This is a genomic window from Serratia sp. CY82433 (genome assembly GCF_052166535.1).
Lineage (GTDB): Bacteria > Pseudomonadota > Gammaproteobacteria > Enterobacterales > Enterobacteriaceae > Serratia > Serratia sarumanii.
Genome location: NZ_JBJNOR010000001.1, coordinates 1,801,218 through 2,029,370, shown reverse-complemented (window position 1 = coordinate 2,029,370; position 228,153 = coordinate 1,801,218). Strand labels below are relative to the sequence as shown.

The window sequence follows — 228,153 nt, the reverse complement described above, 5'->3', positions numbered from 1 at the left end:
CAGCATCGGCTTTATTTCGAGCCGGGATTGCATCACCAGGATATTCCCTGGACAACGGAAGTCATGTTTAATGCCAAACGGGTCAAATATTTAAGCACGCCGCTGTACCGTCAACGGGTGCACGACAAATCGATCAGCAACCGCCGTCGCACCGGTCAGGCGAACGTGGATTATCAACGCCACTATATGAAAATCGTCGAGATGCTGGAGCGGCTCAACCGGCGCTATGCCGGCACTGTCGCCATTCGTCCGGCTTTCCATTGGCAAATCACCCGCGAAGCGCTGGGCATTTGCCACAGCATTCGTCGTGAGCCGGATCCGGCTGCCCAGAGTCAGATCACCGAAGAGTTCTATCAGCGCGGCATCGACAGAGCGATGTTCGCCAATGCGCGCGGTCTGAAACAGGGGTGGCATGTCATGCTGTGGCGGCATCGGCTGAAGCAGTGGCGCAGCGATAACGGCTGCTCGCAACCGGCCTGAGCCACAAGACGTTGGGATCCGCCGCGTTAGCGCGTATACTCCTTCTCCCTTTTGCCGGAGAAAACGACACATGCATGCAGGTATGCCATTACTGAGTCACGCGGAGCAGCAGGAAGCGGCGGATCGCATCCATCAACTGATGGAGCAGGGCATGAGCAGCGGTGAAGCCATTGCTCGCGTTGCGCAGGAAATTCGCGAGAAGCATCAGGGCGCTCAGGTTGCGGTACTGTTCGATGACGATGATGAAGACGAGCAGCATGAGGCCGCCCCGGAGGCGTCGCGGAATGACGATGCTGAAGAAGACGAAGACTATTGACGTTATCGGGGCCGCGTAAGCGGCCCCGTGAGTATCAGCCGTTGACCGCCACGGCGGCGGCGGCTTGTTTCGCTTGCTCCACCGCCTGTTCCGTCGTTTCCGCTGTCGCCAGCGCTACGCCCAGGCGACGCTGCCCGGCGATCTCCGGTTTGCCGAACAGGCGCAGCTGGCTGTGCCCGCGCAGCGCGTGTTCCAGGCCGCCGAAGCGCACATCGCTGCTGGTCAGCTGTGGCAGGATCACCGCCGAAGCGGAAGGGCCGAACTGGCGGATGGCGCCAATCGGCAACCCGAGAAATGCGCGAACGTGCAGGGCGAACTCGGACAGATCCTGTGAGATCAACGTGACCATGCCGGTATCGTGCGGCCGCGGAGACACCTCGCTGAAGATCACGTCGTCACCACAGACGAACAGCTCCACGCCGAACAGGCCGAAACCGCCCAGGGCCTTCACCACCTTCTCCGCGATAGCCTGAGCGCGGCTCAACGCCGCAGCTGACATGCGCTGCGGCTGCCAGGATTCGCGATAGTCCCCATCCTCCTGACGATGGCCGATCGGCGCGCAGAAATGTACGCCGTCCACGGCGCTGATGGTCAACAACGTAATTTCAAAATCAAATCTTACCAGCCCTTCGACGATCACCCGGCCGCCGCCGGCGCGGCCGCCCTGTTGGGCGTAATCCCAGGCGCTTTGCAGCTGCTCAGGCGTGCGGATCAGGCTTTGTCCTTTGCCGGAAGAACTCATCACCGGTTTGACGATGCACGGGTAGCCGATGTGCTCGACCGCCTGCCGGAAAGTCGCCTCGCTGTCGGCAAAGCGGTAGCTGGAGGTGGGCAGGCCAAGCTCTTCCGCCGCCAGACGGCGGATGCCTTCACGGTTCATGGTCAGGCGCGTGGCTTCGGCGCAGGGCACCACGCGGTGGCCCTGGCGTTCAAGCTCGACCAGCATGGCGGTGGCGATCGCTTCGATTTCGGGAACGATATAGTCCGGCCGCTCCTGTTCGATAACGGCTTTCAGCGCGTCACCGTCCAGCATATTAATGACGTGGCTGCGGTGCGCCACGTGCATGGCGGGGGCGTCGGGATAGCGATCGACGGCGATCACTTCCAGGCCGAGGCGCTGGCATTCAATGGCGACTTCTTTACCCAGCTCCCCGGAGCCGAGCAACATAACGCGGGTGGCGGAAGGGCGCAGGGCGGTTCCAATCGTTAACATAGTTTCGTACCTGGATCGGTGAAAGTAAGCGGATTGATGATCGGCGGGCAGTATATACGAAAACGATTGCGTGCGCAGCCGCTGCGCCAAGTTTGTTGCTAACTTACTGTTTTTATAACAAGCAGAAATATTTGCCCTGCATGTGCGATTATGCGTTAATAACCGACGACGAAAGAAGACCCACATATCGCATGGTTTTCGCGTCTCGTGCCATCAAGGCAGGTTTATCAAGTAAAGGAAACACAAATGAGCAAGATCACTGGTCACGTTAAATGGTTCAACGAAAGCAAAGGTTTCGGCTTCATCACGCCTGCCGACGGTTCTAAAGACGTTTTCGTTCATTTTTCCGCTATCGTTAGCGATGGTTTCAAGACCCTGGCTGAAGGCCAGCAGGTTGAGTTCTCCATCCAGGACAGCCAACGTGGCCCAGCCGCAGCCAACGTCGTCGCCATTTAACGACTGAGCCGCCAAGAAACCCGCCGCCGGCGGGTTTTTTTATGCCCGCTGCCCGTAACGCCGCCCATCTCTGTTATCATTTGCCGCTGATTCGGCGCCAACCTGCGGGCGCGCCGCCATTCCATTCGTCATATAAGAGTTATCGCCGTGAGCACAGTTTCTTTTTCTTCCCTGCCGCTGCCAGCCGAACAGTTGGCCAACCTCAACGAACTGGGGTACGCCAAAATGACGCCGGTGCAGGCCGCCGCGTTGCCCGCCATTCTGCAAGGGCGGGACGTGCGCGCCAAGGCGAAAACCGGCAGCGGTAAAACGGCGGCGTTCGGCATTGGTCTGCTGAATAATATCGTCGTCGCTCAGGTCGCCACGCAGGCGCTGGTGCTCTGTCCCACCCGTGAATTGGCCGATCAGGTGAGCAAAGAGCTGCGTCGCCTGGCGCGTTTCACGCAAAACATCAAAATCCTGACGCTGTGCGGCGGCCAACCGATGGGGCCGCAGCTCGATTCGCTGGTGCACGCGCCGCACATCGTGGTGGGGACGCCGGGGCGCATTCAGGAGCATCTGCGCAAGAAAACGCTGCTGCTGGACGAACTGAAGGTGCTGGTGCTGGATGAGGCCGACCGCATGCTGGACATGGGCTTCGCCGACGATATCGACGATGTGATCAGCTACACGCCGCCGCAGCGTCAGACGCTGCTGTTTTCCGCCACCTATCCGGCGGGTATCGAACGCATCAGCGAACGCGTTCAGCGCCAGCCGCTGAGCGTCGAAGTGGGCGATGACGAAGCGCAGACCGCCATCGAACAACGCTTCTATGAGACCACGCGCGATCAGCGCCCGGCGCTGCTGGTGTCGGCCATTCGTTATCATCAACCCGCGTCCTGCGTGGTGTTCTGCAATACCAAACGCGATTGTCAGACGGTGCTTGAGGCCCTGGAGGCCCGCGGCATCAGCGCATTGGCGCTGCATGGCGATCTGGAGCAGCGCGATCGCGACCAGGTGTTGGTGCGCTTCGCCAACCGCAGTTGCCGGGTGCTGGTGGCGACCGACGTCGCCGCTCGCGGGCTGGACATCAAAGAGCTGGAGCTGGTGGTTAACTACGAACTGGCGTTCGATCCCGAAGTGCACGTGCACCGTATTGGCCGTACCGGCCGTGCCGGCATGAGCGGGCTGGCGATCAGCCTGTGCACGCCGCAGGAAATGGCGCGGGCGCATGCGATTGAAGACTACCTGCAGATGACCGTCGATTGGGCGCCGGTGTCCGAGCTGAGCGGGGCGGCCAACGGTTCGCTGGAGGCAGAGATGGTGACGCTGTGCATCGACGGCGGCCGTAAGGCGAAGATCCGCCCCGGCGATATCCTCGGCGCGCTGACCGGCGATGCCGGGCTGACGGCGGCGGAAGTGGGCAAGATCGACATGTTCCCGGTGCATGCCTACGTCGCGATCCGTAAAGCCAGCGCACGCAAGGCGCTGCAGCAACTGCAACAGGGCAAAATCAAAGGCAAGAGCTGCAAGGTGCGGCTGCTGAAATAAGCCGAAGGCGGGCGGCGGTTTGCCTTCCCGCCGTTATCTATTTATACTGTATATAACTACAGGTGTTTGGGCATTTGAGGACGCACGCATGGCGGTTGAAGTTAAATATGTGGTGGTGAGAAACGGTGAGGAAAAAATGACTTTCGCGAGCAAGAAAGAAGCCGACGCCTACGACAAAATGCTGGATTTGGCGGATAACCTCGGAGAGTGGTTGCAACAGGCGCCGCTGAACCTGGATGACGAACAGCGCGAAGGGCTGAGCTTCTTCCTGGCGGAGAATAAGGATGCGCTGGGTCTGATTCTGCGCGGCGCATCACCGGCGGAAACCGGCGGAAAACAAAGCGAAAAAAACGGTCTCTAACTCAAAAGAGGGATCTGCGTCAGAAAAGCAAGCGGCATAATGGCTTATGTTGCGGTGTTGTGATGAAAAAGGATCTAAAATGAGCCGTGAAATAACTTTCTTCAGCCGCTTTGAGCAAGACATTCTGGCGGGGCGCAAAACCATCACCATTCGGGATGCCAGTGAGTCGCACTTCGAACCGGGCGAGGTATTGCGCGTAAGCCGCAATGAAGACGGCGTATTTTTCTGCTTTATCGAAGTGCTGTCGGTAACGCCGGTGCGCCTGGATGCGCTGACCGAACGCCATGCACAGCAGGAGAACATGTCGCTCGGCGAACTGAAGCAGGTGATCAAGGAAATCTATCCGGGCCTGGATGCGCTGTTTGTCATCGAGTTCGTCAAACGGTAACCCTTTGCCGAAACCCTGTTGTGAGCCAGGGATGGGCGCCCGGATAGCGCTAATCACAACGGGAGGACACATGAAAAAAACGGCTTTGGCTATCGCCTTGTTGGCCATGATGGGAGCATCGACTGCGGTGTGGGCGCAGGTTCAAGAGCAACGCAGCGCCAAGGTGGGGCAGTGTGCGGGGCTGCAGCCGGCGGATATCGCCGCCCAGGTCAAGCGCGACTTCTTGCAGAACCGCATCACGCGCTGGGAGGCGGACAAAAAACTGCTGGGCACCGCAACGCCGATCGCCTGGGTCAGCCCGGATGCCATCACCGGCAAGGATCAGGTGTGGCAGGTGCCGCTGACTGTGCGCGGCACCAAGGCGGATAAAACCTACAACGTGACGCTCAACTGCAACACCGGCGAGATCGCCTACAGCGCGCCGCAGTAATCGTTTTCCGCAATAAAAAGCCCGCCTGGCGGCGGGCTTGATGCATCAAGAGGCGGTCAGTCGCTAAACGGGATCACCAACTCGCCCGGCTTCACTTCCAATCCCTTCGCCAGTTTTTTCGCCAGCGCTTCGGTTTTGCTGTTGTCAGGATTCAGCACATAAGCCGGCTTTTGGTCGAAGTAAGACTTCAGCGACTGATTCAGATATGGCGTCAGCGCTTTCATCACCGTCTGCATTTTTTCCGGCTGCACGCTGTAATCGGTCAGTTCCATGTCTTTAAGGTAAATGGCGCCCTGTGCACGGTCGTAAACCGGCTGCGCTTTCAGCGTCAGCTTCAGATCCGCCGCCTGCGGGCCGAGAATCGACGTGATATTGACCTTGGCATCGCCGGAAAGGGTGACCTTGCCCGGCTCGCTGCGGCCAATCTGGCTTTGCAGCTGCGTCAGTACGATGTTGGCGTCCACCAGGCCGGGCACGCCGATCTGCTTCTGATAGTCGTTGTGTTTCTGCAGGTAATCATTCACTTCCTGCTCGCTCAGGGTGTACTGGGTCAGTTGATTGCAACCGGCCAATACGCCGGCGAACAGCAGGGCGGCTGCGCCCATCAGGATCTTCTTCATTAATGCCTCATTGCGACTGCTGGCGAAAAGTGCTGCAGATAATTGATTAATCATTATAAACGTTCCGCCTGCCCCTGAAAACGGCAGGCGGCGATGTGCAGGGGATAGTGCGCGCAAAAGTGGGCGACACCTATCGGATAACGCCGAAAGCGTCAACGTCGCAATCGCAGCGCCAAGAGCGCCACGCCGGCCAGGCAGGCCGCGCCCCCCAACAGCGGGAACAGCGGAATGCCCCACAGCCGCAGCGAAGAATGCATCAGATAAGGCGCCAGGCCCAGGGCAAAAGCGGCGGTGACGATAGCGATGGCCAGGGTGACGGCGGCGCGCTCCAGCGCTTTGCTCAACTGACCGAGGTTCCTGACGTTGATATCGGCATTGAGCTGCCCGCGTTTCAGACGGCGCACCATCAGCCGCAGGGTTTGCGGCAGTTCTTCTCCGGCGTCGAGCGCTTCCCCGCCCAGAGCCAACAGCCGCTGGCGCACGGCGTCCGGGGCATAGCGTTGCAGCACCGTTTGTTGCAGCATCGGTTTGAGCGTGGCGACGATGTCGAAGGCCGGATCCAATCGGTGCAGCACGCCGTCGGCGGTGATTAACGCCTTGAACAGCAGCACCAGATCGGGCGGCAGCGCCAGTTGGTGCTCACGCGCCATCACCAGCAGGTCGGTCAGGGCCTTGCCCAAGGTCAGAGTGGCGGCGGCCTGTTTGTCGAGAAAGTTTTGCGCCGCCAGCTCCAGATCCATCAAATCCAGCGGTTCGCTGTCCGACCAGGCGATCAGCGTGTTGACGATGCCTTCGGACTGACGATCGGCGATGGCCTGCAGCAGCAGGAGCAACTGGTTGCGCCGCCGCTCGGACAACTGGCCCACCATGCCGAAGTCGATAAAGCCGACGCGGTCACCGCTCAGCGCCATGACGTTGCCGGGGTGAGGGTCGGCGTGATACAGCCGATGCTCCAGGACCATGCTCATAAAGGCGCGGGCGCCGCGTTGCGCCAGCAGCGGGCCGTCAAAGCCCGCCGCCGCCAGCTGCTGAGGGTTTTCCGGCGCGGTGCCGGGCAGGTATTCCTGCACTAACAGGCGCGGGGAAGACCATTGCCAATAGATTTTGGGCACGACGACGTCAGGTTGATGGGCGAACATCCCGGCGACGCGGTCGCAGTTATGCCCTTCGTGGGTCAAATCCAGTTCATGATTGAGCGCCGTCGCCAGCGCTCTGACCATCTGCCGCGGCCGATAGCGCGCCAGCGCCGGGCTCTGCTGCTCTACGGTTTCCGCCAGCGAGGCCAGCAGCCGCAAATCGGCGTGGATGGTTTTCGCCAGACCGGGCCGCAGCACTTTCACCACCACCTGTTCGCCGCTGTGCAGGCGTGCGCGGTAGATTTGCGCCATCGACGCCGCCGCCAGCGGCGTGCGATCGAATTCGGCGAACAGCCGCTCGGGTTCGCCGCCCAGGTCGGCAACGATCTGTGGCGCCAGCGTTTCCCATGGCAACACTGCCGCCTGGCTGTGCAGGCGATCCAGTTCGTCGGTCCAGGCCGGATCCAGCAGGTCGGAGCGCGTGGCCAGGATCTGGCCGAATTTGACGAAGGTAGGCCCCAGCGCCTCGAGCGCTTCGCGCAGCCGCTCAGGCAGGGTTTGGGCGTCCTGTTGGGCGGATCCAGCGCGGGCGCCGCGCAGCAAAGCCCCCAGGCCCAGCAGACGCAGAACGTCTTGCAGACCATAACGGATCAGAACGGAGGTTATTTCCTTCAGCCGCGCCCGATCGCGAGCGGTGGCGAGCACCATTTTCAGCATCAGTACGCCATATCCTTTTGGTTGCTCAAACGTTATTGTTCCATATCCAGCAGCAACGGCACCTCGCTGCGCTGCGCCATGCGGTTGCGGTAGGCTTCCACGTTATCCGGCAGCGCAACCCCGGCGACGATCGACAATGAGCGCAGCAGCGGGAACAGGTGAATATCGTCCTCGGACAGTTCGCCGTTCACCGCGTCGGCGGAGACGATCAGCGGCGACAGCGCTTGCAGATCGGCTTCCAACTGGGCGATCAGATCGGCGCTATTGGCGAGATGCTCGGCGAAATCCCCGATTGACGCCTGCTTTTTATCGATAAAGTAACGGCGGGCGCTGTCGGTGGCAAACTCTTCGAAATCGGCATGCGCAATTCGCGGCAACAACAATTTCGCGCTGTAACCGCCCACCCGCTGCAGCCACTCGGCGATGGCCGGGTTGGTGCGGCCGGTCAGTACCGGCTTGCCGTCCAGAGCATCGACATAGCGCACGATATCCAGGCTTTCCGGCATCGCTTCACCGTTGTCTTTGACCAGGATAGGCACCATTTTTTGGCCGATCAGGTTAAACGGAGTCGTTTCATCGTCGTTGAGCAACGTGACCAGGCGAATCGGCAGACGTTTCAGGCCGAAAATCATGCGGGCTTTCACGCAGAATGGGCAATGATCGTAAATAAACAGTTTCATGCTTGCTCCGGGTTGTCAGGTTTTAACAGCAATAGTTACCACAGCTTATCGAGGCTGTCTTGACGTGCGTGTGTTGGATGGTGCGTTATTGCGAAATTGCCCGCGCATCGGCGCGGGCCAGGGGGCGTTATTTCTTGGCCGGTACTGAGTTGAGCACATCGATCAGGTGAATGCGAGCTTCATCCAGATCGATTCGGTCACGTTCGTTGGCGGCGGTGACGACCTGCAGCTGTTTGATAATATCGTTTTTCAGGCCGGCGTCGCTGGCGAGGATATGGGCCAGCGCCTTCTCCACCAGGGTGGCGCGCGCATAAATCATGCGCAAGTTCAGTATCATATGTTCGAGTAGTTGCGGTAATTTTGCTTCTTCACTCATGCCGACGGGCTCCTGTGGGTGTTTTTACTAACAGGATAGCAGCTGTTGCCGATTCGGCCGGATTTCTATGGCGTCAACCGCCGCGCAGCATCATCGACGCGCTGCGCCGCGGGCTGAACTGCCAGTACAGCGCCAGCAGCGTAGCGAAGCCTACTGCTCCAAGCAGCAACCAGGGCAGCTCCGGCATGTTCATCGTCCGGCCGGTATCGTACATCCAGCCGCCGCCGGTATAACCCAACGCGCCGCCCAGCGCCAGGCCGAGGCGGCTGAAGCCCATATAGCTGCCGCGCGCACGCGGATCGGCCAGCGAAGCGCTCAGCGTTTCGCGCGCCGGTTCAGCGATGATCGATCCCAGATAGAAGCAGCAGATCAGCGTGAATACACCCTGCAAGCTGGTGGCGAGACCGATCGGCAGCAGGCTGAGCGTCATCAGCAACAGGCCCGCCATCAGGCGCTGCTCTAGCCGGAAGTGTTTTTCTCCCCAACGCGCCAGCGGATAGAGCAGCGATAGCGACAGCGCCGCTTCAATCGCATACATCCATTTCACCGCCGCCGGTGAACCGGCGATTTCGTTGACCACGATCGGCATCATCAGCATCACCTGCACCGCCAGCATGTAATAACCGGTCAGCGTCAGGACATAGGTGAGGAAGCGGCGATCGCGCAGGACCCGCAACATGCCTTCCTTCATCGGTATGCGCACGGTAGAGATGCGGTAAGCCGGCAGTAGCCAGGCGTTCCAGCCGGCGGCCAGCACGAAGATCGCCGCTCCAACCCAGCAGACAAAGTGGAAATCGTACTGCAGCAGCCAACTGCCGATCAGCGCGCCGACCACCGCACCGGCGCTGTCCTGCATCATCAGCAACGAGAAAAAACGGCCGCGTTCGTGCGGACGGGTCAGCTTGATCACCAAAGCGGTGCGCGGCGGATCGAATAACGTGCCGCCGAGGGCGGACAGCGCGCAAGAGAACCACAGGATCCAGGGGGCATCGGCCATCGCCATGGTGGCGAAACCGGCGGCGCGCAGCAACATGCCGGTGACGATCATCGGCTTGGCGCCGAAGCGATCGGCGATGGCGCCGCCAAAGATGCCGAGCCCTTGTTGCAACAGCTGCCGCAAACCCAGCGCGATGCCGACGATCAGCGCCGCCCATCCTAATTGATCGACAAAGCGGATCGAAATAAGCGGAAAAACGACAAAGAAGCCTAAAACCACCAGCAGATTATCGAGCAACAGAAAATATTTACCCAAGCTGCGTGCTTGCGACACCAGAGACATGCTTCACCATGAGCAATTAAAGAAAGAGGGGGGAACAACGCTTCCATTCTCTACCCAATTCCCCTACGGCGACAGGGGGCGTGTAGATAATATTTTTTTATCGTCAAGGTGTTACCTGTGCTGCAAAATGGGCGGAAAAACGCCGTAAAACGCGTATTCGGCGATTTACTGAGCGACCGGGATTTTACCTCGGGGGCGGGCTACGGTTATATTGAATGCGGGGAAGTGCGGTTCTGAGGCGCTATTGGCAAAATAAAGTCATGGCATCAGATCGGCGCCGGAGAATTATCCACGCGGCTTCCCAATAAATACTTCTTATCGAACCGTTTTGACTGCGGGGGAAATGATGTTCGGCTATCGCTCTGCATCGCCAAAAGTACGTCTTACAACCGACCGGATGGTGGTCCGTTTAGTGAATGAACGGGATGCCTACCGTCTGGCGGATTATTATGCCGAGAACCGAGCCTTTCTCAAACCCTGGGAGCCGGTGCGCGACGAAAGCCACTGTTATCCTTCCGGCTGGCAGGCGCGTCTGGGCATGATCACCGAAATGCAAAAGCAGGGCAGCGCCTACTATTTTATCCTGCTCGATCCAGAAGAGCAGGAAGTGCGCGGCGTGGCGAACTTCAGCAACGTGCTGCGCGGTTCGTTTCATGCCTGTTTCCTCGGCTATTCGCTGGGGGAAAAGTGGCAGGGGCAAGGGCTGATGTTCGAAGCCTTGCAGTCCGCCATCCGCTATATGCTGCGCCAACAGCGCATGCACCGCATCATGGCCAACTATATGCCACACAACCAGCGCAGCGGCGCATTGCTGACGCGTCTGGGATTCGAACGCGAAGGTTACGCCAAGGATTACCTGCTGATCGACGGCCAGTGGCAAGACCACGTTTTGACGGCATACACCAATAAAGAGTGGCTACCCCCACGTTGAGGCCAAACGATGAAATATGAATTGAACGCCAGAGAGGCTCGGGTTATCGGCTGCCTGTTGGAAAAACAGGTCACGACACCGGATCAATACCCGCTTTCGCTGAATGCCATTACGCTGGCATGCAACCAAAAAACCAACCGCGAACCGGTGATGGACCTGAGCGAAAGCGAAGTGCAGCAACTGCTCGATCTGTTGCTGCGCAAACATTTCCTGCGCACCCTCAGCGGGTTCGGCAATCGGGTGGTGAAGTACGAACAGCGGTTTTGCAACTCCGAGTTCGGCCAGCTGAAACTCTCGCCTGCCGAACTGGCGGTGATCGCCACCTTGCTGTTGCGCGGCGCGCAAACGCCGGGCGAGTTGCGCACCCGCACCAATCGGATGCACGAGTTCAGCGATGTCAGCGAGGTCGAACAGGTGCTGCAGCAACTGGCCACGCGCGAAGATGGCCCGTTCGTGGTGCGCCTGGCGCGTGAGCCGGGCAAGCGCGAAAGCCGGTTCATGCATCTGTTCAGCGGCCCGATTGATGAAGCGCCGCCGGCGGCGTTCGACGCTGAGGACGACGGCGAACTGAGCGCCAGAGTCAGCGCATTGGAAAGCGAAGTGGCGGAGCTGAAACGGCAGTTGCAACAGCTGTTGGCGAGGGATGCGAATGACTAAATTGCGTGTAGGCGTGGTGGGGTTGGGCAGTATCGCGCAGAAGGCGTATCTGCCAATCCTTGGCCAGGCGGCGGATTGGACGCTGGTGGGCGGTTTTTCGCCCAATCAGCAAAAAGCCCAGCCGCTGTGCGACAGCTACCGTATGGCCTGTTTCTCCCGTCTGGACAGCCTGGCCGAACAGTGCGATGCGGTCTTTGTTCACAGCAGCACCGCCAGCCATTTTTCGGTGATAGGCGAGCTGCTGAACCGCGGCGTGCACGTTTACGTCGATAAACCGCTGGCGGAGACGCTGGAGCAGGGCGAGCAACTGCTTGAGCAGGCCGAGCGGCGAGGCAAAACGCTGATGGTGGGGTTCAACCGCCGTTTCGCGCCGCTTTACCGGCAGCTCAAACAGCAAATGAACCAGCCGGCCTCCATTCGCATGGATAAACATCGGGCGGACAGCGTCGGCCCGCACGATCTGCGTTTTACCCTGTTGGATGATTACCTGCACGTGGTGGACACTGCGCTGTGGCTGGCGGGCGGGCGGGAGCAACTGCTGAGCGGCAGCCTGCGCGCCAACGCCGCCGGTGAAATGCTGTACGCCGAGCATCACTTCGCCTGCGGCGACACGCAGGTGACGACCAGTATGCATCGCCGCGGCGGCAGCCAGCGCGAAAGCGTGCAGGCGGTGACCGACGGCGCGCTGTATCAGTTGACCGATATGCGCCACTGGCTGCGTGAAGATGCGCAGGGCGAGTTGGAGCAGCCGGTGCCGGGCTGGCAAAGCACGCTGGTGCAACGCGGCTTCGACGGTGCGGTGCGGCATTTCCTTGATGCCGTCGCCAACCAGAGCGCGCCGGAAACCGGCGGCGAACAGGCGCTGGCCGCCCAGCGGGTGGTCGAGCGTTTGCTGCGGGATAACTCTATGTAACATATGGCGGTAGCTATTCTTTTCCGGATGCGTAAACTGAGCCGATTGTTTCACTGACGCCTGCTGTTGCAGGCGTTGATATTTACGGTACCTATCAGACAACCACATGAACCTACTCAAATCCTTGGCTGCCGTCAGCTCGATGACGATGTTTTCGCGGGTGTTGGGCTTTGCCCGCGATGCGATCGTCGCGCGCGTGTTCGGGGCTGGCATGGCAACGGACGCCTTTTTCGTGGCGTTCAAACTCCCGAATCTGTTACGCCGTATCTTTGCCGAAGGGGCGTTTTCGCAGGCCTTCGTGCCGATCCTGGCCGAATACAAGAGCCAGCAGGGTGAAGAGGCGACGCGCACTTTTATTGCCTACGTCTCCGGGCTGCTGACGCTGGTGCTGGCGGTGGTGACGGTGCTGGGGATGCTGGCCGCGCCCTGGGTTATTTACATTACTGCGCCGGGCTTTACCGATACGCCCGACAAGTTTGCCCTGACGTCGGCGCTGCTGCGCATCACCTTCCCCTATATTTTGTTGATCTCACTGGCGTCGCTGGTGGGGGCGATCCTCAATACCTGGAACCGCTTCTCGATCCCGGCTTTTGCGCCAACGCTGCTTAACGTCAGCATGATCGGTTTCGCGCTGTTCGCCGCTCCGTATTTCAACCCGCCGGTGCTGGCGCTGGCCTGGGCGGTGGTGGTGGGCGGCGTGCTGCAGCTGGGGTATCAGCTGCCGCATCTGCGCAAGATAGGCATGCTGGTGCTGCCGCGCCTCAAGCTGGGCGATGCCGGGGTCTGGCGAGTGATGCGCCAGATGGGGCCGGCGATCCTCGGGGTGTCGGTCAGCCAAATCTCGCTGATCATCAACACCATTTTCGCTTCGTTCCTGGTGTCCGGCTCGGTGTCCTGGATGTACTACGCCGACCGCCTGATGGAGTTTCCCTCCGGCGTGCTGGGCGTGGCGCTGGGCACCATCCTGCTGCCGTCGCTGGCCAAAAGCTTCTCGAGCGGCAACCACGACGAGTATTCGCGCCTGATGGATTGGGGGCTGCGTCTGTGCTTCCTGCTGGCGTTGCCGAGCGCCATCGCGCTCGGCATTTTGGCCAAGCCATTGACCGTTTCGCTGTTCCAGTACGGCAAGTTCAGCGCCTTTGACGCGGCGATGACGCAACGCGCGCTGGTGGCTTACTCGGTTGGGCTGATGGGGCTGATCGTGGTTAAAGTGCTGGCGCCGGGCTTCTATTCGCGGCAGGACATTAAAACGCCGGTCAAGATCGCCATCATCACGCTGATTATGACGCAGGTGATGAACCTGGCGTTTATTGGCCCGCTGAAGCATGCCGGCCTGGCGCTGTCGATCGGTTTGGCGGCCTGCCTGAACGCCTCGCTGCTGTATTGGCAACTGCGCAAGCAGAAGATTTTCCAGCCGCAGCCGGGTTGGGCGCTGTTCCTTACCAAGCTGGTGATCGCCGTGCTGGTGATGTCGGCGGTGCTGATTGGCGTGATGTGGCTGATGCCGGCCTGGGATCAGGGCAATATGCTGGAACGTTTGCTGCGTTTGGCTGCGGTGGTGGTGGCCGGTGTGGTGGCCTACTTTGGCGTGCTGGTAGGGTTGGGCTTCCGCCCGCGCGACTTTGCGCGCCGCGCCGCCTGAGCCGAAAGCAAGAACAAAAAAAGGTCGCCCAGGCGACCTTTTTGCTTTCCGCGCGGTGCGGTTTACATGCGTTCGACGGTTTCGATGCCCAGCGTATCCAGACCGGTTTTCAGCGTTTTCGAGGTCAGCAGCGCCAGCTTCAGGCGGCTCTGACGCGCTTCTTCGCTGTCGGCGTTCAGGATCTGGCAGTGCTCGTAGAAACCGGAGAACAAGCCGGCCAGATCGTACAGGTAGCTGCACATGACGTGAGGCGTGCCTTCACGCGCGACGGTGGTGAGCACCTCTTCGAACTGCAGCAGGCGGGTAGCCAGCGCAATTTCACGCTCTTCGGTCAGCGTCAGCGGCAGCGTCAGGCTGCTTTCGTCGATCCCGGCGCGCTTGAATACCGATGCCACGCGGGTATAGGCGTATTGCATATAAGGCGCGGTATTGCCTTCGAAGGCCAGCATGTTATCCCAGTCGAAGACATAGTCGGTGGTGCGGCTTTTCGACAGATCGGCGTATTTCACCGCGCCGATGCCGACCACGCGGGCCACGGTCTTCATTTCGTCTTGCGGCATGTCCGGGTTTTTGCCGGCGATCAGCTGTTCGGCGCGTTCGATGGCCTCATCCAGCAGATCGGAGAGCTTCACCGTACCGCCCGAGCGGGTTTTGAACGGCTTGCCGTCTTTGCCCAGCATCATGCCGAACATGTGGTGTTCCAGCGAGACGGACTCCGGCACGTAACCGGCCTTGCGCACGATGGTCCAGGCCTGCATCAGGTGCTGATGCTGACGGGAGTCGATGTAATACAGCACGCGATTGGCGCCCAGGGTTTCGTAGCGGTACTTGGCGCAGGCAATATCGGTGGTGGTGTAGAGATAGCCGCCATCCTTTTTCTGGATGATGACGCCCATCGGATCGCCGTCCTTGTTCTGGTATTCGTCGAGGAACACCACGGTGGCGCCTTCGCTTTCTACCGCCAGCCCTTTGGCTTTCAGATCGGCGACGATGCCCGGCAGCATCGCGTTATACAGGCTTTCGCCCATCACGTCGTCTTCGGTCAGCGTGACGTTCAGGCGGTTATAGGTCAGCTGGTTTTGCGCCATGGTGATGTCGACCAGCTTGCGCCACATTTTCAGGCAGTACTGATCGCCGCCCTGCAGCTTGACGACGTAAGCGCGCGCGCGCTCGGCGAACTCGGCGTCTTCGTCGTAATGCTTCTTGGCTTCGCGATAGAACTGTTCCAAATCGGACAGGCCCATGTCGCTGGCGTTTTCGTTCTGCATTTTTTCCAGGTAGGCAATCAGCATGCCGAACTGGGTGCCCCAGTCGCCGACGTGGTTGGCACGGATCACTTTATGGCCCAGAAACTCCTGGGTACGCGCCGCGGCGTCGCCGATGATGGTGGAGCGCAGATGGCCGACGTGCATTTCTTTCGCCACGTTCGGCGCGGAGTAGTCGATAACGATGGTTTGCGGCTCAACCGGCGCAATGCCCAGTTTCGGTGCGTTCAGCACCTGGTCGGCCTGGCGGGCGACCCAGTCGCTGTTCAGGAAAATGTTGATAAAGCCGGGACCGGCGATTTCCACTTTACCGGCGACGTCGCCGAGATCCAGCAGTTGCACCACTTTTTCCGCCAGCTGCCGGGGCGGCATGCCCAGCTTTTTGGCGACGGACATCACGCCGTTGGCCTGGTAATCACCAAACTGCGCCTTGGCGGAAGGGCGGACCTGCGCTTCGCAATCGGCTGGCGCGCCAGCGGCGATCAGCGCCTGGCTGACTTTATCTGAAAGAAGAACCTGAATATTCACCGGGTTACCTTAATGACGAACGAGGGGCTGAAGCCAGCCCCTGTGGGATTCAACGGTGGCGGGCGCGATGGGCGACCGCCACAAAACAGCCTGCAATTGTAACCGATCTGACGGAGTCCGTCAGCAGTTGGCGCGGCCGCTGCGATGAAACAGTTGTCGGGTGCGGCGCGTTGATTGCCGGAAGGTGAAAAGCGGAATGAGCTGAACAGAATGTACGGAGGGGAGAGTTGCGAAGCTAGCGCTTTTTATTGCGGCGACCGGCATCCAGCGTGTTGACGCTGCGTGATTTGAAATGACGGTAGATGGCGTATACGGCGATAATTATCAACACCAAGGATATCGTCAGCAATAACATAATGATCATCTCGAATTTAAATTTCCTCCAAAGTAGCCGAGTTGTCTTGGTGAATCAATTGTCTGGGGTTAAATTAAGATAATCCTTAGCTTTTAATCAATTAATGCGTTTTATTTTCTTTTTTTACAATGGGTTGTGATTGCGGATTTGTGCGACATTGATAAGTGAGTCGTTTTGATTAAACCCAGCGATTCAATCGGCTTGACCAATGGCCTGCAGAGGATTTTGTGCAAAATAACTTAAATCATAGCGTCATAAAGAAAAGGTATAATGTCTTGCGAAAAATCTTATTTTTTATTTTTCCGTTGATTTAATAAGCTGTCACCTTAATAAAAATCCGGCTTTTATTCTCCCTGTCCGCAACCAAAAATCATGTTGAACTGCCGCCGAAAAACCTCGCAACGCTGGCGAGCGCTGTCGCCAGCGTGTAAATTACGGCGTTTAACTTTGCGCCCCGTTGTTTTGAGGTTCCTATGACCACTCCCTTGCAGGCCATTGCCGAGCTTGACGATCTGAAGCTCGACCTGCCGCGTTTCGAACAGGCGTTGCACCAATTTGCCGCCAAATTGCGGCTTGATCTGTCCGCGTTTACCGCCGATCACATCTCACTGCGCTGTCACCAGAACGCTACCGCCGAGCGCTGGCGCCAGGGGCTGATGCAGTGCGGGACATTGCTGTCCGAATCGATGATCAACGGGCGGCCTATCTGTCTGTTCGACTTGTCTCAGCCGCTGGCCGTTGGGCCATGGCGGATAGACTGCATCGAACTGCCGTATCCGGGGGAGAAACGCTATCCGCACGAAGGCTGGGAACACGTCGAATTAGTGCTCAGTGGCGATCCGCAGACGCTGTACGCCCGGGCGTTGAGCCACCTGGCCGATGAAGCGTTGCTGGCGCCGGGGATCAAGCTGAAGCAAAGCTCGCCAAAGGGCGAGGGCGAACGGCTGCCGAACCCGACGCTGGCCATCACCGATGGAACGGTCACGATCAAGTTTCATCCTTATTCCATTCGAGACATCGTCGCCAGCGAACAAGGTTAGCCAGGCAGTGCCGCACAGGCTCGCGCCATGCGATCGAGCGCTTCATCGAGCAGGGCCCATCGGCAACCAAAGTTAAGCCGCACAAAGCGCCGATCGCCAAAGTCCAAACCGGCGCTTAGCCCAACGCCCGCACGTTCGAAGAACTGATGCGGGTTATCCACCGGCAACGCGCTGCAGTCTATCCAGGCCAGGTAAGTGGCCTCGACAGGCAGCAACGTCAATCCCGGCATGGCGTTGATACGCTTTATCAGCCGATCGCGATTGGCGCGCAGATAAATCAACTGCTCATCCAGCCAGGGTTGTCCGTATTGATAAGCCGCCTGCGCCGCCACCAGCGCCAACAGATTGACCTCCGGCACGATACCGCTGCGCGCGCGTTTCAGCTTTTGTCGCAGCGCTTCGTTGGGAACGATCGCCAGTGAAGCGCCCAGTCCGGCGAGATTAAACGTTTTTGACGGCGACATCAGCGTCACGCTGCGTTGGGCCGCATCGTCATTCAGGGTGGCGAAAGGGATATGCCGCACGCCGGGCTCAAGCAGCAGTTCGCAGTGGATCTCATCGGAACAGACGATTAAATCGTGTTCGCGAGCGAACTGATGGTGCTGCAACAGCTCATCCCGGCGATAAACGGTGCCACCGGGGTTCTGCGGGTTGCACAGCAACAGGAGTTTCTCGTTGCCACTCAGCCGATCATGCAGCGAGGAAAAATCCAGCACCCAGCGTTGGCCGGTCGCCTTCAGCGGCACCGCGAGGTGCTCGCGCCCGGCGAATTTGGCCGCTTTGCGAAACGGCGGATAAATGGGAGAGGGGGCCAGCGTGCTCTGATGTCCTTCGGTGCAGGCGCGCACGCACAAATTCAGGCCGCACACCAGCCCAGGCAGGAAAATGATCCATTCGGGCTTGATGTGCCAGCCGTAGCGCTCTACCATGCGGCGGGTAAAAACCTCAATAAGATCAGGGGATGGGTGGGTGTAGCCGAATACGCCGTGCGCCACGCGCCGCTGCAAGGCTTCGATCACCGCCGGTGGTGAGGTGAAATCGCTGTCGGCGACCCAAAGCGGGATGATGTCGCTGCCGCGATATTTATCCCACTTAACGCTGTCACTGTGACTGCGGTCTACCCATTGATCAAAATTGAATGCCATAGTTACAACCCTGAGCCGGTTTATGCCTAAGCATGAGCCTACGTGAGAAATGAAGAAATGAACAATTGCCGCCGTATGTTGGCCGTTATCTGGGGGTGACAATGATAAAACTGGAAGTTTGTTGCTTTAGCGTCGACTGTGCGCTGACGGCCGAACGGGCGGGCGCCGATCGCATTGAGTTGTGCGCCAGCCAGAGCGAGGGGGGATTGACGCCGAGCTATGGCACGCTGCGTCTGGCGCGCGAGCGGGTTTCGATCCCGGTGCATCCGATCGTTCGCCCTCGCGGTGGCGATTTCTGCTACGGCGCGGTGGATTTCGAGGTGATCAAACAGGATCTCCGCCAGATCCGCGAGATGGGGTTCCCCGGCGTAGTGGTTGGCATGCTGGACGAAGAAGGGCACATCGATCTGCCGCGCATGCGCGAAGTGATGAGGCTGTGCGAGGGCATGGCGGTGACGTTCCATCGCGCGTTCGATATGTGCCAGAACCCGATGGTGGCGTTGGAGCAACTGAGCGAGCTGGGCGTGGCGCGCATTCTGACCTCCGGCCAGCAGCAGAGCGCCGAGCTGGGCCTGCCGTTGCTGCGCGATTTGCGCCAGGCCAGTCAGGGCCCGGTAATCATGGCGGGTGCCGGCGTGCGCCTCAGCAATCTGCACAAGTTTGTCGATATTGGCCTGCATGAACTGCACAGCTCTTCCGGTCACCTGGTGCCGTCGACCATGCGTTACCGCAAGGCGGGCGTCACCATGTGTTCTGATAACGAGTTTGACGAATTTAGCCATTATTGCGTGGATGGCGAAATGGTGGAGGCGATGAAAAACGCGCTGGCCTTGGTTGATCCCCTGGCGCAAAGCGCATAAACACGCAGCTAACCGCGTTTGACAACCGGTTTCCGGGCCGTAAGACCCCTTTGCGTGTCACTGAGCCCTCGGCGATCACGCAAGTACCAGGCCCCGGCGTTTTGCCGGGGCTTTTTTTATGTCTTGCGAAGACGCGGTGCCCGTTTCACGCTGTTTCTCTGTCGCACTGCCCCCCATCTCTTCTTGCGCTCATCATGCCCTGCTGATAAGTTTGTGAGTTAAAATCCTTTAAATATCATAATATTAAATGATTTTTTGGTATGCATTTTCGTGGTGAATGATTTGCGCTCTGCCGCTCATCGCCACGTCTGCATTTTCATACCCGTTCATCGCCGGCCTATGGCCGGAACATCACAGCATTAATGAGGAGAGCCGTCGATGCAGCCGCGGAGCGCGTTGGCGGCGGACTTAACAAGGAGATAACGATAATGACCCGAACGGCACACTGTTTGACCGCTGCGCTTTTGCTGACCTTGACCCTGAGCGGGTGCCAGACCGCCAAGCGGCCTGTTTCTACATTAAGTAAGCCGCCCAGCGCAGAAGACATTGCGGAACAAGACAAGCGGCAGCGTGAAGCCGAGCGTATACAGCAGTGCCAGCGCGAGTTGGATGCCATGCGCGGCATGGATAACGAAAAATACCAAAAATTCAAACGTGAATTCGATACCTTGATGGGCGGCGCCGCGCAGTATGCCGGGGTACGCCAGCGGGTCAACACGGGCACGCAGGAAACCGTCGACGCCCTGTATCGTTATCGCACCAGCCGTCTGTGCGCAGACATCAGTTCTGCCATGATGACCGGCCTGGCTGAGCGCGGAGAGCGCGCCCAATGACCCCTCGTGCGAGAAAGGCATTACTGAGCCTGATGATACCGCTGGCGTTTGCGCCAGCGATGGCCGCAGCGGATGACGATGTGCCGGCATTACTGCAGTTCGCCGAGCGCTACCAGCGGCAGGACGCACCGGCAGCTGACGCCGCGGTTACTCCCTCCCGGGAAACCCAAAAGTCGGCGCCCCGGCCGGTTCAACCGCGTGAAACGAGCTCGCAGAGAAAGCAACTGGCGCAGTTGCAAAAGACGCTGCGCGAGAAAGAGGCTCGATTGGAGCAACAGCAAACCGCTATTCAATCACTGCAGCAGGAGCTGACCGCGTTGCGGGTTGCGTCGTCCCTGACGACTGCCGATAAACCGACAGCTGCTCCCGATCTGAGCGCGTTGAGCGACTTCGCCAGCGGCGTGCGACGGGCGCTGAACCTGACGCCGCAGGAGCGCAAGGCTCAGGCGCAGATCGCCGAGGCGCAGGCAGCGTTAGCGCAGGAAAAACAACAAACCGAGGAGCGCGATCGGCGTATCGCCTTGCTGGAACAACGGCTGGCGGCGTTGCCTGAACAGGCGGATAGCGCCTGGCAGGAGAAACTGACGGCGGCGCAGACCGCCAACGACAAAGCGCGCCAGCGTTATGAGCAGGACAAACAAGCGGCCGCCGCTGAGCTGGCGCAACAGAAGGCGGAAGCCGCCAAGGCGACGGGAGAACTTCAGCAGCAGCTGGCAATGCGGCAGAAAGAGCTGGATGAACAACGCCAACAGGCTGAGCGGCAAGAGAAAAGCCTGAAAACGGCACTGGAACAGCAAAAGGCCGAAGTCGCCAAGGCGACGGGTGAACTTCAGCAACAGCTGGCACTGCGGCAGAAAGAGCTGGATGAACAACGGCAACAGGCCGAGCGGCAAGAGAAAAGCCTGAAAACGGCGCTGGAACAGCAAAAGGCCGAAGCCGTCAAGGCGACGGGAGAACTTCAGCATCAGCTGGCGCAGCTACAGGAAAAAAACAAGACGCAAACCGAGCAGGCGAAGGCATTGGCGCAGCGGCTGGCAACGGCGGTGGCGGAAAGCGAAAAATCAACGCTGCAACTGGCGAGAACGACGGAGCAGGCGAAAAAAAACGCATTGGCGCTAGCGGACGCCAACCAAACGCAGCAGGCATTGCGTGAGGAGCTGGATGGGCTGCGCTCTCGCGCCAAATGGCTGCCGGATGCGCAGGCGCTCGAGAAAAAGCCGGCGCAACAGAGCTATGCTGCCGGTGTCGCTTTGGGGCGCGATATTCAAACGATGCTGGCGGAGCGTAAAAATTGGGGCATCAATCCCGATAAAACCGTGCTGCTGGCGGGCGTGATCGATACCTTCAACGGCCATTACCAGCTAAGCGATGCGCAGTTGACCCGTGCGCTGGCGGAGTCGGAAAAAGCGGTGAACGACGCCCGGAACCAGGCTGCGAAGGTGCAAACCAGCAAGGGCGAGGCGTTCGTCACCGAGTTTAAAAAGAAAAAGGGCACGCAGAAGTCGCCTTCCGGTTTCTGGTATCGCATCGATTATGCGGGTGATGAAGCCATTAAGGAAAACGCGCGGGTGGACATCGTGGTGAAGGAAAGTTTAACCGACGGCAGCGTGATTCAGGATATGGATCGCAGTGGGAAGGTGATGTCACAGCCGCTCTCTGCCTATCCGCCGTTGTTCCGCGAGGCGATCGGCCATCTGAAAAATCATGGTTCGCTGACGATGGTGGTGCCGCCGGCGTTGGCGTACGGTGAAACGGGCTATGCGCCGCAGATCCCGCCGAACGCGACCATGGTGTATGAGCTGCGGATTGTCGATGTCAACAACGGGTAACGTCGGGCCGGCCCAGGCCGGCCCGATTAGCGAGCGCTAGGGCTTTTTGGCGGTCAGCACGGCGCGCAGGGGCGCCGGATAGCCTTCGATCGTTTTGCTGCGATCGTTCGGATCGAGGAATTCGGCCAGTGATTCGCTGGTCATCCAGTCGGTGCGGCGCTGCTCTTCGAGGCTGGTGACGCACATATCGGCGATCTTCACGTCGACGAAGCCGCACTTCTCCAACCAGCATTTCAGCGCCTCGGCGGAAGGGATGAAATACACGTTACGCATCTGCGCATAACGATCGCCCGGCACCAGCACCTGGTGGCGATCGCCTTCCACCACCAGCGTTTCCAGCACCAGTTCACCTTCAGCCACCAGCTGGTTTTTCAGCTGATACAGATGATCGAGCGGCGAGCGGCGGTGATACAGCACCCCCATCGAGAACACGGTGTCGAATGCCGCCAATTCCGGCAACTGCTCGATGCCGAGCGGCAGCAGGTGGGCGCGCTGATCGCCGCCTAATAGCTTGCGCACCGCTTCGAACTGACACAGGAACAGCTGCATCGGATCGATGCCGACGGCGAGGTGTGCGCCGGCGCCAATCATGCGCCACAGGTGATAACCGCTGCCGCAGCCGACGTCGAGAATGGTGCGGCCGGCCAGTGGAGAAATGTGCGGCAGCACGCGATCCCACTTCCAGTCGGAATGCCATTCGGTATCGATATCGATGCCATACAGCGAGAAGGGCCCTTTACGCCATGGCATCAGGGTGCGCAGCATTTTCTCGATGCCTTCAAGCTGGCCCGGCGACAGGCCCGGCTCCATCTCGGCGCGCACGCCGTGCAGCAGATCGAGGCGGGTTGGGGTCAGCGTCGGCAAATGCTCGACCGAGTTGAACCACTGTTTGAATTTGCCGTGCAGCGATTCGCGTTGCCAGGCGCTCAGCTGCGCAGGCAGCGTGTCCAGCCAATGGCTGAGGGGGCTTTTGGCGATGCGTTGATAGAAATCACCGAACTCGATCATTGCGCATCCCCCGCTTTCAGGGCGATCAGCGAACCGAAGTTGAAGCATTGGAACCACACTTCGGCATGCTCGAACCCGGCCTGTTGCAGGCGCGCCTTGTGCGCTTCCACCGAGTCGGTGAGCATCACGTTTTCCAGCATGCTGCGTTTTTGGCTGATCTCCAGCTCGCTGTACCCGTTGGCGCGTTTGAAATCGTGGTGCATGTTGAACAGCAGCTCGCCGACTTCAGTGTCCTCAAAGCTGAACTTCTCCGACAGCACCAGTGCGCCGCCCGGGCGCAGGCCACGATAGATTTTCTCCAGCAGACGCAGGCGATCGGCCGGTTCGAGGAACTGCAGCGTAAAGTTCAGTACCACCATCGAGGCGTTCTCGATCTCGATGTCGCGAATGTCGGCTTCGATGACATCGACCGGCGTGTCGGCGCGGAAGGCATCGATATGGCGGCGGCAACGTTCCACCATCGCCGGCGAATTGTCGACGGCGACGATATTGCAGCCGGGCACCTTGATATTCCGCCGCATCGACAGCGTCGCCGCACCCAGCGAGCAGCCCAGGTCATACACCCGGCTGTCGGGTTGCACAAAGCGCTCGGCCAGCATGCCGATCATCGAGATGATGTTGGAATAGCCGGGAACGGAGCGTTGGATCATGTCGGGGAACACTTCGGCGACGCGTTCGTCAAAGGTCCAGTCGCCCAGTTTGGCGATGGGGGCGGAAAAAAGGGTATCGCGGTTTGGCATAGCGGCAAATCAGTTCAGAATTCGAAGCTGCGTAGTCTAACAGAAAAGCGCAAAAAAGCGGAGCGGAAGCAGGCGGCGCGGCCGCCTGATGATAAAACGAGATCAGTGCAGGCTGAAAATCAGATCCCAGGGCAGATAGAAGATATTTGCCAGAACCATCAACAACAAAGAGATATAGGTCGCGGCCATGCCCGAACGGCGCCAGCGAACCTCGCGGTTGCGCAAACCGTAGTAATGCACCAGTCGCCCGGCCATCAGCATCAGGCCGCAAAGGTGAATCATCCAGATTTCCGCGCCGTTCATTTCCATAATCACCAGCAAGACGGCAGCAATCGGAATGTATTCAACGGCGTTGCCATGCACGCGGATGGCGGTCTGCAATTCGTAGAAACCGCCGTCGCCATAGGCTACGCGGTACTGCATCCTTAATCTGACTACGTCATAAGAGAGTTTGATCAACAACAATGCGCCGAGCACCACATAAAGCGCGCTTACCATTTTTAACTCCGTTCCCTAACCAAAACTGGCAGCCAGCATCATAGCCGTCATTGTATTCACTGTCGCGGGGAAATATTTGATGTTATTGGTCAGATTAATAGGTCAAAACAGTGCATCTTGTTCTGGCCAGTCCGGCGGCGCAGGCAAATCGGGGATCGCCAGCCGTAGCTGCTGCCAAATTTTTTGCGCTTGCTGGGGCGAATCGCCGTTGTCCGGCGTATGAATAAACAGATAGGGCTGATGCTGTTGCTGCCACAGCGGCAGTTTTTGCTGCCAGGCCTCGAACCAGCGCAGGTTGTCGGCCAATTGGTCACCGCCGATAAAGCGCACCAGCGGTTGGTCGGCGGTGACCAGAGCGTGCACCGGCAGCTTCGGCTTTTTCTGCTGGGCATCGCGCACGGCGGCGGTGTTGGGGGCGGCGTGATGCACCGGGCGGCTGTCGAGGATCACTCGATTGATGCCGCGCTGGTGCAATCCCTGATTCAGCGCACGCTCTTCCTCGCCCTTGGCGAAAAACGCCGGATGACGCACTTCTACGCCGTAGGTGAATTCCTTCGGCAGGCTTGCGAAGAACTGCCACATGCGCGGCAGCTCATCGGGGCCGAAGGCGGCGGGCAACTGCAGCCACAGTTGGCCGATGCGTTGATGCACCGGGCTCAGGCAGTGGTAAAACGCCTGCAGCTCGGCGGCGCAGTTGCGCAGGGCGGCCTTGTGGCTGATGTCCGACGGGAATTTGAAGCAGAAGCGAAAATCGTCACCGGTCATGTCGCGCCAGCGCTGCACGATTTCCAGCTTCGGCAGCGCGTAGAAGGTGGTATTGCCTTCCACGCAGTTGAAATAGCGGCTGTAATCCGCCAAATCACGCAGCCCGATGCGATTCCAGGCTGCATGTTGCCATTGCGGCAGTCCGATATAGATCACGGCGTCGTCTTCCTTTACTTGTCCTTGGCTTATCAGGCTACAACTTAACGTTACCGCTCGAGCGCGGCAAGAATTTCGCCGGTGTCGCGCACCCGCGCCAAACGCGGGAAGATGTGTTCGAACGCGAAACGGTGCATTTCCGCGTTCTGCGCGCTGCAGACATCTTCGGCGATCACCAGCTCATAGCCATGCTCCCAGGCGGCGCGGGCGGTGGATTCCACGCCGATATTGGTGGATATGCCGCCCAATACCACGGATTTGATGCCGCGGCGGCGCAGCTGCAAATCCAGATCGGTGCCGTAGAAGGCGCCCCATTGGCGCTTGGTGACCAGAATATCGCTGTCGCAGACCGCCAGCGGCGCGGGGAATTCCCACCAACTGGCCGGCAAGCCGCCGGCGGGCGCGGGAGCCGGCTTGTCCACCGGCTGTTTCAGCGCTTCGGCGAAGGAGTCTGACCAGCCGACGCGCACCAGCAGCACCGGCGCGCCCAGCAGACGAAAACGGGCGGCCAGCAGGGCGGCGTTCGCCACCACCTGGTCGGCGCTGTGCGGGCCGCCGGCGTAGGGCAGAATGCCGTTTTGCAAATCGATCAGCACCAGAGCGGTGGTTTGGGCGTCAAGTTTCAGCATGGATTTCATCTCGTTGCGAAGTGGATAGAAACTGTTCGGCGCGCCGGGCGAGCTGCGTTCGGCGCAAAACCGGGGGAGATTCAGGCTACGTGAAAAAACTGTCGCAGGTTAATGGGAAATTTGTTAACCGATGTGTTGATTCGAGCAAAAACGCGCCATTTAGTGCAGTAACAATGCTGTGTTCGCACTTATCGGGCGGATGAATTTCCTTTATAATGACCCCCTTTTTTCAACACTCTTTAATCCAACGACCTATGCCGATTTATGAATATGCATGTGGTGCTTGCAACCATCGGTTAGAGAAATTGCAAAAATTTTCCGATGCGCCGCTGGCAGACTGCCCGGCGTGTGGGCAGCCCGCGTTGACCAAGTTGATTTCATCCTCCGGTTTCCAGCTTAAGGGCACCGGCTGGTATGCGACGGATTTTAAACCGGGTAACAAGTAGAATTTATCAGATAACAGCCGCGCGACAGGGGCGCAGTAGCCCGGCGCGGCATCGGCTGTGTAAAAGGATAGCGTATGCGTACTGAATATTGCGGGCAGTTGAATCTGTCCCACGTGGGCCAGGAAGTCACTCTGTGTGGTTGGGTCAATCGTCGTCGCGATCTCGGCGGCCTGATCTTTATTGATATGCGCGACCGCGAAGGCATCGTGCAGGTGTTCTTCGATCCGGACCAGAAAGTGGCGTTCGACAAGGCCTACGACCTGCGCAATGAGTTCTGCATCCAGATCGTCGGCACCGTGCGTGCGCGTCCGGACAGCCAGATCAATAATGATATGGCCACCGGCGAAGTGGAAGTGTTCGCCCACGCGCTGGAGATCATCAACCGCTCCGAGCCGCTGCCGCTGGACTCCAATCAGGTCAACAGCGAAGAAGCGCGCCTGAAATACCGCTACCTGGATCTGCGCCGCCCGGAAATGGCCGAGCGTCTGAAGACCCGCGCCAAAATCACCAGCTTCGTGCGCCGCTTCATGGACAGCCACGGCTTCCTCGATATCGAAACGCCGATGCTGACCAAGGCGACGCCGGAAGGCGCCCGCGATTACCTGGTGCCGAGCCGTGTGCACAAGGGCAAATTCTACGCGCTGCCGCAGTCCCCGCAGCTGTTCAAACAGCTGCTGATGATGTCCGGCTTCGATCGTTACTACCAGATCGTCAAATGCTTCCGTGACGAAGACCTGCGTGCGGACCGTCAGCCTGAATTCACCCAGATCGACGTCGAAACCTCTTTCATGACCGCCGATCAGGTACGTGAAGTGATGGAGAAACTGGCGCGCGAACTGTGGCTGGACGTGAAGGGCGTGGATCTGGGCGATTTCCCGGTCATGACCTTCGCCGAAGCGATGCGTCGCTTTGGCTCCGACAAGCCGGACCTGCGTAACCCGCTGGAGCTGGTGGACGTGGCCGACCTGGTCAAGGACGTCGAGTTTAAAGTGTTCTCCGGCCCGGCCAACGACGCCAAAGGCCGCGTGGCGGCGATCCGCGTACCGGGCGGCGCGCAGCTGACCCGCAAGCAGATCGACGAGTACGGCGCTTTCGTCAATATCTACGGCGCCAAAGGCCTGGCGTGGCTGAAGGTCAACGACCGCGCCGCCGGCATGGAAGGCGTGCAGAGCCCGATCGCCAAATTCCTCAGCGCGGACGTGCTGGAAGGCATCCTGGCGCGCACCGACGCGCAGACCGGCGATATCCTGTTCTTCGGCGCCGACAGCGTCAAGATTGTCACCGATGCGATGGGCGCGCTTCGTCTGAAGCTGGGGCGCGATCTGGCGCTGACCCAACTCGACAGCTGGGCACCGCTGTGGGTGGTTGACTTCCCGATGTTCGAAGAAGACGAAGAGGGCGGCCTGGCGGCCATGCACCACCCGTTCACCTCGCCGCGCGACATGAGCCCGGAAGAGCTGGCGGCAGCGCCGGTCAACGCCATCGCCAACGCCTATGACATGGTGATCAACGGTTACGAAGTGGGCGGCGGTTCTGTGCGTATCCACCGTAGCGAAATGCAGCAGACGGTGTTCAGCATTCTGGGCATTAACGAACACGAACAGCGCGAGAAGTTCGGCTTCCTGCTGGACGCGCTGAAGTACGGTACGCCGCCGCACGCCGGCCTGGCCTTCGGCCTGGATCGTCTGGTGATGCTGTTGACCGGCACCGACAACATCCGCGACGTCATCGCCTTCCCGAAAACCACCGCGGCGGCCTGTCTGATGACCGACGCGCCGAGCTTCGCCAACCCGGCTGCGCTGCAGGAGCTGGCGATCAGCGTGGTAAAGAAAGCCGGTGCGGAACAAGAGAGCGAGTGATGAGTTACAAGCGCCCTGAATCTATCCTGGTAGTGATTTACGCGAAATCCAGTGGTCGGGTGCTGATGTTACAGCGGCGCGACGATACCGAGTTCTGGCAGTCGGTCACCGGCAGCCTGGAACAGGATGAGTCGCCGCCGCATGCCGCGCGGCGTGAAGTCATGGAAGAGGTCGGCATCGATATCGAAGCAGAGCATCTGCCGTTGTTCGATTGCCAACGCTGCGTGGAGTTTGAACTCTTTGTCCATTTGCGGCATCGCTATGCGCCGGGAACCACGCGCAATAAAGAGCACTGGTTCTGTCTGGCGTTGCCCGAGGAGCGCGATCCGGTGATTACCGAGCATCACGCTTACCAATGGCTTGAGGCGGCCGAGGCCGTGAAGTTGACCAAGTCGTGGAGCAATCAGCAGGCGATTGAAGAGTTCGTGATCAATTCAGTCCAGTAGTTTTTTTCGGAGATTTTTTATGGCAGGTCATAGTAAGTGGGCCAACACAAAGCACCGTAAAGCGGCGCAGGACGCCAAGCGCGGTAAAATTTTCACCAAGATTATTCGTGAGCTGGTCACGGCCGCCAAGCTGGGCGGCGGCGATCCGGATTCCAACCCGCGTCTGCGCGCGGCGATGGACAAGGCGCTGTCGAACAACATGACGCGCGACACCATGAACCGTGCGATTGCGCGCGGCGTGGGCGGCGATGATGATACCAATATGGAAACCATCATCTATGAAGGTTACGGCCCTGGCGGCACCGCCGTGATGATCGAATGCCTGAGCGACAACCGCAACCGCACCGTGGCGGAAGTGCGCCACGCCTTCACCAAATGCGGCGGCAACCTCGGCACCGACGGTTCCGTGGCTTACCTGTTCACCAAGAAGGGCGTGATCACCTACGCACCGGGCCTGGATGAAGACACCGTGATGGAAGCGGCGCTGGAAGCCGGTGCGGAAGACATCGTGACCTATGACGACGGCGCTATCGACGTGTTCACCGCCTGGGAAAGCCTGGGCGCGGTGAAAGACGCGCTGACCGCGGCGGGCTTCGAAGCCGAAGCGGCGGAAGTGTCGATGATCCCATCGACCAAGGCCGACATGGACGCGGAAACCGCGCCTAAGCTGCTGCGCCTGATCGATATGCTGGAAGACTGCGACGACGTGCAGGAAGTTTACCATAACGGTGAAATCTCCGACGAAGTGGCGGCGACGCTGTAATCCGGTAAAACGGGCGCCGCCGTTCGGCGGCGCCGTGCATGCAAGGTGGATGTAGATATGGCGATCATACTCGGTATCGATCCCGGCTCACGCGTCACCGGCTATGGCCTTATCCGCCAGCAGGGGCGTCAGTTGAGCTATATTGCCAGCGGCTGCATCCGCACGGTGGTGGACGACATGCCGACGCGGCTGAAGCTGATTTACGCCGGCGTCAGTGAGATCATCACCCAGTTTCAGCCCGATTTCTTCGCCATCGAACAGGTGTTTATGGCCAAGAACCCGGACTCGGCGCTCAAGCTCGGCCAGGCGCGCGGCGTCGCCATCGTCGCGGCGGTGAATCAGAATCTGGAAGTGTTCGAGTATGCGGCGCGGCAGGTCAAACAGACCGTGGTCGGCACCGGCGCGGCCGAAAAGGCGCAGGTACAGCACATGGTGCGCTCGCTGCTCAAACTCTCGGCCAACCCGCAGGCGGACGCCGCCGATGCCCTGGCCATCGCCATTACCCACTGCCACCTCAGCCAGAACGTGCTGCGGATGAGCGAAGGGCGGTTGAACCTGGCGCGCGGGCGTTTGCGCTGACGCAAAGCGATGATTGCTCAGGCTGGATATTCATCCAGCCTTTTTTATGTTATAAGCTTTACCAGCAACGGCATGGCAGGGCGCCATGCCCGGTCATTCTGCAGGAGGGTAAATGATAGGTCGTCTCAGAGGAAATATTCTGGAAAAGCAGCCGCCGCTGGTGTTACTGGAGGCGAACGGCGTGGGCTATGAGGTACACATGCCGATGACCTGCTTTTACGAGCTGCCGGAACTGGGGCAAGAGGCCATCGTGTTTACCCACTTCGTGGTGCGTGAAGACGCGCACCTGCTGTATGGTTTCAACGACAAGCAGGAGCGCGCGCTGTTCCGCGAGCTGATCAAGGTCAACGGCGTCGGGCCGAAGCTGGCGTTGGCGATCCTGTCGGGCATGTCCGCGCAGCAGTTCGTCAGCGCGGTGGAGCGTGAAGAGATCACCGCGCTGGTCAAGTTGCCGGGCGTAGGCAAGAAAACCGCCGAGCGCCTGGTGGTAGAGATGAAAGACCGCTTCAAAGGGCTGAACGGCGATCTGTTCAACAGCAGCAGCGAGATCAGCCTGCCGTCCGCCGCCGCCAACGCGCCGGAAGCGGACGCAGAAGCCGAAGCTGTCTCGGCGTTGGTGGCACTGGGCTATAAGCCGCAGGAAGCCAGCCGCATGATCAGCAAAATTGCCAAACCGGGCGCCGACTGCGAGACCCTGATCCGCGACGCGCTGCGCGCGGCTTTGTAAGGCCGCTAAGAGGTAGATAATGATTGAAGCCGATCGCCTGATCTCCGCCGAACCGATCAACGAGGAAGAAGTCCTCGATCGCGCCATTCGTCCCAAGCTGTTGAGCGAATACGTTGGCCAGCCGCACGTGCGCGAGCAGATGGAGATCTTCATCCAGGCGGCCAAGCAGCGCGGCGACGCGCTCGACCATCTGCTGATCTTCGGCCCGCCGGGCTTAGGGAAGACCACCCTGGCCAACATCGTGGCCAACGAAATGGGCGTGAATCTGCGCACCACGTCCGGCCCGGTGCTGGAGAAGGCGGGTGATTTGGCGGCGATGCTGACCAACCTCGAACCGCACGACGTGTTGTTCATCGACGAAATCCACCGTTTGTCTCCGGTGGTGGAAGAGGTGCTGTATCCGGCGATGGAAGACTATCAGCTGGATATCATGATCGGCGAAGGGCCGGCGGCGCGTTCGATTAAGCTCGATCTGCCGCCGTTTACCTTGGTGGGCGCTACCACCCGCGCTGGCTCGCTGACCTCGCCGCTGCGCGATCGCTTCGGCATTGTCCAGCGGCTGGAGTTTTATCAGGTGGCGGATCTGCAGCACATCGTCTCGCGCAGCGCAGGCTGCCTGGGGCTGGAGCTGTCCGACGAGGGCGCCCATGAAGTGGCCCGCCGTGCGCGCGGTACGCCGCGTATCGCCAACCGCCTGTTGCGCCGGGTGCGCGACTTTGCCGAGGTGCGCGCCAACGGCGTGATCAGCGGCGCGGTGGCGGCGCAGGCGCTCGATATGCTCAACGTTGACGCCGAAGGTTTCGACTATATGGATCGCAAGCTGCTGTTGGCGATTATCGACAAGTTTACCGGCGGCCCGGTCGGGCTGGACAACCTGGCGGCGGCGATCGGCGAAGAGCGCGAAACCATCGAGGACGTGATCGAGCCGTTCCTGATTCAGCAGGGCTTTATCCAGCGCACGCCGCGCGGCCGTTTGGCGACCCAGCATGCCTACCGGCATTTCGGGCTGGAACGCGAAGCATAAGTTTGCCATCCTCCATACAAAAGGGCCGCATCTGCGGCCCTCGTCATATTCTGGTTCTGGCTTCAATCAAGCCTGCTGTTTTTTGAACAGGCTCAGCGTGAACAGTACGGCGGCGCTGAGCACTACCGAAGGGCCGGCCGGCGTATCGTAACACGCCGAGAAAGTCAGGCCGCCGGTGACGGCCACCATGCCGAGCAGCACCGCGACGCCGGCCATCTGTTCCGGCGTGCGCGCGAAGCGGCGAGCGGTGGCTGCGGGAATGATCAGCAGCGAAGTGATGATCAGCGCGCCGACGAATTTCATCGCCAGGCCGATGGTCAACGCGGTCACCAGCATCAGCACGGTGCGCGCCCGCGCCAGATTGACGCCGTCGACGTGCGCCAGCTCCGGGCTGATGGTCATCGACAGCAGATCGCGCCACTGCCACCACAGCACCAACAGCACCACGGCGACGCCGCCGGCGATCATCAGGATATCGCTCAGCGTGACCGACAGCAGATCGCCGAACAGGTAGGCCATCAGATCGACCCGCACGTTGGACATTAGCGCCACCACTACCAGGCCCAGCGACAGGGCGCTGTGGGCCAGAATGCCGAGCAGGGTATCCACCGAAAGCTGCGGGCGGCGCTCCAGCCACACCAGGGCCAGAGCCAGCAGCAGCGTAATGGCGATCACCGCATAGAAAGGATTGATGTCCAGCAGCAGACCAAAGGCGACGCCGAGCAGCGAGGCGTGCGCCAGGGTATCGCCAAAGTAGGACATGCGGCGCCAGACCACGAAGGAGCCCAGCGGCCCGGCGGCGCCGGCCAACAACACGCCGGCCAGCCAGCCGGGAAGTAACAGTTCGATCATGCTTCGCGGCTCCCGGTTTTCTTCAAGACAATTCTTCCCTGCAGGTCGTGGCGGTGATTGTGATGGTGGCGATATACCGCCAGCTGCTCTGCGCCGCGGTTGCCGAACATGGCGATGAATTCGGGATGCATCGACACCACCTCCGGCGCCCCTGAGCAGCAGATGTGCTGATTGAGGCACAAGACCTCGTCGGTTTTCGCCATCACCAGATGCAGATCGTGCGACACCATCAGCACGGCGCAGCCGAGCTCTTTACGCAGTTGATCGATCAGATCGTAGAGCGCCAGCTGACCGTTGACGTCCACTCCCTGCGTGGGTTCGTCCAGCACCAGCAGCTGCGGTTTGTTCAACAGCGCTCGCGCCAGCAGCACGCGTTGGTTTTCACCGCCGGAGAGCTTTTGCATCGGCTGGTCGAGCAGGTGGGCGGCGTGCACGCGCTTGAGCGCTGGCAGAATGTCGGCTTTCTTGACGCCGGGCTTGAGGCGCATAAAGCGGCTGACGGTCAGCGGCAGGGTGGCGTCGAGGTGCAACTTTTGCGGCACGTAGCCGATGCGCAGATCGGGCTCACGCTCCAGCGTGCCGGCGGTCGGTTTGACCAATCCCAGCACCACGCGCACCAACGTAGATTTGCCCGCGCCGTTCGGGCCCAGCAGCGTGAGAATACGGCCGGGTTGCAGGCTGAGGGAAATGTTCGACAGCACCTTGCGGCTGCCGAAGGCGACGGAGATATTTTTTAGCGTTATCAGTGTAGACATCTCGAGATTACAGGTTGCAGAACGAAGCGAATGTTATAATATCACGCCTTGTTGATGAAAACGATGGGATTACTGATGATGGCAAAGAAAAATAAATGGCTGCAGCGCACGCTGCTGGCCAGCGCACTGTTGATGGCCGGCCCGCTGAGCAGCGCTTCCGCGGCGGTGGTGACCTCGATTCGTCCGTTGGGCTTTATCGCTTCGGCCATCGCCGACGGCGTGACGCCGACCGAAGTGTTGCTGCCGGATGGCGCTTCACCGCACGATTTTGCGTTGCGTCCTTCCGATATCCAGCGCTTGCGTTCCGCGGACCTGGTGCTGTGGGTTGGGCCGGATATGGAGGCGTTCCTGAACAAGGCGCTGGTGCCGATCTCGGCGACCCGAAAGCTGGCCATCAGTGAACTGCCGGCGGTGAAGCCGCTGCTGATGAAAGGCGAAGAGGACGACGATCATGATCATGCAGGCGAAGCGCATAACCATGCCGATGACGATCATGGGCATCATCACGGCGAGTACAATATGCACGTTTGGCTGTCGCCGGAGATAGCAAAAGTGACCGCGATCGCGATTCACGACAGATTGTTGGAACTTATGCCGCAAAATAAGGACAAATTAGACGCAAACCTGCGCCAGTTCGAGAATCTGCTGACGCAAACTGACAAAAATGTTGGTAACATGCTTACGCCTGTGCAAGGTAAGGGTTATTTTGTTTTTCATGATGCTTACGGCTACTTTGAGAAACACTACGGTTTGAGTCCGCTGGGCCATTTCACCGTCAATCCCGAAATTCAGCCTGGAGCACAGCGCCTACACCAAATTCGAACACAGTTGGTTGAGCAGAAAGCGGTATGCGTTTTTGCTGAGCCACAATTCAGGCCGGCCGTAATCAATGCCGTCGCCAAGGGTACCAAAGTGCGTTCCGGAACGCTGGACCCGCTGGGCGTCGGCATCGCGCTGGGGAAGGACAGCTACGGGAAATTCCTGACTCAGCTGTCAAACCAGTACGTGAGCTGCCTGAAGTAAAGCTTATGAGGATAATATCGAGTGCAGCAGATAGTCCGAACTATCGCTCTGGCGTATAACAACCTGCCACGGCCCCACCGCGTCATGCTGGGGTCGCTGACAGTCGTCACATTGGCCGTCGCTGTTTGGCGGCCTTTTGTTTACCACCCAGAACACAATCCCATCGCCAAGAGCGTCGAGTTAGAATCCAGCCAGATGCGGTCATTGCTCCCCGAAGCCAGTGAGCCGATTGATGCCGACCAACCCACTCCCGATGACGAAATCCCGCAGGATGAGCTGGATCAGAAAGACGCCGGCGACGATGGCGTGCATGAATATGTGGTTTCCACCGGCGACACTCTCGGCAGTATTCTGACGCAGTACGGCATCGATATGTCGGATGTCACGCTGCTGGCCTCGCAAAACCGCGATCTGCGTAATCTGAAGATCGGCCAACAGCTGTCGTGGACCGTGAACGATGCGGGCGATCTGCAGCAGTTGACCTGGGAAGTTTCCCGCCGCGAAACCCGCACCTATGACCGCGTCGGCAACAGCTTCAAAGAGTCGAAAGAGGCGCAGCAGGGCGAATGGCGCAACAACGTGATCAGCGGCCGGGTCAACGGCAGCTTCGTCAGCAGCGCCGGCGACGCCGGGCTGAGCCGTAACGAAATCAACTCGGTGATTAAGGCGCTGCAGTGGCAGCTCGATTTCCGCAAGCTGCGCAAAGGCGACCAGTTCTCCGTGCTGATGTCGCGCGAGCATTTCGACGGCAAGAAATCGCAAAGCCAGCTGTTGGGCGTGCGTCTGCGCACCGGCGGCAAGGATTACTACGCGATCCGCGCCGAAGACGGCAAATTCTACGATCGCCAGGGCTCAGGCCTGGCGCGCGGCTTCATGCGTTTCCCGACCATGAAACAGTTCCGCATCTCCTCCAACTTTAACCCGCGCCGTGTGAACCCGGTGACCGGCCGCGTGGCGCCGCACAAAGGCGTCGATTTTGCCATGCCGGTCGGCACGCCGGTGCTGGCGGTCGGCGACGGTGAAGTGGTGATCGCCAAACGCAGTGGCGCAGCGGGCAACTATGTGGCGATCCGCCACGGTCGTCAGTACACCACGCGTTATATGCACCTGAAAAAGCTGCTGGTGAAACCGGGCCAGAAGGTGAAGCGCGGCGATCGCATTGCGCTCTCCGGCAACACCGGCCGCTCCACCGGGCCGCACCTGCACTTTGAACTGTGGACCGGCCAACAGGCGGTGAACCCGCTGACGGCCAAGCTGCCGCGTTCCGAAGGGCTGAGCGGCAAAGATCGCAGCGATTATCTGGCGCAGGTGAAGGAAGTGGTTCCTCAACTGCAGTTGGATTAACGCCCGCCCTTTTTCCGGCGCTTCGGCGCCGCTAATTTCATCGGCCTGATTGCGGGCCGATGCTGTTTTATCTGGGCGGTTCGCGGTTGTTAATTGCAAAATCGGTGATGGCAATTATGATTAGCCGAATCGCTAAGCTAAGAGCATGTGCATGCAAAACGAGAAGAAATCGAACGTAGAGTTCATCCCGCAGTTTCAAAAAGCCTTTTTATATCCGCGCTACTGGGGCGTGTGGTTGGGAACCGGCCTGATGGCCGGCATTTCGCTGGTGCCCGCGCGCCTGCGCGATCCGGTGCTGGGTGCGGTCGGCAAACTGGCCGGCAAGCTGGCGAAGGGCGCGCGCCGTCGTGCCCGCATCAACCTGCTGTATTGCTTGCCGGGGTTGCCGGAAAGCGACCGCGAGCACATTATCGACCAGATGTTCGCCTGTGCGCCGCAGTCGATGGTGCTGATGGCGGAGCTGGCCTGCACCAAGCCCGAGAAAGTGCTCAAGCGCGTGCGTTGGCACGGTGAAGAGGTGCTGGACAAGATCCGGGCGGAAGGGCGCAACGTGATTTTCCTGGTGCCTCACGGCTGGGCGGTGGATGTGCCGGCGATGCTGATGGCCGCGCGCGGCCAACCGATGGCGGCGATGTTCCACAACCAGCGCAATCAGCTGATCGACTACCTGTGGAACGCCGTGCGGCGTAAATTCGGCGGCCGCATGCACGCGCGCAACGACGGCATCAAACCGTTTATCAGTTCGGTGCGGCAGGGCTATTGGGGCTACTATCTGCCCGATCAGGATCACGGCGCCGAGCACAGCGAGTTCGTCGATTTCTTCGCCACCTATAAGGCGACGCTGCCGGCGGTGGGGCGGCTGATGAAGGTGTGTCGTGCGGCGATCGTGCCTTTGTTCCCGGTGTACGACGGCAAAACCAGCATGCTGGATATTTATATTCGCGAGCCGATGGACGATCTGGCCGAAGCCGACGATCCGCGCATTGCCCGCCGCATGAATGAAGAAGTGGAAAATCTGGTGGGCCCGAATCCGGAGCAGTATACCTGGATCCTCAAACTGCTGAAGACGCGCAAGGAAGGGGAGATTGAACCTTACTCGCGCGACGATCTGTATCGTTAATCCTTTCTGCCGCTAACGCCGGCCGGGCCGCAACCCGGCCGGCGTCTCTTCATATATGCACCCTACAGCCGCGAGCCCGCAGGATGTCGATGACGTTGGGGGTGTGGGTGAAATCATTCCAGCGCAGATCCAGTTTGCGCAGGCGGCTCAGTTCGCCGAGGCTTTCCGGCAGGTCGCTCAGGCGGTTGGCGCGCAGATCCAGACTTCTCAGCGCCGTCAGCTCGCCGATATTATCCGGCAGACGCGTCAGATGATTGAAACGCAGATTCAGCTCGCTCAGCCGCGGCAGCCGGCAGAAGGCCTGCGGCAGCTCGGCGATGGCATTGTTAGCCGCGTCGAGTATCTCCAGCTCACCGAGCTGAGCCATTTCCGCCGGCAGCGAGGTCAGGGCATTTTTCATGATATGCAGTTCGCGCAGCGCGTGCAGTTGCCCGATTTCGGCGGGCAGGTTGCCGATGCGGTTGTTGTATAAACGCAGCTCCTGCAATGCCGCCAGCCTCGGTATCGCCTGTGGCAAAACGGTTAAATGGTTGTCGGTCGCGTTGAGGTAAACCAACTGCTGCAGCTGCGCCAGCGAGCGCGGCAGATCGCTAAAGCCGTTATCGCTCAGATAGAGGTATTTCAACCGATGCAGCTGCCCCAGTTCTTCGGGGAGTTCGTTTGCGCGATTGTGGCCAAAGTCGAACATCTCGAGCTGTTGCAACTGGCCAATCTCCGGCGGCAGGCGGTCGAGCTGATTGCAGGAGATATTCAGCACCCGCAGATTTCGGTGCCGGAAGAGGGCGACAGGGAGGGCCGTCAGCTGATTGTCGTACAGGCTAATCTTGCGCAGCGCGTGGCCGGCTAACGGCGACTCGTCGAGCTGCGTCAGGCCGTGGCCGTCGAGATCGAGCTCATCACCGCTCGCTGCGGGAGTGTGTTGGTGGAGCATGGCGTTCTCCGTCGTTCATGGCGGTGCAGGGGCAAAAAAAAAATGCCGGCCAACGTGAGCCGGCCGGCATTTCGTCTGCGGCGTGGATTACTCGACGCGCAGGATACGGCTGGTATTGGTGGTGCCGACGGTTTCCATCACGTCGCCCTGGGTGACGATCACCAGATCGCCGGAGACCAGGAAGCCCTTGTCGCGCAGGCGATTGACGGCTTCATTGGCGGCGATCACGCCGTCTTTGTGGCTGTCGAAATACACCGGCGTCACGCCGCGATACAGCGCGGTCAGGTTCAGCGTATGCTCATGACGCGACATGGCGAAGATCGGCAGGCCGGAGCTGATGCGCGACATCATCAGCGCGGTGCGGCCGGACTCGGTCATGGCGATCAGCGCGGTAACGCCTTTCAGGTGGTTGGCGGCATACATCGAAGACATGGCAATCGCTTCTTCGATGTTGTCGAACTGCACGTCCAGGCGGTGTTTGGAAACATTGATGCTCGGTATCTTCTCGGCGCCCAGACAAACGCGCGCCATCGCCGCCACGGTTTCCGCCGGGTATTGGCCGGCGGCGGTTTCCGCCGACAGCATAACGGCGTCGGTGCCGTCCAGCACGGCGTTGGCCACGTCCATGACTTCGGCGCGGGTCGGCATCGGGTTGGTGATCATCGACTCCATCATCTGAGTTGCGGTGATCACCGCGCGGTTCAGGGTACGGGCGCGGCGGATCAGTTTCTTCTGAATGCCGACCAGTTCCGGATCGCCGATTTCGACGCCGAGATCGCCACGGGCAACCATCACCACGTCGGAGGCCAGAATAATGTCGTCCATCGCTTCGTCGCTGCAGACCGCCTCGGCGCGCTCAACTTTGGACACGATCTTGGCGTTGCAGCCGGCGTCGCGCGCCAGGCGGCGGGCATAGTTCAGGTCTTCACCGGTGCGCGGGAAGGAAACCGCCAGATAGTCGACGCCAATCTTGGCGGCGGTCACGATGTCCGCCTTGTCTTTTTCGGTCAGCGCTTCGGCCGACAGGCCACCGCCGAGCTTATTGATGCCCTTGTTGTTGGACAGCGGGCCGCCGACCGTCACTTCGGTAAACACTTTCATGCCCTGAACTTCGAGCACTTTCAACTGAACGCGGCCGTCGTCGAGCAGCAGGACATCGCCCGGCACCACGTCGGCAGGCAGGCCTTTATAGTCGATACCGACTTTTTCTTTATCGCCTTCGCCTTTTGACAGGTTGGCGTCCAGCAGGAATTTATCGCCCACGTTGAGGAAGATTTTGCCTTCCTTGAAAGTGGAGACGCGGATTTTCGGCCCTTGCAGATCGCCGAGTATAGCGACGTGACGTCCCAGTTTTGCGGCGATTTCGCGCACTTTGTCAGCGCGAGCCTGGTGATCTTCCGGGCTGCCGTGGGAGAAGTTAAGCCGAACTACGTTGGCGCCGGCGGCAATGATCTTTTCCAGATTATTGTCGCGGTCAGTAGCCGGACCCAGGGTGGTAACGATTTTGGTTCTTCTGAGCCGTCTGGACATGTATTACTCCGTTGACTGGTGAAGCAAATATTGGTGTTGCGATAACGTCGGATAACGAAACCAGGCGTGAAATGTAATTTTACAACACTGATATTTCACCCGGGTTACCCGCATGAGCATGTTAACAGGGTACCGCCTCTGATGCCGTCATTCAAATGTCTGTTGAACGGCGATTTTTTCTTCGTCGGGTCACGAATCAAAACTGTTGGGAATGACCACGCCTTTATCAAAGCGCGATTCTTTGAGCGCTTCTTTGACCCGCTTCAAGTTATCTCTGAATTTAGCCCCTCGGCGCAAGGTAAATCCGGTGGCGAGCACGTCAATGAGCGTTAATTGCGCGATCCGCGACACCATCGGCATGTAAACGTCGGTGTCTTCGGGCACGTCGAGCAGCAGAGCGAGGGTCGCCGCCTGGGCGAGCGGGGTGTCGCGCGAGGTGATAGCCAATACCGTGGCGTCGTTTTCTCGCGCCAGGTGGGCCATCTCCACCAGATTCTTGGTGCGGCCGGTGTGTGAGATCAGCACCACCACGTCGCCTTCGCCGGAGTTCATGCAGCTCATGCGCTGCATGACGATGTCATCGAAGTAGACCACCGGAATGTTGAAGCGGAAAAATTTGTTCATCGCATCGTGCGCCACCGCCGCGGAGGCGCCCAGGCCGAAGAAAGAGATCTTTTTTGCCTGGGTGAGCAGGTCAACCGCACGATTGATTGCGGCAATATCCAAATTTGCCTTTACTGTATCCAGGCTGGCCATGACCGATTCGAAGATCTTGCTGGTATAGGCATCGACGCTGTCGTCTTCCTCGACATTACGGTTTACGTAGGGCGTGCCGTTAGCCAGGCTTTGGGCGAGATGCAGTTTGAAGTCGGGAAAGCCTTTGGTATCAAGGCGGCGGCAAAAACGGTTGACGGTGGGTTCGCTGACGTCGGCCATGCGCGCCAGCGTGGCGATGCTGGAGTGAATGGCGGTCTGCGGGGAGGCCAGGATCACCTCGGCGACTTTCCTTTCAGATTTGCTCAGGAGTTCCAGATGGCTCTGGATTTTGTCCAGCGTATTCATATAACGAGAGTCACTCATGGTTTTATCCCTGTGGCTTTCAAGCAACAGCGTCGAATCTCGCCCGTGTTTGCCGTGCAAGCAGACGCCAAACGAGCGGCTGTAACCTGGAATCGATAGGGTATGACGATTTCAAACAAAGGAGAAATCAATGCCGGTTTAGTGAAAATATACTACGTGCTGGTAACCGTTGGCAGTCTCGACAGGGCGTATGCAGGCTTTTTTCACCAGAATATGACCTGTGTCTAACTTTCATAATGGTAACAGAGCGTCAAAAAAGACGAAAAATTACAGTTTTGCCCGGGACGAGGGCGCTGGCGCACATTGGCGCTTTCCACTGGAATATTGAGGTCTTTTTTTCTGCTTCTGCGCTGGGTTTGCTGGCCGTAGTCAAACAGAGTACATTAGTAATGTAAGAAAATTACAAATATCCTGCAACGAGGAGATGAACATGGCGGTAACCTCTACAGCCCAGGCGTGTGACCTGGTTATTTTCGGCGCGAAAGGTGATTTGGCGCGCCGTAAGCTGCTGCCTTCCCTGTACCAGTTAGAGAAAGCCGGACACATCCACCCGGAAACGCGGATCATCGGCGTCGGCCGCGCGGAGTGGGATAAAAAAGCCTATACCGAAGTGGTCAAGGAAGCGCTTGGCACCTTCATGAAGGAAAAACTGGATGACGAACTCTGGGCCACGCTGAGCGCACGCCTGGACTTCTGCAATCTGGACGTCAACGACAGCAAGAACTTTACCAAATTGGGTAAAATGCTGGATCAGAAACACCGCACCACCATCAACTACTTCGCCATGCCGCCAAGCACCTTCGGCGCCATCTGCAAAGGGTTGGGTGAAGCCAAGCTGAACCATGAGCCGGCGCGCGTGGTGATGGAGAAGCCGCTGGGCACCGATCTGGCGTCTTCCCGCGTGATCAACGACCAGGTGGCGGAGTACTTCAACGAATCCCAGGTTTACCGTATCGACCACTATCTCGGTAAAGAGACGGTGCTGAACCTGTTGGCGCTGCGTTTCGCCAACTCGCTGTTCGCATCCAACTGGGATAACCGCACCATCGATTCGGTGCAGATCACCGTGGCGGAAGAGGTGGGCATCGAAGGGCGCTGGGGTTACTTCGACCAGGCCGGCCAGATGCGCGACATGATCCAGAACCACCTGCTGCAGATCCTGACCATGATCGCCATGTCGCCGCCGGCGGATCTGACCACTGACCGTATCCGCGACGAGAAGGTGAAGGTACTGCGTTCGCTGCGCCGCATCGATCAGACCAATGTACGGGAAACCACCGTGCGTGGTCAGTACACCGCCGGTTTCGTCCAGGGCAAGAAAGTGCCGGGTTATCTGGAAGAGGAAGGGGCGAACAAGAGCAGCAGCACCGAAACTTTCGTCTCCATCCGCGTGGATATCGACAACTGGCAGTGGGCCGGGGTGCCGTTCTACCTGCGTACCGGTAAACGTCTGCCGACCAAATGCTCGGAAGTGGTGGTGTACTTCAAAAACCCACCGCTTAACCTGTTCAGCGACTCTTACCAACAGCTGCCGCAGAACAAGCTGACCATCCGCCTGCAGCCGGACGAAGGCATCGAAATTCAGGTGCTGAACAAGGTGCCGGGGCTGGATCATAAGCACCGTCTGCAGACCACCAAGCTGGACCTGAGCTTCTCGGAAACCTTCAACCAGGAGCACGTGGCGGACGCCTACGAGCGCCTGCTGCTGGAGACCATGCGCGGCATTCAGGCGCTGTTTGTGCGCCGCGATGAAGTGGAAGAGGCCTGGAAGTGGGTCGACTCCATCATGGACGCATGGAAAGCCGACAACGAGGCGCCGAAGCCTTATCAGGCGGGCACCTGGGGGCCGGTGGCCTCGGTGGCGATGATCACCCGCGACGGCCGTTCCTGGAACGAGTTCGAGTAATGCGCAATGCCGGCAGCCTGTCTGCCGGCTTTTTTTTGCCTGCGATCTGCACGTGGGCCACATCACTTACGGTACGGCCGGACGTCCGCGCATTTGCGCGGAGCCCTGTGGCAGGGGCGTGCCATTGTTAACCGCGAGTAATGGAGAAATAACGATGAAAAACTGGAAAACCAGCGCCGAGCAGATCCTGACGGCAGGGCCGGTGGTGCCTGTTATCGTGATCAACAAGCTGGAGCAGGCGGTGCCGCTGGCGAAAGCGCTGGTTGCCGGCGGCGTGCGGGTATTGGAGGTGACGCTGCGCACCGCCTGTGGGCTGGAGGCGATCCGCGCTATCGCCAAAGAGGTGCCGGAGGCCATTATCGGCGCCGGTACGGTGATCAATCCGCAGCAGCTGCGGGAGGTGACCGAGGCGGGAGCGCAGTTCGCCATCAGCCCGGGGCTGACCGAAGCCTTGCTGCAGGCGGCGACGGCGGGGCCAATCCCGCTGATCCCGGGCATCAGCACCGTTTCCGAGCTGATGCAGGGCATGGATCACGGCCTGCGCGAGTTCAAATTCTTCCCGGCGGAAGCCAACGGCGGCGTGAAGGCGCTGCAGGCGATCGGCGGCCCGTTCCCGCAGGTGCGTTTTTGCCCGACCGGCGGCATTACGCCGAACAACTACCGCGATTATCTGGCGCTGAACAGCGTACTTTGCATCGGCGGTTCCTGGCTGGTGCCGGCGGACGCGCTCGAAAGCGGCGACTACGCGCGCATCACTGAACTGGCGCGCAGCGCCGTCAGCGGGGCTGCGTTGTAACCCGCGCCGCGTCTGGGGTTGGCGCTTATTTGCGCGCCGCGAGTATCGCAAGGCTCAACGCTCCGTTGAGCTTTTTTAATTTTTATCGTGATTAACGTTCTTATTTTTAAACCGTTTTTTTTCGATTTTTATGAAAACGGCAGTTTGCTTTCTTATTTTGGCTGTGGTAAAAATATCTCAGTCGAAAATTTTAATTTCATGAGGATATTGGGCAAATCGCACGGTGTGCGGCTGATAATAGAGAACGATTATGATGACTATTAACGGAATTACCCTCAGAACCTCTACGTGCCAACTCTTCCTGTCTGCGATCCTTGCCAGTGAGCATCACTGGTGCAGCGAGCTATAGCGTCTTTCTCCCTTAACCGGTGCCGGTAGCGGGCTTTCGCCTTCGCTCTACCGTTCAGCCGGGCAAACATTCTTTTTGCGTTTGGGTCAGTTTATCCCCAGGGATCTCTGCGTCTTGCGCGCCGCAATGCGGCCGTTCGACGAGATAAATCGGGATAAATATGCCTTGGCGCGCGTTATTCGCCGTTTGGGAGAAAAATTATGATTTATTGGATCTTTTTAGGTTTGGCCATCATGACCGAAATCATCGGCACCTTGTCGATGAAATACGCCAGCGTCAATGGCGGCATGATTGGGCACATCGTGATGTACGTGATGATCACCGCGTCTTATGTGTTGCTGTCCGTAGCGGTAAAACGCGTGGCGCTGGGCGTGGCCTATGCGCTGTGGGAAGGCATCGGTATTCTGTTCATTACCCTGTTCAGCGTGCTGTGGTTCGACGAGCCAATCTCGGCGCTGAAGGTGCTGGGTCTGGCTACGCTGATCGCCGGCATCATGCTGGTGAAATCCGGTACCCGCAAAGAGCGAAAACAGGTCAGCCCGCGAGGTAACAACCATGCAACAGTTTGAGTTGTACCACATTGGGTTCCTGGGGCTGGCGATCGTGCTGGAAATCATCGCCAACATCTTCCTGAAGATGTCGGACGGCTTCCGTAAAATTTGGCTGGGGCTGTTGTCGCTGCTGTCGGTGCTCGGCGCGTTCAGCGCCCTGGCGCAGGCGGTGAAGGGCATCGATCTTTCGATCGCTTATGCGCTGTGGGGCGGTTTCGGTATCGCCGCCACCATCGCCGCAGGCTGGATCATGTTCGGCCAGCGGTTGAACGCCAAAGGCTGGATTGGCCTGGCGCTGCTGCTGATGGGGATGGTGATCCTTAAACTGTCCTGATAACGGGCAATAAAAAACCGCAGGCGTTGCCGTCTGCGGTTTTTTTTCGTCTGCGCTCAGGCTTACAGCGCGGCGATGATTTTGATTTCCACCTTGTACTTCGGATTCATCAGCTGCGCCTGCACCGTGCAGCGCACCGGCGCGCTGCCGGCGACCACCCAGGCGTCCCAGGCGGCGTTCATCGCGGCGAAGTCGGTGCTGTTGGCCAGGAAGATGGTGGCGTCCAGAATGCGGCTTTTGTCCGAACCTACGCGCGCCAGCAGCACGTCGATGGCGGCGAGGGCGTTGGCGGTCTGCGCGGTCGCGTCGTCGTCCAGGTTCTCCGGCACGCTGGTGTAGTAAACGGTCTCGTTGTGCACCACGGCTTCGGACCAGCGCTGATCGGGATCAATTCTTTCGATATTCATTTGCTTATCTCCATATCATAGTCCCGCTAAGGGTAGCACAGCCGGTAATGAAAAAGCGCGGCGATAAAGTGGGTGGTAGCCGGGCGGCAGGCTTGGCATAATCACCGCTGAATGACACCGGCAGAGAGACAGCGTGACAGACGATTTTGCAACAGACGGCGCATTGGCGCAGGCTATCAAGGGATTCAAACCGCGTGAGCCGCAGCGGCAGATGGCGCAAGCCGTCACCGAGGCAATCAATTTCAAGCAGGAGCTGGTGGTGGAAGCCGGCACCGGCACCGGCAAAACCTTCGCTTATCTGGCGCCGGCGCTGCGCGCCGATCGCAAAGTGATCATCTCTACCGGTTCGAAAGCGTTGCAGGATCAGCTGTATGCGCGCGATCTGCCCACCGTCGCCAAGGCGTTGAAGTACAAAGGCAAGCTGGCGCTGCTGAAGGGGCGCTCCAATTATCTGTGTCTCGAGCGGTTGGAGCAGCAGTCGATGGCCGGCGGCGAGCTGGCGGGGCAGACGCTGATCGATCTGGTGCAGCTGCGCAAGTGGTCGTCGCAGACCAAAGAGGGCGACATCAGCACCTGCAGCGAAGTGGCGGAAGACAGCTTCGTCTGGCCATTGGTGACCAGCACCAATGACAACTGCCTGGGCAGCGATTGCCCGCTGTATCAGGATTGCTTCGTGGTCAAGGCACGCCGCCGCGCGATGGATGCGGATGTGGTGGTGGTAAACCATCACCTGTTCCTGGCGGATATGGTGGTGAAAGAGGGCGGTTTCGCCGAGCTGATCCCGGAAGCCGAGGTGATGATTTTCGACGAAGCGCACCAAATCCCCGACATCGCCAGCCAGTATTTCGGCCAACAGCTCACCAGCCGCCAACTGTTGGATCTGGCGAAGGACATCACCATCGCCTACCGCACCGAGGTGCGCGACGCCGCTCAACTGCAAAAAAGCGCCGACCGTCTCAGCCTGAGCACGCAAGATTTCCGTCTGAATCTGGGCGAGCCGGGTTTTCGCGGCAATCTGCGTGACGTGCTCGGTGAACCGAACGTGCAGCGCGCTCTGTTGCTGCTCGATGACGCGTTGGAGCTGTGTTATGACGTGATGAAACTGTCGCTGGGGCGTTCGGCGCTGCTGGACGCCGCCTTTGAGCGTGCCACGCTGTACCGCGCGCGCCTCAAGCGGCTGAAGGCGGTGACGGAGCCGGGCTACAGCTATTGGTATGAATGCAACTCGCGCCATTTCGTGCTGGCGCTGACGCCGCTGACGGTAGCCGATCGGTTCCGCGAAATGCTGGACGAGAAGCCGGGCAGTTGGATTTTTACCTCGGCCACGCTGTCGGTCAACGAGCGGTTGGGCCACTTCACCGAACGGCTGGGGCTGACCAAGGCCAAAACGCTGCTGTTGCCGAGCCCGTTCGACTATGCCAAGCAGGCGCTGCTGTGCGTGCCGCGCTTTTTGCCTTCGCCGAATCAGCGCGGCGGAGCGCGCCAGCTGGCGCGCATGCTGCGGCCATTAATTGAAGCCAACAACGGCCGCTGCTTCTTTTTATGCACCTCGCACCAGATGATGCGCGAGCTGGCGGAAGAGTTCCGCGCCACGATGACGTTGCCGGTGCTGTTGCAAGGGGAAACCAGCAAAGGGCAGCTGCTGGCGCAGTTCGTCGCCGCCGGTAACGCGCTGCTGGTGGCGACCAGCAGCTTCTGGGAGGGGGTGGACGTGCGCGGCGATGCGCTGTCGTGCGTGATCATCGATAAGCTGCCGTTCACTTCACCGGACGATCCGCTGCTGAAGGCGCGCATTGAAGATTGCCGCCTGCGCGGCGGCGATCCGTTCAATGACGTGCAACTGCCGGATGCGGTCATCACCCTGAAACAGGGGGTGGGCCGTTTGATCCGCGACACCGACGATCGCGGCGTGCTGGTGATTTGCGATAACCGTCTGGTCATGCGGCCCTACGGCGAGGTGTTCCTCAATAGCCTGCCGCCTACGCCGCGCACCCGCGATTTGAAGCAGGCGATCGCCTTCCTGCAGGCTGCCGACACGTCGGCCACGTGAAAGATGAAGGGCTTACGGGGCTGTGCTACAATGCGCGCCCTGTATGAAAAACCCAGTTTTATTCCCGCCAGAGGTTGGCATGTCCACGCGAATTTTAGCGATCGATACCGCGACGGAAGCCTGTTCCGTCGCCGTCTGGAATCAAGGCGAAATCCACGCCCTGTTTGAGCTGTGCCCACGCGAGCATACGCAACGTATTTTACCTATGGTGCAGCAGGTGCTGGCGGAATCCGGCCTGGCGCTCAACCAGCTCGATGCGCTGGCCTTTGGCCGCGGCCCCGGCAGCTTTACCGGGGTGCGCATCGGCATTGGCATCGCTCAGGGCCTGGCGCTGGGCGCCGATCTGCCGATGCTCGGTATTTCCACGCTGCAAACCATGGCGCAGGGCGCCTGGCGCGTCTGCGGGGCGGAGCGGGTGCTGGCGGCGATAGATGCGCGCATGGGCGAAGTCTACTGGGGGCAGTTCGAACGCCAGGCGGACGGTAGCTGGTTGGAAAGCGAAGGCGAGGCGGTGTTGTCGCCGGCGCAGGCGCTGGAGCGTGCGCAGCGCCTGCAGGGCGAGTGGGCCCACGTCGGCACCGGCTGGCAAACCTATCCCGATCTGGTCAAGGGGTCTACGCTGAGCGTGCGTGACGGGCAGATGCTGTTGCCGCAGGCGCAAGACATGCTGCCGCTGGCGCTGCACGCCTGGCAACAGGGGCTGGCGGTGGCGGTGGAAAACGCCGAGCCGACCTATCTGCGCAATGAAGTCACCTGGAAAAAACTGCCGGGCCGCGAGTAAGCGCGGCCTATTGTGCTGTTGTTGAGGCCGGGCGATGAAAGCCTGCAACTTGAACGATGAAACGCGGTCAAAGTTACAGCCATTTCAGGAGATTGCGACCATGTTAATCCGCACTGCAAGTAAAAAGCTGTCGCTGCTGGCCGTCGCCTGCGGCGCGCTGGTTCTGTCCGGGTGCGTTACCGTACCGGATGCTATCAGAGGTTCCACCCCTTCGCCGGTGACTCAGCTTTCCTCGGTACAAAATGCACCTAATCTGTTTACCGGCGCGGAAGCCCGCTTCGGCGGCACCGTAGTAAACGTCGCCAACGAGCAAGGGCGCACGGTGCTGGAGATCGCGGCGGTGCCGCTCGACAGCGGTGCGCGGCCGATTCTCGGTGAACCGTCGCGCGGCCGCTTGCTGGCCACGGTAAACGGCTTCCTCGAACCGGTTGATTTCAAAGGCCAGTTGGTGACCGTCGTCGGCCCCATTACCGGCCTGAAAGAGGGGCGTATCGGCATGACGCCGTATCGCTTCGTGACGATGAACGTGACCGGTTTCAAACGCTGGCACCTGGTGCAGCAGGTGGTGATGCCGCCTGCGCCAATGGGCCCTTGGGGCTGGCGCGGTGGCCCGTGGGGACCCGGTTGGGGCGCAGGCTATGGTTGGTACAATCCCGGCCCGGCACAGGTGCAAACCATCGTAACCGAGTAGCATACGCTTGATGTGAACACATTTGACAGGGCGGCTCAGGCCGCCCTTTTGCTTTTTGGGATAAGGAATATCCGACAATTAGTGACGTACATCGCAACCTGAATAATGTTTAAAACCTGCACTGGTCTGCTGAGTTAAAATATTGTTATGGTTAGGCTGCGAGTTTGAGGCTGCGATGATAATTAGTAATGATTTCAGGAGTAATACCTTGGATAAGGTCTGGTTAAAACGGTATCCGGCAGATGTGCCCGCAGAGATTGATGCCGATCGCTATTCGTCGTTGATCGAAATGTTTGAGCATGCCGTGCAGCGCTATGCCGATCAGCCCGCCTTTATCAACATGGGCGAGGTGATGACCTTCCGCAAACTGGAAGAGCGCAGCCGGGCTTTCGCGGCTTACCTGCAAAATGAACTGGGCCTGAAGAAGGGCGACCGCGTCGCGCTGATGATGCCTAACCTGTTGCAATACCCCATCGCCCTGTTCGGCATTCTGCGCGCCGGTATGGTGGTGGTTAACGTCAACCCGCTGTATACCCCGCGCGAGCTGGAACACCAGTTGAACGACAGCGGCGCCAGCGCCATCGTCATCGTCTCCAACTTTGCCCATACGTTGGAAAAAGTGGTGTTCAACACTCAGGTCAAGCACGTGATCCTCACGCGCATGGGCGATCAGCTTTCGGCCGCCAAAGGCACGCTGGTCAACTTTGTGGTCAAGTACATTAAGCGCCTGGTGCCTAAATATAACCTGCCGGACGCCATTTCATTCCGCAGCGCGCTGCAGCGCGGACGCCGTCTGCAATATGTAAAGCCGGACATCATTAATACCGATTTGGCCTTCCTGCAATACACCGGCGGCACCACCGGCGTAGCGAAAGGCGCGATGCTGACGCACCGCAACATGCAGGCCAACCTTGAACAGGCCAAAGCCGCCTACTCGCCGCTGTTCCGTGAAGGGCAGGAACTGGTGGTGACGGCGTTGCCGCTGTACCACATTTTCGCGCTGACGGTGAACTGCCTGCTGTTTATCGATCTGGGCGGGCGCAATTTGCTGATCACCAACCCGCGCGATATTCCGGGGCTGGTGAAGGAGCTGGGTAAATACCCGTTCACCGCCATGAGCGGGGTGAATACCTTGTTCAACGCGTTGCTGAACAACGAAGAGTTCCACAAACTCGACTTCTCCACGCTGCGTTTCTCGGTCGGCGGCGGCATGTCGGTGCAAAAAGCGGTGGCCGAGAAGTGGGAGAAAACCACCGGCAAACACCTGCTGGAAGGCTATGGCCTGACGGAGTGCGCGCCGCTGGTGGCCGGCAACCCTTACGATCTGAAACACTACAGCGGCAGCATCGGCTTACCGGTGCCGTCGACGGATATTCGGCTGTTGGACGACAATGGCCAGGATGTGCCGCCGGGAGAACCGGGCGAACTGTGGGTCAAAGGCCCGCAAGTTATGTTAGGCTATTGGCAACGCCCGGAAGCTACCGACGAAGTGCTGAAAGATGGCTGGTTGGCGACCGGTGATGTGGTGACCGTGGACGAGCAGGGGTTTGTGCGCATCGTCGACCGTAAGAAAGACATGATCCTGGTCTCTGGTTTCAACGTTTACCCGAACGAGATCGAGGACGTGGTCAGCCAGCATCCGAAGGTGCTGGAATGTGCGGCGATCGGGGTACCCAGCGAGGTCTCCGGCGAGACGGTGAAGATCTGCGTGGTGAAGAAAGACGCCTCGCTGACCAAGGAAGAGCTGTTGACCCATTGCCGTCGGCACCTGACCGGGTATAAAGTGCCTAAAATTGTTGAGTTCCGCGATGAATTGCCGAAGTCGAACGTCGGCAAGATTTTGCGGCGAGAACTGCGCGATGAGCTAAAAACGCCGAAACCGGCCGATGCCGCCTAGGTTTCGCTCTTGCGCCTGACTATCGACAACGCCGGTGAATGCCGGCGTTGTTGTGTTTGAATCCTACAAGAGAATGATGTTTTGAATTATCAGTTGATCACTACCGATGCCGGATTGCAGCAGGTCTGCGAGCAGGCGAGAAAGCATGCCCAGATTGCGCTGGACACCGAGTTTGTCAGAACGCGCACCTACTATCCGCAGCTGGGCCTGATCCAGCTCTACGACGGTGAACAACTCTCCCTTATCGATCCTCTGCCGATCAAGCAATGGCAGCCGTTTGTCGACCTGCTGGCCGATACCGCCGTGGTGAAGTTCCTGCATGCCGGCAGTGAAGATCTTGAAGTGTTTCTCAACGCCTTTAAAACGCTGCCGACGCCGATGGTCGATACCCAGATCCTGGCGGCGTTTACCGGCCGGCCGCTCTCCTGCGGTTTCGCGACGCTGGTGGCGGAGTATATGAAAGTTGAGCTGGACAAGAGCGAGTCGCGCACCGACTGGCTGGCGCGCCCGCTGACCGAAAGGCAGTGCGTGTACGCAGCCGCCGACGTGTTCTATCTGCTGCCGATGGCTAAACAGCTGGTGCAGGAGACCGAAGAGGCCGGTTGGACCGCGGCGGCCAACAACGAGTGCCTGCTGCTGTGCCAGCGCCGCAGCGAGGCGCTGGCGCCGGAATTGGCCTATCGCGAAATCAGCAATGCCTGGCAGCTGCGCCCGCGTCAGCTCGGTTGTTTGCAGAAGTTGGCGGAATGGCGGCTGCGCCAGGCGCGCGAGCGCGATCTGGCGGTGAACTTCGTGGTGCGTGAGGAAAACCTGTGGCAGGTGGCGCGCTATATGCCGTCTTCGCTGGGAGAACTGGATTCGCTGGGCCTGAGCGGGCCGGAGATCCGTTATCACGGTAAAACGCTGCTGGCGCTGGTGGCGGAGGCCGAAGCGCTGGACGAATCCGAGCTGCCGGCGCCGTTGGCAAACCTGATCGATCAGCCGGGCTACAAGAAGGTGTTCAAAGACATCAAGGCGGCGATCGCTACCGTCAGCGTGCAAAGCGGGTTGAGCAGCGAGCTGCTGGCATCCCGTCGCCAAATTAACCAATTGCTGAACTGGCATTGGCAACTGAAAGACGGCGAAAGTCGCCCTGAATTAATCAGCGGCTGGCGCGGCGATCTATTAATGGCACCGCTGCAGGACATCCTGAAAGATTATTAATCGCTGATTATCACCAGGGCAGGGTAGGGAAACTCTGCTCGGGTGAATATAGGCAGGAAATAATGCGTTGAAGGTAAATCTGGCCAGAATTTACTTTAAACGAGGCGGCGGCAAAGTTAATTGGGAATAGTCCCAAAGGGAAAAATCGCTTTTTTGCTGCCGATAAAGCTTAATAACTGGATGCACATACAGTTACCCCCTGCATAAAATATACAGGGGGTAATTAATGCGTCGCAATCATTTAGCTGCTTCTTCCGATTCCGGTAATGTCACGTTAAGTTCAAGTACCGAAATATCGTCCCCTTTCTGCTCGAACTGCACGTGCAGCATTTCAGGATCGATCTGAATGTATTTGCAAATAACCGCCAGAATATCGCGTTTCAGATCAGGCAGATACGGGGGCTCACTGTCCCCGCGACGACGCTCTGCGACGATAATCTGCAGCCGTTCCTTGGCTATATTGGCTGTCTGTTTTTTGCGGGACAGAAAGAAGTCTAATAAGGCCATGGTTTATCCCCCAAAAAGGCGTTTCAGGAAACCCTTCTTCTCTTCTTCAATGAAGCGGAATGGGCGTTCTTCCCCCAACAAGCGGCAAACGGTATCGTCGTACGCCTTACCGGCGTCTGACTCGGCATCCAGAATGACAGGCTCACCCTGGTTGGAAGCGCGCAGCACGGACTGGTCTTCCGGGATCACACCCACCAGTGGAATGCGCAGGATTTCCAGCACGTCTTCCATGCTCAGCATGTCGCCACGGCTGACGCGACCCGGGTTGTAACGGGTCAGCAGCAGGTGTTCCTTGATGGGCGACTCGCCTTTCTCGGCGCGGCGTGACTTGGAGGAGAGGATGCCCAGGATACGGTCGGAGTCGCGTACCGAAGACACTTCCGGGTTGGTGGTGATGATAGCTTCGTCGGCGAAATACAGCGCCATCAGCGCACCGGTTTCGATACCGGCCGGTGAATCGCACACCACGAAGTCAAAATCCATCTCGCCGAGATCGTTGAGAACTTTTTCAACGCCTTCGCGGGTCAACGCGTCTTTGTCGCGCGTCTGCGAAGCAGGCAGGATATAGAGGTTTTCAGTGCGTTTGTCTTTGATCAACGCCTGATTCAGCGTGGCATCGCCCTGAATCACGTTCACGAAATCATACACTACCCGACGTTCGCAGCCCATGATCAGGTCAAGATTACGCAGGCCGATATCGAAATCGATCACGACGGTTTTCTTGCCTTTCTGGGCCAGGCCGGTAGCGATGGCCGCGCTCGAAGTGGTCTTGCCAACGCCCCCTTTACCCGATGTAACAACAATAATGCGTGCCATGAAATGGATTCCTTGTCAAAAGGGCTTAATTTAAAGGTTGTATGGTTAAAGCGTTATCCAACAGGCTGAGTCGTACGGCCTGCCCGACGTAATCGGACGGGATTTGGTCGCTCAACCAGTACTGCCCTGCGATAGAGACTAGCTCAGCCGCCAGGTGGGTGCAAAAAATCTGACATTGCGTGTCGCCTGACGCGCCTGCCAGTGCGCGACCGCGCATCATGCCGTAGACATGAATGTTGCCGTCGGCAATCAGTTCGGCGCCGGCGCTGACGCTGCTGGTCACGATAAGATCGCAGTTGCGGGCGTAAATCTGTTGGCCGGAACGGACAGGCGTGCTGATGATGCGCGTTTTGGCGGGGGCGTTATCCGCCACCACGGGCGCAGGTGCAGGCTCCGGCGCCGCCATTTTCTGGCCTTTGCCTTCGCTCAGCAGCGGCAGCCCGGCGCGGGCTATCGCGCGCTTTTGACGCTCATCTCTGCAACCGCTGATACCCACAACGCGCAGACCTGCTGCCGCGACAGCCTGTTGAAGTTCTTTCCAGTTCGCATCGCCTTCCAGCGTTGCGACGTTGATAACAACAGGGGCGTTTTTCAGAAAAGCGGGCGCTTGCTCAACTTTTTCCTGTAACGCCTGACGTATTACCTCGGGCTGCGAATTATGCAAATGAACAACCGATAGGGTAAAACTGCTGCCTTTTAGCTCAATTGGCGATTGTGACATCTATCCTGACTCAGTCTCAGCAACTTTAAATCCCCGGAATACCACTCGGGGTGCGATATTCCGATGTACTATAAGCATGTTATAGTCAGAGTTATATCCAGGCAAGACGCTCCCTCAATTAAATAGAGTTAAAAAAATGCTTTGTGTGATCTATAGAAGCCCGAAACGCGATCAAACTTATCTTTATGTCGAAAAAAAAGACGATTTCTCTCGTGTGCCAGAGGATCTGATGAAAAGTTTCGGCGTGCCGCAATTCGCCATGATGCTTTCGCTCGATGAGCGCAAGAAATTGGCCTCGGCGGATATCGAAAAGGTGAAGCAGGCGTTGAAAGACGAAGGCTATTACCTGCAGTTCCCGCCGCCGGTTGAAAACCTGCTCAATCAGCATCTGGCGGGCGACAAGGCCTGAGATAGTCGCCACGGGCAAGGGAGGCGCGATGACACGTTCGGCGAGAAGAACCGTATTGGCCGCCTGGCTGGCGCTGGGCGGTGTGCTGATGCCCGGCGCGCCGCAGGCGGCTCAGGAGACGACGCTGGCGGCGAGCGGCCGCGATCCGGCGCAGTTCCCGGCGTATGTCGAGCAGCTCAAGCGCCGGGCGCGGGAGCAGGGCATCAGCCAGGGCACCCTTGACCGCGCTTTTGCGCAAATCCATTTCGTCGATCGGGTGATCAAGGCCGATCGCAATCAGCCGGAGCAAAAGGTCACCCTGGACGACTACCTGCGGCGGGTGATGTCGCCCGTTAAGGTGCGTCAAGGGCGCGAACTGTATCGGCAGCGCCAGGCGCAATGGGCGCGCGCCAGCGAGCGCTACCGGGTGCCGGGGCGCTATATCATTGCGCTGTGGGGCATGGAGAGCGCCTACGGCAAGATTCAGGGGCAGGAAGATGTGGTGTCCGCGCTGGCGACGCTGGCGTTTGAAGGGCGCCGCGAGGCCTTTTTCAGCCAGGAGCTGATGGCGGCACTGCGGATAGTCGAGCAGGGGCACGTCGGCGATACGCCGCTGAAAGGCTCCTGGGCCGGCGCGATGGGGCAATGCCAGTTTATGCCGAGCTCCTTCTTGCGCTACGCGGCGGACGGCGACGGTGACGGGCGCATCGATATCTGGAATAACATTGATGACGTCTTTGCGTCTACGGCCAGTTATTTGTCCAAAGAGGGCTGGCAGCCCGGTATCGGCTGGGGGCGCGAGGTTAAACTGCCCGCCGGTTTCAAGCGATCCGAGCTGGGGTTGAAAGACGCGCAGGCGCGCAGCGTCAACGCCTGGCAACAGCGCGGGGTGCGTCGTGCGGATGGCAGTGCATTGCCGCATGCCGTCCAGCGCGGTTGGATCATCGCGCCGGATGATCTCCAGGGGCGGACGTTCCTGGTCTATGATAATTTCCGCACCCTCATGCACTGGAATCGCTCTTACTATTTCGCCATCGCCGTGGGTATGATGGCGGACGCGATCGGGCATTGAACCGGCACACCAATAATCGGCTTGGCGCGCCAAGCCTCCACAGTTTGGGAGAAGCGGTATGTATCAACATAGAGACTGGCAGGGTTCGCTGCTCGATTTTCCGGTGAACAAGGTGGTTTGTGTCGGCAGCAACTACGCCGATCACATCAAGGAAATGGGCAGTGCGGTTTCCGTCGAGCCGGTGGTGTTCATCAAACCGGAAACGGCGCTGTGCGATATTCGCCAGCCGGTGGCTATCCCCAAAGAGTTCGGTGCGGTGCACCATGAGGTGGAGCTGGCGGTATTGATCGGCACGCCGTTGAAACAGGCCAACGAAGACCGCGTTGCGCGGGCGATCGCCGGCTACGGCGTGGCGCTCGATCTGACGCTGCGCGATCTGCAGGCGGGTTTTAAAAAGGCCGGTCAGCCGTGGGAGAAGGCCAAGGCTTTCGACGGTTCCTGCCCGATGTCGGGGTTTATCCCGGTGGCGGAATTTGGCGATCCGCAAAACGCCGAGCTGTCATTGACCGTCAACGATCAACTGCGCCAGCAGGGCAATACGCGTGACATGATCACGCCGATCCTGCCGCTTATCAGTTACATGAGCCGTTTCTTCACGCTGCGCGCCGGCGACATCATCCTGACCGGCACGCCGCAGGGCGTAGGCCCGATGGCCTCCGGCGACATGCTGAAAATCAGCCTGAACGGCAAAATGCTCAGCACCCGCGTGATCTGATCTCTCGCCGCCGGCGCCGTCGGCGGCAAAGCTTGCATCTTGCGGCTAAAATGTCTATATAGTCCCCCCTCGAACCTGTGCGCAGGTGACTTATCCATTTACCGAAACCGGACGCTAACATGTCACAACTCGCTTTTTGGCAACAGAAAACGCTGGCGGAAATGTCAGAACAAGAGTGGGAATCGCTGTGCGACGGGTGCGGGCAATGCTGTTTGAATAAGCTGATCGACGAAGATACCGACGAGATTTATTTTACCAACGTAGCCTGCAACCAGCTCAACATCAAATCCTGCCAATGCCGCAACTACGAGCGGCGCTTCGAGCTGGAAGAAGACTGCATCAAACTGACGCGCGAGAACCTCACCACCTTCGATTGGTTGCCGCCGACCTGCGCCTATCGCCTGATCGGCGAAGGCAAGCCGCTGTTCCCCTGGCATCCGCTGCTGAGCGGCTCCAAGGCGGCGATGCACGGCGAGCGCATCACGGTACGGCATATCGCGGTGCGCGAGAGCGAAGTGGTGGACTGGCAGGACCATATCCTCAACAAGCCGGACTGGGCCAGATAAAGGCGGGCGCCTGCAGGGCAAAATGGGGCTTCATGCAAGAGGGCGGCGTGTTCAGACATGCCGCCCTCTTGCATTATTTAATCATTGGCGTGCGAATGGCGTTGACGCTCTAGGCCGGACAGAGGGAAATTTCAACATTTGATTCAAGGATGATAGGGGCTTGCGTAATAGGAGGTAGGGGGAAAAAAGCCCCTGCAAAGATGAGGGGCAAGACACACAACAACACCAGGGAAATCGGTAGTACTCACTTTGCCGATACTATAAGGATTTTATGGGTAAACTTCACCAAAATATTGTGCTCTGAATGTGACAAAGGTGCAGTCGTTCATTAGTAACGGTAATTTATTGATGCCTGTAGGTAGGGAGAGCCGCGCTGGCGCAGCCTGTTTTTACCCGCCGGCGTCGCAGAAGTTTAATGTTATGTAAATTACGCGCTTAACCGCGCCAGGATGCTTCTTTTCAAACGATAAGTTGGGTAATTTGGCCGCTCTCCCGCAAGTTCGAGAGTATAACAATGAAAATGGTCCGTCTGTTTGCCGTGGCTGGAGCGCTGATCGTGCTCGTTTACTTCCTTACACATACCTGAGAGGGTTTTATCTCGGAATGTGACAGCAATACCTAAAAAAACGGCGCCTTTCGGCGCCGTTGTTTGTTTGTCAGCCGATCAGCGGCCGAACAGATCGCGGCGACGTGGGCGAACAAATTGTGCGATCAGCACAATCAGCGCCACCAGCAGATAGGCGCCGAAGATGCCGACCAGCCACTGTGGCATTTCCAGCGTCAGGAATTGCCATTGGCGCACGGAGCAGTCGCCGGAAGCGTGGAACACCGCCGGCAGCCATTTGTCCAGCGGCAGCCACGAAGGGAAGCTCACGAAGAAGTCGCAGGTATTGAACGGGGAAGGGTGCAACTGGATCATGGTGTGCTTCCACGCCAGCTGGAGGCCTTCCCAGGCGCTGTAGATCCACAGCAAGATCGCCGCGTAGCGCAGCGGGGTTTTCGGCGCGATGGCGCCCACCAGCGAGGCGCCGAGAATGCCGAACAGCGCACAACGCTCATAAATGCACATCACGCACGGCTGCAGCAGCATAACGTGCTGAAAATAGAGCGCGACCAGTTCCAACACCAACGCTGTCAGGGCCATTAGCAGCCAGGCGCCGCGTCCTTGTGAACAGCGGTTAAAGAATTGCAACATATCTAGATTCTTCCATGCAGTAAGCAATTGAACCGGCAGTGTAAACCAATTCCTCCTCGCTGCCAGCCTCCTGGGCTGGATTCAGCGTAAAAATAGTCGGTTCACCCTGCCGGCACCGTCTCAGTGGCCGACGGCGTCGACGGGCGGCAGCGTCAGCCAATGCCACTGGGTCAACAGCTCGGTCGCCGGTTCCAGCGTGAACTGGACGCACAGCAAGCCAACCACCGTCAGCACCACCGTATAAGGCAGGGCCATCCACACCATGCGGCCATACGACAGACGCACCAGCGGCGCCAATGCCGACGTCAGCAGGAACAGAAACGCCGCCTGCCCGTTAGGGGTGGCAACCGATGGCAGGTTGGTGCCGGTATTGATGGCGACCGCCAGCAGCTCGAACTGCTTCAGCCCGATAGCGCCGGTTTCCAGCGCGGTGCGCGCCTCGTTAATGTAAACCGTGCCGACGAACACGTTGTCGGAAACCGACGACAGCAGGCCGTTGAACAGATAGAACAGCGAAAGCTGAGAGGCGGGCTCGGCGCGCAGCACGAACTGGATCACCGGGCTGAACAGGTGCTGTTCGATGATCACCGCGACCACGGTGAAAAACACCGTCAGCAGAGCGGTGAACGGCAGCGCTTCCTGGAACGCTTTGCCGATGGCGTGCTCATCGTTCACGCCGCACAGGGAGGTGGCGAGCACGATCACCGACAGGCCGATCAGCCCCACTTCCGCCAGGTGGAAGGCCAGCGCCAGCACCAGCCAAACGCCGATCAGCGCCTGCATCACCAGTTTGAGCCGTTCTTGCTTGCTGCGGCCCGCGGTGGCCTTGCGGTCATACTCTTTCAGCACGTCGCGCACCGCCTCCGGCAACTGCGCGCCATAGCCAAACAGGCGAAAACGTTCTACCAGCCAACAAACCAGCAGGCCGCACACCAACACCGGCAGCGTGACCGGCGCCATACGCAGGAAGAAATCGATAAAGCCCCAGCCCGCGTTTTTGGCGATGATTAGGTTCTGCGGCTCGCCCACCATGGTCATGACCCCGCCGAGCGCGGTGCCGACGCCGGCGTGCATCAGCAGGCTGCGCAGAAAGGCGCGGAATTGCTCCAGCGTCTGTTTACGCTCTTCACCGGCGAAATCGCTGTCATCGCCGATGTCGCCATCGGGGCGATTCGAGGTCACGTTGTGATAGATGGAATAAAAGCCGGTGGCCACGCTGATCACTACCGCCACGACCGTCAGCGCGTCGAGGAAGGCGGAAAGTAAGGCGGCGGCCAGGCAGAACGCCAGCGACAGCAGCGTTTTCGAAAGGATATTGAGCAGCAGCTTGGTGAACACGAACAGCAGCAGCTGCTTCATAAAGTAGATGCCGGCCACCATAAAGATCAGCAGCAGCAGCACTTCCAGGTTATGTTCGATTTCCTGCGAAACCTGCGCCGGGCTGGTCATGCCGATGGCCACAGCCTCCAGCGCCAGCAGGCCGCCCGGCAGCAGCGGATAGCATTTCAGCGCCATCGCCAGGGTAAAGATGAACTCGACCACCAGCAGCCAGCCCGCGATAAACGGGCTGGCGAAAAAGAACACCAGGGGGTTGATCGCCAGAAAAATGAGAATGGTCAGTTTGTACCAGTCGGGAGATTGCCCCAGAAAATTTTTGAGCAGAGCGCTGCGCAAGGTTGTTTCCATTGTCCTTTATGCATCCTTAAATCAGTCGTAGCACGTACCCTAACAATGCGGCGGGGGCGGGCGCAACCGGAGCTTGTTTTACGGCGGCAAATTTCCGCCGGCCGGTATTTTTGCTCGTTTTTTGCCACGTTATGCACACTTTCGTTTATTGTTTTTCGCTCACGCTATGTCATGTCAGCGCGATCTGGTATGATGAGCTGATTACTTTTACTGATTTTATCGTCGCAACGGAACGTCAAACACATGGTCATAAAGGCGCAGAGTCCTGCCGGTTTCGCGGAAGAGTACATTATTGAGAGTATTTGGAATAATCGCTTCCCCCCTGGCTCTATTTTGCCCGCGGAGCGTGAGCTTTCGGAGTTGATTGGCGTCACGCGCACCACGTTACGTGAAGTGTTGCAACGTCTGGCCCGCGATGGCTGGTTGACCATTCAGCATGGCAAACCGACCAAAGTGAACAATTTCTGGGAAACGTCCGGCCTCAATATCCTTGAGACCGTAGCCCGTCTCGATCACAAAAGCGTCCCGCAGCTGATCGATAACCTGCTGTCCGTGCGCACCAATATCGCGTCGATCTTTATTCGCGCCGCGGTGCGCAATCATCCTGAGCAGGCGCAGGAAGTGCTGGCGAAAGCCGCCGAGGTGGAAGATCAGGCGGACGCTTTCAATCTGCTCGATTACGAGATCTTCCGCGGCTTGGCGTTCGCTTCCGGCAACCCGATCTACGGCCTGATTTTCAACGGCCTGAAAGGGCTGTATACCCGCGTGGGCCGTTACTACTTCTCCAACCCGGAAGCGCGCAAGCTGGCGCTGGCCTTCTACAGCAAGCTGTCCACGCTGTGCCATGAGAAGCTGTACGATCAGGTGATGGATACCGTGCGCAACTACGGTAAAGACAGCGGGGCGATTTGGCAGAGCATGCAGGGCACCATGCCGAGCGATCTGACCGAAGCGCGTCGCTAATCGCGTGTCGATGAAATAACGAAGGGCGCCATGCGGCGCCCTTCGTCGTTGTGGCGGTTACAGCGGCGTCGGCCGCGGCGGGCAGCGATCGAGCAACTCCACGCTGCCGTCTTCGTTTTGCTGTTCGAGGATCACGTCGAAGCCCCACAGGCGATGCAGGTGCTTCAACACGTCGCGGCGGCTCTTATCCAGCGGTGCGCGTTCCTGTGGGATGTAGCGCAGCGTCAGCGAGCGGTCGCCGCGCAGATCCACGTTCCAGATCTGAATGTTCGGCTCGTGATTGCTCAGGTTGTATTGCGCCGACAGCTCCTGGCGGATCGCCCGGTAACCGGCCTCGTTGTGGATCGCGGCAATTTCCAGATAGTTGTTGCGATCGTCGTCCAGCACGGTGAACAACCGGAAATCGCGCATCACTTTGGGCGACAGGAACTGGCTGATAAAGCTCTCGTCCTTGAAGTCGCGCATGGCGAAGTGCAAGGTGTCCAGCCAGTCTTTGCCGGCGATGTCCGGGAACCAGTAGCGGTCTTCTTCGGTTGGCGACTGGCAGATTCGCTTGATGTCCTGGAACATGGCGAAGCCCAGCGCATAAGGGTTGATGCCGTTATAGTACGGGCTGTTGTACGGCGGCTGATACACCACGTTGGTGTGGCTGTGCAAAAACTCCAGCATAAACCGCTCGGTCACACGGCCCTCGTCGTACAAATGGTTGAGGATGGTGTAGTGCCAGAAAGTGGCCCAGCCCTCGTTCATCACCTGAGTCTGTTTTTGCGGATAAAAATACTGGCTGACTTTGCGCACGATGCGCAGCACCTCACGCTGCCAAGGTTCCAGCAGCGGCGCATTTTTCTCGATAAAATAGAGGATATTTTCCTGCGGCTCGCTCGGATAGCGGCGCGCCTGCTCCGGCGACTCTTCACGTTCGACGCGGGGCAGGGTCTTCCACAGCGTGTTCACCTGGCTTTGCAGATACTCTTCGCGGCTTTTCTGGCGCGCTTTCTCTTCCACCAGTGAGATTTTCTGCGGGCGTTTGTACCTGTCGACCCCGTAGTTCATCAGCGCGTGGCAGGAGTCCAGCAGCCGCTCCACTTCATCGACGCCGTAGCGTTCTTCGCACTGGCTGATGTAGTGGCGGGCGAACAGCAGATAATCGACGATGGAGCTGGCGTCGGTCCAACTGCGGAACAGATAGTTATTCTTGAAGAACGAGTTGTGGCCATAGCAGGCGTGCGCCATCACCAGCGCCTGCATGGTGATAGTGTTCTCCTCCATCAGGTAGGCGATGCAGGGATTGGAGTTGATGACGATTTCATACGCCAGCCCTTGCTGGCCCTGTTTGTAGCGCTGTTCGGTTTCGATGAATTTCTTGCCGAAGGACCAATGGGTATAGTTGATCGGCATGCCGACGCTCGAATAGGCGTCCATCATCTGCTCGGAGGTGATCACCTCGATCTGATGGGGGTAGGTGTCGAGCCGGTAATGCTTGGCGACGCGGTCAATCTGCTCCAAATACACCTGCAGCAGTTCGAACGTCCAGTCCGGTCCATCGCTCAGACGTTTGTCATCCTTGACCTTTTCATGTGTTGAAGTAGTCATCAGCGCACCCTCATTATTCACGGGTCTTGCTCAAACGGCAGACCCTGTATCAAGCATAGTTCAAGTCATAATTAACCATTGCAAATCAGTGAAATAAAAATGCCGGTACGCAAGGGAGCGAGCGGCGGTCAATCCGGCGCCCGTCCCGGCAGAAAGCGCCTCAGCACTTGGCTCCCTCTCCGAGTATAGCCCTGCGGCAAGGGCGCGCAACACACTGCCTGCTGCGCGACAGGGATTGAAAAATGTTATGTTATATTGTAACTTTTTGTTTTTCTCAATAACGGACAAGGAGCGCATTTTGGCGAGGCATTTTGGCAAACTGGCGGTGGCGCTGGCCGCACTGTTTATCAGCGGGCAGGCGTTTGCCCACGGGCATCATTCACATGGCAAGCCGCTGACGGAGGTGGAAAAAAAAGCGGAGGCGGGCGTGTTCGACGATAAGGACGTCAAAGATCGCAACTTGGCGGATTGGGAGGGCGTCTGGCAATCCGTGTATCCTTATCTGCTCAATGGGGATCTTGACCCGGTGTTCAAGAAGAAAGCGGCAAAGGATAAGAGTAAGACCTTCGCGGAAGTAAAGGCGTATTACCGCAAAGGGTATGCTACCGATGTGGATACCATCGGCATTGAAAACGGCGTCATGGAGTTTCATCGCGGCGACCAATCCAGCGCCTGTCAGTATAAGTACGCCGGGCACAAGATCTTGACCTATGTTTCCGGTAAAAAGGGCGTGCGGTATCTGTTCGAATGCCAGGATGCCGGCAGCCTGGCGCCGAAATTCGTGCAGTTCAGCGATCATATTATCGGCCCGCGCAAATCGGCACATTTCCATATCTTTATGGGCAACACGTCGCAGGAAGCGTTGCTGAAAGAAATGGACAACTGGCCGACTTATTACCCATTCCAACTGCAGACCAAAGAAGTCGTGGACGAGATGCTGCATCATTGATGCCACTCGCTCCCGTCACCACAAGCCCGCTTATGTGGGCTTGTGTTCAGTCAAACGGTCTGATTTGCAGGTAATCGTCCGTCACTGCCATTTCAAATAATGTTTCATCCGCCAACAGGGTCGCCCGCATTCGCTCCCGGGCTTGCCGGTAGCGTTCATCCAACTGAATATCACCGGCGTTTTCCCATGCGGCTCGGCTTGGCCACTGCGCATAGCCGATAAACTTCCCGCCCACCTCCCGATGCAGGCGCGAGCCAAGGCTGCCGCGCTGCAGATAGATCCCTTGGGTCAACTCAAGCCAGGCCAGGCGAAAGGCGTGTTCGTGCCCGGTTTTGACTGAGAACCGGTAGATGGCGATGAACATAAGGGGTTCTCCAGAAAAGCGACAATGTGAACTTTAGGATCTGCTTCTGGCTTCAACGTTCATATCGTGCTGCCGCGTTCAACCTAAACGGGCGGGGCTAAGGCATTAGCCTGTTTTATTCCAGTGGTAAAAACAAGGTTAATTTTTTGCCGAAATTTTACGCGTTTTTTCTGCTGCGGGGAGAGGGGATTCATTCTGTCTGTTATGTTGGTATTTTTTATTTTATCGGCTTTTTATTCTGTTTATATGTTGGCTGGTGTTTTTATATTCTGTTAAATCTATGTTGCTTATTACGCCTTTTTTGACTGCTGTCATTGATAGCGTTGCTATCGATTCAGCGGCGGTCTGACGCTATAATCCCTTCTAAACCGCATCTTATCGCTATTTACGAGCGGCTATTGCAAATGCTCGGCTCATCGACGATAAATTAATTGTGAATATTGTCACGTTTGATGACGAAGTTGTTGGACGGATTTTTTCACTGAGTTAATTTCCTGTGAGCAGAAGATTATGCTTTGTGAAGCCTTGGGCTGGAGTCAGCGATGCGAGTGGTAATTTTAGGTAGTGGAGTGGTGGGCGTAGCCAGTGCCTGGTATTTGGCGAAGGCAGGGCATGAGGTGACGGTGATCGATCGTCAGCCAGGTCCGGCACTGGAAACCAGCGCGGCGAACGCCGGGCAGATTTCACCGGGCTATGCCGCGCCCTGGGCGGCTCCGGGCGTGCCGTTGAAGGCCATCAAGTGGATGTTCCAGCGCCATGCGCCGTTGGCGATCCGCCTCGACGGCAGCAGCTTCCAGCTGAGCTGGATGTGGCAGATGTTGAAAAACTGCAACACCGAACACTACATGACCAACAAAGGCCGCATGGTGCGCCTGGCGGAATACAGCCGCGACTGTATCAAGGCGCTGCGTCAGGAGACCGGCATCCAGTACGAAGGTCGCCAGGGCGGCACGCTGCAGCTGTTCCGCACCCAACAACAGTTCGAAAACGCAGCGAAAGACATTGCGGTATTGGAAGATGCCGGTGTGCCTTACAGATTGCTGGAAGCCGGCCAGCTCGGTAGCGTCGAGCCGGCGCTGGCACAGGTGGCGCACAAGCTGACCGGCGGCCTGCAGCTGCCGAACGACGAAACCGGCGATTGCCAGCTGTTTACGCAGCAGCTGGCGAAAATGGCGCAGCAGGCGGGCGTAACCTTCCTGTTCAACCGCAGCGTTGACCGCCTGCTGGTGGAGGGCGACAAGATCGCCGGCGTGCAGTGCGGCGAGGACGTGTTTAAAGCCGACAGCTACGTGGTGGCGTTCGGTTCGTATTCCACGGCGCTGCTGCGCGGCCTGGTTTCTATCCCGGTTTATCCGCTGAAGGGCTATTCGCTGACCATTCCTATCACCGATGAAACGGCGGCGCCGTTCTCCACGGTGTTGGACGAGACGTACAAAATCGCCATCACCCGTTTCGATCAGCGCATCCGCGTCGGCGGCATGGCGGAGATCGTCGGTTTCAATACGCAGCTGGAGCAAAAACGGCGCGAAACGCTGGAGATGGTGGTGCGCGATCTCTACCCGAACGGCGGCAGAGTGGAAGACGCGACGTTCTGGACCGGCCTGCGGCCGATGACGCCGGACGGTACGCCCATTGTCGGCCGCACTTCGCTGAAGAATCTGTATCTCAATACCGGGCATGGCACGTTGGGCTGGACGATGGCCTGCGGTTCCGGGCAGTTGTTGTCCGATCTGATGTCCGGCATTACGCCGGCGATCCCTTCCGATGATCTGGCGGTGGCGCGTTACAGCGCCGGTTTTCGCCAGCAACACGCGGTTCCGCTGAACGACGTGCATCCCGCGCGTTAATCGTCGACGCTGTCATAGACTTTCCTGGCCACGCGCAGGCGCGCGTGGCCGCTGTACGCTGCCCCAAGGAGAAGCGATGCCCCGTCCGATAACCGCCACGATGCATCTTGGCGCAATTGAAAATAACCTGCAGGTGGTGCGCCGTTTCGCCCCCGGCGCCAAAGTCTGGGCGGTGGTCAAGGCCAACGCCTATGGCCACGGCATCAAACACGTTTGGCGCAGCATGGCGCAAACCGACGGCTTCGCCATGCTGGATCTGGCCGAAGCGGTGCTGCTGCGTGAGTCGGGTTGGCAAGGGCCGATTCTCCTGCTGGAAGGTTTCTTCCAGCCGCAGGATTTGGCGTTGCTCGATCGTTATCGCCTGACGACGGCGGTGCACAGCGACTGGCAGCTGGCGGCGATCGCCGATGCCACGCTGAGCGCACCGCTCAATGTCTATCTGAAAGTGAACAGCGGCATGAATCGGCTGGGGTTCGCACCCGAGCGGCTGCACGAGGTGTGGCGCAGGGCGCAGGCGATTGCCAACATCGGCGAGCTTACGCTGATGAGCCATTTCGCCACCGCCGACGGCCCGGAAGGCGTGACCCAGCAGATGGCTACCATCGAGGCGGCCGCTGCCGATATCCCGCTGCCGCGCTGCCTGGCCAACTCGGCCGCCACGCTGTGGCATCCTTCGACCCACGGCAGTTGGGTACGCCCAGGGATCATTCTGTATGGCGCTTCGCCGAGTGGGTGCTGGAATGACGTTGCGGCGACGGGGTTGCAGCCGGCGATGACGCTGAGCAGCGAGATCATCGGCATTCAGCAGCTGAAGTCTGGCGATCGCGTGGGTTACGGCGGCCGTTACAGCGCCGCCGGCGCGCAGCGTATTGGCGTGGTGGCCTGCGGTTACGCCGACGGCTATCCGCGTCATGCGCCGACCGGCACGCCGGTATGGGTTGACGGCGTGCTGACGCGCACCCTGGGAACGGTATCGATGGATATGCTGGCGGTGGATCTGACGCCCTGTCCGCTAGTCGAGCTGGGCGCCGAAGTGGAGCTGTGGGGGAAACGCCTGCCGGTGGACGAGGTGGCCACGGCGGCAGGAACGTTGGGCTATGAGCTGCTGTCGGCGTTAGCGGCGCGGGTGCCGGTCGCCATTGAAGCCTGAGCCGCGGCTCAGGCGACTTTTCTGATCTGCCCTTTAATCTGCTTGCTGAGCCGCCGCGCGTGCAGCGCCAGCAGGCAGCCCGCCAGCATCACCAGCGCCAGCGACAGCTTCGGTTGCAGCGGCAACGCCATCGCCACCAGACCCAGCGCGGCACCGCCCGCCATCTGCACGAAACCGACCAGCGCGGACGCGACGCCGGCCTCATTGGAATACGGCTCCAGCGCGTAGCTGGTGGCCGGGCCCATCACGAACGCCAACCCGGCGCAGGCGCTGGCGACCGGCAACATATACGCCAGCCAGTGCGCTTGCGCCGTCGCGGGCAGTAGCATGACGCCCAGCAGCAGGCCCAGACAGCCCAGCCCCATCAACATGCCGCCGGTCGCCAGACAAACCGGGCGGCCGACCTTGTGGATGATGCGGTTGGCGAAGAAGCTGACCAGCATGATCCAGAAACCGTTGGCGCCGAACACCAGCGAGAATTGCAGCGGGGTCAGGCCGGCGGTGCCCATCAGCACGTTCGGCGCCAGAGAAACGTAGGTCAGCGCCATGCCCATCGCCCCGGAGTTCACCACCGCAAAGGAGAGGAAACGGCGATCGCTGAGGATGCGCGCGTATTGGCGCACCGGCAACCCTTTGACCGGCACGGTGTCGGCAGGGCGAGTTTCCGGCAGGCGCAGCGCGATCAGCACCAACACCAGCAGCGCGTAGCCGACCAGGAACCAGAAGGGGGCGCGCCAGCCGAAGGCTTCGGCGAGCAGGCCGCCGAGCAGCGGCGCCAGCGCAGGGATGATGTTCAGCGTGCCGTTGAGAAAGCCGAAAGCGCGGGCGGCATCGTCGCCATTCAGGCGATCGCGCACGCCGCTGAAGGCGACGACGGCGGTGCAGCAAACCGCCACCCCTTGCAGCAGACGCGAAGCGATGAAAATCGTCGGGCTGGTGGCCAGCGCCGCCATCGCGGCGCCGATCATGTAGAGGATAATGCCGGCCAGCGCCACCGGCTTGCGGCCATAGTTATCCACCAGCGGCCCGGCGATGACCTGGCCGAGGCCAAGCACCAGAATAAACAGTGAAATGGTGGATTGGATCAGCGCTTCGCTGCTGCCCAGGCCGACGGCAATGGCGGGAATGGTCGGCAGGTAAAGATCGATGCCTAATGGGCCGAGCAGCACCAGGCTGAGAAGCATAAACAGAAACTTTTGCATAACAGGAAAGGCACGTCCAAGTGACAAAGAGGGCTAGAGTAGAGACTCTGGCGGCAAATGAAAAGGGGCAAAGCGGGTCAGCGCTGCGCCCCTTGGCGGTAATAGAGCGCCGAGACGGTATCGGCCACATAACGGGCCTGGTGGCGAGCATCATCCAGCGCGCGATGCGGCATACCTTCGAACGGGCGGGCTTTTTTCGGGTTAAAGCCGTGCAGTTCCGCCAGCGTGATCACCGTGCGCACGTCCTGGGTATCCCAGAATTTCCACGGGCAGGGCATTTCCAATTGCTGGAAGGCGTGTTCGAGGATCGCGCAGTCAAACTCTTTGCCGTTGCCCCAGACTTTCACCGTGTCGGTGCTGTTCATATGGATAAAGCGGCTGAGGCTGCTCAGCACGCGTTTCAGGCTCTCGGTGCCGCTGAAGGCCTGTTTGCGGGCCTCATCGGACTGTTTCGCCCACCAGGCGACCGTATCCAGGCTGATGGTTCGGCCCGGCTGGTCTTTCTGGCTGCTGACGGCGGCTTCGAATTCGGCGCCCAGCTCCCCGGTTCGGGGTTCGAAAAACACCGCCGCCACCACCAGAATGACGGCGCTGGGTTTTATATCCAGGGTTTCAATGTCTAACATCAGATGGTGCATCGGCGTATCCGGCGGTTGCGTGGTGGCTTAATGTTACTACAGAACGTGCGCCGATGAGGGCTGTGTTGTGTGCGCATGAAATCCTTTTAAAGCGCCGCGTTCAGGTTATGATATTCGGGATACTCTTGTCAGGTTGGTCGCTATCGGTGAGAACGCTTATCTTTATTCTGTGCATGGTCGGCTACTTGCTGCTGCTGGGCTACCTTGGCATGTTCGTCACGGACAAGATCTGTGAGAAGGCGGGTAACTACACTAAAATCTGCCGTATCGTAGACATTTCCGAACCGCACATCCCCTAATAGCCCCCTGTTTATCCCAGATAGTCGGTGGTAATCAGCGGCGTCAGGATGGCCGCCAGCGCCGTGAGCGCTCCCCATTGCCGCCAGCCCAGCCTCGCCAGCCAGTCATGCCGCTGCGGCGGCGTGGCCAGTTGCCCGACGGCCACGGCGCCGGTAAGCAGCAGCGTCAGAATCAGCAGCACCAGGCCACGGCTCACCAGCGTGAACTCTACATGCAGTACATTGGCGTAATACAGGCGCATCAGAATAAAATAGCTGAGCAAGACCCAAGCGAAAACGACGTTCTTCTTGAGCACCTGCTGCAGCATCAGCGCGAGGAACAGGCTGTGAAACAGCGACAGCAGCGGGGCCTCGATCGGATGCCGAACGCAGACGTTGTAGACCGCCATGTAAATGTTGAAAACCAGCAGGCTATAGATCACGTAAATATACCAGCCGTAGATGACCTTGAGCTTTTTCGGGTTCGGCGGCAGAGAGAGTGCGTCCGGTTTCATTAATGCCTCCTGATGATGCCATGCGAACGCTGCGGTTGAAGGCGGCGCGGCGACATCGTAATTTAAAATCCACAGGGTATATATCACCCGAGCGCTAAATGACAATTAAACGCCGGATCGGCTTTATTTCCGCGTTTGCCTGGAACTCTTTTGCGCTTGCGGGGTCGATTGGCGTGTGAACGCTTGGCGGTGTTCGCACCACAATGGAAGACGTAATGCATTGATATGAAAGATTATAAAAACACTTCGGGAACAAAAATCCTGCTGCTGTTCAGCCTGGCGTTTTATACGTTGTTGCCGCCGTTGTTGACGGCGGCCGTGTTTGACCGTTTCAATCTTAACCCGTTTGCGATCGTTAAATTTTTCCACTTTAACCCGTTTTCAGCCGATCGGGGCATACCCGGTTATCAGACGTTCTTCTACTTGCTGATGTTATGGTTGGGGGTGAATATTTTTCTCTGGCTGCTGGTGTGGGGCGCAGGGCGGCTGTATCAACGCTGGCGTGCGCCGCGCGGCTGATATTTTTCCAGGGGGGAAGAGTTACGCAGGGAAATGACTTTACATTCAATAATGAGACGTATTATCATTTGAATCGCCGGTGAGGGGAAAAGGGTTGTCTCCTTCTGTGCCCCCCGATCCGGCACGACATTGCTCACATTGCTTCCAATTTTCATGCCAGCCTTGCGCTGGCGTTTTTTTATCCCGCGCCAAAAATCCACTGCACCGGTGGTCGGCCTCTTTTCATTAGCATGCCTGTTTAAAAACCCACGCGAGGTATTGGGGGCGTCAGAACAGCGAAAACAGCAACACCACCGGCAGGCTTAACGGCCAGGTTAACCCGATGGTCAGCGCGCTGATACAGCGAATTTTGACGGTGTCCCGGCTAACCAGGTAGGTGAAAATCATAGAAACTAACAGGCCGATAAAATAACAGTATTGCGTTGCAACCCACAGCGACGACATGAAACCCGATCCCAGTTGTATTTTTACGCGCGAATTCTAGGAGCTTGGCGGGTGATAATCAATGACCAAAGGCCGTTTATTCAAACCTTTATCCATAAGAATGCATAATTTATTTCTATAAAGAACGTAGGGTTATTAACGGTCTTACGTTTATTACCAAAAGAAATCAACAGCATAGTTACCGGTAACATTTCGCGTCAGGCAAACCCTCTTTCTGGAGGTGACTCCCCTAAGTAGTAAAAGAGCCGGTGAAGGGGGGAACGCGATTGGGGTTATGACTCATAAAAATTAATGATGTATTGGCGGACGGACGGCTAAGGTGAGGTGGCGTCGGGTTTGGCGGTACGTGAACCCTTCAAGTGCCGGTTTTAGCGCATCTGTCACCATGCGCCGCCAGCCGGCCAGGGAGGGGGATTGTGGACGTTGCGGGTTTAATGAATGTTAAGACCGTAGACGAACAGCCACGAAAACAGCAGCGCCAGCAGGCATGCCATAAAAACGATGGAGATCATTTCCTTCACAACTTCATTCCTTTTCCCGTTGGGCTAAATTTACTTCTCTTTGTTTTTGCGCGAAATTTTAGATCGACATGGGTAAAAATCCTAGTTTTAATCGTTTTTTTCTCCACCCTTGCGGCGTAAGCCGCTTCGATAAGGCCGTGGCGACGCCGGAAAACCGGGAACGCTAACTCGTCGTCGCCATTGCTGAACGCCGTGAGGCTGACTATAAAAAATGGGGACTGCGTGGCGTCGAAGGCAGCCACGCGCCTCCCTTAAGGGGAGCCATTCATCTGTCTACGGCGCAGTCTATGAGATGCAGGAGTCGGCAATGAGCACACAACCCATTATCGTGCTGGTACGCTGATTCTGGGGCGGCGTCGCGCAGGGGATATTCGGCGATTCATACGGTGGAAATGCGTTGACCTCGCTGGTTTCCATGCCGATGAGGTGGCGGGTTTGATTGATGAGGCGGCCGGCGCGAAATACAGCAAGGGCAGAAAGGGTTTTCGGACTAAAAGATGACATTCTGCGGCAGGCTATCCCTTCGCTGATATCGCTATCGATATTAATAATCAACAGCATCATCGACACGCGGCGGCGGCAATAATGGCGTAGATGCCTGCCTTACGTATATCGCCTTAGCGTCCGTTAACGCCGATCATTTCTATGGCTGCACGATGCAACCGCTGAAAATAATCATCGGGCTGTTTTTCTATCTCCTGGATAAGGCTGGCGAGCAGGTTCTGTTTGGTTATCGGCTTGTTGGCGGTCAGCACCAGCAGCACGTTTTTGCCAAGCAGGCAGCATATTTGCTTATGGTATTCATCAACATCGTGCTTGTTGAGGCCATAGAGGGTGTAATCGATCATGATGTCTAACCTGCTGACAGGTAAATGCCCGCCGCAGCGGGCTGAGAAGCCATAGAAAAATAAAATGAGGCAAATTTCGCTTAGGAAGAGACTTAAGCGCGGGGTAACGATAACTGAATGGGAATATTCCTATCAAGCCGTGTGGGCACAGAGGCGAATGTTTAGGAATAACCTCAGAAGAACAAATAATAGAGACGGCCGTTCTGGGGAATCTGACTTATTATTGATATTGCCATTGCCTAAAAATCAAACATAGGTGATGTAAATATATAATGCGAAAAAGAAACAGCCGGAAAACGGCGTTTTCCGGCTGTGGTGACATTCACGCGACGTTATTCACACGGTCTGTTTGCGAAACAGTTCGCGGAATACCGGATAGATATCGTCCGGTTCGCGGATATGCTGCATGGCGAAGTTATCGAATCTCGCCTGCAGATCCTCATATTCGCGCCACAGCGTTTGGTGAGCGCGGCGAGTGATTTCTATGTAGCTGTAATAACGCACCATCGGCAGGATCTTCTTCGCCAACAGCTCATGGCACAGCGGTGAATCGTCGGCCCAGTTGTCGCCGTCCGACGCTTGCGCGGCGTAGATATTCCATTGCGCCGGGTCATAACGCTCTTCGACCACGTCGTTCATCAACTTCAGCGCGCTGGAGACGATGGTGCCGCCGGTTTCCTGCGAATAGAAGAACTCCTGTTCGTCCACCTCTTTCGCCTGGGTGTGATGGCGAATATAGACCACCTCGACGTTCTTGTAGGTTCGGCTCAGGAACAGATAAAGCAGAATGTAAAAGCGCTTGGCCATGTCTTTGGTCGCCTGATCCATTGAACCGGACACGTCCATCAGGCAGAACATCACCGCCTGGCTGGAAGGCTCCGGCCGGCGCTCATAGTTTTTGTAGCGCAGGTCGAAGGTATCGATAAACGGTACGCTTTCGATTTTCTTGCGCAGTTCGGCAATTTCCTTGCGCAGCCGCTCCTCTTCCAGCAATTGCACCGGTTCGGTGTTTTCCAGCTGGGTCAGCGCGTCTTCCAGCTCGTGTAACGCGCGTCTTTTACCGGCGGTCATGGCGGTACGTCGCGCCAACGAGTTCTGCAGCGAACGCACGACGCTGATGTTGGCCGGCACGCCGTTGGCGGTATAGCCGGCGCGATGGGTTTTGAACTCGGTCAGCTGCTTGTACTGATTCTTTTTCAGGTTGGGCAGGGCGAGATCCTCGAACAGCAGATCGAGGTACTCGTCTTTGGAGATCTGGAAGACGAATTCATCCTGGCCTTCACCGTCCTGGCTGGCGTTGCCCTGGCCGCCGCCACCGCCTGCGCCGCCCTGAGGCCGCTCAACGCGATCGTTCTGCACGAAGTGGTCATTGCCCGGGTGAACGCGATGGCGAGTGCCGCCGCGCCCCTGATGAAACATCGGTTCGTTGATATCGTCAGTGGGGATGGAGACCGACTCCCCGCTGTCTACGTCGGTGACCGAACGCTTGTTGATGGCTTCGGCAATCGACTGTTTGATTTGCGACTTGTAACGGCGCAAGAAGCGCTGGCGGTTCACCATGCTCTTATTTTTGCCGTTCAGCCGCCGGTCAATGAAATAGGCCATACTTCCCCCAAACGACGTTGCCAACTCTTCATGTCCCGGCCGCGACAGCGCAATGTGCCAGCCCCTCCCTGGGCTGCGCTGCAACGTCCATGACTGTGGACATGGCCCTGATAATGCCGCTTACCTGAGGCGTTATGAGGATTTTCTGACCCGCAGATACCATTCACACAGCAGGCGCACCTGCTTGCGGGTATAGCCTTTCTCCATCATGCGGTCGACGAAGTCGTCGTGTTTCTTCTGCTCGTCCGTCGATGTTTTGGCGTTAAACGAAATGACCGGCAACAGCTCTTCGGTATTGGAGAACATTTTCTTCTCAATCACTGTGCGCAGCTTCTCGTAGCTGGTCCAGTTCGGATTACGGCCATTGTTGTTGGCGCGGGCGCGCAGCACGAAGTTCACGATTTCGTTACGGAAATCTTTCGGGTTGCTGATACCGGCCGGCTTCTCGATTTTCTCCAGTTCGGCGTTCAACGACTCGCGGTCGAACAGCTGACCGGTGTCGGGATCGCGATACTCCTGATCCTGGATCCAGAAGTCCGCGTAGGTCACGTAGCGGTCAAAAATGTTCTGGCCGTATTCCGAGTAGGATTCCAGATAGGCGGTCTGGATCTCTTTGCCGATAAACTCGGCGTATTTCGGGATCAGATAGCCTTTCAGGTGCTCCAGGTATTTCTCGGCCAAATCCTGCGGGAACTGTTCGCGTTCGATCTGCTGCTCCAGCACATAGAACAGGTGTACCGGGTTGGCCGCCACCTCGGCGTGATCGAAGTTGAATACCCGCGAGAGGATTTTAAAGGCGAAACGGGTGGAGAGGCCGTTCATGCCTTCGTCAACCCCGGCGTAGTCGCGGTACTCCTGATAGGACTTGGCTTTCGGATCGGTATCCTTGAGGCTTTCACCGTCATACACGCGCATTTTCGAGTAAATGCTCGAGTTTTCCGGCTCTTTCAGCCGCGACAGCACGCTAAAGCGCGCGAGCGTTTCGAGGGTGCCCGGCGCGCAGGGCGCGTGGGTCAGCTCGCTGTGATCCAGCAGCTTGTCGTAAATCTTGATCTCTTCCGACACGCGCAGGCAGTAAGGCACCTTGACGATGTACACGCGGTCGAGGAACGCTTCGTTGTTCTTGTTGTTACGGAAGGTCACCCACTCGGATTCGTTGGAGTGCGCCAGAATGATGCCGTTGAACGGCAGGGCGGAGATGCCCTCGGTGCCGTTGTAGTTGCCTTCCTGGGTCGCCGTCAGCAGCGGGTGCAGCACCTTGATCGGCGCTTTGAACATCTCGACGAACTCCATAATCCCCTGGTTGGCGCGGCACAGGGCGCCGGAGTAGCCGTAGGCGTCCGGATCGTTCTGCGCATGGTTCTCCAGCTTACGGATGTCCACTTTACCGACCAGCGCCGAGATGTCCTGGTTGTTCTCATCGCCCGGTTCGGTTTTGGCGATGGCGATCTGCTCCAGGATGGAAGGGCGCACTTTGACGACTTTAAACTTGGTGATGTCGCCGCCGAACTCATGCAGGCGCTTCGCCGCCCACGGCGACATGATGGTGCCGAGATAGCGACTCGGGATGTTGAACTCTTTTTCCAGGATCGAGGCATCTTCCTGCGGGTTGAACAGGCACAGCGGATGATCGTTGACCGGGCTGCGTTCGCCGTTGGCGCTGAGGGTGTAGATGGGCACGCGCTGCATCAACGCCTTAAGACGCTCCGCCAGCGAGGATTTACCGCCGCCCACCGGGCCCAGCAGGTAAAGGATCTGTTTCTTCTCTTCCAGGCCCTGCGCGGCGTGTTTCAGGTAAGAGACGATCTGTTCGATGGCCTCTTCCATGCCGTAGAATTCTTCGAAGGCCGGATAGCGTGCGATCACGCGGTTGGAGAACAGGCGCGACAGGCGTGATTCTAGCGCAGTGTCGACCATCACAGGTTCACCGATAGCCATCAGCAGACGTTCGGCCGCGTTGGCATAGGCACTGCGATCTTGCCGGCAAATGGTAAGAAATTCCTGCAGTGTGAACTCTTCGTCCTTGGCAGCTTCGTAGCGCTGGCGATAGTGGTCAAATATGTTCATGATGCCCGTCCTTTCGTTATTAGCACAGGTTAAAGAGAGCGTGTGATAGTGTTCTGGCCCCCGGAAGATAAGAATACGCCTGAGTACAGCAACCCGTATGCCAACTTGGTGCGCTTATTATCGCGAGTTGCGCTGTTTGCCACTGGGCTCAGGATAAATTCACCTTCTGATTTAAGCTTAGTTTGCTTGCCGGAAAATTTCCTGCCGCAGAAAAAGCTTTTTTTAAGTCATATCAATGACTCAGTTATTACAGTTGAAGCCAAATGCCTTGTCTGGCGCGGCCTGCAGGATGAAACGTCATCGTTCCGCCATGATTAATTCATAATTCCGCTATAAGTTATTCGATCTTGGTCGTTTTCTATTGTAAAGATTAGGCGCGCAACTAAATTTTCACATAAACTATTGCGGCTATTAACCTTGTAATTTATGGAAAAAGAACCAGTGAAGATTTCAAAACTCAAAACGCTAGCAATTATCGCTTCCGCAATGGTTTGTGCGCAAAGTGCTCAGGCGGGAACCTGGTCACTCGGCGCCGGCGCGCTGGTTAGCCCGGACGCGTATCGCGGTTATCAGGATCGCGTATATCCGGTGCCCGTCATCGACTATGAAGGTGACGACTTCTACTTCCGTACTCTGACCGCCGGTTACTACCTGTGGAAAGATCAAGAAAACCAGCTGAGCATCATGGGTTACTACACGCCATGGGGCTACCGCCCTGGCGACAGCGATGACGATCGCATGAAGCGTCTCGACAAACGCCGCGGCACACTGATGGCCGGCCTGGCTTATTCGCACCACGCGGAGTGGGGCACCCTCCGCACCACCTTCACCGGCGACACGTTGAACTACAGCAACGGGCTGGTGGGCGATGTGGCTTATCTGTACAAGTTTGATCTGGACGCGCTGACGCTGGTTCCGGGCGTAGGCGTGATGTGGAACAGCAAAAACCAGAACAAATATTACTACGGCGTCAGCGCCAATGAATCGCGCCGCAGCGGCCTGGACAGCTATACCCCAGGCGATAGCTGGGCGCCGTACCTTGAGCTGAGCGCCAATTACCAGATCAATAAAAGCTGGAACGCCTTCTTCCTCGGCCGCTATGTGAAGTTGTCGGATGAAGTGAAAGACAGCCCGATGGTGGATAAATCCTACACCGGTTTGTTGATGACGGGTGTGAGCTACACCTTCTAATCACGCATTGCACGATTATCGTGCATGGCGTGCATCAAAAAGGGGCGCTGGCGCCCCTTTTGCACATCTGCAGTGCGCTGTCGCGCGCGGCGCCTCAGGCCTTCTTACGGCTGCGGAAGGTCACGCCCAAACGGGCGGGCTGCTCGCCGGCGGCGACCAGCGGTTTGCTGACGCGCCCGGTCTCGATGCAGACCATGGTCTTGTAACCGTCGTTCGGCATATCCCCCATGCTGCAGGAGAGCTCCACGCCGGGGTTCCAGGCGATGACGTCACTCATATGATGGTGGTGAACCTCTATGGTGCGCGCGAGCGCCGGATCGCGGATCTGGCTGAAGGCCTCCGGGCGGGTATAGACGCGGTCGGTTTGGCCGACGAAGGTCACTTCGCCTTCCTGAAGCGCCTCTGCGCCGCCCGCCACCTTGTCGATATAAGGCTCGCCCAGACCCGCCACGCTGACCCGATCGATGTCGCCGACCTGGAAGTAACTGTGCAGCGCCGCCGTGGCCTGATAATCGCCGTGCGATTCCAGTTCGATTTCGCACTCCGCCCCCAGCTTGAAGCGGGCAATCAGCGTGAAAGCGTGCGGCCACAATTTGCGGGTCTGCTCATTGTCCTTCAGCGTAAAGGTCAGGATGACGCCGTTGTCATCTTCATCGTGCGCCGTCAGGCTCCAGGGCTGGTTGCGGGCAAAACCGTGGGAGGGTTGCGCCACCGGGCCGAACCACGGCCAGCAGATCGGCACGCCGCCGCGGATGGCCTTGCCTTTGGCGAAGGGGGTATTGTTGCTGAGCCAAATCACCGGCTGCTCACCGCTGGGCTGCCAGGCCAGCAAATGGGCGCCTTGCAGCGCGACGGCCGCGCGCACTTTCGGATGCGACACCACAACCACGCCCAGCTCATCGAGTTGCCGCTGGCTGATGTATGGCGAAATCTGTTCGGAAACGGGCAGGGTGAAAATTTTCTCGTTCATTTCATGACCTATTGTTTGCCGGAGAGACAAATAAAAAAGGGCGACAAAAATGTCGCCCTCATTATCAGCTTAACATCATGCCATTACTTGGAGATGTGAGCGATCAGATCCAGAACCTTGTTGGAATAACCGGTTTCGTTGTCGTACCAGGAAACCAGTTTCACGAAGTTGTCGTTCAGTGCGATACCGGCTTTGGCATCGAACACGGAAGTCAGCACTTCGCCGTTGAAATCGGTGGAAACCACGTCGTCTTCAACATAGCCCAGAACGCCTTTCATAGAACCTTCAGCGGCGTCTTTGATGGCTTTCTTGATTTCTTCGTAGGTAGCCGCTTTTTCCAGACGCACGGTCAGGTCAACAACGGATACGTTTGGCGTCGGTACGCGGAACGCCATACCGGTCAGTTTGCCTTTCAGCTCTGGCAGAACAACGCCAACCGCTTTCGCTGCGCCGGTAGAAGAAGGGATGATGTTCTGGGATGCGCCGCGGCCGCCGCGCCAGTCTTTGTGGGACGGGCCATCAACGGTTTTCTGAGTTGCGGTGGTCGCGTGAACGGTGGTCATCAGACCTTCAACGATACCGAAGTTGTCGTTGATGACTTTAGCCAGTGGCGCCAGGCAGTTGGTGGTGCAAGAGGCGTTGGACACGATGTCCTGGCCGGCATATTTATCAAAGTTGGCGCCGCGCACGAACATCGGGGTCGCATCTTTGGATGGGCCAGTCAGAACCACTTTTTTGGCGCCGGCGGTGATGTGCTTACGTGCGGTTTCGTCGGTCAGGAAGATACCGGTCGCTTCAGCAACCACGTCAACACCCACTTCGTTCCACTTCAGGTTAGCCGGGTCTTTCTCTGCGGTAACACGGATGGTTTTGCCGTTAACAACCAGGTGGCCGTCTTTAACTTCTACCGTACCGTTGAAACGGCCGTGAGTAGAGTCATACTTCAGCATGTAAGCCATGTACTCTGCGTCCAACAGGTCGTTGATTGCAACGATCTCGATGTCAGAACGCTCTTGAGCAGCACGGAAAACAATGCGACCGATACGGCCAAAACCGTTGATACCTACTTTGATAGTCATATATTCCACCAGCTATTTGTTAGTGAATAAAAGGTTGGTTGTAAAATTACAAAAACCTTACCCAGCGTCAAGCGGAATCGTGTCAATTCTTGCGGCAAGTCAAACCGGAAGGGTGGTTTTGCACGCTTATTGCACAGTCCATTTGCGCTCGGCCTCATCCGTTATATGGGGACAAGCCGCCAAGTATAAAGTCAGCATACGCAAGATGTGTGATCGCTATCACATATCATCGTGACGTGGCCTTTATGGGCTACAGTTTAGGCCAAAAACCCCTGCAGCGGTGTTAATTTTTTGTTATTATTAATCATTGTTTTCGTTGACATTATCCACATTCAGAGATAAGCACAAATGGCTAAAGAGACAACCCCCGGTCATCCGGTCACGGAACTGAATGAAATCCAACGTTATGTGACGCAACAGCGCGGCACCGAAGCGCCGTTCAGCGGCAAATTGCTGCACAACAAGCGCGAGGGCGTGTACCATTGCCTGTGTTGTAACCAGCCGCTGTTCTATTCCGAAACCAAATACGATTCCGGCTGCGGCTGGCCGAGCTTTTATGAGCCGGTTTCCGCCGATGCTATCCGTTATCTTGATGATAATTCACATAATATGCATCGTGTTGAAATCCGCTGCGGCCATTGCGACGCGCACCTGGGGCACGTTTTCCCCGATGGCCCGCAGCCGACCGGCGATCGCTACTGCGTCAATTCCGCTTCACTGAGCTTTACCGATGGCGAAAATGGCGACCAAACGGCTGGTTAAGTGGTAATTTAACCAACAAAATCGATTCAGCTAATTATTCATCCGTAAGCGAGAAGGGCTCTGATGGACGTGAAAGATCTGATTGCGGCGATGACGCCCGAGATATACCAGCGCCTGGTACAGGCGGTTGAGCTGGGCAAATGGCCGGACGGCGTGGCGCTGACGCCGGAGCAAAAAGAAAACAGCCTGCAGGCGGTGATGCTGTGGCAGTCGATGAACAACGTCGATCCGCAGCACATGAGCATCGGCACCGACGGGCAGATCGTGATGAAGAGCAAGCAAGAGCTGAAACAGCAGTTCGTTGCCGAGCCGTTGGCCAAACTCAAACCGCAGTAAGGCTTCCCTTAAGAAAGCGGGGCGATGTCGCCATCGCCCCGTCGATTCACCGTTTTTCGCCCTTAATTCCCAGCGATTCCGCCAGCTGCTGCGCCAGCCGGTTGTTGTCATCCGCGCCGTATTCCCAGAACATCGCACCGCCCAATCCCTGACTTTTGATGTATTCGGTCTTGATGGCCACCGAACGCGGATTCTCGTAGGAGATTGCGAACAGCGGCTTGCCTTCGGCGGATTGCAGCGTCAGGTAAGGCACTTTGGCGTCGTCATCCCAGTGCTCGCGAAAACGATGCTGCGGATCGTTGAGCAATTTGCTGACGATATCGTGGTATTTAAAGTAAGTGTCTTTGCTGAGATCCAGCCCCAGCGCGCTGAACAGGGCGGTTTCTCGCGCGCTGAAGTAAGGTTGCGTCACCGGATGTTTGGCGGCGTCCGGCTTGTCCCAGTCGATACCCGCCTCGGTCGCCCGTTTCGGAACCCGGCCGTAGAAACCGATGCCCAGGTTCATCTGCGCCGGTTTCAGGCCGGCAGTCAGATAATTCTTGACCACGAAATCGGCGCTGTAGCGATCGGCGGCCGCCACGGTTGGCCAACGCTTTGAATCGTACAGGTTGGCATTGAAGTACTGCGTGCCGTAAGCCATGTCGTAGGTCATCAGATTGATGTAGTCGAGGTAAGGGGCAATGCTTTTCACATCAACCCATTCCTGTGGGCTTTTGACGTTGGCCCCGACGGCGATGGTTAACAGCTTGCCTTTACCCAGCGCCTGATGAAGCTCTTTCAACAGCAGGGTGAAGTTGTCGCGATCCGCCGGTTGGCTTTCCACCAGCCCCCAGGCGCCGTTCACCGGATATTCCCAGTCCAGATCGATGCCATCCAGCTGATACTGGGCGATCACCTGCAGCGCGGAACGGATGAATATCGCCCGGTTTTCCGCAGTTGCCGCGGCACCGGAGAAACCCCGTGCGCCCCAGCCGCCGACCGACAGCAGCACTTTCAGCTCGGGGTTCTGCTTGCGCAGCGTCGGTAGCCGTTGCAGATCGGCCATCACCTTCGGCGACAGGTAGATCTGGTGGCGGCGAGCGGGGTCTTTCAACACCGCATTGGTTTCGTCTTTCTCGCCGTTGTAGATCAGTCCGAACGAATAGTTGAGGTGGGTGATTTGCGTGACGTCCAGCTTGTCGATGTCGCCACCGGGGCCGGCGGTGACGTCGCCGCCGCCGTTGAAGTAGCCGACGGAGAGATAAGCCGCCTGGGCCGTGCCTACGCCGGCCATAGCCAACTGCACCGCCGCCAGCAAAGGCAGCAGTTTTCGGGTTATTTTCATGTCTGTCTCCTTGGGTCGGCAAGGCCGACCGTACCGCCAGGGGCGGTCACAATAAAGCCGGGCTCAGTGGGCCCCGGATGCGTATAACCGATTGACGCCAAAAGCGTCGCAGCCATAACAGCAAAAGCGCCTGCTGCTCACAAGCCGTTGGGGAAGAAGAAGGGCGATATTGTGAGCGGCGTCGAAATTTTCGCCACCGCGCAGAGAGGGCGCTGATGGCGCCCTGGAGGATTTAGTTGGCGAGGAATTGTGACAGGGTAACCAGTTGCGCACCGGCGCACGCCATGTCCTGCAGCGCCCGCTCGCTGTCGTCTGGCTGCAGATTCACGCCGCGGCAGCCGTCGACGATCACCTGCGTCGGATAGCCGGCGGCCAGCGCATCCAGCACGCTGAACTTCACGCAGTAGTCGGTCGCCAGGCCCATGATTGCCAGCCGCCGGACGCCCTGTGATTGCAGCCAGCCGTGCAGTTCGGTCTGCGCTCGGTGGCCGTTATCGAAGAACGCGCTGTAGCTGTCGATATCCGTATCCTGCCCTTTGCGAAAAACGGCATTGATATGTTGCCGCTGTAACTGGGGGTGAAAATCGGCGCCGTGGCTCCCTTGCACGCAGTGCACCGGCCACCATACCTGCGGCAGGCCTTCCAGCTCGCCGAGGGTGCCGACCTGCGCATGGGAGTTCACCGCAAAACTGCGGTGATTGGCGGGATGCCAGTCCTGGCTGGCCACCACCGGCTCGCCACGCGCCAGACAGGCGGCGATCGCCTGATTGGCCACCGGGATGACGGCGTCGCCCGCCGTGACCGCCAGCGCGCCGCCGGGGCAGAAATCGTTTTGCAGATCGATCAACAACAGGGCCGTTTTCATCGCCGCTCCAGAGTTCAGTAGGTTAACCGTTGATGCTCAGTTCGCCGCGCAGGTCTTGCTGCATCAGGGCGCGGATTTGTTCCGGCGTCAGCGGCTGGCTCAGCAGGTAGTGCAGCTTGGTCAGGGTGGCTTCCACCGTCATGTCGAAACCGCTGATCACCCCGGCGTGCGCCAGCGCGTTGCCGGTGGCGTAGCCTTCCATATTGACGCGCCCGGAGATGCACTGCGTCAGGTTCACCACCACGATGCCGCGTTCTGAAGCCGCGCGCAACTCGTCGATCAGCTCTGCCTTCTGCGGCGCGTTGCCGACGCCGTAGGAACGCAGGATCAGCGCTTTGACCGGCTGCAGCAGGAAGTTGCGCACCACCGCGCCGGAAATGCCCGGATAGATAGTGACCACGCCGATCGGCTGCGGCGTAATGTCGTGCACCCGCAGCGCGCCGTTGCATGGCGGGCTGTCGATGCCTTGCTGGCGGCGAATGTGAATACCGGCTTCCAGCAGCGGCGGCAGATTCGGGGAGGCGAAGGCGTCGAAGCCGTCGGCGTGCGCTTTGGTGGTGCGGTTGCCGCGGAACAGCTTGTTGTTGAAGAACAGGCTGACTTCATTCACCGGATGGTTGGCCGCCAGATACAGCGCGTTGAGCAGGTTGGTCTGGCCATCGGAACGCAGCTCCGCCAGCGGAATCTGCGAGCCGGTGACGATCACCGGTTTAGCCAGGTTTTCCAGCATGAAGGAGAGTGCCGACGCGGTGAACGCCATGGTGTCGGTGCCGTGCAGGATCACGAAGCCGTCGTAGCGATCGTAGTTCTGCTTGATGTCATCGGCGATGTGCTGCCAGTCTTCCGGCGTCATATCCGAAGAGTCAATCAATGGCGCATATTCATGAATGGTGAAATCCGGCATTTCCGGGCGATGGAATTCGGGCATCAGCGCCAGCTGGCGCTGCAGGTGGCCGGAAACCGGGATATAGCCGTGATCGGAACGCTGCATGCCGATGGTGCCGCCGGTGTAGGCGACGTAAATGGATTTCTTTTGCATGGTCATGATTTTAACAAAGATAAGATGGGCTGAATTATAGGGGCATGGCGGCAGAAAAAAAGCCCGGCGATGGCCGGGCTGCAGAATTATTTGTTAGCGGACTTCTCCGCAGGTGAGACAGATCGCATAACGGTTTTGCGGATCGTTCAGGTTATTGAACAAGCCCGGCTGTTCTTTCACCGCGTTGGCGACCGAGGCCAGCGGAGCGGGCAGCATGGCTTGAATCGCCGCCGGCAGCATGGCGTGAACGGAAACGCCGAACTGGCTGAGCACCATATCGCTCAGGCTTGGGGTATCGACGAACCAGTTGAGCTGCCACTGCTGCAGCTTCGCCAGCTCGGCGGCTTTCTTCACCGCGTCGTCGAAATCGCCCAACTGATCGACCAGGCCGTTGGCCTTGGCGTCGCTGCCGAGCCAGACGTGGCCCTGGGCGATTTGGTCAACCTGCTGCGGGGTCATCTTGCGCGATTTGGCAACCAGATCGAGGAAGTTCTTATACCCGTTTTCGATATTCAGCTGCATCATCTGCGAGAACTCCTGCGGCAGCGCCTTGGTGACCGCAATGTCGGCCAGCGGCGAGGTCGCCACGCCATCGGTGTGCACGCCCAGCGTATCCAGGGTTTTCTCGTAGGTGTTGATGATGCCGAAAATGCCGATGGAACCGGTCAGGGTGCTCGGGCTGGCGATGATGTAGTCGGCCGGCGTCGAAACCCAGTAGCCGCCCGACGCGGCCATGCCGCCCATCGAAACCACCACCGGTTTGCCGGCGGCGCGCACGGCGGCCAGTTCGGAACGGATCACTTCGGATGCGCTGACGCTGCCGCCCGGGCTGTTGACGCGGAACACCACGGCCTTGATGGCCGGATCCAGACGGGCCTGACGCAGTTCGGCGGCGGTGGTATCACCCCCGACGTTACCCGGCGTCTGCGGGCCGTCCATGATGGCGCCGTTGGCGAAGACTACGGCGATCTTGCCGCCCTGGTTGGCGTCCGGCTTCGGCTGGTAGTCGTAGATGCTGATGGCGTTGAAATCGTTCGCCTGTTTATCCCAGCCGAAGGTCTTGACCAGCTGATTTTCGATCGCGGTGCGCGAGGCCAGCTCGTCCACCAGCTTATTGTCCAGCGCATAGCGAGCGGTGTCGCCACCGGCTGCCTGCAGGCCGCTCAGCACGCCGGCGGCGCCCGGGAACAGCTGCTGTGGCGTCAGCTGGCGGTTGGCCGCGACGGTTTCCAGATAGTTCTGCCACAGGCCGCCAATCCAGCGGCTGTCCGCTTCGCGCGCCGCCGGAGACATATCGTCGCGGATCAGCGGTTCGACCGCCGATTTATAGGTGCCGACGCGGAAGATATTGGTGGTGACCTTGAGCATGTCCAGCAACGACTTGTAATACAGGTTGTTGGTGGCGAAACCGTGCAGATCGACCGCGCCCTGCGGCGACAGATAGACCTTGTTGGCGTAGCTGGCCAGGAAGTATTGCGTCTGGTTATAGCTGTCGCCGATGGCGAAGATCGGCTTGCCGCTGTCGCGGAACTCGCGCAGCGCCTTGCCGATATAGCGCAGCGACGGCTGATCGGCGCCGACGAAGTCATTCAGCTGCAACACCATGCCGGTAATGTTTTTATCGTCTTTGGCCTTGCGGATGCTATCGACCACGTCGAACAGCGAGTTTTCCTGCAGACGGCTGCTGGAGGCGCCCAACAGCTCGCGGCCCCATTGCCGCACCCGGTTGTTTACCGAGGGCTGATCGACCACCACGCCGCTTAAATCGACCAGCAGCGCACCGCGCGCCGGGGCCGTCGTGGTGGAGGAACTTTGGAAGGACAGATAGATGCCAACCCCAACCAGGATCAGCAAGACCAGGAACAGGTTAAGGATCAGTTCCCTGATAAAATTCAGCAGACGCCATGTCCACCGGAAAATGCCGGCAATAATTTGCCACAATGTGCGCATGTGCTCTCCAACAAGAGTCGAGAATGTTCCGCTATCCTAATGAGCGGCCGGGGAAATGTCAGCTTTAAATCGTGGCACACAGACGCTATCGCCGAGGCTGTAACTCGTCGTTTAGCTATGTTAACGTGGCCGGAATGAAAATTGTTATCAGGAGTTTACGATGGATGCTCTGGATCTTTTATTGAATCGCCGCTCGGCTTCGCGCCTGGCGGAACCGGCGCCGGCGGGGGAAGTGCGCCAAAATATCATCAACGCGGGCCTGCGTGCGCCCGATCACGGCGCGCTGCAGCCGTGGCGTTTCGTGATGATCGAAAATCAGGGTCTGGAGCGCTTCAGCCAGCTGCTGCAGGCGGCGGCGAAACAGGATCAACTGGACGAAGCGGCGATCGAAAAGGCCACCAAGGCGCCGTTCCGCGCGCCGCTGATCATCACCGTCATTGCGCACTGCACTGAAGAGACCAAGGTGCCGCGCTGGGAGCAGGTGGTTTCCGCCGGTTGCGCGGTGCAGGCGATGCAGATGGCGGCGCTGGCGCAGGGCTTTAACGGCATCTGGCGCACCGGCGCCTGGACCGAGCATGCGCTGGTGCGCGAAGCCTTCGGCTGCCGCGAGCAGGACGAGATCGTCGGTTTCCTCTATCTGGGCACGCCGCAGCTGAAGGCCGCCACCAAGGTGACGCCGCCGGACAGCACGCCTTTCGTCAGCTATTTCTGAGTTTTCTCCCGCGGGGCGCGGCGAAAATGCGCCAAACCCCGCAAAATCGCATGGTTTCTGAGCAGGCCGTTCGCTTATCGCTGGCGCGCTCTTATCAATCCCTTCGGCAAGCGCTACCCTATGTTATCTTGAGTGCCGTTACCGAAGGGAGTGGACTATGACATCGCCAGCGATCCGTTTAACCCAGTACAGCCATGGCGCTGGCTGCGGCTGCAAAATCTCACCGAAAGTTCTCGAAACCATCTTGCACAGCGAGCGGGAAAAGTTTGTCGATTCGCGCCTGCTGGTCGGCAATGAAACCCGCGACGACGCGGCGGTGTACGACATCGGCAACGGCGTCGGCATCATCAGCACCACTGACTTTTTCATGCCGATCGTCGACGATCCGTTCGATTTCGGCCGCATTGCGGCCGCCAACGCTATCAGCGACGTGTATGCGATGGGCGGCAAACCGATCATGGCGATCGCCATTCTCGGCTGGCCGATCGCCAAGCTGCCGCCGGAGGTGGCGCAGCAGGTGATCGACGGCGGCCGTTTCGCCTGCCAGCAGGCGGGGATCGCGCTGGCCGGCGGCCATTCCATCGATGCGCCGGAACCTATTTTCGGCCTGGCGGTCACCGGCGTGGTCAATACCGAGCGGGTGAAGAAAAACAGCGCGGCACAGGCCGGGGCGAAACTCTATCTGACCAAGCCGCTGGGCATCGGCGTGCTCACGACCGCCGAGAAACAAAGCAAACTGCGCCCTGAGCATCAGGGCCTGGCGACCGAAGTGATGTGCCGCCTGAACAAGCCGGGCGCCGATTTTGCCGAGGTGGCGGGCGTCACGGCGATGACCGATATCACCGGTTTTGGCCTGCTGGGCCACCTGAGCGAGGTGTGCCAGGGCTCCGGTCTGCAGGCGACGGTCTGGTTCGATCGGGTGCCGAAGCTGCCGGACGTCGAAGCGTATATCGCCGAAGGGTGCGTGCCGGGCGGCACCGGGCGCAACTTCGACAGCTATGGCCATCTGGTGGGCGAGATGAGCGATTTGCAGCGCCAGCTGCTGTGCGATCCACAAACCTCTGGCGGTTTGCTGTTGGCGGTATTGCCAGAGGCGGAAGCGCAGGTGCTGGCGATTGCCGGGCAGCACGGTATCACCCTCAACGCCATCGGTGAGCTGCATGTGGCATCGGCCGGTAAGCCGCTGATCGAGGTCGTGTAGTGTCCCACATGCAAGGAAGGCCGGACAGCGACGATTACCCACGCATTTTCCTGCAGGACGTGCCGCTGATTGACGTGCGCGCACCGATCGAATTTCAGCAGGGCGCCTTCGCACAGGCGGTGAATTTACCGCTGATGATCGACAGCGAACGCCAGGCTGTCGGCACCTGCTATAAGCAGCATGGGCAGCAGGCGGCGATCGCGCTCGGCCACAGCCTGGTGAACGGCAAACTGCGCGAACAGCGCACCGCCGCCTGGCTGGCGGCCTGCGCAGCGCGGCCCGAAGGCTATATTTACTGCTTCCGCGGCGGGCTGCGCTCGCAGCTGGTGCAGCAATGGCTGCACGAGGCCGGCGTGGATTATCCGCGTATCACTGGCGGTTATAAGGCGCTGCGCAATTATCTGCTCGGTGTACTGACGCAAAGCGCGCAATTGCCGATGGCCCTGGTGGGCGGCAATACCGGCAGCGGCAAGACGCTGCTGGTCAACGAACTGGCCGACGGCGTCGATCTGGAAGGCGCGGCGCGCCATCGCGGTTCATCTTTTGGCCGAACGCTGGCGGGGCAGAGCTCGCAGATAGATTTTGAGAATCGTCTGGCTGTGTTATTGCTGAAAAAACAGCATGGTGGCAGCCGCCGTTGGGTGCTGGAAGACGAAGGGCGGATCATCGGCAGCAACAATCTGCCGTTGCCGTTGTTCAACGGCATGCAGCAGGCGCCGGTGGCGGTGATCGACGATCCGTTCGATATTCGTCTGGCGCGCCTGCAGGCCGAATATATCGACGGTATGCGCGAACAGTTCGAACAGGCCTATGGCATGGAAGAGGGCTGGCGGCAGTACGACGACTATTTGCATCATGGCCTGTTCGCCATTCGCCGCCGTTTGGGCCTGGAGCGCTTCCAGCAGTTGACGCAGCGGCTGGAGGCGGCGCTGCGGGCGCAGCGCCTCAGCGGCCAGGGCGACGTGCACCGCGAGTGGTTGGCGCCTCTGTTGCAGCAGTACTACGATCCGATGTATTGCTATCAGTTGGAAAAGAAAGCCCAGCGGATCGTCTTCCGCGGGAACTATGCAGAAGTAAGAGAATTCTTGATGACGTTCAGCCAGAAAAACGGTGATTAATGCGACTGTTCATAGCCGAGAAACCGAGTTTGGCGCGCGCCATTGCCGACGTCTTGCCCAAGCCGCATCGCCGCGGCGACGGCTATATCGCCTGTGGCAACAACGACGTGGTGACCTGGTGCGTCGGCCATCTGTTGGAGCAGGCCCAGCCTGACGCCTATGACAGCCGCTATGCGCGCTGGTCGTTGGCGGATCTGCCAATCATCCCCGAAAAATGGCGCTTGCAGCCACGCCCTTCGGTCAGCAAACAGCTCAACGCGATTAAAAAGTTGCTGCTCGAAGCCGATGAAGTGGTTCACGCCGGTGACCCGGATCGCGAGGGGCAACTGCTGGTGGATGAGGTGCTGGACTACCTGGATTTGACGGCGGAGAAGCGCCAGAACGTGCGCCGTTGTCTGATCAACGATCTCAATCCGCAGGCGGTGGAGCGTGCTGTCGAGCGTCTGCGCGACAACCGTGATTTCATTCCGTTGTGCGTGTCTGCGCTGGCGCGTTCGCGCGCCGACTGGCTGTACGGCATCAATATGACCCGCGCCTACACGCTGCTGGGCCGCAACGCCGGTTACGACGGCGTGCTGTCGGTGGGCAGGGTGCAGACCCCGGTGCTCGGATTGGTGGTGCGCCGCGATGAAGAGATCGAAAACTTCGTGCCAAAAGACTTCTTTGAGGTCAAGGCGCACATCGTCACGCCGAAAGAAGAGCGCTTTGTGGCGCTGTGGCAACCCAGCGAGTCCTGCGAACCTTATCAGGATGAAGAGGGGCGTTTGCTGCACCGGCCGTTGGCGGAGCACGTGGTCAAGCGCATCGAGGGGCAGCCTGCCCTGGTCACGTCCTATAATGATAAACGGGAATCAGATACCGCGCCGCTGCCGTTCTCGCTCTCTACGCTGCAAATCGAGGCGGCCCGGCGCTATAACCTCAGCGCGCAACAGGTGCTGGACGTTTGCCAGCGGCTGTACGAAACCCACAAATTGATCACCTATCCGCGTTCCGACTGCCGCTATCTGCCGGAAGAACATTTCGCCGGCCGCCACGCGGTGCTGAACGCCATTAGCGTGCACCAGCCTGAGCTGTATCCGCAGCCGGTGATCGACAGCGATCGCCGCAACCGCTGCTGGGACGATAAAAAGGTCGATGCGCACCACGCCATTATTCCCACCGCCCGCGCCGGCAAGGTGAATCTGACGCAGGATGAACGGAATGTGTATGGGCTGGTGGCGCGCCAGTACTTGATGCAGTTCTGTCCGGATGCGGTGTTCCGCAAATGCGTGATCGAGCTGGATATCGCCGGCGGCAAATTCATCGCCAAGGCGCGTTTCCTGGCGGAGGCCGGTTGGCGTACGCTGCTGGGCAGCAAGGAGCGCGACGAGGAAAACGAAGGCGCGCCGCTGCCGGTGGTGGCCAAGGACGATGAGCTGCTGTGCGAGCGCGGTGAAGTGGTGGAACGCCAGACGCAGCCGCCGCGGCCGTTTACCGACGCCAGCCTGTTGTCGGCCATGACCGGCATCGCGCGGTTCGTACAAGATAAAGCGTTAAAGAAAATCCTGCGGGCGACCGATGGTTTAGGTACGGAAGCGACGCGAGCGGGGATCATCGAATTGCTGTTCAAACGGGCGTTTCTGTACAAGAAGGGGCGCTATATTCACTCCAGCGAAACCGGGCGCGCGTTGATTCACTCGCTGCCGGATCTTGCTGCGCGTCCTGATATGACGGCCAACTGGGAAGCCACGCTGACGCAAATCAGCGAGAAATCCTGCCGCTATCAGGACTTTATGCAGCCGTTGGTCGGCACGCTGCAAGAGCTGATTTATCAGGCCAAGCAGAGCCGGGCGAGCATGGCGTTTCGTGGGTTGCCGCCGCCGCCTTCCAGCGGGGGCAAAAAACGCAGGAAAAGCGCCGGCAAGGCGCAGGAGAAGAGTGAATGAAGCATGGACTCAGTGGGGTTTTAGCCGCCGCTGTCTTGGCGTTTTCCGGCCTGGCCGCCGCCAATCGCGGCGATGTGGACGTGGTGTTGCCGGTTTCGCCGGAGATTTGGGGCACGGCCAAAAACGGCGTCAACCCGCCGCCGGCGCAGCCCTGCAACCGCTGTTGCGTCTACCAGAACCAGAATTATTCCGAAGGGGCGGTGCTCAAAGTCGAAGGGGAAGTGCTGCAGTGCGTGCGTGAGCCTAACACCATCGGCACCAACCCCTTGATTTGGGTGCGATTGAAGAAGTGACGATGTAACCTATCGCCGCGCTCAGCGCGCATCGCCTTGCGCGGCGATATAGTCCGCCAGCAGTGGAACGTCGGCGGGCGCCAGGGCGTATTCCTGCGCCTGTTGCGGCGTGACCCAGACCAGCGCCGAGTGGCAATGCAGCTGCAATTCACCGGAGAACTCCGCGACTCGCCAGGCATGCAGCCGGATGAGGCGTTCGCCTTGCTGCCACTGATTGCTGCCCACATGGTCGCCGATACGGGCGCAAATCCCCAACTCTTCATCCAGCTCGCGCGCCAGCGCCTCTGGCTGGCTTTCGCCGGCTTCAACCTTGCCGCCGGGAAACTCCCACAGACCGGCCTGATCGCTGCCTGTGCCGCGCTGGGCCAGTAAAATGTGGCCGTTCTGTTCCAGAATAGCGGCTACCACGTCGATAATTTTCATTGGCTTCACAGAGTAAAACCCCGGCGAGCGCCGGGGTGATGGGATTACAGCGTAAATTCCGCCCAGACCGGCGCATGGTCGGAAGGTTTTTCCATGCTGCGGGTTTGGTAATCGATGCCGGTGGCGATGCAGCGCGAAGCCAGAGGGGTGCTGGCCAGCAGCAGATCGATACGCAGGCCGCGGTTGTCGTCGAACCCTTTGGAACGGTAGTCGAACCACGAGAATTCGTCGTTGCGCCCCGGGTTGGCGTGGCGGTAGGTGTCCACCAGCCCCCAGTTCAGCAGGCGCTCCATCCATTCGCGCTCTTCCGGCAGGAAGGAACACTTGCCGGTGCGCAGCCAGCGTTTGCGGCTGTCTTCGCCGATGCCAATGTCATAATCGCTTGGGCTGATGTTCATGTCACCCATGATCAACACCGGGGATTCCGCCGACAGCTGCTGCTCCAGGTAGTTTTGCAGATCCTGATAAAAGCGTGTTTTAGCCGGGAATTTGATCGGGTGGTCGCGGCTTTCACCTTGCGGGAAGTAGCCGTTGATCACCGTCAGCGTGCCCTGCGGCGTAGCCAGATCGGCCATGATGATGCGACGCTGCGCATCTTCTTCATCGGTCGGGAAACCGCGGCGCACGGCCAGAGGCTCCGCTTTGGTCAGCAGCGCCACGCCGTAATGGCCTTTTTGCCCGTGGTAGAACACGTGATAGCCGTGCTGGCTGACTTCTTCCAGCGGGAACATGTCGTCGTGAACTTTCGTTTCTTGCAGGCCGATCACGTCGGGCTGGTGCTGTTCGATAATTGCCGCCAGCTGATGCGGACGCGCGCGCAGTCCATTGATATTAAAAGAGACAAACTTCATGAGCGGTGCCGTTTTCACGATAAAAATGTGCTGTGATAGTAGCAGAGTTTGGCGGGAAATGTAACGCAGACAGCGGCGGGACCGCTGGCTGCGCAGCGGCTTTATTTCGCCCAGCGGTCGTAATTTTTGGGTTGATAGTCGTCAAACTGTTGCAGCAGCGTTTGCGCCGATTCACTGATGTGCAGGGTGCCGAGGTAGTCGTGGCGCATAAAGCCCTGATCGGCGACGTGCTCGAGGAACTGGCTCAGCGGGCGGTAGAACCCGTTGACGTTGAGCAGGCCGACCGGTTTGTTGTGATAGCCGATTTGCCCCCAGGTCCAGATTTCAAACAGCTCTTCCAGCGTGCCGATGCCGCCGGGCAGGGCGATAAAACTGTCCGCCAGCGCCGCCATACGGGCTTTGCGCGTGTGCATATCCGGCACCACTTCCAATTCAGTCAGGCCGCGATGCGCGGTTTCCGCTTCAACCAGGCGCTCGGGGATAATGCCGACAGCTTCACCGCCCGCCGCCAACACCGCGTCCGCCACGATCCCCATCAATCCTTTTTTGCCGCCGCCGTAGATTAAACGGCGCCCCTGTGCGGCCAGCAGCTGCCCCAGTTGACGAGCCTGCTCGGCATAAGCGGGATTGACGCCTTCGCTGGCGCCACAAAAAACGCAAATATTGTTTCGCATCCACCTGTTCCTTACTGCACTAAAGAAGCCAGTGGTATAGCGAATTGTCGGTCTTAGTTCAAGTTACGGTTGGATGAGAGCAAACAAAACGGCTGGGTGAAAGCGGTGAATAAGGGAAGATAGCTTGAGTTTTATTGGTGCGAGGATAATGAGTCGATTTGGAAATGTTCTGCAAGAGATGGTGGTGGGGGAAGGATGATTCGTCGCTGCGCGACTCACCCTGCGGGCCGCGCTGAAGCGCGTTGTCTCACTGCGTGAGACTCGAACCTTATCGAAGCTTCTCATCCTTCCCCGGTGCGGAGCATTATGGAGGCGATGTGCTTTAAGTTTATTTGGGGTTTTCTATAAAGAGATGGTGGTGGGGGAAGGATAATTCGTCGCTGCGCGACTCACCCTGCGGGCCGCGCTGAAGCGCGTTGTCTCACTGCGTGAGACTCGAACCTTGTCGAAGCTTCTCATCCTTCCCCGGTGCGGAGCATTATGGAGGCGATGTGCTTTAAGTTTATTTGGGGTTTTCTATAAAGAGATGGTGGTGGGGGAAGGATTCGAACCTTCGAAGTCTGTGACGGCAGATTTACAGTCTGCTCCCTTTGGCCGCTCGGGAACCCCACCATGGTATTCATGGATTTACAAATTGTCGTTCCAGTTTTATCCGGAAGAAACCTGGCCGGTTTCTTTACTGCGTCCTCGCTCCTGGCGGAGAGAAGATGGTGGTGGGGGAAGGATTCGAACCTTCGAAGTCAGTGACGGCAGATTTACAGTCTGCTCCCTTTGGCCGCTCGGGAACCCCACCATATACATGGCTATTTAACTGGCCTTGCTTGCGAGAGCGCTGTCTCGGTAAGCGGGGCGCATCATATCAAATGAAGCGGATGTGTAAAGCATTGAAATGCAGAAAATGAATCGTTTGCCGTTTTTTTATTCTTGGCGGTGCATCCCTGAACGAAATGCACCGATTTATTGAGCGATTAGAGAATAACGGTGCGGTTGCCGTAGACGAAGACGCGCTGCGCCAGCACCTGATACAGCGCGCGGCTAAGCACGTTTTTCTCCACGTCGCGGCCGGCGCGCATCATATCCTCGGCGGAATAGGTGTGATCGACGTGGATCACGTCCTGCATGATGATCGGGCCTTCGTCGAGATTGTCGTTAACGTAGTGGGCGGTGGCGCCGATGATTTTTACCCCGCGCTCATAGGCCTGGTGATAAGGGCGCGCGCCGATAAACGCCGGCAGGAACGAATGGTGAATGTTGATCACCTGATTCGGGTAATGTTGCACGAAGGCCGGGGTCAGCACGCGCATATATTTGGCCAGCACCACGTAATCCGGCTGATATTGATCGATCTTGGCCGTCATTTCGCGGTCATGCTGTTCACGCGTCAGGCCTTCGTGGCTCACCAGATGGAAAGGAATATCGAAACGCTCCACCAGCGATTGCAGCGTGTCGTGGTTGCCGATCACGGCGGCGATTTCAACGTCGAGGCCGCCATAGGCGCTTTTCATCAACAGATCGCCCAGGCAGTGGGCCTCTTTGGTGACCAGCACCACGATGCGCCGGCGCCCGGTGCTGTGCAGCTCACGCAGCGAACCTTCCGGCAGCGCGCTGTCCAGATCGGCCAGCAGCGTGTTGTCGTTGAAAATGCCTTCCAGCTCGGTGCGCATGAAGAAACGCCCGGTGCGGTGATCGACGAACTCATTATTCTGCACGATATTGAGTTCGTGCTTGTAACAGATGTTGGTGATCTTGGCGATCAGCCCTTTGGCGTCCGGGCAGATGGTGCGTAACACTTTCCGTTGTACATTTTGGTGTGGCATGGGTTTGAGGATCCTGTCTGATACTGAACGGCCTGTCTGCGCAGGCGTAAACGTGAAGCGCCGGCCGGCTAGCGCCCGCAGCACTTCTTGTATTTTTTCCCTGAGCCACAGGGACACATCGCATTTCTGCCGGGCTGGGGTTTGGTGCCGTCGATATAATACCAACGTTGATCGCGACGAAGGAAGCGCGAGCGTTCATGCATCGCCTGTGGTTCGCCGCTTTCGCCATCGATAAAGCGGGCGATGAATTCGACGAAGCCTTCATCCGGCTCATGACCGGCTTTCTCTTCCACGATCGTCAGGCCTAACCATTCGGTATTTTTAAAGCTGTCGACGATTGCATTGCGCCACGCTTCGGCGCCGCAGTCGGGGTGCCAGGTGGCGATCAGATAGTCGACGTTATGACTCACGTAGGCGGTGAAGCGTGAACGCATCAGCTGACCGGGCGTAGGCGCCGGCTGATTGCCGCTGATAAAAGGGGCGCAGCACGCGTTATACGCCTGTCCGCTGCCGCATGGGCATGATTCGGGCAAAATAACTCCTGAGAACACGAGGCAGAAAATGAATTTAGCGCATATGTTACCTAACAATATTCGTCAGTGACAATCTACCCTGAAAGCAGAGAACACCTTTCACCGCGAGGATGGCGCTATGCGGCAAATCAAGATCGGACTGGCGCTGGGGGCGGGCTCGGCCAAAGGCTGGGCGCACATCGGCGTGATTAATGCGATAAAGAAACTGGGGATTGAGGTTGATATCGTGGCCGGTTGCTCCGTCGGCGCGTTGGTGGGGGCGGCGTTCGCCAGCCATCGTCTGCCGGCGATGGAGCAGTGGGTGCGATCGTTCAGCTATTGGGACGTGATTCGCCTGATGGATTTTTCCTGGCACCGTGGCGGCCTGTTGCGCGGCGAGCGGGTGTTTAACGCCGTCGGACAGTTGTTGAAGATCAATGATATCGCTGAATGTGCGCTGAAGTTCGGCGCCGTGACGACCAATCTCAGCACCGGGCGTGAGCTGTGGCTGACCGAAGGCGATATTCATCAGGCGATACGCGCCTCCTGCAGCATGCCTGGCCTGTTGGCACCGGTGTGGGCCGACGGCTATTGGCTGGTGGATGGCGCGGTGGTCAATCCGGTGCCGGTGTCGCTTTGCCGCGCCATGGGCGCCGATATCGTCATCGCGGTCGATCTGCAGCATGACGCGCACCTGATGCAGCAGGATCTGTTCTCGATACGTATCGAGGAAGAAAGCCCGGAAGATGCGCCTGCGGCCACCTGGCGCGGGCGTCTGCGGGAGCGCATCGGCAGAATGCGGCAGCGCAAACCGGCGACGGCGCCCACGGCGATGGAGGTCATGGGCACCTCGATTCAAATGCTGGAAAATCGCCTGAAGCGCAACCGGATGGCGAGCGATCCGCCGGATGTGCTGATTCAACCTTTTTGCCCGCAAATCTCGACGCTGGATTTCCACCGCGCCAATGAAGCGATCGAAGCGGGATTGCTGGCGGTGGAAAAACAACTGGATCGGTTGTTGCCGTTGATAAAAAATAGATAATTCTCGGTTCTCGGTTGGCATTGCGCGGTCAGTCTGTTTCAGACGAGCATAAGTGACCTTTTTGAGCCACTATTACACTATGGAAAGGGACGAGGCTCGGCTGATGGCATTACCACTTACTCACAAGCGCATCTTGATCGTTGAGGACGAACAGGTTTTTCGTTCGGTGCTGGTCGGTTATTTGGCCTCGCTGGGCGCTGAAACCGGCGAGGCGACCAACGGTTTACAGGCGTTGAGTGCCGTCGATGACTTCAAGCCGGATCTGATCCTGTGCGATCTCGCGATGCCGGAAATGGGCGGTATCGAATTCGTTGAACACCTGCGTTTGCAGGGGGTACAGATCCCGGTGCTGGTGATCTCGGCCACCGACAAGATGGCGGACATCGCCAAGGTGCTGCGGTTGGGCGTGCAGGATGTGCTGCTCAAGCCGCTGACCGATCTCAACCGCCTGCGTGAAGCGGTGCTGGCGTGCTTATACCCCAATATGTTCACCTCCCAGGCGATTGAAGAGGTTGAACTGTTTCAGGATTGGGATGCGCTGAGCAAAAATCCTTCCGAAGCCGTCAAACTGCTTAAACAATTGCAGCCGCCGGTACAGCAGACCATTGCGCATTGCCGGATCAACTATCGGCAGTTAACCACCGGCGAAAATCCCGGCCTGGTGCTGGATATCGCCGCCTTGTCAGAAAAGGATCTGGCATTCTATTGCCTGGACGTCACGCGCGCCGGCGATAATGGCGTATTGGCGGCTTTGCTGTTGCGCGCGTTATTTAATGGGCTGCTGCAAGATCATCTGGCTAATCAACAGCATCGTCTGCCGCAAATGTCGGCATTGTTAAAGCAGGTTAATCAATTATTGCGGCAGGGGAAATTAGACGGTCAATTCCCTCTGTTGTTGGGATATTATCACGCCGAAAATAAAAACCTGATCCTGGTTTCCGCCGGGCTGCATGCCAACGTCAATACCGGTGACAATCAAATCCAGCTGAACAACGGCGTGCCGCTGGGGACGCTGGGAGCTACCTACATGAATCAGATCAGTCAGCGCTGTGCCGCCTGGCAGTGTCAGGTATGGGGCAGCGGTGGCCGATTGCGGCTGATGCTCAGCGCTGAATAACAGGCAGCGATCGGCGAGATCTTAAGCTATTCACTTATCGGTAATTAAACCGTTTATTTATTCTCCCGATTATCCGAACGGGTAATAGTCCTAAATGTTTTCTATTTGTGTTCCGGCTAATGCTCGGCGCGTATAAGCTGGTATACTCCGAAGGTTTTTTTATATCGAGCCAAGCTCATAAAATGAGCGTCTTAGCTTTAAGAGAGGAAATAATGCCTGCTGTAAATCGCAAAGTCAGAAAAGCCGTGATCCCGGTTGCAGGCTTGGGTACGCGGATGTTGCCGGCCACCAAAGCCATTCCGAAAGAAATGCTGCCGCTGGTTGATAAACCGCTGATCCAATACGTCGTCAATGAGTGCATTGCGGCGGGGATTAACGAGATTGTGCTGGTCACCCACTCCTCCAAGAACTCGATCGAAAACCATTTTGATACCAGTTTCGAACTCGAAGCGATGCTGGAAAAACGCGTCAAGCGCCAATTGCTGGATGAAGTGCAGTCGATCTGCCCGAAAGGCGTTACCGTGATGCAGGTTCGTCAGGGCAATGCCAAAGGCCTGGGGCACGCAATTATGTGTGCCTACCCGATGGTGGGCGATGAGCCGGTCGCGGTGGTGCTTCCTGACGTGATCCTCGATGAATACAGCGCCGATCCGAAAAAAGACAACCTGCACGAAATGCTGCAGCGCTTCGAAACCACCGGCGTCAGCCAAATCATGGTTGAACCCGTGCCGCATAAGGATGTCGGAAACTACGGCGTAGCCGACTGCAAGGGCGTCGATCTGCAACCGGGCGAAAGCGCGCCGATGGTCAGCGTGGTCGAGAAGCCGTCGCCGGATAAAGCGCCTTCCAACCTGGCGATTGTCGGGCGTTACGTGTTGTCCGCCGATATTTGGCCGCTGTTGGCGAAAACGCCTCCAGGCGCCGGCGATGAAATTCAGCTGACTGACAGCATCGAAATGCTGATGCAGCAGGAAACGGTGGAAGCGTATCACCTGAAAGGCGTGAGCCATGACTGCGGTAACAAACTGGGTTACATGCAGGCTTTTGTAGAGTACGGCATGCGTCATGCCAGCCTGGGCAAAGAATTTTCTCAGTGGCTGCAACAGGTTGTTGCCGCTGACAAGAAGTAATTTGATCTTTCGTCTTAATTTGAAAAACTAGGATTTTCACATGAAAGTAACAGTTTTTGGTATTGGTTATGTGGGGCTGGTACAGGCCGCGGTGCTGGCTGAAGTTGGCCATGACGTTATGTGCATCGATGTTGATGAGCGAAAAGTCGAAAACCTGAAAAAAGGGAATATCCCGATTTTTGAGCCGGGCCTGGCGCCGCTGGTGCAGCAAAACTATGAGGCCGGACGCCTGCATTTCACCACCGATGCCAAAGCGGGCGTGGCGCACGGGAATATCCAGTTTATCGCCGTCGGCACGCCGCCGGATGAGGACGGCTCCGCCGATCTGAAATATGTCACCGCGGTGGCGCGCACCATCGCCGAGCACATGACCGATCGCAAAGTGGTGATCGACAAATCCACCGTGCCGGTCGGCACGGCGGACAAGGTGCGTCAGGTGATGGCGGAAACGCTGGCTAAGCGCGGCAGCAACGTGCCGTTCGACGTGGTGTCCAACCCTGAATTCCTGAAGGAAGGCGCTGCGGTGGCTGACTGCATGCGCCCTGAGCGCATCGTGATCGGTACCGATAATAAAGAGGTGATCGAACCTATTCGCGAGCTGTACGAGCCGTTTAACCGCAATCACGATCGTATGATCATGATGGATATCCGCAGCGCGGAGCTGACCAAATACGCCGCCAACTGCATGTTGGCGACCAAAATCAGCTTTATGAACGAAATGTCCAACCTGGCGGAAATGCTGGGCGCGGACATCGAGAAAGTGCGTCAGGGCATCGGTTCCGATTCACGCATCGGCTATCACTTCATCTACCCTGGCTGTGGCTACGGTGGCTCTTGCTTCCCGAAAGATGTGCAGGCCTTGATCCGCACGGCGGAGCAGATCGGTTACCAACCGAAGCTGTTGCAGGCGGTAGAGCAGGTCAACTACCAACAGAAAGACAAGCTGAGCAGCTTTATCAAAGACTATTTCGGCAGCGATTTGAAGGGCAAAACCTTCGCACTGTGGGGTCTGGCGTTCAAGCCGAATACCGATGACATGCGTGAAGCCTCCAGCCGCGTGCTGATGGAGCAACTGTGGGCTGCCGGCGCCACCGTTCAAGCCTACGATCCGGAAGCGATGAACGAAGTTCAGCGCATCTATGGCCAGCGTGACGATCTGAAACTGATGGGCACCAAAGAGGCTGCGTTGCACGGCGCCGATGCGCTGGTGATTTGCACCGAATGGCAGAATTTCCGCGCGCCGGACTTCGACGTGATCAAGGGTGCGTTGAAACAGCCGGTGATCTTCGATGGACGTAACCTGTACGATCCGGAGCGTTTGGCGAATCGTGGCTTTACCTACTATGCGATTGGCCGCGGCGCATCGATTAAACCGGTTATTTAAGGAGTGACCATGAAATTCCTGGTTACAGGCGCCGCAGGGTTTATTGGTTATCACGTTGCAGAGCGTTTGTTGACCGCCGGGCATCAGGTTGTCGGCATCGATAACCTGAATGACTATTATGACGTGGGCCTGAAAACGGCCCGTCTGGACAGACTGGCGGATAAGCCGGGATTCTGCTTTATCAAGCTGGATTTGGCCGATCGCGAAGGCATGGCGGCATTGTTCGCCGAGCATCAGTTTCAGCGCGTCATTCATTTGGGCGCGCAAGCCGGCGTGCGTTATTCGCTGGTCAACCCGTTGGCTTATGCGGACGCCAACCTGATCGGCCATTTGAACGTGCTGGAAGGCTGCCGGCATAATAAGGTCGAGCATTTACTTTACGCGTCCTCCAGCTCTGTTTATGGCCTCAATCGCAAGCTGCCGTTTGCTACCGAAGATTCTGTCGACCACCCTGTGTCACTGTATGCGGCAACCAAAAAAGCCAATGAGCTGATGTCACACAGCTACTCTCATTTATACGGTCTTCCGACGACGGGGCTGCGCTTCTTTACCGTATATGGTCCCTGGGGGCGTCCGGATATGGCGCTGTTCAAGTTTACCAAGGCCATATTGGCGGGGGAGAGCATCGATGTATATAACCACGGTGAAATGCACCGTGACTTTACTTACATTGATGATATCACCGAGGCTATTGTGCGGCTGCAGGCGGTTATTCCGCAGGCAGATCCGTCATGGACCGTTGAACAGGGATCGCCGGCGACCAGTTCCGCGCCGTATCATGTTTATAATATCGGCAATAACTCCCCCGTTAAACTGATGGAATATATCACGGCATTGGAGCAGGCTTTGGGGGTAACGGCCCGCAAGAATATGCTGCCGATGCAACCTGGCGACGTGATGGATACCAGCGCGGATACCGCAGAGCTTTATCGTGACATTGGTTTTAAGCCGGAAACCAGCGTTGAAGAGGGTGTGAAGCGCTTTGTTGATTGGTATAAGGCATTCTACCAGGTTCAATAATTGAACGAGGGTAAATGCGATAAAGGGGCCTTAGGGCCCTTTTTTTTCACTGGGATTTCGTGCAAGGAGGAAAATGCGAATTAGGATATTTACTAAAAGAAAAGGGATGAGGCGGGATCACGGCTATAAGCTTTAAAATGAAAAGGCCCCCCGCAGGGAGCCTTTCAGATACGGACTGAATCGCTATTACAGCAGGAAATCATCCAGAGATTTACCTTGCTCTTCGATAGCTTTCTTAATCACCGCAGGGGTACGGCCTTGGCCGGTCCAGGTTTTCAGTTCGCCGTTTTCGTCTTTATATTGGTATTTAGCAGGACGTGCTGCACGTTTTGCTTTGCCGGCAGCCTTGTTGGCAGCCATGGTTTGCAGCAGTTCATTCGGATCGATACCGTCAGCAATCAGCATTTCGCGGTATTGCTGCAGTTTACGGGTGCGTTCTTCGATTTCTGCTTGAGCCTGGCTGTCTTCTTCGCGACGTTCGTTCACAACAACTTCCAGTTTCTCGAGCATTTCTTCCAGCGTTTCCAGTGTGCATTCTCTTGCCTGGGCGCGCAGAGTGCGGATGTTGTTCAAAATCTTTAATGCTTCGCTCATTGTCCTAGTCTCAAATTATATTGGTGGGGGGCGTCTCGATAATAATAGAGTGCTATTTTCCTTTCTGCAATAGCCAAATTGACTTGAATACTCAAATTTACCTTTTAAAAAACCGTTAATCGGATCTGTCCGACTAATATAGGAAGGGCTGTTAACTATTACCCTCACCGCACTTAAGTCAAAATTTCAGCAGGCATGCTTTAAAATGCGCGTGGCACAAGGCTTTCATCGATAAGTTATCGCTGTAATTTATATCAATATTACAATGGGTTCTGTGGGCTTAATCACGTCATGACGAGGCAGACATTGTAAACAATAGGGGTATCTGGGTAAAGATTGCGTCAGGAAACGTCGGGGGAGAACGAAGGCGATTAAATGCCCTGTATTGGCCTCACGTATAATAGGCAAGCACTCCGCCGCGGTCGCGGCGCCTGCCGAGGTGAAAGGGGGGATTATGCATTAATCGGCAAATGACCGGCTTAACCATTAGCAAGAATTAATAGTGATGACAGGCATACATTATCCTGTAAATAGCGGTAAAAAGAACGGGCCGACAGAAGGATATGTTTCGCTTGAAAGCGCATTATTACGGCGAACGCAATATTCGCTCGCTTTGGGCTGAGCCGGGGGGCGGGTTATGGTACACTCACCGTCCTAATCAACATTTGAATATTTCTTATACCATCGGAGTTGCGGGGCCATGGCTCAACTTTATTTTTATTACTCTGCGATGAATGCCGGCAAGTCCACCGCGCTGCTACAGTCTTCATATAACTATCAAGAACGTGGTATGCGCACGCTGGTGTTCACCGCGGAGATCGATCACCGCTTTGGGGTGGGCAAAGTCAGCTCGCGCATCGGTTTATCCTCGCAGGCCCAGCTCTATAACAACGACTCGATGCTGTACGCCATGATTCAGCAGGAGCATCAACAGCAGCCGGTGCATTGCGTGCTGCTGGATGAAAGCCAGTTCCTGACCAAGGCCCAGGTTGAGCAATTGTGCGATGTGGTGGACCAACTGGACATTCCCGTATTGTGCTACGGCCTGCGTACCGATTTTCTCGGTGAGCTGTTTATCGGCAGCCAATATTTGCTGGCCTGGGCTGATAAGCTGGTGGAATTGAAAACCATCTGCCACTGCGGGCGCAAAGCCAATATGGTGTTGCGGTTGGATGAAAACGGCCAGGCGATGCACGCCGGTGAGCAGGTGGTGATTGGCGGTAACGAGAGCTATGTCTCCGTCTGCCGCAAGCATTATAAAGAGGCGATTCACTCCCTGGAGTAGGGGAGAAAACGCCGCCAAAGCCCGCTGAAGCGTTTTGGTGACCTGAGTCGAAATGCAGCGCCTCGGGCGCAATAAAAAACCCGCCGTGTGGCGGGTTTTTTTATCGGTTCACGGAACCGTTATTTCTTGGGCTTCTTTACCGCGGTTTTGGCGGCAGCAGGAGCGGCAGCTTCCTCTTCTACCGCTTCGCTGAATTCGCGGCCGTAGAAGGTATCCAGCATGATTTGCTTCAGTTCGGCAATCAGCGGATAGCGCGGGTTGGCGCCGGTGCATTGGTCGTCGAACGCGTCTTCCGACAGCTTGTCGACTTTCGCCAGGAAGTCCGCCTCCTGCACACCCGCTTCGCGGATGGAGGTTGGGATGCCCAACTCGGTTTTCAGCTCGTCCAGCCAGGCCAGCAGTTTCTCAATCTTCTGCGCGGTGCGGTCGCCCGGGGCGCTCAGGCCGAGGTGGTCGGCGATTTCAGCGTAGCGGCGGCGCGCCTGAGGGCGGTCGTACTGGCTGAAGGCCGTCTGCTTGGTCGGGTTGTCGTTCGCATTGTAGCGAATAACGTTGGAAATCAGCATCGCGTTGGCCAGGCCGTGCGGAATGTGGAACTCCGAACCCAGCTTGTGCGCCATGGAGTGACAAACCCCAAGGAAGGCGTTGGCGAAAGCGATACCGGCGATGGTGGCGGCGTTGTGCACGCGTTCACGAGCAACCGGGTTTTTCGCGCCTTCTTTATAGCTGGCCGGCAGATACTCTTTCAACAGTTTCAGCGCCTGCAGCGCCTGGCCGTCGGAGTATTCGTTCGCCAGCACCGAGACGTAGGCTTCCAGCGCGTGGGTGACCGCATCCAGACCGCCGAAGGCACACAGGGATTTCGGCATGTTCATCACCAGGTTGGCGTCGACAATCGCCATGTCCGGGGTCAGCGCATAGTCGGCCAGCGGGTATTTCTGCCCGGTGGTGTCGTCGGTCACGACGGCGAATGGCGTGACTTCCGAACCGGTGCCTGAGGTGGTGGTGATAGCGATCATCTTCGCTTTCACGCCCATTTTCGGGAACTTGTAGATACGCTTGCGGATGTCCATGAAGCGCAGCGCCAGATCCTCGAAGTGGGTTTCAGGATGTTCGTACAGCACCCACATGATTTTCGCAGCGTCCATCGGCGAACCGCCGCCCAGCGCGATGATGACGTCCGGTTTGAAGGAGTTCATCTGCTCGGCACCTTTACGCACGATGCTCAGTGTCGGGTCGGCTTCCACTTCGAAGAACACTTCGGTTTCGATGCCGTGAGACTTCAGAACCTTGGTGATCTGGTCGGCATAGCCGTTGTTGAACAGGAAACGGTCGGTCACGATGAAGGCGCGTTTTGCCCCGTCGGTCGCCACTTCTTCCAGCGCGATAGGCAGCGAGCCACGGCGGAAGTAGATCGATTTCGGAAGTTTATGCCACAACATGTTTTCTGCTCGCTTCGCTACAGTTTTCTTGTTGATCAGGTGTTTAGGTCCGACGTTTTCAGAGATGGAGTTACCACCCCAGGAGCCGCAACCCAGCGTCAGCGAAGGCGCGAGTTTGAAGTTATACAGGTCGCCGATACCGCCCTGAGAAGCCGGGGTGTTGATCAGGATGCGAGCCGTTTTCATTTTATCGCCGAAGTAGGCGATGCGAGCCGTTTGGTTATCCTGGTCGGTGTACAGGCAGGAAGTGTGGCCGATACCGCCCATGGCGACCAGTTTTTCGGCTTTGGCGACGGCGTCTTCGAAGTCTTTGGCCCGGTACATCGCCAGCGTCGGCGACAGTTTTTCATGGGCGAAAGGTTCGGACTCGTCGACCAGCTTCACTTCGCCGATCAGCACTTTGGTGTTGGCCGGCACTTTGATGCCTGCCATCTCGGCGATTTTCGGTGCGGATTGCCCGACGATGGCCGCGTTCAGACCGCCGTTTTTCAGGATGATGTCCTGCACCGCTTTCAGTTCTTTACCCTGCAGCAGATAGCCGCCGTGGGAAGCGAAGCGTTCGCGTACCGCATCATAAATAGAGTCGACGACGATGACCGACTGTTCGGAAGCGCAGATAACGCCGCTGTCGAAGGTTTTGGACATCAGGATAGACGCGACCACGCGCTTGATGTCTGCGGTTTCGTCTACCACCACCGGCGTATTACCGGCGCCGACGCCGATGGCCGGTTTGCCGGAGCTGTAGGCGGCTTTCACCATGCCCGGGCCACCGGTGGCCAGGATCAGGTTGATGTCCGGGTGGTGCATCAGCTGGTTGGACAGTTCGACGGTCGGTTGGTCGATCCAACCGATGATATCTTTCGGCGCGCCGGCGGCGATAGCGGCTTGCAGCACGATATCGGCGGCTTTGTTGGTGGCATTTTTCGCACGCGGGTGCGGCGAGAAGATGATGCCGTTACGGGTTTTCAGGCTGATCAGCGCTTTGAAGATCGCGGTAGAAGTTGGGTTGGTGGTAGGGACGATACCGCAAATCAGGCCGATAGGCTCGGCGATGGTGATGGTACCGAAGGTGTCATCTTCAGACAGGATGCCACAGGTTTTTTCATCTTTATAGGCGTTGTAGATGTACTCGGAAGCGAAGTGGTTTTTGATCACTTTGTCTTCGACGATACCCATTCCGGATTCTTCCACGGCCATTTTGGCCAACGGGATACGGGCATCAGCAGCGGCGAGGGCGGCAGCGCGGAAAATTTTATCCACTTGCTCTTGAGTGAAGTTGGCATATTCGCGCTGGGCTTTTTTGACACGTGCGACAAGCTCGTTCAGTTCAGCGACATTCGTTACAGCCATAATGCTCTCCTGATAATGTTAAACTCTTTCAGTAAATAAGCCGTGCGAGCCACTAGTATAGTCATAACGGGAATAAACGGTGATTTGAATACCGGGGCTTTCCCGCGTTATTTCTTCGCATGCTGCTGATTTGCTTAAAGAGCTTCACCCTACGCCAACCGGAGGGGTAGGCAGTGAGGAGAAGGGAACTGTCTGGGTTGCCGCCGACTTTGTTCTACTCCCTGACTACGACTAAGAGCTTACCCACTGTTGGGTAGTCGATTTGTGATCTAAATCATGAAAAGTGCAAGCTGACACCTTTCAGCTTACCGGTGTTGGGAATCATTCTTGATAACTGTGAGCGATGACTCTTTTTTCAACATAAAAAATCAAAAGGCCATACATCACTTTAACAAAGGACATTTGTTTCGTTGCATAACTTGCTGACAGTCAAAAATGCTGCTTGGGCCGGATGGATTACCCGCGCCAATTCCATTACATTAGCGCGCATAGGCAGCACACCTTTTTTATAGCGATTAATGCGGAGCATCTGTGGGCCAATCTCTGTTGGATCTTTCCGGCTTTATCAAGTTCTTTGTCGGTCTGTTTGCGCTGGTCAACCCGGTGGGCATCTTGCCGGTGTTTATCAGCATGACCAGCTACCAGGCGGAAGCGGGGCGCAATAAAACCAACCTGACCGCCAACCTGTCGGTCGCCATCATTTTGTGGACGTCGCTGTTCCTGGGCGAAGGGATCCTGCGGATGTTCGGCATCTCTATCGATTCGTTCCGCATCGCCGGCGGTATTCTGGTGGTGACCATCGCCATGTCGATGATCAGCGGCAAGCTGGGGGAAGACAAGCAAAACAAACAGGAGAAATCGGAGAGCGCGATCCGCGAAAGCATCGGCGTGGTGCCGTTAGCGCTGCCGCTGATGGCGGGGCCGGGGGCGATCAGTTCCACCATCGTGTGGAGTTCCCGTTATCACAACTGGCAAAGCCTGCTCGGCTTTACGGTGGCGATCGCCTTGTTCGCCTTTTGTTGCTGGCTGTTGTTCCGCGCCGCGCCGCTGTTGGTGCGTTTGCTGGGGCAGACCGGCATCAACGTGATCACCCGTATCATGGGTCTGCTGCTGATGGCGCTCGGCATCGAGTTTATCGTTACCGGCATTAAGGCGATATTCCCCGGCCTGTTGTAATACCCTTTGTTTAGCCGCGTACCTTTCGCGTCGGCGCGGCTAAAATTAATTTTAAAGTTTAAATTATTTATTGGTTCGCATTATTATAGTGCACAGAGTGAATAAAAATTATGCCGTTGCACTCTTATGTTGCATAAATCTCATGTTGCTGCTCAAAAAAAACGCTGAGCGCTATTTCAAACACTTTTCCTCCCCCCTTTTCGCGCATTTTGCCCCCGTTCAACGGTAAAGCTGTTGTTAAATTAGTCACATCATTCTGTGGGGCTTGTCTCACTTTCATCCAGGTGTTATTAGTGATTAACCGCCCGTAGACAGGTGTTTGTTCTTTGAATGATTGGATTGTTAACTGAATGTTTCTTTTCGCGGCGGTGAGATCGTGCTGACGGTTTCAATTGAAATGAATTCGGTTTTTTTGCCTTTAAAATCATATCAATGACATTGGTTTTTCTTGGCCTCGAACGCAGGGGACGGATCGGGCTTCGTGCGATAAAAGAGAATTGCTTAACATTTTCGTAAAATTTATTGGCTATGGAATTTGGCTTCTGCTAATTTCCGAGCAACTTTCCCGTGGTCAATTAACTGAAATGCGCCATAAAAACGGGAATGATTTTTGCTGGTATCCGTTTATTTAGAATTCTTATAAACACTTCACAAACTTCGATAAGCGATGCTTGTCGGTGAAAAGGAGCCTCGATTATGCAGCAAACCCTGAAGCGTACTTCTTTGACCTTGTTGATTAGCGGCGCGCTGAGCGTCGGCGCCGTAAATAGCGGTTGGGCGGCGCAGGTGCCGGCCGGCGTTCAGTTGGCGCAGCAGCAGAATATTGTGATCAATAACGGCAGCGAAGTGGCTTCATTGGATCCGCATAAGGTCGAGGGCGTACCGGAAAGCAATATCATTCTTAACCTGCTGGAAGGGCTGGTGAGCACCGATGCCAACGGGCATGTGGTGCCGGCGGCGGCGGCGAGCTGGGAAAACCAGAATTATCAGCAGTGGACCTTCCACCTGCGCCCCGGCGCGGTGTGGAGCGACGGCAGCCCGGTGACCGCGCAAGATTTCGTCTACAGCTGGCAGCGTCTGGCCGATCCGAAAATCGCCTCGCCCTATGCCAGCTACCTGCAATACACCAAAGTCGAGAATATCGACGACATCCTGACCGGTAAGAAGAGCCCGCAGACCCTCGGCGTCAAGGCGCTGGACGACCAGACGCTGCAGGTGACGCTGAGCGAGCCGGTGCCGTATTTCATCAGCATGCTGAGCCACACGTCGCTCAAACCGGTCAAACGGGCGGTGGTGGAGAAATTCGGCGATAAATGGACGCTGCCCGCCAACTACGTCGGCAACGGCGCTTACCGCCTGAAAGAGTGGGTGGTGAACGAGCGCATCGTGCTGGAGCGCAGCCCGAGCTACTGGAACAACAAGCAGACGGTGATCAATCAGGCGACCTTCCTGCCGATTACCTCGGAAGTCAGCGACGTTAACCGCTTCCGCAGCGGCGAGATCGATATCACCAACAGCGCCATTCCGCCATACCTGTACGTCAAGATGAAACGCGAAATGCCTGAACAGCTGCACGTTAACCCTTATCTGTGCACCTTCTATTACGAGCTCAATAACAAGCAGGCGCCGTTCACCGATGCGCGCGTGCGTACGGCGGTGAAGATGACGCTGGATCGCGACATCATCGCCAACAAGATCATGGGCCAGGGGCAGATCCCAGCCTACAGCTTCACGCCGACCTTCACGGAAGGCGCTAACTTCACGCCGCCCGCGTGGGCCGGCTGGAGCCAGGAACAGCGCAACGCCGAAGCCAGGAAACTGCTGGCGGAAGCGGGCTACAGCGACGCCAAGCCGCTGAAATTCTCGCTGCTGTACAACACCTCCGATCAAAACAAACAGCAGGCGATCGCCGCTGCGTCGATGTGGAAGAAGAACCTGGGCGCTGAGGTCACGCTGCGCAACCAGGAATGGAAAACGTCGCTGGAGAGCCGTCATCAGGGGCAATACGACGTGGCGCGCGCCACCTGGTGCGGGGATTACAACGAGCCCAGCGCGTTCCTGAACCTGGTGCTGTCCAACAGCAGCATCAACACCGTGTTCTATAAAAGCCCGGCGTTCGACGCCATCATGGCCGCCACGCTGAAGGCGCCGGATGAGGCCGCGCGCGCCGCGCTCTATCAGCAGGCGGAAGCGCAGCTGGACAAAGACTCCGCGTTGGTCCCGGTTTATTACCGCGTCAGCGCGCGGTTGATCAAGCCGACGGTGGGCGGGTTCACCGGCAAAGATCCGCTGGACTATACCGACGTTAAAAATCTGTACATTATCAAGCAGTAAAAGGGGTATTCCTGGCGCTAGTTCGCGGAGGAATATAGGGAAGGCCGGCCGCCGCATTCGTTCCGCGGCGGCGGGAAAACAGAGTCCGCTTACGGGCAACGCAGGTTCCACGAAGAGCCTGTGATAATAAAAAACTGGAGTCGATAAGTATGACCAACATCACGAAGAAAACGCTCATTGCCGCCGGCGTCATCGCCGCGCTGGGCATCACAGCAACCACTTCCGCCTTTGCCGCCGACGTTCCTGCAGGCGTGCAACTGGCCGACAAGCAAGAAATCGTCAAAAACAACGGTTCCGAAGTGCAGTCGCTGGATCCGCACAAAATCGAGGGCGTGCCGGAAAACAACGTCACCCGCGATCTGATGGAAGGCCTGGCGAACAACAGCCCGGACGGTTCCATCGTGCCGGGCGTCGCGGAAAGCTGGGATAACAAGGATTTCAAAGTCTGGACCTTCCACCTGCGTAAAGACGCCAAATGGTCCAACGGCAAGCCGGTAACGGCGCAAGATTTCGTCTACAGCTGGCAGCGCGTGGTGGATCCGAAAACCGCGTCGCCTTACGCCAGCTACCTGCAGTACGCCCATGTGGAAAACGTCGATGACATCATCGCCGGTAAAAAAGACAAGTCGACGCTGGGCGTGAAGGCCATCGACGACCACACCTTCCAGGTGACCCTGAGCGAGTCGGTGCCTTATCTGGTTGAAATGACCCCGCACTACGCCATGAAGCCGGTTTACAAAGACGCGGTGGAGAAGTTTGGCGAGAAGTGGACGCTGCCGGCCAACTACGTCAGCAACGGCGCCTACAAACTGAAAGACTGGATTGTCAACGAACGCATCGTACTGGAACGCAACCCGGAATATTGGGATAACGCCAAAACCATCATCAATAAAGTGACGTTCCTGCCTATTTCGTCGGAAGTGACCGACGTTAACCGCTACCGCACCGGCGAAATCGACATGACCTACAACAACATGCCGATCGAACTGTTCCAGAAGCTGAAAAAAGAGATCCCGAAAGAGGTGCATGTCGATCCTTACCTGTGCACCTATTACTACGAAATCAACAACCAGAAGGCGCCGTTCACCGATGCGCGCGTGCGTGAAGCGCTGAAGCTGGGCATGGATCGCGACATCATCGTCAACAAGGTGAAAAACCAGGGCGATCTGCCGGCCTACAGCTTTACGCCGCCATACACCGACGGCGCCAAGCTGACCCCGCCGGAGTGGTTCGGCTGGACGCAGGAAAAACGCAACGAAGCGGCGAAGAAACTGCTGGCGGAAGCCGGCTACGGCCCGGGTAAACCGCTGACCTTCTCCCTGCTGTACAACACCTCCGATCTGCACAAGAAGCTGGCGATCGCCGCCGCCTCCATCTGGAAGAAAAACCTGGGCGTGGACGTGAAGCTGGTGAACCAGGAGTGGAAAACCTTCCTGGATACCCGCCATCAGGGCACCTATGACGTGGCGCGCGCCGGCTGGTGCGCCGACTACAACGAACCGAGTTCGTTCCTGAACATGATGTTGTCCGACAGCAGCAGTAACACCCCGCACTACAAGAGCGCCGAGTTCGACAAGCTGATGGCCAACGTGCTGACCGCGAAGACCAAAGACGAGCGCGCCGATCTGTATCAGAAAGCGGAAGTTCAGCTGGATAAGGATTCCGCCATCGTTCCGCTGTATTACTACGTGAACGCCCGTTTGGTGAAACCTTACGTCGGTGGCTACACCGGCAAAGACCCGCTTGATAACGTGTACGACAAAAACCTGTACATCATCAAGCATTGATACGGTAAGAGCCGGCGGCGCAGGCCGCCGGCCCATGTTGAGAATAATAAGCCGTCATCAGGCTGTCGCACAGGGTTAGGGCAATGCTTAAATTTATACTTCGTCGCTTGCTGGAAGCGATCCCGACACTATTTATCCTTATCACCATCTCATTCTTCATGATGCGCCTGGCGCCCGGCAGTCCATTTACCGGGGAGCGCGCATTGCCGCCAGAAGTTATGGCGAATATCGAGGCCAAATATCATTTGAACGACCCGATCTGGAAACAGTACGGTCATTATCTGGCGCAGCTTGCGCAGGGAGACTTCGGCCCGTCCTTTAAATACAAGGACTATTCGGTCAACGATCTGGTCGCCGGCTCTTTCCCGGTGTCCGCCAAACTCGGCCTGGCCGCGTTTCTGCTGGCGGTGGTGCTGGGGGTGAGCGCAGGCGTGATTGCCGCGCTGAATCAGAACACCAAATGGGACTACACGGTGATGGGGTTCGCCATGACCGGGGTGGTGATACCCAGTTTCGTGGTGGCGCCGCTGTTGGTGCTGATCTTCGCCATCACGCTGAAATGGCTGCCGGGCGGCGGCTGGAACGGCGGCGCGCCTAAATTCATCATCCTGCCGATGGTGGCGCTGTCGCTGGCCTATATTGCCAGCATCGCCCGTATCACGCGCGGCTCGATGATTGAAGTGCTGCACTCCAACTTCATCCGCACCGCGCGCGCCAAAGGCTTGCCGATGCGTCGCATCATTTTCCGCCACGCGCTGAAGCCGGCGCTGCTGCCGGTGCTGTCCTACATGGGGCCGGCGTTCGTCGGCATCATCACCGGTTCGATGGTGATCGAAACCATCTACGGTCTGCCGGGGATCGGCCAGCTGTTCGTTAACGGCGCGCTGAACCGCGACTACTCCCTGGTATTGAGCCTGACCATTCTGGTGGGCGCACTGACCATTCTGTTCAACGCGATCGTCGATGTGCTGTATGCGGTCATCGATCCGAAAATCCGTTATTAATCTGGAGCACGCGAATGATGTTGACTAAAAAGAACAGCGAAGCTCTGGAACACTTCAGCGAGAAGCTGGAAGTGGAAGGACGCAGCCTGTGGCAAGACGCGCGCCGGCGCTTTATGCACAACCGCGCGGCGGTCAGCAGCCTGTTCATTCTGGTGTTGATCACGCTGTTTGTGGTGCTGGCGCCGATGCTGTCGCAATTTGCCTACGACGATACCGATTGGGCGATGATGTCCGCCGCGCCAAGCGTGGAATCGGGGCACTATTTCGGCACCGACTCCTCCGGGCGCGATCTGCTGGTGCGCGTGGCGATCGGCGGGCGCATCTCGCTGATGGTCGGCGTGGCGGCGGCGCTGGTGGCGGTGATCGTTGGCACGCTTTACGGCGCGATGTCCGGCTATCTGGGCGGCAAGGTCGACTCGGTGATGATGCGCCTGCTGGAGATCCTCAACTCCTTCCCGTTCATGTTCTTCGTGATCCTGCTGGTGACCTTTTTCGGCCAGAACATCCTGCTTATCTTCGTGGCGATCGGCATGGTGTCGTGGCTGGATATGGCGCGTATCGTGCGCGGCCAAACCCTCGGCCTGAAGCGCAAGGAGTTCATCGAAGCGGCGCTGGTGTGCGGCGTCTCCACGCGCAATATCGTGCTGCGGCATATCGTGCCGAACGTGCTCGGCGTGGTGGTGGTGTATGCCTCGCTGCTGGTGCCGAGCATGATCCTGTTCGAATCCTTCCTCAGTTTCCTGGGGCTGGGCACGCAGGAGCCGCTCAGCAGCTGGGGCGCATTGCTCAGCGACGGCGCCAACTCAATGGAAGTTTCACCGTGGTTGCTGCTGTTCCCGGCGGGTTTCCTGGTTGTCACTCTGTTCTGTTTCAACTTTATCGGCGATGGCCTGCGTGACGCCCTCGACCCGAAAGATCGTTAAGGAGTGCAATCATGAGCACCATTGAACATCCTCAACTGCAAACCGGCGCCGGCGTCAAAACGTCGCCGCTGCTGGACGTGAAAGACCTGCGCGTCACGTTCTCCACCCCGGACGGCGACGTGACGGCGGTGAACGATCTGAACTTCGACCTGCGCGCCGGCGAAACGCTGGGCATCGTCGGTGAATCCGGTTCCGGCAAATCGCAGACCGCGTTCGCCCTGATGGGGCTGCTGGCCAGCAATGGCCGCATCGGCGGCTCGGCCAAATTCAACGGCCGTGAAATTCTCAACCTGCCGGAAAATCAGCTCAACAAGCTGCGGGCCGAAGAGATCTCGATGATCTTCCAGGACCCGATGACCTCGCTCAACCCTTATATGCGCGTTGGCGAACAGCTGATGGAAGTGCTGATGCTGCATAAGAAAATGAGCAAAAGCGAAGCCTTCGAAGAGTCGGTACGCATGCTCGACGCGGTGAAAATGCCGGAAGCGCGCAAGCGCATGCGCATGTATCCGCACGAGTTTTCCGGCGGCATGCGCCAGCGCGTGATGATCGCCATGGCGCTGCTGTGCCGGCCGAAGCTGTTGATCGCCGACGAACCGACCACCGCGCTGGACGTGACCGTCCAGGCGCAGATCATGACGCTGCTCAACGAGCTGAAGCGCGAATTCAACACCGCGATCATCATGATCACCCACGACCTGGGCGTGGTGGCCGGCATCTGCAACAAGGTGCTGGTGATGTACGCCGGCCGCACCATGGAATACGGCAGCGCGCGCGAGGTGTTCTACCAGCCGAGCCATCCGTACTCCATCGGCCTGTTGAACGCGGTGCCGCGCCTCGACGCCGAAGGCGAAGCGTTGCTGACCATTCCCGGCAACCCGCCGAACCTGCTGCGGCTGCCGAAAGGCTGCCCGTTCCAGCCGCGCTGCCCGTACGCCATGGAGCAGTGTGCGAGCGCTCCGCCGTTGGAGCAATTTGGGGAAGGGCGCCTGCGCGCCTGCTTTAAACCGGTGGAGGCGTTGGTATGACAGCGGTAACCGACAAGAAAGTGCTGCTCGAAGTGGCCGATTTGAAAGTGCACTTCGACATTCATGACGACAAACAGTGGTTCTGGCAGCCGCCGAAAACCCTGAAAGCGGTCGATGGCGTCACGCTGCGGCTGTTCGAGGGGGAAACCCTGGGCGTGGTCGGCGAGTCCGGCTGCGGCAAATCCACCTTCGCGCGCGCCATCATCGGCCTGGTGAAGGCCACCAGCGGGCGCGTCGCCTGGCTGGGCAAAGATCTGCTGGGCATGAGCGACGCCGACTGGCGCAAAACCCGCAGCGATATCCAGATGATTTTCCAGGATCCGCTGGCTTCGCTCAACCCGCGCATGACCATCGGTGAGATCATCGCCGAGCCGCTGCGCACCTACTACCCGAAAATGCCGCGTCAGGAAGTGAAGGACAAGGTCAAGGCGATGATGCTGAAGGTCGGCCTGCTGCCTAACCTGATCAACCGCTACCCGCACGAGTTTTCCGGCGGCCAGTGCCAGCGTATCGGCATCGCGCGCGCGCTGATCCTCGAGCCGAAGCTGGTGATCTGCGACGAACCGGTCTCCGCGCTGGACGTGTCGATTCAGGCGCAGGTGGTGAACCTGCTGCAGCAGCTGCAGCGCGAGATGGGGCTGTCACTGATCTTTATCGCCCACGACTTGGCGGTGGTGAAGCACATTTCGGATCGCGTGCTGGTGATGTATCTGGGCCATGCGGTGGAGCTGGGCACCTATGACGAGGTGTACCACAATCCGCAGCACCCTTACACCAAAGCGCTGATGTCGGCGGTGCCGATCCCGGATCCGGACAAGGAGAAGGAAAAGCAGATCCAGCTGCTGGAAGGGGAGCTGCCTTCGCCGATCAACCCGCCGACCGGCTGCGTGTTCCGCACCCGCTGCCCGATCGCCGGGCCGGAGTGCGCCAAGACGCGTCCGCTGTTGGAGGGCAGTTTCCGCCACGCGGTGTCCTGCCTGAAGGTCGATCCGCTGTAATGCGCCGCTAGCCGGCAACAAAAAGCCCCGCTGAATGAGCGGGGCTTTTTTTATCCGATATGCTATCGGCGAATCACTCTTTCCACAGAATGTGGCACAGCTTGTGGTCTTTCTCGCGGCAGATCAGCACGCGGGCGAACACGTCGTTGATCGGCTCGCCGTCGCTGTCCGCCAGACCGATCACCACCTCGGCGAAGAAGTCCGGGTTCAGATCGTAATCCACGTGCTCGCTCCAGTCTTCGGAGGGGTCGTACAGTTCGGCGCCGCCGCGCTCTTCAAACTGCAGGTTGAACAGCAGAATATCCGCCGGATCCAGATTGTCGCCGGCCAATTCGAGGAAGATGTCGTAGGCCTGTTCCAGCGTTTCGTCTTCGGTAAGGCGGTTATTCAAATCCATAAAAAAATCCTGATAACAAATGATTTGGCGCTATTAAAGCACGCTCGTCGCGGCTTTTACAGCAGCGGGCTGAAAAAGTAGAACAGGCGCTCGACCAGGCGATGCCAGAACGGCCGCTTCAGCCACTCTTTGGCGTTCAGCAGTTTGGAACGGGCGATGTAATCTTCCTGCACGCAGGCCAAATCGCTGCCGAAGCCGTCATCATCGATCACCAGCGTGATCTCGAAATTCAGCCACAGGCTGCGCATATCCAGATTGACGGTGCCGACCAGGCTGAGTTGCCCGTCCACCAGCACGCTCTTGGTATGCAGCAGGCCGCCTTCGAACTGATAGATCCTGACGCCGGCCTCCAGCAGCTCGGAGAAGAACGCGCGGCTGGCCCAGCGCACCATCATCGAATCGTTGTCGCGCGGCACAATGATGCTGACCTCGACGCCGCGCAGGGCGGCGGTGCAGATGGCGTGCAGCAGATCGTCGCTCGGCACGAAGTACGGCGTGGTCATGATCAGCTGCTCGCGCGCGGAATAGACCGCGGTCAGCAGCGCCTGGTGGATCATCTCCTCGGGGAAGCCGGGGCCGGAGGCGATCACCTGAATGGTGTGGCCGCTCTCCTGTTCGAACGGCATGATGTTGACGTCCGGCGGCGGCGGCAGAATGCGCTTGCCGGTTTCAATCTCCCAGTCACAGGCATAGACGATGCCCATGGTGGTGGCCACCGGGCCTTCCATGCGCGCCATCAGGTCGATCCACTGGCCGACGCCCGCATCCTGCTTGAAGTAGCGCGGATCGACCATGTTCATGCTGCCGGTATAGGCGATGTAGTTATCGATCAGCACCACTTTGCGATGCTGACGCAGATCCATGCGGCGCAGGAACACGCGCAGCAGGTTGACCTTCAGCGCTTCCACCACTTCGATGCCGGCATTGCGCATCATCGCCGGGTAGGGGCTGCGGAAAAATTGCAGGCTGCCGGCGGAGTCGAGCATCAGGCGGCAGTGTACGCCGCGCCGCGCGGCGGCCATCAACGATTCGGCCACCTGATCGACCAGGCCGCCGGGCTGCCAGATATAGAACACCATTTCGATGTTGTGGCGCGCCAGCTCGATGTCGCGGATCAGCGCTTTCAGCGTGTCGTCGGTGGTGGTGAGCAGCTGCAGCTGGTTGCCCTTGACGCCGTCGATGCCCTGGCGGCGGTTGCACAGCTGGAACAGCGGTTCGGCGACTTCGCTGTATTCGGTGGCGAAGATGCGGCGGCTCTCTTTCAGCTCCTTCAACCAACGGGCGGTCGACGGCCACATGGCCTTGGCGCGCTCGGCCCGGCGTTTGCCCAGATGCAGCTCGCCGAACGATAAATAGGCCACGATGCCGAACAGCGGCAGAATATAGATAACCAGCAGCCAGGCCATGGCAGAGGGAACCGCACGGCGTTTCATTAAAATGCGCATCGTCACGCCGGCGATCAGCAGCCAGTAGCCGAACACCATGAGCCAACTGATTACGGTATAAAATGTTGTCATAAAGGCGAAAAATCCCGTTCGCAAACCACCAATGATGAGTGTACGCACAGATCGGGCAAGGCGAAACCTTTTATCGGCGCTTATGTTACATAAATATGATGAAGTTAAGGCACTTGCTGAAAATGAAAGGGCGGCTTTTGCCCGCGCGGCGTCCGCTGTGCCGCCGATAACGGCGGCTTGGATCACGGGCGGAAAGGGCTATAATGCCCGCGGTTGGCATTAGACGAACGAGTGACGGAATTATGAGACGCAGTAGAAATGAAGTGGGCCGCTGGCGCATGTTGCGGCAGAGCCAACGCCGCCGGCATCGCTGGCTGGAGCGCCAGTCGTGCAGCAATCGCCATATCATCCGGGTGCGGCGCCGCCTGGACGATCAGCATCGGCGCGCGCTGCTGTTTGCGGTATCCTGCGAGTGGTAAAACGAAAACAGTCCCGTAAGGGACTGTTTTGTTATGGCGCCAGGGTTATTTGCCCAGATAGGCGTTGAGCATCCAGACCTGTTTTTCCTGCTCTTTGATGTAATCGCTCATCAGCGACGCGGTGCCTTCGTCGCCGGCGTCCGCCGCCACCGTCAGCAGTTCACGCTGCTGTTGCAGCAAGATTGAATACCCTTCCAACAGGCCGCGCAGCGTGCCCTTATCATCGGTCACGTTGGTGTGTTCCTTGATGTCGGCGGTTTTCAGATAGTCGCTGAAAGCGTGACGCGGCTGCGAGCCCAGCGTCAGAATACGTTCCGCCAGCTCGTCCACCTTGGTCAGCAGATCGTTATATGTCTCTTCGAACTTCGCGTGCAGTTCAAAGAACTGCGGGCCGGTAATGTTCCAATGATAGCCGCGCACGTTCATATACAGCACCTGATAGTTCGCCAACAGCGCGTTCAGCGCTTCGGCGAGTTTTGCCGATTGTTTACTGTCGAGGCCGATATGGGTTTTCGCTGCTTTCTTTGCCGTTGCCATAATAATCTTCTCCTGATTATCTGTTCCGATAGTAGACAGAATCAATTTCCATAGGGGATACAGTAACCGGATTTATCGCAGGGTTAAACACGATAACAGGCATTATTGCCATCGTTCAAACCGATGACGACAAATCCGTCGAGCAAATTGCCGAATTAGTTTACGCAGGTTCCGCCGGCGAAAAAAGCCGCTTTTATCGGTTACTTGCGCAGCGCCAGTTTTACCGCCCCGGCGCCCAGCGCCATTAACAGCGCGGCGGCGATCAGTACCGTAATAAACGCGCGATCAAAGGCCAGACGCGCCAGCTGCGTCAGCTGCTGCGCGCGATCGGCCGCCATCCCGGCCGCCAGGCGCAGGGCTTCGTCGATGCTGTCGTATGCCAGCGGGTTGACCGGCAGCTCCGCCGGCAGCGCCAGGCTGTGGCTGTAAACCGCCGTCATCAACCCGCCGAGCAGCGTCACGCCCAGCACGCCGCCCAGCTCGTAGGAGACGTCCTCGATCGACGCCGCCATGCCGGATTTTTCCTCCGGCGCGTTCAGCATGATGGCGGTGGAAGCGGCGGTGATCACGCCACCGAGGCCAAAGCCCACCAGCGCCAGGCTGACCAATTGCAATGCCATGCCGCTCTGGTATAACGCGGCAAGACCGGCGATGCCGAGAGTGGTCAGGACAAAACCGCCGAGGATGATGCTGCGTTCGCCGTAGCGCGGCAACAGCAGGCCGGCTACGGGCCCCGCCAGCGCCGAGGCCAGCGGGATCGGCAAAATAAACAGCGCCGCCTGCAGCGGGCTGAGGCCGAGCACCAGCTGCAATCGCTGGCTGAGCACCAGTTCGATGCCGATCAGCGCCACCATCGACAGCAGCGCCACGCCGATGCCGCCGGCGAACAGCCGGTTGCGGAACAGAGAGAAATCGATCATCGGGTGGGCGCTGCGCTGCTGGCGTCGCACGAACAGCGCCAGGAACAGGATGCCGATCAGGGCAGCCACAAGCAAGGCACTCACATCAGGCGTCGGCTTGCTCAGCTCCTTCAGCGCATAGATAGCGCCGACCAGGCCAATCATGATCTGCACCGAGCCGACGATGTCCGAAGGGCGCGGGTTATCGCCACCGCAGCGCGGGATCAGTTTCCACGCCAGCGGCCAGACCAGCAGCACGACCGGCACATTGATCAGGAACACCGAACCCCACCAGAAATACTCCAGCAGCAGGCCGCCGACCACCGGGCCGATGGCCGCGCCGCCGGAGGCCACCGAGGCCCAGATGCCGATCGCCAGCGCGCGTTCGCGTTCGTCGGTAAAGACGTGGCGCACGATGGACAGCGTGGCGGGCATCATCATCGCCGCGCCAACGGCGAGGAACACCCGGGCGGCGATCAGCCACTCGGCGGTGGGCGAGAACGCGGCGCACAGCGACGCGACGGCAAACACCGGCAGTCCGGCGAGAAACAGCCGTTTATGGCCGATGCGATCGCTCAGCATGCCGGCGCCGGGCAACAGGCCGGCCACCACCAGCGGGTAGGCGTTGACGATCCAGAGTTTTTGCGAAGCGCTGGCGTCCAGCGCCTGGGTTAAGCGCGGCAGGGCGGTATATAACACCGTCATATCGATGACGATCAGGAACAGGGCGCTGGCGACCATCGTCAGGATCAACCAGCGGTTCTTGGCGTACATAAGTCATAATCCAGTTAAAGTGGGCCGCGCGGAGGCGCCGCCATTCGGGTAACCCACCGGCGATGCCGGGTGGTATACTGGTGATAATATATATCCATACGTTCGTATTGAAAAGAAGGGTTTCTTAATGGGACGTCAACGCAGCATCGATCGCGACAAGGTTTTGGACATCGCAGAAGAAATCGTCGCCACCCAGGGCGCCGCCGGCTTGACCATCGACGCCGTCGCCAAAGCGATGGGGATCTCCAAGGGCGGGGTGCAGTATTGCTTTGGCAGCAAAGACGCCCTGATTGATGCCATGTTCGATCGCTGGGGCAGTGCCTATGAAACGCTGTTCACGGCTATCGCCGGCGACGATCCTTCGCCGCAGACCGCTGTGCGGGCGCATATGCTGGCCACCCACAGTTCGGATCAGACCGCCAGCGCCAAGGCCGCCGGGCTGATGGCGACGCTGATTCAAACGCCGGAGCATCTGGCGAGCACGCGCGAATGGTATCGCAGCCGCATCGCCGGGCTCGATTTGACCACCGAAGAGGGCAAGCGCGCGCGCCTGGCGTTTCTCGCCACCGAAGGCGCCTTTATGCTGCGTTACTTTGGTTTGATGGATATCGACCAGGCGGAATGGGAAACGATGTTCACCGATATGCAGGCGTTGATTTTAACTGAGGATGCCTATCGCACTGATAGCTAGTAAAGCCCGCAGTGAAGGGCGTATGGTTATCGAACAAGATATTCCCTCGAAGAACTTTTAAGCCAGCCACTCCGTGCTGGCTTTTTTTTTGTTTGCAGGCAAGCGCCCAAGCGGTGCCCCCTGGAGGCAGGGGGCGGGGGGGATTATTTACGGGCGTCCAACAGCGATTGGGCGTTCTCTGCGGTGACGACGGTCCACGGAATGTAATAATGCTTCTGCGTGCCGCCTTCCCATTTCAGATCCTTGGCGTACTGTTTCCAGATATCCGACTGCGGCTGATAGCTTTCACCTTTCACGGCGCGCAGCGCGACGTCGATGGACCCCTGCATCTGGCCTTTGGCATCTTGCAGGATAGAGACCATTTCACCGGCCTGCACCGCATGAATCGCGTCGGAAACGCCGTCAACGCCGGCAATCGCGAAGTCCTTCACATTCAGGCCGGCGCCTTTAATCGCCTCGATAGCGCCCAGCGCCATCTCGTCGTTTTGGCCAATCACGCCGTTGATTTTGCCCCGATGTTTCTGCAGCCAGTTTTCCATCAGCGGCTGCGCTTCCGCGCGTGACCAGTTGGCCGTTTTGCGTTCAAGCACGGTGACTTGGCCGGCGCCGCACTCGGCTATCGCTTTATCATTGCCCTTGCCGCGCTGGATCTCGCCGCTGCCGCCTTTCGGGCCTTCGATAATCACCACGTTCACCTTATGGTTCTTGCAGTCGAGTTTGTCCAGTACGGCTTTGGCTTCCAGATATCCCCCCAACTCGTCGTTAGACACCACTTCAGACGTCATCGCGTCCGTGTTCAGGCGCGCATTGGTGACCACCACCGGGATTTTGGCCTCGTTGGCATTGGTGACGATATCGATATTGGCCTCAAAATCCATAGGGTTGACGATAATGGCATCGGCGCGCGTCTGGATAGCGGTGGCGGCCTGATCGTTTTGCACCGATGCATCATAACGCCCATCGTAGAAGGTCAGCACGGCTTCGCCGCTTTTCACCGCCGGGTGTTCCTTCCCGAACCTTTCCATCAATTGCACGAATTCGGCTTTGTTGCCGTACATCAATACCGCGATTTTAACCGGGGCGGCCTGGGCTGCCGACAGGCTGCCCAGCATCAGGGCAGAGGCAAACAACGCTATCTTGGTCTTATTCATGGTTTTCTCCTGGTAGAGTTGGGTCTGATGTTATTAATCGCGCTGTTGCTTACGCGAGGGGTCGAGCAATACGGCAAGGACGATCAATGCGCCTTTGATAATTTGTTGGTAATACGACTGCACGCCGAGCAGATCGAGGCCGTTATTCATCACCCCGATAATCAGCACGCCGAAGAAGGTGCCGACCAGCGTACCGACGCCGCCGGCCATGCTGGTGCCGCCGATCACCACCGCCGCGATGGCGTCCAGCTCATACCCTGCGCCGGCATTGGTCTGCGCCGAACCGGTGCGCGCCGTGAGGATCAGGCCGGCGATGCCGGCCAGCGCGCCGCACAGCGTATACACCAGTATTTTGATGCGTGTCACGTTAATCCCCGAGGTGCGCGCGCTCTTCGGGTTGCCGCCGACGGCGTAGATGTAGCGCCCGAAGAGGGTTTTATTCAGCACGAGCCAGGCGAGGGCGAACAGCACGATGAAGATGATGACGGGCACCGGAACGCCGCCGACATAGCCATTGCCTAACCAGCGGAAATCGCTGTTCAATTGCGATACCGGATTGCCGTTGGTGGTCAGCATGGTTAAACCGCGCGCCGCGGAGAGCATGCCCATGGTGACGATAAACGGCTGCAGACGATAACGGGCTAACACGGTGCCGTTCATCAGGCCGCAGACGATGCCGATGCCCAGCGCCACAATCAGCGGCGCCATGACGGCGGTCGCGGTGTCGCCGATAGCCAATCCGCTGTTGTTGGTGGCGAAGCGGGCGGCGACGATCCCGCTTAACGCCAGCACCGAGCCCACGGAGAGATCGACGCCTGCCGTGATAATGACGAAGGTCATGCCGATCGCCAGAATGCCGTTGATCGAGACCTGGCGCAGGACGATCAGGGTGTTTTCATTGCTGAGAAAATAGTTGCTGCTCCAGGCCCCCTGAGCGACCTGATATTCGCCAATCAGCGCCACGATCAGGCACAGGGCGAAAAAGGCGATGATAATGCCGTATTTGTGCATACGGCGCTTATTGCGGGTGAAAAATGAAATTCCTGGTGATAAGGAGTGGGCGCTGCTCATTTTTTTTCTCTCTCTGTTAAACCGCAAGTTTCATCAGTGCTGCCTGGGTCGCATCGGCTGCCGAAAGCTCGCCGGCCAACTGCCCGTCACGAAACACCAATATGCGATCGCTCATGCCGATAATTTCCGAAAGCTCGGAGGAAACCATAATGATCCCTTTGTTTTGCAAGGCGAACTCCGACATAAATCGATAGATCTCTTTCTTGGCCCCGACGTCGATACCGCGCGTCGGCTCGTCGAGCAGCAAAACCTCCGGATCCAGCAGCGCCCAACGGCCCAGCACGACTTTTTGCTGGTTGCCGCCGCTCAGGTTGCCCACCGGCTGTTCGCCGTCGTGGGTTTTAACGTTAAAGCGCTGGATCATGTCGCGGGTTCGCGCCTGCTCCCGTTTCTCGCTGACAAACCCCATCCGGCTGATGGCGGCAAAAGAGGCGATATTGATGTTTTCACTGACGGAACGGCACAGCACCAGGCCGGTTTCCTTGCGATCTTCCGTCACGTAGGCAATACCGCTGTCGATGGCCTCGCGCGGAGAGTGGCGGTTCAGCGTCTTGTCGCCCAGGCGAATCGTGCCGCTGTCGGCATGCTGAATGCCGAAGATAAGATCGAGAAATTCACTGCGGCCCGATCCCACCAGCCCATAGATGCCCAGGATCTCACCGTGCTTCAGCTGCAGGCTGATATCTTTTATCTTGCTGCGCCAACACAGGTTATTGACCGCCAGCAAGACCTGTTCGCCGGGCTGGTTGAATTTGGCGAACTCGCTGTCGTACTCGCCGCCAATAATGTGTTCGATCAGCTGTTCACGGGTAATGTCGGCGATATAGCCTTCATGGATATAGGCGCCGTCGCGGAAAATGGTGTAGCTGTCCGCGATTTGGAATATCTCTGACAAACGGTGAGAGACGTAAATAATGCCTTTACCTTTTGCCGCCAGTTGCTGAAGCGTCTGAAAGATTTTCTGCGCATCCTCTTCGCCAATCGCCGAGGTGGGTTCATCCATGATGATGATGTCGGCATTGGCATGCGACAGCGCCTTGGCGATCTCGACCAGCTGCTGTTCGGCGACGCTCAGGTTGCGCATTTTTTCTCGGGCGTCGATCTTGAAATCGAGTTCTTTGAGCAGGCTGGTCGTGCGCTGGTTGAGCGTTGCGAAATCGACGAACCCCAGGCGTCTCGGCTCGCGGCCCAGCCAAATGTTTTCGGCCACCGTCAGATCCGGGATCGCGCTCAGCTCCTGCTGCACGATGGCGATGCCGGCATTGAGGGCTTCCCGCGGATGATGAAATTCGCAGCGTTGGCCATTGATAAAAATGTCGCCGCCATCGGGTTGAATAAAGCCCATCAGAATGCTGAGAAAGGTGGATTTACCCGCGCCGTTGCCGCCGCACAGGGCATGGATGGATCCGCGCCGCAGGCAAAACTCCGCATTCTTGAGCGCCACGACCGGGCCGAAGGCTTTCCTGACGCCGCTGACCTCCAGCAGGTAGGCGGGCGCTGGCGTATGGGGGGCTCGCGTCACAGTTGCACCTCCGGATAGGTCTGCTGCAAGCGTTGCAGGTAGCGTTGATAAAGCGTCTCGTATTGCGCCTGCCTGCCGGCGTTTGGCGGCGTGCGCGTGGCCTCATCCAGCGCAACGAAGCGTTGGCACAGTTCGGCCAGCAATGCGGCGGCGTTCCGGCGCGGATCGTCGGCCAACATCGTCGCCCACATCGCCTGAATGGCGCCGCCCAGCGCCGCGGTCTCTTTGGCTTTCAGACAGACCACCGGGCATCCCATTACGTCCGCGACGATTTGTCGCCAGGCGGCGCTGCGGGCGCCGCCGCCGGTGAGGCGGATTTCGCGCGCTTCGATGCCCTGACGGCGAAATAGCTCGATGCCATAGCGCAACCCATACGTGGCGCTTTCGACCACCGCCAGGCAGAGATTGGCGCGGGTAAAGTTGTCGCTATCGAGGTTATGCAGGCTGGCGCGCGCGTGGGGCAATGGCGGAACGCGTTCGCCATTGAAGAACGGCAGCATCTCGACACCGCCTGCGCCGGGCGAAGCCTGCGCCAGCAAAGCGTTAAAGCCGGCAAGATCTTGGTCCAGCAGCGTTTGTACCGCGGTGGTGGCCGAGGTGACGTTCATGGTGCAAATCAATGGCAGCCACCCGTTGGTGCTGGAGCAGAAGCCGGCAATCATGTCCGATTCCGCCGTGACGGGGGCGCCGGACCAGGCGAACAGCGTGCCGGAGGTGCCCAGGCTCAGGGTGAGGGTGCCGGCCTCGATGTTGCCGGAACCGATGGCCGCCATCATGTTGTCGCCGCCGCCGGTCGAGACCCGCACTGCCGGGCCGAGGCCGAGTTTTTCCGCCGCGGCGGGGCGCACCGTGCCGATGCAGCACTCCGCGCTTTTGAGCGGCGGCAGGGCTTGCCACAGGCGGCCGCTGTCGTCGATAAGATCGACGGCGGTTTTGCTCCAGCGACGGGTGCGCACATCGAACAACCCGGTGCCGGAAGCGTCGCCATATTCCGCTACGCGCTCCCCGGTCAGCCAGAAGTTCAAGTAGTCATGGGGCAATAACACGGTATGCAGTTGTGCCCACAGCGCCGGATGGTGCGTCTTGAACCAAAGGATTTTTGACGCGGTATAGCCGGTGGCGATCCTCAGGCCAAGCGTTTCCAGCGAGCCATTGGCTCCGCCGAGCTGTTGCAGGAGCCGTTCGTTTTCCTCTGCGGTTTCGGTATCGCACCACAGCTTGACGCTGTGCAGCACGTTGCCGTCTGCGTCCAGCGGCACAAACCCATGTTGTTGGCCCGAGACCCCCAGAGCGTGAATCTCCCGTGCATCAACGCCGGCGTGAGTCACGGCTTGGCGAAAAGCGATGACTAGCGCCTCAATCCACCAGTCGGCCTCCTGTTCGCGCCGGCCATTGGCTTGGCTGATGAGGCGGTGAGGGGCATTGCCCTCACCGAGGATCACGCCCTGTGTGCTGTCGACAATCACGACTTTCGTGCCTTGCGTACCGCAGTCTATGCCAGCATAGAGCGCCATAGGATCACTCCATCTCCAGCATGATTTTGATGTCTGAGGCATGTCCCGCCGCCGCGCGCTCGAAGGCCGCCACACTGTCGGAGAACTTGTAGGTTTGGCTTATCAACGGCTGGACACGCAGCTTGCCGCTGCTCAACAGCCGCAGCGTGCGCGGGTACATGTTGGCGTAGCGGAAAATGGTCTTGAAGGTAATTTCCTTGGCCTGCGCGGCGACGATATCCAGCGGCGCGGCATCGATCGGCATGCCGACCAGCACGGCGGTCGCCCCGGGCGCCGCATGTTCGGCCAGCGTAGCGATAGCCGGTTTCGCGCCGCTGCATTCAAACACGACATCGGCGCCATTGCCGCTGGTGAGGGCGGCCACTTTCCCCGCCAGGTCGCCGGTTTTGATATTGACGGCGTGCAGCCCCTCGTAACTGGCCGCAACGGCGAGTTTTTCGTCGAACAGATCGCAAATAATGACGTCCGAGCAGCCGCCCGCCAGCGCCGCGAGGGCGGTGACCACGCCGATCGGCCCGGCGCCGATCACCAGCGCGATATCGCCGGGTTTGATCCCGGCTTTGGTGGCCGCTTGCATGCCGATGGCTAAGGGTTCCACCATGGCGCCTTCAGCGAAACTGACGTTGTCCGGCAATTTGAACGTGAAGGCGGCAGGGTGGATGACGGTTTCGCGCAGGCAACCGTGTACCGGCGGCGTCGCCCAGAAGCGAACGGCCGGGTCAAGGTTGTAAATACCGGCGCGCGTCTGCGCCGAGTTGAGATCGGGAATGCCGGGCTCCATGCAAACGCGATCGCCGATGCTGAGGTGAGTGACGTTTTTACCTGTCGCGAGCACCACGCCGGAGGCTTCATGGCCGAGCACCATCGGGGCGTTAACCACGAACGGGCCAATGCGGCCATGTTGGTAATAGTGCACATCACTGCCGCAGATGCCCACGGAATGAATTTTTATCTGCACATCATCGGGGCCCAGCGTTTCGGCAAGCTGGACGTCCTCGATAGCGATTTCCCCCGCTTTGGCCAACACTAATGCTTTCATATTGCCTCCTGGTGAATCATTTTTATGGTAACGGTATCATTTCTATGCGGCGATATTGGGCCAAAGCGAGGGGGTAAACTGTGATCGATGTTGGAATTACTCGACGAGAGTTAATTTTGCTGGTGGGTTGTTATTCAATATGGGGATAACGATCACAAAATCGGCGATGCAATGACGGTTTTAATATCAGCGTGTTGATATCGATACCGTTACTTTGCAGGGGAAATGATGAACAAACGACAAACCGCCATGGCCGCTACGCTGGAATATTTGCGCAAGGCGGACATTATTCTGACCGAAGAAGAACAGCAACGTATTGAAATTGCTACATTTGGTCTGGCCGATTATCCCGCCTCAGGGCTGCAACTGCTGACCTATGTCAACTCGCCTCGCTATTGTGCGAAAGAGTTGGTGCTGTTTCCAGAGCAGACTTGCCCGGAACATTTGCATCCTCCTTTCGCCGGCACGCTGGGCAAGCAAGAGACGTTTCGCTGCCGTTGGGGCGAGGTGTTTCTGTTTGTCGATGATGAAAACCTGACGCTTAATGACGCCGGCGGCGAACCGGTATGCCGGGTACCAGAGGGCGCGGAGCCTTGGTATACCTGCAATCGCTATATCCTCTTGCGGCCGGGCGAGCAATACACCATCGCGCCCAATACCCGGCACTGGTTTCAGGCTGGAAAGCGGGGGGCGGTGGTGTCCGAGTTCTCTTCCGAGAGCCGTGACGAGCTGGATATCTTTACCGATCCCCGGATTAACCGCCTGGCGGGCGTAAACCATTAGCGCCACGATGAAAGTTCTGTCATGATGTTGTTAATGGTACAAAATGATACTCAAAGCTAAGGAGCTGCATTTGGCAGTGGGTCGAGGACGGAAAGCGACGCTGGCTAGCGTCGCCGCACAGGCAAACGTCAGTAAAATCACCGCGTCGCGGGCATTTTCACAGCCGGACAAAGTTCATCCGGAAACGCTGCGCCGCATTCGGGAGACCGCTGCCGAGCTCGGCTATGTGGTCAATGCCGCAGCGCGCAACCTGCGGGCGAAAAGCAGCAGAACCATCGGTATCGTCAACCCTGATATGGCCAACCCGTTCTTTGGCGGCCTGACGCGGCTGATGACGCTTGAAGCGCAAAAAATGGGATACGACACCTTGGTGTTCGACTCCTATGAGTCTCAGGAAAGCGAAGACAGAATCATCGACAAACTGATTGGCTACAACGTCGATGCGATCATTCTCTCGGTCATTTCCAACGATCATCTGTACCAGCCTTCCTATCTAAAACGGTTGGAAACCTTGAATATTCCGGTGGTGCTGATCGACCGGGAGCTGGATAATCGCCACTGCAGCGGGGTGTATATCGATAACCTGGACTGCGGCCTCCAGGCGGGGCGCTGGCTGCTGGAACAGAAGGCGCAGCGGGTGGTGGTGGTCTCCGGGCCGGAAAACTCCAACGTGGCGCGTGACAGGGTCACTGGCTTGCAAGCGGCATTACAAGGCAAGGTGGCGTCGCTTGAAGTGCTGTATGCCGATTTCTTTATGGATGTCGCCTGGCAAGAAACGAGCCGTTGGCTGGCCAATAACCGCGCACCGGACTTTTTCGTCGGCTGCAATAACCAGATCTCCCTGGGCATTATCAAGGCCTGCATTGAACACCGGCTGCCGTTGATGGAGGACGTGTCGCTGTTCAGCATCGATGAGGTTTCACATGCTGAGATCTACGGTTTTCATTTCCCCTGCGTGTCGCATGATTTGCAAGAGATCGCCTGGCAAGCGTTGAATCTGGCGATCCGGCGCATTGCCGACCCCGATATCAAGCCGGGCAAGGTGGTGGTGCGGGGAAAACTCTTCGCGTAGCGGCGGCGCCGTTCGCTTTACCCGTCATTTTTCAGCGCGTTGCGCCGTTTACGTCTCATCCCCCCGGCGGGACGGATTAGCAACCACAAACCGCTTCCTGCGGCCGCCGCGCCCAGCAGCATCGGCCAGGAAAGGGGCTCATCGAACATTAACCATGCCCAGCAGAAAGTGACGAAGGGACTGAGAAACAGCAGGCTCGTCACGCGCAGCGCAGAGGTGAGCCTTAGACAAAACCAGTACAGCCCGTAGCCGCCCAGCGTCGCCAGCAGCGCGGTCCAAAGCACGCCGATCACAAAACCCGTCGTCATGGTTGGCAGCAACGGGCCTTCAGCGGCGGCCATCGCGGCGAAAGCCAGTGCTGAAACCGCGCTTTGTATCCCCAGCGCGGCCGGCAAACTCATTGCCTGCGTCTGCGGCAGCCTTTGCTGCCACAGCGTCGCCAGCGCCAGCGACAGCATCCCCGCCAGCGGCAACAAGTAGCTCCACATTGGGGCGTTTCCCCATGAGATGGCGCTGCCGGTCGCCAGTGTTACCCCGCTAACCCCCAATGTTAACCCGAACCAGACGCGGCCATCGGGCAGGCGACGTTGCACCAGCATGCTCAGCAGCGCCGTGCCGAGAGGGAGCAAATCGGCGATGAGCGCGGCCAGCCCGGCCGGCACGCCATATTCAATGCCTTTGCTGACGCCGGTCAGGTAACCGGTCATGGCGAGCAACCCGATCCCGGCGTGAACAGCTACCGTCAGCGGAGATGCGCGCCTTATGGCGCTCAGGCTAAACGGCAGCAGCGCGAACGCGACCACCACGCAGCGCCAGAACGCCACCAGCAACACCGGCGCGTAATCGGCGGCGAAGCGGATGCCGACGAAACCGGAGCTCCAGGCCACGATCAGCAGAACCTCGGCCGCAGCCAGCCAGAGAGCGGCTTTGCCGCAGTGGGAAGAGGGGCGGAATTGTGGCAGGGACATGGTGGTCACCTCCTTTTCCGCCCGATGGTAGTGAGTGGCTATAATTTAATAAATCGAATAATTTTTGTTTAGTTGTTTAATGGAGTTAAATCATGCGGCCGACATTGGATATCGATCTCTTGCGCACTTTTCACGCCATTGCGCGTTTGGGGCAATTTCGCGCGGCGGCGGCATTTGTCAATCGCAGCCCCGCCGCCGTGAGCGTGCATATCCAGCGCCTGGAACAGCTGGCGGGCGGGCGCCTGCTGGAGCGTGACAATCAGTCCGTGGCGCTGACGCCGCTGGGAAACAGGCTGCTGGCCTCGACGCTCGGGCTGCTGAACGTCCATGACGATATTCTGCGGGAGCTGCAGGGCGCGCCGCTGAGCGGCCATATCAAATTGGGATTGCCCGATGAGTACGCTTCTCATGTGATACGCCATATTTTGCCGCGGTTTGCCGACAGTTTTCCCGCAGTGGAGCTGGAGGTCTCTACCGCCGCCAGCCAGGCGCTGGCGGAACAAATTGGCCGTAATCGGCTGCATCTTGCGCTGGTGGTTCAACCCTCGGGGAGACAGTGCCAGACACCGCTTGCGGTGACTGCGCCGGTGTGGGCCGGAGGCCGTTCGCTGGCGCTGCAGGCTAACCGGCCGTTGCCGCTGGCGTTGCATGCCGCCGATTGCCCTTATCGCGAAGCGATGCTCGAGGCGTTGACGACCGCGGGGCGGCCATGGCGGGTCATTTTAAGCAGTCCCTCGGCCAGCGTGGTGGCCTCTTGCGTAGAGGCGGGGCTGGCCGTCACGTTGCTCGATCGGGCGCGGCTCTCTGGCGCGATGCGGATACTCGAAGAGTTGCCACCGGTCGCGCCGTATGAGGTGCAGCTGCTGCGCTCTTTCGCCGCCGACGGCGAGCCTGCGACGACGATGCTGGAGAAAGTCATCGGCGAGTATTTTCAGACCGGTGAACGCATCGCGCAGTAAGCGCGGCCCAACCTGGGAGGGCCGCCTCACATCCTATAGCCCAAACACCGCCGCCGCATTGCGATCCAAAATGGCATTCACGTCTGCCTCCGGCAATCCCGCACGGCGGATGTAGTCCACCGTGGTTTGAAACAGGTCGCCCGGCTGGAACGGGAAATCGGTGCCGAACAGCAGCCGCTCTGCGCCGAAGGTCGCCGCCGCCGCTTGCAATGCGGGCACCTGATCGTGGCCTACCGTGTCGTACCACATGCGCAGAGCGGCGCGGCTCGGCGGTTCCGGTGTATGCGGCGCTTCCCATGCGACGGTTTGGTCGAGACGCTCCAGCGTCATCGGCAGCAGGCCGCCCAGGTGCGGCACAATGATTTTCATCTCCGGAAAGCGTTGGGGGATGCCGTGGAGAATAAAGTGCATGGCGGCGACCGTATCTTCGATCGGCGCGCCAATCGACCAGGTCAAAGCGTAATCGGCGATCAGCGGCGAGTGTGCGCCGCGGCCGGCGGGATGAATGGCCAGCACGCTGTGGCGGCGATTGAGTTCCTGATAGAGCGGCTCGAACAGCGGGTTGGCAATAGACAGCCCGAGCACCGAGGTGGTGATGCAGGCGCCCAGCATATTGAGCTGGGTAAAGGCCCTTTCAAGCTCGAGCAACGCCGCGTCGATATGCGGCAGCGGCAAAGAAGCGATAGCCCGAAAGCGGGTGGGATAACGCGCTACCAGTTCCGCATATTCATCGTTGATCCGGCGCGCGGCATCAACGGCCGCCTGTTCGTCTTCCAGATGCGGCGACAGCGGCGTCGCCGACAGGATTTGCATGTCGATGCCGGCGCTGTCCAGCAGGGCGAAGCGGGCGTCGAGTTCGCGCTCGGTGCGGCCGGCGCCCAGTTGCCGATAGGCGGCGACGTCGTGCACGCCATGCGCTTGCAAAAGATCCAGATACTCTGTGCTCCACAGGTGAGCGTGTACGTCGAGTCGCATCGGTCTATCTCCCGGCTTCGCGGCGATGCCGCGGGTTCAGGAGAGTATAGGCGGGCGACGCGACGCCTCCTGAAGGGAGAGCATTTTTTCTACCGACGGGTTAGGGTGAAAGCACGCATTGATCCGGGAACGGCGCGCGAACGGGCGTTCCCGGTATTGCGGGGCTGGAGATCAGAACACCTGCTTGAACGGTTTCACCGTCACGTCGGCATAGACACCGGCGGCGATATAGGGATCCTGTTGCGCCCAGGCCTGGGCTTGCGCCAGCGACTCGAATTCGGCGATCACCGTCGAACCGGTAAAGCCGGCGGCGCCGGGATCGTTGCTGTCGATGGCCGGGTTAGGGCCGGCGACCACCAGGCGACCGGCGTCGCGCAGCGCCTGCAGGCGCGCCAGGTGTGCCGGACGCACCGCCAGACGATTTTCCAGCGAGTTGGGGACGTCTTGCGCGTAGATCAGATAAAGCATGTTTCACCTTTAAAATCATGGCTATAAAACGGTGCTACCAAGGTAGCGCAAAAGGCGCGACAGGGGAACGGCGTAGGGCGAATTTCCCGGCGGATTGGCGCTTATGCCTTGAAGCCGCTACTTTTTATTCGTATAGTGCGGCGCGCTTAAACTGATATGCCATTGAGGTGAGGACATGACGGAACTGGTAAGGGAAAAACTCGATTTGCCGGCGGGCAAAAGCAAACTGCTGCTGCATTCGTGCTGCGCGCCCTGTTCCGGCGAGGTGATGGAAGCGATCCAGGCCTCCGGGATCGAGTACGCCATTTTCTTCTATAACCCCAATATTCATCCGCAAAAAGAGTATCTGCTGCGCAAGGAAGAGAACATCCGCTTCGCCGAAAAGCACGGGGTGCCGATCATCGATGCCGATTACGATACCGACAACTGGTTCGCCCGCGCCAAGGGGATGGAGAATGAGCCGGAGCGCGGTATCCGCTGCACCATGTGTTTCGACATGCGTTTCGAGCGCACGGCGCTGTATGCGCATGAGCACGGTTATGACACCATCTCCAGCTCGCTCGGCATTTCGCGCTGGAAGAACATGCAGCAGATCACCGACTGCGGCATTCGCGCGGCGGAAAAGTATCCTGACCTGGTGTACTGGGATTACAACTGGCGCAAGAAGGGCGGTTCGTCGCGCATGATAGAGATCAGCAAGCGCGAACGCTTCTATCAGCAGGAATACTGCGGCTGCGTCTATTCGCTGCGCGACACCAACCTGCACCGCAAGGCGCAAGGACGGCCGTTGATCAAGCTGGGCGTGCTTTACTATGGCGATGAAGAATAACGCTTAATCACCGCAATCAACCCGCTACGGCGGGTTTTTTACTTTTTGACGCCAGGCGAAACGTTAATGAAGCGTGGTGTTCCGGCGATAAAAAAGCAACGGCCAGGTTAATATCCTTATGAGTTTGCTGGTTTTAGCCGCGCATACTGACGATTAAAGCGATAGTTTGCCTTTCGTTATTGAATATGATTGCTATTTGCATTTAAACTTGGCGAACCAGAGGAAACAGAATCATTATGCCGCTAAAAAAGATGTTCCTTAATCGCCGTATATCCGTGCCTTTCGTCTTGTCCGTAGGCCTGCACAGCGCCCTGGTGGCGGGATTGCTTTACGCTTCGGTAAAAGAAGTGGTGGAGCTGCCGAAGCCAGAGGACGCGCCGATCAGCGTCATGATGGTCAACACCGCCGCGATGGCTGAACCGCCACCGCCGGCGCCGGCCGAGCCGGAACCGCCGCAGGTCGAACCTGAGCCGGAGCCAGAACCGGAGCCTATCGTGGAGCCGCCGCCGAAGGCGATCGTGAAGCCGGAGCCGGTCAAGCCGAAACCGAAGCCTAAGCCGAAGCCGAAGGTCGAAAAACAGGTCAAACCGGAGCCGAAGAAGGTCGAGCCGCGCGAGCCGTCGCCGTTCAACAACGATTCGCCGGCCAAGCCGATCGATAAAGCGCCGGTGAAACAGGCGCCTGCTGCGCCGGTGCAGGGCAACTCGCGCGAGGTCGGGCCAAGGCCGATCAGCCGCGCCAATCCGCTCTATCCGCCGCGGGCCCAGGCTTTGCAGATCGAAGGCAACGTGCGGGTACAGTTCGATATCGACAGCGACGGGCGCGTGAGCAACGTGCGCATCTTGTCGGCCGAGCCGCGCAACATGTTTGAGCGTGAAGTGAAGCAGGCGATGCGCAAGTGGCGCTATGAAGCCAAAGAAGCGAAAGATCGCACCGTCACTATCCGCTTCAAGCTGAACGGCACGACTGAATTGAACTGAGTTCGGTCAACACAAAAAGAAAGGGTCGCCTCGGCGACCCTTTTTGCATTTGCGGCGTAGCGTCAGTTTATTCTTCGAAGCCGACGCGGAAATTCATTTTGCCCTCAGGCAGCGCGCGCGAGTTGCCTTCCGCATCGACCGCCACATAGGTGAACACCGCTTCGGTCGCCCGGTAGCGCTGGCCGATCGGGGCGGAGGAGACTTTCTTGACCCACACTTCGATATTGATGGTGATCGAGCTGCGCCCGGTACGGATGCAGTGCGCATAGCAGCAAACCACATCACCTACCGCCACCGGTTTCAGGAAGGTCATGCCGTCCACGCGCACGGTCACCACGCGCCCTTCGGCGATCTCTTTTGCCTGGATGGCGCCGCCGATATCCATTTGCGACATCAGCCAGCCGCCGAAGATATCACCGTTGGCATTGGTATCGGCCGGCATCGCCAGCGTGCGCAGCACCAGCTCGCCGCTGGGTAAAGGTCGTTGTTGTGTCATAGCAGTCTGCTTTTAAAAGGAGGGAATAACATCATACTGCCCGCGACAAGCGCCGCAGGCATTAACAATTTTGTAACTATTTTTTCTGTTCTTCCGGCATGTGCCGGTAAATATAGATACCGCTGAGGAGGGTGAAGACCAGCGTCAGCACCGTCAGGCCAAAGACTTTGAAATTGACCCAGACGCTTTGCGGCAGCCAGAAGGCGACATAGATGTTCGCCAGGCCGCAGGCCAGGAAAAAGACCGCCCAGGCCAGGTTAAGGTTGCTCCACACTTTGTCCGGCAGCGTCAGCTCTTTGCCCAGCATGCGCTGAACCAGCGGTTTTTTGAGCACCCATTGGCTGATCAGCAGCGCCAGCGCGAACAGCGCGTAAATCACCGTGACCTTCCATTTGATGAACAAATCGTTGTGGAACACCAGCGTCAGGGTGCCGAACACCAGCACCATCAGGAAGGTGATCAACGTCATCTTCTCGACCTTGCGGTATTTAACCCAGGTGAACACCAGCGCCAGCGCGGTAGCGACGATCAACGCGCCGGAAGCGACGTAAATATCGTACAGCTTGTAAAAAGCGAAAAAGACAATTAACGGGAGGAAATCAAGAAACTGCTTCATAAATCAATCCATCATCTGTTCATCGGCCGACTATACCGGATTCGGCGAGCTCTGTGTACCGCCGGGCGCTGCCGATTATCGGCGTTTGGCCGGCGGATTTCTGCCGCGAAAGCAGGAATTTGCATAAACTTACGCGAGAAAGCGCGGGCGCATTGCCAGCGCGTGCCGCAGGCCGCATAGTAAGTAGCATAATAACCAGATAATTTACCGCGGAAAACAGCATGCAGTGGAAATCTCTCCAGGCCCTGACGCCGGGTTTGACGCATTTATTGGGCTATCAACGCAGTTGGCTCAAGCCGGATATTCGCGCCGGCCTTTCCGTCGCCGCCGTCGCCTTGCCGGTGGCCATCGCCTATGCCGAGCTGGCCGGGGTCAGCCCGGTGGTGGGGCTCTATTCCTGTATTTTGCCGATGGTGGCCTATGCGCTGTTCGGATCGTCACGCCAGCTGATCGTCGGGCCCGACGCCGCCACCTGTGCGGTGATCGCCGCGGTGGTGACGCCGCTGGCGGCGGGCAATATGGAGCGCCATTGGCAACTGACCATCATGATGACCGCCATGATGGGCGGCTGGTGCCTGCTGGCCAGCCGGTTCAAGCTGGGGGCGCTGGCGGATCTGCTGTCGCGGCCGATCCTCAGCGGGTTGCTGAACGGGGTGGCGATCACCATTATGGTCGATCAGATCGGTAAGGTGTTGGGGTTCACGGTGCGCCCGGCGCAGCTGATCGAGCGCATCTACGCGCTGCCCGGCAACCTGCTGCACAGCGACTGGCTGACGATGGCGGTGTCGTTATTGACGCTGGTGACGCTGCTCGGATTTAAAAAATGGCGGCCTAACTGGCCGGCACCGCTGTTCGCCATCGTGCTGGCGGCGTTCGTGACCTGGGCGGGCGGCCTGCAACAGCATGGCGTGGTGACGGTGGGCGGTTTCAGCGGCGTGTTGCCGATCGTCCAGTGGCCGGATTTCCAGCCCGGTTTACTGCGCGACATGGTGATCCCGGCGCTCAACCTGGCGGTGGTGAGTTTTGTCAGCATGATGCTCACCGCCCGCAGCTTTGCCGCCAAAAACGGTTATGAGGTGAACGCCGACGCCGAGTTTCGCGCGCTGGGGCTGGTGAATATCGTCTCTGCGCTGTCGCAAGGTTTCGCCATCAGCGGCGCAGACTCGCGCACCGCGGTGAATGACGCCAACGGCGGCAAGAGCCAGCTGGTGTCGATCATCGCCGCTGCGGTAATCGCCTTCGTCTTGCTGTTCCTGATGTCGCCGCTGCAGTTTATTCCGGTGGCGGGATTGGGGGTAGTGCTGATGTATGCGGCCTGGTCACTGCTGGACATCCGCGGCATCTGGATCTTGCGCCGTCGCAACGCGCAGGCGTTCCGCCTGGCGCTGTTTACCTTCCTCAGCGTGCTGCTGGTGGGGGTGATCAGCGGCATCGGGCTGGCGGTGTTGCTGGGGTTGATGCAGTTTCTGCGCACCGTCTTCCGGCCGACGGAACAGCTGCTGGGCGTCAACGACGAAGGCATGATCCATTCCATGGGCAACAACAATGGGGTGAAGGCGGTGCCCGGCGTCATGATGTATCGTTTCAATTCGCCCCTGACCTATTTCAACGTGGCGTACTTCAAACGCCGCATTCTCAATTTGGTCGACGGCACGCCGTTCCAGCCGCGTTGGGTGGTGGTGGACGCGGTGGCCAGTTTTACCCATGCCGATATCAGCGTGTTGGCGGCCATCGACGAACTGAAACGCGATCTGTTACAGCGTAACGTTAGACTGGTGCTGGCGGGGCGCCGCACCGAGCTGACGCGCTGGTTCCGCATCAACCGCTTAGGGCGCGACAAAGAGCTGATTTTGGTGCCGGATCTGTATCTGGCGCTGAAGCTGATTCAGAGTAAGGAGCAGGCGGAAGCCGCCGTGATGGGGTAAACAAAAAAGGGGCGCGCCGAAGCGTGCCCCTTGATTTTCGCTGACGCCGGCGTTAGCCGCGCAGCAGCATATACAGGCGGAACAGGTAGATCAGCAGCAGGGCAGACACCAGGTTACTCAACGCGGTCAACACCACGCTGGCGACGTTCGGCGTCAGCACCGACAGATGGCTCACCAAAAACAGCACCAGCAGTTTGGCCGCCAGCCACAGCATCATCGCCGGCACGATCACGCGCGCATTGGCGAAGGCCAGTTTGCTGCTCAGCTTGAGCGAAGCGAACACGCCTTTCTTGTCGACCGAGGCGATCACCGGCGCCAGTGCGAAGGCGATAGCCATCAGCACGCCCGGCACCACAAACAGCGTCAGGCCAAGCTGGATCAGCAGGGTGCAGATAAACAGCAGCAGCAGCAGGCGCGGCAAGTCGGGCGCCGAGGCGCCGAGCGCGCGCAGGGCGCTGGTGCGTTGCCCTTGCGACACCAGACGAATCAGCGTCAACATCCCGCCGACCAGCAGCACGTTGCCGACCAGCGCGGAGAAGGTGGCGGCCGCCGACACTTTCAGCAACACCATCTGCTGTTCCGGCGTCATCTGCTGGATCACTTCCTGAATGCCCATACCGGTAGACGAAGCGAAATCGCTGGTGGTGGCAGCGAGCGTCGCCAACTGTTCGGCATCGGGGCTGAAGGCCTGATTCAGCAGCACGGAGATAAACGCCGTCAACAACGCCAGCATCAGGATGCTGGCCAGTTGGTTACGTAAAAAGTTAAAACTGTCACGGTACAAAGCGTTGGCCGTGATAGACATGCAGACTCCTTGGCGTCGGGAAAACAGAGATAAATCAGTGGGTGATTGTACCCTGTTCCACGCCGCTGTGGCACCCCGCGAATTGCACTACGCCTATTTCTTCAACGATCGTCGTCTCAGGCAGCGACAGCGGCAGGGGCACCGGCAAGGGCGGCAGGCCGTAGCGTTCCCGGGCGCGATCGCAGGCTTCGTTGCGCAGGCCGTTTTCACCGGACTGATCGAACTCTCTGCACGGGCTGGGCCGATTGAGGTAGATCGAGCAGGACACGGCTTTGCCGATCTCGCCGTCCAGCGCGTTGCAGCGGGGGGACTTGCTGTTGGTCCCCTGCATGCAGCGCAGGAACGGGGTCAAAGGCTCCGTCAGGGAAAGAGGGACGGTGCCGCCGCCGTCTTCGGCTTCGGCCCAATAGAATGACACTCGAAAATAACCGCAGCATGCGCCGCAGCTGACACAGGGATTAAGGATTTCGCTCATCTTGATTGCCCGCCGACTCCTCACGGCACCAACCAAAACCAACACGGAAAATGAAATTACCTCAGCCGCAATTTTCTCCGCAACCGAAATTTGAACATGTAGATAATTTGCAACAAAATCGATTTTTTGATGCAGATCAATCCTTGATTTATTAGGCGGTTAGGTAACCTTGTTTTTAGTGGGATTTTAAATTTTTACACATAAGATGTGATCTCGATGGGATCACAAATACCCGAAAGTAGGTATATTCCCTCCCGAGTGATTAACCACACAAATGGAATGGATAATGAAAAAGACAACTCTGATGGTATTGGCGACGATGATGGCGCCTATGTTGGCAAGTGCGCATCAGGCCGGTGATTTCCTGTTCCGCGCGGGCACCGCGACGGTGCGTCCAAATGCGGGTTCGGACAACGTGCTGGGGTTGGGTTCGCTGGATGCGAAAAACAACACCCAGCTCGGTCTGACCTTCGGTTACATGGTGACGGACAACATCGGCGTTGAGTTGTTGGCCGCAACGCCATTCCGCCACAAGGTGACGCTGGGCGGCACCGATCTGGCGACCGTTCACCAGTTGCCGCCTACGCTGATGGCGCAATACTACTTCGGCGATAAGCAGGATAAACTGCGTCCTTACCTGGGCGTCGGCGTTAACTACACCACTTTCTTCGATGAGAAGTTCAACGACTACGGCAAAAGCGCCGGGTTGAGCAATCTCGATCTGAAAGATTCCTGGGGTGTGGCGGCGCAGGCCGGCCTGGATTACAACCTGGATGAGCACTGGATGCTGAACATGTCGGTGTGGTGGATGAATATCGAAACCAAAACTCGCTTCAACGATGCGAATGGCGGGCACCACAGCTTCGACACGCGTTTGGATCCGTGGGTGTTCATGTTCGGGGCGGGGTACCGCTTCTGATGAAGGCTCCAAGCAGGGAGGCGTTGCGCCTCCCTGTGTCGGTATTATTTAATCTGCATTACGTTTTCAACCGATTTCACGCCGGCCACGCCGCGTGTGACCTGCACCGCACGGTTGGCGTCATCGCTGGACGTCACGAAGCCGCTCAGCTGTACGCGCCCTTTAAAGGTTTCCACGCTGATTTCGCGTGACTTGATGTTTTTATCCGCCAGCAGTGCCGATTTCACTTTGGTGGTGACCACCGTGTCATCGATATAACCGCCCGTTCCCTCAGATTTTGCCGTCGGCGCGCAAGCGCTCACCGCGACCGCCACAACGGCTGCCATGCACAAGGCCGAAAGGGTTTTAAACAGCTTCATAAATTACTCTCCATGCAATGTTATGGTTGAAATTCGCTACGGTTTTTCGCCGCAGCGAGCGCATTCCCCAAATCAAACGAAGAAATGCATAGCGAACAACGTTCATTGTGAGACAAGACCTGGGTTTGTTCAAATTTTTGCTGTAAATAAATGGAACAAACTTTGAGGGGAAACAAGCTGTTAAAGCGAGCGCCGGCAGGGCGCTCGCTGAAGAGGATCACGCCCGGGTGGCGCGCTTCATATTGCTGACGAAGGCCGCCAGCTTGGTCAGCATCTCCGCCGGGTTGGCATGGTGCTGTTCGATGATTTTGACGATTGCCGAGCCGGAGATCGCGCCGGCGGCCCCGGCCTGCAGCGCGGCCTTCACCTGCTCGGGTTCGGAGATGCCGAATCCCTGCAGCGGCGGCGCGGCGTGGTACTCGCGCAGCTTGTTCACCAGGTGATGCAACGGCAGCTGCGCCCGGCTTTCGGTGCCGGTGACGCCGGCACGCGACAGCAGATAGGTGTAGCCGCGGCCGTGCGACGCGATTTCCCGCAGCAGATCGTCATCGGCGTTCGGCGGGCAGATGAAGATCGGCGCGATGCCGTGGCGCGCGGCGGCGGCGCGGAACGGCGCAGACTCTTCAAACGGCACGTCGGCGACCAGTACCGAGTCCACGCCCACTTCGGCGCAGCGTTGGTAAAACGCATCGATGCCTTTATGGAACACCAGGTTGGCGTACATCAGCAGGCCGATGGGAATGGTCGGGTGCTTCTGGCGGATGGCCGCCAGCATCTCGAAGCACTGGGTCGGCGTGACGCCGGCGGCGAAGGCGCGCAGCGTCGCGCTCTGGATGGTGGGGCCATCCGCCAGCGGATCGGAGAAGGGGATGCCCAGCTCCAGCGCGTCCGCGCCGGCTTCGATTAGGGTGTCGATAATCTGCAGCGACAGCGCCAGATTAGGATCGCCCAGCGTCACGAACGGGACGAAGGCGCCTTCCTTGCTGCTTTCCAGACGCGTGAACAGTTGCTGATAACGTTCCATCAGATTTCTCCCCGTGCTTTCAAAATGTCGTGAACGGTAAATATGTCTTTGTCGCCGCGGCCGGACAGGTTGACCACCAGGATCTGCTCTTTCTGCGGCGTTTCACGGATCATTTTCAGCGCGTGCGCCAGGGCGTGCGAGGATTCCAGCGCCGGGATGATGCCTTCATGGCGCGACAGCGCCTTGAACGCTTCCAGCGCTTCGTCGTCGGTGATCGACACGTATTCGGCGCGGCCGGTGCTGTTCAGGTAGGCGTGCTGCGGCCCGACGGACGGGAAGTCCAGCCCGGCGGAAATTGAATAGGATTCTTCAATCTGGCCTTCGGCGGTCTGCATCATCGGCGCTTTCATGCCGAAGTAGATGCCGACGTGGCCGTGCTTCAGCGGCGCGCCGTGCTGGCCGGTTTCGATGCCCAGGCCGGCAGGTTCCACGCCGATCAGCCCAACGTCGGCGTCATCGATAAAATCGGCGAACATGCCGATGGCGTTGGAGCCGCCGCCGACGCAGGCGATGACCGCATCCGGCAGGCGGCCTTCGCGCTCCAGCACCTGCGCTTTGGTTTCTTCGCCGATCATGCGCTGGAATTCACGCACGATGGTAGGGTACGGATGCGGGCCGGCGGCGGTGCCGAGCATATAGTGCGCGGTTTCATAGCTGCCGGACCAGTCGCGCAGCGCTTCGTTGCAGGCGTCTTTCAGGGTGGCGGAGCCGCTGTGCACCGGGATCACTTCCGCGCCCATCAGCCGCATGCGGAACACGTTAGGCGACTGGCGCTCGACGTCTTTGGCGCCCATATAGATGCGGCATTTCAGGCCGAGCAGCGCGCAGGCCAGCGCCGACGCGACGCCGTGTTGGCCGGCGCCGGTTTCCGCGATGATCTCGGTTTTGCCCATGCGCTTGGCCAGCAACGCCTGGCCCAGCACCTGGTTGGTCTTGTGCGCGCCGCCGTGCAGCAGGTCTTCACGCTTCAGGTACAGCTTGGTGTTGCTGCCGGCGGTGAGGTTTTTACACAGCGTCAGCGCCGTCGGGCGGCCCGCGTAGTTCTTCAGCAGATCGATAAATTCCGCCTGGAATGCCGGATCGCGCTGGGCGCTGACAAAGGCTTCTTCCAGTTGTTTCAGAGCCGGCATCAGAATTTGCGGCACGTATTGGCCACCAAATTCGCCGAAGTAGGGGTTAAGCAGCGTCATGAGAGTTCCCGTTATTATCCGTTATTAATGTTGAGCCGTATTCAGTAGGCGCGCAGGGTCTGGAAGACCGAGGCCAGGCGCGCGGGATCTTTGATGCCCGGTTCGCTTTCCACGCCGGAGTTGAAGTCCAGCCCGGCGCAGCCGAGCTTGGCCGCCTCGACGCAGTTGTCGGCGCGCAGGCCGCCCGCCAGCATCACGTTAGTCAGATCTTCACTTTGCAATACCGACCAGTCGAAGCGTTGGCCGGTGCCGCCGGCGCCGTTGTCGAGCAGATAGCGATCGACATGCTGCAGATCGCGCGCCGGCACCCGATCTTTCACGCTCAGCGCTTTCCAGATGCGGCAATCGGCCGGCAAGCGGGCGCGCAGGGCGTTGATATAGGCCTGGTCTTCCGCGCCGTGCAATTGCACCGCGTGCAGACCGAGGCGCTCAACGGTCAACGCCACGGTATCGACCTGGGCGTCGCAGAACACGCCGACGTACTTCAGCGGCGCGCCGGAGATCACTTCGCGAGCGCGGGTGATGTCCACATAGCGCGGCGAGCGGCCGACGAAAATCAGCCCGCCGTAGATGGCGCCGGCCTGATAGGCGGCGGCGGCGTCCTGCGGACGGGTCAGGCCGCACACTTTGTTGTCGCCCAGGATCACGCGGCGCACGGCGGCGCGCAGATCGGGTTCCGACATCAGCGCGCTGCCGATCAGGAAGCCGTTGGCGTAATGGCTCAGCTCGCGGATCTGCCCGTAGTTGTTGATGCCCGATTCGCTGATCACCGTCACGCCGTGCGGCACGCGCGGCGCCAGCTGACGGGTGCGGTTCAGATCGATGCTCAGATCGCGCAGATCGCGGTTGTTGATGCCGACCACGCGCGCTTCCAGCGCGATCGCGCGCTGCAGCTCTTCTTCGCTGATCACTTCGGTCAGCACGCCCATATTCAGGCTGTGGGCCACCGCCGCCAGCTGGCGGTACTGCTCGTCGGTCAACACCGACAGCATCAGCAGGATGGCGTCGGCCTGATAGTAGCGCGCCAGGTAAATCTGATACGGATCGATGATAAAGTCTTTGCACAACACCGGCTGGCTGACGGTTTTACTGACCAGCGGCAGGAAATCGAAGCTGCCCTGGAAGTATTTCTCGTCGGTCAGTACCGAGATCGCCGAGGCGAAATCTTTATACACCGTGGCGATCTCTACCGGATCAAAGTTCTCGCGAATCAGTCCCTTGGAAGGCGAGGCCTTCTTGCATTCGAGAATGAAAGCCGTACGGGTGCCCTGCAGCGCGTGATAGAAGCTGCGTTCGCTCGGTACGATGTCGTTCTGAAAGCCGGCCAGGGGCTGTTGCTGTTGTCGCGCCGCGATCCATTGCGCTTTGTCGCGGACAATCTTGTGTAGCACGGTTTCCTGCATCATTTATCCTCTTGCCGCCAGTGCGATGACACGCTCATAGGCCTGCCCGCTGTTGATCATATCCAGTGCCTGCCGCGCATTTTGGCGCAGGTCTTCATGTCCGAATAACTTCAGAAGCAACGCGACGTTGGCCGCGACCGCCGCGGCGTGCGCCGGCTCGCCTTTACCTTGTAACAGCCGCGCCAAAATGTCACGGTTTTCTTCCGGCGTGCCGCCCAGCAAGGCTTCCAGCGGATAGGTTTCCAATCCGAAGGACTGCGGCGTGAGCTGGTAGCTGCTGATTTCGCCGTTGTTCAATTCCGCCACGTGCGTCGGGGCGTGGATCGCCACCTCGTCCATGCCGCCGCCGTGCACCACCGCCGCACGCTGATAACCCAGCACGCGCAGGGTTTCGGCGATCGGCAGCACCAGTTCCGGGCTGTAAACGCCGATCAGCGCCAGCGGCGGACGCGCAGGGTTGATCAGCGGACCCAGCACGTTGAACAGCGTGCGGGTTTTCAGCTGCTGGCGTACCGGCATGGCGTGACGAAAACCGGTGTGGTACTGCGGCGCGAACAGGAAACACACGCCGAGATCGTCCAGCGCCTTGCGCGCTTCTTCCGCCGGCAGATCCAGGCGGATGCCGAACGCCGCCAGCAGATCCGAAGAGCCGGAGCGGCTGGAGACGCTGCGGTTGCCGTGTTTGGCGATCTTCGCGCCGCACGCCGCCGCCACGAAGGCGCTGGCGGTGGAAATATTGATGCTGTTGGTGCCGTCGCCGCCGGTGCCGACGATATCGGCGAACGGGTAGTCAGGGCGCGGGAACGGCTGAGCGTCGTCCAGCAGCGCTTTGGCGGCGCCGGCGATCTCTTCCGGGCGCTCGCCGCGGACTTTCATGCTGATCAACGCCGCCGCCAGTTGGCTCGGCTCCAATTCGCCGCGCACGATGGCGCTGAACAGCTGTTGGCTTTCCTGCTGGCTCATCGACTCGGCGCGGTACAGTTTCTCAAGAATAGGTTGCATCGTCGTGTTCCTTATATTACTTCGCCAGCGCCCAGGCCAGGGTCTGCTCAAGCAGGCGCGCGCCGTGGGTGGTCAGAATCGATTCCGGGTGGAACTGGAAGCCGCACACGCGGCGATGATCGTCGCGCACCGCCATCACCATCTCGCCGAACCGGGCGTTGACGGTGAGATCGGCCGGGATATTGCTGCCGACCAGCGAGTGGTAGCGCGCTACCGGCAGCGGGTTGGCCATGCCGGCGAACATACCTTCGCCATCGTGAACGATCGCCGAGGCCTTGCCGTGCAGGATCTCGCCCGCCTGGCCGACCTGGCCGCCGTAGGCTTCGACGATCGCCTGGTGGCCGAGGCAGATGCCGATGATCGGCAGCCGGCCGCGCAGGCGCTGCAGCAGTTCCGGCATGCAGCCCGCTTCGGACGGGGTGCCGGGGCCGGGCGACAGCATCAGCACCGGCTGGGTCATGTGCTCCAGGCGTTCGATGATCACCTCGGCGGCGATCTGGTTACGGTAAATCACCACCTGGTGGCCGCTGGCGCGCAGCTGATCGACCAGGTTGTAGGTAAAGGAATCGACGTTGTCGAGCAGCAGAATATCGGCCATCAGAACACCTCCTTGGCATGGTGCGCAGTGGCGATGGCACGCAGCACGGCACGGGCTTTGTTGCGGGTCTCGTCGGCTTCCGCCTGCGGGACGGAATCCAGCACCACGCCGGCGCCGGCCTGCACGGTGGCGATGCCGTCTTCAACGTAGGCGGAACGAATGACGATGCAGGTATCCAGATCGCCGGTGGCGGTGAAGTAGCCTACCGCGCCGCCGTAGCTGCCGCGGCGTGTGCCTTCGGAGGCGGCGATCAACTGCATCGCCCGCACCTTCGGCGCGCCGCTCAGGGTGCCCATGTTCATGCAAGCCTGGTAGGCGTGCAGCACGTCGAGATCGGCGCGCAGGGTGCCCACCACCCGGGAAACCAGGTGCATGACGAACGAATAGCGGTCCACCTTGGTCAGATCGGCGACGTAGCGGCTGCCGGCCTGGCAGATGCGCGCCAGATCGTTGCGCGCCAGATCGACCAGCATCAGGTGCTCGGCCAGCTCTTTGTGGTCGGTGCGCATTTCCAGCTCGATGCGGCTGTCGAGATCCAGATCCAGCGAACCGTCCTTACTCCGGCCGCGCGGGCGGGTGCCGGCGATCGGGTAGATTTCGATTTGGCGATTGCTCGCGTCGTATTTCAGCGCGCTCTCCGGCGAAGCGCCGAACAGGGTGAAGTCATCATCCTGCATGAAGAACATGTACGGGCTGGGGTTGTTGTCTTTCAAGGTCTGGTAGGCTGCCAGCGGCGCCGGGCACGGCAGGGAGAAGCGGCGCGACGGCACCACCTGGAAAATCTCGCCCTGGCGGATCGCTTCCTGCAGCCCGCTGACCACTGCGCCGTACTCTTCGTCGCTCTGGTTACAGCTCAGCTGCATGTTCTCCAGCGTTTGGTGCGGGATCGGCTGCGGGGTTTGTTGCAATTCGGCCTGCAGCTGTTCCAGGCGTTGCTGCAAACGCTGCGCTTCACTCGCCTGCTCACTGAAGACGCTGGCCTGCAGACGGGCCGAGCCTCGTTGGTGATCCAGCACCAGCAGGGTTTCCGCCAGATAGAAGCAGAAGTCCGGGCAGCGCTGATCCTGGCGCAGCGCCGGCAGGTCTTCGAAACCGGCGACCAAATCGTAGGCGAACAGGCCGCCCAGCATCACGGCTTCGCGCTCGTCCGCCGGGGAGTCCACCAGGGTCAGCAGCGTGCGCAGCGCGTCGAACACCGACAGTGAACGCAGGCGGGCGTCTTCGTCCTGCACCGCGTCGATCGCCGGGAAGGTCAGCTCGCGGCCGTTGGGGCGCGCCTGATTGCGCACCTCGGGCGGCAGCGCTTCGTCCAGCAGCGGCAGCAGCGCCGCGCCGTTGGCGCTCAGCGCCTGCACGCTGACGGTGTGGCCCAGTGCGGTAATGCGCAGCGCGCTGTCGATCACCAGCAGGCTCTGCAGATTCTGTTTGCTGTTGATTTCCGCCGATTCCAGCAGCAGGGTGGCCGGACGGGCACCGCACAGCTGGTGGAAAATGGTGGTGGGGTCGCCCCGGTAGCTGGCTTGCGCCTTCAGCAATGTCAGTTGTGGTTTGGTGTTCATCATCGGTGGTTCCAGTGAATTCTGTCCATAAAAAAGCCCGCATCGGGTGCGGGCTCAGGAAATCTGCATTGTCAGATGACAGCTATGCGCGATTACACCGCCCGCAAGAGGGAGGTACGCCACCAACCGTGAAGAGAAATGTAGTTGTTCATTTGTAGACTCTCTCTGTTAACGCTCATCCGACACGGCCGTTGCCGTGAACTTGTGTACTAGTTAACTGGTTCGAGAGGGCAAAGTCAACCCTCTTTTTGCACAATGTTTTAGCGGTCAGCGTGAATTCTATTCATCATTCCGCCTGGCGTCCGCGGCCGGGGCAGAATAGATTTCCGTCCGGCCGCCGATCGCGGGTATGATAGAAAACCAAGCCATTGCCGGATAGCCGTTTTGACAGACAGTAACCCCCCATCCACCGCCTTTACTCTGTACGACCTCCACAGCCACACAACCGCCTCCGATGGCTACCTGACGCCGACGCAGCTGGTGCAGCGGGCGGTCGAGATGCGCGTGGGCGTGCTGGCGATCACCGATCACGACACCACCGCAGGCCTGGCCGAGGCCGCCGCCGCCATTGCGGAGCAGGCGTTACCACTGCGGCTGGTCAACGGGGTGGAAATCTCGACGCTGTGGGAAAATCATGAGATCCATATCGTTGGATTGGGCATGGACGTTGCGCACCCGGCGCTGATGGCGCTGTTGGCGGAACAAACCGAACGGCGCAATCGGCGTGCGCAGGAGATCGGCGTGCGTCTGGGTAAGGCGCGCATTCCCGACGCCTATGCCGGCGCCCAGCGGCTGGCGGGCGACGGCGCGGTGACCCGCGGCCATTTCGCCCGTTACCTGGTGGAGATCGGCGTGGCGGACAACATGGCGCAGGTGTTCAAGAAATACCTGGCCAAGGGCAAAACCGGCTACGTGCCGCCGCAGTGGTGTACAATAGAACAAGCCATTGATGCGATTCATCAATCGGGCGGCCAGGCGGTGATGGCGCATCCCGGCCGTTACGATCTGACCGCGAAGTGGTTGAAACGTTTGCTGGCACATTTCGCCGAACACGGCGGCGACGCCATGGAAGTGGCGCAGTGTCAGCAGGCGCCGCATGAGCGCTCGCAATTGGCGAAATACGCCCAGGACTACCGCCTGTTGGCCTCGCAAGGCTCTGATTTTCATCAGCCTTGTTCGTGGATCGAACTGGGCCGCAAACTGTGGCTGCCGGGCGGCGTCGAGCCGGTGTGGCGCGATTGGCCGCAGCCTGGCGAGGCGGTCTGATTTTACGCGCGTGGCAACGCGCGCGGGCATCATTTTAGGAGCAAGTCATGAGTCAGCTTTTTTATATTCACCCGGACAACCCGCAGCCGCGTTTGATTAACCAGGCGGTCGAGGTGTTGCGCAAGGGCGGGGTGATCGTTTATCCCACCGATTCCGGCTATGCGCTGGGTTGCATGCTGGAAGAGAAGGCGGCGATGGAGCGCATTTGCCGCATCCGCCAGTTGGACGGCAACCACAACTTTACCCTGATGTGCCGCGATTTGTCCGAGTTGTCGACCTATGCGCACGTCGATAATACGGCGTTTCGCCTGATCAAAAACAATACGCCGGGTAACTACACCTTCATTCTGAAAGCGACCAAGGAAGTGCCGCGCCGCCTGATGAATGAAAAGCGTAAAACCATCGGCCTGCGCGTGCCGTCGAACCCGATCGCGCTGGCGCTGCTGGAGGCGCTGAACGAACCGATGATGTCCACCACCCTGATGCTGCCGGGCAATGATTTTGCCGAATCGGATCCGGAAGAGATCAGCGATCACCTGGGCAAGGTGGTCGATCTGGTGATCCACGGCGGTTTCCTCGGTCAACAGCCGACTACGGTTATCGATCTGACCGAATCCTCGCCGGAAGTGGTGCGTGAAGGGGCGGGCGACGCGGCGCCTTTCCGCTGATGTAAACCGTCGCCGACTTGCCCATTGTCTGAAAATCGGCTGAAGCGACGCTATTTCGGGTGAAAGCAGCTATTCTTGCTACTTCAGAATTGATAATGGGCAGGATGCGCACCAATGATTAAACGGGTTTCTTTTTTAGCGGCCTTATTATTTTCCTCGATGGCAAATGCGGGTTTTTATTCGGGCAGTTCCTTGCTGGCGGAATCCGGCGGTTACGTAAAAAATAAAAACGGTGAGGCCACCGTTGCCGAAGCGCTTAACGGCGGCATGTTTATGGGATACGTCGCCGGCGTATTCGATACTTATTCGATGCAGGGCAACCGCAATATTTGCCCGGAAGCCGGGATGAGTATCGGCACGGCCGCCGATGCGGTGATGCGCTATTTGAACGAGCATCCCGAGCAGTTGCATTACTCTGCGCCTTCGGTGATCATGCTGGCGTTAAGCGCCGCCTATCCTTGCGTGCGCCATTAAATTTGCATTCCATTTAGTGCGCATTTTTTCATAAGGTGCGCTCTCATACTTTCCGCACGAACTTCAATAGATCAATCTCCGCGGCGCTGTCACCTTAGCATCGTCGGCATCCCCCGAACGGGTCGGGGAGAGACGCGCAGGAGGTTATATGACCACATTTCACAGCGCCAACATCGCTCTCGATTATCAGGATATCGGCTCAGGGCCGCTCACACTGGTGCTGCTGCCCGGCTGGTGCGAGCCGAAAACCGTGTTCGATCCCTTCATCGCCCTGGCGGCAGAACGTTATCGGGTGATCAGCATCGACTGGCGCGGCCACGGCCTGTCGTCAAAAACGGCGGAGATGTCGCTCGCGGCGGACGATTTGCTGGAAGATGTGCGTCAGCTACTGACGGCGCTGCGTTTGGACAACGTGGTGACTCTGTCGGTGGCGCACGCCAGCTGGCTGGCGGTGGCGTTGGCCGAAGCGTTGCCGCAGCGGGTGCGGGGCATGGTGTTTCTCGATTGGATCATGACGCAGCCGGAACCGGCGTTCTTTACGGCGGTGAGCCGCATGCAGCAGCCGCAGCAGTGGCTGGCGGCGCGCGACGCCTTGTTCGCCTTCTGGCAGGGCGGCATCCGCCACGAACGGGTCAAACGCCATCTGGAGGTCGAGATGGCACAAGAAGATTACCGGCTCTGGCGTGCCGCCGGCGTGGCCATCGAACAGGCCTACCGGCAATTCGGCTCGCCGCTGCAACGTCTGGCGGGAATGAGCGCGCCGCCGCCGTGTCGCCACATCTACTCGCTGGATCGCCGCGACGACTATCTGCGGCGCCAGCAGGCATTTGCCGCCGAGCAGCCGTTTTTCTCCGTGGTGCGTTTGGGGGAGGCTCGCACTCACCTCGGCATTCTGGAACGGCCCGACGCGGTGCTGTGGGCGGTGGAGGATTTTTTGGCGCCGTAAACGCCGCCCGAGGGAGGTCGCCGCCGATAAAGTGGGTTTCAACACCTTAGAAAGCCTGTATAATGCGCGGTTCGATCCTGATAAATGTATTGTTACCGTTGTGGCGGTTGGCCGCGGCGGTTATCCCCCCGACGCCTGTGAAGGCGACATTAGAGGTTGCTCAATGAGCGAAAAGTTACAGAAAGTTTTAGCGCGCGCCGGGCATGGCTCGCGTCGTGAAATCGAAACCATGATTGAAGCCGGGCGCGTCAGCGTCGACGGCAAGGTCGCCAAGCTGGGCGATCGCGTTGAAGTGACGCCGGCGATGAAAATTCGCCTGGACGGTCATGTCCTGTCGATCAAAGAGTCTGAAGACGTGGTCTGCCGGGTGCTGGCCTACTACAAACCGGAAGGCGAGCTGTGTACCCGCAGCGATCCTGAAGGCCGCCCGACGGTGTTCGATCGTCTGCCTAAGCTGCGCGGTTCGCGCTGGGTGGCGGTAGGGCGCCTGGACGTCAACACCTCCGGTCTGCTGCTGTTCACCACCGATGGCGAACTGGCCAACCGTCTGATGCACCCGAGCCGTGAAGTGGAGCGCGAGTACGCGGTACGCGTGTTCGGCCAGGTCGACGATGCGAAAGTGAAGCAGCTGAGCAAGGGTGTGCAGTTGGAAGACGGCCCGGCCGCCTTCCGCACCATCAGCTTCCAGGGCGGTGAAGGCCTCAACCAGTGGTACAATGTGACCCTGACCGAAGGCCGCAACCGTGAAGTGCGTCGCCTGTGGGAAGCGGTGGGCGTGCAGGTGAGCCGCCTGATCCGCGTGCGTTATGGCGACATCGATCTGCCGAAAGGCCTGCCGCGCGGCGGCTGGGCCGAGCTGGATCTGCCGGCGATCAACTACCTGCGCGAGCTGGTGGAATTGAAGCCGGAAACGGTCAGCAAGATGCCGGTGGAGCGTGAGCGCCGCCGCGTGAAGGCCAACCAGATCCGCCGCGCGGTCAAGCGCCATTCGCAGGTGGCCGGCAGCGGCCGCCGCAGTGCGCCAGGCAGCAAGCCGGGTAAACCGGGCAAGCCGAGCAAACGCGGCTAATCTCTCATTCTGGCCCCGTTCGGGGCCAGAACTTTTGTTACCAATCGATCCCCTGTTGCGCCTTCACGCCCGCATCAAACGCGTGCTTCACCGGCCGCATCTCCGTGACCGTATCCGCCAGTTCCAGCAGATCGCGATGGCAACCGCGCCCGGTCAGGATCACCGTTTGGTGCGCAGGGCGCTCCAGCAACGCGGCCTTCAGCTCTTCCAGTTCCAGATAGCCGTAGGTCAGCATGTAGGTCACTTCGTCCAGCAACACCAGATCCAGGCTGCTGTCGGCCAGCATGCGTTTGCCGTGTTGCCACACCGCCTGGCAGGCGGCGGTATCGCCGGCTTTGTTCTGCGTCTCCCAGGTGAAGCCGGTGGCCATCACCTGAAATTCAACGCCGTGTTGCTGCAGCAGATTCTTTTCGCCATTGGGCCATTCGCCCTTGATGAACTGGATCACCCCGGCGCGCATGCCGTGGCCGACCGCCCGGGTGACGGTGCCGAAGGCGGCGGTGGTCTTACCCTTGCCGTTGCCGGTAAACACCAGCAGCAGGCCGCGCGTGTCCTGCGCCGCGGCGATACGCGCATCGACCTGTTCTTTCAGGCGCTGCTGACGCTGTTGATGACGATCTTCCGCCATGAAAACGCTCCTTATTCGGCCGCGCCGGGTTTACGGTTCGGTTGGGCGTCGAAGCTCATGCCGGTTTTGCGGCGGCTGTCTTCGCCCATCAGATACAGATACAGCGGCATGATATCGGCCGGGGTTTTCAGCTTGTTCTTGTCTTCGTGTGGGAAGGCAGATGCGCGCATTTTGGTGCGGGTGCCGCCCGGATTGATGCAGTTCACCCGCAGATTGCGGTTTTTATACTCGTCGGCCAACACCTGCATCATGCCCTCGGTGGCGAACTTCGACACCGCATAGGCGCCCCAGTCTGCGCGGCCGGTGCGCCCGACGCTGGAACTGGTGAACACCAGCGAACCGGCGTGGGATTTCAGCAGCAGCGGCAGCAGCGCCTGAGTCAGCATAAAGGTGGCGTTGACGTTAACCTGCATCACCTCTTGCCACATGGTCATCGACAGGTCGGCCATCGGCGCGATGTCGCCGAGCAGGCCGGCGTTGTGCAGCACGCCGTCAAGGCGGGGGATCTGGCGCGCCAGATCGTCGGCTATCTGCCGGCATTGCTCCGGCGTGGCGTGCAGCAAGTCCAGCGTCACCACCAACGCCGGGGCGCTGCCCTGGGCCGCGATCTCTTGTTGCACCGCCAGCAGCTTGCTTTCGGTACGCCCCAGCAGCACCAGCCGGGCACCGAAGCGCGCGTAGGTCAGCGCCGCTTCGCGGCCGATGCCGTCGCCGGCGCCGGTGACCAGAATGATACGTTGTTCGAGCAGATCTTGCTTGGGTTGGTAATGCACGATAAATCCTCGCCTGGGTGGCCGTTCTCCCGCAGATATCGGGGAGCAAGAGTGAAACGCGCGGCCGGGGCGGGAGCGAAGGCTCGACCGTCTGCGGGCCGCGCAGCGAATGCGTCTCATCATATTGATGAATAATGGGTGTTATATGCCTTAATCCGCCGGCATTTTCAATGCGTAGCAGGCTGAAATGGCATTCTTTTGTAACAAAAGCGCGGCGGCGACGGCTTGGTTCGGCCGCAAATCGTCCCCATAGTGATGCTCCGTGCGCAATGAATTTTCATTTAGCCGCGACAGCAGCCGCTGCGGTTGGCTAAAATGGGAAGAATCATACTAACAACCTGTAAATAAAGGCGGAATCTGTGGAGTTTATATCTGTTTATGGCCTGTTTCTGGCCAAGGTTGCCACGGTGGTGCTCGCCATCGCCGCGTTGGCCATACTGGCTGTCAGTCTGGGGCAACGCAAGAGCCGCCAGAAAGGGGAGCTGCAGCTGACCGATCTCGGTGAACAGTATCGCGAGATGCAGCGTGACATGCGCCTGGCGCGCATGGATGCCGCCGAGCAAAAGGTTTGGCTGAAACAGTTCAAGAAACAGACCAAGGCCGACGACAAGCTGAAAAAGCAGCGCGCCAAGTCCGGCGCGGTCGAGGTGGCCAAGCCGTGCCTGTATGTGCTGGATTTCAAGGGCAGCATGGACGCGCACGAGGTGACCTCGCTGCGCGAAGAGATCTCGGCGGTGTTGGCGGTGGCGTCGGCGCAGGATGAAGTCCTGCTGCGGCTGGAAAGCCCTGGCGGAGTGGTGCACGGCTACGGCCTGGCGGCCTCGCAGCTGGAGCGCCTGCGTAAAGGCGGCATTCGCCTGACGGTGGCGGTGGATAAAGTGGCGGCCAGCGGCGGCTACATGATGGCCTGCGTCGCGGATCGCATCGTGGCGGCGCCGTTCGCCATCATCGGCTCGATCGGCGTGGTGGCGCAGATCCCGAACTTCCACCGCCTGCTGAAGAAGAACGACATCGACGTGGAGCTGCACACCGCCGGGCAGTTCAAACGCACGCTGACGCTGTTCGGTGAAAACACCGAGCAGGGGCGCGAGAAGTTCCGTGAAGATCTGAACGAAACCCACGAGCTGTTCAAGCGCTTTGTGCATGAGCAGCGCCCGTCGCTCGACATCGACAGCGTCGCCACCGGTGAGCACTGGTTCGGTTCACAGGCGAAAGAGAAGGGCCTGATTGACGCTATCGGCACCAGCGATGACTTGCTGATCGCCGAGCTGGATAACCACGAAGTGATCGCCGTGCGCTATTCGCGCCGCAAACGCCTGATGGATCGCTTTACCGGCAGTGCGGCGGAAAGCGTCGATCGCTTGCTGTTGCGCTGGTGGCAGCGTGGGGAAAAGCCGCTGCTGTAACGGCGGCGATAGCGTGAATCAGCGGGGGCCGGGCGCCCCCGTTTTCTTTTCTCAATCGACCAGGTGGTATTTTTCCGAAAGCAGATGGGCCAAATGTTTAAACATATTAAATACCGCGGTGGTTTTGGCGGTGGGCAATCCGTCGGCATCCAAAAAGTATTCGCCGCGGAAAACTAAAACGCCGTTTTTTTGTTCAACGTCGGTGGCGATCATGCCGTGCAGATAATCTTCGTGTTGGCGGATGATGTTATTTGCTTCCGCCAGCAGGGCCTCGCGGCCGATAGGGGCAGTATTTGTGCGCATTTATTAGACTCCAAACTAAAAACTCTGCGCATATTCTAACGCCGGTTCGCTTTTATCCGCAAACCGACTAAGGTTTATTTGCCGTCTGGATGGCCATGCGCGGCCGCCGGTTGGCGAAATCGGTCTTTCCGTGCTAATTAGGTTGCGTGACGCTTTTTATCAGGTACAGTGTGGGATTTTGCGGCGTCGGGTGGAAGGTTTTGTTTACGCCATGAATAAAACTCACACAGCCATACTTCTGGGGCATGGGTGAATAGCAGGCAGGATCAACAACTTGCGTTCAGGTTGAGCGGTTGGGCAACCAAAAGAAAAAAATCTGTTGATCTCTTGCCAGACTGCCGCAATATAAAAAAAGAGACACGAATTGCCGCGGCACGGCGAGATAAAAGACTTCTTTTTAGAAGAAATAAATTAGGTAAAGGTAAATATGGGTAAAGCTCTCGTAATAGTTGAGTCCCCGGCAAAAGCCAAAACTATTAATAAATATTTAGGAAGTGACTACGTGGTGAAGTCCAGCGTCGGTCATATCCGTGATTTGCCGACCAGTGGCTCAGCCAGCAAAAAGAGCGCTGACTCAACCGAAGACAAAGCCAAGAAAAAAGTTAAAAAAGATGAGAAGGCGGCGCTGGTAAATCGCATGGGCGTCGACCCTTACCACGGCTGGAAAGCGCATTATGAAATCCTGCCGGGTAAAGAAAAAGTGGTCGCCGAGTTAAAATCGCTGGCGGAAAACGCCGACCACATTTATCTCGCAACCGACCTTGACCGCGAAGGGGAAGCCATCGCTTGGCACCTGCGGGAAGTGATCGGTGGGGATGACAAACGCTTTAGCCGCGTGGTGTTTAACGAAATCACCAAAAACGCGATCCAGCAGGCGTTCAAACAGCCGGGCGAGCTGAACATTGACCGCGTCAACGCGCAGCAGGCGCGCCGGTTTATGGACCGCGTGGTGGGCTATATGGTCTCGCCGCTGCTGTGGAAGAAAATTGCCCGCGGCCTGTCCGCCGGCCGCGTGCAGTCGGTGGCGGTGCGCCTGGTGGTTGAGCGCGAGCGCGACATCAAGGCCTTCGTGCCGGAAGAGTACTGGGAGCTGCATGCCGATCTGCTGGCGAAGGGTGAAACCGCGCTGCAGATGGAAGTGACCCACGCGCACGACAAGCCGTTCAAACCGGTCAACCGCGAGCAGACTCACGCCGCGGTCAAGCTGCTGGAAAAAGCACGCTACACGGTGCTCGATCGCGAAGACAAACCGACCAGCAGCAAACCGGGCGCGCCTTTCATTACCTCCACGCTGCAGCAGGCCGCCAGTACTCGCCTGAGCTTCGGCGTGAAAAAAACCATGATGATGGCGCAACGGCTGTATGAAGCCGGCCACATCACCTATATGCGTACCGATTCCACCAACCTGAGCCAGGATGCGCTCAACATGGTGCGTGGCTACATCGGCGACAACTTCGGCGACAAATACCTGCCGAAGGCGCCGAATCAGTACAGCAGCAAAGAGAATTCGCAGGAAGCGCACGAAGCGATCCGTCCTTCGGACGTGAACGTGCTCGCCGAACAGTTGAAAGACATGGAAGCGGACGCGCAGAAGCTGTATCAGCTGATCTGGCGCCAGTTCGTTGCCTGCCAGATGACGCCGGCGCAATACGATTCCACCACGCTGACGGTGAAAGCCGGCGATTATCAGCTGCGCGCCAAGGGCCGTACGCTGCGCTTTGATGGCTGGACCAAGGTCATGCCGGCGCTGCGCAAGGGCGATGAAGATCGCACCCTGCCATACGTCGAAATCGGCAGCGAACTGGATCTGCAGAAACTGATCCCAAGCCAGCACTTCACCAAGCCGCCGGCGCGCTACAGCGAAGCCTCGCTGGTGAAAGAGCTGGAAAAACGCGGCATCGGCCGCCCGTCCACCTACGCCTCCATCATCTCGACCATTCAGGATCGCGGTTATGTGCGGGTGGAAAGCCGCCGCTTCTATGCCGAGAAAATGGGCGAGATCGTCACCGATCGCCTGGAAGAAAACTTCCGCGAGCTGATGAACTATGACTTCACCGCGCGCATGGAAGATGGTCTCGATGAGGTCGCCAACAACCAGGCCGAGTGGAAAGCGGTGCTGGACGAGTTCTTCGTCGACTTCAGCGAACAGCTGGAAACGGCGGAGAAGGATCCGGAAGAAGGCGGCATGCGGCCTAACCAGATGGTGATGACCAGCATCGACTGCCCGACCTGCGGCCGCAAGATGGGCATCCGTACTGCCAGCACCGGCGTGTTCCTCGGCTGTTCCGGCTACGCGCTGCCGCCGAAGGAGCGCTGCAAAACCACCATCAACCTGGTGCCGGAAGCGGAAGTGCTCAACATCCTCGAAGGCGACGAGGCGGAAACCAACGCGCTGCGCGCCCGCCGCCGCTGCAAGAAATGCGGTACGGCGATGGACAGCTATCTGATCGACAACCAGCGCAAGCTGCACGTCTGCGGTAACAACCCGGCGTGCGACGGTTACGAGATCGAAGAGGGCGAGTTCCGTCTGAAAGGCTACGACGGCCCGGTGGTGGAGTGCGACAAGTGCGGCTCGGAAATGCACCTGAAAATGGGGCGTTTCGGCAAGTACATGGGCTGCACCAACGAGAACTGCAAAAACACCCGCAAGATCCTGCGTAACGGCGACGTCGCGCCGCCGAAGGAAGATCCGGTGCCGTTGCCGGAGCTGCCGTGCGAGAAGTCCGACGCCTATTTCGTGCTGCGTGACGGCGCTGCCGGCGTGTTCCTGGCGGCCAACACCTTCCCTAAATCGCGCGAGACCCGCGCGCCGCTGGTGGAAGAGCTGGCTCGCTTCAAGGATCGCCTGCCGGAGAAGCTGCGCTATCTGGCCGATGCGCCGGTGGCGGACGCCGAAGGCAATAAAACGCTGGTGCGTTTCAGCCGCAAAACCAAACAGCAGTACGTCTCTTCTGAAAAAGACGGCAAGGCGACCGGTTGGTCCGCGTTCTACGTGGACGGCAAGTGGGTCGAAGGCAAGAAGTAAGGCCAATGTCCCGCCCGCAAGATGAAAAACCAGCCCTGGCGGCTGGTTTTTTATTGGTGAAAAGGGGGAAACGGATCTATCCTTTGCTGTTTTTACCCCTCCGTCACCGCCGTTTCACGTTGATACCAATGCAAAATAATCGTTATCATAGTGTGACGCGGATCTATACTTGAAGCTGCAACGTGGTATAGTGGTTATATAAAAAGTTTTTTTATTATTAAAGCTTATTAACAACGGCGTTTTCTTCACCATCAGGGTAAAACACGGTGTTTATGGCTTGTGAGTTTCAGCATACCGGGGCGACACCGATATACCTGGCTGCGGGTAAGCCGCAGTGTTTAACCTAGGATGGTATAAGATATGAAATTGCAGCAGCTTCGTTACATTGTGGAAGTGGTTAACCACAACCTGAATGTCTCCTCGACGGCAGAAGGGCTCTATACCTCGCAACCCGGCATCAGTAAGCAGGTGCGCATGCTCGAAGATGAGCTGGGCATCCAGATCTTCGCCCGCAGCGGCAAACACCTGACCCAGGTCACCCCGGCCGGCCAGGAAATCATTCGCATCGCGCGTGAAGTGCTGTCCAAGGTGGATGCCATCAAAGCCGTTGCCGGTGAACATACTTACCCGGACAAAGGCTCGCTGTACGTCGCCACCACGCATACCCAGGCTCGCTACGCCTTGCCCAACGTCATCAAGGGCTTTATCGAGCGTTACCCGCGCGTCTCGCTGCACATGCACCAGGGCTCGCCGACGCAGATCGCCGAAGCGGTCTCCAAAGGCACCGCCGATTTCGCCATCGCCACCGAAGCGCTGCACCTGTACGACGATCTCATCATGCTGCCGTGCTACCACTGGAACCGCGCGGTGGTGGTGAAGCCCGATCATCCTTTGGCGGGCAAAAGCAGCATCAGCATTGAAGAGCTGGCGGCTTACCCGATCGTCACTTACACCTTCGGCTTTACCGGCCGCTCGGAGCTGGATACCGCTTTCAACCGCGCCGGCCTGACGCCGCGCATCGTCTTTACCGCCACCGACGCCGACGTGATCAAAACCTATGTGCGTCTGGGATTGGGGGTGGGGGTGATCGCCAGCATGGCGGTGGATCCGGTGCAGGATCCGGATCTGGTGACGGTGGATGCAAGTGATATCTTCACCTACAGCACCACTAAAATCGGCTTCCGCCGCAGCACCTTCCTGCGCAGCTACATGTACGACTTCATTCAGCGCTTCGCGCCGCACCTGACGCGTGACGTGGTCGACAGCGCGGTGGCGCTGCGTTCCAACGAAGAGATCGAGGCGATGTTCAAGGACATCAAGCTGCCGATTAAGTAATCGTTGACGATATCAAATCAAACCCGGAGAGGCGCCTGCCAAACCGGGTTTTTTAGCCCGGAAATCCGCACCTTGCTTGTTGATCATCCTGAAAAGTCGCCGTCCTCCAGGAACACTCTCTATCAGGCATCTGACTTTCATATTCTTCGGGATGTGCTGCTAAGGCGTAGCTAACCCCCGCTAAAGCCGCGAGGTCTTCCTCGCCAAAGCGCCGCCTCGTTGCAGCGTTTTCGTTGGCGCACCGCCTAACCCCTTGGCGGCGTTCGGACTTCCTTTGCGCTGATTGTTCCCGCCTATCGTTGTGATCAAATCGTGTTGTTATCAAAACGTTAACTTATCTTTGTGGTATCTTTAAACAAGACCTCAGTGATTACCCTGTTTTATCACAATAAGAAATGGAGGAGCTATGTCGTCCGATCTTCGTGAAACAAGTATGGATAAGCTGGTTGCGCTGAATAGCGAATATTACTATTACAGTCTGCCGCTGGCGGCGAAGCAGCTGGGTGATATCGACCGGTTGCCGAAATCAATGAAAGTGCTGTTGGAGAACCTGCTGCGCCATGTGGATGGCGATACCGTGCAGGTTGACGACCTCAAGGCCATCGTCGCCTGGCTGCAAACCGGCCATGCCGACCGTGAGATAGCCTACCGCCCGGCGCGCGTGCTGATGCAGGATTTTACCGGCGTTCCGGCGGTGGTGGATCTGGCCGCGATGCGCGAAGCGGTGCGGCGGTTGGGGGGCAACGTCGATCAGGTGAACCCGCTGTCGCCGGTGGATCTGGTGATTGACCACTCGGTCACCGTCGATGAATTTGGCGATGACAACGCCTTTGAAGACAACGTGCGTATCGAAATGCAGCGCAACCACGAGCGCTACACCTTCCTGCGCTGGGGGCAGAAAGCCTTCAACCGCTTCCGCGTGGTGCCGCCGGGCACCGGCATCTGTCACCAGGTCAACCTCGAATACCTCGGCCAAACGGTCTGGCACAGCGACGAAAGCGGCCGCCGCGTGGCTTATCCCGATACGCTGGTGGGCACCGACTCCCACACCACCATGATCAACGGCCTCGGCATCCTCGGCTGGGGCGTCGGCGGCATCGAAGCGGAAGCGGCGATGCTGGGCCAGCCGGTGTCGATGCTGATCCCCGACGTGGTCGGCTTCAAGCTGACCGGCAAGCTCCGCGAGGGCATTACCGCCACTGACCTGGTGCTGACCGTCACCCAAATGCTGCGCAAGCATGGCGTTGTCGGCAAGTTCGTCGAGTTTTACGGCGATGGCCTGGCCGATCTGCCGCTGGCGGACCGGGCAACTATCGCCAACATGTCGCCGGAATTTGGCGCCACCTGCGGCTTCTTCCCGGTAGATGACGTTACGCTCGGCTATATGAAGCTCAGCGGCCGCAGCGCAGAACAAATCGCGCTGGTGGAAGCTTACGCCAAGGCGCAGGGCATGTGGCGCAACCCCGGTGATGAACCGGTCTTCACCAGCTCGCTGGCGCTGGACATGTCGACGGTGGAAGCCAGCCTCGCCGGGCCGAAACGCCCGCAGGATCGCGTTGCGCTGCCAAATGTGCCGCAGGCGTTCAAGGCCGCCACCGAGCTGGATATCGGCGGTCAAAAGGCCAAAGCCGACAGCAAAACCTTTACGCTGGACGGGCAACAGCACGAACTGCGCGACGGCGCGGTGGTGATCGCGGCGATCACCTCCTGCACCAACACCTCCAACCCGAGCGTGATGATGGCGGCCGGCCTGCTGGCGAAAAATGCCGTCAAGAAAGGGCTGCGCAGCAAGCCCTGGGTAAAAACCTCGCTGGCGCCGGGTTCCAAAGTGGTGACCGACTACTTCGACAGCGCCAAACTTACCGCCTATCTGGAAGAGCTGGGGTTCAATCTGGTGGGCTATGGCTGTACCACCTGCATCGGTAACTCCGGCCCGCTGCCGGATCCGATCGAGCAGGCGATAAAAGAGGGCGATCTGACCGTGGGCGCGGTGCTGTCGGGCAACCGCAACTTCGAAGGGCGCATCCACCCGCTGGTGAAAACCAACTGGCTGGCCTCGCCGCCGCTGGTGGTGGCTTATGCGCTGGCGGGCAGCATGAAGATTGACCTGACCAAAGAGCCGCTGGGCGAGGGCAACGACGGTCAACCGGTCTATTTGAAGGACATCTGGCCGAGCAGCCAGGACATCGCTCAGGCGGTGGAAGAAGTGCGCACCGAGATGTTCCACAAGGAATATGGCGAAGTGTTCGACGGCGACGCTAACTGGCAGGCGATCCAGGTGACCGGCTCGGCGACCTATCAGTGGCAGGAGGATTCTACCTATATTCGTCATCCGCCGTTCTTTAGCACCATGAAAGTGACGCCGGATCCGGTGCAGGACATCAAAGACGCGCGCATTCTGGCGATTCTGGCCGATTCGGTGACCACCGACCACATCTCGCCGGCGGGCAACATCAAGCGCGACAGCCCGGCGGGGCGTTACCTGAGCGAGCACGGCGTGGCGCCGCAGGATTTCAACTCTTACGGCTCGCGCCGCGGCAACCACGAAGTGATGATGCGCGGCACCTTCGCCAATATCCGCATTCGCAACGAAATGGTGCCGGGCGTGGAAGGGGGCTATACCCGCCATATCCCGTCGCAGCAGCAGCTGTCTATCTACGACGCCGCCATGCAGTATCAGCAGGAAAAGGTGCCGCTGGCGGTGATCGCCGGTAAAGAGTACGGCTCTGGCTCCAGCCGCGACTGGGCGGCGAAAGGGCCGCGCCTGTTGGGCGTGCGGGTGGTGATCGCCGAATCCTTCGAGCGCATTCACCGCTCCAACCTGATCGGCATGGGGATTTTGCCGCTGGAGTTCCCGCAAGGGGTGACGCGCAAAACCCTGGGGCTGACCGGGGATGAGCAGATCAGCGTCGGCGGCCTGCAGCAGCTGCAGCCGGGCCAGACGGTGCCGGTGCACATCACCTATGCTGACGGGCGCAAGGAAGTGATCGACACCCGTTGCCGCATCGATACCGGCAATGAGCTGACCTACTACGAAAACGACGGCATCCTGCATTATGTGATCAGGAAAATGCTGTAATTAAGCAATAAAAAGGGCGCCGCAAGGCGCCCTGATTGTTTCCGCCGCGGCGGCGATCACTTCTGGTCGAGCAAATGGCCCATTTTGGCGGCCTTGGTCGCCAGATAGTGTTCGTTCTTCGGGTTACGGCCGACGATCAGCGGTACGCGCTCGCTGATGTTGATGCCGGCTTCGGTCAGGATCTCGACCTTTTTCGGGTTGTTGGTCAGCAAACGCACCGCGTCGACGCCCAGCAGTTTGAACATGTCGGCGCACAGGGTGAAGTCGCGCTCGTCGGCGGCGAAGCCGAGCTGGTGGTTGGCTTCCACGGTGTCTGCGCCCTTATCCTGCAGGGCATAGGCGCGGATCTTGTTCAACAGGCCTATATTGCGGCCCTCCTGGCGATGATAAAGCAGAATGCCGCGGCCTTCTTCGGCGATTTGCTCCAGCGCGGCTTCCAGCTGAAAACCGCAGTCGCAGCGCAGGCTGAACAGGGCATCGCCGGTAAGACATTCGGAATGCACGCGCGCGAGCACCGGCGCTTCGCCGGAAATATCACCGAATACCAGCGCCAGATGGTCATGCCCGGTCGCCAGTTCTTCGAATCCTACCATCAGGAAATCGCCCCAAGGTGTCGGCAGTTTAGCCTCTGCCACCCGTTTAAGCTGCATGTCACTCTCCACAAAAACCTACGATTCAATCATTGTCGCGCATCCTAAGTCCGGTTCGGTAAATTGACCAAGACTAAAACGTGCTGCGCCGATCTCTATTTCGTCAATTATCGGCTATTTTGCCACAACTTCTTGCCGGGCGGTGCTCAGCAAACCAGCAGATGGCGTTTTCCGGCTACCTATTATTGCGATAGGTTGCCTATCTGTTTAATTTTTCGCGTGTTATCAAGATTACACTCTTGTTACACTGCAGTCTGATTCACGCAGAGGAAAACGGGAATGTATGAGATAGCAAAACGCACGGCGGGCGGCGCGCTGCTGCTGCTGTTGATGCCGCTGGCGGTTTGGGTATCCGGCTGGCACTGGCAGCCCGGCGGCAATGATCGGGTGCTGAAAGCGCTGTACTGGGTGACCGAAACCGTGACCTCGCCGTGGGGCATTTTGACCAGCGCTATCCTTTGCGGTTGGTTTTTGTGGTGTCTGCGCTTTCGGCTCAAGGCGGCCATCGGTCTGGCGATCCTGCTTTCCGCCGCGTTGGTGATTGGGCAGGGGATCAAGTCGCTGATCAAGGATCGGGTGCAAGAACCGCGGCCGTTTGTGGTATGGCTGGAGCAAAACCACGGCGTGGACGGCAAATACTTCTATTCGCTGCATCGCAAAGAGCGCAGCGCGCTGGTGCGCGAGCAATTGCAGGATCAGACCCTGGTGCCGAACTGGCTGCGCAAGCACTGGCAGTTTGAAACCGGCTTCGCTTTCCCGTCGGGGCATACGATGTTCGCCGCCACCTGGGCGCTGTTGGGCGTAGGGCTGCTGTGGCCGCGCCGCCATTATAAAACCGTCGCGCTGCTGATGGTGTGGGCAACGGGGGTGATGGGCAGCCGTTTGCTGCTGGGCATGCACTGGCCACGCGATCTGGCGATGGCCACGCTGATCAGTTGGCTGTTGGTGGTGGTCACCTGCTGGCTGGCGCAGCGCTGGTTTGGCCCGCTGACGCCGCCGCCGCAAGAGCAGCAGGAAATCGCGGCGCGCAAGCCGGAATAAGCATTCTTCTCGCAGGCGCCCGTCAGGCGCCTGCCACCAACACCTTTACTCCCACCTTCTCAAAGGCCTGTATGGCGGTATTGCTGATACCGTCGTCGGTGATCAAATAGTCGATATGCTGCCAGTCACAGGGCAATGCGAACATCGACACCTTATCGATTTTGCTGGAGTCGGCAACCACATACACCGTGTTGGCTGCGTTGATCATTGCCGTTTTCAGTTTGATGTCGGTCTCGCTTGGGAAACTGAGGCCGTGGCGGGGTGAGATGCAGGCCGTTGCGAGGAACAGTTTCTGGGCCAGAACGTTCTCGAAGAAGCCGGCGGCTTTGTCCCCCGAAGTGGAAAGCGTCGGAAATTTGAACGAGCCGCCGGTCAGCAAAATGTTCACGCCCGGTTCGCCGCCCAGCTGCAGCGCGATATTGACGCCGGTGGTGATAACGGACAGTTTCTTGATGTGGCTCAGGTGATTGGCGATAGCCGTGGTGGTGGTGCCCGAATCAAGAATGATGGTGTCGCCCGGTTCGATAAAACCGGCGGCGAGCTTGCCGATGCGATCCTTGGCGGTCAGGTTGACCTGGCGTTCCAACAGCATGGCATGGGTGTTTTGCTTGCCATCGACCAGGGTTGCGCCGCCGTGGAAACGCTGCACATAACCTTGTTGCTGCAGGACCCGCAGGTCGGTGCGAATGGTCGCTTCGGTCAGCTTGAAGGTATCGGTCAGCATTTTGACCGTCGCCGAGCCGTCTTCGCGGATCATGTCGAGGATCTTTTCGCGCCGTTGCTGCATTTCCGCCAGCTGTTCGCTTTTGCTTTTCAATCGAAAGACTCCTGCACCTGTCAGTTCCCGCCGGGCGGTTTGCCACGGCAACTCCTTATTGATGCGCTGAATTTTAGCTCGCGATTATTGATAAAGCTATGGATAAACCCGGTCAACCCATATTGATTTTTATTCGAAAGTCTATGGTGTCAGCGAAAGTCACCGGGTAAAACGAATTTTAAGTTATTTGAATGTTTGCACTTCATTGTTATTTATTGTTTTTTGTGAATTGTGATTCCGCCGGCTGCGTGCTTTTGCTTGAAATTTGATCTTGACCACATTAATTATCGTTTTTGCTGCATATGATTTCCATTCGAAAATCAATGGCGGGTTAGCGGATCGTTTTAGAGGCGATAACGATAATCAATGTGCTCAAGCAGAGGTGACGATGGACTTCCAGGCGATTAAAAACACGGCGCGCCAGGCGCGCCGATATGTGGTGACCATGAACCATAAGGCAGGCAAGGGCCATACCGGCGCCGATCTGTCGGAAATCGACATCATCTGCACCTTGTATATGGCGGTGATGGATCGCGGCAATGCCCGGCCCGATCAGGATCGGTTCATTTTGTCTAAAGGGCACGGCGCCGGCGGTTTTTACTGCAGCTGCGCGGCGATGGGCCTGCTCGATCCGGCGGTGCTCGATCAGTTCATGGGCGACGACACCTTGCTGGCCGGGCATCCGGTGCGGCAGAAGCTGCCGGAGCTGGTGGAGATCAACTCCGGCGGTTTGGGGCATGGCCTGCCGATCGCCGTGGGGCTGGCGCTGGGCAACAAACTGGCCGGGCGCGCACATCGCCGCGCTTTCGTGCTGCTGGGCGACGGCGAGCTGGCGGAGGGATCCAACTGGGAGGCGGCGATGGCGGCCAGCAAATTCAAGCTGGATAACCTGATTGCCATCGTCGATCGCAACCGGCTGCAGCTGGCGGGCAAGACAGAGGCCATCATGCCGCTGGAGCCGCTGGCGGAAAAATGGCGCGCTTTCGGTTTCGAAACCCTGGAATGCGACGGGCACGATCCGGCGGCGCTGGTGGCGGCGATCCAACGCCCGAGCCAGGACAAGCCGCGGGTGATTTTGGCCAATACCGAAAAGGGGCACGGCGTGTCGTTTATGGCTAACGTTGCCGCCTGGCATCACGCGGTACCGGACGAACAACAGCTGGCGCAGGCGCTGGCGGAACTGGAGGGGTGAACATGCAGGACTTACGCGATGCCGTGGTGACGGCGTTGATCGAAGAGCAGCTGGCGGGGGCAGATCTGAGCGTGATGGTGGCGGACTCCACGTCCACGTCGAAAATCGCGCCCTTTGAGCAGGCTTATCCGGAGCGTGTGGTGAACGTCGGCATCGCCGAACAAAATATGGTGGGCATGGCCGCCGGCATGGCGCTCAGCGGCCGCACGGTCTTTACCGCTAACGCCGCGCCTTTCCTGTTCGCCCGTTCTAACGAGCAGATGAAAAACGATGTTTGCTACACGGAAACCAACGTGAAAATGCTCGGCCTGAATGCCGGATTCGGCTATGGGCCGCTGGGGGCGACGCACCATTGCATGAACGATATCGCCATCGCCCGCACGCTGGGCAATCTCAGCGTCTATGCGCCGGCGGATGCGCGGCAAGCGGCAGAGATTGTCCGTTATGTCATCGCGCAACCCGGCCCGGCCTATATCCGTATGGACAGCGACAAGCTGCCGGTGCTGAACGCGAGCTATCACTTCCGCCCCGGAGAGCCGGAGGTGCTGCATCAAGGATCTGACAGCCTGGTGTTTTGCCTGGGGACGGTGGCGCACGAGGCGATGAAGGTGCTGGAATTGGGCGATAACCCGACCATCGTCTCGCTGCCTTCGCTCTGGCCACTCAATGAGGCGGCGGTAGTGGCGTTGATACGTTCGCACCGCCGGGTGCTGACCATGGAGGAGCACGCCCTCAGCGGTGGCCTGGGCACCATCATCGGTGAGCTGTTGCTGCGGCATCAGCTGCCGCGGCCGTTTACCGCGCTGGGCGTGCCGGCTTATGAATTCACCCACAGCAGCAGCCGGGCGGCGCTGCGGCGGCAATACGCCATCGACGCCGCAGGGTTGCATGCTCAGTTAACGCCATAGGGGGAATGCGATGGAGCAGAACGAATACGACGTTAATTTACGCTACGGTGTCGATAGCCGGATGTCGCTGGCAGGGAAGGTAGCGGTGATCACCGGCGGTCTGGGCGGCATCGCGATGGCCGCCAATCGCCTGCTGCTGGAGAAGGGCGCGCGCCTGGTATTGATGTATCCGGCCTTTGAACAGGACAAGGCCGCGGCGGCGCTGCGGGAGTTGGGTGAAGAACAGGTGTTCTGCCAGGTGTGCGACGTGACCGAACCCGGCTCGGTGGCTGCCGCCTTCAACGCGGCTCAGCGGCGCTTTGGCCGGCTCGATATCCTGGTCAACTGCGCCGGCTACGTCAATCTGCAACCGGCGACGGAAGTGACGCTCGAGGAGTGGCAGCGCCACTTGGCGGTCAACCTCACCGGTCCTTTTTTGTGCTCGCAAGAACTGGCGCGCCGCGCGATAGCCGCCGGCCACGGCGGGAAAATCATCAACATCGCGTCGCAGGCGGCCTCCATCGCCATTGACGATCACTGCGCTTACACCGCCGCCAAGGCGGGGCTGCTGGGCATGACCAAGGTGATGGCCAAAGAATGGGCGCCGCACGGCATTACGGTCAACACGTTATCGCCCACCGTGGTGCTGACGCCTATGGGAGAGAAAGCCTGGTGCGGCGAGAAAGGCGAGGCGATGAAAAAGCTGATCCCGCTGGGGCGTTTTGCTTATACCGACGAAATTGCGGCGGCGATCCTGTTTTTTGCCAGCAACGGCAGCGACATGATTACCGGCGCGGACCTGATGATCGACGGCGGTTTTACCATTTGGTAAGCGGCAACCGCAGCGATCGCCAACACCAGACGATGTTCAATACAACGATAAGAGAACACCATCATGAGAAAAATAGCCACTTACCTTACCCTGCTCACCGGTTTTGCCTGCACCTCTGCCATGGCGGCGGAAAAGGGCACGATCGCCATTCTCGTCAATTCGCTGGATAACCCTTATTACTCCGCAGAGGCCAAGGGGGCCGAGACCAAGGCCAAGTCCCTCGGTTACCAGACGCTGGTGTTGTCGCACGGTGAAGACGTTAAGCGCCAGGGAGAGCTGATTAGCCTGGTTATCGGCCGCAAAGTACAGGGCATCATTTTGGATAACGCCGATTCCCAAGCCAGCGTCGCCGCCGTGCAGCAGGCGAAAAACGCCGGTATTCCGGTGGTACTGATCAACCGCGAGATCCCGGTGGATGGCGTGGCGTTGGCGCAGATCACCCATAACAACTTCCAGGCCGGCTCGGACGTCGCCAACCAGTTTGTAGAAAAAATGGGGGAAACCGGCAAATACGCCGAGCTGACCTGCAACCTGGCGGACAATAACTGCGTCACGCGCTCGCAGTCGTTCCACAACGTGATCGACCAATATCCTGAGATGGTCAGCGTGGCGCGTCAGGATGCCAAGGGCAATCTGCTGGAAGGGAAACGCATCATGGACAGCATCCTGCAGGCGCATCCGGACATCAAAGGCGTGATCTGCGGCAACGGCCCGGTGGCGCTGGGGGCAGTGGCGGCGCTGAAGGCCGCCGGCCGGCAGGATGTCACCGTGGTGGGCATCGACGGCAGCAACGATGAACGCGACGCCATTCTCAACGGTAGCCTCTATGCCAGCGTGATGTTGCAGGCGCAGGCGATCGCCGCACAGGGCGTTGAAATCCTCGACGGCTATTTCCAATCCGGCAGCTATACCGGCAAGGAGCGCGTGATGTTCCGCGGCATCCTGATCGGCAAAGACAATGCGCAACGGGTCAGTGACTTCAACTTCAAACCGTAATCCGCGCTGAGCGGCGTCTTTCACCACCCCGTCCCGGCGGCGGGGTGCGATCGGAGGTGTTGTCATGTCGATGCGCATTGCGCTGGCCGTCACCGTCGTCCTGGCGTTGAGCGGTTGCCGTATCGTTTCGGAGAAAAAGCTGGCGGAGCTTCGCTCCCCGGTGAATCCGCATGTGGCGCAGGCGGCGGAAATTTACCGCAGCCAAATCGCTCCGCAAGCGGTCAAAACGGCGCAGCCGCTGGGCGAGCTGCTCGCCCGGATCGCCCAGGCCAAGGATTTTGACAGCGCCTGCGATCTGCTGGGGTACCGCGCTCAACCGGAGTTTCCATGTTATTTCAACGTTAAGGTCAGCGGTGAAGTCGCGGCGGTCAACACCCGGTCGCGCAGCGGAAAATTAACGCTCAAGCTGACCGATGCGCCGCTCAGCAGCGTGGAGGTGCAGATCGGGCCGGTTTATCGCGGTACGGCGTTGCGCGACAGCTATCGCGGGCTGAGCTACAGCGATTTCAATGACCAAGCGCTGTTCGGCGATTTTGCCAGGGCGATTAATCAGGCTTCGATCGACGAACTCGCCGGATCCCCGCCCAAGGTGGGTGACCACATTACCGTGTACGGCGTATTCAGCAGTTGGCAGGCGCCTGCCGAGCCGCTGTTGATCACGCCGGTACGCATTCAACCTAAGGGGGCGTGATGAGCGATCCGGTCATTATTCAAACGCGCAACGTTTCGCGTCTCTATCCTGGCGTCACGGCATTGGATAGCGTGAGTTATCAAGTGTTTCGCAATCAGGTCAACGTGCTGATCGGCGAAAACGGCGCCGGCAAGTCGACCATGATGAAGCTGCTGGCGGGGGTGGAAACCCCGTCCTCCGGCACCATCGAGCTGGAGGGTAAAGCGGTGACGCTAACTTCCACGCAGCAGGCGGAGCGGCTCGGGATCAGCATTATTTTCCAGGAGCTGAACCTGTTCCCCAACCTGTCGGTGATGGACAACATTTTTATGGCCAACGAGTTCTTCCAGCGTGGCCGCATCAATGTGGACTATCAATATCAGCTGGCCAAATCCTTACTGCAGCGGCTGGAGTTGGACATCGATCCGCATACGCCGTTGGGCAGTCTCGGCATCGGACATCAGCAGCTGGTGGAAATTGCTCGCGCCTTGGCGAAGGACACCCGGGTGCTGATCATGGATGAGCCGACGTCGGCGCTGAGCCAGGCTGAAGTGCGCACGCTGTTTCGGGTGATCGCCGATCTGAAAAAACGCGGCGTCACCATCATCTACATTTCTCACCGTCTGGAAGAGCTGATGGAGATTGGCGATCGCATCACGGTGTTTCGCGATGGGCGTTTTGTTGCCGCCGAGCCGGTCTGCAACGTCAGCATCCCGTGGATCATCGAAAAGATGGTCGGGGAAAAGAGCAAGCACTTTGATTATTGCGCGGCAGAGCAAGGGGATGAAGTGCTGAAGGTTGAGCAGTTGACGCTGCCACGTGAAAACGGCGGCTATTGCCTTAACGACGTCAGTTTTTCACTGCGTAAAGGGGAAGTGATCGGCATTTATGGCCTGTTGGGCGCCGGCCGCACCGAACTGTTCAAGGTGGTCAACGGCGTGATGCGCCAGACGGCAGGCCGCATTCTGCTCAACGGCAAAAGCGTGGAGCGGTTGGGGTTTCGTCAGCGCATGGCGTTGGGCATGGCGCTGGTGCCGGAAGACAGGCAGGCGGAGGGCTTGGTGCAGATGATGTCGATCAAGGCCAACATGACCCTGGCCAGCCTGGGGCGCAACGCGCTGCGGCCGTTGGCGTCGGCCGGGGAGTGTGCGTTGGTCGACGGCATGATCGAAAAACTGGCGATCAAGGTGAGTGACCGGGAGCTGCCAATCACCAGCCTGAGCGGCGGCAATCAGCAGAAAGTGGTGTTGGGCAAGGCGCTGCTGACCGGGCCGCAGGTAGTGTTTCTCGATGAGCCGACGCGCGGAATCGACGTCGGCGCCAAAACGGACGTTTATCACCTGATTGGCGCGATGGCACGCCAGGGGCTGGCGGTGATGTTCTCTTCGTCGGAGCTGGATGAGGTGGTCTCACTGGCCGACCGGGTGATGGTGATGGCGGACGGGAAACTGACGGCCGATCTGCCGCGCGAACGGGCCGATCGCGAAACGCTGATCCGCGCCTCAACCCCACACGCATAAGGATAAGGCAATGCAAACCAAGTATCGGTTGTATATGTATTTGCTGCAGGCGCGCACCTTCATCGCCCTGTTGCTGGTGGTGCTGTTCTTCAGCGGCATGGTGCCGAATTTTCTGACCGTCTCCAATCTGCTGATCATGACGCAGCACGTGGCGATTACCGGGCTGCTGGCGGTTGGCATGACGCTGGTGATCCTTACCGGCGGCATCGACTTGTCGGTCGGCGCGGTGGCGGGCCTGTGCGGGATGATCGCCGGTGCGCTGTTGACCGTCGGCATCCCGCTGTGGGATGGCAACCGGCTGTTTCTCAACGTCTTTGAAGTGATCGGCGCGGTGGCGCTGTTGGGCGTGTTGTTGGGTTTGATCAACGGCACGCTGATCACGCGGCTCGGCGTTGCGCCGTTCATCTGCACCCTGGGCGCAATGTACGTGGCGCGCGGAGCGGCGTTGTTGACGGCGGACGGCAAAACCTATCCCAATCTGGTGGGCATGGAAGCGCTGGGCAACACCGGTTTCGCGGCCCTGGGATCCGGCACCTTTCTCGGGATTTACAACCCGATTTGGCTGATGTTGGCCATCGTGTTGTTGGGGATCTATCTCACCAAGAAAACGCCGCTGGGCCGTTATATCTATGCGATTGGCGGCAATGAGCCGGCGGCGCGGCTGTCGGGGGTGCCGATCGTCAAAGTGAAAATGTTCGTCTATGCCTTCTCCGGGCTGTGTGCGGCGCTGGTGGGGCTGGTCATCGCTTCTCAGTTGCAAACCGCGCACCCGATGACCGGCAATATGTTCGAGATGGACGCCATCGGCGCGACGGTGCTGGGCGGTACGGCGCTCAGCGGTGGCCGCGGCAGGGTATTCGGTTCGATCATCGGCGCCTTTGTGATCGTTTTTCTGGCGGACGGTCTGGTGATGATGGGCGTCAGCGAGTTCTGGCAAATGGTGATTAAAGGGCTGGTGATCGTTACCGCCGTGGTGATTGACCAGTTCCAGCAGCGTTTGCAGAGCAAGGTCATTTTGATGCAGCGGCAGGAGAAAAAAGCGGTGCAGCCGCTGGCTGAGGTGAGCCATGGCTAAAGCGGATTGCATTGTCGCGTTGGACGAAGGCACCAGCAACGCCAAGGCCGTGGTGGTGGATGCGCAGGGGGCGATCGTCGCCAGAGCCAGCAGGCCGTTGACGCTGCAGACGCCGCAGCCCGGTTGGGTGGAACAGCGGGGCGAGGCCTTACTGGCAGCCTCTCTGGCGGTGCTGCGGGAAGCGATTGCGTTGGCCGGCGCATCCCGTATTGCCGGTATCGCCATCAGCAACCAGCGTGAAACCGCCATCGGTTGGCGGCGTTCCGACGGCCAGCCGATCGGTCCGGCCCTAACCTGGCAATGCGCGCGTGCCGCCGATTTCTGTGAACGGCTGCGGCACGATCGGCAGGCCGAAGTGGTGCGTCGCGCCACCGGCCTGCCGCTTTCACCGCTGTTCTCGGCGGCGAAAATGCGCTGGTTGCTCGATCGCTGCGAAGGGGGGCAACGGATGGCGGAGAACGGAGAAATCTGCCTTGGCACCATCGATGCCTGGCTGCTGTGGCAGTTGAGCGGAGGACAGGCATTCGGCTGCGATACCTCCAATGCCGCTCGCACCCAGCTGTTGAACCTTGCCTCCGGCGATTGGGACGAGCGGATGCTGGCGCTGTTCAACATTCCCCGCCAGGCGCTGCCGACGATCTCTCCCTCCAGCCATGTGTTCGGCGCGACGTTGGGATTGGAAGGCATTGCCGACGGCATTCCGATTGGCGCGATGGTCGGTGATTCGCATGCGGCGCTGTACGGCCATGCGCTCGGCCAGGCGGGGCAGGTTAAGGCCACCTATGGCACCGGTTCATCGGTGATGGCGCCGATCGCCGAAGCGCAATGCGACACGAGCGCTCTGGCAACGACCGTCGCCTGGCACGATGGCGAGCGTATGCAGTATGCGCTGGAGGGCAATATTCCCCACACCGGCGACGCCATTGCCTGGATGCTGGATATCACCGCCATGCCGGCGGGGGGCGAGACGCCGTTAAGTGAACTGCCTGTTTGCGTGGCCGACAGCGGTGGCGTCTATTTTGTGCCGGCACTGACCGGGGTCGGCGCACCCTGGTGGGATGAGCAGGCACGCGGCGTGATCTGCGGCCTCAGCCGCGGCACGCGGCGGGAACATTTGGTGCGGGCCGCATTTGAGTCGGTGGCTTATCAAATCGCCGATGTGATCGGCGTATTGCGGCAACAGCCGGGTTTTGCATTGCAGGGGTTAATGGCCGATGGCGGCCCCAGCCGCAATGACTGGCTGATGCAGTTTCAGGCCGATCTGCTGGGTTGCCCGGTGTGGCGCAGCAACACGGCGGAACTCTCGGCGCTGGGGGCGGCGCTGATGGCGATGCGCAGCCTGTGGGGGACTACCGATCGGCAACTGGCGGCATTGTTGCCCCAACATGATGAATTTAAACCCGATATGCAGCGCCACCGGCAGCTGCAGGAAAACTACAGCGCCTGGCGGCAGGCGGTGCAACGCACCTTGTGGCGGCCGCAGGCGAGCTCATTGATGACAGGAGAACAACCATGAATCGTGATTTCACGGGGAAAACCGTGGTGATTACCGGCGCATGCCGCGGCATTGGGGCCGGCATCGCCGAGCGCTTCGCCCGTTTGGGCGCCAATCTGGTGATTGCATCGAATGCGGAACGCATTCTGACCACGGCGGAAACGCTGCGCCAGCGTTATGGTGTGGAGATTCTGCCGGTGATCCTCGACGTCACCGATGAGGCGCAGGTGGTTGATTTTTATCGTCAGGCTTGGGAGCGATTCGGCGCGATCGACGTTTCCATTCAAAACGCCGGGGTGATCACTATCGATCGTTTTGACCAGATGCCCAAAAGCGATTTTGAGAAAGTGTTGGCGGTAAATACCACTGCGGTGTGGCTCTGCTGCCGGGAAGCGGCTAAATATATGGTCGGCCAGCGCCAGGGGCGGCTGATCAACACCTCTTCCGGTCAGGGGCGTAACGGATTCATTTACACACCGCATTACGCCGCCAGCAAAATGGGCGTGATCGGCATTACGCAAAGTTTAGCGCTCGAGCTGGCACCGCATGGCATTACCGTCAATGCATTCTGCCCCGGCATCATTGAAAGCGAGATGTGGGAATATAACGACCGCGTTTGGGGAGAAATTCTCAGCGGGCCGGAAAAAACCTACGGCAAAGGGGAGTTGATGGCCGAGTGGGTGGCGGGTATTCCGCTCAAGCGCGCCGGTCAGCCCGAGGACGTGGCGGGTCTCGTGGCCTTTCTTGCCTCGGACGATGCCGACTACATCACCGGCCAAACCATCAATGTGGACGGCGGGTTAATCATGTCATGACGTGACTGTGTCACAAAAACGCGGCGTCGGAACGGCGCCGCATTAACCGCTTACATTTTCCCGCCATTGCAATCCGCGCCGTCGCCCCCATATCCTTATAAATTCGACGTTTTGAGAAGCTTTCTCATCAATTTGTTCGCTAAGGCCGTTTACTGCCGAATATGCCAGCAGATATGTGGTTTTATCGTGCCGCAGGGTTTCCCTGCCGCAGTGGGAAATGCTAACTTAAGGGTTAGGGACGCCACGTTTTGGCATCGTTCATCCGATTCACTCGGCATCGCGGGAAAGAATGTGAAATATTTGCTGATTTTTTTGTTGGTTCTGGTGATCTTCGTGATTTCCGTCACCTTGGGTGCGCATAACGATCAGGTGGTCAATTTCAACTATCTGGTTGCGCAGGGTGACTATCGCGTATCGACCCTGTTGGCCACGCTGTTTGGCGCCGGTTTTGTTCTCGGCTGGATCATTTGCGGCCTGTTTTACCTGCGCACACGCATTGCGTTGGGCCGCGCCGAGCGCAAGATCAAAAGGCTGGAGCTGCAGCTTGAGCAGCCCGCTGAACCGGCGGCTCAGCCCGTTGTCAGCAAGGAATAATCCTCTATGTTAGAACTGCTGTTTCTGTTGCTGCCCGTGGCTGCCGCGTACGGTTGGTACATGGGGCGCAGAAGCGCTCAGCAGGATAAACAGCAAGAAGCCAACCGCCTGTCGCGTGAATACGTGGCAGGGGTGAACTTTCTGCTTTCCAACCAGCAGGACAAGGCGGTCGATCTGTTCCTCGACATGTTGAAAGAGGACAGCAACACCGTTGAAGCCCACCTGACGCTGGGTAACCTGTTCCGTTCGCGCGGCGAAGTCGACCGCGCCATCCGCATCCACCAGGCCTTGATGGAAAGCGCCTCCCTGACCTTTGAACAGCGCCTGCTGGCGGTACAGCAGCTGGGCCGCGACTATATGGCGGCCGGGCTGTACGATCGCGCGGAAGACATGTTCAGCCAGTTGACTGACGAAGCGGATTTTCGCGTATCGGCGCTGCAGCAACTGCTGGTGATCCATCAGGCCACCAGCGATTGGCAAAAAGCGATCGACGTGGCGGAAAAGCTGGTCAAGCTGGGTAAAGAGAAACAGCGCGTCGAGATCGCGCACTTCTATTGCGAACTGGCGCTGCAGGCGATGGGCAGCGACGATCTCGATCGGGCGATGAGCCTGCTCAAACGTGCGGACGCAGCCGATAAACAGTGTGCGCGCGTATCCATCATGTTCGGGCGCATCTACATGGCGCAAAACGACTACGCCAAAGCGGCAGAGTCGCTGCAACGCGTGCTGAGCCAGGATAAAGAGTTGGTCAGCGAAACGCTGCCGATGCTGCAGGAATGCTACACGCATCTGCCGGAACAACAGCACAGCTGGGTTGAATTCCTGAAACGCTGCGTGGAAGAGAACACCGGCGCCACCGCCGATCTGATGCTGGCCGAGATCATCGAACAGCACGAAGGGCGCGACGTGGTGCAGGTCTATATCAACCGCCAGCTGCAGCGCCATCCGACCATGCGCGTGTTTTACCGGCTGATGGATTATCACCTGGCGGACGCCGAAGACGGCCGGGCGAAAGAGAGCCTGCTGCTGTTGCGCGATATGGTCGGCGAGCAAATTCGCACCAAGCCGCGTTACCGCTGCCACAAATGTGGCTTCACTGCGCACTCGCTCTATTGGCATTGCCCGTCGTGCCGAGCCTGGTCATCGGTCAAACCGATTCGCGGTCTGGACGGGCAATAACGCGGCGGTGGGGCAAAACAAAACGGGGCGATAATCGCCCCGTTTTTTTCGTTTGCCGCTTACTTTTTCTTGCCGCCTTTGGCGCCGGTTTTCAACAGCTGGCGCAGTTTCTTCAGTTCTTTCTGGCTCAGCGGCTGTTCAACCTCTTCTTCGGTGCTTTGATTGTCGATCTCGCCGTGGTGCAGCTCATCCGCCTTTTTGGCCGGCTTTTCTGCCTTGGCGGCGGGCGCGTTGAAGCTGTTTTCCAGGCGCTGGCATACTTCCACGCTCAACGAAAATTCGTTTTCAGCGGCGGCGGCGCGGATTTTTTCCTTCAGTTCCAGAGGAATTTTGATGGTAAGTGTCGATATCTCGCTCATTTTGAAAGCCTTTCTGCAGGAAGATGCCTTCAAGCTAAGCCACTGGCGATCGGGTGTCTAGTGTGTAATAAAAATTTAATATTTCTGTAACAAAGAAGGGTGAGGCAAACGCGGGTTTTTTAGGCGAGAAACAGAGGCAGGGCCCGAGCGTGCGGGCCCTGTACCGGAAACATTATTTATAGATGATCGCGGTGCCGCTCAGCATGTTGTTACCGCCGGCGGAGATGATGCGGTAGCTGCCGGCGCCTTGGGCATCGGCTTTAGCGGCCAGTTTTTTCTCCAGGCTGCTGAGGGTGGTCGCATGGCCCGCGGAAACGATGCCGGTGGCGGTCAGGCTGTCAGCCTGTTGGCTGTTGACCGGCTCAGCGGCGAAGGTAGCGAAAGAGGTCAGTGCGATAGCGGTAGCGGCTGCAAAATATTTGATGGTTTTCATAGGTGACTCCAGTCTGTTTATTTAGGAAGGAAGCCATTCGCTTCCGATGTGGTGAATAATAAAGCATCTGCGCCGTTTGAAAATCTGATAATGCTGAGCAAGTTGTTCAAAATGTTTGATTGAGAATTTACGCATCTTTACGACGTTTTACGCTGCGTGGTTTATCGCTGACGCGCTTTTGTTGACGCGCCATGACAAAGGTGAGAGGTAACATGACAGAGCGGCGGTACGCGCTGCGGCTGGGATTTCTGGCCCCCGGCATGTAGAATGCGGCGGTCAGTTTCGCGGGTGAGTACCTGATTATGTCCATTTTACAGAAGGTAGAAGAAATGAAGTCTGAAAATAACACTAATAACAATGACTTAAAATCATCTCCAATCGTTGTGGCGTTAGATTACGCCGATAAGAACGCTGCGCTGGCGTTCGCCGACCGTATCGATCCGCAAGACTGCCGGCTGAAAGTGGGCAAAGAAATGTTCACGCTGTTTGGGCCGCAGCTGGTGCGCGATCTGCACGGGCGCGGTTTCGACGTGTTTCTCGACCTGAAATTTCACGATATTCCCAATACCACCGCGCATGCGGTTGCGGCGGCGGCCGAGCTGGGCGTTTGGATGGTCAACGTCCATGCCAGCGGCGGCGCGCGCATGATGACCGCCGCTAAAGAAGCGCTGCTGCCTTACGGAGCGGATGCGCCGCTGCTGATCGCCGTGACGGTGCTCACCAGCATGGAAGCGGAAGACCTGCGCGGCATTGGCATCGAGGCCAGCCCGGCGGAACACGCCGAGCGCCTGGCGCGCCTGGCCCGCGACTGCGGGCTGGACGGCGTGGTCTGTTCGGCACACGAAGCGCAGCGCCTGAAGGCCGCCTGCGGGCAGGCTTTCCAGCTGGTTACGCCGGGGATCCGCCCTGAAGGCAGCGCGGCGGGCGATCAGCGCCGTATCATGACCCCTGTTCAGGCCCAGGCCGCCGGCGTGGACTACATGGTGATTGGGCGTCCGATCACCCAATCTGCGGATCCGGCCGCGACGCTGCGCGCGATCCGCGCCTCTTTGGCCTGAGGAGGCAATGATGAATGACGATAACAGCCGCCTGGTGTATTCCACGGACACCGGCCGCATCAAGCAGGAAGACGTTAAACCGCAACGCGCCAAGGGCGACGGCATCGTGCGCATCCAGCGTCAGACCAGCGGCCGCAAGGGGAAGGGGGTATGCCTGATCGCCGGCGTCGATCTGGATGATGCCGCGCTCGACAAACTGGCGGCCGAGCTGAAAAAGAAATGCGGTTGCGGCGGTTCGGTGAAAGACGGGATTATCGAGATCCAGGGCGATAAACGCGATCTGCTCAAACAGCTGCTGGAAGCCAAAGGCATGAAGGTCAAACTGGCGGGCGGTTGAGGTGAATCGCCATGCCGCGGTGCAATACTGCGGCATGGCATGAGGTTGTTGCTGCCGGGGGTTAGCCCGTTAACGGCAAAAGAACCATAGACTTAAAGTAAAACAGACCTGAAATCATCGTTATTCTGGTTAATACGTCAAAGCGCCGAGGCGCTTTTGCCAGCCTGTCGGCCGAGGTCTCTCGGTCAGGTTATTTGCCAACCTGGTGACCGATGATGCCCCCTACCGCAGCCCCACCCAGCGTGCCCAGCGCGCTGCCGTCTGTCAGCACTGCGCCGCCGACTGCACCGGCGCCGGCGCCGATAGCGGTGTTGCGATCGCGTTTGGACATGTTGGAACAGGCGCTGAGTGAAAACGCCAGAGTCAGTGCCAGCGCGGCGGTGGCGAAACGTTTATTGATAATCATCATAATGACTTCTCCTTAGCATTGGCTATATGGAAGTGCCCTATAAGTATAGGCGTTAACCATAAATCAGGCCTGCCGTTGATTCCCGTACAGTATCGATATAAAAAAATGGCATTTTTTGTTAACGGCCGAATAATTAGCAAGTTACGGCCCAAAAGGCGCCGAAACTGAGTATAGGTTTCTCGGGAAGGATAAACAGGTAAATAGTCTTAAAATCCCGCTGCGCAAGGGGAAGGCGCGCGGTGTAGCCCGCGCGGTGCGGCAGTGACCTGCGTTATTCGTTAACCAGCTCCACCTGTACGCCCTGGCGTTTCAGCTGATGCTGATACTCCAGCGCCAAGCGCGAATCGGTGATCACCCGGCTGATCTGGCCGGTCTGCGCCAGCGGGTTGGGCTGGATCTGGCCGAATTTGCTCGAGTCCGTCAGCACGATATTCTCCACGCCCTTGGCCAGCACCGCGCTGACCACGTCGGCGCGCATCATGTCGCGGCCGGTAAAGCCGGTTTCGGCCTGAAAGCCGTCAATGCCGATAAACGCCTTGTTGAAATGCACCTGCTGAATGCACAGCCGCGTAAGCGGGCCGACCACGGTCTCGCTTTTCTTCTGGTACATGCCGCCCAGCACAATCACGTCGCAGTCGGTTTCTTTCAGCAGGTTGGCGATGTAGTGGCTGACGGTGATCAGCGTAATGCGCTTGCGCTCGGCGATGTAGCGCGCCAGCAGGGCATTGGCGCTGCCGCTCTCGATGAAGATCGTCTCGCCGTCGTTGACCTGCGCGGCGGCATATTGCGCCAACCGTTGTTTGAGGGTGAAATTGGACATCATGCGGGCGTCGACGTCGTCGCTCTCCAGCGCCACGGCGGAACCGTGTACCCGCTTCAGATAACTGCGCTTTTCCAGCAGGTTGAGATCCTGCCGGATGGTGACTTCCGAGACGCCCGAGGCGCGCGCCAGCTCATTGACGCTGATCCGCCGGCGATCGTTAACCAACTGCAATATGGTCTGTTGTCGTAAATTCATATCGGCCTGATGATGCGGCCGCCAAGGTGCGGCCGCTAAGAGTCAAAGGTTTAAAGAGTATGTTCTGTGCGCGCAATAATATCATCCTGCGCCTCAGGGGATAATGCGGTAAAGAAGGCGGAATAGCCAGCTACGCGAACCACTAAATCACGATATTGGTCAGGGTGTTGCTTCGCCGCCAGCAGCGTTTCGCGCGACACGATATTGTACTGCACATGCCAGCCGCGATAGCTCTCGAAGAAGGTGCGCAACATCAGCATCAGCTTTTCCCGATCGCGCGGGTTGTCCAGCGTCGCTGGGTTCAGCTTTTGGTTGAGCAGCACGCCGCCGAGGATTGCCTCGGTAGGCAACTTGGCGAGCGAATTGAACACCGCGGTCGGCCCCAGGTGGTCGGTGCCGGACGCCGGGCTGGCGCCTTCCGCCAGCGGCTGGTGCGCCTTGCGCCCATCCGGGGTGGCGAGGGTGGCGGCGCCGAAGGGCACGTTGGCCGAGATAGACGAGGTGCCGGCGTAGTAGCCGCCGCCTATCGGCCCGCGGCCGAAGCGGGTGTTGCGATACTGCTTCAGTTCCTCGATGTAGGTTTGGTAGGCGCGCACCAGCAGCCGATCGACCTCGTCCACGTCGTTGCCGTATTTGGGTGCGGCGTTGAGCAGCCGCTGGCGCAGCTGTTCTCCATCCAGCCCGGCGAAGTCGTCGGCCAGCGCCGCCGCCAGCCGCTGCTGGCCGATCGCCCCCTGGTCAAACACCAGTTTGCGCACCGCCGCCAGGCTGTTGCCGAGGTTGGCGATGCCGACCTGCAGGCCGGAAACCCAGTCGTACTTGGCGCCGCCCTGCTTGATGCTTTTGCCGCGTTCGATGCAGTCATCTACCAGCGCGGAACAGAGAATATCGTGGGCGTTCTCCTCCAGCACGCTGTCCACCACGCATTCGATCTCAATTGACTTGCGCGTGTAGTAGCGGATTTGTCGGTCCCAGGCGGCCATCACCTGCTCGAAATCGGCGAAGTTTCCTTTGGACAGCGCCTGTTCCTGCGGCAGGAAAATCTGCCCGGAGGTGGCGTCGCGGCCCTGTTCCAGCGCCGCCAGCAGCACGCGGGCAAAGTTGATGAAGCTCATGCCGGTGCAGCGATAGCCCCATTTGCCGCCGACGGCGGTCTCGATGCAGCCGATGGCGGCATAGTCGTAGGCGTCCTGCGGTTCAACCCCCAGCTTGATGAACTCGGGAATGACGATTTCGTCGTTGTTGAACGCCGGCATGCCGAAGCCGCAGCGGATCACCTGTACGCAGGCGTCGAGGAAATCGGCGCTCATTCCTGCGTGGTAACGCACGCTGAGGTTGGGTTGGGTGGAGCGCAGGTGGCCGCAGGATTCGAGGATGGCGTAGGACAGCGGGTTGACCGCGTCGCACGGCCGGCCGTCGAGCAGTTTTTGGCCGCCGATGGTGACGTTCTGGTACAGCGGGCTGCCGGCGGAGGCCTTGGAGTGCGAGCCGGAGCGGATCTTGTTGACCTCCAGCAGCTTAAGCCAGCAGCTGTGCAGCAGCTCGATGGCGTCTTCCCGCTCCAGGTTCTGCTCCAGCTCGACGTCGCGCCGATACCAGGGATAGAGATATTGGTCGAGGCGGCCGAAGGAAACCGAATGGCCGTTGGATTCGATCTGCAACGTCAGCTGGATGAAATAGCACAGCTGCAGCGCCTGCCAGAAGGTGTGCGGCGGGCGATGGGCGATCAGATCGCAGTTGTCTGCGATGGCCAGCAGCTCGGTGCGCCGCCAGTCGCGGGTTTCGCGCTGCGCCATGTCGCGCGCCAGGTGAGCGAAGCGCAGTATGTGTTCGCTCAGCGCCGCCAGCACGATGTCGATGGCGTTGAGAAACTGCGCTTTATGCAGATCTTCCCACTCGGTCAGGCGCAGGCGGCTGCGGCGCGCGTTCACCTTTTCACGCAGGCCGTCGAGGCCTAGTTCCAGCAGCAGCGGGAAGTTGACCGCCAGGTGGGCGTCGCCGGAGGTCATGTTGCCCTCGGCTTTGATGATGCCGGTGGCGAGCAGCGCCTTCTGTTCGTCGGTAAACATGCCATAGCAGCGATCCTGCACCGTTTGGCCGCGCCACCAGGGGCAAAGACGGTGCAAAATCGCCTTGTTCTCTTCGCTGACCGAGAAGCCGGCGCCCGGCCGGTCGGCCAACTGGTCGATCTCGTTTTCTATCCAGCCGACGGTGTATTCGGGGAAGATCGGCGCGGCGCGCAGCTCGCTGGCCTGGTTGCCGACGATCAGCTCGTCGTTGGCGATCCAGATGCTGCGCTTCGCCAGATGGTTGGCCAGCGCCAGCGCGCGGCGCACCGGCAGCGGCCGATCCTGATGCTGTTGATAGGCCTCGGTATAGTGCTGAGCGCGTTCGGTGCACACCGGCGGTTTGACGATGTGAATCAGCGCGTTCTTATGCGCCTGGATGCGGGCGCTGAGGGTGGTCAAATCCAACGTAGTCATGGCGTTATCCTCGCAAAATGGCGCTCAGGCCTTTGGCGCCGGCATACGCTTCGGCGAAGGCCAGCAGATCGGGCGCGTCCAGCGGCGTGCGGGAGGCGCGGTAAGGTTCGCCGAGCAGGTGATACTTGTTGATGCCCAGCGTGTGGTACGGCAAAAAATGGATTTCCGACACGCCGATCTCGTCGGCGGCGAAGTCGACAATCGCGCGGACAGAATGGCGATCGGCGTTGAAATCGGGGATCAGCGGCACGCGCACGGTCATTGGCACGCCGTGCGCCGCCAGCCGGCGGAAATTGTTCATCACCCGACGGGCGGAGCCGCCGGTCCAGGTGTTGAAACGCGCTTCATCGGTGTGTTTGAGATCGGCCAACAGCAGATCCAGCCAGGGCAACGAAGGGGCGATGTAACGCCACGGAACGTGCAGACAGGATTCGACGGCGGTGTGGATGCCGGCTTCGCGGCCGCGCCGCAGCAGCTCCGCCGCGACCTCCGGCTGCATAAAGGGTTCGCCGCCGGACAGCGTTACACCACCGCCGCTGCGCAGGTAGAAAGGCTTATCCCGCATCACCTCGGCCATGATATCGTCGGGGTTGACCGCGCTGCCGCACAGGCTGAGCGCGCCGGTCGGGCAGGCGGCGGCCAGCGCCGCATAGTCGTCTGCGCTGATGGCTTCGCGCCGCAGCGTCAGCGCGCCCTCGTCACGCTGCAGGCCTTGCGGGCAGCGCTCGGCGCACAGCGTACAGCCGCTCAGGCACAGGCGTTCGTCAAACAGCAGATCCGCGTGGCGCGAGCGGCTTTCGGGGTTCTGGCACCAGCGGCAGCTCAGCGGGCACCCTTTTAAAAAGACCACGCTGCGGATACCGGGGCCGTCATGGGTCGAGTAGCGCTGCAGATTGAAGAACATGAGTCACCCGTTTGGCGTTGCTGAATCTTTCGCCATTAAAAATGTTTCGAATGAAAGTTGGATTGATTTTGGTCAAAGGTTGGCGGGGTTTTTGCCCTATGATGATCAGAGTTTGAATCCGCCCACAGAACATGACACAGGAGTCCGTGATGGAGCTTTATCTCGATACCGCCGATGTGACGGCGGTAAAACGCCTGGCGCGCATTCTGCCGCTGCACGGCGTCACCACCAACCCAAGCATCGTGGCGAAGGAAGGCAAGCCGATCTGGGAAGTGCTGCCCGCGCTGCGCGACGCCCTCGGCGGCACCGGCAAGCTGTTCGCGCAGGTGATGGCGGCCGATGCGGAGCGCATGGTGGCGGAGGCCGCGCTGCTCAGCCAGCGCGTACCGGGGTTGGTGGTCAAGATCCCCGCAACCGCCGAGGGGCTGGCGGCGATCAAGAAGCTTAAAACGATGTCCATCCCGACGCTGGGCACGGCGGTATACGGCGCCGGGCAGGGGCTTCTGGCGGCCTTGGCCGGGGCGGAATACGTGGCGCCTTACGTCAATCGGGTGGACGCGCAGGGCGGCGACGGCATCGAAATGGTGCACGAGCTGCAGCAGCTGCTGAGCCTGCACGCGCCGTCGGCGCAGGTGCTGGCCGCCAGCTTCAAGACGCCGCGCCAGGCGCTGGAATGCCTGTTGGCGGGTTGCCAGGCGATCACGCTGCCGGTGGATGTGGCGGAGCAGTTCCTGAGCGCGCCGGCGGTGCAGGCCGCGGTCGAGAAATTCGAACAGGATTGGCAGGGGGCGTTCGGCAGCAATTTGCTGGGCTGATAGCTGTCCGTCTCGTTTACTGATTCTCCTCCCGATCGACAATTAATTTTAAAGGATGGCGCATCATGGCGTCATCCTCCCGCCGTTTCGCCATTCTTCGCATGCCCGCCGCCTCCCTTATGGTTTTGTGAATCGCAGTGCCATAAAGCTGTTGATTTTTCCCCCCCGAAGCTCATAATTCGCCCCAGAGTAAGTTTATTTACATTAATTTACTTAACTTATGATTTTGACCAAATAAATAACTATAAGTAACGGTGAGGAGCCAAGGATGCGCTCAGATTCAGATACTGCTCGTGCTTTACTTTATTCTATCCGCTGCGGGCTGTCGGGATTATTGATCGGCGTTGTACCCCTGTTTTCCGCTTCGGCGTCTACCAGCGATGGAATGGCGTCCATTGATGCCCGCGAACAGCAGCGCCAGCAGGAGCGCGAGCGCGCCCTGCAACAGCAAAATGCCCCGCAGGCCGATGCGCGCCTTTCCCGTCCCGACGTTGTGCTGCCCGATTACCCAACCAATGAACGCCCTTGCTTCATCATCAATCGGCTAACGTTGGTCGGCGAGTCTGCCGATCGCTTTCAATGGGCGTTGAACGTCGCGGCGGATGCCAGGGGCCGCTGTCTGGGTAGCCAGGGCATTGTGCTTGCCATCAACAAGGTACAAAACGCCATACTGGCCAAGGGCTATGTCACCACACGCGTGATGGCGCAGGAGCAGGACTTGACCACGGGCGTGTTGGCGCTGACGCTGCAGCCGGGGCGTATCGGTGAGATCCGCTTTGAGGAGCCGGTCTCCTGGCGTGGGCGGCTGTGGAACGCTATTCCGGCCTCACGCGGCGATATTCTCAGCCTGCGCGATATCGAACAGGGGCTGGAGAACTTCAGGCGGGTGCCCAGCGCCAATGCCGATATTAAAATCGTACCCGGCGCCGAGGACGGAACCAGTGACCTGCAGGTCAACTGGCACGAAGGGCGCCCGGTGCGGCTCAGCCTGGGGCTGGACGACAGCGGCTCCAAAAGTACCGGGCGTTATCTCGGTTCGGCCACTCTGGCTATCGATGCGCCGTTTGTACAGAATGACCTGTTTTACGCCAACATCGGCAAGGATGTGTTTCAGCACGGGCCGTTCGGCAACCGTTCACATACGCTGAACTACTTTTTCCCGGTGGGATATTGGGCTTTCTCGGCCAATTACAACGACTACACCTATCACCAGAACATCCCCAACGCCAATGAGGTGCTGCGCTACAGCGGCAAGAGCGACAACATTCAGTTGACCGTCTCCCGGTTGCTGTACCGCGACCAGTCGCACAAGTTAACGCTCAACCTGCGCGGCTACCGCAAGCACTCGACTAACGCCGTGGACAACGTTGATATTGTGTCGCAAAAACGTCGGACCGCCGGCTGGGAGCTGGGGCTGAATCAGCGCAGCTACTTCGGTACCACTACGCTGGACGCCAATATCAACTGGCGCCGCGGCACCGGCGCATTCAATGCCCTGCCTGCCCCGGAAGAGTCGCGTCATGAAGGCAGCGCACGTACCGGCATTTTGCTCGGCGACCTAGGCATCAATCAGCCGTTCTCCTGGGGCGATCAGCCCTGGCGGGTGTATACCAGCGTAAGGGGGCAGTGGAGCCCGAACGCGCTGACGCCGCAGGAGCGGATGGCCATTGCCGGGCGTTACACGGTGCGTGGCTTTGACGGCGAACAGATGCTGTCCGGCGAAAAGGGCCTGCTATGGCGCAATGAAATCGCCTGGAACGTGTTTTCTCGCGGGCATGAATTGTATCTGGCCGCCGACTACGGCCGGGTGGACGGCCCAAACACCCGCCACTTGGTTGGCCATCAATTGGCGGGCAGCGCGCTCGGCGTGCGCGGCGCGCTGTGGGGGCGATTCAGCTATGACCTGTTTGCCGGCGTTCCGCTCTACAAGCCTGCGGGGTTCCATACCTCCGGCGCGACCGCGGGTTTTAGCGTAAATCTGGAAATCTGAACATCGCGATACCGGCAGCGTTGCTGCACTGACCTGAACGGACTGACTTTTCTCACGGATGTGACCTATGAACAAACATTGCTATCGCCTTATCTTCAGCCGCACCCACGGGGAGTTGCGGGTGGTGTCCGAACTGGCCCGCAGCTGCAGCAGCGAGCCGGGGCAGCGCATCGGTTCAGGAATAACAGGTGGAAGTCGTCTGTGGGTCACCGTGCGTCGGTCAGTGTGGCTGCTTGGGCTGTTGATGTTCGCCGGCCCCGTCATGGCAGACGGCATTGTCGCGGACGGCGGTGCCAATCCTTCCCAGCGGCCGGAGGTCATCACTACCCAGAACGGCTTGCCGCAGGTCAACATCACCGCCCCCAACCAGGCTGGGGTCTCACATAATCAGTATCAGCAGTTCGACGTCGACGCCAAAGGCGCCATCCTCAACAACTCGGCGGTGATGACCGCGACCCAGATGGCCGGGATGATCCAGGGTAACCCTAATCTCAATCCCAATTCCGCGCCGGCTCGCGTCATCCTCAATGAAGTCAACAGCAACAATCCCAGCCAGCTGCGCGGTTTTATGGAAGTGGCCGGCGGCAAGGCGCAGGTGATTGTGGCCAACCCCGCCGGCATTGTCTGCAACGGCTGCGGCACCATCAACGCTGGGCGCATGACGCTGACCACCGGCAAACCGCAACTGAACGCCGATGGCAGCGTGGCGGGCTACCAGGTCGAGCGCGGCGTGGTGCGCATCGAGGGCGGTGGGCTCAACGGCGATACCCGTCATGATACCGAGTACGTCGACATTCTGGCGCGCGCGGTGGAGGTCAACGCCGGCGTCTGGGCTAAAGAAGGCGTGTCGGTGGTGGCCGGTCGTAACCGCGTGAGCGCGGACGGCAAAACCGCCGCGCCGCTTTCGGACGACGGCAGTGCCAGGCCTGAGCTTGCCATCGACATGGGGCAGATGGGTGGCATGTACAGCGGCAGTATCCGCATGATCGGCACCGAAGCCGGCGTCGGCGTGCGTAACCAGGGCGGACAGGTCCGGGCGGGCAAAACGCTCACCGTGAGCAGCGAAGGCAAGCTCAGTTGGCGCTCTGATGCGCCGGATGCGGCCACCCAGGCCGGCGGCGATATTCAATTGGCGGCAAAAGGCGACATCGAGACGCACGGCAAAGTGTACAGCGGTGGGCAACTGGCCATAGAGAGTCGCGAGGGAATGTTGACGCAGTCCGGTACGCTGGCGGCGGCCGGGAATGTGCACCTGAACGCCGCGCGCGGCATCCAAAGCAGCGGCCACCTGCTGGCGGGCAGTAATGTCGAAAGCGCGCTGGTCCATGATGCCAATCTGCAGCTTGATAGCCAGGGCGATATCCGCGCCAGTGGCAGTCTGCTCGGTAAAAAGAACGTCAACGCGTCCGGGCGGCGGGTGGATATCAGCGGCGCGCAGGTTGCGGCCGGCCGCACCGCGCTGGCGGCCCGCGAGGGCGGCGTGGCCTTGCGCCAGTCCACCGTAGACAGCGGTGAGCTGGCCGTGAGCACGAAGGGAAATGTGGATGCGCAGCAGGCCAGGGTCAAGGCCGGGCGCTGGGCGGTCGATGCTGACAGCCTGTTCAACCAACAGGCTACCTGGTCTCAGACCGGTGACGGTGAGAGCCGTTTCACCCTGGCAGGCGCACTGGATAACAGTGACGGCACCATCGAGACGCAGAGCCTCCGGCTTTCGTCCGGCCGGCTGGTCAATCAGCGCGGTCGCCTGGTGGCGTTGGGGGAAACGGCGCAGCACTGGCGAGTGGGTGGCCTGCTCGACAATGGCGGTGGCACGATGGGCAGCAACGGAGCTCTTCGCCTCGACGCCGGTCGCCTCGATAACCAGCGCGGCACGATAAAAACCCAGGCGGGGTTCACGCTCCATGCTGATGGCGCGGTGAATAATGCCGGCGGCAACCTGCTGGCCGGGAACGGCCTGAGGCTTGAGGCAGGTAGCGATCTGAATAACCAGTCCGGCACCCTGAGCGGCGATGACGTGCGTCTGGCGGTACAACGGCTGGATAACGCGCAGGGGCAGGTCATCGGCCAGGGAAATCTCGAAATGACGGCCGGCCGCCTGGATAACCAACGCGGCCTGATTGGCGCCGGCAAGGCGCTGAATGTGCACGCCGGCGACTGGGACAACCGTGGCGGCACGGCGCAAGGTGAAACGGCCGTCACGGCAACGGCGAGCAATCTCAACAACGACGGCGGTAAGCTGCTTTCAGGCCATACATCAACCCTGAAGACCTCGGGCAACGCCACCAACCGCGGCGGTGAAATCAGTGCTACGGTGCTGACGGTGCAGTCTGACCGTCTCGACAACAAGCAGGGCAAGGTGATTGGCCGACAACGGCTTAACCTGCATGCCCGTCAGGGGCTGGACAACACGCAGGGGCTGCTGGGCGCCGATGAGATGCTGACGGTGAGCAGTGAGGGCGAGCTGAGCAATCATCACGGTAGGGTGCAGGGGAATGGGCAAACCACGGTGTCAGCGCGAGACATCCACAACGAGGCCGGCAAGCTGCTGGGCGGGCAGAGACTCTCTCTCACTGCGTCGGGCGTGCTTGGCAACCGCGAGGGGGAAATCAGCGGCGAGTCGCTCACGCTAACGGCGCAGCGCCTCGATAACGCTCAGGGCAAGGTGGTCGCCAGGCAGGATGCGAACCTGACGGCGAAGCAAGGGTTGAGCAACGCCGCCGGCTGGCTTGAAGGCGGCAGCGCACTCGCCGTCAACACCGATGGCGATTGGGACAATCAGGGCGGCACCGCACAAGGTGGCCGGCAGGTCACCGCCAACGCGCAGTCGCTCGACAATACCGGCGGGCGGCTGCAGTCCGGCGGAGGCCTGACGCTGGATGCGACAGGCAATATCCTCAACCGTTCCGGCAAACTGACCGCGCAGCAGGCCCTTGCCGTTAACGGCGGAGCAGCCAGCCTGTTCGATAATGACGGCGGCTCCCTGCAGAGCGGCGGCGATCTGTCTCTGCAGGGAGGCCAGTTGACCAACCGCGCCGCAGGGGTGGTGCTGGGCGGCCAGGCGCTTTCTCTGAATCTGGCGGGGGGCTGGGATAACCAAAACGGCACCTTGACCGGCAATGGCCGCACGCAGGTGCGCGCCGCCAGTCTGCTCAATGCTCAGGGCGCCATCAACGCGCTGGATAGCCTGGACATGCAGTTCACCGGCAAACTGGATAACCGCCAGGGGCGAGTTTTCAGTCAATCGTCTCAGGTGTTGCAGGCACAGGATATCGTCAACACGCAGGGCTGGATGGGCAGCCTGGGGAGCTGGCGGGCCATCAGCGGCGGTTTTGACAATACGCAGGGCAGCGTACAGAGTCGGCAGGAAACACAGCTTACGGCTGACTGGTTGGATAACGCCCGGGGCGTGATGCAATCGGCGCAAAACCTGGCGCTGCGCATCAAACAGGATATCGATAACCGCAGCGGTAAGGTCTCGGCGCAGGGGCAACTGACCGTACAAGGGGCCGCTGACGGCGAGCACGCCGGCGCCATCAATAACACCGGCGGCGAATGGCTGGCGGGCCAGGCGCTGACTATCGCCGCCCGCAGCCTTGATAACGTCCAGGCGGGGCAACTCTACAGCCAGAAGCAGCTGCGGCTCAATTTGAACGGCGGGCTGGACAACCGCGGCGGGAAAATACAGGGCGGCGATGCGCTGACGTTTGATGCGCAGGCGCTGAATAATGCCGGCGGGACGATAGACGGCCAGCAACGCGTGGCGCTGCGCATTCTTGGTTTGCTGGAAAATACCGGCGGTGCAGTGCGCAGCAATGGCGGGCAAGAGGTGTCGGCCGCCGGTATCAATAATACACGCGGCGTACTCAGCAGCCGCGGCGGCATCACGGTGGCATCAAAGCAACTGGATAATACCGGTGGTACGCTCATCAGTCAGGGGGCGGGCACCTACCGACTCGACCGGCTTAACAATCAGCATGGCAAGGTGCACAGCGGCGACGCGCTCACGCTTGAGGGGGCGCAGGTCAACAACCGGGGTGGGCAATTAGTGTCAACCCAGGGGCTGGCGCTCAAGGCCGGGACGCTCGATAACAGCGGTCAGGGCACGCTCAGCAGCCAGGCGGAACTGGATGTGCAGGCCGAGCGCCTGAACAATCGCGATGGCGGGTTGATACTGGGCACCACGCGCACCGATATCACCTCTCGTGATATCGACAATACCGCAGGCCGCCTGCAGAGTAGCGGCCAGATGACCCTCTCGGGGGTAACGCAGCTGGACAACCGCCAGGGGCGGATCCTGGCCAACGGCAACCTCAATATCAATACTGACCGGTCACGGACCGACTCGCCGCTGGCGCTGCTCAACCAGGGCGGGCGAGTGGAGAGCGCCGGGCAACTTACCTTGCATGCGCGTACCTTGGATAATCAGAACGGTACCCTGCTGGGGCTGCAGGCGTTGACGCTGTCCGCGCAGCAGGACTACATCCATCAGGCCGGCGAAACGATCAGCAGTAACGGTACGGTGACGTTCTCTCTGAGCGGCGCCTTTACCAACCTGGCGGATTGGTTGCTGCCCGGCAAGCTGGCGCTCCATGCTGCCAGCATCACCAATCCGGCGGCGCTGGTGGGCAAAACGCTGCAGCTGACGACCGGAGCCTTGCAAAACACCGGGCGTCTTGAGGCGGACAGCATGACGCTGAACGTCGATACCCTGGACAACGCCGCGGCGCTGATGGGCGACGACATCACCGTGAACGGGCGCATTATCGACAACCACGGTGCGCCTGCGGTGATGGCGGCGACCCACAGCCTGACGGTGCAGGCCGGTGAGCGGCTGACCAACCGGGAGGGCGCGCTGATTTACAGCGCCGACCGTCTGCACCTGCACAGCGATGACCTGATTGAAAACCGGGCCAGCTTTATCGAAGCGGACGGTGACGCCACCGTGGAAGCGCGTCGCCTGAACAACCTGCGCGAAGGGCTGGTGATTGAGCGTAACGCCGAGAAGAGCGACTACAAATGGCACCGCTACAACTACTACTGGCGCTCCTACGGTTCAAAGGTCAATCCCGATAAAAGCACCATGGCACCGACCACCCAGCAGCTGACCTATCAGGATGACGCGGCGGCGCAAACCAACCGCTACGGCACACTGCTGGCCATTGATGCGGCGGGCAAGCGCGCACAGGTACGGGTCAAGGACAATAAGGGCCAATTGACCGACCTGTGGGTCAACTACCTGGCGCTCAAGCCGAATGCCGATGGCAGCTATGCGATGACGTTCTATGAAACGCGTGGGGGCAATCAGCTGGCGACCATCCCGACGCCTTATCAAAACGGCTTCCATTGGGAGCACGACTGGACGCAGGTGATGACCTGGGATCCCGAAAAGCATGTCGATATCGACAGCGCGCCGTTCATCACCGATTACAACAACTTCCGCGAACGTACCGAGAGCGGCACGGTGACGCGCGATAAGCTGGTGAGTGAGGGGATCGGCGCGCGTATTCTGGCCGGCGGCAACATGGTGCTGCGCATCACGGGAACGTTGCTCAATGACGCCAGCGTCATTACGGCCAACGGCAATCTGACGCAGGACGGCGGCGGCAGCGTGGACAACCGCGGTTACTCGGTTAACGAGCGGCGTCAGGCGGCTATCGTTGACCATTATGACAAGGACACGCATCACTGGTATCCCACGTTCAATCGGGACGAAACCACGGCGCTGGCGACCGTTGACGGGCTGATCACCGGCAATGGCACGGTCACCATCAACGGAGCCCGCATCACCAACACCACGGTCAATCAGGCGCAAATCAGTCAACTTGATGCGGCGTTAAAGGCGGTGGATGCCGAACGCGCCGAGCTTGAGCGCAATCCGCTGGCCTTCACGGTAGAGGGCGCTGCCCGACCTGACGGCGATACGACGCTGGCGCCGGGTGAGCAAATGACAAGACCGGGCGCCACGCCGTCCTCGCCGCTGGGGCGCCCACTGCTGCCGTCTGAGCTGGCGCTGACGCAGTTACAGCATCTGGGCAATGTGGCCACCGCCATCCCCAATAACGGCTTGTTTAGTCAACATACGGCGACCGGCAGCCCGTTCCTGGTGGTAACCGATGAACGCTTTACCCGCCGCGACAACTTTATCAGCAGCGACTACATGCTCGAGCGCGTAGGGTATGACCCCGCGCAGGCCCATAAGCGCCTGGGGGACGGCTTTTACGAGCAGCGTCTGGTGCGTGAGCAGGTGCTGGCGCTGACCGGTAAACCGTCCGTCAAGGGCTGGGATGCGATGGAGCAGTACCAGCAACTGATGAACAACGGCAGCAAAGTCGCCCAGGACTTCCATCTGGTGCCGGGCGTGGCGTTGACGCCGGAGCAGATTGCGGCGCTGCAACAGGATATCGTCTGGCTGGTGAGCGAGACGGTGCAAACGGAAGGCGGCCCGCAAACGGTATGGGTGCCGAAGGTGTACCTGGCACAGACTACGCTGCGCCTGACCGGCGATGGCGCGCTAATTGGCGGCGGCGACCTGCAACTCTCGGCAAACAGCATCACCAATGCCGGCAACCTGTTTGCCGAAAAAGCCCTGACGGTTGACGCCGGGCAGTTCCTGCATCAGGGCGGCGACGTCAGGGCAGGCAGCATTGACGTGCAGGCAGACAGTCTGGCCATGAGCACTAACTTGCAGGACGCGCTGCGCCAGGCGACCATGAGCGCCGGCGACATTCGCCTGCGCGGCACCGATATCACGCTCACGGGGGCGAAACTGGATGCGACCGATACGCTCAGCCTGAGCGCGCGTAACGATCTGACCATCACCGCCGCGAAAAGCAGCCATACCGCCGATCTTGAGGTTATCTCCGGTTCAATGGGTAACCGCACCCGCGGCGGCACGGAAGCGGCAGGCTCCCGGATGGCGCACGTCAGCGGCGAATGGCAGCAGGCTCTGGGGAGTGAGCTTAACGCCGGCGGCAACCTCACGCTCGATGCCGGGCGAGACGTCACGTTCACGGGCAGCCAGGCCAGCGCCGCCGGCAGCACCCGCGTGCAGGCCGGTGGCGATATCAACATCAGGGCCGAAAGCACCACCAACACCACGCACCTGGACGCCAACAGCCGTACTTCATCAGTCAGCAACGACCGCCAGGAAGAGCGCCTGACAGTAAGCGCACTCGGCGGAGACCAGGGCGTCACCCTGGTGGCGGGCAACCGCCTGTTGGCCGAAGGCGCGCAGATTGACAGTAAAGAGGGGCGTATTGGCGTCAGCGCGCGGGACGTGAGCATTAAAGACGCGCGTACCCGCACGCAGGACCAGGACAGCGAAAACAAACGCGAAGGCAAAACCAAGAGCCATCGCGAAGAGCAAACCGAGCGCGAAATCAGCACCGGCAGCACCTTCAGCGGGCGCGAGGGTGTGAGCGTGATCGGGCGTGAAGGCGACGTCACGGTTACCGGCAGCACCCTGCACAGCGACCAGGGCGCTATCGCCCTGCAGGCGAAAAATGATGTGATCCTTAACCACACCACCGACAGCGAGCATCGCGTCTCCAACGAGGAAAGTCGCGGCCGGAAAACTAAAGGTGAGCGCGCCGAAGAAGTCCTGCGGGAAAACGTGGTGGGCAGCACCCTCAGCGGACAGGGCGGCGTCACGGTGGTAGCGCAGGACGGCAGCATCATCGCCACGGCAAGCGCCCTGCACAGCGAACAGGGCGCCATCGCCCTGCAGGCGAAGCAGGATGTGACCCTCAATACCGCCACCGAACGCGAGTCAGCCCTCAGTGAAGAGCGGTCACAGAAAAAAGGTTTCCTGAAAAAAAGCAGCAGCCACAGCGTAGCGCATGACGCCACCACACGCGAGAAAGGCAGCCTGCTCAGCGGCAACAGCGTCAGCGTCAGCGCCGGCAACGATCTGACGGTCACCGGCTCGGCCATTGCCGCCGACCAGGACGTGAACCTGCAGGCAGGCCGTAACGTCGACATCGGCGCGGCCACCGAGAGCGACACGCATTACCGGCTGGAAGAGAAGAAAAAAAGCGGCCTGCTGGGCAGCGGCGGCATCGGCTTCACCATTGGCAAACAGTCGAGCAAACATGAAATCGACGAGAAAGGCCGGACCCAAAGCCAAAGCTTCAGCACCGTCGGCAGCAGCCAGGGCAGCGTCAACATCACGGCGGGCAACCAACTGCACATCGGCGGCGCCGATCTGGTGGCGGGCAAGGATCTGGCTCTTACCGGCGACAGCGTGACTATCGATCCCGGCGTTGATGCGCGCACGCGTAAAGAGACCTACGAGCAGAAGCAGAGCGGCCTAAGCGTGGCATTATCGGGCACCGTGGGCGGCGCGCTCAACACCGCCGTCAGCTCGGCACAGCAGGCGCGAAAAGAAGGCGATGGGCGCCTGACCGCGCTGCAAAACACCAAGGCGGCGCTGTCCGGCGTGCAGGCTGCACAGGCCTGGGAGCGGGATAATGCGCTGACCGCCTCGGCGGAGGCGAAAAACGCCGCTGCCGGCTTGCAGCCGGGAGACGAAGGTGCAGCGCAGGGCGCCACCAATACGGTGGGTATCAGCGCCTCCTACGGCAGCCAATCGTCGAAAAGCGAAACCCGCACCGACAGCCGCCAGTCGCAGGGCAGCACGCTCACCGCCGGGCAAAACCTGTCGATAACGGCGAGCGGCAAGAACCACAACGCGCAAAGTGGCGATATCGTCGTCACCGGCAGCCAGCTGAAAGCGGGCAAAGATCTGTCGCTCGATGCGGCGCGGGACATTACCCTGCAGTCGGCGCAGAACCGCGAAAGCACCGTCGGCAAAAACAGCAGCAAAGGCGGCAACGTCGGTGTCGGCATCGGCGCAGGCTCTGGCGGTTATGGCATCAGCGTCTCGGCCGGCGTCAATGCCGGCAAGGGGCATGAGAACGGCAACGGCCTGACGCATGCCGAAACCACCCTGGATGCCGGCAGTAATCTCAAGGTGACCAGCGGCCGCGACACCCGGCTTACCGGCGCGCAGGCCAGCGGAGAAAAAGTCACCGTCGACGTGGGCCGTAACCTGGCGCTGGAAAGCCAGCAGGACAGCGACCGCTATGATGCCAGGCAGACCCAGATGAGCGGCGGGATCAGCGTGCCGATCGGCGCCGGCAGCGGCTCGGCGAATTTTAGCGCCAGCAAGGACAAACTGCACAGCAACTTCGACTCGGTAAAAGAGCAGACCGGGCTGTTTGCCGGCCAAGGCGGGTATGACGTCAAGGTCAAAGAACATACCCAGCTCGACGGCGCCGTTATTGCAAGCCAAGCTGACAAGGAGAAAAACCGCCTCGATACCGGCACGCTGGGCTGGACGGACATCCACAACCAGGCGGACTACAGCGCGACACACAGCGGCGGCAGCTTCAGCACCGGTGGGCCGGTGGGCAAAGAACTGCTGACCAACATGGCCGGCGGCACGCTGTCGGGCGCCAACCACAGCGGGCACGCCGAGGGCACGACAAAGGCCGCCGTCAGTGAAGGTACGCTGATAGTCCGCGACACCGGCAAACAGCAGCAGGATGTCGCACAGCTTAACCGGGATACGGATAACGCCAACGACGGCAGCATCAGCCCGATATTCAACAAGGAGAAGGAGCAGAACCGGCTCAAGCAGGCGCAGTTGATTGGGGAGATTGGCGGCCAGGCGATGGACGTCATCCGCACGCAGGGCGATATCGCCGGGCTGAAGGCGCAGAAAGACCCGGCGGCGCTGGCGCAGGCCAGGGAGCAGCTTGAGAAGAACGGCAAACCGACGAACGATGCGGCGGTGATGAAGCAGGCGTACGACAACGCGATGCGGCAATACGGCACCGGCAGCGACCTGCAGAAGGCGGCGCAGGCGGTGACGGGCGCGCTGACGGCGCTGGCGGGCAATAACCTGGCGGGCGCGCTGGCGAGCGGCGCCTCGCCGTACCTGGCGACGGAAATCAAGAAACTGACCACCAATCCGCTGACCGGTGAAGTCGACGTTGCTGCCAACACAATGGCGCACGCTGTACTGGGGGCGGTGACGGCGCAGTTGAACAACCAGTCAGCCGCGGCAGGGGGACTGGGCGCGGGGGGCGGTGAACTGGCGGCGCGCTACATTGCCGGCCAGCTGTTCCCGGGCAAAACGAAAGAGCAGCTGAGCGAAAGCGAGAAGCAGCAGGTGAGCGCGCTGAGCCAGTTGGCCGCAGGGCTTGCAGGCGGGCTGGCGACGGGGGATACTGCGGGAGCGGTAACCGGAGGTCAGGCCGGGAAGAATGCGGTGGAGAATAACTATCTGAGCAGTAAGCAGATAGATGCTTGGTCGGCAGAAATGAAATCCTGCCAGGCTGGCGGTGGTGACTGTACTGGGATCATTAAAAAGTACGAAGAACTGAGTACCGCCCAGCAGCAACAGCTAATCAGCGATTGTGCAAGCAGCCCAACAACCTGTCAGAAGAAGTACGGTGAGGTCCTGGCGGACAGTCTGGCAGTGAAGCAGGCTATAGATCGTGCCTTGGGTGAAGATATCCCGATCAAGGTGGTCTATGATCTGACGGCGACCTGGGCGCACCAGATGGATGCCGACGGGGTTATTGCCAGCAATAAAGTGTCAGAGCAGATCATGGCAAAATACGGCCTTGATCAGGCTCAGGCCGATATTATTGCGGGCGTGGCGTTAAGTGCGCTGGGCGGGGTAAGTAAGGCTGGTAAAGGTAGCGCTATCCCTGTGCCTGAACCAGTGAAAACGAGCAATGGGTTTGTTTATCAGTCAAACTCTAAGCATACCCTTGGAGGGGTAGGCAATAGACCTAATGCCGGAATTGAGCCTAAAAATTCACTGTTTCTTTTTGAAAATTCAGTGCCGTTGACAATAAAAGGTAAAGAGCATAAGGCTCGTTACACAATAGACAGTAATGGTGATATACACAGATTTTCTCCTGATAATACAGGAGGTTTTCACTGGTCAGGTAGTACGGCGGATCCAAAAAATAAACTTGAATTACCGAATGACGTTAGGGCTGCTTTAAGAAAACAGGAAGGGTGGAAAATAAAATGATTGTTGGAAATGCTTTGGAAATAGGTATTCAGCTAGAGTATGTGCTTGAATTGACTTCCCCAAGCGGTCTTTTCAATTTTATTGTTGGCGATACCTTAATTCCTGGGAAAGGGACGGTTACGGATCTTTATGTTGTTATATCTTCATTAAAAGATAGTCTGAATAGTCAATTAGGTGATGGGGTAAGGGATATTGGAAATATCTCTTTGGCTGACTTGGATTTCTCTGATGGTGCACCAGAGAATGTGATCTGGCTTGATGTTTGTGAACTGTCGGACTATGGGTGCGTGTTCTGGTTGGGTTTTGATGGTGATTTTGAACGATTTTTTTACTCGACTGATTTCGAAAAAACAATCCAAGAAAAAACCTTTCCAAGAGGGACTGTTGAAACGTTAATTAATAGTTTGCCAGATGCTCATAATCTTAGAATCAATAGAGTTAATGACCAAACAATAATAACGGAGGTTATTGTTTGATTTTTTATAAGTCATGATTAAGCGGTAGTGATTGCTTCTACGCCCTGAACTATCATTACTGTAACTAAATAAAATCGGGTACAGCGGTGGGCTGAACTTGTTGTATGTCGGTGATTTCGGCTTCGATAAGCCAATGGCGCGCAGCTGAACCGGGATACCGAGCATGCCAACGACGGCAGCATCAGCCCGATATTCAACAAGGAGAAGGAGCAAAACCGGCTCAAGCAGGCCCAGCTTATCGGCGAGATTGGCGGCCAGGCGATGGACGTCATCCGCACGCAGGGGGATATCGCCGGGCTGAAGGCACAGAAAGACCCGGCGGCGCTGGCGCAGGCCAGGGAGCAACTGGAGAAGAGCGGCAAACCGACGAACGATGCGGCGGTGATGCAGCAGGCATACGACAACGCGATGCGGCAATACGGCACTGGCAGCGACCTGCAGAAGGCGGCGCTGACGGCGCTGGCGGGCAATAACCTGGCGGGGGCGCTGGCAAGCGGCGCCTCACCGTACCTGGCGACGGAAATCAAGAAACTGACCACCAATTCGCTGACCGGTGAAGTAGACGTTGCCGCCAATGCGATGGCGCACGCGGTGCTGGGGGCGGTGACGGCGCAGCTGAACAACCAGTCGGCCGCAGCAGGGGGACTGGGCGCGGGCGGCGGTGAACTGGCGGCGAGGGTTATTGCGGACAAACTGTTCCATGCCGATACGCCAGAGAAGATAGCGCAACTGAGCGAAAGCGAGAAACAGCAGGTTAGCGCACTAAGCCAATTGGCCTCAGGACTTGCCGGTGGCTTGGTGAAGGGCGATACTGCGGGAGCGGTAATCGGAGGTCAGGCCGGGAAGAATGCGGTGGAGAATAACGCGCTGAGTGATCTTGTTGACGCTGTATCTCAGGGTAAGACACCTCAGCAGGTAGCCGAAGAACGTGTCGACGCAGAGAACGAACGTTATAAGCAGCAAAACTGTGCCGGAATGAGCGCGGAAGCGTGCTCGGTGAAGATGTATACTGAGCGCCGGGAAGAACTGAAAGATATCCTGTCGACAGGTGCAGATTTTGTGCCGGTGGTTGGGGATATCAAGAGCTTTGCGGAAGCGCAGAGTGCGCTGGATTACTTGGTAGCGGCGATAGGGATTATACCGGGTGCGGGTGATGCCGCGGGCAAAGCGATCAAGGCGGCAGAGACAGCGCTGAAGAAAGGGGATGTTGCTGAAGCGTCCAGGCTGATTAACAAGGCCAGTGATGAAGTATCTGCCACTCTCCCAATGGGAAGTAAGCGCAATCCGATGAATCAGCCAAGTAACCCATCTTATCAACCTGTAAGGAATCAGCCGGGTACGATCAGAAATCGAGAATATTCAGGGCACGCCTTAGACAGAATGCAGGATCGAGGAATAACGCCTTCTGTTGTTGAGAATACCATTAAAAATGGAAAATAGACTCCTAGCCGAGGCGGAACAACAGTACACTTTGATCCTGAGAGTAAAGTATCCGTAGTTACGAACGAATCTGGTAGAGTGGTCACGGTTAAATATGGCGATAAATGAGAAGAATGATATCTGTGAGTATGCGCTTCATTCATTAAGTGATGTCATTAGCTTTGCGAGGTTCGTCAGTTACGCAGAAGATTTGCCTCAGCTAAATGAGCTATTTGAAAATGAGCACAATAGAGATAATTATCAGAAAATATGGTTTGAACTAGAAATTATCAATGCACTTGCTCTGTCTGAATGGGAGAGTGAAGGCCGTCCCGCAGACTGGCAAACACGTTGGGAATCAGAATATAAACACGATGCTTCTGAACTACTGGATGAGTTATTAAAGACATTGAAGTAAGGTAGCGGGGCTCACGGCATCCCAATGCGGTGGTGCCGTGAGCGTCAGGCATCGACAAAGGGAGCTGCCATTTGTTCCGTCACGCGATGGCGACGCAGATACTGGAGAACGGACCTGCACTGGCATGAGAACGGCAACGGCCTGACCCATACCGAAACCACCCTGGATACCGGCAGTAATCTCAAGGTGACCAGCGGCCGCGACACCCGGCTTACCGGCGCGCAGGCCAGCGGAGAAAAAGTCACCGTCGACGTGGGCCGTGACCTTCGGCTTGAAAGCGAACAAGACAGCGACCGTTATGACGCCAGGCAGACCCAGATGAGCGGCGGGATCAGCGTGCCGATCGGCGCCGGCAGCGGCTCGGCGAATTTTAGCGCCAGTAAGGACAAACTGCACAGCAACTTCGACTCGGTAAAAGAGCAGACCGGGCTGTTTGCCGGCCAAGGCGGGTATGACGTCAAGGTCAAAGAACATACCCAGCTCGACGGCGCTGTGATTGCAAGCCAAGCTGATAAGGAGAAAAACCGCCTCGATACCGGCACGCTGGGCTGGACGGACATCCACAACCAGGCGGACTACAGCGCAACGCACAGCGGCGGCAGCTTCAGCACCGGCGGGCCGGTGGGCAAAGACCTGCTGACCAACATGGCCGGCGGCATGCTGTCGGGCGCCAACCACAGCGGGCATGCCGAGGGCACGACAAAGGCCGGGGTTAGCGAAGGTACGCTGATAGTTCGCGACAAAGACAAACAGCAGCAGGATGTGGCGCAGCTGAACCGGGATACCGAGCATGCCAACGACGGTAGCATCAGCCCGATATTCAACAAGGAGAAGGAGCAGAACCGGCTCAAACAGGCGCAGCTTATCGGCGAGATTGGCGGCCAGGCGATGGACGTCATCCGCACGCAGGGGGATATCGCCGGGCTGAAGGCACAGAAAGACCCGGCGGCGCTGGCGCAGGCCAGGGAGCAACTGGAGAAGAGCGGCAAACCGACGAACGATGCGGCGGTGATGCAGCGGGCATACGACAACGCGATGCGGCAATACGGCACTGGCAGCGACCTGCAGAAGGCGGCGCAGGCGGTAACGGGGGCGCTGACGGCGCTGGCGGGCAATAACCTGGCGGGTGCGCTGGCAAGCGGCGCCTCACCGTACCTGGCGACGGAAATCAAGAAGCGGGTCGGTGAAGACAACATCGCCGCCAATGCGATGGCGCATGCAGTGCTGGGCGCGGTGACCGCGCAGCTGAATAACCAGTCAGCCGCAGCAGGGGGGCTGGGTGCGGGCGGCGGTGAACTGGCGGCGCGCTACATTGCCGGCCAGCTGTTCCCGGGCAAAACGAAAGAGCAGCTGAGCGAAAGCGAGAAGCAGCAGGTGAGCGCGCTGAGCCAGTTGGCCGCAGGGCTTGCAGGCGGGCTGGCGACGGGAGATACTGCGGGAGCGGTGACCGGCGGGCAGGCTGGGAAGAATGCGGTGGAGAATAATTATCTGAGCAGTACAGAATCCAGATCACTTGATAAAGAACTCTCCGACTGTAAAGCATCCGGTGGTGACTGCAACGCAGTGGTTGAGAAATATCTCGACATCAGCAATAAGAACAGCAAAGAGTTGGCTGAGGCTTGTACCGGTGGTGGCGTAGCTTGCGTGACGTGGGAGGAGCTTATTCAAGGTGCTACAAATGTTGCCAATGATGCTCACTCATCACAGTTCCGGTTGGATGAAAAGCTGAAAGATCCTAATGCAGCGGCATTGGTGAATTATCTTAATGGTGCCGATCTTAAATTCCTGAAAGACAACATCACCACCGGTGATCGCTTGCTGTCAGTTATCAGCGATCCAACGTCTTGGCCCGTTGCGGTAATGGGGGGGAAAGCCATTATTACTAGTAGTGCAGGAGTCAAGGAACAATTAATAGCTGCGGGGGTATCAGGTGCTGCTAATACAGCCATCCAATATGGGACAAGCAAAACCGGCGAGGTCAAATTGTCTGATGTTATCGGTGCTGGAGTTATCGGCCTCATTACAGCCGGTAAAGGCTACAATCCAACAGTAACTTGGAATGCCGTAGGTGGCTATTATCAAGCGGAAATCAATGGTGATGATCCGCTCATGGGTGCCCTACTAAGTAAGACAGGGGCTTCTGTTGGTTATGTCGCTGGTAACCTTATCAAGGTACCGTTTGATAAAAAACTGAATCCAATATCAAAACAGTATGAATGGGTACCAACAGGAGTCTGGACTATCAGTAAGCCAGTTCCGCAAAACCCATTGCCTTCTATAGTAGGTAACGCAGGGGATTCTGTAGCTTCGGGGTTGTTTACAGAGGGAATGAATGAGGCTCTGAAAAATAAAAAGGAAAAGCCGTGATGAATAGTAAGTATAGGTCTGTTATTGCTTTGTTTTATTTATGCTCAAGCCTTTTTATTGTTTTGTTCATTATGGCTGTGTTATTCAGTCTCCTTGGTTACTGGGTTGGAGGTGGGGAGAACATACTGTCATTTTTTATCGCTAAGCTATTTACTTATTTCAAAATAGCTCTTGTTGGAATATTGATAGGATTACCAGTATGGTTTTTCTATTATCGTGACCTGTAGAAATAGAATAAGTTGAATAGTAAGAACCCCATCTAGTCTAGCTGGGATTCTTAAATCTAAGCCCTAAAAATCTCCACTTCTCGCCGTTACAACTGGGAGATATCGCCGGGCTGAAAGCGCATAAAGACCCGGCGGCGCTGGCGCAGGCCAGGGAGCAGCTTGAGAAGAACGGCAAACCGTTCCGCGAGGCGGACGTGTTGCAGCGGGCATACGACAACGCGATGCGGCAATACGGCACTGGCAGCGATCTGCAGAAGGCGGCGCAGGCGGTGACGGGGGCGCTGACGGCGCTGGCGGGCAATAACCTAGCGGGTGCGCTGGCGAGCGGCGCTTCGCCATACCTGGCGACGGAAATCAAGAAGCGGGTCGGTGAAGACAATATTCCTAGGGGCGACATCTTCAGACAAACTGTCGTCCGTTAACGGCCCAACCCCTTAAGCAGTGCGCTGCTCAAGAGGCCGGCCGTTTCTCCGAACGGCGAGACTCAGCCGCGGCCGGTCTCCTCCCGCAGCGCGGCGCTCACCTCATGCGTCGTCGGCTGTTCGGAGCGCAACGCCCGGCGGATCGCGAAGAAGGCGGCGATCAGCATGGTCACCGCCACCAGCATAAAGAACCCGCACAGCGCGGCGTTGATTTGGTTGCTGAATACGATGGTTTCCATGTCTTTCAGCGATTTGGCCGGCGCAATGATCGTGCCTTGCTCGATGCCGGTGGAAAATTTCTTCGCCTGCGCCAGGAAGCCGATGCTCGGTTTCTCATGGAAGATCTTCTGCCAGCCGGCGGTCATGGAGGTGACGAACAGCCAGGCGGTCGGCAGAATGGTGACCCAGGCGTAGCGCTGTTTTTTCATTTTGAACAGCACTACGGTGCCGAGGATCAGCGCCATTGACGCCAGCATCTGGTTGCCGATGCCGAACAGCGGCCACAGGGTATTGATGCCGCCAAGCGGATCGACCACGCCCTGATACACGAAGAAGCCCCAGCCGGCCACCGCCACCGTGGTGCCCGCCAGGTTGCCGAACCACGAACGGTTGTTGGCCAGTTGCGGCACCGCCACGCCCACCAGATCCTGCACCATAAAGCGGCAGGCGCGGGTGCCGGCGTCGACGGCGGTCAGAATGAACAGCGCTTCGAACAGAATGGCGAAGTGGTACCAGAAGGCCATCATCGCCCGGCTGTTGAACACCTCGCTGATGATGTGTGCCATGCCCACGGCGAAGGTCGGGGCGCCGCCGGCGCGCGACAGGATGGAGTTCTCACCCACCTCTTTGGCGATCAGCGCCAGCGTTTCCGGCGTGACGATAAAGCCCCAGCTGTTGATGACCTGCGAAGCATTTTCCACCGTGGTGCCGATCAGCGCCGCCGGCGAGTTCATGGCGAAGTAAACGCCCGGATCCAGCACCGAGGCGCAGATCAGCGCCATGATGGCGACGAAAGACTCCATCAGCATGGCGCCGTAACCGATAAAACGGATGTGGCTTTCGCGCTCCACCAGCTTGGGCGTAGTGCCGCTGGAGACCAGCGCGTGGAAGCCGGAAATGGCGCCGCAGGCGATGGTGATGAACAGGAACGGGAACAGGGCGCCGGCGAACACCGGGCCGCTGCCGTCGATGAAGCGCGAAACCGCCGGCATTTTCATCTCCGGCATGGCGAAGACGATGCCGATGGCCAGGCCGATGATGACGCCGATTTTCATAAAGGTGGAAAGGTAGTCGCGCGGCGCCAGCAGCAGCCACACCGGCAGCACCGAAGCGACGAAGCCGTAGATCACCAGCACCCAGGTCAGGGTGGTGCCGTGCAGCGTGAAGAACGGCCCCCAGTAGGGATCTTGCGCCACGTTGCCGCCGTAAATGATCGCCAGCAGCATCAGCACGAAGCCAATCACCGAAATTTCAGCGATCTTGCCCGGCCGGATAAAACGCATGTAGATGCCCATGAACAGCGCGATCGGGATGGTGGCGGCGATGGTGAACAGCCCCCACGGGCTGTCGGCCAGCGCTTTTACCACCACCAGCGCCAGCGCTGACAGGATGATGATCATCACCCCCAGCGCGCCGAGCATGGTGATCACCCCGGCGAAGGCGCCCAACTCTTGCTTGGCCATTTCCCCCAGCGAACGCCCGTCGCGGCGCGTGGAAATGAACAGCACCAGGAAATCCTGCACCGCGCCGGCCAGCATGACGCCGACCAGGATCCAGATGGTCCCCGGCAGGAAGCCCATCTGTGCGGCCAGAATCGGCCCCACCAGCGGCCCGGCGCCGGCGATGGCGGCGAAGTGGTGGCCGAACAGCACCCATTTGTTGGTGGGCACATAGTCCAGGCCGTCGTTGCGGCGTTCGGCCGGGGTCAGACGGCGATCGTCCAGTTCAAAGACCTTGTCGGCAATGAACCGGCTGTAGAAGCGGTAGGCGATGCTGTAGCAGGCGACGGCGGCGACCACCAGCCAGACGGCGTTGACGTGTTCGCCGCGGCTGAGCGCCAGCATGGCGAAGGCGAAGGCGCCGACCAACGCCACCAGCAGCCAGATAAGTCCGGACCTGATGTTTTTCATGAAACAACTCCTTGGCGTACAGAGGTAAAAATCGACGTTGTTATTTGGAATGACGTTTTAACAGTAGAAGTTTTGCCGCTGAACCGCGGCAGGTCGGATGAGAAATGTGAAGCAGGTGGGGTTTTAGTGTAAAAACAAAGTGATGAAACAGCGTTGGCGCAGGCTGCCGCCCACAGAATCCCGGGCAGTTATTCATTCTGCATTTTTGCGGCGCGTACAGCGAATCATTGTCGTTTTTTATCTGGATACGGCGTCTGGCGGATTATTATTTTATCTGTCGAGGCGAGCCGAAATAAAATTATTCATGCCGTGTTATACCTTTATTTTCACCCCCAGGTTTATTCATTCACCAAATAAATAATAAAATCACGAAAGGAATGTAATTATGATAAATAAAATCATCGAAGGGTATTTACCGCAGCTCACGGCTATTCGGCACGATATTCATCAGCACCCCGAATTGGGTTTCGAAGAGTTTCGCACCAGCGATCTGGTCGCGGATTATCTGAGTTCGTGGGGTTATGAGGTGCACCGCGGATTGGCGGGCACCGGCGTGGTGGGCACGCTGCGGGCGGGCGACGGCGTGAAAAGCCTCGGGCTGCGCGCCGATATGGATGCCTTGCCGATCGAGGAGAACACCGGCAAACCCTGGAGCAGCAGCGTGGCCAACCGCATGCACGCCTGCGGCCATGACGGCCATACCACCATGCTGCTCGGCGCCGCCCGTTACCTGGCGCATACGCGCAACTTCAACGGCACGCTGCACCTGATTTTCCAACCGGCGGAAGAGATGCTGAACGGCGGCGCGCGCATGGTGGAACAGGGGCTGTTCGAGCGCTTCCCCTGCGACGCCATCTTCGCCATGCACAACATGCCGGGCATGCCGCTCGGTGAGTTCTTTTTCCAGCATGGCCCGTTTATGGCCTCGATGGATCAGTTCAACGTGCGGGTGCAGGGGCGTGGCGGCCACGGCGCCATCCCGCAGCTGACGATCGATCCGGTGCTGGTGGCCTCGCATATCACCGTTTCCCTGCAGAGCATCGTCTCGCGCAATATCGATCCGCTGGAAGCGGCGGTGATCACCGTCGGCAGCATCAAGGCCGGTGAGGCGGCCAACGTGATCCCGGACAGCGCGGAGATGAAGCTCAGCGTGCGCTCGCTGGATCGCCAGGCGCGCGCAACCTTGCTGGCGCGCATTCCGGCGCTGATCGAGGCGCAGGCGGCAAGCTTCGGCGCTCACGCGGTGGTGGAACACGTTAACGGCACGCCGGTGCTGGTCAACGACGAAGGGATAACCCGTTTCGCCCACCGCGTGGCGGAACAGCAGTTCGGCGCCGCTCGCGCGCACTATGGCGCCCGGCCGCTGATGGGCAGCGAAGATTTCGCCTTCATGCTCGATGCGCACCCGCAGGGCTGTTACCTGATCATCGGCAACGGCGATGGCGAAGGCAGCTGCATGGTGCATAACCCGGGATATGACTTTAACGACGGCTGTCTGGCGGCCGGCAGCCATTATTGGGCAGCGTTGGCGGAAGCGTATTTAAAATAAACGCGAAAAATAATAACAGGGAAGATAATGATGAGTGAAAATACGGCTGAAACTCAAACGGCAATAATATCGGCTCCGAACGCCAGCGGCAAAAAGGTCATATTCGCCGCCTCTTTCGGTAATGCGCTGGAGTTTTTTGACTTCGGTATTTATAACTTCTTCGTTATTTACATCAGCGTATTGTTCTTTCCACCGTCCAGCGATCCGCATTTGGCATTGCTGTTGGCGTTCGCGACGTTTGGCGTCAGCTTCTTCATGCGGCCGCTGGGCGGCATTCTGATTGGCGCCTATGCCGATCGCTGTGGCCGCAAACCGGCGATGATCCTGACGATTTCCTTGATGAGCCTGGGCACGGCGATGATCGGCTTTGCGCCGACCTACGCCAGCGCCGGCTACTGGGGAACCGTCACCTTGGTAGCGGCGCGCCTGATCCAGGGCGTGGCGGCGGGCGGCGAAGTAGGGGCGTCGATGTCGTTGCTGGTGGAGTCCGCGCCGCCCAACCGGCGCGGCTTCTATTCCAGCTGGTCTTTGGCGACGCAGGGCATCGCCACCGTGGTTGGCGGCGTCACCGCGCTGGCGCTCAGCGCGGCCTTGCCGGTGCTTTCCGGCGAGCCGAACGCCATGGCCGAGTGGGGATGGCGTATTCCTTTCTTTATCGGCGTGGCGCTGGCGCCGCTCGGTTGCTGGCTGCGTCTCGGGCTGGAGAGCGATCGGCCGTCGGTGCCGCGGGCGCACGAGCCACCCGCGCAGTTGCGCAAGCACTCGCGGGCGGTGGTGCTCGGCGTGATGCTGACCATCGGCGCCACCGTCGCCACTTACATCTCGATGTATTATCTCGGCACCTACGCGGTGAAATACTTGGGGATGGCGCAGGCCTACGGCTATGCCGCGATGCTGCTGGCGGGGCTTGTCACCTTCGGCGGCAGCCTGCTGGTCGGGCACTGGTGCGATCGTTACGGCCGCCTGCCGCTGATCCGTTGGTCGCGGATCGCGATTCTGATCGTGGCCCTGCCGGCGTTTTGGTGGCTGAGCGCGGTGCCGCATCCGGCGGTGCTGTTGCTGATTGTCGCGCTGCTGGTCGGGTTGACCACGCTCGGTTCGGTGCCGACCATGCTGATGATTTCGGAGCTGTTCCCGCAGCGCATTCGCGCTTTGGGGTTTGCGTTGGTCTACAGCCTCGGGGTGGCGATCTTCGGCGGTTTTGCCCAGTACATCGCCTCGCAGTCGATCGCGCTGAGCGGCTCGCTGCTGGCGCCCGCCGTCTATTTGATGCTGGCGACGCTGGCTTCGCTGGCGGTACTGCCGCTGCTGCGCGAAACCGGCGGCGAGCCGCTGCGCTAGCCGGAATGAGGCGAAAAAAAACGCCGGCGGTTTTCACCGTCGGCGTTTGGCGCTGCTACCGTTTCAGGTTGGCGTTCAGGCCGCAGGGCGGGCGATCACGCTGCGGGTTTCCATGCGCACTTCGGCGATGGTGACCTGCAAGGTGTCGCTCTGGCGGTAAACCACTTCACCCTTGATCTGCACGGTGCCGGTTTCCTGGCTGCACTGCATCTCGTCGCGCACCGCGTGAATAAACGGCGCCGGAATGAAGGCAACCGCGCCGTTGTCCAGCAGGCGCACGCGCAGGCCGCCGCGGGTCACGTCGATGATCTCGGCGTTGAAGCGGGTATCGGTACCGGCCTTGTCCTGCAGGAAGCGAGCGTACAACCAGTCGCCGACGTCGCGCTCCGCCATGCGGTTGAGGCGGCGGCGCTCCGCCAGCTGTACCGTCACGTCATCCTGCGGTTTTTCCGCCGGCTGCTGGTTGATGATCGCCTTCAGCAGGCGATGGTTGACCATATCGCCGTACTTACGGATCGGCGATGTCCAGGTGGCGTAAGCCTCCAGCCCCAGACCGAAGTGTGGCCCCGGCGTGGTGCTGATCTCCGCGAAGGTCTGGAAGCGGCGGATGCGGCTGTCGAGGAACTGGGTCGGCTGCGCGTCCAGGTGGCGGCGCAGTTCGCAGAAACCGTCGAGGGTCAGCAGCTTGTCGGCTTCGGCTTCCACGCCGTTGGCCTGCAATACGGTGACCGCTTGCTCGACCAGCGCAGGATCGAAACCGGTGTGCACGTTGTACACGCCGAAGCCCAGGCGATCGCGCAGCACGATGGCGGCGCAGACGTTGGCGGCGATCATGCACTCTTCAACGATGCGGTTAGCGCTGCGGCGCTGCTCGGTAACGATCTCCAGCACGTCGCCTTTTTCACCCAGCACGAAGCGGTAGTCCGGGCGATCTTTAAACACCAGCGCATGCTGGTGGCGCCAGGCGTTGCGCGCGTCGCAAACGCGTTTCAGCAGGGCTACCTGCTGTGCGATGGCGTCGCTCGGCGGCTGCCAGCCGGCAATGCCTTCCAGCCAGTCGGACACTTCGTCGTATACCAGCTTGGCTTTGGATTCGATCTCGGCGGCGAAGAACTGAATATCTTCGCCCAGCGCGCCGTCGGCGGCGATGGTCACGCGGCAAGCCAGCACCTGGCGGCGCTCGTTAGGGCGCAGCGAGCACAGGTTGTCCGACAGATCGCGCGGCAACATCGGGATGTTGAAGCCAGGCAGGTAGTTGGTGAATGCGCGCACGCGGGCGATATCGTCCAGCTTGCTGCCTTGTTCGACGTAGGCGGTCGGATCGGCGATGGCGATGGTCAACTGCAGCGAACCGTCGCCGTTGTCGGTCACGTACAGCGCATCGTCCATGTCTTCGGTGCTGGCGCTGTCGATGGTGACGAATTCGAGCGAGGTCAGATCTTCACGCGCCGACGCGGCGGCCGGCTCGCTGAGAGCCAGCATCTCCGGCGCCTCTTTTTCCAGGTTGTGACGCGCCAGCGTCACCCACCACGGGGCGAAATGGTCTTCACCGTTGGTGATAAACTGGGTCAGATCGGCGTTGAAGCCGCGATCGCCTTTCAGCGGATGACGGCGCATTTCCGCCACCGCCCAGTCGCCGGCCTGGAAGTTGTGGGTCAATTCACGCACCGGGCGGCACGGAATCGCCTCTTTCAGCAACGGATGATCGGGCACGATGGACAGACGGTCGTCGCGCTTTTGCACGCGGCCGACAAAGCGCGACAGGAACGGCTCGACCAGGGATTCCGGCTCGGCGATTTCGCGCTCTTTCTCGGTGTGCAGGGTGGCGATAATGCGATCCCCGTGCATGACTTTCTTCATGTACGGCGGCGGAATGAAGTAACTTTTTTGACCGTCTACTTCAAGAAAGCCAAAGCCTTTCTCAGTCCCTTTCACGACGCCTTCAACGCGCGGGGTTTGAGAGTGAAGTTGCTGTTTAAGCTGCGCCAGCAGCGGGTTATCTTGAAACATATCGTCCAGTGAATGGGTTGTGAGTGGCAAGATTTGCGGCTGACAGTTTTACGCGAATCACCCGCTGCGAGCAAGCCTAACGTCACTGAACCCCGCGTTGCCGCGCGATTTTGCGCAAGATTGGTCAATCGAAACGCTATCGATGAAAAACCCCGGCGCGAGGGCCGGGGTGGAGGGCGGGTGACCGTCAGTCTTGCAGCGGCGTCGGCTGCAGGATTTCAATCCAGTAATCGTCCGGATCGCGAATGAACGCCACGTAGTTCATACGGCCTTCATGCAGGCGCTTTTGGAAGGTGACGCCGAGGCGCTCAAACCGCTCGCAGGCGGCGCGCACGTCCGGCACCGTGACGCACAGGTGGCCAAAGCCGCGCGGCTCGCCGTTGCCGTTGTGATAGTGGAAATCCGCCTGATTTTCGGTGCCGTGGTTATGGGTCAGCTCGAGAATGCCCGGCTGGCTCAGCGCCCAGCGCTTGCGCTCGTCGTCATCCTGCGGGATTTGCTCGCGCGGGCTGCGCGTCAGGTAGCAGATGGTGAAGGCGGCTTCTTCGAACGTTTCCAGATAAACCGGGGTAAAGCCCAGCACGCGGGTGTAGAAATCCAGCGCCTTGGTCAGATCCTTCACGCGGATCATGGTGTGGTTGAACACGTAACCGTCGGTTACCGCATCCGGTTGGGCCGCCACGCCGGGCAGCGTCAGTAGGTCATTCAGTGGCATCAGAGATCCTCCTCAGGGTGTCGGCAGACTGTAGGTGAAATCGATGCTAATCTAAAGTGATTGTTTTTAACTAAAACGCTAACTAAAAGTGAATGATAGATGAAGCTGAGCCAGCTGAAGTTTTTCTGCACCGTGGTGGAACATAAAACCATCGCCGCCGCCGCGCGTGAGCTGCACTGCGTGCCTTCCAACGTCACGCTGCGGCTGCGCGAGCTGGAGGAGTCGCTGGGCGGCGAGCTGTTTTTCCGCGACAAGAACCGGCTGTACGTCAATCCCAAAGGGCGGCTGTTCTACCAGCAGGCGCGCGACATTGTGGCGCAGGCGGAGCGCAGCAAGCAGCTGTTCGCCGGCGAGCACCAACATGGGCTGCTGAACCTCGGGGCGCTGGATTTCTCGCTGGTCAGCCATTTGCCGGCGCGCATTGCCCGGCTGCGCCGTTTACAGCCTCATCTGCACATCAACGTGCTGAGCCGCGACTCGCTGGTGCTGGAACGCATGTTGATCGACAGCGATCTCGATCTGGCGATCACCGACGGCCCGATAGAACATCCGCTGCTGGCCAGCCAAAAGGCATTCGACGAACGGCTGGTATTGCTGATGCCGGCCGATGCCGGGGAACCCGACGCCGCCACGCTGGCGCCGCTGGAGTTTTACACCTTCAGCCGCGAATGTTCGTTTCGCCTGAAGGTCGATCACTGGCTGGCCTCGCGCGGGCTGAAACCGCGCATGACGCTGGAAATGGAGTCTTATGCCGCGATGGCGGCCTGCGTGCAGGCCGGTTGTGGCGTCGCCTGCGTACCCGGTTCGTTGCTGCCGCTGATCTTGCCGGCGCCGGGGCTGAAGGTGGTGGAAATGGGTGAGGAGGGGGTGAGCGACCTGTATTTCGTCTGGCGACGGCATCAGCTGTCCGACGAGTTGCAGACCATCCTGGCGATATTGGCGCGCCCGGGGTGAACCGGGCGCGCGTTTTCAGGCGATGCGCAGCGAAGGTTGCTGTTCGCTGCGGCGGATCACCACCGGAATCGACTTCGAAGTCGGCGTGCCGGTACCGTCGCCGAAGCTGGCCAGCGGCACCAGCGGGTTGGTTTCCGGGTAGTAGGCCGCCAGGTTGCCACGCGGAATGTCGTAACTCACCAGCTTGAACCCGTCCACTTTACGCACCACGCCATCGTTCCACAGGGTTTCAATCTCTACCCGTTCGCCATCCTGCAGGCCCAGCGCCGCCAGATCCTCCGGATGGATGAACAACACTTCGCGTTGGCCGTAAACGCCGCGATAACGGTCATCCAGACCATAGATGGTGGTGTTGTACTGATCGTGCGAGCGCAGCGTCTGCAGGGTAAACGGCGCTTGCTCGCCGCCCAGCTGCGGGAACAGGGTGGTCGGCAGCGCGGCGGCGCTGAATTCTGCCTTGCCGCTTGGCGTGGCGAAGCGCAGTTCGGCGGCGGCATTGCCCAGGTAGAAACCGCCGGGCTGGTCGCAGCGCCGGTTGAAATCCTCAAAGCCGGGAATGGTGGCGGCGATATGATCGCGGATCAGCGAGTAGTCGTCGGCCAGTTCCAGCCAGTCCAACTGCTGGGTGCCCAGCACCGCGTCGGCGATGCCGCAGACGATCGCCGTCTCCGAACGTTGGGTCTCCGCCAGCGGTTTGCCGATGCCTTCCGAGGCGTGCACCATGCTGAACGAATCCTCGACCGTAATGTACTGCGAGCCGCTGGCCTGCATGTCCAGTTCGGTGCGGCCGAGCGTCGGCAGGATCAGCGCGTCTTTGCCGGTCACCAGATGGCTGCGGTTAAGCTTGGTGCTGATATGCACCGTCAAATCGCAGTTGCGCAGGGCGCGGGCGGTGCGCTCGGTGTCCGGCGCCGCGGCGGCCAGGTTGCCGCCCAGCGCGATCAGCACTTTCACTTCGCCGCGCAGCATCGCTTCGATCGCTTCCACCGTGTTGTGGCCCAGCGCGCGGTTGGCGGTAAAGTTAAAGTGGCGCTCCAGGCTGTCGAGCAGCGCTTTGGGCGACTTCTCGTCGATCCCCATGGTGCGGTTACCCTGGACGTTGCTGTGGCCGCGCACCGGGCACAGGCCGGCGCCCGGTTTGCCCAGTTGCCCGAACAGCAGCTGCAGGTTGGTGATTTCGCGCACTGTCGCAATGGAGTGTTTATGCTGCGTCACGCCCATCGCCCAGGTGCAGATCACCCGTTCGGCGCCCTGATAGGTGGCCGCCGCCTGGCGCAGCTGCGCCTCGCTCAGGCCCGACTGCGCGGTAATGGTCTGCCACTCGGTGGCGTCCACCTGCGCCAGATAAGCCTCCACGCCGACGCTGTGCCGTTCGATAAACGCCAGGTCGAACAGGGCGGGCTCGCCGGCGGCCAGACGCTGGCGGTGGGTTTCCAGCAGGGCTTTCACCATGCCGCGCACCGCCGCCATATCACCGCCCAGATTCGGTTGGTAATAGGAAGAGCTGATCGGCGAGGATTTTGGCGTCAGCATCTGTACCGGATCCTGCGGATCGGCGAACCTTTCCAGCCCACGTTCGCGCAGGGTATTGAAGCTGACGATGCGCGCGCCGCGTCGGGCGGCGTTTTTCAGGCTGTGCAGCATGCGCGGGTGGTTGGTGCCGGGGTTTTGACCGAACACGAAGATGGCATCGGCCTTTTCGAAGTCATCGATGCGGATGGTGCCTTTGCCGACGCCGATGCTCTGCTTCAGCCCAACGCCGCTCGCCTCGTGGCACATATTGGAACAGTCGGGGAAATTGCTGGTGCCGAGCATGCGGCCGAACAGCTGATAAAGGTACGACGCTTCGTTGCTGGCGCGGCCCGAAGTATACAGCTCGATCTGGTTCGGGTTGTCCATGCCGTTGATGTGCTTGGCGATCAGCGCCAGCGCGTCCGGCCAATGGATAGGCTCATAGTGGTCGGTTTCGGCGTTGTAGCGCATCGGATGGGTGAGGCGCCCCTGATACTCGAGGAAATAGTCGCTTTGCTGCTGCAGGGTGCTGACGCTGTGGGCGGCGAAGAACTCTGGCTCGACGGCGCTGCGCGTCGCTTCCCAACTGACCGCTTTGGCGCCGTTTTCGCAGAAGCTGAAGGTGCTGTGGTTGTCGTCGCCCCAGGCGCAGCCTGGGCAGTCGAAGCCGCGAGCCTTGTTGACGCGCATCAGGTTGCGCATGTTTTTGAGCGTTTGTTTACTGTCGAGGACAAAGCGGGTGGTGGCTTCAAGCGAACCCCAGCCGCCCGCCGGGCCGGTGTAAGGCTTGATTGACGGTTTAAATTTCATGATGACACTTCGCAGGTGGTTGTAGCTAAAAAGTAAACGCTTTTTTATGCGTCTTGCGTATTTATGTCACAAGTTTAGGGGGGCTGCCGGGTGGCGTCTAATCGAATGGGGCAATGGCGGCATAGAGCTTATCTATCGCAGGCGGGCGATGACGTAAACAAATGGTTGCATAAAGACACCCGCTGCAAAAGAGTAATGGTTTCGTCTGAAAGTGAATTCATGCAGTCTATCTCGCGGATTATATTGGTATTTTATTCAGCCTGCGGGCCTGAGGAACACAGCGTGAAGCGTTCAGTATCAGTGGTGATCGGCGGTATATTACTGCCTTTAGCGGCGCAGGCGGCGGGAACGACGCCCCATTTTCCCAACATGACCCCGCCGGCGATAGACGCCGCCTCTTACGTTTTGATGGATTACACCACCGGCCAGGTGTTGGCTGCCGGCAATGCCGATGAACGGCGCAACCCGGCCAGCCTGACCAAACTCATGACCGGGTTGGTGATCGACCACGCGCTTGACCAGCACAAGATTGGTCTTGACGATGTCGTCACCGTGGGGAAAGACGCCTGGGCGCAGGGCAACCCGGTGTTCAAGGGGTCTTCGTTGATGTTCCTGAAACCCGGTGACAGGGTCACGGTACGCGATCTCAGCCGCGGCATTATCATCGATTCCGGCAACGACGCCTGCGTGGCGATGGCGGACTATGTGGCGGGCAGCCAGGCCAACTTCGTCAAGCTGATGAACGAGAAGAGCGCGCAGCTGGGCCTGCAGAACACCCATTTCGAAACGGTACACGGGCTGGATGCGCCGGGGCAGTTCACCACCGCCGGCGATCTGGCGGTGATTGCGCGTGCCATTATCATGAGTGAACCGGCGGAATATCATATGTACAGCGAGAAGTCGCTGACCTGGAACGGTATCACGCAGCAGAACCGCAATGGACTGCTGTGGGATAAGACGCTGCACGTCGATGGGCTGAAAACCGGGCACACCGCCTCGGCCGGCTTCAACATCATCGCCTCCGCCACCGAAGGGGATCGCCGCCTGATCGCCGTGGTGATGGGCGGCAAAAGCGCTAAGGGGCGTGAGGAGCAGGCGCGTAAGCTGTTGACCTGGGGGCTGCGCGACTTTACCACCGTACATCTGTTCAGCGCCGGGCAGAGCCTGGGGGAAGAGCCGGTCTGGTACGGCGAGGATCACCGCTTGCCGGTCGGCAGCGCGCAGAACCAGTCGCTCAGCCTGCCAAAAAACGAAGCGGACAAGCTGAAGGCGCAGTACGTGATCACTGCCGCGCGGCTGGAAGCGCCGATAGGCAAAGGGCAGACCGTCGGCGAGATCCGCATCAGCGACAATGGCCAGGTGGTGAAAACCCTGCCGCTGGTGGCGCTGCAGGCGGTGCCGCAGGGCGGCGTGTTCTCTCGCCTGGCGGATTACGTGAAGCTGAAGCTCTGACTCACCGGGCGGGCGAAGGCGCCCGGTGGTATACTGATGCGACTGCCGATCATTGAGCCGCGCTATGGATATTAAACAACTGATTTATTTGTGTAATTTAGAACGGGAACGCCACTTCGGCCGGGCGGCGGAAGCCAGCTTCGTCAGCCAGCCAACGCTATCCATGCGATTGAAAAATCTGGAAAAAGAGCTGGGCGTTTCGCTGATTAACCGCGGCAACCATTTCGGCGGTTTTACCGCCGAAGGCGAGCGGGTGCTGGCGTGGGCGCGTGAGATCGTCTCGGTCTACCAGGGGCTGAAGCTGGAGGTGGAGTCGCTCAAGCACGGCTTGCACGGCACGCTGCGCCTTGGCGTGGTGCCGCAGTGCAGTATCTCGGTATCGGAAATGCTCAAGGCGGTCAGCGCGCGTTACCCGCATCTCGATTACCGGCTGGCGGTGCTGAGCGCCGATCAGCTGCTGGAGGCGCTGACGGCGCATACCGTTGACATCGGCATCGGCTTTTTCGAGCTGTCGACCTTAAAGGAGCTGCATTTCCAATCGCAACCGCTGGTGGAAACCGGCGTCGAGCTGGTATTTCATCCGCAACACTTCCCGAAGCTGGTGGGCGATACGCCGTTGCCGCTGGAAGCGGTGGCCGCTTTGCCGCTGTGCCTGGCCGAGCCGACGCGTTATTTCCGCCGCTATCTCGATCAACACTTCCGCGACGCCGGGTTGACGCTGCACACGCGGCTGGAAACTGCCTCGATCTTCCAACTGCTGGAGGGAATTTTCGTCGGCCTGGGCTGCGGGCTGTTCCCGCGCGGCCAGCTGCAATCGCCGCTGATGCCGGCGTTGCAGCGGCGCCCGGTGGCCATCGGCGCCATGCCGCGTCATGCGGCGGTGGTGGTCGATATGGCGGAGCGCGCCACGCCGTTGGCGCAAAAATTCTTCGACGCCGCCAGCGAGTGGCTGCGTCGGCAAAATGAATAGAGACGTTTAAGTTTACCCGATGTTTCCGCAACGATTATGGCCCCGTGGGGCCATAATCATGTGGTGCCTAACGGTCGACGGAATAAGGTTAATTGCTGATGGTAATGGTCGGATCCCAATAGAAATAACCCAGTAATTTCTGATCGCCGCCGTTTGGCCGATAATAAAGGCCAAATTGGATGCAATAATTTTCCGTGCCGGTATTGCTGATGTCCGCCTGGATGAACCAATAGGTTTGGTTGGTGAAGGTAACGGGGAACACGGTATTTTGCGCCGGCATCATCGAGCTGCGGGTGTACATTTTGAAGGTCGGGTTGGAAAAGACCTGGGTGCCGCTGCCGAACTGCGGCAGCCCGTAGATCAGCACGCCGGCGTCGAAATTGGCGGATTCTGAGGTGCCGGTCCAGCGAATGACGTCGCCGACATTGGCTTTAAAGTTCAGGTCCGCCGTACCGGAACCGCCGATCACCTGTTCGGAGGTGACGACCATATAAGCGTATTGATGGCCGATACCTGTTGGGTTGCCGGAGTCCTGACTGGGGTTGTTATTCTCGAATGCTTCTATCAGAGCATCGGTATCGATGACGACAATCACGTTAACGATACTGTTGCTGGATTTAAGTTCTTGCTCAGACATGGGGTTACCTCACAATATTTTTTTGCTGTGATGGAAAATCAAAAAATAATGGGGTTGACGGCGAGCGTTTATTTTTAGTGAATATTTGAAATGGAAATCACAACGTCGCTATCGGCTTAATCATAGAAACTAAACAGCAAGGCCACCACTGCTGAAAAGTTAGAGGCGTTAATGTGTTCCTCTATTAATTAGCAGGGTTAAAACCTTGTTTTACTGCTTCTGCGATGAGAACGGTTACATAATTGAGCGAGGGCGCAATCTTTCTATTGCTTTGTTTGCAGACATAATTTTGACGAGTCGTTATTTTCGCGAACGGCAGGAAAAAACGAATCATAATTCTGACAAATATTATTTTTTCGGATTTATACTTTATCAGTTCATCTTTTGCTGAAGTTTTTAGCCAAAATAGACCAAAGAGAGTTAACGGCGAAATTAGCCGTCAACTCAGTGATAGGTCATTGCGCCGGCTATGCCGGCTCTGCATCGCCCAGCGTTTGGCGCAGGCGGTTTTCCCAGGCGTAGAGCGCGGCGGTGAGGATCACTTCCAGCGCCTGCGCCTGATTCAGGCCGCTGTTGAACAACGGCTGCACGCTCTGCGGGGTGAATTTCTCCGGAGCGCGCGTCAGCTCGGCGGCGGTGTGGATCACCGCGCGTTTGACGGCATCCTCGGTAAAAGCCAGCCCCTGAGGCAGCCCGGCGAACAGCGCCTGGGCCAGCCCGTCGTCCTGTAGCTCTTGCGCCACCGTAGCCGCGCAGTAGCGGCTGCCGTTGATGCGCGAGACCACCAGAGTCGCCAGCGCTTTCAATCGGCTCGATAACCCATATCCTTCGGCATTGATGCCGTTAAACACGCCGTTACGCTCGCGCAGCGCGGCGGCATCGTGCGCCAACAGCAAATAATAAGATTCGGCGCGCGCCTGCGGGTGGCTCTGATCCAGCACGTCAAGCTGTTCGGCGGCGGCGGCTTCCGTGTCGATTGTCGGCAGACGCGCAGTCCAGCTCAACTCGTCGGCGCTGAAAGCGACGCCATCGGCGTCTTCGACGTTCGGGAAGCCGGGCACCACCACCGCCGGGCGGCCGGCTAACGCCGCGACGCCCGCCACTACGCGCGCCTGATAGCTGACAAAACCGATCGTCTGAGAGAAGGTTACGATATCTGCCGGGCTCAGCCCGACGTCGCCGAGCTGTTGCAGCGCCCTGCGGCAAATCAGCGTGGGCTGGCTGGCGAGCTGGCGGGCATATTGGGTGATCTGGGCAAGGCGGATATTGCTTTCTCGGGAGGCGTCCGGGCTGTGCAGCGGGGCGAGGCGGGCGGCGTAGTGGCTACAAAGCGATTGCACGCCCGTCACCTGAGCGACGGTCAACGCGGTGCTGAGGCGATCGTAGGGTGACAATGTCACGTATCGTGACAGCGACACCTGGTCGGGAAACAGCGCGTGGTAACCGGCCAGCGAGGCGTTGAATACCCCGGCGCGGGCGCTGAGCGCAGCATTTAGCGCTTCGTCGGCGAAGGCGCCCAGCCCCAGCAGAAAACGATCGCGCAGGGTGGCCGCCTGCGGCTCCAGCGGCGCATCGCCCCGTACGCTGCTTTGGGTTTCGTGATACCACTGGGCATTATGTTGTCGACGGAGTCGTTCCATAGGGTCAATCCTTAATCATGAGCAACAGCCACCGGTGCGTGCGGCAGCGGCGGCTGGACAAAGAGTCAACATGCCCGCAGGCGGGGCGAAGGCGGATTCAGCGCAGCTCATCGCAGCACAGCGCGTGGCCGTAAACAGAGAAACCGGCGGCCAGCGTAAGCAGAAACTGCGAGAGGCGGCGATGGCGAAGGCTGTTCATCAGTGCGATATCCTGTCGTATGAGAGGCTCAACGTAGGGGATATCCTCACCGATCGCCCTGGCGAGATAAAATAATGTTACGGACTAATCAATAACTGAAAGGAATAAAATATAAGGATATATAACAAGAATGTAATTTGTATTTGCGTTTTCTGGCGTAGCGGCAGGCGCGTGCGGCAATAAAAAACCCGCCGCAGCGGGTTTATTGCAGGCCAGGACGGGGCTCAAAAACGGCCGCCGTCGCGCCGCCAGGCGTCGGCGGTCAGCGCCTCGCCGAAATGGCTGGCGATAAGGCGCTTGGTCAATTCGTGCAGCGGCGCCGCCAACACCTCGGCGGTGCTGCCGCGTTCGACGATTTCTCCTTCGTGCATCACCAACACCTGGTCGCTGATATGCTTCATCATGCCGAGGTGCTGAGTGACATAGATATAGGAAATACCGTGTTTTTCCTGCAGTTCCAGCATCAGGTTGATGATTTGCGAGCGCATCGACATGTCCAGCGAGGCCAGCGCCTCATCGGCGACGATCACCTTCGGCTGCAGGATCAGCGCACGCGCCAATGCGACGCGCTGTTTCTGCCCGGAAGCCAGCATGTGCGGATAGTAGTAGGCGTGATCCGGCAGCATGCCGACCTGGCGCAGCGTTTGGTTGATGCGCTGCTCGCGTTCGGCGGGTTCCAGACTGGTGTTCAGCCGCAGCGGCGCGTCCAGCAGCTGGCCGATGCGCTGGCGCGGGTTGAGCGAGGTGCTCGGATCCTGAAAAATCATGCGAATGCGCTGGCTGCGATAGCGATAATCGCCGAATTCCAGCGGATGATCGTCGATCAGCAGTTCGCCGGCGGTCGGTTCCACCATGCCGGAGAGCATCTTCGCCAGCGTGGATTTGCCGGAGCCGTTCTCGCCGATCACCGCCAGCGTCTGGCCTTCGCGCAGGGTAAAGCTGACGGATTTCACCGCCTCGACGTGCTGACGGCGGAACAGCCCGGTGCGGTAGCGGTAGGTTTTGCTCAGGTTGCGCACTTCCAACAGCGTTTCCATGTTATTGCTCCTCCATGTTCAGCGGGAAGTGGCAGGCGAAGAAGTGGTTTTTGACCGGGCGCAGGCGCGGCGTTTCGATGCACTTCTTCTGCGCGTAAGGGCAGCGCGGCCCCAGACGGCAGCCGATCGGCAGGTGTTCCAGCGAAGGAATGGCGCCCGGCAGCGTGTTCAACCGGCTCTTGTGCGGCAGCGAGCGGCCAAAATCCGGCATGGCGCGGATCAGCGCCTGGGTGTAAGGGTGGTGCGGTGCCGCCAGCAGCTCTTCGCACTGGGCGCTTTCCACCGTTTGCCCGCAGTACAGCACGTTCACCCGGTCGGCCCATTTACTCATCATCTGCAAATCATGGCTGATCAGCAGGATGGTGGTGTTGTTGTTCTGATTGAGGCGCGCCAACAGGCGGAAAATCTGCGCCTGGGTGGTCGGCTCCATGGCGTTGGTTGGCTCATCGGCGATCAGCAGGCGCGGCTGGTTGGCCAGCGCGATGGCGATCATCACTTTCTGACACTCGCCTTCGGTCAGCTCGTACGGGAAGCTGCCCATGATGTCGTCGTGATCCTTGATGCCGACGCGGTGCAGCAATTCGATGGCGCGGCGTTTGCGCCAGTTGAAGCGCTGCCACCAGTGGCCTTTATAAGTCCAGCCCGGGATCGCCTGCGCCAGCTGGCGGCCGATGCTCTCGGAAGGATCGAGACAGGACTGCGGCTCCTGGAAAATCATCGAGACGTTGTGGCCCACCAGCCTGCGCCGCTCGCGCGGGCTCAGCTGCAGCAGATCGATGTCGTCGAAGCGGAAACGGTCGGCGGTGACGCGCCAGTTGTCTTTGGTTACGCCGCAGATGGCCTTGGCGATCAGGCTCTTGCCGGAGCCCGATTCACCCACCAGGCCGCGCACCTCGCCCTCGGTCAGCGTCATGCTGACGCGATCGACCGCCTTGACCGGCCCTTCGGCGGTCATAAATTCAATCGTCAGATTGCGGATATCGAGTAACGGCATTATTCCACCCCGGCATTGATTGCGCGGCGCATACCGTCGCCTAACAGGTTAACCAGCAGCACGCTGACGAGGATGGCCGCGCCGGGCAGCATCACCGTCCAGGGGGCGACGTACACCAGCTCGAGCGAATCGCCAAGCATCGCTCCCCATTCCGGCGAAGGCAGCTGCGCGCCGAGATCGAGGAAGCCGAGTGCGGCGATGTCCAAAATGGCCATCGACAACGCGCGGGTGAACTCGGTCACCAGCACCGCGGCGATGTTCGGCATGACGGCGTACCACAGGATCTGCAGCGTGGAAGCGCCGTCGAGCCGCGCCGCCACCACGTACTCTTTCTCCAGCTCGTCGTGCACCGCGCTGTAGATGGTGCGCACCATGCGCGGCAGCAAGGCGAGCCACACCGCCAGCATGGCGTGTTCAAGTTTGGGGCCGATAAACGCCACCACCACGATCGCCAGCAGCAGCGAGGGAATGGACAGCAGGGTATCGAGGATGTGGTTGAGCACCGCCGAGCGCAGCCCGTGGGTGACGCCGGCGAACACGCCGAGGATCACTCCGCAGAACGCCGCGGCCAGCGTCACCGCCAGCGCCGAGCCGAAGGTGGCGGCAGTGCCGGTCAACAGGCGGCTGAGGATGTCGCGCCCGAGATCGTCGGTGCCGAGAAAGAACGACACGTTGCCGTAGCGTGACCAGGACGGCGGCAGCAGCTGATAGCCGAGGAACTGCTGATCCAGCGCGTAGGGCGCCAGCAGGCTGCCGAACAGCGACAGCAGCAGCAGGGCGATCACGCCGTAAAAACCGATCATCGCCAGCGCGTCGCCGTAGAAAATCCGCCAGGTGTAGCGCAGCGGGCTCGGCATTTTTTTCTCGCGGTATACGTTATCGAAGGGCATACCATTCCTTATGTTTCAGCGGGTTGGTTGCCGCACCCAGAATATCGGCCAGGACGTTAATGGTGATCACCAGCGTGCCGACCACCATGACGCCGGCGGAGATCGCCGCATAGTCCTGCTGGCGAATGGCGTTGATCAGCCAGCGGCCGAGGCCCGGCCAGCTGAACACCACTTCGGTGATCATCGCCAGCGTGAGCATGGTGGAGAACTGCAGCCCCAGCTTGGGCACGATCGGCGGCAGCGCGTTGTGCAACACGTGGCGGCGAATGATGGTGAAGCGCGACAGGCCGCGGGTGGCGGCGGCCTTGATGTAGTTTTGGCTCAGCACGTCGTCGGTGCTGATGCGCATCAGGCGCACCACTTCGGTGGTGGGCGCCACCGCCAGCGCGGCGATCGGCAGGATCATGTGGCGCAGGGCGCTGCCGATCATCTCGGCGCGGTACGGCGAGTCCGACAGCCAGGCGTCGATCAGCGCGAAACCGGTGATCGGCTTCACCTGATAAAGCAGGTCGAAACGGCCGGATACCGGCAGCCAGCCCAGATGCAGCGAGAAGAACAGCATCAGCAGCAGCGCCAGCCAGAACACCGGCATCGAAAAGCCCAGCAGCGCGAAGGTGCTGATGGCGGTGTCCTGCCACTTGCCGCGCAGCACGCCGGCGATGATGCCCAGCGGAATGCCGATAAACAGCGCCAGGGCGAAGGCCAGCAGGCACAGTTCCATGGTGGCCGGGAACACTTCACGCAGCTGTTCGCTGATCGCCTGGCCGTTGATGCTGGAGACGCCGAAGTCCCAGTGCAGCAGGCTGACGAAGTAGAACTGATAGGCGTCCAGCAGGGCGGCACCGTTCAGCGGCGCGCGCGGCGTGAAATAGCTCAGGCTGAAGCTGACCAGCGTCAGGAAGAACAGCGTGATCAGCAGCAGCAGAATGCGGCGCAGGGTAAAGATAATCACTTTTTCACCTCCGGCGCGGATTCACGGTACACCCCGGCGAACGAGGCGTTGCCGAACGGGCTCAGCACCAATCCCTTGATGTCGTAGCGGTAGGCCTGCAGCCGCAGGGAAGAGGCCAGCGGCAGCACCGGCAATTGCTGCTCGAGGATCTTCTGCGCCTTGCGGTAGTTGTCGATGCGCTGAGACAGCTGCTGCGACAGCAGCGCGTTCTGCAGCACCTCGTCGAAGCCCGGGTCACACCAGTGAGCATAGTTGGTTTGCGAACGGATTGCCGCGCAGCTCAGCAGCGGCCGGAAGAAGCTGTCCGGGTCGTTGCTGTCGGTGGCCCAGCCGGTCAGGGTCAGATCGTGGTTCATCTCCATCAGGCGCGCCTCCTGGAAGCGGCCTTCCACCGGCACAATGGTGACGTTGATGCCCACCTGGCCGAGATCGGCCTGGATCAGTTCGGCGGTCTTCAGCGGGCTCGGGTTGTAAGACTGCGAGGCGGTCGGCACCCACAGCTTCAGGTTCAGCTGGCCGACGCCGGCCTGCCGCAGCATTTCGCGCGATTTGGCCGGATCGTACTCGGTGACGTGCGCGTCGTTGTCGTAGGCCCAGGAGGCGCGAGGCAGGATCGAGGCGGCGGTTTCCGCCGTGCCGTAATAGATCGATTGCATCAACCGCTGGTTGTTGATCGCCAGCGAGATCGCCTGGCGCACGTTGAGGTTGTCGAGCGGCGGCTTGCGGGTGTTGAACGCCAGATAGGCGATGTTCATCCCCGGGCGCAGCGTCAGGCGCAGGCGCGGATCGTCGCGCAGGATAGACAGCTGGCTCGCCGCCGGATAGGCCAGCACGTCGCACTCGCCGGTCAGCAGTTTGGAGAGGCGGCCGGTGCCGCCGGCGCCCAGATCGATCACCACCTGCGGCATGCGCGGCAGGCCTTTCCAGTAGGCGGCGTTGCGCGCCAGGCGAATATATTGCCCCGAGCGGTATTCGTTGAGCAGGAACGGGCCACTGCCGACCGGTTCACGGTCGATCAGCTCCTGATGGCCTTCGCGCGTCAGCGTGTCGGCGTACTCGGCGGACAGCACCGGCGCGTAGTGGGTCGCCAGGTGCCACAGGAATGAGGCGTCCGGCGACTGCAGGCGGATCTCCACCGTGTAGTCGTCGAGCTTTCTCACGCTCTGCACCGAATCGCCGAACTGCAGGCTGTCGAAATAGGGGTATTCGCCGCCGTTGACGTCGTGATACGGGTGTTTTTGGTCAAATACGCGCGCGAAGCTGAACACCACGTCGTCGGCGTTCATCTTGCGGGTGGGCGTGAACCAGGCGGTGGTCTGGAACGGCACGTCCTTGCGCAGATGGAAGCGGTAGGTGGCGCCGTTGTCCAGCACTTCCCAGCTTTGCGCCAGCTCGGGGATCAGCCGGTAGGTGTAGGGATCGACATCCAGCAGGCGATCGTACAGCTGGGCGGCCAGGGTATCCACCGTCAGGCCGCTGCTGGCCATTTGCGGGTTGAAGGTATTCAGTATGCCGCTGACGCAATAGACAAAGCCGCTCTGGCGAATGTCCGGCAGCGGCGCCGCGGCGGGCGCGGGCGGTGTTGTTGTGGCCAGGGCGGAGCCGGTAAAGCACAACGACACTATCCAAAGGGGTAAACCACGCATAGAGGCTCATGGGTTAATCAGCAATAGCGTTAGTGTATCGCACTCTGACCGGCAGCCCAATCCATTGAGCAAAATCGCTGAGTTTTCTGCGACTTGATTAATCAGGTCGTTCGCGATCGTGAAAAAAATCTTATTTGATATGTTATAACATAACAAAATCATGATACCGTTCCCCGGCAAAGTCACAATAACGCAAGGGGATGTATGAACGAAGTTGCACTTCCACCACGCCGTTCGCTGCCGGACGCTCAGGCATGGCGCGGCGAAATGAGTGATGTCGGGCTCGATTGGGTCGGGATGCAAGGGATCGCGCTGCCGCTGGAGCTGGCCGGCAAGCCACTGATGGCCAAGGTCGACGCCGGCATCAACCTGCGCGCCGAAGCGGCGGGCGAACGCGGCATTCACATGTCGCGGCTGTATCTGGCGCTGGACGAATTGACGCAGGGCGAGCTGACGCCGCAGCGCCTCGGCCGAACGCTGCAGGCCTTTCTGGATTCGCAGCCGGAACACAGCGATCGCGCCAGCCTGACGCTCAGCGGCGAGCTGCTGCTGTCGCGCCCGGCGTTGCTGTCGCCGCAGCGCGGCTGGAAGGCTTACCCGCTGCGCATCGAGGCCACCCTGACGAACAGGCTGACGCTGGCGCTGACCGTCGGCGTGCCTTACTCCTCGACCTGCCCGAGTTCGGCGGCGCTCAGCCGTCAGTTGGCGCAGCAACAGTTTCAGTTTGATTTTGAACAGGCGGCGGAGCGGATCAGCCAACGGCAGGTGAGCGAGTGGCTGTTGGAGCAGGGAATGCCGGCCACCCCTCACAGCCAGCGCAGCTGGGCCTGGGTCACCGTGACGCCCGAGAATGAACGGGCGTTCGAACCGGTGAAATTGATCGACCGCATCGAACACGCGCTGGGCACGCCGGTACAAACGCTGGTGAAACGCCGCGACGAGCAGGCCTTCGCGCTGGCCAACGGGCAGAACCTGATGTTTTGCGAAGATGCGGCGCGCCGTCTGTATCGCATGCTGCGCAGCCAGTGCGATTACCACGCCTTCTCGCTGCGTGTCGAGCATCAGGAGAGCCTGCATGCCCACAATGCGGTGGCTGAGCTGAGCTGGCGGGGAGAAAATCATGCTGCGTAAAAATCCCAGCGGCCACCTGCCGCAGGTCTCGCCGCTGGCCTACATCGATCCCACCGCCATTATTTGCGGCCGGGTGATCGTCGAAGATTTCGTTTACGTCGGCCCGTATGCGGTGATCCGCGCCGACGAGTTGAACGCCGCCGGCGACATGGAACCGATCGTCATCGGCTCGCACTCCAATATTCAGGACGGCGTGGTGATCCACTCCAAGAGCGGGGCGGCGGTCATCATTGGCCGTTACAGCTCGATCGCCCACCGCGCCATTGTCCACGGCCCATGTCGCATCGACGATCGGGTGTTTATCGGTTTCAACAGCGTGCTGTTCAACTGCCACATCCAGTCCGGCTGCGTGGTGCGATACAACGCGGTGGTGGACGGCGTGACGCTGCCGGAAAACCGCTATATCCCCTCGACCGAGCGCGTAGGGCCGGACAGCGACCTGTCGCGCTATCGCCAGGTCGATCGCGGCGCGCTGCAGTTTTCGGAAGAAGTGGCCGCCACCAACGTCGAGCTGGTGCGCGGCTATCAGGCATTACGCAATGAATTTTAATGAGGCTCCCATGAAACAACTTCCTGTGACCGTGCTTTCCGGCTTTCTCGGCGCCGGCAAGACCACGGTGCTGAACCACATCCTGAACAACCGGCAGGGCATGCGCGTGGCGGTGATCGTCAACGACATGAGCGAAGTGAACATCGACGCCGCGCTGGTGGAAAATGCCGTGCATCTCGATCGCCAGGAAGAGAAGCTGGTGGAGATGAGCAACGGCTGCATTTGCTGCACGCTGCGCGAAGACCTGCTGGTATCGGTGCGTGAGCTGGCGCAGGACGGGCGTTTCGATTACCTGCTGATCGAATCGAGCGGCATCTCCGAGCCGCTGCCGGTGGCGGAAACCTTTACCTTCGAGGACGAAAAGGGCGAAAGCCTGTCGCAGTTCGCCCGGCTGGATACTCTGGTGACGGTGGTCGACGGGGTGAATTTCATCCAGCAGTACCAGCGGGCGCAAAGCCTGCAGGAGGCCGGCCAAAGCCTGGGCGAGGACGATCTGCGCAGCGTGGCGGATCTGTTGATTGAGCAAATTGAATTTTGCGACGTGATGCTGGTCAGCAAGACCGATCTGTTGACGCCAGCCCAGCAGGGCGAAGTGATGGCGCTGTTGGCCAGCCTGAACCCCGATGCCCGCATTGTGCCGATCGCGCCGGGTAAGCTGCCGCTGGAGGCGGTGCTGAATACCGGCAGCTTCAGCTTTGAAAAGGCGCAGCAGGCGCCCGGCTGGCTGAAAGAGCTGCGCGGCGAACACGTGCCGGAAACGGAAAACTACGGCATCAGTAGCTTCGTCTATCAGGCGCGGCGGCCGTTTGCGCCGGACAAGTTTTACCGCGTGATCAACGGCGACTGGGGCGGCGGCAAGCTGCTGCGCTCGAAAGGCTTTTTCTGGCTGGCGACGCGGCCGCGGCAGGCCGGGCAGTGGAGCCAGGCCGGCGGCATCGCCCACTACGGCCTGGCGGGCACCTTTTGGCGCGCCATCCCGCAAGATAATTGGCCGCAGGATCCCGAAGCGCGGGCGCACATTCAGGAAAAATGGGTGGAGCCGTTCGGCGACATGCGTCAGGAGCTGGTGTTTATCGGCCAGCATCTGCAGCAGGCGGCGATCGTGCGTTTGCTGGACGAATGCCTGCTGAGCGACGATGAAATGGCCGCTGGCGTGGACTACTGGCTGGACATGGCTGACCCGTTCCCTGAGTGGTAATTGCGCAATCTTCGTGTGGAAATGAGAAAAATTCTCAACAAAGTGCTTTACAGACGATACTGATAACTATTATCATCGCCTGGCAGTTCACGGAAGGCCACAGTTTGCGGCTCTGATGTGGAAGGCACGACATTGCTCACATTGCTTCCAGTGTTTTTTAAGCCAGCTCGGGTGCTGGCTTTTTTTTTGCCTGCCTCAGACCGGAAACCTCGCCAGGCAAACAGCATATCCGCACTCTGCTGTTCAACCTGGACGATCTCGACAGAAGTTCGGGCTTTCATACATTCACAGTCCCGCGACGGAATTTCATACTCCTCCTCATCGACGCGCCGGCTGCGTTTGGCCTGCCACTGTTAACCGCGAGGAGAAAGCCTGTGATTATCCAACAAACCCCCATCAACTCAGGATTCGGGCCCAAAACGACCGCCGGCGAGGTGCTAACGGGCCTGGATCTGTCAGGCACTCAGGCCATCGTCACCGGTGGTCATTCAGGTCTCGGTCTGGAGACGACGCTGGCGCTGGCCGACGCCGGCGCACGGGTCATCGTCGCTTGCCGGGCACCGGCGGCAGCCAAAGAGGTGTTAGGGCAGAGCGCCGGCGTCGAGATCGCCGAACTCGATCTCGCCGATTTAAACAGCGTGCGCCGATTCGCCGCAGACTTTACCGCATCGAGCCTACGGGCGGATATTGTCATCAACAACGCCGGAGTGATGGCATGCCCGGAGGCGCGGGTGGGGCGCGGTTGGGAAAGGCAGTTCGCCACCAACCATCTCGGCCACTATGCGCTGACCAATTTGCTGTGGCCGGCCATTGCCGATGGCGGGCGGGTGGTCAGCGTTTCCTCCGCCGGGCATCACCATTCGGCGATCCGCTGGGAAGATGTGCAGTTCGAACGCGGTTACGACAAGTGGCTGGCGTACGGTCAGTCGAAGACGGCGAATGCCCTGTTTGCCGTCCGGTTGGATCTTCTTGGCCGCTCGCGGGGGATCCGCGCATTTAGCCTGCATCCTGGCAGCATCGCCACGCCGCTGCAGCGGCACATATCGAGAGAAGAGATGATAGCCCTAGGCTGGATGGACGAAGACGGCAATCCGGCCGATCCCGACGCCCTTAAAACGCCTCAGCAGGGGGCCGCGACTCAGGTGTGGGCCGCCACCTCACCGCAGTTGCAGGGTTTGGGAGGACTTTACTGTGAGGATGGCGATATTGCCGGTATCGCCGCACACGACAGTCAGGCGCTGGTCGGCGTGAAGGAATACGCGATCGATCCGGAACAGGCGCAGCGTCTGTGGGCGCTTTCGGCGTCGCTGACCGGTGTCGATGCCTTCGCCTGAGCAGGCCGCTAATCGGATAAGAGGAGCGTCCATGATGTCGATGATGAAAGAAAAAAACCTGGCGATATCCAGCATGTTTTTCATGCTGGGGTTGTGTTTCGGCAGTTTGAGCTCAAGGATGGCGACGATCAAGGGAGGGCTCGCGTTGTCTGACGGCGTATTCGGCAGCGTACTGTTCGCCATGTCGGCCGGGGTGGTCTTGTCGCTGCCGATATCGGGATGGGCGATCGCCAAACTCGGCAGCAGGATGGTCGGCGTCGCGGCCATTCTGATCAACGCCATGCTTTTGCTTCTGGTGCCCTTTGCCGCGACGGTCCCTCAATTGGCGGCGTTGCTGTTTTTCTCCGGGTTCGCTTACAGCGCGGTCAATGTCTCTAACAACATGCAGGCCAGTATCGCCGAGGCGGTCAGCGGTAAAACGCGGCTGCCGTTCTTTCACGGTATATGGGGCGTGGCCGGGTTCGTCGGCGCAGGGATCGGGGCGCTAATGATCGGTCGGGATGTCGCCTTGCCGCTGCACTTTACTGGCATAGCGGCGGTGGCTCTGGTGTCCGCCTTGCTGTGTCGGCGGGCATTGTTCGACAAACCGGAGTTGGAACAGACCGGGCGCGCTTTCGCCATCCCGGACCGCTCGCTGTTCAACTATGGCCTGATCGTTTTCTGCTCGATGGCTTGTGAGGGCATCATGTATGACTGGAGCGTCGTTTATTTTCAGAATGTCGTCTCGGTCGATCGAAAATACATCGGCCTGGGTTTTACGGTATTTATGGCGGCCATGACGATCGGTCGGCTCATGTTGAACCGGTTCGTTGATCGGATCGGAGTGAGAAGAACGTTGCAGTGGGGCGGAATGCTGGCGTTCACCGGCATGACGCTAACGACCTGGTTGCCGGGGTTGGTGACATCGATAATCGGTTTTTTCCTGGTTGGGCTTGGCATTTGCGTCATTATTCCGCTGGTTGCGGGGGCGGCCGCAAGGTCTTCTTCCATGGCGCCAAGCGCCGCCATCGCGGCGGTGTTGACCATCGGCTTTCTGGGCACGCTGATCGGGCCGCCGTTAATCGGGTTCTTATCCGAAACTGTCGGTCTGCGCTATGCCTTTCTGGTCTGCGTCGCGTTGTCGCTCGGCGTCATTTATCGGGCAGGGAAAATACCGCAGTGATCTTGCAAGAAGGTGATTCATCGGCGGGAAAATCCCGCGCAGTGAAGTGACCGTCGGGAAAGGCCGACATCTCCAGGCGGCCGTCCTCAGGCCACATCTCCCAACCTGGGGCTAATAGCTGACGGCCGGGAAAGACCGGCACCCAATCCCTGCGTTACTAATCCTCGTCTTGCTCGCCGTTTTGCAGCAGCGCATGTTTTTTCAGCATGCCGCGCAGCTGATGATAGGTGAGCCCCAGCAGCTGAGCCGCCTTGCGCTGATTGAAACGCCCCTGCTGCAGCGCCGCTTCGATCAATACCTTCTCCTGCTCCAGCTGCCAGTTTTTCAAATCCAGCGGCAGCGCCGGTAACGCGCCGACGCCTTCAGGAGCGGGCGCGACCGGCGCCGCCTCACGCGGCGCAAACGGGTTGATGATGATTTCGTCAAGCGGGCTGTCGCTGTCGCCGTGACGATAGACTGAACGTTCGACCACGTTTTTCAGTTCACGCACGTTGCCCGGCCAGCCATATTCGAGCAACGTTTGCCTGGCGCGTTCGGTAAAGCCGGGAAACAGCGGCAGCGCCAGTTCGCGGCACATTTGAATGGCGAAATGCTCGGCCAGCAGCATGATATCGGGCCGACGTTGGCGCAGCGGCGGCAGCTGCACCACGTCGAACGCCAGCCGATCCAGCAGATCGGCGCGGAATTTGCCCGCCGCCGCCAGCGCCGGCAGATCGTCGTTGGTGGCGCACACCAGGCGCACATCCACCCGCAGCGGCTGGCTGCCGCCCACGCGCTCCAACTGGCCGTATTCGATCACCCGCAGCAGCTTCTCCTGCACCAGCATCGGCGCGGTCGCCAGCTCATCGAGAAACAGCGTGCCGCCGTCGGCGCGCTCGAAGCGCCCCAGATGGCGCTTTTGGGCGCCGGTAAAGGCGCCGGCCTCGTGGCCGAACAGTTCGGAATCCAGCAGGTTTTCATTCAGCGCCGCGCAGTTGAGCGAGATGAACGGCCCTTGCCAGCGGTTGGAAAGGTAGTGCAGGCGGTGGGCGATCAGCTCCTTGCCGGTACCGCGCTCGCCGATCACCAGCACCGGTTTGTTCAGCTTTGCCACCTGGGAGACTTGCTCCAATACGTCGACAAAGGCGTTTGCCTCGCCCAACAAATTCTCTGGCTGCTCGTTCATGATGAAATTCGCCAATGTTTGGTGAAAATAATCACTCTACAGCAAGCACGCAGAGAGTCAAAAAATAATATCCATTATTTATCAATGATATAAAAGTTGGCACGGGTTTTGATTATATCTTCAGGCAAGCTGTACGACTTAACGCGGCGCTTCAGACGCCATCAGAACCAAGAGGAAGTGAATTATGGGTATTTTTTCTCGTTTTGCCGACATCGTGAACGCCAACATCAACACCCTGCTGGACAAGGCGGAAGATCCGCAGAAGCTGGTGCGGTTGATGATCCAAGAGATGGAAGACACGCTGGTTGAAGTTCGCTCTACGTCGGCGCGTGCGCTGGCGGAGAAAAAGCAGCTGCTGCGTCGCATTGAGCAGGGCGAAAGCCAGGTAGGCGACTGGCAGGAAAAAGCTGAACTGGCGCTGCGCAAAGATAAAGAAGATTTGGCCCGTGCGGCGCTGATCGAAAAACAAAAGGTGGCCGATCTGATCGCCACGCTGACGCAAGAAGTGGCGACCGTAGAAGAAACGCTGGCGCGCATGAAGAGCGAAATCGGCGAGCTGGAAAACAAGCTGACCGAAACCCGTGCGCGGCAGCAGGCGTTGGCGCTGCGTCATCAGGCCGCGTCCTCCTCCCGTGAAGTGCGCCGCCAGCTCGACAGCGGCAAGCTGGATGAAGCGATGGCGCGTTTCGAACAGTTCGAGCGCCGCATCGACCATATGGAAGCCGAGGCGGAAAGCATCAGCATCGGTAAAAAGAAGTCGCTGGACCAAGAGTTTGCTGAGCTGAAAGCCGACGACGCCATCAGTGAGCAGCTGGCGGCGCTGAAAGCCAAGATGAACCGCTCAGAGTAAGGCGAACCGCGGCCACACGTCGGAGGTGGCCGCCTATCCAGGACCCGATAAGAAGGAATAACAATGAGTGCTTTATTACTTGCCATTCCGCTGACAATTTTCGTGCTGTTTGTCGCGCCGATTTGGCTTTGGCTGCATTACAGCAATCGGCAACAGACCGGCATCCAGCTGAGTCAGCAAGAAATGCAGCGCCTGGCGCAGCTGGCGGAAGACGCCAAACGCATGCGTGAACGCATTCAGGCGCTGGAAGAGATCCTTGATGCGGAACACCCGAACTGGAGACAGTCCTGATGAGCATGACGCTGGGCAGTAAAAAGCTTTATCGCGTTCCCGAAGAAGGCATGGTGAAAGGCGTCTGCGCCGGGTTGGCCCACTATTTCGACGTGCCGGTGCGCCTGATCCGCGTGATGGTGGTGCTGTCGCTGTTCTTCGGGCTGTTTTTCTTCACGCTGGTGGCCTATATCGCGCTGGTGTTCGTGTTGGAC

Annotated in this window: 212 protein-coding genes, 2 tRNA genes, 2 other RNA genes, 2 pseudogenes and 1 other annotated feature (2 of these 219 running past the window's edge); of the genes and pseudogenes, 120 read left to right on the top strand and 98 right to left on the bottom strand. The window is 59.2% G+C overall.

Features of this window, described 5'->3' with window-relative positions; translation table 11 throughout:
• Positions 1-480, top strand: the final stretch of a protein-coding gene (locus ACJ8PI_RS09865) for a glycosyltransferase (protein ID WP_033634882.1). It extends 522 nt beyond the left edge of the window; the window shows 480 of its 1,002 coding nt (coding positions 523-1,002); its start codon lies beyond the left edge, outside the window; its stop codon occupies positions 478-480.
• A gap of 70 nt (positions 481-550) precedes the next feature.
• Complete coding sequence (locus ACJ8PI_RS09860) at positions 551-796, top strand: YoaH family protein (protein WP_033634881.1); 246 nt, start codon at positions 551-553, stop codon at positions 794-796.
• A 34-nt stretch (positions 797-830) separates the two neighbouring features.
• Here the strand turns inward: ACJ8PI_RS09860 and purT are convergent, their stop codons facing one another.
• Positions 831-2,009, bottom strand: coding sequence for a formate-dependent phosphoribosylglycinamide formyltransferase (purT, locus tag ACJ8PI_RS09855; protein WP_060427416.1), 1,179 nt, complete (start codon positions 2,007-2,009; stop codon positions 831-833).
• A 246-nt stretch (positions 2,010-2,255) separates the two neighbouring features.
• Between purT and cspE the strand changes: the two genes are divergently transcribed.
• From cspE to yebF, 5 genes are all read left to right on the top strand, one after another.
• Positions 2,256-2,465: a transcription antiterminator/RNA stability regulator CspE gene (gene cspE / locus ACJ8PI_RS09850; RefSeq protein ID WP_004927572.1), complete on the top strand. Its 210-nt coding sequence runs from the start codon at positions 2,256-2,258 to the stop codon at positions 2,463-2,465.
• A 147-nt stretch (positions 2,466-2,612) separates the two neighbouring features.
• Complete coding sequence (dbpA, locus tag ACJ8PI_RS09845) at positions 2,613-3,995, top strand: ATP-dependent RNA helicase DbpA (RefSeq protein WP_060421399.1); 1,383 nt, start codon at positions 2,613-2,615, stop codon at positions 3,993-3,995.
• Between the two features lie 88 nt (positions 3,996-4,083).
• Positions 4,084-4,356 carry a YebG family protein gene (locus ACJ8PI_RS09840; protein WP_164134366.1) on the top strand — a complete coding sequence of 91 codons (273 nt, stop codon included), beginning with the start codon at positions 4,084-4,086 and terminating at the stop codon, positions 4,354-4,356.
• A 79-nt stretch (positions 4,357-4,435) separates the two neighbouring features.
• Complete coding sequence (yqfB, locus tag ACJ8PI_RS09835) at positions 4,436-4,744, top strand: N(4)-acetylcytidine aminohydrolase (RefSeq protein WP_004927562.1); 309 nt, start codon at positions 4,436-4,438, stop codon at positions 4,742-4,744.
• 70 nt (positions 4,745-4,814) lie between these two features.
• On the top strand, positions 4,815-5,174 hold the full coding sequence (gene yebF / locus ACJ8PI_RS09830) for a protein YebF (RefSeq protein ID WP_033634875.1): 360 nt from the start codon (positions 4,815-4,817) through the stop codon (positions 5,172-5,174).
• Positions 5,175-5,230: 56 nt separating this feature from the next.
• On the opposite strand, the gene ACJ8PI_RS09825 is transcribed toward yebF, so the two are convergent.
• From ACJ8PI_RS09825 to mdtH, 5 genes are all read right to left on the bottom strand, one after another.
• Entirely contained in the window at positions 5,231-5,794 is a 564-nt protein-coding gene (locus ACJ8PI_RS09825) for a lipoprotein (protein ID WP_004927555.1), read from the bottom strand.
• A gap of 152 nt (positions 5,795-5,946) precedes the next feature.
• The gene (locus ACJ8PI_RS09820; RefSeq protein WP_164134367.1) at positions 5,947-7,587 is read right to left on the bottom strand and encodes an ABC1 kinase family protein; all 1,641 of its coding nucleotides are present in this window, start codon (positions 7,585-7,587) and stop codon (positions 5,947-5,949) included.
• Positions 7,588-7,619: 32 nt separating this feature from the next.
• Positions 7,620-8,267 carry a glutaredoxin 2 gene (gene grxB, locus ACJ8PI_RS09815; protein WP_047571591.1) on the bottom strand — a complete coding sequence of 216 codons (648 nt, stop codon included), beginning with the start codon at positions 8,265-8,267 and terminating at the stop codon, positions 7,620-7,622.
• 127 nt (positions 8,268-8,394) lie between these two features.
• Positions 8,395-8,643 (bottom strand): hypothetical protein, encoded by a 249-nt coding sequence (locus ACJ8PI_RS09810; protein ID WP_033634870.1) that lies wholly within the window; start codon positions 8,641-8,643, stop codon positions 8,395-8,397.
• A gap of 73 nt (positions 8,644-8,716) precedes the next feature.
• Positions 8,717-9,922: a multidrug efflux MFS transporter MdtH gene (gene mdtH / locus ACJ8PI_RS09805; protein ID WP_033654414.1), complete on the bottom strand. Its 1,206-nt coding sequence runs from the start codon at positions 9,920-9,922 to the stop codon at positions 8,717-8,719.
• Between the two features lie 346 nt (positions 9,923-10,268).
• Here mdtH and rimJ point away from each other — a divergent pair, with 346 nt between their 5' ends.
• From rimJ to murJ, 4 genes are all read left to right on the top strand, one after another.
• Entirely contained in the window at positions 10,269-10,853 is a 585-nt protein-coding gene (gene rimJ, locus ACJ8PI_RS09800; RefSeq protein ID WP_033638511.1) for a ribosomal protein S5-alanine N-acetyltransferase, read from the top strand.
• A 9-nt stretch (positions 10,854-10,862) separates the two neighbouring features.
• Positions 10,863-11,510, top strand: a complete 648-nt coding sequence (locus ACJ8PI_RS09795; protein ID WP_049232802.1) for a YceH family protein — start codon at positions 10,863-10,865, stop codon at positions 11,508-11,510.
• Positions 11,503-12,423 carry a Gfo/Idh/MocA family protein gene (locus tag ACJ8PI_RS09790; protein WP_041035483.1) on the top strand — a complete coding sequence of 307 codons (921 nt, stop codon included), beginning with the start codon at positions 11,503-11,505 and terminating at the stop codon, positions 12,421-12,423. The genes ACJ8PI_RS09795 and ACJ8PI_RS09790 overlap by 8 nt, the downstream gene beginning before the upstream one ends.
• A gap of 106 nt (positions 12,424-12,529) precedes the next feature.
• Positions 12,530-14,065: a murein biosynthesis integral membrane protein MurJ gene (gene murJ, locus ACJ8PI_RS09785; RefSeq protein WP_033654412.1), complete on the top strand. Its 1,536-nt coding sequence runs from the start codon at positions 12,530-12,532 to the stop codon at positions 14,063-14,065.
• Positions 14,066-14,127: 62 nt separating this feature from the next.
• Here murJ and argS read toward each other — a convergent pair whose 3' ends face one another.
• Complete coding sequence (gene argS, locus ACJ8PI_RS09780; RefSeq protein ID WP_033634864.1) at positions 14,128-15,858, bottom strand: arginine--tRNA ligase; 1,731 nt, start codon at positions 15,856-15,858, stop codon at positions 14,128-14,130.
• A gap of 828 nt (positions 15,859-16,686) precedes the next feature.
• Here argS and ACJ8PI_RS09775 point away from each other — a divergent pair.
• Positions 16,687-17,253, top strand: a complete 567-nt coding sequence (locus tag ACJ8PI_RS09775) for a VOC family protein (protein ID WP_033647652.1) — start codon at positions 16,687-16,689, stop codon at positions 17,251-17,253.
• Here ACJ8PI_RS09775 and ACJ8PI_RS09770 read toward each other — a convergent pair.
• A complete protein-coding gene (locus tag ACJ8PI_RS09770) occupies positions 17,250-18,398 on the bottom strand; it encodes a MalY/PatB family protein (protein WP_041035479.1) in 1,149 nt (382 codons plus the stop codon). The genes ACJ8PI_RS09775 and ACJ8PI_RS09770 overlap by 4 nt on opposite strands.
• A 101-nt stretch (positions 18,399-18,499) precedes the next feature.
• Here ACJ8PI_RS09770 and cutC point away from each other — a divergent pair, with 101 nt between their 5' ends.
• The 3 genes from cutC (at position 18,500) to ACJ8PI_RS09755 (ending at position 21,920) form a co-directional block, all read left to right on the top strand.
• Positions 18,500-19,258 (top strand): copper homeostasis protein CutC, encoded by a 759-nt coding sequence (cutC, locus tag ACJ8PI_RS09765; RefSeq protein ID WP_033634860.1) that lies wholly within the window; start codon positions 18,500-18,502, stop codon positions 19,256-19,258.
• A 428-nt stretch (positions 19,259-19,686) separates the two neighbouring features.
• Positions 19,687-20,091, top strand: coding sequence for a hypothetical protein (locus ACJ8PI_RS09760; RefSeq protein WP_033654407.1), 405 nt, complete (start codon positions 19,687-19,689; stop codon positions 20,089-20,091).
• Entirely contained in the window at positions 20,088-21,920 is a 1,833-nt protein-coding gene (locus ACJ8PI_RS09755; protein WP_060438573.1) for an FKBP-type peptidyl-prolyl cis-trans isomerase N-terminal domain-containing protein, read from the top strand. Before ACJ8PI_RS09760 ends, ACJ8PI_RS09755 begins: the two co-directional genes overlap by 4 nt.
• Before the next feature lie 36 nt (positions 21,921-21,956).
• Here ACJ8PI_RS09755 and cmoB read toward each other — a convergent pair whose 3' ends face one another.
• From cmoB to ACJ8PI_RS09730, 5 genes are all read right to left on the bottom strand, one after another.
• On the bottom strand, positions 21,957-22,928 hold the full coding sequence (gene cmoB, locus ACJ8PI_RS09750; protein WP_041035475.1) for a tRNA 5-methoxyuridine(34)/uridine 5-oxyacetic acid(34) synthase CmoB: 972 nt from the start codon (positions 22,926-22,928) through the stop codon (positions 21,957-21,959).
• Positions 22,925-23,668: a carboxy-S-adenosyl-L-methionine synthase CmoA gene (gene cmoA, locus ACJ8PI_RS09745; protein WP_060438574.1), complete on the bottom strand. Its 744-nt coding sequence runs from the start codon at positions 23,666-23,668 to the stop codon at positions 22,925-22,927. Before cmoA ends, cmoB begins: the two co-directional genes overlap by 4 nt.
• A 102-nt stretch (positions 23,669-23,770) precedes the next feature.
• Positions 23,771-24,166 carry an MAPEG family protein gene (locus ACJ8PI_RS09740; RefSeq protein WP_004932387.1) on the bottom strand — a complete coding sequence of 132 codons (396 nt, stop codon included), beginning with the start codon at positions 24,164-24,166 and terminating at the stop codon, positions 23,771-23,773.
• 102 nt (positions 24,167-24,268) lie between these two features.
• Positions 24,269-25,084, bottom strand: a complete 816-nt coding sequence (locus ACJ8PI_RS09735; RefSeq protein WP_086581081.1) for a DUF72 domain-containing protein — start codon at positions 25,082-25,084, stop codon at positions 24,269-24,271.
• Positions 25,085-25,137: 53 nt separating this feature from the next.
• A complete protein-coding gene (locus ACJ8PI_RS09730; protein ID WP_033648128.1) occupies positions 25,138-25,716 on the bottom strand; it encodes a hydrolase in 579 nt (192 codons plus the stop codon).
• 215 nt (positions 25,717-25,931) lie between these two features.
• Here ACJ8PI_RS09730 and ACJ8PI_RS09725 point away from each other — a divergent pair, with 215 nt between their 5' ends.
• The 7 genes from ACJ8PI_RS09725 (at position 25,932) to ruvB (ending at position 31,560) form a co-directional block, all read left to right on the top strand.
• A complete protein-coding gene (locus ACJ8PI_RS09725; RefSeq protein ID WP_320204121.1) occupies positions 25,932-26,162 on the top strand; it encodes an FmdB family zinc ribbon protein in 231 nt (76 codons plus the stop codon).
• A gap of 74 nt (positions 26,163-26,236) precedes the next feature.
• Positions 26,237-28,021, top strand: coding sequence for an aspartate--tRNA ligase (gene aspS, locus ACJ8PI_RS09720; RefSeq protein ID WP_164134368.1), 1,785 nt, complete (start codon positions 26,237-26,239; stop codon positions 28,019-28,021).
• Positions 28,021-28,467, top strand: a complete 447-nt coding sequence (gene nudB / locus ACJ8PI_RS09715) for a dihydroneopterin triphosphate diphosphatase (RefSeq protein WP_004932373.1) — start codon at positions 28,021-28,023, stop codon at positions 28,465-28,467. Before aspS ends, nudB begins: the two co-directional genes overlap by 1 nt.
• Positions 28,468-28,486: 19 nt before the next feature.
• Positions 28,487-29,230 carry a YebC/PmpR family DNA-binding transcriptional regulator gene (locus ACJ8PI_RS09710; protein WP_033647638.1) on the top strand — a complete coding sequence of 248 codons (744 nt, stop codon included), beginning with the start codon at positions 28,487-28,489 and terminating at the stop codon, positions 29,228-29,230.
• Between the two features lie 57 nt (positions 29,231-29,287).
• The gene (ruvC, locus tag ACJ8PI_RS09705; RefSeq protein ID WP_004932367.1) at positions 29,288-29,809 is read left to right on the top strand and encodes a crossover junction endodeoxyribonuclease RuvC; all 522 of its coding nucleotides are present in this window, start codon (positions 29,288-29,290) and stop codon (positions 29,807-29,809) included.
• A gap of 112 nt (positions 29,810-29,921) precedes the next feature.
• Positions 29,922-30,536 (top strand): Holliday junction branch migration protein RuvA, encoded by a 615-nt coding sequence (gene ruvA / locus ACJ8PI_RS09700; RefSeq protein ID WP_164134369.1) that lies wholly within the window; start codon positions 29,922-29,924, stop codon positions 30,534-30,536.
• 19 nt (positions 30,537-30,555) lie between these two features.
• Entirely contained in the window at positions 30,556-31,560 is a 1,005-nt protein-coding gene (gene ruvB / locus ACJ8PI_RS09695; RefSeq protein ID WP_033634851.1) for a Holliday junction branch migration DNA helicase RuvB, read from the top strand.
• Between the two features lie 66 nt (positions 31,561-31,626).
• On the opposite strand, the gene znuB is transcribed toward ruvB, so the two are convergent.
• Positions 31,627-32,412: a zinc ABC transporter permease subunit ZnuB gene (gene znuB, locus ACJ8PI_RS09690; RefSeq protein WP_049232784.1), complete on the bottom strand. Its 786-nt coding sequence runs from the start codon at positions 32,410-32,412 to the stop codon at positions 31,627-31,629.
• Positions 32,409-33,167, bottom strand: a complete 759-nt coding sequence (gene znuC, locus ACJ8PI_RS09685) for a zinc ABC transporter ATP-binding protein ZnuC (RefSeq protein ID WP_004932357.1) — start codon at positions 33,165-33,167, stop codon at positions 32,409-32,411. The genes znuB and znuC overlap by 4 nt, the downstream gene beginning before the upstream one ends.
• Positions 33,168-33,245: 78 nt before the next feature.
• Between znuC and znuA the strand changes: the two genes are divergently transcribed.
• The 3 genes from znuA to lpxM all read left to right on the top strand — a co-directional run bounded on the left by znuA (position 33,246) and on the right by lpxM (position 36,654).
• Complete coding sequence (gene znuA / locus ACJ8PI_RS09680) at positions 33,246-34,190, top strand: zinc ABC transporter substrate-binding protein ZnuA (RefSeq protein ID WP_033654440.1); 945 nt, start codon at positions 33,246-33,248, stop codon at positions 34,188-34,190.
• Between the two features lie 21 nt (positions 34,191-34,211).
• Positions 34,212-35,534, top strand: coding sequence for a murein DD-endopeptidase MepM (mepM, locus tag ACJ8PI_RS09675; RefSeq protein WP_033634847.1), 1,323 nt, complete (start codon positions 34,212-34,214; stop codon positions 35,532-35,534).
• 151 nt (positions 35,535-35,685) lie between these two features.
• Positions 35,686-36,654 carry a lauroyl-Kdo(2)-lipid IV(A) myristoyltransferase gene (lpxM, locus tag ACJ8PI_RS09670; RefSeq protein ID WP_033638507.1) on the top strand — a complete coding sequence of 323 codons (969 nt, stop codon included), beginning with the start codon at positions 35,686-35,688 and terminating at the stop codon, positions 36,652-36,654.
• A gap of 49 nt (positions 36,655-36,703) precedes the next feature.
• On the opposite strand, the gene ACJ8PI_RS09665 is transcribed toward lpxM, so the two are convergent.
• The 3 genes from ACJ8PI_RS09665 to ACJ8PI_RS09655 form a co-directional block, all read right to left on the bottom strand.
• On the bottom strand, positions 36,704-37,585 hold the full coding sequence (locus tag ACJ8PI_RS09665) for a leucine-rich repeat domain-containing protein (RefSeq protein WP_060430394.1): 882 nt from the start codon (positions 37,583-37,585) through the stop codon (positions 36,704-36,706).
• An 87-nt stretch (positions 37,586-37,672) separates the two neighbouring features.
• Positions 37,673-39,115: a pyruvate kinase gene (pyk, locus tag ACJ8PI_RS09660; protein WP_019452801.1), complete on the bottom strand. Its 1,443-nt coding sequence runs from the start codon at positions 39,113-39,115 to the stop codon at positions 37,673-37,675.
• A gap of 189 nt (positions 39,116-39,304) precedes the next feature.
• Positions 39,305-40,177, bottom strand: a complete 873-nt coding sequence (locus ACJ8PI_RS09655) for a MurR/RpiR family transcriptional regulator (RefSeq protein WP_033634845.1) — start codon at positions 40,175-40,177, stop codon at positions 39,305-39,307.
• Positions 40,178-40,625: 448 nt separating this feature from the next.
• Between ACJ8PI_RS09655 and zwf the strand changes: the two genes are divergently transcribed.
• From zwf to mdtI, 4 genes are all read left to right on the top strand, one after another.
• Entirely contained in the window at positions 40,626-42,101 is a 1,476-nt protein-coding gene (zwf, locus tag ACJ8PI_RS09650; RefSeq protein WP_033634844.1) for a glucose-6-phosphate dehydrogenase, read from the top strand.
• 154 nt (positions 42,102-42,255) lie between these two features.
• On the top strand, positions 42,256-42,897 hold the full coding sequence (locus tag ACJ8PI_RS09645) for a bifunctional 4-hydroxy-2-oxoglutarate aldolase/2-dehydro-3-deoxy-phosphogluconate aldolase (RefSeq protein WP_033634842.1): 642 nt from the start codon (positions 42,256-42,258) through the stop codon (positions 42,895-42,897).
• Positions 42,898-43,446: 549 nt separating this feature from the next.
• On the top strand, positions 43,447-43,815 hold the full coding sequence (mdtJ, locus tag ACJ8PI_RS09640; RefSeq protein ID WP_033634840.1) for a multidrug/spermidine efflux SMR transporter subunit MdtJ: 369 nt from the start codon (positions 43,447-43,449) through the stop codon (positions 43,813-43,815).
• Positions 43,802-44,131, top strand: coding sequence for a multidrug/spermidine efflux SMR transporter subunit MdtI (mdtI, locus tag ACJ8PI_RS09635; RefSeq protein WP_033634839.1), 330 nt, complete (start codon positions 43,802-43,804; stop codon positions 44,129-44,131). The genes mdtJ and mdtI overlap by 14 nt, the downstream gene beginning before the upstream one ends.
• Positions 44,132-44,193: 62 nt before the next feature.
• On the opposite strand, the gene ACJ8PI_RS09630 is transcribed toward mdtI, so the two are convergent.
• Complete coding sequence (locus tag ACJ8PI_RS09630) at positions 44,194-44,538, bottom strand: RidA family protein (protein WP_033654399.1); 345 nt, start codon at positions 44,536-44,538, stop codon at positions 44,194-44,196.
• 133 nt (positions 44,539-44,671) lie between these two features.
• On the opposite strand from ACJ8PI_RS09630, the gene ACJ8PI_RS09625 reads away from it, so the two are divergent.
• The 5 genes from ACJ8PI_RS09625 (at position 44,672) to rnd (ending at position 51,160) form a co-directional block, all read left to right on the top strand.
• Positions 44,672-46,588 carry an ATP-dependent DNA helicase gene (locus ACJ8PI_RS09625; RefSeq protein ID WP_049211978.1) on the top strand — a complete coding sequence of 639 codons (1,917 nt, stop codon included), beginning with the start codon at positions 44,672-44,674 and terminating at the stop codon, positions 46,586-46,588.
• A gap of 79 nt (positions 46,589-46,667) precedes the next feature.
• The gene (gene tsaB, locus ACJ8PI_RS09620; RefSeq protein WP_033647628.1) at positions 46,668-47,369 is read left to right on the top strand and encodes a tRNA (adenosine(37)-N6)-threonylcarbamoyltransferase complex dimerization subunit type 1 TsaB; all 702 of its coding nucleotides are present in this window, start codon (positions 46,668-46,670) and stop codon (positions 47,367-47,369) included.
• 100 nt (positions 47,370-47,469) lie between these two features.
• Positions 47,470-48,060 (top strand): Slp family lipoprotein, encoded by a 591-nt coding sequence (locus ACJ8PI_RS09615; protein ID WP_049196104.1) that lies wholly within the window; start codon positions 47,470-47,472, stop codon positions 48,058-48,060.
• Between the two features lie 208 nt (positions 48,061-48,268).
• The gene (gene fadD / locus ACJ8PI_RS09610) at positions 48,269-49,957 is read left to right on the top strand and encodes a long-chain-fatty-acid--CoA ligase FadD (protein ID WP_033654397.1); all 1,689 of its coding nucleotides are present in this window, start codon (positions 48,269-48,271) and stop codon (positions 49,955-49,957) included.
• 81 nt (positions 49,958-50,038) lie between these two features.
• Positions 50,039-51,160, top strand: coding sequence for a ribonuclease D (gene rnd, locus ACJ8PI_RS09605; RefSeq protein ID WP_164134370.1), 1,122 nt, complete (start codon positions 50,039-50,041; stop codon positions 51,158-51,160).
• 237 nt (positions 51,161-51,397) lie between these two features.
• Here rnd and minE read toward each other — a convergent pair whose 3' ends face one another.
• The 3 genes from minE to minC are packed head-to-tail and all read right to left on the bottom strand — an operon-like array spanning position 51,398 to position 53,204.
• On the bottom strand, positions 51,398-51,667 hold the full coding sequence (gene minE, locus ACJ8PI_RS09600; protein ID WP_004932303.1) for a cell division topological specificity factor MinE: 270 nt from the start codon (positions 51,665-51,667) through the stop codon (positions 51,398-51,400).
• Positions 51,668-51,670: 3 nt separating this feature from the next.
• On the bottom strand, positions 51,671-52,483 hold the full coding sequence (gene minD / locus ACJ8PI_RS09595) for a septum site-determining protein MinD (protein ID WP_004932300.1): 813 nt from the start codon (positions 52,481-52,483) through the stop codon (positions 51,671-51,673).
• A 25-nt stretch (positions 52,484-52,508) separates the two neighbouring features.
• Complete coding sequence (minC, locus tag ACJ8PI_RS09590) at positions 52,509-53,204, bottom strand: septum site-determining protein MinC (protein WP_025303113.1); 696 nt, start codon at positions 53,202-53,204, stop codon at positions 52,509-52,511.
• 136 nt (positions 53,205-53,340) lie between these two features.
• Here minC and ACJ8PI_RS09585 point away from each other — a divergent pair, with 136 nt between their 5' ends.
• From ACJ8PI_RS09585 to ACJ8PI_RS09570, 4 genes are all read left to right on the top strand, one after another.
• Positions 53,341-53,613, top strand: coding sequence for a YcgL domain-containing protein (locus tag ACJ8PI_RS09585; protein ID WP_033634832.1), 273 nt, complete (start codon positions 53,341-53,343; stop codon positions 53,611-53,613).
• Positions 53,614-53,641: 28 nt separating this feature from the next.
• Entirely contained in the window at positions 53,642-54,664 is a 1,023-nt protein-coding gene (locus ACJ8PI_RS09580; RefSeq protein ID WP_164134371.1) for a lytic murein transglycosylase, read from the top strand.
• Positions 54,665-54,722: 58 nt separating this feature from the next.
• A complete protein-coding gene (locus tag ACJ8PI_RS09575) occupies positions 54,723-55,379 on the top strand; it encodes a fumarylacetoacetate hydrolase family protein (RefSeq protein ID WP_033634830.1) in 657 nt (218 codons plus the stop codon).
• A gap of 119 nt (positions 55,380-55,498) precedes the next feature.
• A complete protein-coding gene (locus ACJ8PI_RS09570; RefSeq protein ID WP_025159803.1) occupies positions 55,499-55,945 on the top strand; it encodes a YcgN family cysteine cluster protein in 447 nt (148 codons plus the stop codon).
• 664 nt (positions 55,946-56,609) lie between these two features.
• On the opposite strand, the gene dsbB is transcribed toward ACJ8PI_RS09570, so the two are convergent.
• Both dsbB and nhaB read right to left on the bottom strand, forming a co-directional pair.
• Positions 56,610-57,140, bottom strand: coding sequence for a disulfide bond formation protein DsbB (gene dsbB / locus ACJ8PI_RS09565; protein WP_033634829.1), 531 nt, complete (start codon positions 57,138-57,140; stop codon positions 56,610-56,612).
• Positions 57,141-57,260: 120 nt separating this feature from the next.
• The gene (gene nhaB / locus ACJ8PI_RS09560) at positions 57,261-58,826 is read right to left on the bottom strand and encodes a sodium/proton antiporter NhaB (protein ID WP_164134412.1); all 1,566 of its coding nucleotides are present in this window, start codon (positions 58,824-58,826) and stop codon (positions 57,261-57,263) included.
• 243 nt (positions 58,827-59,069) lie between these two features.
• Between nhaB and fadR the strand changes: the two genes are divergently transcribed.
• Positions 59,070-59,789 carry a fatty acid metabolism transcriptional regulator FadR gene (fadR, locus tag ACJ8PI_RS09555; protein WP_033634827.1) on the top strand — a complete coding sequence of 240 codons (720 nt, stop codon included), beginning with the start codon at positions 59,070-59,072 and terminating at the stop codon, positions 59,787-59,789.
• A gap of 57 nt (positions 59,790-59,846) precedes the next feature.
• Here the strand turns inward: fadR and ACJ8PI_RS09550 are convergent, their stop codons facing one another.
• Entirely contained in the window at positions 59,847-61,382 is a 1,536-nt protein-coding gene (locus ACJ8PI_RS09550; RefSeq protein WP_004932268.1) for a SpoVR family protein, read from the bottom strand.
• 298 nt (positions 61,383-61,680) lie between these two features.
• On the opposite strand from ACJ8PI_RS09550, the gene zinT reads away from it, so the two are divergent.
• Positions 61,681-62,331, top strand: a complete 651-nt coding sequence (gene zinT, locus ACJ8PI_RS09545) for a metal-binding protein ZinT (RefSeq protein ID WP_033647622.1) — start codon at positions 61,681-61,683, stop codon at positions 62,329-62,331.
• 46 nt (positions 62,332-62,377) lie between these two features.
• Here the strand turns inward: zinT and ACJ8PI_RS09540 are convergent, their stop codons facing one another.
• Positions 62,378-62,695 (bottom strand): antibiotic biosynthesis monooxygenase family protein, encoded by a 318-nt coding sequence (locus ACJ8PI_RS09540; protein ID WP_041035447.1) that lies wholly within the window; start codon positions 62,693-62,695, stop codon positions 62,378-62,380.
• Between the two features lie 542 nt (positions 62,696-63,237).
• Between ACJ8PI_RS09540 and ACJ8PI_RS09535 the strand changes: the two genes are divergently transcribed.
• Complete coding sequence (locus tag ACJ8PI_RS09535) at positions 63,238-64,542, top strand: D-amino acid dehydrogenase (protein ID WP_049232766.1); 1,305 nt, start codon at positions 63,238-63,240, stop codon at positions 64,540-64,542.
• A gap of 76 nt (positions 64,543-64,618) precedes the next feature.
• On the top strand, positions 64,619-65,692 hold the full coding sequence (gene dadX / locus ACJ8PI_RS09530) for a catabolic alanine racemase DadX (RefSeq protein WP_049212907.1): 1,074 nt from the start codon (positions 64,619-64,621) through the stop codon (positions 65,690-65,692).
• A gap of 8 nt (positions 65,693-65,700) precedes the next feature.
• Here dadX and ACJ8PI_RS09525 read toward each other — a convergent pair whose 3' ends face one another.
• Both ACJ8PI_RS09525 and ACJ8PI_RS09520 read right to left on the bottom strand, forming a co-directional pair.
• A complete protein-coding gene (locus ACJ8PI_RS09525) occupies positions 65,701-66,894 on the bottom strand; it encodes a multidrug effflux MFS transporter (protein WP_033647617.1) in 1,194 nt (397 codons plus the stop codon).
• 77 nt (positions 66,895-66,971) lie between these two features.
• Complete coding sequence (locus tag ACJ8PI_RS09520; RefSeq protein WP_164134413.1) at positions 66,972-67,532, bottom strand: 3'-5' exonuclease; 561 nt, start codon at positions 67,530-67,532, stop codon at positions 66,972-66,974.
• A gap of 146 nt (positions 67,533-67,678) precedes the next feature.
• On the opposite strand from ACJ8PI_RS09520, the gene ACJ8PI_RS09515 reads away from it, so the two are divergent.
• Positions 67,679-67,831: a hypothetical protein gene (locus ACJ8PI_RS09515; protein ID WP_223479875.1), complete on the top strand. Its 153-nt coding sequence runs from the start codon at positions 67,679-67,681 to the stop codon at positions 67,829-67,831.
• 11 nt (positions 67,832-67,842) lie between these two features.
• Here the strand turns inward: ACJ8PI_RS09515 and ACJ8PI_RS09510 are convergent, their stop codons facing one another.
• On the bottom strand, positions 67,843-68,325 hold the full coding sequence (locus ACJ8PI_RS09510; RefSeq protein ID WP_033654383.1) for a hypothetical protein: 483 nt from the start codon (positions 68,323-68,325) through the stop codon (positions 67,843-67,845).
• A gap of 225 nt (positions 68,326-68,550) precedes the next feature.
• On the opposite strand from ACJ8PI_RS09510, the gene ACJ8PI_RS09505 reads away from it, so the two are divergent.
• Positions 68,551-68,844, top strand: a complete 294-nt coding sequence (locus tag ACJ8PI_RS09505; protein WP_033634816.1) for a hypothetical protein — start codon at positions 68,551-68,553, stop codon at positions 68,842-68,844.
• A gap of 267 nt (positions 68,845-69,111) precedes the next feature.
• On the opposite strand, the gene ACJ8PI_RS09500 is transcribed toward ACJ8PI_RS09505, so the two are convergent.
• From ACJ8PI_RS09500 to yeaG, 6 genes are all read right to left on the bottom strand, one after another.
• On the bottom strand, positions 69,112-69,288 hold the full coding sequence (locus ACJ8PI_RS09500) for a GhoT/OrtT family toxin (protein WP_033634815.1): 177 nt from the start codon (positions 69,286-69,288) through the stop codon (positions 69,112-69,114).
• A 517-nt stretch (positions 69,289-69,805) separates the two neighbouring features.
• Entirely contained in the window at positions 69,806-70,051 is a 246-nt protein-coding gene (locus ACJ8PI_RS09495; protein WP_060427429.1) for a hypothetical protein, read from the bottom strand.
• A 43-nt stretch (positions 70,052-70,094) separates the two neighbouring features.
• Positions 70,095-70,373: a hypothetical protein gene (locus ACJ8PI_RS09490; protein ID WP_085286280.1), complete on the bottom strand. Its 279-nt coding sequence runs from the start codon at positions 70,371-70,373 to the stop codon at positions 70,095-70,097.
• A gap of 53 nt (positions 70,374-70,426) precedes the next feature.
• Complete coding sequence (locus ACJ8PI_RS09485) at positions 70,427-70,657, bottom strand: hypothetical protein (protein WP_004932237.1); 231 nt, start codon at positions 70,655-70,657, stop codon at positions 70,427-70,429.
• A 336-nt stretch (positions 70,658-70,993) separates the two neighbouring features.
• On the bottom strand, positions 70,994-72,262 hold the full coding sequence (locus ACJ8PI_RS09480) for a YeaH/YhbH family protein (RefSeq protein ID WP_033634813.1): 1,269 nt from the start codon (positions 72,260-72,262) through the stop codon (positions 70,994-70,996).
• A 132-nt stretch (positions 72,263-72,394) separates the two neighbouring features.
• A complete protein-coding gene (yeaG, locus tag ACJ8PI_RS09475) occupies positions 72,395-74,329 on the bottom strand; it encodes a protein kinase YeaG (protein ID WP_004932230.1) in 1,935 nt (644 codons plus the stop codon).
• Between the two features lie 42 nt (positions 74,330-74,371).
• Between yeaG and ACJ8PI_RS09470 the strand changes: the two genes are divergently transcribed.
• Together ACJ8PI_RS09470 and ACJ8PI_RS09465 are read left to right on the top strand one after the other, a co-directional pair.
• Positions 74,372-74,647: a hypothetical protein gene (locus tag ACJ8PI_RS09470; protein WP_154619230.1), complete on the top strand. Its 276-nt coding sequence runs from the start codon at positions 74,372-74,374 to the stop codon at positions 74,645-74,647.
• Between the two features lie 108 nt (positions 74,648-74,755).
• Positions 74,756-75,520, top strand: a complete 765-nt coding sequence (locus ACJ8PI_RS09465; RefSeq protein WP_033647613.1) for a MipA/OmpV family protein — start codon at positions 74,756-74,758, stop codon at positions 75,518-75,520.
• A 94-nt stretch (positions 75,521-75,614) separates the two neighbouring features.
• Here ACJ8PI_RS09465 and ACJ8PI_RS09460 read toward each other — a convergent pair whose 3' ends face one another.
• Positions 75,615-76,490, bottom strand: a complete 876-nt coding sequence (locus ACJ8PI_RS09460; protein WP_033634810.1) for a D-hexose-6-phosphate mutarotase — start codon at positions 76,488-76,490, stop codon at positions 75,615-75,617.
• Between the two features lie 83 nt (positions 76,491-76,573).
• Positions 76,574-77,569 (bottom strand): glyceraldehyde-3-phosphate dehydrogenase, encoded by a 996-nt coding sequence (gene gapA / locus ACJ8PI_RS09455; protein ID WP_004932222.1) that lies wholly within the window; start codon positions 77,567-77,569, stop codon positions 76,574-76,576.
• Between the two features lie 348 nt (positions 77,570-77,917).
• Between gapA and msrB the strand changes: the two genes are divergently transcribed.
• Together msrB and ACJ8PI_RS09445 are read left to right on the top strand one after the other, a co-directional pair.
• Positions 77,918-78,331: a peptide-methionine (R)-S-oxide reductase MsrB gene (gene msrB / locus ACJ8PI_RS09450; protein WP_004932219.1), complete on the top strand. Its 414-nt coding sequence runs from the start codon at positions 77,918-77,920 to the stop codon at positions 78,329-78,331.
• Positions 78,332-78,394: 63 nt separating this feature from the next.
• Positions 78,395-78,667, top strand: a complete 273-nt coding sequence (locus ACJ8PI_RS09445) for a YeaC family protein (RefSeq protein WP_033634809.1) — start codon at positions 78,395-78,397, stop codon at positions 78,665-78,667.
• 46 nt (positions 78,668-78,713) lie between these two features.
• Here the strand turns inward: ACJ8PI_RS09445 and ACJ8PI_RS09440 are convergent, their stop codons facing one another.
• The 4 genes from ACJ8PI_RS09440 to sppA form a co-directional block, all read right to left on the bottom strand.
• The gene (locus ACJ8PI_RS09440) at positions 78,714-79,991 is read right to left on the bottom strand and encodes a glycoside hydrolase family 18 protein (protein ID WP_164134414.1); all 1,278 of its coding nucleotides are present in this window, start codon (positions 79,989-79,991) and stop codon (positions 78,714-78,716) included.
• A 232-nt stretch (positions 79,992-80,223) separates the two neighbouring features.
• Positions 80,224-80,856 (bottom strand): bifunctional nicotinamidase/pyrazinamidase, encoded by a 633-nt coding sequence (pncA, locus tag ACJ8PI_RS09435; protein WP_033654376.1) that lies wholly within the window; start codon positions 80,854-80,856, stop codon positions 80,224-80,226.
• A gap of 22 nt (positions 80,857-80,878) precedes the next feature.
• Complete coding sequence (gene ansA / locus ACJ8PI_RS09430) at positions 80,879-81,895, bottom strand: asparaginase (protein WP_164134415.1); 1,017 nt, start codon at positions 81,893-81,895, stop codon at positions 80,879-80,881.
• A gap of 93 nt (positions 81,896-81,988) precedes the next feature.
• Entirely contained in the window at positions 81,989-83,845 is a 1,857-nt protein-coding gene (gene sppA / locus ACJ8PI_RS09425; RefSeq protein WP_033634806.1) for a signal peptide peptidase SppA, read from the bottom strand.
• A gap of 160 nt (positions 83,846-84,005) precedes the next feature.
• Between sppA and ACJ8PI_RS09420 the strand changes: the two genes are divergently transcribed.
• The 5 genes from ACJ8PI_RS09420 (at position 84,006) to ACJ8PI_RS09400 (ending at position 89,094) form a co-directional block, all read left to right on the top strand.
• Positions 84,006-84,557, top strand: a complete 552-nt coding sequence (locus ACJ8PI_RS09420) for an NAD(P)H nitroreductase (RefSeq protein ID WP_004932204.1) — start codon at positions 84,006-84,008, stop codon at positions 84,555-84,557.
• 157 nt (positions 84,558-84,714) lie between these two features.
• Positions 84,715-85,758, top strand: a complete 1,044-nt coding sequence (gene selD / locus ACJ8PI_RS09415) for a selenide, water dikinase SelD (protein WP_319861153.1) — start codon at positions 84,715-84,717, stop codon at positions 85,756-85,758.
• Positions 85,759-85,766: 8 nt separating this feature from the next.
• Positions 85,767-86,876 carry a tRNA 2-selenouridine(34) synthase MnmH gene (gene mnmH, locus ACJ8PI_RS09410; RefSeq protein ID WP_164097264.1) on the top strand — a complete coding sequence of 370 codons (1,110 nt, stop codon included), beginning with the start codon at positions 85,767-85,769 and terminating at the stop codon, positions 86,874-86,876.
• Positions 86,876-88,801: a DNA topoisomerase III gene (locus ACJ8PI_RS09405; RefSeq protein ID WP_049196101.1), complete on the top strand. Its 1,926-nt coding sequence runs from the start codon at positions 86,876-86,878 to the stop codon at positions 88,799-88,801. Before mnmH ends, ACJ8PI_RS09405 begins: the two co-directional genes overlap by 1 nt.
• The gene (locus ACJ8PI_RS09400; RefSeq protein ID WP_033634799.1) at positions 88,798-89,094 is read left to right on the top strand and encodes a YnjH family protein; all 297 of its coding nucleotides are present in this window, start codon (positions 88,798-88,800) and stop codon (positions 89,092-89,094) included. Before ACJ8PI_RS09405 ends, ACJ8PI_RS09400 begins: the two co-directional genes overlap by 4 nt.
• A 21-nt stretch (positions 89,095-89,115) precedes the next feature.
• Here the strand turns inward: ACJ8PI_RS09400 and ACJ8PI_RS09395 are convergent, their stop codons facing one another.
• From ACJ8PI_RS09395 to ACJ8PI_RS09355, 9 genes are all read right to left on the bottom strand, one after another.
• The gene (locus ACJ8PI_RS09395) at positions 89,116-89,517 is read right to left on the bottom strand and encodes a pyrimidine (deoxy)nucleoside triphosphate diphosphatase (RefSeq protein WP_164134420.1); all 402 of its coding nucleotides are present in this window, start codon (positions 89,515-89,517) and stop codon (positions 89,116-89,118) included.
• A 44-nt stretch (positions 89,518-89,561) separates the two neighbouring features.
• The gene (gene xthA / locus ACJ8PI_RS09390; protein WP_164097265.1) at positions 89,562-90,368 is read right to left on the bottom strand and encodes an exodeoxyribonuclease III; all 807 of its coding nucleotides are present in this window, start codon (positions 90,366-90,368) and stop codon (positions 89,562-89,564) included.
• 101 nt (positions 90,369-90,469) lie between these two features.
• The gene (locus ACJ8PI_RS09385; RefSeq protein ID WP_004932190.1) at positions 90,470-91,042 is read right to left on the bottom strand and encodes a TIGR00730 family Rossman fold protein; all 573 of its coding nucleotides are present in this window, start codon (positions 91,040-91,042) and stop codon (positions 90,470-90,472) included.
• 179 nt (positions 91,043-91,221) lie between these two features.
• A non-coding RNA gene (locus ACJ8PI_RS09380) (RtT sRNA) lies at positions 91,222-91,348 on the bottom strand.
• 47 nt (positions 91,349-91,395) lie between these two features.
• A non-coding RNA gene (locus tag ACJ8PI_RS09375) (RtT sRNA) lies at positions 91,396-91,522 on the bottom strand.
• A 47-nt stretch (positions 91,523-91,569) separates the two neighbouring features.
• Positions 91,570-91,654, bottom strand: a tRNA-Tyr gene (locus ACJ8PI_RS09370).
• Between the two features lie 96 nt (positions 91,655-91,750).
• Positions 91,751-91,835, bottom strand: a tRNA-Tyr gene (locus ACJ8PI_RS09365).
• A gap of 175 nt (positions 91,836-92,010) precedes the next feature.
• Positions 92,011-92,859, bottom strand: coding sequence for a formyltetrahydrofolate deformylase (purU, locus tag ACJ8PI_RS09360; RefSeq protein WP_016927485.1), 849 nt, complete (start codon positions 92,857-92,859; stop codon positions 92,011-92,013).
• Positions 92,860-92,927: 68 nt separating this feature from the next.
• Positions 92,928-93,392: a YchJ family protein gene (locus ACJ8PI_RS09355; RefSeq protein ID WP_033634796.1), complete on the bottom strand. Its 465-nt coding sequence runs from the start codon at positions 93,390-93,392 to the stop codon at positions 92,928-92,930.
• Between the two features lie 118 nt (positions 93,393-93,510).
• On the opposite strand from ACJ8PI_RS09355, the gene rssA reads away from it, so the two are divergent.
• The 5 genes from rssA to ACJ8PI_RS09330 all read left to right on the top strand — a co-directional run bounded on the left by rssA (position 93,511) and on the right by ACJ8PI_RS09330 (position 99,064).
• Entirely contained in the window at positions 93,511-94,413 is a 903-nt protein-coding gene (gene rssA, locus ACJ8PI_RS09350; protein WP_041035415.1) for a patatin-like phospholipase RssA, read from the top strand.
• 103 nt (positions 94,414-94,516) lie between these two features.
• Entirely contained in the window at positions 94,517-95,530 is a 1,014-nt protein-coding gene (gene rssB / locus ACJ8PI_RS09345) for a two-component system response regulator RssB (protein WP_033634794.1), read from the top strand.
• A 212-nt stretch (positions 95,531-95,742) separates the two neighbouring features.
• Entirely contained in the window at positions 95,743-96,660 is a 918-nt protein-coding gene (gene galU, locus ACJ8PI_RS09340; RefSeq protein ID WP_033634792.1) for a UTP--glucose-1-phosphate uridylyltransferase GalU, read from the top strand.
• A gap of 40 nt (positions 96,661-96,700) precedes the next feature.
• Positions 96,701-98,044 (top strand): UDP-glucose dehydrogenase family protein, encoded by a 1,344-nt coding sequence (locus tag ACJ8PI_RS09335; RefSeq protein ID WP_033634791.1) that lies wholly within the window; start codon positions 96,701-96,703, stop codon positions 98,042-98,044.
• Positions 98,045-98,053: 9 nt separating this feature from the next.
• Positions 98,054-99,064: an NAD-dependent epimerase gene (locus ACJ8PI_RS09330; protein WP_033654362.1), complete on the top strand. Its 1,011-nt coding sequence runs from the start codon at positions 98,054-98,056 to the stop codon at positions 99,062-99,064.
• 186 nt (positions 99,065-99,250) lie between these two features.
• On the opposite strand, the gene hns is transcribed toward ACJ8PI_RS09330, so the two are convergent.
• The gene (gene hns, locus ACJ8PI_RS09325; protein ID WP_004932170.1) at positions 99,251-99,658 is read right to left on the bottom strand and encodes a histone-like nucleoid-structuring protein H-NS; all 408 of its coding nucleotides are present in this window, start codon (positions 99,656-99,658) and stop codon (positions 99,251-99,253) included.
• A gap of 700 nt (positions 99,659-100,358) precedes the next feature.
• Here hns and ACJ8PI_RS09320 point away from each other — a divergent pair.
• Positions 100,359-100,943: a thymidine kinase gene (locus ACJ8PI_RS09320; protein ID WP_033634789.1), complete on the top strand. Its 585-nt coding sequence runs from the start codon at positions 100,359-100,361 to the stop codon at positions 100,941-100,943.
• Positions 100,944-101,062: 119 nt separating this feature from the next.
• On the opposite strand, the gene adhE is transcribed toward ACJ8PI_RS09320, so the two are convergent.
• Positions 101,063-103,735, bottom strand: a complete 2,673-nt coding sequence (gene adhE / locus ACJ8PI_RS09315; RefSeq protein ID WP_038877249.1) for a bifunctional acetaldehyde-CoA/alcohol dehydrogenase — start codon at positions 103,733-103,735, stop codon at positions 101,063-101,065.
• A gap of 531 nt (positions 103,736-104,266) precedes the next feature.
• On the opposite strand from adhE, the gene ACJ8PI_RS09310 reads away from it, so the two are divergent.
• From ACJ8PI_RS09310 to oppF, 7 genes are all read left to right on the top strand, one after another.
• Positions 104,267-104,911: a YchE family NAAT transporter gene (locus ACJ8PI_RS09310; protein WP_015378089.1), complete on the top strand. Its 645-nt coding sequence runs from the start codon at positions 104,267-104,269 to the stop codon at positions 104,909-104,911.
• A gap of 696 nt (positions 104,912-105,607) precedes the next feature.
• A complete protein-coding gene (locus ACJ8PI_RS09305; protein WP_033634786.1) occupies positions 105,608-107,245 on the top strand; it encodes an ABC transporter substrate-binding protein in 1,638 nt (545 codons plus the stop codon).
• Positions 107,246-107,394: 149 nt separating this feature from the next.
• Entirely contained in the window at positions 107,395-109,032 is a 1,638-nt protein-coding gene (oppA, locus tag ACJ8PI_RS09300) for an oligopeptide ABC transporter substrate-binding protein OppA (RefSeq protein WP_033647597.1), read from the top strand.
• Between the two features lie 83 nt (positions 109,033-109,115).
• On the top strand, positions 109,116-110,036 hold the full coding sequence (gene oppB, locus ACJ8PI_RS09295; protein WP_033654356.1) for an oligopeptide ABC transporter permease OppB: 921 nt from the start codon (positions 109,116-109,118) through the stop codon (positions 110,034-110,036).
• 14 nt (positions 110,037-110,050) lie between these two features.
• Positions 110,051-110,959 (top strand): oligopeptide ABC transporter permease OppC, encoded by a 909-nt coding sequence (oppC, locus tag ACJ8PI_RS09290; protein ID WP_033634783.1) that lies wholly within the window; start codon positions 110,051-110,053, stop codon positions 110,957-110,959.
• Positions 110,960-110,970: 11 nt separating this feature from the next.
• Entirely contained in the window at positions 110,971-111,987 is a 1,017-nt protein-coding gene (locus ACJ8PI_RS09285; RefSeq protein ID WP_033634782.1) for an ABC transporter ATP-binding protein, read from the top strand.
• A complete protein-coding gene (gene oppF / locus ACJ8PI_RS09280; protein ID WP_025303071.1) occupies positions 111,984-112,985 on the top strand; it encodes a murein tripeptide/oligopeptide ABC transporter ATP binding protein OppF in 1,002 nt (333 codons plus the stop codon). Before ACJ8PI_RS09285 ends, oppF begins: the two co-directional genes overlap by 4 nt.
• Before the next feature lie 73 nt (positions 112,986-113,058).
• Here oppF and ACJ8PI_RS09275 read toward each other — a convergent pair whose 3' ends face one another.
• Together ACJ8PI_RS09275 and cls are read right to left on the bottom strand one after the other, a co-directional pair.
• Entirely contained in the window at positions 113,059-113,382 is a 324-nt protein-coding gene (locus tag ACJ8PI_RS09275; protein ID WP_004932139.1) for an HI1450 family dsDNA-mimic protein, read from the bottom strand.
• Between the two features lie 56 nt (positions 113,383-113,438).
• Positions 113,439-114,899, bottom strand: a complete 1,461-nt coding sequence (gene cls / locus ACJ8PI_RS09270) for a cardiolipin synthase (RefSeq protein WP_033634781.1) — start codon at positions 114,897-114,899, stop codon at positions 113,439-113,441.
• Between the two features lie 242 nt (positions 114,900-115,141).
• Here cls and ACJ8PI_RS09265 point away from each other — a divergent pair, with 242 nt between their 5' ends.
• The gene (locus ACJ8PI_RS09265; protein WP_025159792.1) at positions 115,142-115,318 is read left to right on the top strand and encodes a YciY family protein; all 177 of its coding nucleotides are present in this window, start codon (positions 115,142-115,144) and stop codon (positions 115,316-115,318) included.
• Positions 115,319-115,363: 45 nt separating this feature from the next.
• On the opposite strand, the gene ACJ8PI_RS09260 is transcribed toward ACJ8PI_RS09265, so the two are convergent.
• Both ACJ8PI_RS09260 and smfY read right to left on the bottom strand, forming a co-directional pair.
• On the bottom strand, positions 115,364-115,855 hold the full coding sequence (locus ACJ8PI_RS09260; protein WP_004932132.1) for a Dps family protein: 492 nt from the start codon (positions 115,853-115,855) through the stop codon (positions 115,364-115,366).
• A 200-nt stretch (positions 115,856-116,055) separates the two neighbouring features.
• Positions 116,056-117,528, bottom strand: a complete 1,473-nt coding sequence (gene smfY, locus ACJ8PI_RS09255) for a multidrug efflux MFS transporter SmfY (protein WP_049212674.1) — start codon at positions 117,526-117,528, stop codon at positions 116,056-116,058.
• A gap of 127 nt (positions 117,529-117,655) precedes the next feature.
• On the opposite strand from smfY, the gene ACJ8PI_RS09250 reads away from it, so the two are divergent.
• Positions 117,656-118,219 carry a TetR/AcrR family transcriptional regulator gene (locus tag ACJ8PI_RS09250; RefSeq protein WP_039565828.1) on the top strand — a complete coding sequence of 188 codons (564 nt, stop codon included), beginning with the start codon at positions 117,656-117,658 and terminating at the stop codon, positions 118,217-118,219.
• A gap of 143 nt (positions 118,220-118,362) precedes the next feature.
• Here the strand turns inward: ACJ8PI_RS09250 and ACJ8PI_RS09245 are convergent, their stop codons facing one another.
• From ACJ8PI_RS09245 to ACJ8PI_RS09225, 5 genes are all read right to left on the bottom strand, one after another.
• A complete protein-coding gene (locus tag ACJ8PI_RS09245; protein WP_033634778.1) occupies positions 118,363-119,370 on the bottom strand; it encodes a substrate-binding domain-containing protein in 1,008 nt (335 codons plus the stop codon).
• A gap of 33 nt (positions 119,371-119,403) precedes the next feature.
• A complete protein-coding gene (locus tag ACJ8PI_RS09240) occupies positions 119,404-120,381 on the bottom strand; it encodes an ABC transporter permease (protein WP_369783701.1) in 978 nt (325 codons plus the stop codon).
• A 76-nt stretch (positions 120,382-120,457) separates the two neighbouring features.
• Positions 120,458-121,963: a sugar ABC transporter ATP-binding protein gene (locus ACJ8PI_RS09235; RefSeq protein ID WP_103772332.1), complete on the bottom strand. Its 1,506-nt coding sequence runs from the start codon at positions 121,961-121,963 to the stop codon at positions 120,458-120,460.
• Positions 121,960-123,477: a xylulokinase gene (gene xylB / locus ACJ8PI_RS09230; protein WP_103773605.1), complete on the bottom strand. Its 1,518-nt coding sequence runs from the start codon at positions 123,475-123,477 to the stop codon at positions 121,960-121,962. Before xylB ends, ACJ8PI_RS09235 begins: the two co-directional genes overlap by 4 nt.
• 4 nt (positions 123,478-123,481) lie before the next feature.
• Positions 123,482-124,516 (bottom strand): NAD(P)-dependent alcohol dehydrogenase, encoded by a 1,035-nt coding sequence (locus tag ACJ8PI_RS09225; RefSeq protein WP_033634775.1) that lies wholly within the window; start codon positions 124,514-124,516, stop codon positions 123,482-123,484.
• Positions 124,517-124,744: 228 nt separating this feature from the next.
• Here ACJ8PI_RS09225 and ACJ8PI_RS09220 point away from each other — a divergent pair, with 228 nt between their 5' ends.
• Positions 124,745-125,299, top strand: coding sequence for a D-lyxose/D-mannose family sugar isomerase (locus ACJ8PI_RS09220; protein WP_164134173.1), 555 nt, complete (start codon positions 124,745-124,747; stop codon positions 125,297-125,299).
• 70 nt (positions 125,300-125,369) lie between these two features.
• Positions 125,370-126,371, top strand: a complete 1,002-nt coding sequence (locus ACJ8PI_RS09215) for a LacI family DNA-binding transcriptional regulator (RefSeq protein ID WP_047567137.1) — start codon at positions 125,370-125,372, stop codon at positions 126,369-126,371.
• 17 nt (positions 126,372-126,388) lie between these two features.
• Here ACJ8PI_RS09215 and ACJ8PI_RS09210 read toward each other — a convergent pair whose 3' ends face one another.
• The gene (locus ACJ8PI_RS09210; protein WP_049235044.1) at positions 126,389-127,339 is read right to left on the bottom strand and encodes a DMT family transporter; all 951 of its coding nucleotides are present in this window, start codon (positions 127,337-127,339) and stop codon (positions 126,389-126,391) included.
• A 92-nt stretch (positions 127,340-127,431) separates the two neighbouring features.
• On the opposite strand from ACJ8PI_RS09210, the gene ACJ8PI_RS09205 reads away from it, so the two are divergent.
• A complete protein-coding gene (locus ACJ8PI_RS09205) occupies positions 127,432-128,298 on the top strand; it encodes a LysR substrate-binding domain-containing protein (RefSeq protein ID WP_164134174.1) in 867 nt (288 codons plus the stop codon).
• 33 nt (positions 128,299-128,331) lie between these two features.
• On the opposite strand, the gene ACJ8PI_RS09200 is transcribed toward ACJ8PI_RS09205, so the two are convergent.
• On the bottom strand, positions 128,332-129,273 hold the full coding sequence (locus ACJ8PI_RS09200; protein ID WP_039565837.1) for an amidohydrolase family protein: 942 nt from the start codon (positions 129,271-129,273) through the stop codon (positions 128,332-128,334).
• Between the two features lie 171 nt (positions 129,274-129,444).
• A complete protein-coding gene (locus ACJ8PI_RS09195) occupies positions 129,445-129,741 on the bottom strand; it encodes a YciI family protein (RefSeq protein WP_033634770.1) in 297 nt (98 codons plus the stop codon).
• Positions 129,742-129,916: 175 nt separating this feature from the next.
• On the opposite strand from ACJ8PI_RS09195, the gene ACJ8PI_RS09190 reads away from it, so the two are divergent.
• Positions 129,917-130,570, top strand: a complete 654-nt coding sequence (locus ACJ8PI_RS09190; protein WP_033634769.1) for an epoxyqueuosine reductase QueH — start codon at positions 129,917-129,919, stop codon at positions 130,568-130,570.
• 236 nt (positions 130,571-130,806) lie between these two features.
• Positions 130,807-131,550 carry a TonB system transport protein TonB gene (gene tonB / locus ACJ8PI_RS09185; RefSeq protein ID WP_016927510.1) on the top strand — a complete coding sequence of 248 codons (744 nt, stop codon included), beginning with the start codon at positions 130,807-130,809 and terminating at the stop codon, positions 131,548-131,550.
• Positions 131,551-131,617: 67 nt separating this feature from the next.
• On the opposite strand, the gene yciA is transcribed toward tonB, so the two are convergent.
• Complete coding sequence (gene yciA / locus ACJ8PI_RS09180; protein ID WP_004932085.1) at positions 131,618-132,046, bottom strand: acyl-CoA thioester hydrolase YciA; 429 nt, start codon at positions 132,044-132,046, stop codon at positions 131,618-131,620.
• A 76-nt stretch (positions 132,047-132,122) separates the two neighbouring features.
• On the bottom strand, positions 132,123-132,662 hold the full coding sequence (locus ACJ8PI_RS09175; protein WP_004932082.1) for a septation protein A: 540 nt from the start codon (positions 132,660-132,662) through the stop codon (positions 132,123-132,125).
• A gap of 221 nt (positions 132,663-132,883) precedes the next feature.
• Between ACJ8PI_RS09175 and ACJ8PI_RS09170 the strand changes: the two genes are divergently transcribed.
• Complete coding sequence (locus ACJ8PI_RS09170; protein WP_033634768.1) at positions 132,884-134,587, top strand: SulP family inorganic anion transporter; 1,704 nt, start codon at positions 132,884-132,886, stop codon at positions 134,585-134,587.
• A gap of 52 nt (positions 134,588-134,639) precedes the next feature.
• On the opposite strand, the gene ACJ8PI_RS09165 is transcribed toward ACJ8PI_RS09170, so the two are convergent.
• Both ACJ8PI_RS09165 and ACJ8PI_RS09160 read right to left on the bottom strand, forming a co-directional pair.
• A complete protein-coding gene (locus ACJ8PI_RS09165) occupies positions 134,640-135,392 on the bottom strand; it encodes a YciC family protein (protein ID WP_033647584.1) in 753 nt (250 codons plus the stop codon).
• A 34-nt stretch (positions 135,393-135,426) separates the two neighbouring features.
• Positions 135,427-135,867: a YkgJ family cysteine cluster protein gene (locus ACJ8PI_RS09160; protein WP_033634766.1), complete on the bottom strand. Its 441-nt coding sequence runs from the start codon at positions 135,865-135,867 to the stop codon at positions 135,427-135,429.
• Between the two features lie 286 nt (positions 135,868-136,153).
• On the opposite strand from ACJ8PI_RS09160, the gene ompW reads away from it, so the two are divergent.
• The gene (gene ompW / locus ACJ8PI_RS09155; RefSeq protein ID WP_004932076.1) at positions 136,154-136,786 is read left to right on the top strand and encodes an outer membrane protein OmpW; all 633 of its coding nucleotides are present in this window, start codon (positions 136,154-136,156) and stop codon (positions 136,784-136,786) included.
• Between the two features lie 44 nt (positions 136,787-136,830).
• Here the strand turns inward: ompW and ACJ8PI_RS09150 are convergent, their stop codons facing one another.
• From ACJ8PI_RS09150 to ACJ8PI_RS09125, 6 genes and pseudogenes are all read right to left on the bottom strand, one after another.
• On the bottom strand, positions 136,831-137,145 hold the full coding sequence (locus ACJ8PI_RS09150) for a BON domain-containing protein (RefSeq protein WP_025303053.1): 315 nt from the start codon (positions 137,143-137,145) through the stop codon (positions 136,831-136,833).
• A 217-nt stretch (positions 137,146-137,362) separates the two neighbouring features.
• Positions 137,363-138,169, bottom strand: coding sequence for a tryptophan synthase subunit alpha (trpA, locus tag ACJ8PI_RS09145; RefSeq protein ID WP_164134175.1), 807 nt, complete (start codon positions 138,167-138,169; stop codon positions 137,363-137,365).
• Positions 138,169-139,359 carry a tryptophan synthase subunit beta gene (gene trpB / locus ACJ8PI_RS09140; protein ID WP_033634762.1) on the bottom strand — a complete coding sequence of 397 codons (1,191 nt, stop codon included), beginning with the start codon at positions 139,357-139,359 and terminating at the stop codon, positions 138,169-138,171. Before trpB ends, trpA begins: the two co-directional genes overlap by 1 nt.
• 41 nt (positions 139,360-139,400) lie before the next feature.
• Positions 139,401-140,762, bottom strand: a complete 1,362-nt coding sequence (gene trpCF, locus ACJ8PI_RS09135) for a bifunctional indole-3-glycerol-phosphate synthase TrpC/phosphoribosylanthranilate isomerase TrpF (RefSeq protein ID WP_319861206.1) — start codon at positions 140,760-140,762, stop codon at positions 139,401-139,403.
• Between the two features lie 3 nt (positions 140,763-140,765).
• Positions 140,766-142,362, bottom strand: a pseudogene (gene trpD / locus ACJ8PI_RS09130) (bifunctional anthranilate synthase glutamate amidotransferase component TrpG/anthranilate phosphoribosyltransferase TrpD).
• Entirely contained in the window at positions 142,362-143,924 is a 1,563-nt protein-coding gene (locus ACJ8PI_RS09125) for an anthranilate synthase component 1 (RefSeq protein ID WP_049195443.1), read from the bottom strand. Before ACJ8PI_RS09125 ends, trpD begins: the two are co-directional and overlap by 1 nt.
• Positions 143,925-143,948: 24 nt before the next feature.
• Positions 143,949-144,052: a sequence feature (Trp leader region), on the bottom strand.
• Between the two features lie 253 nt (positions 144,053-144,305).
• On the opposite strand from ACJ8PI_RS09125, the gene rnm reads away from it, so the two are divergent.
• From rnm to rluB, 5 genes are all read left to right on the top strand, one after another.
• On the top strand, positions 144,306-145,187 hold the full coding sequence (gene rnm / locus ACJ8PI_RS09120; protein ID WP_164134176.1) for an RNase RNM: 882 nt from the start codon (positions 144,306-144,308) through the stop codon (positions 145,185-145,187).
• A gap of 47 nt (positions 145,188-145,234) precedes the next feature.
• Positions 145,235-145,855 carry an L-threonylcarbamoyladenylate synthase gene (locus ACJ8PI_RS09115; protein ID WP_033643268.1) on the top strand — a complete coding sequence of 207 codons (621 nt, stop codon included), beginning with the start codon at positions 145,235-145,237 and terminating at the stop codon, positions 145,853-145,855.
• Positions 145,856-145,969: 114 nt separating this feature from the next.
• Positions 145,970-146,329 (top strand): Rap1a/Tai family immunity protein, encoded by a 360-nt coding sequence (locus ACJ8PI_RS09110; RefSeq protein WP_033634755.1) that lies wholly within the window; start codon positions 145,970-145,972, stop codon positions 146,327-146,329.
• Between the two features lie 148 nt (positions 146,330-146,477).
• Positions 146,478-147,275: an alpha/beta fold hydrolase gene (locus ACJ8PI_RS09105; RefSeq protein WP_033634754.1), complete on the top strand. Its 798-nt coding sequence runs from the start codon at positions 146,478-146,480 to the stop codon at positions 147,273-147,275.
• Between the two features lie 163 nt (positions 147,276-147,438).
• Complete coding sequence (gene rluB, locus ACJ8PI_RS09100; protein ID WP_033647574.1) at positions 147,439-148,344, top strand: 23S rRNA pseudouridine(2605) synthase RluB; 906 nt, start codon at positions 147,439-147,441, stop codon at positions 148,342-148,344.
• Between the two features lie 37 nt (positions 148,345-148,381).
• On the opposite strand, the gene cobO is transcribed toward rluB, so the two are convergent.
• Both cobO and ACJ8PI_RS09090 read right to left on the bottom strand, forming a co-directional pair.
• Entirely contained in the window at positions 148,382-148,972 is a 591-nt protein-coding gene (cobO, locus tag ACJ8PI_RS09095; RefSeq protein WP_033647573.1) for a cob(I)yrinic acid a,c-diamide adenosyltransferase, read from the bottom strand.
• 11 nt (positions 148,973-148,983) lie between these two features.
• Positions 148,984-149,745, bottom strand: a complete 762-nt coding sequence (locus ACJ8PI_RS09090; RefSeq protein WP_164134177.1) for a YciK family oxidoreductase — start codon at positions 149,743-149,745, stop codon at positions 148,984-148,986.
• A gap of 359 nt (positions 149,746-150,104) precedes the next feature.
• On the opposite strand from ACJ8PI_RS09090, the gene sohB reads away from it, so the two are divergent.
• Entirely contained in the window at positions 150,105-151,151 is a 1,047-nt protein-coding gene (gene sohB, locus ACJ8PI_RS09085) for a protease SohB (protein WP_033634750.1), read from the top strand.
• 51 nt (positions 151,152-151,202) lie between these two features.
• On the opposite strand, the gene ACJ8PI_RS09080 is transcribed toward sohB, so the two are convergent.
• Positions 151,203-151,454: a YciN family protein gene (locus tag ACJ8PI_RS09080; protein ID WP_033634749.1), complete on the bottom strand. Its 252-nt coding sequence runs from the start codon at positions 151,452-151,454 to the stop codon at positions 151,203-151,205.
• Positions 151,455-151,881: 427 nt separating this feature from the next.
• Here ACJ8PI_RS09080 and topA point away from each other — a divergent pair, with 427 nt between their 5' ends.
• From topA to acnA, 3 genes are all read left to right on the top strand, one after another.
• Positions 151,882-154,479, top strand: coding sequence for a type I DNA topoisomerase (gene topA, locus ACJ8PI_RS09075; protein WP_033647571.1), 2,598 nt, complete (start codon positions 151,882-151,884; stop codon positions 154,477-154,479).
• A 360-nt stretch (positions 154,480-154,839) separates the two neighbouring features.
• Positions 154,840-155,814 (top strand): HTH-type transcriptional regulator CysB, encoded by a 975-nt coding sequence (cysB, locus tag ACJ8PI_RS09070; protein ID WP_033634747.1) that lies wholly within the window; start codon positions 154,840-154,842, stop codon positions 155,812-155,814.
• A 406-nt stretch (positions 155,815-156,220) separates the two neighbouring features.
• Positions 156,221-158,893 carry an aconitate hydratase AcnA gene (gene acnA / locus ACJ8PI_RS09065; RefSeq protein ID WP_033634746.1) on the top strand — a complete coding sequence of 891 codons (2,673 nt, stop codon included), beginning with the start codon at positions 156,221-156,223 and terminating at the stop codon, positions 158,891-158,893.
• Positions 158,894-158,949: 56 nt separating this feature from the next.
• Here the strand turns inward: acnA and ribA are convergent, their stop codons facing one another.
• On the bottom strand, positions 158,950-159,543 hold the full coding sequence (gene ribA, locus ACJ8PI_RS09060) for a GTP cyclohydrolase II (RefSeq protein WP_019452695.1): 594 nt from the start codon (positions 159,541-159,543) through the stop codon (positions 158,950-158,952).
• A 279-nt stretch (positions 159,544-159,822) separates the two neighbouring features.
• On the opposite strand from ribA, the gene pgpB reads away from it, so the two are divergent.
• Complete coding sequence (gene pgpB / locus ACJ8PI_RS09055; protein ID WP_049195440.1) at positions 159,823-160,584, top strand: phosphatidylglycerophosphatase B; 762 nt, start codon at positions 159,823-159,825, stop codon at positions 160,582-160,584.
• Between the two features lie 22 nt (positions 160,585-160,606).
• Here the strand turns inward: pgpB and ACJ8PI_RS09050 are convergent, their stop codons facing one another.
• A complete protein-coding gene (locus ACJ8PI_RS09050) occupies positions 160,607-161,401 on the bottom strand; it encodes a DeoR/GlpR family DNA-binding transcription regulator (RefSeq protein WP_033647568.1) in 795 nt (264 codons plus the stop codon).
• Between the two features lie 388 nt (positions 161,402-161,789).
• Here ACJ8PI_RS09050 and ACJ8PI_RS09045 point away from each other — a divergent pair, with 388 nt between their 5' ends.
• From ACJ8PI_RS09045 to lapB, 11 genes are all read left to right on the top strand, one after another.
• Positions 161,790-162,593 carry a transketolase gene (locus tag ACJ8PI_RS09045; protein ID WP_033634732.1) on the top strand — a complete coding sequence of 268 codons (804 nt, stop codon included), beginning with the start codon at positions 161,790-161,792 and terminating at the stop codon, positions 162,591-162,593.
• A 2-nt stretch (positions 162,594-162,595) separates the two neighbouring features.
• Positions 162,596-163,501, top strand: a complete 906-nt coding sequence (locus tag ACJ8PI_RS09040) for a transketolase family protein (RefSeq protein ID WP_060418851.1) — start codon at positions 162,596-162,598, stop codon at positions 163,499-163,501.
• Between the two features lie 10 nt (positions 163,502-163,511).
• Complete coding sequence (locus tag ACJ8PI_RS09035; protein ID WP_049195437.1) at positions 163,512-164,312, top strand: GolD/DthD family dehydrogenase; 801 nt, start codon at positions 163,512-163,514, stop codon at positions 164,310-164,312.
• 63 nt (positions 164,313-164,375) lie between these two features.
• Positions 164,376-165,308, top strand: coding sequence for a D-ribose ABC transporter substrate-binding protein (locus ACJ8PI_RS09030; protein ID WP_049195436.1), 933 nt, complete (start codon positions 164,376-164,378; stop codon positions 165,306-165,308).
• A gap of 64 nt (positions 165,309-165,372) precedes the next feature.
• Complete coding sequence (locus tag ACJ8PI_RS09025; protein ID WP_033647562.1) at positions 165,373-165,999, top strand: DUF2291 family protein; 627 nt, start codon at positions 165,373-165,375, stop codon at positions 165,997-165,999.
• Positions 165,999-167,498 carry a sugar ABC transporter ATP-binding protein gene (locus ACJ8PI_RS09020; protein WP_164105000.1) on the top strand — a complete coding sequence of 500 codons (1,500 nt, stop codon included), beginning with the start codon at positions 165,999-166,001 and terminating at the stop codon, positions 167,496-167,498. Before ACJ8PI_RS09025 ends, ACJ8PI_RS09020 begins: the two co-directional genes overlap by 1 nt.
• Positions 167,499-167,508: 10 nt before the next feature.
• The gene (locus ACJ8PI_RS09015; RefSeq protein WP_047567194.1) at positions 167,509-168,573 is read left to right on the top strand and encodes an ABC transporter permease; all 1,065 of its coding nucleotides are present in this window, start codon (positions 167,509-167,511) and stop codon (positions 168,571-168,573) included.
• A complete protein-coding gene (locus ACJ8PI_RS09010) occupies positions 168,566-170,089 on the top strand; it encodes an FGGY family carbohydrate kinase (protein WP_060438592.1) in 1,524 nt (507 codons plus the stop codon). Before ACJ8PI_RS09015 ends, ACJ8PI_RS09010 begins: the two co-directional genes overlap by 8 nt.
• The gene (locus tag ACJ8PI_RS09005; protein WP_060421303.1) at positions 170,086-170,883 is read left to right on the top strand and encodes an SDR family oxidoreductase; all 798 of its coding nucleotides are present in this window, start codon (positions 170,086-170,088) and stop codon (positions 170,881-170,883) included. The genes ACJ8PI_RS09010 and ACJ8PI_RS09005 overlap by 4 nt, the downstream gene beginning before the upstream one ends.
• Before the next feature lie 291 nt (positions 170,884-171,174).
• Entirely contained in the window at positions 171,175-171,477 is a 303-nt protein-coding gene (locus tag ACJ8PI_RS09000) for a LapA family protein (protein WP_004930650.1), read from the top strand.
• A gap of 6 nt (positions 171,478-171,483) precedes the next feature.
• Positions 171,484-172,656, top strand: coding sequence for a lipopolysaccharide assembly protein LapB (gene lapB, locus ACJ8PI_RS08995; RefSeq protein ID WP_033634721.1), 1,173 nt, complete (start codon positions 171,484-171,486; stop codon positions 172,654-172,656).
• A 59-nt stretch (positions 172,657-172,715) separates the two neighbouring features.
• Here lapB and ACJ8PI_RS08990 read toward each other — a convergent pair whose 3' ends face one another.
• Together ACJ8PI_RS08990 and bhsA are read right to left on the bottom strand one after the other, a co-directional pair.
• On the bottom strand, positions 172,716-173,015 hold the full coding sequence (locus ACJ8PI_RS08990; RefSeq protein WP_033653022.1) for an Arc family DNA-binding protein: 300 nt from the start codon (positions 173,013-173,015) through the stop codon (positions 172,716-172,718).
• Positions 173,016-173,187: 172 nt separating this feature from the next.
• A complete protein-coding gene (gene bhsA, locus ACJ8PI_RS08985; RefSeq protein WP_033634720.1) occupies positions 173,188-173,448 on the bottom strand; it encodes a multiple stress resistance protein BhsA in 261 nt (86 codons plus the stop codon).
• Between the two features lie 329 nt (positions 173,449-173,777).
• Between bhsA and pyrF the strand changes: the two genes are divergently transcribed.
• Both pyrF and yciH read left to right on the top strand, forming a co-directional pair.
• Positions 173,778-174,506, top strand: coding sequence for an orotidine-5'-phosphate decarboxylase (gene pyrF, locus ACJ8PI_RS08980; RefSeq protein ID WP_049232982.1), 729 nt, complete (start codon positions 173,778-173,780; stop codon positions 174,504-174,506).
• Positions 174,507-174,516: 10 nt separating this feature from the next.
• On the top strand, positions 174,517-174,843 hold the full coding sequence (yciH, locus tag ACJ8PI_RS08975; protein ID WP_033647552.1) for a stress response translation initiation inhibitor YciH: 327 nt from the start codon (positions 174,517-174,519) through the stop codon (positions 174,841-174,843).
• Positions 174,844-175,033: 190 nt separating this feature from the next.
• On the opposite strand, the gene osmB is transcribed toward yciH, so the two are convergent.
• From osmB to ACJ8PI_RS08955, 4 genes are all read right to left on the bottom strand, one after another.
• Positions 175,034-175,252, bottom strand: a complete 219-nt coding sequence (gene osmB, locus ACJ8PI_RS08970) for an osmotically-inducible lipoprotein OsmB (RefSeq protein WP_004945176.1) — start codon at positions 175,250-175,252, stop codon at positions 175,034-175,036.
• Between the two features lie 271 nt (positions 175,253-175,523).
• Positions 175,524-176,270 carry a DeoR/GlpR family DNA-binding transcription regulator gene (locus ACJ8PI_RS08965; RefSeq protein WP_033647550.1) on the bottom strand — a complete coding sequence of 249 codons (747 nt, stop codon included), beginning with the start codon at positions 176,268-176,270 and terminating at the stop codon, positions 175,524-175,526.
• 50 nt (positions 176,271-176,320) lie between these two features.
• Positions 176,321-178,753, bottom strand: coding sequence for a formate C-acetyltransferase/glycerol dehydratase family glycyl radical enzyme (locus ACJ8PI_RS08960; protein ID WP_164134178.1), 2,433 nt, complete (start codon positions 178,751-178,753; stop codon positions 176,321-176,323).
• A gap of 4 nt (positions 178,754-178,757) precedes the next feature.
• Positions 178,758-179,657 (bottom strand): glycyl-radical enzyme activating protein, encoded by a 900-nt coding sequence (locus ACJ8PI_RS08955; protein WP_060452607.1) that lies wholly within the window; start codon positions 179,655-179,657, stop codon positions 178,758-178,760.
• 149 nt (positions 179,658-179,806) lie between these two features.
• Here ACJ8PI_RS08955 and fsa point away from each other — a divergent pair, with 149 nt between their 5' ends.
• The 9 genes and pseudogenes from fsa to ACJ8PI_RS08910 all read left to right on the top strand — a co-directional run bounded on the left by fsa (position 179,807) and on the right by ACJ8PI_RS08910 (position 198,841).
• On the top strand, positions 179,807-180,472 hold the full coding sequence (fsa, locus tag ACJ8PI_RS08950; RefSeq protein ID WP_033647546.1) for a fructose-6-phosphate aldolase: 666 nt from the start codon (positions 179,807-179,809) through the stop codon (positions 180,470-180,472).
• Between the two features lie 268 nt (positions 180,473-180,740).
• Positions 180,741-182,462, top strand: coding sequence for a ShlB/FhaC/HecB family hemolysin secretion/activation protein (locus ACJ8PI_RS08945; RefSeq protein ID WP_164134179.1), 1,722 nt, complete (start codon positions 180,741-180,743; stop codon positions 182,460-182,462).
• Between the two features lie 67 nt (positions 182,463-182,529).
• Positions 182,530-193,512: a hemagglutinin repeat-containing protein gene (locus tag ACJ8PI_RS08940; RefSeq protein ID WP_239509772.1), complete on the top strand. Its 10,983-nt coding sequence runs from the start codon at positions 182,530-182,532 to the stop codon at positions 193,510-193,512.
• Positions 193,497-193,988, top strand: coding sequence for an immunity 42 family protein (locus ACJ8PI_RS08935; protein WP_239509773.1), 492 nt, complete (start codon positions 193,497-193,499; stop codon positions 193,986-193,988). Before ACJ8PI_RS08940 ends, ACJ8PI_RS08935 begins: the two co-directional genes overlap by 16 nt.
• Positions 193,989-194,249: 261 nt before the next feature.
• Positions 194,250-195,428, top strand: a complete 1,179-nt coding sequence (locus ACJ8PI_RS08930; protein WP_239509774.1) for a VENN motif pre-toxin domain-containing protein — start codon at positions 194,250-194,252, stop codon at positions 195,426-195,428.
• Positions 195,429-195,522: 94 nt separating this feature from the next.
• A complete protein-coding gene (locus ACJ8PI_RS08925) occupies positions 195,523-195,825 on the top strand; it encodes a hypothetical protein (RefSeq protein ID WP_060427197.1) in 303 nt (100 codons plus the stop codon).
• 41 nt (positions 195,826-195,866) lie between these two features.
• Positions 195,867-195,947: pseudogene (locus ACJ8PI_RS08920) on the top strand (tyrosine-type recombinase/integrase); the annotation flags it as partial.
• Positions 195,940-198,192, top strand: coding sequence for a VENN motif pre-toxin domain-containing protein (locus tag ACJ8PI_RS08915; protein ID WP_406822916.1), 2,253 nt, complete (start codon positions 195,940-195,942; stop codon positions 198,190-198,192). The pseudogene ACJ8PI_RS08920 and the gene ACJ8PI_RS08915, both read left to right, overlap by 8 nt.
• Positions 198,193-198,613: 421 nt before the next feature.
• The gene (locus tag ACJ8PI_RS08910) at positions 198,614-198,841 is read left to right on the top strand and encodes a hypothetical protein (protein WP_164134180.1); all 228 of its coding nucleotides are present in this window, start codon (positions 198,614-198,616) and stop codon (positions 198,839-198,841) included.
• A 62-nt stretch (positions 198,842-198,903) separates the two neighbouring features.
• On the opposite strand, the gene ACJ8PI_RS08905 is transcribed toward ACJ8PI_RS08910, so the two are convergent.
• Complete coding sequence (locus tag ACJ8PI_RS08905; protein ID WP_033653036.1) at positions 198,904-200,970, bottom strand: carbon starvation CstA family protein; 2,067 nt, start codon at positions 200,968-200,970, stop codon at positions 198,904-198,906.
• A gap of 385 nt (positions 200,971-201,355) precedes the next feature.
• Here ACJ8PI_RS08905 and ACJ8PI_RS08900 point away from each other — a divergent pair, with 385 nt between their 5' ends.
• Complete coding sequence (locus tag ACJ8PI_RS08900; protein WP_047567227.1) at positions 201,356-202,519, top strand: M20 aminoacylase family protein; 1,164 nt, start codon at positions 201,356-201,358, stop codon at positions 202,517-202,519.
• A gap of 30 nt (positions 202,520-202,549) precedes the next feature.
• Complete coding sequence (locus ACJ8PI_RS08895; protein ID WP_039565906.1) at positions 202,550-203,860, top strand: MFS transporter; 1,311 nt, start codon at positions 202,550-202,552, stop codon at positions 203,858-203,860.
• A 75-nt stretch (positions 203,861-203,935) separates the two neighbouring features.
• Here ACJ8PI_RS08895 and ACJ8PI_RS08890 read toward each other — a convergent pair whose 3' ends face one another.
• Both ACJ8PI_RS08890 and gloA read right to left on the bottom strand, forming a co-directional pair.
• The gene (locus ACJ8PI_RS08890; protein WP_041035307.1) at positions 203,936-205,870 is read right to left on the bottom strand and encodes an exoribonuclease II; all 1,935 of its coding nucleotides are present in this window, start codon (positions 205,868-205,870) and stop codon (positions 203,936-203,938) included.
• A gap of 187 nt (positions 205,871-206,057) precedes the next feature.
• Positions 206,058-206,585: a lactoylglutathione lyase gene (gene gloA, locus ACJ8PI_RS08885; protein WP_004930603.1), complete on the bottom strand. Its 528-nt coding sequence runs from the start codon at positions 206,583-206,585 to the stop codon at positions 206,058-206,060.
• 99 nt (positions 206,586-206,684) lie between these two features.
• Between gloA and ACJ8PI_RS08880 the strand changes: the two genes are divergently transcribed.
• Positions 206,685-207,539, top strand: a complete 855-nt coding sequence (locus tag ACJ8PI_RS08880; protein ID WP_033648464.1) for a LysR family transcriptional regulator — start codon at positions 206,685-206,687, stop codon at positions 207,537-207,539.
• 15 nt (positions 207,540-207,554) lie between these two features.
• On the opposite strand, the gene ACJ8PI_RS08875 is transcribed toward ACJ8PI_RS08880, so the two are convergent.
• Positions 207,555-209,861: an FdhF/YdeP family oxidoreductase gene (locus ACJ8PI_RS08875; RefSeq protein ID WP_033634701.1), complete on the bottom strand. Its 2,307-nt coding sequence runs from the start codon at positions 209,859-209,861 to the stop codon at positions 207,555-207,557.
• Between the two features lie 282 nt (positions 209,862-210,143).
• On the opposite strand from ACJ8PI_RS08875, the gene dacD reads away from it, so the two are divergent.
• The gene (dacD, locus tag ACJ8PI_RS08870) at positions 210,144-211,313 is read left to right on the top strand and encodes a serine-type D-Ala-D-Ala carboxypeptidase DacD (RefSeq protein ID WP_164134181.1); all 1,170 of its coding nucleotides are present in this window, start codon (positions 210,144-210,146) and stop codon (positions 211,311-211,313) included.
• A 64-nt stretch (positions 211,314-211,377) separates the two neighbouring features.
• Entirely contained in the window at positions 211,378-212,283 is a 906-nt protein-coding gene (locus tag ACJ8PI_RS08865) for a LysR family transcriptional regulator (protein ID WP_033653045.1), read from the top strand.
• An 88-nt stretch (positions 212,284-212,371) separates the two neighbouring features.
• Here the strand turns inward: ACJ8PI_RS08865 and ACJ8PI_RS08860 are convergent, their stop codons facing one another.
• The 7 genes from ACJ8PI_RS08860 to sapA form a co-directional block, all read right to left on the bottom strand.
• Complete coding sequence (locus tag ACJ8PI_RS08860; protein WP_033634697.1) at positions 212,372-212,920, bottom strand: inclusion body family protein; 549 nt, start codon at positions 212,918-212,920, stop codon at positions 212,372-212,374.
• A gap of 467 nt (positions 212,921-213,387) precedes the next feature.
• The gene (locus tag ACJ8PI_RS08855; protein WP_164134182.1) at positions 213,388-214,560 is read right to left on the bottom strand and encodes a CMD domain-containing protein; all 1,173 of its coding nucleotides are present in this window, start codon (positions 214,558-214,560) and stop codon (positions 213,388-213,390) included.
• Between the two features lie 423 nt (positions 214,561-214,983).
• Complete coding sequence (sapF, locus tag ACJ8PI_RS08850; protein WP_033648455.1) at positions 214,984-215,796, bottom strand: putrescine export ABC transporter ATP-binding protein SapF; 813 nt, start codon at positions 215,794-215,796, stop codon at positions 214,984-214,986.
• A gap of 1 nt (position 215,797) precedes the next feature.
• Positions 215,798-216,790 carry a putrescine export ABC transporter ATP-binding protein SapD gene (sapD, locus tag ACJ8PI_RS08845; RefSeq protein ID WP_004930587.1) on the bottom strand — a complete coding sequence of 331 codons (993 nt, stop codon included), beginning with the start codon at positions 216,788-216,790 and terminating at the stop codon, positions 215,798-215,800.
• Positions 216,790-217,680 (bottom strand): putrescine export ABC transporter permease SapC, encoded by an 891-nt coding sequence (sapC, locus tag ACJ8PI_RS08840; protein ID WP_004930580.1) that lies wholly within the window; start codon positions 217,678-217,680, stop codon positions 216,790-216,792. The genes sapD and sapC overlap by 1 nt, the downstream gene beginning before the upstream one ends.
• Entirely contained in the window at positions 217,667-218,632 is a 966-nt protein-coding gene (gene sapB / locus ACJ8PI_RS08835; RefSeq protein ID WP_004930575.1) for a putrescine export ABC transporter permease SapB, read from the bottom strand. Before sapB ends, sapC begins: the two co-directional genes overlap by 14 nt.
• Positions 218,629-220,278 carry an ABC transporter substrate-binding protein SapA gene (sapA, locus tag ACJ8PI_RS08830; protein WP_033648454.1) on the bottom strand — a complete coding sequence of 550 codons (1,650 nt, stop codon included), beginning with the start codon at positions 220,276-220,278 and terminating at the stop codon, positions 218,629-218,631. The genes sapB and sapA overlap by 4 nt, the downstream gene beginning before the upstream one ends.
• Before the next feature lie 204 nt (positions 220,279-220,482).
• Here sapA and folE2 point away from each other — a divergent pair, with 204 nt between their 5' ends.
• Genes folE2 through zigA form a run of 3 tightly spaced genes read left to right on the top strand, consistent with a single transcriptional unit; the run spans position 220,483 to position 223,157 of the window.
• Positions 220,483-221,409 carry a GTP cyclohydrolase FolE2 gene (gene folE2 / locus ACJ8PI_RS08825; protein WP_121535806.1) on the top strand — a complete coding sequence of 309 codons (927 nt, stop codon included), beginning with the start codon at positions 220,483-220,485 and terminating at the stop codon, positions 221,407-221,409.
• Entirely contained in the window at positions 221,399-221,959 is a 561-nt protein-coding gene (locus ACJ8PI_RS08820) for a carbonate dehydratase (protein WP_033634689.1), read from the top strand. Before folE2 ends, ACJ8PI_RS08820 begins: the two co-directional genes overlap by 11 nt.
• Positions 221,960-221,969: 10 nt before the next feature.
• Complete coding sequence (gene zigA / locus ACJ8PI_RS08815) at positions 221,970-223,157, top strand: zinc metallochaperone GTPase ZigA (RefSeq protein WP_121535803.1); 1,188 nt, start codon at positions 221,970-221,972, stop codon at positions 223,155-223,157.
• Positions 223,158-223,204: 47 nt separating this feature from the next.
• Here zigA and ACJ8PI_RS08810 read toward each other — a convergent pair whose 3' ends face one another.
• On the bottom strand, positions 223,205-223,438 hold the full coding sequence (locus ACJ8PI_RS08810) for a hypothetical protein (protein ID WP_164040399.1): 234 nt from the start codon (positions 223,436-223,438) through the stop codon (positions 223,205-223,207).
• Between the two features lie 93 nt (positions 223,439-223,531).
• On the opposite strand from ACJ8PI_RS08810, the gene ACJ8PI_RS08805 reads away from it, so the two are divergent.
• Positions 223,532-224,491: an SDR family NAD(P)-dependent oxidoreductase gene (locus tag ACJ8PI_RS08805; protein ID WP_033653049.1), complete on the top strand. Its 960-nt coding sequence runs from the start codon at positions 223,532-223,534 to the stop codon at positions 224,489-224,491.
• A 31-nt stretch (positions 224,492-224,522) separates the two neighbouring features.
• Positions 224,523-225,653 carry an MFS transporter gene (locus ACJ8PI_RS08800; protein WP_049234348.1) on the top strand — a complete coding sequence of 377 codons (1,131 nt, stop codon included), beginning with the start codon at positions 224,523-224,525 and terminating at the stop codon, positions 225,651-225,653.
• Positions 225,654-225,810: 157 nt separating this feature from the next.
• Here the strand turns inward: ACJ8PI_RS08800 and pspF are convergent, their stop codons facing one another.
• The gene (gene pspF, locus ACJ8PI_RS08795; RefSeq protein ID WP_060430330.1) at positions 225,811-226,818 is read right to left on the bottom strand and encodes a phage shock protein operon transcriptional activator; all 1,008 of its coding nucleotides are present in this window, start codon (positions 226,816-226,818) and stop codon (positions 225,811-225,813) included.
• A 184-nt stretch (positions 226,819-227,002) separates the two neighbouring features.
• On the opposite strand from pspF, the gene pspA reads away from it, so the two are divergent.
• The 3 genes from pspA to pspC all read left to right on the top strand — a co-directional run.
• On the top strand, positions 227,003-227,668 hold the full coding sequence (gene pspA, locus ACJ8PI_RS08790; protein WP_033634686.1) for a phage shock protein PspA: 666 nt from the start codon (positions 227,003-227,005) through the stop codon (positions 227,666-227,668).
• A gap of 63 nt (positions 227,669-227,731) precedes the next feature.
• A complete protein-coding gene (gene pspB, locus ACJ8PI_RS08785; protein ID WP_004930553.1) occupies positions 227,732-227,959 on the top strand; it encodes an envelope stress response membrane protein PspB in 228 nt (75 codons plus the stop codon).
• Positions 227,959-228,153, top strand: the 5' portion of a protein-coding gene (pspC, locus tag ACJ8PI_RS08780) for an envelope stress response membrane protein PspC (RefSeq protein ID WP_033643233.1). 165 nt of this gene lie beyond the right edge of the window; only the first 195 of its 360 coding nucleotides appear in the window; its start codon is at positions 227,959-227,961; the stop codon falls past the right edge of the window. The genes pspB and pspC overlap by 1 nt, the downstream gene beginning before the upstream one ends.

Coding starts and splice junctions, on each gene's coding strand:
- ACJ8PI_RS09860 (WP_033634881.1), top strand. CDS start 551: ATGCATGCAGGTATGCCATTACTGAGTCACGCGGAGCAGCAGGAAGCG.
- purT (WP_060427416.1), bottom strand. CDS start 2,009: ATGTTAACGATTGGAACCGCCCTGCGCCCTTCCGCCACCCGCGTTATG.
- cspE (WP_004927572.1), top strand. CDS start 2,256: ATGAGCAAGATCACTGGTCACGTTAAATGGTTCAACGAAAGCAAAGGT.
- ACJ8PI_RS09840 (WP_164134366.1), top strand. CDS start 4,084: ATGGCGGTTGAAGTTAAATATGTGGTGGTGAGAAACGGTGAGGAAAAA.
- yqfB (WP_004927562.1), top strand. CDS start 4,436: ATGAGCCGTGAAATAACTTTCTTCAGCCGCTTTGAGCAAGACATTCTG.
- yebF (WP_033634875.1), top strand. CDS start 4,815: ATGAAAAAAACGGCTTTGGCTATCGCCTTGTTGGCCATGATGGGAGCA.
- ACJ8PI_RS09825 (WP_004927555.1), bottom strand. CDS start 5,794: ATGAAGAAGATCCTGATGGGCGCAGCCGCCCTGCTGTTCGCCGGCGTA.
- ACJ8PI_RS09820 (WP_164134367.1), bottom strand. CDS start 7,587: ATGCTGAAAATGGTGCTCGCCACCGCTCGCGATCGGGCGCGGCTGAAG.
- grxB (WP_047571591.1), bottom strand. CDS start 8,267: ATGAAACTGTTTATTTACGATCATTGCCCATTCTGCGTGAAAGCCCGC.
- ACJ8PI_RS09810 (WP_033634870.1), bottom strand. CDS start 8,643: ATGAGTGAAGAAGCAAAATTACCGCAACTACTCGAACATATGATACTG.
- mdtH (WP_033654414.1), bottom strand. CDS start 9,922: ATGTCTCTGGTGTCGCAAGCACGCAGCTTGGGTAAATATTTTCTGTTG.
- rimJ (WP_033638511.1), top strand. CDS start 10,269: ATGTTCGGCTATCGCTCTGCATCGCCAAAAGTACGTCTTACAACCGAC.
- ACJ8PI_RS09795 (WP_049232802.1), top strand. CDS start 10,863: ATGAAATATGAATTGAACGCCAGAGAGGCTCGGGTTATCGGCTGCCTG.
- ACJ8PI_RS09790 (WP_041035483.1), top strand. CDS start 11,503: ATGACTAAATTGCGTGTAGGCGTGGTGGGGTTGGGCAGTATCGCGCAG.
- murJ (WP_033654412.1), top strand. CDS start 12,530: ATGAACCTACTCAAATCCTTGGCTGCCGTCAGCTCGATGACGATGTTT.
- ACJ8PI_RS09775 (WP_033647652.1), top strand. CDS start 16,687: ATGACCACTCCCTTGCAGGCCATTGCCGAGCTTGACGATCTGAAGCTC.
- ACJ8PI_RS09770 (WP_041035479.1), bottom strand. CDS start 18,398: ATGGCATTCAATTTTGATCAATGGGTAGACCGCAGTCACAGTGACAGC.
- cutC (WP_033634860.1), top strand. CDS start 18,500: ATGATAAAACTGGAAGTTTGTTGCTTTAGCGTCGACTGTGCGCTGACG.
- ACJ8PI_RS09760 (WP_033654407.1), top strand. CDS start 19,687: ATGACCCGAACGGCACACTGTTTGACCGCTGCGCTTTTGCTGACCTTG.
- ACJ8PI_RS09755 (WP_060438573.1), top strand. CDS start 20,088: ATGACCCCTCGTGCGAGAAAGGCATTACTGAGCCTGATGATACCGCTG.
- cmoB (WP_041035475.1), bottom strand. CDS start 22,928: ATGATCGAGTTCGGTGATTTCTATCAACGCATCGCCAAAAGCCCCCTC.
- cmoA (WP_060438574.1), bottom strand. CDS start 23,668: ATGCCAAACCGCGATACCCTTTTTTCCGCCCCCATCGCCAAACTGGGC.
- ACJ8PI_RS09740 (WP_004932387.1), bottom strand. CDS start 24,166: ATGGTAAGCGCGCTTTATGTGGTGCTCGGCGCATTGTTGTTGATCAAA.
- ACJ8PI_RS09730 (WP_033648128.1), bottom strand. CDS start 25,716: ATGCTGAAACTTGACGCCCAAACCACCGCTCTGGTGCTGATCGATTTG.
- ACJ8PI_RS09725 (WP_320204121.1), top strand. CDS start 25,932: ATGACCCCCTTTTTTCAACACTCTTTAATCCAACGACCTATGCCGATT.
- aspS (WP_164134368.1), top strand. CDS start 26,237: ATGCGTACTGAATATTGCGGGCAGTTGAATCTGTCCCACGTGGGCCAG.
- nudB (WP_004932373.1), top strand. CDS start 28,021: ATGAGTTACAAGCGCCCTGAATCTATCCTGGTAGTGATTTACGCGAAA.
- ACJ8PI_RS09710 (WP_033647638.1), top strand. CDS start 28,487: ATGGCAGGTCATAGTAAGTGGGCCAACACAAAGCACCGTAAAGCGGCG.
- ruvC (WP_004932367.1), top strand. CDS start 29,288: ATGGCGATCATACTCGGTATCGATCCCGGCTCACGCGTCACCGGCTAT.
- ruvA (WP_164134369.1), top strand. CDS start 29,922: ATGATAGGTCGTCTCAGAGGAAATATTCTGGAAAAGCAGCCGCCGCTG.
- ruvB (WP_033634851.1), top strand. CDS start 30,556: ATGATTGAAGCCGATCGCCTGATCTCCGCCGAACCGATCAACGAGGAA.
- znuB (WP_049232784.1), bottom strand. CDS start 32,412: ATGATCGAACTGTTACTTCCCGGCTGGCTGGCCGGCGTGTTGTTGGCC.
- znuC (WP_004932357.1), bottom strand. CDS start 33,167: ATGTCTACACTGATAACGCTAAAAAATATCTCCGTCGCCTTCGGCAGC.
- znuA (WP_033654440.1), top strand. CDS start 33,246: ATGGCAAAGAAAAATAAATGGCTGCAGCGCACGCTGCTGGCCAGCGCA.
- lpxM (WP_033638507.1), top strand. CDS start 35,686: ATGCAAAACGAGAAGAAATCGAACGTAGAGTTCATCCCGCAGTTTCAA.
- ACJ8PI_RS09665 (WP_060430394.1), bottom strand. CDS start 37,585: ATGCTCCACCAACACACTCCCGCAGCGAGCGGTGATGAGCTCGATCTC.
- pyk (WP_019452801.1), bottom strand. CDS start 39,115: ATGTCCAGACGGCTCAGAAGAACCAAAATCGTTACCACCCTGGGTCCG.
- ACJ8PI_RS09655 (WP_033634845.1), bottom strand. CDS start 40,177: ATGAATACGCTGGACAAAATCCAGAGCCATCTGGAACTCCTGAGCAAA.
- zwf (WP_033634844.1), top strand. CDS start 40,626: ATGGCGGTAACCTCTACAGCCCAGGCGTGTGACCTGGTTATTTTCGGC.
- ACJ8PI_RS09645 (WP_033634842.1), top strand. CDS start 42,256: ATGAAAAACTGGAAAACCAGCGCCGAGCAGATCCTGACGGCAGGGCCG.
- mdtJ (WP_033634840.1), top strand. CDS start 43,447: ATGATTTATTGGATCTTTTTAGGTTTGGCCATCATGACCGAAATCATC.
- mdtI (WP_033634839.1), top strand. CDS start 43,802: ATGCAACAGTTTGAGTTGTACCACATTGGGTTCCTGGGGCTGGCGATC.
- ACJ8PI_RS09630 (WP_033654399.1), bottom strand. CDS start 44,538: ATGAATATCGAAAGAATTGATCCCGATCAGCGCTGGTCCGAAGCCGTG.
- tsaB (WP_033647628.1), top strand. CDS start 46,668: ATGTCCACGCGAATTTTAGCGATCGATACCGCGACGGAAGCCTGTTCC.
- ACJ8PI_RS09615 (WP_049196104.1), top strand. CDS start 47,470: ATGTTAATCCGCACTGCAAGTAAAAAGCTGTCGCTGCTGGCCGTCGCC.
- minE (WP_004932303.1), bottom strand. CDS start 51,667: ATGGCCTTATTAGACTTCTTTCTGTCCCGCAAAAAACAGACAGCCAAT.
- minD (WP_004932300.1), bottom strand. CDS start 52,483: ATGGCACGCATTATTGTTGTTACATCGGGTAAAGGGGGCGTTGGCAAG.
- minC (WP_025303113.1), bottom strand. CDS start 53,204: ATGTCACAATCGCCAATTGAGCTAAAAGGCAGCAGTTTTACCCTATCG.
- ACJ8PI_RS09585 (WP_033634832.1), top strand. CDS start 53,341: ATGCTTTGTGTGATCTATAGAAGCCCGAAACGCGATCAAACTTATCTT.
- ACJ8PI_RS09580 (WP_164134371.1), top strand. CDS start 53,642: ATGACACGTTCGGCGAGAAGAACCGTATTGGCCGCCTGGCTGGCGCTG.
- ACJ8PI_RS09575 (WP_033634830.1), top strand. CDS start 54,723: ATGTATCAACATAGAGACTGGCAGGGTTCGCTGCTCGATTTTCCGGTG.
- ACJ8PI_RS09570 (WP_025159803.1), top strand. CDS start 55,499: ATGTCACAACTCGCTTTTTGGCAACAGAAAACGCTGGCGGAAATGTCA.
- dsbB (WP_033634829.1), bottom strand. CDS start 57,140: ATGTTGCAATTCTTTAACCGCTGTTCACAAGGACGCGGCGCCTGGCTG.
- nhaB (WP_164134412.1), bottom strand. CDS start 58,826: ATGGAAACAACCTTGCGCAGCGCTCTGCTCAAAAATTTTCTGGGGCAA.
- fadR (WP_033634827.1), top strand. CDS start 59,070: ATGGTCATAAAGGCGCAGAGTCCTGCCGGTTTCGCGGAAGAGTACATT.
- ACJ8PI_RS09550 (WP_004932268.1), bottom strand. CDS start 61,382: ATGACTACTTCAACACATGAAAAGGTCAAGGATGACAAACGTCTGAGC.
- ACJ8PI_RS09540 (WP_041035447.1), bottom strand. CDS start 62,695: ATGTTCATCGCCATCTACCGGTTCTCAGTCAAAACCGGGCACGAACAC.
- ACJ8PI_RS09535 (WP_049232766.1), top strand. CDS start 63,238: ATGCGAGTGGTAATTTTAGGTAGTGGAGTGGTGGGCGTAGCCAGTGCC.
- dadX (WP_049212907.1), top strand. CDS start 64,619: ATGCCCCGTCCGATAACCGCCACGATGCATCTTGGCGCAATTGAAAAT.
- ACJ8PI_RS09525 (WP_033647617.1), bottom strand. CDS start 66,894: ATGCAAAAGTTTCTGTTTATGCTTCTCAGCCTGGTGCTGCTCGGCCCA.
- ACJ8PI_RS09520 (WP_164134413.1), bottom strand. CDS start 67,532: ATGCACCATCTGATGTTAGACATTGAAACCCTGGATATAAAACCCAGC.
- ACJ8PI_RS09510 (WP_033654383.1), bottom strand. CDS start 68,325: ATGAAACCGGACGCACTCTCTCTGCCGCCGAACCCGAAAAAGCTCAAG.
- ACJ8PI_RS09505 (WP_033634816.1), top strand. CDS start 68,551: ATGAAAGATTATAAAAACACTTCGGGAACAAAAATCCTGCTGCTGTTC.
- ACJ8PI_RS09500 (WP_033634815.1), bottom strand. CDS start 69,288: ATGTCGTCGCTGTGGGTTGCAACGCAATACTGTTATTTTATCGGCCTG.
- ACJ8PI_RS09490 (WP_085286280.1), bottom strand. CDS start 70,373: ATGATGCTGTTGATTATTAATATCGATAGCGATATCAGCGAAGGGATA.
- ACJ8PI_RS09485 (WP_004932237.1), bottom strand. CDS start 70,657: ATGATCGATTACACCCTCTATGGCCTCAACAAGCACGATGTTGATGAA.
- ACJ8PI_RS09480 (WP_033634813.1), bottom strand. CDS start 72,262: ATGGCCTATTTCATTGACCGGCGGCTGAACGGCAAAAATAAGAGCATG.
- yeaG (WP_004932230.1), bottom strand. CDS start 74,329: ATGAACATATTTGACCACTATCGCCAGCGCTACGAAGCTGCCAAGGAC.
- ACJ8PI_RS09465 (WP_033647613.1), top strand. CDS start 74,756: ATGGAAAAAGAACCAGTGAAGATTTCAAAACTCAAAACGCTAGCAATT.
- ACJ8PI_RS09460 (WP_033634810.1), bottom strand. CDS start 76,490: ATGAACGAGAAAATTTTCACCCTGCCCGTTTCCGAACAGATTTCGCCA.
- gapA (WP_004932222.1), bottom strand. CDS start 77,569: ATGACTATCAAAGTAGGTATCAACGGTTTTGGCCGTATCGGTCGCATT.
- msrB (WP_004932219.1), top strand. CDS start 77,918: ATGGCTAAAGAGACAACCCCCGGTCATCCGGTCACGGAACTGAATGAA.
- ACJ8PI_RS09445 (WP_033634809.1), top strand. CDS start 78,395: ATGGACGTGAAAGATCTGATTGCGGCGATGACGCCCGAGATATACCAG.
- ACJ8PI_RS09440 (WP_164134414.1), bottom strand. CDS start 79,991: ATGAAAATAACCCGAAAACTGCTGCCTTTGCTGGCGGCGGTGCAGTTG.
- pncA (WP_033654376.1), bottom strand. CDS start 80,856: ATGAAAACGGCCCTGTTGTTGATCGATCTGCAAAACGATTTCTGCCCC.
- ansA (WP_164134415.1), bottom strand. CDS start 81,895: ATGCAAAAGAAATCCATTTACGTCGCCTACACCGGCGGCACCATCGGC.
- sppA (WP_033634806.1), bottom strand. CDS start 83,845: ATGCGCACATTGTGGCAAATTATTGCCGGCATTTTCCGGTGGACATGG.
- ACJ8PI_RS09420 (WP_004932204.1), top strand. CDS start 84,006: ATGGATGCTCTGGATCTTTTATTGAATCGCCGCTCGGCTTCGCGCCTG.
- selD (WP_319861153.1), top strand. CDS start 84,715: ATGACATCGCCAGCGATCCGTTTAACCCAGTACAGCCATGGCGCTGGC.
- mnmH (WP_164097264.1), top strand. CDS start 85,767: ATGCAAGGAAGGCCGGACAGCGACGATTACCCACGCATTTTCCTGCAG.
- ACJ8PI_RS09405 (WP_049196101.1), top strand. CDS start 86,876: ATGCGACTGTTCATAGCCGAGAAACCGAGTTTGGCGCGCGCCATTGCC.
- ACJ8PI_RS09400 (WP_033634799.1), top strand. CDS start 88,798: ATGAAGCATGGACTCAGTGGGGTTTTAGCCGCCGCTGTCTTGGCGTTT.
- ACJ8PI_RS09395 (WP_164134420.1), bottom strand. CDS start 89,517: ATGAAAATTATCGACGTGGTAGCCGCTATTCTGGAACAGAACGGCCAC.
- xthA (WP_164097265.1), bottom strand. CDS start 90,368: ATGAAGTTTGTCTCTTTTAATATCAATGGACTGCGCGCGCGTCCGCAT.
- ACJ8PI_RS09385 (WP_004932190.1), bottom strand. CDS start 91,042: ATGCGAAACAATATTTGCGTTTTTTGTGGCGCCAGCGAAGGCGTCAAT.
- purU (WP_016927485.1), bottom strand. CDS start 92,859: ATGCCACACCAAAATGTACAACGGAAAGTGTTACGCACCATCTGCCCG.
- rssA (WP_041035415.1), top strand. CDS start 93,511: ATGCGGCAAATCAAGATCGGACTGGCGCTGGGGGCGGGCTCGGCCAAA.
- rssB (WP_033634794.1), top strand. CDS start 94,517: ATGGCATTACCACTTACTCACAAGCGCATCTTGATCGTTGAGGACGAA.
- galU (WP_033634792.1), top strand. CDS start 95,743: ATGCCTGCTGTAAATCGCAAAGTCAGAAAAGCCGTGATCCCGGTTGCA.
- ACJ8PI_RS09335 (WP_033634791.1), top strand. CDS start 96,701: ATGAAAGTAACAGTTTTTGGTATTGGTTATGTGGGGCTGGTACAGGCC.
- ACJ8PI_RS09330 (WP_033654362.1), top strand. CDS start 98,054: ATGAAATTCCTGGTTACAGGCGCCGCAGGGTTTATTGGTTATCACGTT.
- hns (WP_004932170.1), bottom strand. CDS start 99,658: ATGAGCGAAGCATTAAAGATTTTGAACAACATCCGCACTCTGCGCGCC.
- ACJ8PI_RS09320 (WP_033634789.1), top strand. CDS start 100,359: ATGGCTCAACTTTATTTTTATTACTCTGCGATGAATGCCGGCAAGTCC.
- adhE (WP_038877249.1), bottom strand. CDS start 103,735: ATGGCTGTAACGAATGTCGCTGAACTGAACGAGCTTGTCGCACGTGTC.
- ACJ8PI_RS09305 (WP_033634786.1), top strand. CDS start 105,608: ATGCAGCAAACCCTGAAGCGTACTTCTTTGACCTTGTTGATTAGCGGC.
- oppA (WP_033647597.1), top strand. CDS start 107,395: ATGACCAACATCACGAAGAAAACGCTCATTGCCGCCGGCGTCATCGCC.
- oppB (WP_033654356.1), top strand. CDS start 109,116: ATGCTTAAATTTATACTTCGTCGCTTGCTGGAAGCGATCCCGACACTA.
- oppC (WP_033634783.1), top strand. CDS start 110,051: ATGATGTTGACTAAAAAGAACAGCGAAGCTCTGGAACACTTCAGCGAG.
- ACJ8PI_RS09285 (WP_033634782.1), top strand. CDS start 110,971: ATGAGCACCATTGAACATCCTCAACTGCAAACCGGCGCCGGCGTCAAA.
- oppF (WP_025303071.1), top strand. CDS start 111,984: ATGACAGCGGTAACCGACAAGAAAGTGCTGCTCGAAGTGGCCGATTTG.
- ACJ8PI_RS09275 (WP_004932139.1), bottom strand. CDS start 113,382: ATGGATTTGAATAACCGCCTTACCGAAGACGAAACGCTGGAACAGGCC.
- cls (WP_033634781.1), bottom strand. CDS start 114,899: ATGACAACATTTTATACCGTAATCAGTTGGCTCATGGTGTTCGGCTAC.
- ACJ8PI_RS09265 (WP_025159792.1), top strand. CDS start 115,142: ATGAGACGCAGTAGAAATGAAGTGGGCCGCTGGCGCATGTTGCGGCAG.
- ACJ8PI_RS09260 (WP_004932132.1), bottom strand. CDS start 115,855: ATGGCAACGGCAAAGAAAGCAGCGAAAACCCATATCGGCCTCGACAGT.
- smfY (WP_049212674.1), bottom strand. CDS start 117,528: ATGTACGCCAAGAACCGCTGGTTGATCCTGACGATGGTCGCCAGCGCC.
- ACJ8PI_RS09250 (WP_039565828.1), top strand. CDS start 117,656: ATGGGACGTCAACGCAGCATCGATCGCGACAAGGTTTTGGACATCGCA.
- ACJ8PI_RS09245 (WP_033634778.1), bottom strand. CDS start 119,370: ATGAATAAGACCAAGATAGCGTTGTTTGCCTCTGCCCTGATGCTGGGC.
- ACJ8PI_RS09240 (WP_369783701.1), bottom strand. CDS start 120,381: ATGCACAAATACGGCATTATCATCGCCTTTTTCGCCCTGTGCCTGATC.
- xylB (WP_103773605.1), bottom strand. CDS start 123,477: ATGGCGCTCTATGCTGGCATAGACTGCGGTACGCAAGGCACGAAAGTC.
- ACJ8PI_RS09225 (WP_033634775.1), bottom strand. CDS start 124,516: ATGAAAGCATTAGTGTTGGCCAAAGCGGGGGAAATCGCTATCGAGGAC.
- ACJ8PI_RS09220 (WP_164134173.1), top strand. CDS start 124,745: ATGAACAAACGACAAACCGCCATGGCCGCTACGCTGGAATATTTGCGC.
- ACJ8PI_RS09210 (WP_049235044.1), bottom strand. CDS start 127,339: ATGTCCCTGCCACAATTCCGCCCCTCTTCCCACTGCGGCAAAGCCGCT.
- ACJ8PI_RS09205 (WP_164134174.1), top strand. CDS start 127,432: ATGCGGCCGACATTGGATATCGATCTCTTGCGCACTTTTCACGCCATT.
- ACJ8PI_RS09200 (WP_039565837.1), bottom strand. CDS start 129,273: ATGCGACTCGACGTACACGCTCACCTGTGGAGCACAGAGTATCTGGAT.
- ACJ8PI_RS09195 (WP_033634770.1), bottom strand. CDS start 129,741: ATGCTTTATCTGATCTACGCGCAAGACGTCCCCAACTCGCTGGAAAAT.
- ACJ8PI_RS09190 (WP_033634769.1), top strand. CDS start 129,917: ATGACGGAACTGGTAAGGGAAAAACTCGATTTGCCGGCGGGCAAAAGC.
- tonB (WP_016927510.1), top strand. CDS start 130,807: ATGCCGCTAAAAAAGATGTTCCTTAATCGCCGTATATCCGTGCCTTTC.
- yciA (WP_004932085.1), bottom strand. CDS start 132,046: ATGACACAACAACGACCTTTACCCAGCGGCGAGCTGGTGCTGCGCACG.
- ACJ8PI_RS09175 (WP_004932082.1), bottom strand. CDS start 132,662: ATGAAGCAGTTTCTTGATTTCCTCCCGTTAATTGTCTTTTTCGCTTTT.
- ACJ8PI_RS09170 (WP_033634768.1), top strand. CDS start 132,884: ATGCAGTGGAAATCTCTCCAGGCCCTGACGCCGGGTTTGACGCATTTA.
- ACJ8PI_RS09165 (WP_033647584.1), bottom strand. CDS start 135,392: ATGTCTATCACGGCCAACGCTTTGTACCGTGACAGTTTTAACTTTTTA.
- ACJ8PI_RS09160 (WP_033634766.1), bottom strand. CDS start 135,867: ATGAGCGAAATCCTTAATCCCTGTGTCAGCTGCGGCGCATGCTGCGGT.
- ompW (WP_004932076.1), top strand. CDS start 136,154: ATGAAAAAGACAACTCTGATGGTATTGGCGACGATGATGGCGCCTATG.
- ACJ8PI_RS09150 (WP_025303053.1), bottom strand. CDS start 137,145: ATGAAGCTGTTTAAAACCCTTTCGGCCTTGTGCATGGCAGCCGTTGTG.
- trpA (WP_164134175.1), bottom strand. CDS start 138,169: ATGGAACGTTATCAGCAACTGTTCACGCGTCTGGAAAGCAGCAAGGAA.
- trpB (WP_033634762.1), bottom strand. CDS start 139,359: ATGACGCTGCTTAACCCCTACTTCGGCGAATTTGGTGGCCAATACGTG.
- trpCF (WP_319861206.1), bottom strand. CDS start 140,762: ATGCAGGAAACCGTGCTACACAAGATTGTCCGCGACAAAGCGCAATGG.
- ACJ8PI_RS09125 (WP_049195443.1), bottom strand. CDS start 143,924: ATGATGAACACCAAACCACAACTGACATTGCTGAAGGCGCAAGCCAGC.
- ACJ8PI_RS09115 (WP_033643268.1), top strand. CDS start 145,235: ATGAGTCAGCTTTTTTATATTCACCCGGACAACCCGCAGCCGCGTTTG.
- ACJ8PI_RS09110 (WP_033634755.1), top strand. CDS start 145,970: ATGATTAAACGGGTTTCTTTTTTAGCGGCCTTATTATTTTCCTCGATG.
- ACJ8PI_RS09105 (WP_033634754.1), top strand. CDS start 146,478: ATGACCACATTTCACAGCGCCAACATCGCTCTCGATTATCAGGATATC.
- rluB (WP_033647574.1), top strand. CDS start 147,439: ATGAGCGAAAAGTTACAGAAAGTTTTAGCGCGCGCCGGGCATGGCTCG.
- cobO (WP_033647573.1), bottom strand. CDS start 148,972: ATGGCGGAAGATCGTCATCAACAGCGTCAGCAGCGCCTGAAAGAACAG.
- ACJ8PI_RS09080 (WP_033634749.1), bottom strand. CDS start 151,454: ATGCGCACAAATACTGCCCCTATCGGCCGCGAGGCCCTGCTGGCGGAA.
- topA (WP_033647571.1), top strand. CDS start 151,882: ATGGGTAAAGCTCTCGTAATAGTTGAGTCCCCGGCAAAAGCCAAAACT.
- cysB (WP_033634747.1), top strand. CDS start 154,840: ATGAAATTGCAGCAGCTTCGTTACATTGTGGAAGTGGTTAACCACAAC.
- acnA (WP_033634746.1), top strand. CDS start 156,221: ATGTCGTCCGATCTTCGTGAAACAAGTATGGATAAGCTGGTTGCGCTG.
- ribA (WP_019452695.1), bottom strand. CDS start 159,543: ATGCAGCTTAAACGGGTGGCAGAGGCTAAACTGCCGACACCTTGGGGC.
- pgpB (WP_049195440.1), top strand. CDS start 159,823: ATGTATGAGATAGCAAAACGCACGGCGGGCGGCGCGCTGCTGCTGCTG.
- ACJ8PI_RS09045 (WP_033634732.1), top strand. CDS start 161,790: ATGGACTTCCAGGCGATTAAAAACACGGCGCGCCAGGCGCGCCGATAT.
- ACJ8PI_RS09040 (WP_060418851.1), top strand. CDS start 162,596: ATGCAGGACTTACGCGATGCCGTGGTGACGGCGTTGATCGAAGAGCAG.
- ACJ8PI_RS09035 (WP_049195437.1), top strand. CDS start 163,512: ATGGAGCAGAACGAATACGACGTTAATTTACGCTACGGTGTCGATAGC.
- ACJ8PI_RS09030 (WP_049195436.1), top strand. CDS start 164,376: ATGAGAAAAATAGCCACTTACCTTACCCTGCTCACCGGTTTTGCCTGC.
- ACJ8PI_RS09025 (WP_033647562.1), top strand. CDS start 165,373: ATGTCGATGCGCATTGCGCTGGCCGTCACCGTCGTCCTGGCGTTGAGC.
- ACJ8PI_RS09020 (WP_164105000.1), top strand. CDS start 165,999: ATGAGCGATCCGGTCATTATTCAAACGCGCAACGTTTCGCGTCTCTAT.
- ACJ8PI_RS09015 (WP_047567194.1), top strand. CDS start 167,509: ATGCAAACCAAGTATCGGTTGTATATGTATTTGCTGCAGGCGCGCACC.
- ACJ8PI_RS09010 (WP_060438592.1), top strand. CDS start 168,566: ATGGCTAAAGCGGATTGCATTGTCGCGTTGGACGAAGGCACCAGCAAC.
- ACJ8PI_RS09005 (WP_060421303.1), top strand. CDS start 170,086: ATGAATCGTGATTTCACGGGGAAAACCGTGGTGATTACCGGCGCATGC.
- lapB (WP_033634721.1), top strand. CDS start 171,484: ATGTTAGAACTGCTGTTTCTGTTGCTGCCCGTGGCTGCCGCGTACGGT.
- ACJ8PI_RS08990 (WP_033653022.1), bottom strand. CDS start 173,015: ATGAGCGAGATATCGACACTTACCATCAAAATTCCTCTGGAACTGAAG.
- bhsA (WP_033634720.1), bottom strand. CDS start 173,448: ATGAAAACCATCAAATATTTTGCAGCCGCTACCGCTATCGCACTGACC.
- pyrF (WP_049232982.1), top strand. CDS start 173,778: ATGAAGTCTGAAAATAACACTAATAACAATGACTTAAAATCATCTCCA.
- yciH (WP_033647552.1), top strand. CDS start 174,517: ATGAATGACGATAACAGCCGCCTGGTGTATTCCACGGACACCGGCCGC.
- osmB (WP_004945176.1), bottom strand. CDS start 175,252: ATGATGATTATCAATAAACGTTTCGCCACCGCCGCGCTGGCACTGACT.
- ACJ8PI_RS08965 (WP_033647550.1), bottom strand. CDS start 176,270: ATGAATTTACGACAACAGACCATATTGCAGTTGGTTAACGATCGCCGG.
- ACJ8PI_RS08960 (WP_164134178.1), bottom strand. CDS start 178,753: ATGACTACGTTGGATTTGACCACCCTCAGCGCCCGCATCCAGGCGCAT.
- ACJ8PI_RS08955 (WP_060452607.1), bottom strand. CDS start 179,657: ATGTTCTTCAATCTGCAGCGCTACTCGACCCATGACGGCCCCGGTATC.
- fsa (WP_033647546.1), top strand. CDS start 179,807: ATGGAGCTTTATCTCGATACCGCCGATGTGACGGCGGTAAAACGCCTG.
- ACJ8PI_RS08945 (WP_164134179.1), top strand. CDS start 180,741: ATGCGCTCAGATTCAGATACTGCTCGTGCTTTACTTTATTCTATCCGC.
- ACJ8PI_RS08940 (WP_239509772.1), top strand. CDS start 182,530: ATGAACAAACATTGCTATCGCCTTATCTTCAGCCGCACCCACGGGGAG.
- ACJ8PI_RS08930 (WP_239509774.1), top strand. CDS start 194,250: ATGGACGTCATCCGCACGCAGGGGGATATCGCCGGGCTGAAGGCACAG.
- ACJ8PI_RS08925 (WP_060427197.1), top strand. CDS start 195,523: ATGGCGATAAATGAGAAGAATGATATCTGTGAGTATGCGCTTCATTCA.
- ACJ8PI_RS08905 (WP_033653036.1), bottom strand. CDS start 200,970: ATGAAAAACATCAGGTCCGGACTTATCTGGCTGCTGGTGGCGTTGGTC.
- ACJ8PI_RS08900 (WP_047567227.1), top strand. CDS start 201,356: ATGATAAATAAAATCATCGAAGGGTATTTACCGCAGCTCACGGCTATT.
- ACJ8PI_RS08895 (WP_039565906.1), top strand. CDS start 202,550: ATGAGTGAAAATACGGCTGAAACTCAAACGGCAATAATATCGGCTCCG.
- ACJ8PI_RS08890 (WP_041035307.1), bottom strand. CDS start 205,870: ATGTTTCAAGATAACCCGCTGCTGGCGCAGCTTAAACAGCAACTTCAC.
- gloA (WP_004930603.1), bottom strand. CDS start 206,585: ATGCCACTGAATGACCTACTGACGCTGCCCGGCGTGGCGGCCCAACCG.
- ACJ8PI_RS08880 (WP_033648464.1), top strand. CDS start 206,685: ATGAAGCTGAGCCAGCTGAAGTTTTTCTGCACCGTGGTGGAACATAAA.
- ACJ8PI_RS08875 (WP_033634701.1), bottom strand. CDS start 209,861: ATGAAATTTAAACCGTCAATCAAGCCTTACACCGGCCCGGCGGGCGGC.
- ACJ8PI_RS08865 (WP_033653045.1), top strand. CDS start 211,378: ATGGATATTAAACAACTGATTTATTTGTGTAATTTAGAACGGGAACGC.
- ACJ8PI_RS08860 (WP_033634697.1), bottom strand. CDS start 212,920: ATGTCTGAGCAAGAACTTAAATCCAGCAACAGTATCGTTAACGTGATT.
- ACJ8PI_RS08855 (WP_164134182.1), bottom strand. CDS start 214,560: ATGGAACGACTCCGTCGACAACATAATGCCCAGTGGTATCACGAAACC.
- sapF (WP_033648455.1), bottom strand. CDS start 215,796: ATGGAAACGCTGTTGGAAGTGCGCAACCTGAGCAAAACCTACCGCTAC.
- sapD (WP_004930587.1), bottom strand. CDS start 216,790: ATGCCGTTACTCGATATCCGCAATCTGACGATTGAATTTATGACCGCC.
- sapC (WP_004930580.1), bottom strand. CDS start 217,680: ATGCCCTTCGATAACGTATACCGCGAGAAAAAAATGCCGAGCCCGCTG.
- sapA (WP_033648454.1), bottom strand. CDS start 220,278: ATGCGTGGTTTACCCCTTTGGATAGTGTCGTTGTGCTTTACCGGCTCC.
- folE2 (WP_121535806.1), top strand. CDS start 220,483: ATGAACGAAGTTGCACTTCCACCACGCCGTTCGCTGCCGGACGCTCAG.
- ACJ8PI_RS08820 (WP_033634689.1), top strand. CDS start 221,399: ATGCTGCGTAAAAATCCCAGCGGCCACCTGCCGCAGGTCTCGCCGCTG.
- zigA (WP_121535803.1), top strand. CDS start 221,970: ATGAAACAACTTCCTGTGACCGTGCTTTCCGGCTTTCTCGGCGCCGGC.
- ACJ8PI_RS08810 (WP_164040399.1), bottom strand. CDS start 223,438: ATGAAAGCCCGAACTTCTGTCGAGATCGTCCAGGTTGAACAGCAGAGT.
- ACJ8PI_RS08800 (WP_049234348.1), top strand. CDS start 224,523: ATGATGTCGATGATGAAAGAAAAAAACCTGGCGATATCCAGCATGTTT.
- pspF (WP_060430330.1), bottom strand. CDS start 226,818: ATGAACGAGCAGCCAGAGAATTTGTTGGGCGAGGCAAACGCCTTTGTC.
- pspA (WP_033634686.1), top strand. CDS start 227,003: ATGGGTATTTTTTCTCGTTTTGCCGACATCGTGAACGCCAACATCAAC.
- pspB (WP_004930553.1), top strand. CDS start 227,732: ATGAGTGCTTTATTACTTGCCATTCCGCTGACAATTTTCGTGCTGTTT.